The organism is Photobacterium sp. Alg240-V54, assembly GCF_900537155.1.
In the GTDB taxonomy this organism is placed as follows: Bacteria; Pseudomonadota; Gammaproteobacteria; order Enterobacterales; family Vibrionaceae; genus Photobacterium.
On record NZ_UNRL01000001.1, the window covers coordinates 922,742 to 1,153,427 of the forward strand.

At 38.4% G+C, this 230,686-nt stretch carries 204 protein-coding genes, 5 tRNA genes and 2 pseudogenes (1 of these 211 only partly in view); 83 read left to right on the forward strand and 128 right to left on the reverse strand.

Annotation, left to right across the window (positions count from 1 at the left end; translation table 11 throughout):
* From G6R09_RS03955 to G6R09_RS03965, 3 genes are all read left to right on the forward strand, one after another.
* Window positions 1–941, forward strand: partial view of an amidohydrolase family protein gene (locus G6R09_RS03955; RefSeq protein ID WP_163920624.1) — the 3' portion only. 496 nt of this gene lie to the left of the window's left edge; the window shows 941 of its 1,437 coding nt (coding positions 497–1,437); the start codon falls outside the window, past its left edge; the stop codon is at window positions 939–941.
* Between the two features lie 224 nt (window positions 942–1,165).
* Window positions 1,166–3,091 (forward strand): ATP-dependent DNA helicase RecQ, encoded by a 1,926-nt coding sequence (locus G6R09_RS03960; protein WP_163920627.1) that lies wholly within the window; start codon window positions 1,166–1,168, stop codon window positions 3,089–3,091.
* A gap of 126 nt (window positions 3,092–3,217) precedes the next feature.
* A complete protein-coding gene (locus tag G6R09_RS03965; RefSeq protein WP_087853498.1) occupies window positions 3,218–3,517 on the forward strand; it encodes a DUF406 family protein in 300 nt (99 codons plus the stop codon).
* A gap of 96 nt (window positions 3,518–3,613) precedes the next feature.
* On the opposite strand, the gene G6R09_RS03970 is transcribed toward G6R09_RS03965, so the two are convergent.
* From G6R09_RS03970 to G6R09_RS03995, 6 genes are all read right to left on the reverse strand, one after another.
* Entirely contained in the window at window positions 3,614–3,937 is a 324-nt protein-coding gene (locus G6R09_RS03970; RefSeq protein WP_163920630.1) for a DUF1496 domain-containing protein, read from the reverse strand.
* Between the two features lie 43 nt (window positions 3,938–3,980).
* On the reverse strand, window positions 3,981–4,385 hold the full coding sequence (locus tag G6R09_RS03975) for a DUF4332 domain-containing protein (RefSeq protein ID WP_163920633.1): 405 nt from the start codon (window positions 4,383–4,385) through the stop codon (window positions 3,981–3,983).
* A 199-nt stretch (window positions 4,386–4,584) separates the two neighbouring features.
* A complete protein-coding gene (gene phaC, locus G6R09_RS03980; RefSeq protein ID WP_065166661.1) occupies window positions 4,585–6,360 on the reverse strand; it encodes a class I poly(R)-hydroxyalkanoic acid synthase in 1,776 nt (591 codons plus the stop codon).
* A 114-nt stretch (window positions 6,361–6,474) separates the two neighbouring features.
* The gene (locus G6R09_RS03985; protein ID WP_065166660.1) at window positions 6,475–6,825 is read right to left on the reverse strand and encodes a phasin family protein; all 351 of its coding nucleotides are present in this window, start codon (window positions 6,823–6,825) and stop codon (window positions 6,475–6,477) included.
* Window positions 6,826–6,897: 72 nt separating this feature from the next.
* Entirely contained in the window at window positions 6,898–8,103 is a 1,206-nt protein-coding gene (locus G6R09_RS03990; RefSeq protein ID WP_065166659.1) for an acetyl-CoA C-acetyltransferase, read from the reverse strand.
* A gap of 55 nt (window positions 8,104–8,158) precedes the next feature.
* A complete protein-coding gene (locus G6R09_RS03995) occupies window positions 8,159–8,899 on the reverse strand; it encodes an SDR family oxidoreductase (RefSeq protein ID WP_065166658.1) in 741 nt (246 codons plus the stop codon).
* 689 nt (window positions 8,900–9,588) lie between these two features.
* Between G6R09_RS03995 and G6R09_RS04000 the strand changes: the two genes are divergently transcribed.
* From G6R09_RS04000 to sstT, 7 genes are all read left to right on the forward strand, one after another.
* Complete coding sequence (locus G6R09_RS04000; protein WP_163920636.1) at window positions 9,589–10,545, forward strand: MoxR family ATPase; 957 nt, start codon at window positions 9,589–9,591, stop codon at window positions 10,543–10,545.
* Entirely contained in the window at window positions 10,542–11,492 is a 951-nt protein-coding gene (locus G6R09_RS04005) for a DUF58 domain-containing protein (protein WP_163920639.1), read from the forward strand. Before G6R09_RS04000 ends, G6R09_RS04005 begins: the two co-directional genes overlap by 4 nt.
* A complete protein-coding gene (locus G6R09_RS04010; RefSeq protein ID WP_065177019.1) occupies window positions 11,492–12,013 on the forward strand; it encodes a DUF4381 domain-containing protein in 522 nt (173 codons plus the stop codon). Before G6R09_RS04005 ends, G6R09_RS04010 begins: the two co-directional genes overlap by 1 nt.
* Window positions 12,006–12,971: a VWA domain-containing protein gene (locus G6R09_RS04015; RefSeq protein ID WP_163920640.1), complete on the forward strand. Its 966-nt coding sequence runs from the start codon at window positions 12,006–12,008 to the stop codon at window positions 12,969–12,971. The genes G6R09_RS04010 and G6R09_RS04015 overlap by 8 nt, the downstream gene beginning before the upstream one ends.
* Window positions 12,964–14,877, forward strand: a complete 1,914-nt coding sequence (locus G6R09_RS04020; protein WP_163920643.1) for a VWA domain-containing protein — start codon at window positions 12,964–12,966, stop codon at window positions 14,875–14,877. Before G6R09_RS04015 ends, G6R09_RS04020 begins: the two co-directional genes overlap by 8 nt.
* 13 nt (window positions 14,878–14,890) lie before the next feature.
* Complete coding sequence (locus G6R09_RS04025; RefSeq protein WP_163920646.1) at window positions 14,891–16,567, forward strand: BatD family protein; 1,677 nt, start codon at window positions 14,891–14,893, stop codon at window positions 16,565–16,567.
* Between the two features lie 399 nt (window positions 16,568–16,966).
* The gene (sstT, locus tag G6R09_RS04030) at window positions 16,967–18,208 is read left to right on the forward strand and encodes a serine/threonine transporter SstT (RefSeq protein ID WP_065166651.1); all 1,242 of its coding nucleotides are present in this window, start codon (window positions 16,967–16,969) and stop codon (window positions 18,206–18,208) included.
* Between the two features lie 81 nt (window positions 18,209–18,289).
* On the opposite strand, the gene G6R09_RS04035 is transcribed toward sstT, so the two are convergent.
* Window positions 18,290–18,595 (reverse strand): hypothetical protein, encoded by a 306-nt coding sequence (locus tag G6R09_RS04035; protein WP_065177022.1) that lies wholly within the window; start codon window positions 18,593–18,595, stop codon window positions 18,290–18,292.
* 308 nt (window positions 18,596–18,903) lie between these two features.
* On the opposite strand from G6R09_RS04035, the gene G6R09_RS04040 reads away from it, so the two are divergent.
* Together G6R09_RS04040 and G6R09_RS04045 are read left to right on the forward strand one after the other, a co-directional pair.
* Complete coding sequence (locus tag G6R09_RS04040; RefSeq protein ID WP_065166649.1) at window positions 18,904–19,227, forward strand: hypothetical protein; 324 nt, start codon at window positions 18,904–18,906, stop codon at window positions 19,225–19,227.
* A 29-nt stretch (window positions 19,228–19,256) separates the two neighbouring features.
* Window positions 19,257–20,429 (forward strand): cation:proton antiporter, encoded by a 1,173-nt coding sequence (locus G6R09_RS04045; RefSeq protein WP_163920649.1) that lies wholly within the window; start codon window positions 19,257–19,259, stop codon window positions 20,427–20,429.
* A gap of 103 nt (window positions 20,430–20,532) precedes the next feature.
* Here the strand turns inward: G6R09_RS04045 and G6R09_RS04050 are convergent, their stop codons facing one another.
* Together G6R09_RS04050 and G6R09_RS04055 are read right to left on the reverse strand one after the other, a co-directional pair.
* On the reverse strand, window positions 20,533–21,756 hold the full coding sequence (locus tag G6R09_RS04050; protein WP_163920651.1) for an HlyD family secretion protein: 1,224 nt from the start codon (window positions 21,754–21,756) through the stop codon (window positions 20,533–20,535).
* 1 nt (window position 21,757) lies between these two features.
* The gene (locus tag G6R09_RS04055) at window positions 21,758–22,096 is read right to left on the reverse strand and encodes an MFS transporter (RefSeq protein ID WP_065166646.1); all 339 of its coding nucleotides are present in this window, start codon (window positions 22,094–22,096) and stop codon (window positions 21,758–21,760) included.
* A 190-nt stretch (window positions 22,097–22,286) separates the two neighbouring features.
* On the opposite strand from G6R09_RS04055, the gene G6R09_RS04060 reads away from it, so the two are divergent.
* Complete coding sequence (locus tag G6R09_RS04060) at window positions 22,287–23,300, forward strand: AraC family transcriptional regulator (RefSeq protein WP_163920654.1); 1,014 nt, start codon at window positions 22,287–22,289, stop codon at window positions 23,298–23,300.
* Between the two features lie 82 nt (window positions 23,301–23,382).
* Here the strand turns inward: G6R09_RS04060 and G6R09_RS04065 are convergent, their stop codons facing one another.
* Window positions 23,383–23,757 carry a hypothetical protein gene (locus tag G6R09_RS04065; protein WP_235859621.1) on the reverse strand — a complete coding sequence of 125 codons (375 nt, stop codon included), beginning with the start codon at window positions 23,755–23,757 and terminating at the stop codon, window positions 23,383–23,385.
* 397 nt (window positions 23,758–24,154) lie between these two features.
* Between G6R09_RS04065 and G6R09_RS04070 the strand changes: the two genes are divergently transcribed.
* Window positions 24,155–25,198 (forward strand): GMP reductase, encoded by a 1,044-nt coding sequence (locus G6R09_RS04070; RefSeq protein WP_065166644.1) that lies wholly within the window; start codon window positions 24,155–24,157, stop codon window positions 25,196–25,198.
* 419 nt (window positions 25,199–25,617) lie between these two features.
* On the opposite strand, the gene G6R09_RS04075 is transcribed toward G6R09_RS04070, so the two are convergent.
* Entirely contained in the window at window positions 25,618–26,670 is a 1,053-nt protein-coding gene (locus tag G6R09_RS04075; protein WP_163920657.1) for a hypothetical protein, read from the reverse strand.
* 943 nt (window positions 26,671–27,613) lie between these two features.
* Between G6R09_RS04075 and G6R09_RS04080 the strand changes: the two genes are divergently transcribed.
* The gene (locus G6R09_RS04080) at window positions 27,614–28,501 is read left to right on the forward strand and encodes a GGDEF domain-containing protein (RefSeq protein ID WP_163920661.1); all 888 of its coding nucleotides are present in this window, start codon (window positions 27,614–27,616) and stop codon (window positions 28,499–28,501) included.
* A 33-nt stretch (window positions 28,502–28,534) separates the two neighbouring features.
* Here G6R09_RS04080 and G6R09_RS19965 read toward each other — a convergent pair whose 3' ends face one another.
* The gene (locus G6R09_RS19965; protein ID WP_255454547.1) at window positions 28,535–28,669 is read right to left on the reverse strand and encodes a hypothetical protein; all 135 of its coding nucleotides are present in this window, start codon (window positions 28,667–28,669) and stop codon (window positions 28,535–28,537) included.
* 344 nt (window positions 28,670–29,013) lie between these two features.
* Between G6R09_RS19965 and G6R09_RS04085 the strand changes: the two genes are divergently transcribed.
* Genes G6R09_RS04085 through G6R09_RS04095 form a run of 3 tightly spaced genes read left to right on the forward strand, consistent with a single transcriptional unit; the run spans window position 29,014 to window position 33,022 of the window.
* Complete coding sequence (locus tag G6R09_RS04085) at window positions 29,014–29,736, forward strand: DUF4956 domain-containing protein (protein ID WP_065166641.1); 723 nt, start codon at window positions 29,014–29,016, stop codon at window positions 29,734–29,736.
* A 2-nt stretch (window positions 29,737–29,738) separates the two neighbouring features.
* Window positions 29,739–32,351: a hypothetical protein gene (locus tag G6R09_RS04090; protein ID WP_163920664.1), complete on the forward strand. Its 2,613-nt coding sequence runs from the start codon at window positions 29,739–29,741 to the stop codon at window positions 32,349–32,351.
* Window positions 32,348–33,022: a polyphosphate polymerase domain-containing protein gene (locus G6R09_RS04095; RefSeq protein ID WP_065166639.1), complete on the forward strand. Its 675-nt coding sequence runs from the start codon at window positions 32,348–32,350 to the stop codon at window positions 33,020–33,022. The genes G6R09_RS04090 and G6R09_RS04095 overlap by 4 nt, the downstream gene beginning before the upstream one ends.
* Window positions 33,023–33,052: 30 nt before the next feature.
* On the opposite strand, the gene G6R09_RS04100 is transcribed toward G6R09_RS04095, so the two are convergent.
* The 8 genes from G6R09_RS04100 to G6R09_RS04135 all read right to left on the reverse strand — a co-directional run bounded on the left by G6R09_RS04100 (window position 33,053) and on the right by G6R09_RS04135 (window position 46,330).
* Window positions 33,053–34,651, reverse strand: a complete 1,599-nt coding sequence (locus tag G6R09_RS04100) for an MOSC domain-containing protein (protein WP_163920665.1) — start codon at window positions 34,649–34,651, stop codon at window positions 33,053–33,055.
* 106 nt (window positions 34,652–34,757) lie between these two features.
* Window positions 34,758–35,009 (reverse strand): DUF2999 family protein, encoded by a 252-nt coding sequence (locus G6R09_RS04105; RefSeq protein ID WP_065166638.1) that lies wholly within the window; start codon window positions 35,007–35,009, stop codon window positions 34,758–34,760.
* Window positions 35,010–35,160: 151 nt separating this feature from the next.
* The gene (locus tag G6R09_RS04110) at window positions 35,161–38,421 is read right to left on the reverse strand and encodes a M66 family metalloprotease (RefSeq protein ID WP_163920668.1); all 3,261 of its coding nucleotides are present in this window, start codon (window positions 38,419–38,421) and stop codon (window positions 35,161–35,163) included.
* Window positions 38,422–39,142: 721 nt separating this feature from the next.
* Window positions 39,143–42,058: a phage tail protein gene (locus G6R09_RS04115; RefSeq protein ID WP_163920671.1), complete on the reverse strand. Its 2,916-nt coding sequence runs from the start codon at window positions 42,056–42,058 to the stop codon at window positions 39,143–39,145.
* A gap of 323 nt (window positions 42,059–42,381) precedes the next feature.
* Complete coding sequence (locus G6R09_RS04120; RefSeq protein ID WP_065177034.1) at window positions 42,382–45,201, reverse strand: hypothetical protein; 2,820 nt, start codon at window positions 45,199–45,201, stop codon at window positions 42,382–42,384.
* Window positions 45,202–45,229: 28 nt separating this feature from the next.
* The gene (locus G6R09_RS04125) at window positions 45,230–45,466 is read right to left on the reverse strand and encodes a hypothetical protein (RefSeq protein ID WP_065177035.1); all 237 of its coding nucleotides are present in this window, start codon (window positions 45,464–45,466) and stop codon (window positions 45,230–45,232) included.
* A complete protein-coding gene (locus tag G6R09_RS04130) occupies window positions 45,432–45,749 on the reverse strand; it encodes a hypothetical protein (protein ID WP_065177036.1) in 318 nt (105 codons plus the stop codon). The genes G6R09_RS04125 and G6R09_RS04130 overlap by 35 nt, the downstream gene beginning before the upstream one ends.
* Before the next feature lie 11 nt (window positions 45,750–45,760).
* Entirely contained in the window at window positions 45,761–46,330 is a 570-nt protein-coding gene (locus G6R09_RS04135) for a lysozyme (protein WP_107204494.1), read from the reverse strand.
* Between the two features lie 654 nt (window positions 46,331–46,984).
* Between G6R09_RS04135 and G6R09_RS04140 the strand changes: the two genes are divergently transcribed.
* Window positions 46,985–47,233: an ogr/Delta-like zinc finger family protein gene (locus G6R09_RS04140; RefSeq protein ID WP_065166704.1), complete on the forward strand. Its 249-nt coding sequence runs from the start codon at window positions 46,985–46,987 to the stop codon at window positions 47,231–47,233.
* Window positions 47,234–47,637: 404 nt separating this feature from the next.
* Window positions 47,638–48,276 carry a helix-turn-helix domain-containing protein gene (locus tag G6R09_RS04145; protein ID WP_065166629.1) on the forward strand — a complete coding sequence of 213 codons (639 nt, stop codon included), beginning with the start codon at window positions 47,638–47,640 and terminating at the stop codon, window positions 48,274–48,276.
* Window positions 48,277–48,368: 92 nt separating this feature from the next.
* Here the strand turns inward: G6R09_RS04145 and G6R09_RS04150 are convergent, their stop codons facing one another.
* Complete coding sequence (locus G6R09_RS04150) at window positions 48,369–50,282, reverse strand: BCCT family transporter (RefSeq protein ID WP_082967974.1); 1,914 nt, start codon at window positions 50,280–50,282, stop codon at window positions 48,369–48,371.
* A gap of 574 nt (window positions 50,283–50,856) precedes the next feature.
* Between G6R09_RS04150 and G6R09_RS04155 the strand changes: the two genes are divergently transcribed.
* Window positions 50,857–51,258: an H-NS family nucleoid-associated regulatory protein gene (locus G6R09_RS04155; RefSeq protein WP_065166628.1), complete on the forward strand. Its 402-nt coding sequence runs from the start codon at window positions 50,857–50,859 to the stop codon at window positions 51,256–51,258.
* A gap of 126 nt (window positions 51,259–51,384) precedes the next feature.
* Here the strand turns inward: G6R09_RS04155 and G6R09_RS04160 are convergent, their stop codons facing one another.
* From G6R09_RS04160 to G6R09_RS04170, 3 genes are all read right to left on the reverse strand, one after another.
* On the reverse strand, window positions 51,385–51,936 hold the full coding sequence (locus tag G6R09_RS04160) for a hypothetical protein (RefSeq protein ID WP_181317421.1): 552 nt from the start codon (window positions 51,934–51,936) through the stop codon (window positions 51,385–51,387).
* A gap of 331 nt (window positions 51,937–52,267) precedes the next feature.
* Entirely contained in the window at window positions 52,268–52,771 is a 504-nt protein-coding gene (locus G6R09_RS04165; protein WP_163920674.1) for a hypothetical protein, read from the reverse strand.
* Window positions 52,772–52,957: 186 nt separating this feature from the next.
* Window positions 52,958–53,812: a sigma-70 family RNA polymerase sigma factor gene (locus G6R09_RS04170; RefSeq protein WP_163920676.1), complete on the reverse strand. Its 855-nt coding sequence runs from the start codon at window positions 53,810–53,812 to the stop codon at window positions 52,958–52,960.
* Window positions 53,813–54,038: 226 nt separating this feature from the next.
* On the opposite strand from G6R09_RS04170, the gene G6R09_RS04175 reads away from it, so the two are divergent.
* Together G6R09_RS04175 and G6R09_RS04180 are read left to right on the forward strand one after the other, a co-directional pair.
* Window positions 54,039–54,431, forward strand: coding sequence for a hypothetical protein (locus G6R09_RS04175; RefSeq protein ID WP_065166624.1), 393 nt, complete (start codon window positions 54,039–54,041; stop codon window positions 54,429–54,431).
* Window positions 54,431–54,583: a hypothetical protein gene (locus G6R09_RS04180; RefSeq protein ID WP_156673555.1), complete on the forward strand. Its 153-nt coding sequence runs from the start codon at window positions 54,431–54,433 to the stop codon at window positions 54,581–54,583. The genes G6R09_RS04175 and G6R09_RS04180 overlap by 1 nt, the downstream gene beginning before the upstream one ends.
* A 15-nt stretch (window positions 54,584–54,598) precedes the next feature.
* Here G6R09_RS04180 and G6R09_RS04185 read toward each other — a convergent pair whose 3' ends face one another.
* Window positions 54,599–55,516, reverse strand: a complete 918-nt coding sequence (locus tag G6R09_RS04185; RefSeq protein ID WP_163920679.1) for a LysR family transcriptional regulator — start codon at window positions 55,514–55,516, stop codon at window positions 54,599–54,601.
* 161 nt (window positions 55,517–55,677) lie between these two features.
* Here G6R09_RS04185 and G6R09_RS04190 point away from each other — a divergent pair, with 161 nt between their 5' ends.
* Both G6R09_RS04190 and G6R09_RS04195 read left to right on the forward strand, forming a co-directional pair.
* Window positions 55,678–56,232 (forward strand): YbhB/YbcL family Raf kinase inhibitor-like protein, encoded by a 555-nt coding sequence (locus G6R09_RS04190; RefSeq protein WP_065166622.1) that lies wholly within the window; start codon window positions 55,678–55,680, stop codon window positions 56,230–56,232.
* Window positions 56,233–56,461: 229 nt separating this feature from the next.
* Window positions 56,462–56,686 carry a hypothetical protein gene (locus G6R09_RS04195; RefSeq protein WP_146152965.1) on the forward strand — a complete coding sequence of 75 codons (225 nt, stop codon included), beginning with the start codon at window positions 56,462–56,464 and terminating at the stop codon, window positions 56,684–56,686.
* A gap of 289 nt (window positions 56,687–56,975) precedes the next feature.
* Here the strand turns inward: G6R09_RS04195 and G6R09_RS04200 are convergent, their stop codons facing one another.
* From G6R09_RS04200 to G6R09_RS04230, 7 genes are all read right to left on the reverse strand, one after another.
* Window positions 56,976–57,188: a cold-shock protein gene (locus G6R09_RS04200; protein ID WP_036791338.1), complete on the reverse strand. Its 213-nt coding sequence runs from the start codon at window positions 57,186–57,188 to the stop codon at window positions 56,976–56,978.
* 309 nt (window positions 57,189–57,497) lie between these two features.
* Window positions 57,498–57,725, reverse strand: coding sequence for a hypothetical protein (locus tag G6R09_RS04205; protein ID WP_205522976.1), 228 nt, complete (start codon window positions 57,723–57,725; stop codon window positions 57,498–57,500).
* Window positions 57,726–57,882: 157 nt separating this feature from the next.
* Window positions 57,883–57,973, reverse strand: a tRNA-Ser gene (locus G6R09_RS04210).
* A gap of 220 nt (window positions 57,974–58,193) precedes the next feature.
* Complete coding sequence (locus tag G6R09_RS04215) at window positions 58,194–59,714, reverse strand: DHA2 family efflux MFS transporter permease subunit (RefSeq protein ID WP_163920682.1); 1,521 nt, start codon at window positions 59,712–59,714, stop codon at window positions 58,194–58,196.
* On the reverse strand, window positions 59,714–60,760 hold the full coding sequence (locus G6R09_RS04220) for an HlyD family secretion protein (RefSeq protein ID WP_065166619.1): 1,047 nt from the start codon (window positions 60,758–60,760) through the stop codon (window positions 59,714–59,716). Before G6R09_RS04220 ends, G6R09_RS04215 begins: the two co-directional genes overlap by 1 nt.
* 499 nt (window positions 60,761–61,259) lie before the next feature.
* Window positions 61,260–64,085 (reverse strand): FAD-binding and (Fe-S)-binding domain-containing protein, encoded by a 2,826-nt coding sequence (locus G6R09_RS04225; protein ID WP_163921087.1) that lies wholly within the window; start codon window positions 64,083–64,085, stop codon window positions 61,260–61,262.
* A 149-nt stretch (window positions 64,086–64,234) separates the two neighbouring features.
* Complete coding sequence (locus G6R09_RS04230) at window positions 64,235–64,717, reverse strand: transcription elongation factor (RefSeq protein WP_065177043.1); 483 nt, start codon at window positions 64,715–64,717, stop codon at window positions 64,235–64,237.
* 160 nt (window positions 64,718–64,877) lie between these two features.
* Here G6R09_RS04230 and G6R09_RS04235 point away from each other — a divergent pair, with 160 nt between their 5' ends.
* From G6R09_RS04235 to G6R09_RS04250, 4 genes are all read left to right on the forward strand, one after another.
* The gene (locus G6R09_RS04235; RefSeq protein ID WP_065166617.1) at window positions 64,878–65,420 is read left to right on the forward strand and encodes a hypothetical protein; all 543 of its coding nucleotides are present in this window, start codon (window positions 64,878–64,880) and stop codon (window positions 65,418–65,420) included.
* A gap of 977 nt (window positions 65,421–66,397) precedes the next feature.
* Complete coding sequence (locus tag G6R09_RS04240; protein WP_065166616.1) at window positions 66,398–66,937, forward strand: GNAT family N-acetyltransferase; 540 nt, start codon at window positions 66,398–66,400, stop codon at window positions 66,935–66,937.
* Window positions 66,938–67,063: 126 nt separating this feature from the next.
* On the forward strand, window positions 67,064–67,369 hold the full coding sequence (locus G6R09_RS04245; RefSeq protein WP_065166615.1) for a DUF1289 domain-containing protein: 306 nt from the start codon (window positions 67,064–67,066) through the stop codon (window positions 67,367–67,369).
* Between the two features lie 142 nt (window positions 67,370–67,511).
* The gene (locus G6R09_RS04250; protein WP_163920685.1) at window positions 67,512–68,552 is read left to right on the forward strand and encodes a hypothetical protein; all 1,041 of its coding nucleotides are present in this window, start codon (window positions 67,512–67,514) and stop codon (window positions 68,550–68,552) included.
* A gap of 89 nt (window positions 68,553–68,641) precedes the next feature.
* On the opposite strand, the gene G6R09_RS04255 is transcribed toward G6R09_RS04250, so the two are convergent.
* On the reverse strand, window positions 68,642–68,980 hold the full coding sequence (locus tag G6R09_RS04255; RefSeq protein ID WP_240345698.1) for a hypothetical protein: 339 nt from the start codon (window positions 68,978–68,980) through the stop codon (window positions 68,642–68,644).
* A 385-nt stretch (window positions 68,981–69,365) separates the two neighbouring features.
* Between G6R09_RS04255 and G6R09_RS04260 the strand changes: the two genes are divergently transcribed.
* From G6R09_RS04260 to G6R09_RS04270, 3 genes are all read left to right on the forward strand, one after another.
* The gene (locus tag G6R09_RS04260; protein ID WP_065166612.1) at window positions 69,366–69,860 is read left to right on the forward strand and encodes a CreA family protein; all 495 of its coding nucleotides are present in this window, start codon (window positions 69,366–69,368) and stop codon (window positions 69,858–69,860) included.
* A 285-nt stretch (window positions 69,861–70,145) separates the two neighbouring features.
* A complete protein-coding gene (locus G6R09_RS04265) occupies window positions 70,146–71,714 on the forward strand; it encodes a DUF4832 domain-containing protein (protein WP_163920688.1) in 1,569 nt (522 codons plus the stop codon).
* 146 nt (window positions 71,715–71,860) lie between these two features.
* A complete protein-coding gene (locus G6R09_RS04270) occupies window positions 71,861–73,369 on the forward strand; it encodes a DUF4832 domain-containing protein (RefSeq protein WP_163920691.1) in 1,509 nt (502 codons plus the stop codon).
* A 45-nt stretch (window positions 73,370–73,414) separates the two neighbouring features.
* Here G6R09_RS04270 and G6R09_RS04275 read toward each other — a convergent pair whose 3' ends face one another.
* The 15 genes from G6R09_RS04275 to G6R09_RS04345 all read right to left on the reverse strand — a co-directional run bounded on the left by G6R09_RS04275 (window position 73,415) and on the right by G6R09_RS04345 (window position 88,909).
* Window positions 73,415–73,873 carry a hypothetical protein gene (locus tag G6R09_RS04275; protein ID WP_065166609.1) on the reverse strand — a complete coding sequence of 153 codons (459 nt, stop codon included), beginning with the start codon at window positions 73,871–73,873 and terminating at the stop codon, window positions 73,415–73,417.
* A gap of 107 nt (window positions 73,874–73,980) precedes the next feature.
* A complete protein-coding gene (locus G6R09_RS04280) occupies window positions 73,981–74,397 on the reverse strand; it encodes a hypothetical protein (RefSeq protein ID WP_163920694.1) in 417 nt (138 codons plus the stop codon).
* An 11-nt stretch (window positions 74,398–74,408) separates the two neighbouring features.
* Window positions 74,409–75,518 (reverse strand): glycosyltransferase family 4 protein, encoded by a 1,110-nt coding sequence (locus G6R09_RS04285; protein WP_163920697.1) that lies wholly within the window; start codon window positions 75,516–75,518, stop codon window positions 74,409–74,411.
* A gap of 61 nt (window positions 75,519–75,579) precedes the next feature.
* Window positions 75,580–76,788, reverse strand: coding sequence for a glycosyltransferase family 4 protein (locus G6R09_RS04290; protein ID WP_163920699.1), 1,209 nt, complete (start codon window positions 76,786–76,788; stop codon window positions 75,580–75,582).
* Between the two features lie 16 nt (window positions 76,789–76,804).
* Window positions 76,805–78,031 (reverse strand): glycosyltransferase, encoded by a 1,227-nt coding sequence (locus tag G6R09_RS04295; protein WP_163920702.1) that lies wholly within the window; start codon window positions 78,029–78,031, stop codon window positions 76,805–76,807.
* Window positions 78,031–78,513, reverse strand: a complete 483-nt coding sequence (locus G6R09_RS19995) for a serine O-acetyltransferase (RefSeq protein ID WP_065166606.1) — start codon at window positions 78,511–78,513, stop codon at window positions 78,031–78,033. Before G6R09_RS19995 ends, G6R09_RS04295 begins: the two co-directional genes overlap by 1 nt.
* Before the next feature lie 85 nt (window positions 78,514–78,598).
* Window positions 78,599–79,987 carry a capsular biosynthesis protein gene (locus G6R09_RS04305; RefSeq protein WP_065166605.1) on the reverse strand — a complete coding sequence of 463 codons (1,389 nt, stop codon included), beginning with the start codon at window positions 79,985–79,987 and terminating at the stop codon, window positions 78,599–78,601.
* Entirely contained in the window at window positions 79,988–81,196 is a 1,209-nt protein-coding gene (locus G6R09_RS04310; protein ID WP_065166604.1) for a lipopolysaccharide biosynthesis protein, read from the reverse strand.
* A complete protein-coding gene (locus G6R09_RS04315; RefSeq protein ID WP_065166603.1) occupies window positions 81,196–83,286 on the reverse strand; it encodes a polysaccharide biosynthesis tyrosine autokinase in 2,091 nt (696 codons plus the stop codon). The genes G6R09_RS04310 and G6R09_RS04315 overlap by 1 nt, the downstream gene beginning before the upstream one ends.
* 17 nt (window positions 83,287–83,303) lie before the next feature.
* Entirely contained in the window at window positions 83,304–83,837 is a 534-nt protein-coding gene (locus G6R09_RS04320; protein WP_082955624.1) for a polysaccharide biosynthesis/export family protein, read from the reverse strand.
* 1 nt (window position 83,838) lies between these two features.
* A complete protein-coding gene (locus G6R09_RS04325) occupies window positions 83,839–85,146 on the reverse strand; it encodes an outer membrane beta-barrel protein (protein ID WP_065166602.1) in 1,308 nt (435 codons plus the stop codon).
* Between the two features lie 3 nt (window positions 85,147–85,149).
* Complete coding sequence (locus tag G6R09_RS04330) at window positions 85,150–86,562, reverse strand: undecaprenyl-phosphate glucose phosphotransferase (protein ID WP_065166601.1); 1,413 nt, start codon at window positions 86,560–86,562, stop codon at window positions 85,150–85,152.
* A gap of 611 nt (window positions 86,563–87,173) precedes the next feature.
* Window positions 87,174–87,449 carry a molybdenum cofactor biosynthesis protein gene (locus tag G6R09_RS04335; protein WP_065166600.1) on the reverse strand — a complete coding sequence of 92 codons (276 nt, stop codon included), beginning with the start codon at window positions 87,447–87,449 and terminating at the stop codon, window positions 87,174–87,176.
* Between the two features lie 359 nt (window positions 87,450–87,808).
* Window positions 87,809–88,342: a molybdopterin adenylyltransferase gene (gene mog, locus G6R09_RS04340; protein WP_163920704.1), complete on the reverse strand. Its 534-nt coding sequence runs from the start codon at window positions 88,340–88,342 to the stop codon at window positions 87,809–87,811.
* A 117-nt stretch (window positions 88,343–88,459) separates the two neighbouring features.
* Window positions 88,460–88,909 (reverse strand): isoprenylcysteine carboxylmethyltransferase family protein, encoded by a 450-nt coding sequence (locus G6R09_RS04345; RefSeq protein WP_082955623.1) that lies wholly within the window; start codon window positions 88,907–88,909, stop codon window positions 88,460–88,462.
* A 121-nt stretch (window positions 88,910–89,030) separates the two neighbouring features.
* On the opposite strand from G6R09_RS04345, the gene G6R09_RS04350 reads away from it, so the two are divergent.
* Window positions 89,031–89,537: a M48 family metallopeptidase gene (locus tag G6R09_RS04350; protein ID WP_065166598.1), complete on the forward strand. Its 507-nt coding sequence runs from the start codon at window positions 89,031–89,033 to the stop codon at window positions 89,535–89,537.
* A gap of 559 nt (window positions 89,538–90,096) precedes the next feature.
* Here G6R09_RS04350 and G6R09_RS04355 read toward each other — a convergent pair.
* Window positions 90,097–91,035: a LysR family transcriptional regulator gene (locus tag G6R09_RS04355; RefSeq protein WP_163920706.1), complete on the reverse strand. Its 939-nt coding sequence runs from the start codon at window positions 91,033–91,035 to the stop codon at window positions 90,097–90,099.
* A 117-nt stretch (window positions 91,036–91,152) separates the two neighbouring features.
* Here G6R09_RS04355 and G6R09_RS04360 point away from each other — a divergent pair.
* The 6 genes and pseudogenes from G6R09_RS04360 to G6R09_RS04390 form a co-directional block, all read left to right on the forward strand.
* Window positions 91,153–91,665, forward strand: a pseudogene (locus G6R09_RS04360) (argininosuccinate synthase domain-containing protein); the annotation flags it as partial.
* A gap of 349 nt (window positions 91,666–92,014) precedes the next feature.
* Window positions 92,015–92,589, forward strand: a pseudogene (locus tag G6R09_RS04365) (2OG-Fe dioxygenase family protein).
* Window positions 92,589–93,500 (forward strand): DMT family transporter, encoded by a 912-nt coding sequence (locus tag G6R09_RS04370; protein ID WP_065166595.1) that lies wholly within the window; start codon window positions 92,589–92,591, stop codon window positions 93,498–93,500. Before G6R09_RS04365 ends, G6R09_RS04370 begins: the two are co-directional and overlap by 1 nt.
* Before the next feature lie 1,035 nt (window positions 93,501–94,535).
* Window positions 94,536–96,008 carry a group II intron reverse transcriptase/maturase gene (gene ltrA, locus G6R09_RS04375; protein WP_065166594.1) on the forward strand — a complete coding sequence of 491 codons (1,473 nt, stop codon included), beginning with the start codon at window positions 94,536–94,538 and terminating at the stop codon, window positions 96,006–96,008.
* 258 nt (window positions 96,009–96,266) lie between these two features.
* Window positions 96,267–96,605: a cytosolic protein gene (locus G6R09_RS04385; protein ID WP_065166593.1), complete on the forward strand. Its 339-nt coding sequence runs from the start codon at window positions 96,267–96,269 to the stop codon at window positions 96,603–96,605.
* A 147-nt stretch (window positions 96,606–96,752) separates the two neighbouring features.
* Window positions 96,753–97,103, forward strand: a complete 351-nt coding sequence (locus G6R09_RS04390; protein WP_065166592.1) for a hypothetical protein — start codon at window positions 96,753–96,755, stop codon at window positions 97,101–97,103.
* 59 nt (window positions 97,104–97,162) lie between these two features.
* On the opposite strand, the gene G6R09_RS19825 is transcribed toward G6R09_RS04390, so the two are convergent.
* Both G6R09_RS19825 and G6R09_RS04395 read right to left on the reverse strand, forming a co-directional pair.
* On the reverse strand, window positions 97,163–97,300 hold the full coding sequence (locus G6R09_RS19825; protein WP_181315007.1) for a hypothetical protein: 138 nt from the start codon (window positions 97,298–97,300) through the stop codon (window positions 97,163–97,165).
* Window positions 97,301–97,488: 188 nt separating this feature from the next.
* Complete coding sequence (locus tag G6R09_RS04395) at window positions 97,489–100,383, reverse strand: pitrilysin family protein (RefSeq protein ID WP_163920708.1); 2,895 nt, start codon at window positions 100,381–100,383, stop codon at window positions 97,489–97,491.
* 298 nt (window positions 100,384–100,681) lie between these two features.
* On the opposite strand from G6R09_RS04395, the gene G6R09_RS04400 reads away from it, so the two are divergent.
* Window positions 100,682–101,104 carry a DUF3010 family protein gene (locus tag G6R09_RS04400; protein WP_060996745.1) on the forward strand — a complete coding sequence of 141 codons (423 nt, stop codon included), beginning with the start codon at window positions 100,682–100,684 and terminating at the stop codon, window positions 101,102–101,104.
* Between the two features lie 75 nt (window positions 101,105–101,179).
* On the opposite strand, the gene G6R09_RS04405 is transcribed toward G6R09_RS04400, so the two are convergent.
* Window positions 101,180–101,707, reverse strand: a complete 528-nt coding sequence (locus G6R09_RS04405) for a rhodanese-like domain-containing protein (RefSeq protein ID WP_163920710.1) — start codon at window positions 101,705–101,707, stop codon at window positions 101,180–101,182.
* 125 nt (window positions 101,708–101,832) lie between these two features.
* The gene (locus G6R09_RS04410) at window positions 101,833–103,680 is read right to left on the reverse strand and encodes a DUF4832 domain-containing protein (RefSeq protein ID WP_163920712.1); all 1,848 of its coding nucleotides are present in this window, start codon (window positions 103,678–103,680) and stop codon (window positions 101,833–101,835) included.
* A gap of 302 nt (window positions 103,681–103,982) precedes the next feature.
* Between G6R09_RS04410 and G6R09_RS04415 the strand changes: the two genes are divergently transcribed.
* Complete coding sequence (locus G6R09_RS04415) at window positions 103,983–104,825, forward strand: mechanosensitive ion channel family protein (RefSeq protein ID WP_065166588.1); 843 nt, start codon at window positions 103,983–103,985, stop codon at window positions 104,823–104,825.
* Window positions 104,826–104,871: 46 nt separating this feature from the next.
* Here G6R09_RS04415 and G6R09_RS04420 read toward each other — a convergent pair whose 3' ends face one another.
* From G6R09_RS04420 to G6R09_RS04435, 4 genes are all read right to left on the reverse strand, one after another.
* A complete protein-coding gene (locus tag G6R09_RS04420) occupies window positions 104,872–105,663 on the reverse strand; it encodes a ParA family protein (protein ID WP_065166587.1) in 792 nt (263 codons plus the stop codon).
* A gap of 115 nt (window positions 105,664–105,778) precedes the next feature.
* Window positions 105,779–106,162, reverse strand: coding sequence for a VOC family protein (locus tag G6R09_RS04425; protein WP_163920713.1), 384 nt, complete (start codon window positions 106,160–106,162; stop codon window positions 105,779–105,781).
* A 1-nt stretch (window position 106,163) separates the two neighbouring features.
* Window positions 106,164–106,703, reverse strand: a complete 540-nt coding sequence (locus G6R09_RS04430; RefSeq protein WP_082955621.1) for a leucine-rich repeat domain-containing protein — start codon at window positions 106,701–106,703, stop codon at window positions 106,164–106,166.
* Between the two features lie 14 nt (window positions 106,704–106,717).
* A complete protein-coding gene (locus G6R09_RS04435) occupies window positions 106,718–106,933 on the reverse strand; it encodes a DUF3820 family protein (RefSeq protein ID WP_060996750.1) in 216 nt (71 codons plus the stop codon).
* A gap of 331 nt (window positions 106,934–107,264) precedes the next feature.
* Between G6R09_RS04435 and G6R09_RS04440 the strand changes: the two genes are divergently transcribed.
* A complete protein-coding gene (locus G6R09_RS04440) occupies window positions 107,265–107,681 on the forward strand; it encodes an META domain-containing protein (RefSeq protein ID WP_065166585.1) in 417 nt (138 codons plus the stop codon).
* Between the two features lie 43 nt (window positions 107,682–107,724).
* Here the strand turns inward: G6R09_RS04440 and G6R09_RS04445 are convergent, their stop codons facing one another.
* Window positions 107,725–108,276 (reverse strand): NUDIX hydrolase, encoded by a 552-nt coding sequence (locus G6R09_RS04445; protein ID WP_065166584.1) that lies wholly within the window; start codon window positions 108,274–108,276, stop codon window positions 107,725–107,727.
* Between the two features lie 118 nt (window positions 108,277–108,394).
* Complete coding sequence (mrcB, locus tag G6R09_RS04450) at window positions 108,395–110,713, reverse strand: penicillin-binding protein 1B (RefSeq protein WP_065168421.1); 2,319 nt, start codon at window positions 110,711–110,713, stop codon at window positions 108,395–108,397.
* Between the two features lie 295 nt (window positions 110,714–111,008).
* Here mrcB and G6R09_RS04455 point away from each other — a divergent pair, with 295 nt between their 5' ends.
* Entirely contained in the window at window positions 111,009–111,458 is a 450-nt protein-coding gene (locus G6R09_RS04455; protein WP_163920715.1) for an exoribonuclease R, read from the forward strand.
* Window positions 111,459–111,582: 124 nt separating this feature from the next.
* Here the strand turns inward: G6R09_RS04455 and G6R09_RS19830 are convergent, their stop codons facing one another.
* Together G6R09_RS19830 and hdfR are read right to left on the reverse strand one after the other, a co-directional pair.
* Entirely contained in the window at window positions 111,583–111,747 is a 165-nt protein-coding gene (locus G6R09_RS19830) for a hypothetical protein (protein WP_162840651.1), read from the reverse strand.
* 226 nt (window positions 111,748–111,973) lie between these two features.
* The gene (gene hdfR, locus G6R09_RS04460; RefSeq protein ID WP_065168423.1) at window positions 111,974–112,834 is read right to left on the reverse strand and encodes an HTH-type transcriptional regulator HdfR; all 861 of its coding nucleotides are present in this window, start codon (window positions 112,832–112,834) and stop codon (window positions 111,974–111,976) included.
* 221 nt (window positions 112,835–113,055) lie between these two features.
* Between hdfR and maoP the strand changes: the two genes are divergently transcribed.
* From maoP to G6R09_RS04475, 3 genes are all read left to right on the forward strand, one after another.
* On the forward strand, window positions 113,056–113,412 hold the full coding sequence (gene maoP / locus G6R09_RS04465; protein ID WP_065168424.1) for a DUF413 domain-containing protein: 357 nt from the start codon (window positions 113,056–113,058) through the stop codon (window positions 113,410–113,412).
* Window positions 113,413–113,537: 125 nt separating this feature from the next.
* Window positions 113,538–114,563 (forward strand): glutathione synthase, encoded by a 1,026-nt coding sequence (gene gshB / locus G6R09_RS04470; RefSeq protein ID WP_065168425.1) that lies wholly within the window; start codon window positions 113,538–113,540, stop codon window positions 114,561–114,563.
* A complete protein-coding gene (locus G6R09_RS04475; protein ID WP_065168426.1) occupies window positions 114,550–116,529 on the forward strand; it encodes a flavohemoglobin expression-modulating QEGLA motif protein in 1,980 nt (659 codons plus the stop codon). Before gshB ends, G6R09_RS04475 begins: the two co-directional genes overlap by 14 nt.
* A gap of 92 nt (window positions 116,530–116,621) precedes the next feature.
* Here the strand turns inward: G6R09_RS04475 and G6R09_RS04480 are convergent, their stop codons facing one another.
* The 8 genes from G6R09_RS04480 to G6R09_RS04515 all read right to left on the reverse strand — a co-directional run bounded on the left by G6R09_RS04480 (window position 116,622) and on the right by G6R09_RS04515 (window position 125,253).
* The gene (locus tag G6R09_RS04480) at window positions 116,622–117,908 is read right to left on the reverse strand and encodes an MFS transporter (protein ID WP_065168427.1); all 1,287 of its coding nucleotides are present in this window, start codon (window positions 117,906–117,908) and stop codon (window positions 116,622–116,624) included.
* Between the two features lie 424 nt (window positions 117,909–118,332).
* Window positions 118,333–118,788, reverse strand: a complete 456-nt coding sequence (locus G6R09_RS04485; protein WP_065168436.1) for a glycine zipper 2TM domain-containing protein — start codon at window positions 118,786–118,788, stop codon at window positions 118,333–118,335.
* A 196-nt stretch (window positions 118,789–118,984) separates the two neighbouring features.
* Window positions 118,985–120,127 carry an ABC transporter permease gene (locus tag G6R09_RS04490; RefSeq protein ID WP_065168428.1) on the reverse strand — a complete coding sequence of 381 codons (1,143 nt, stop codon included), beginning with the start codon at window positions 120,125–120,127 and terminating at the stop codon, window positions 118,985–118,987.
* Window positions 120,114–121,298, reverse strand: coding sequence for an ABC transporter permease (locus G6R09_RS04495; protein ID WP_065177061.1), 1,185 nt, complete (start codon window positions 121,296–121,298; stop codon window positions 120,114–120,116). The genes G6R09_RS04490 and G6R09_RS04495 overlap by 14 nt, the downstream gene beginning before the upstream one ends.
* Window positions 121,299–121,302: 4 nt before the next feature.
* Window positions 121,303–122,277 carry an HlyD family secretion protein gene (locus G6R09_RS04500; RefSeq protein ID WP_065168429.1) on the reverse strand — a complete coding sequence of 325 codons (975 nt, stop codon included), beginning with the start codon at window positions 122,275–122,277 and terminating at the stop codon, window positions 121,303–121,305.
* Window positions 122,277–123,710, reverse strand: a complete 1,434-nt coding sequence (locus G6R09_RS04505) for a TolC family protein (RefSeq protein WP_163920717.1) — start codon at window positions 123,708–123,710, stop codon at window positions 122,277–122,279. The genes G6R09_RS04500 and G6R09_RS04505 overlap by 1 nt, the downstream gene beginning before the upstream one ends.
* A gap of 225 nt (window positions 123,711–123,935) precedes the next feature.
* On the reverse strand, window positions 123,936–124,397 hold the full coding sequence (locus G6R09_RS04510) for a TetR family transcriptional regulator (protein ID WP_060996763.1): 462 nt from the start codon (window positions 124,395–124,397) through the stop codon (window positions 123,936–123,938).
* A gap of 130 nt (window positions 124,398–124,527) precedes the next feature.
* Window positions 124,528–125,253: a murein L,D-transpeptidase family protein gene (locus G6R09_RS04515; RefSeq protein ID WP_065168431.1), complete on the reverse strand. Its 726-nt coding sequence runs from the start codon at window positions 125,251–125,253 to the stop codon at window positions 124,528–124,530.
* 220 nt (window positions 125,254–125,473) lie between these two features.
* Between G6R09_RS04515 and G6R09_RS04520 the strand changes: the two genes are divergently transcribed.
* Both G6R09_RS04520 and G6R09_RS04525 read left to right on the forward strand, forming a co-directional pair.
* Window positions 125,474–126,727 carry a leucine-rich repeat-containing protein kinase family protein gene (locus G6R09_RS04520; RefSeq protein WP_163920722.1) on the forward strand — a complete coding sequence of 418 codons (1,254 nt, stop codon included), beginning with the start codon at window positions 125,474–125,476 and terminating at the stop codon, window positions 126,725–126,727.
* A 279-nt stretch (window positions 126,728–127,006) separates the two neighbouring features.
* Window positions 127,007–128,635 (forward strand): AMP-binding protein, encoded by a 1,629-nt coding sequence (locus G6R09_RS04525; RefSeq protein ID WP_205522985.1) that lies wholly within the window; start codon window positions 127,007–127,009, stop codon window positions 128,633–128,635.
* Between the two features lie 314 nt (window positions 128,636–128,949).
* On the opposite strand, the gene G6R09_RS04530 is transcribed toward G6R09_RS04525, so the two are convergent.
* The 5 genes from G6R09_RS04530 to G6R09_RS04550 form a co-directional block, all read right to left on the reverse strand.
* Window positions 128,950–129,594 carry a DUF1919 domain-containing protein gene (locus G6R09_RS04530; protein WP_065177052.1) on the reverse strand — a complete coding sequence of 215 codons (645 nt, stop codon included), beginning with the start codon at window positions 129,592–129,594 and terminating at the stop codon, window positions 128,950–128,952.
* A 605-nt stretch (window positions 129,595–130,199) separates the two neighbouring features.
* Window positions 130,200–130,276, reverse strand: a tRNA-Asp gene (locus G6R09_RS04535).
* Between the two features lie 40 nt (window positions 130,277–130,316).
* Window positions 130,317–130,407, reverse strand: a tRNA-Ser gene (locus G6R09_RS04540).
* A 162-nt stretch (window positions 130,408–130,569) separates the two neighbouring features.
* A complete protein-coding gene (locus tag G6R09_RS04545) occupies window positions 130,570–130,917 on the reverse strand; it encodes a RidA family protein (RefSeq protein ID WP_065167148.1) in 348 nt (115 codons plus the stop codon).
* Window positions 130,918–131,021: 104 nt separating this feature from the next.
* The gene (locus tag G6R09_RS04550; protein ID WP_065167149.1) at window positions 131,022–132,302 is read right to left on the reverse strand and encodes an FAD-binding oxidoreductase; all 1,281 of its coding nucleotides are present in this window, start codon (window positions 132,300–132,302) and stop codon (window positions 131,022–131,024) included.
* Window positions 132,303–132,489: 187 nt separating this feature from the next.
* On the opposite strand from G6R09_RS04550, the gene G6R09_RS04555 reads away from it, so the two are divergent.
* A complete protein-coding gene (locus G6R09_RS04555) occupies window positions 132,490–133,524 on the forward strand; it encodes a PotD/PotF family extracellular solute-binding protein (protein ID WP_065167150.1) in 1,035 nt (344 codons plus the stop codon).
* 58 nt (window positions 133,525–133,582) lie between these two features.
* Here G6R09_RS04555 and G6R09_RS04560 read toward each other — a convergent pair whose 3' ends face one another.
* A complete protein-coding gene (locus G6R09_RS04560; RefSeq protein WP_163920727.1) occupies window positions 133,583–134,221 on the reverse strand; it encodes a deoxynucleoside kinase in 639 nt (212 codons plus the stop codon).
* Window positions 134,222–134,560: 339 nt separating this feature from the next.
* Here G6R09_RS04560 and G6R09_RS04565 point away from each other — a divergent pair, with 339 nt between their 5' ends.
* Window positions 134,561–135,181: a LysE family translocator gene (locus G6R09_RS04565; protein ID WP_163920730.1), complete on the forward strand. Its 621-nt coding sequence runs from the start codon at window positions 134,561–134,563 to the stop codon at window positions 135,179–135,181.
* Between the two features lie 662 nt (window positions 135,182–135,843).
* On the opposite strand, the gene G6R09_RS04570 is transcribed toward G6R09_RS04565, so the two are convergent.
* The 4 genes from G6R09_RS04570 to G6R09_RS04585 all read right to left on the reverse strand — a co-directional run bounded on the left by G6R09_RS04570 (window position 135,844) and on the right by G6R09_RS04585 (window position 137,944).
* Window positions 135,844–135,920: transfer RNA gene (locus tag G6R09_RS04570), tRNA-Asp, on the reverse strand.
* Between the two features lie 40 nt (window positions 135,921–135,960).
* A tRNA-Ser gene (locus G6R09_RS04575) sits at window positions 135,961–136,051 on the reverse strand.
* Between the two features lie 166 nt (window positions 136,052–136,217).
* Window positions 136,218–137,171 carry a formimidoylglutamase gene (locus tag G6R09_RS04580; protein ID WP_163920733.1) on the reverse strand — a complete coding sequence of 318 codons (954 nt, stop codon included), beginning with the start codon at window positions 137,169–137,171 and terminating at the stop codon, window positions 136,218–136,220.
* Window positions 137,172–137,215: 44 nt separating this feature from the next.
* The gene (locus tag G6R09_RS04585; RefSeq protein ID WP_205522977.1) at window positions 137,216–137,944 is read right to left on the reverse strand and encodes an IclR family transcriptional regulator; all 729 of its coding nucleotides are present in this window, start codon (window positions 137,942–137,944) and stop codon (window positions 137,216–137,218) included.
* Between the two features lie 328 nt (window positions 137,945–138,272).
* Between G6R09_RS04585 and G6R09_RS04590 the strand changes: the two genes are divergently transcribed.
* On the forward strand, window positions 138,273–138,995 hold the full coding sequence (locus G6R09_RS04590; protein WP_065167155.1) for a YebC/PmpR family DNA-binding transcriptional regulator: 723 nt from the start codon (window positions 138,273–138,275) through the stop codon (window positions 138,993–138,995).
* A gap of 269 nt (window positions 138,996–139,264) precedes the next feature.
* Window positions 139,265–139,942 carry a type 1 glutamine amidotransferase domain-containing protein gene (locus G6R09_RS04595; RefSeq protein ID WP_065167156.1) on the forward strand — a complete coding sequence of 226 codons (678 nt, stop codon included), beginning with the start codon at window positions 139,265–139,267 and terminating at the stop codon, window positions 139,940–139,942.
* A 64-nt stretch (window positions 139,943–140,006) separates the two neighbouring features.
* Here G6R09_RS04595 and G6R09_RS04600 read toward each other — a convergent pair whose 3' ends face one another.
* The 19 genes from G6R09_RS04600 to G6R09_RS04690 form a co-directional block, all read right to left on the reverse strand.
* Window positions 140,007–140,594 (reverse strand): DJ-1/PfpI family protein, encoded by a 588-nt coding sequence (locus G6R09_RS04600; RefSeq protein WP_163921093.1) that lies wholly within the window; start codon window positions 140,592–140,594, stop codon window positions 140,007–140,009.
* A gap of 9 nt (window positions 140,595–140,603) precedes the next feature.
* Complete coding sequence (locus G6R09_RS04605) at window positions 140,604–141,248, reverse strand: bifunctional 4-hydroxy-2-oxoglutarate aldolase/2-dehydro-3-deoxy-phosphogluconate aldolase (protein WP_163920736.1); 645 nt, start codon at window positions 141,246–141,248, stop codon at window positions 140,604–140,606.
* Complete coding sequence (locus tag G6R09_RS04610) at window positions 141,235–142,215, reverse strand: sugar kinase (RefSeq protein ID WP_065176565.1); 981 nt, start codon at window positions 142,213–142,215, stop codon at window positions 141,235–141,237. Before G6R09_RS04610 ends, G6R09_RS04605 begins: the two co-directional genes overlap by 14 nt.
* 191 nt (window positions 142,216–142,406) lie before the next feature.
* Window positions 142,407–143,261, reverse strand: coding sequence for a tagatose bisphosphate family class II aldolase (locus tag G6R09_RS04615; RefSeq protein WP_163920739.1), 855 nt, complete (start codon window positions 143,259–143,261; stop codon window positions 142,407–142,409).
* Between the two features lie 117 nt (window positions 143,262–143,378).
* Entirely contained in the window at window positions 143,379–144,944 is a 1,566-nt protein-coding gene (locus G6R09_RS04620) for a DUF2264 domain-containing protein (protein WP_163920741.1), read from the reverse strand.
* Window positions 144,945–145,031: 87 nt separating this feature from the next.
* Window positions 145,032–146,651 carry a sulfatase gene (locus G6R09_RS04625; RefSeq protein WP_163920743.1) on the reverse strand — a complete coding sequence of 540 codons (1,620 nt, stop codon included), beginning with the start codon at window positions 146,649–146,651 and terminating at the stop codon, window positions 145,032–145,034.
* Window positions 146,652–146,721: 70 nt separating this feature from the next.
* A complete protein-coding gene (locus G6R09_RS04630) occupies window positions 146,722–148,011 on the reverse strand; it encodes an anaerobic sulfatase maturase (protein WP_163920747.1) in 1,290 nt (429 codons plus the stop codon).
* 200 nt (window positions 148,012–148,211) lie between these two features.
* Window positions 148,212–150,656 carry a polysaccharide lyase 8 family protein gene (locus G6R09_RS04635; protein ID WP_163920750.1) on the reverse strand — a complete coding sequence of 815 codons (2,445 nt, stop codon included), beginning with the start codon at window positions 150,654–150,656 and terminating at the stop codon, window positions 148,212–148,214.
* A 209-nt stretch (window positions 150,657–150,865) separates the two neighbouring features.
* On the reverse strand, window positions 150,866–151,162 hold the full coding sequence (locus G6R09_RS04640) for a SemiSWEET transporter (RefSeq protein WP_065167164.1): 297 nt from the start codon (window positions 151,160–151,162) through the stop codon (window positions 150,866–150,868).
* A gap of 338 nt (window positions 151,163–151,500) precedes the next feature.
* On the reverse strand, window positions 151,501–152,436 hold the full coding sequence (locus G6R09_RS04645; protein ID WP_163920753.1) for an alpha/beta hydrolase: 936 nt from the start codon (window positions 152,434–152,436) through the stop codon (window positions 151,501–151,503).
* A 197-nt stretch (window positions 152,437–152,633) separates the two neighbouring features.
* Window positions 152,634–153,644 carry a substrate-binding domain-containing protein gene (locus G6R09_RS04650; protein ID WP_065167166.1) on the reverse strand — a complete coding sequence of 337 codons (1,011 nt, stop codon included), beginning with the start codon at window positions 153,642–153,644 and terminating at the stop codon, window positions 152,634–152,636.
* A gap of 32 nt (window positions 153,645–153,676) precedes the next feature.
* On the reverse strand, window positions 153,677–154,597 hold the full coding sequence (rbsK, locus tag G6R09_RS04655; protein WP_163920756.1) for a ribokinase: 921 nt from the start codon (window positions 154,595–154,597) through the stop codon (window positions 153,677–153,679).
* A gap of 180 nt (window positions 154,598–154,777) precedes the next feature.
* On the reverse strand, window positions 154,778–155,794 hold the full coding sequence (locus tag G6R09_RS04660; protein ID WP_163920758.1) for an aldose 1-epimerase family protein: 1,017 nt from the start codon (window positions 155,792–155,794) through the stop codon (window positions 154,778–154,780).
* A 53-nt stretch (window positions 155,795–155,847) separates the two neighbouring features.
* Entirely contained in the window at window positions 155,848–157,170 is a 1,323-nt protein-coding gene (fucP, locus tag G6R09_RS04665; protein ID WP_065167169.1) for an L-fucose:H+ symporter permease, read from the reverse strand.
* Between the two features lie 126 nt (window positions 157,171–157,296).
* Window positions 157,297–157,716 carry a D-ribose pyranase gene (rbsD, locus tag G6R09_RS04670; protein WP_060996789.1) on the reverse strand — a complete coding sequence of 140 codons (420 nt, stop codon included), beginning with the start codon at window positions 157,714–157,716 and terminating at the stop codon, window positions 157,297–157,299.
* Between the two features lie 310 nt (window positions 157,717–158,026).
* Window positions 158,027–159,742, reverse strand: a complete 1,716-nt coding sequence (locus G6R09_RS04675) for an NAD-dependent malic enzyme (protein ID WP_087844862.1) — start codon at window positions 159,740–159,742, stop codon at window positions 158,027–158,029.
* 182 nt (window positions 159,743–159,924) lie between these two features.
* Window positions 159,925–160,122, reverse strand: coding sequence for a hypothetical protein (locus tag G6R09_RS04680; protein ID WP_146145146.1), 198 nt, complete (start codon window positions 160,120–160,122; stop codon window positions 159,925–159,927).
* 271 nt (window positions 160,123–160,393) lie between these two features.
* Window positions 160,394–161,857 carry an MFS transporter gene (locus G6R09_RS04685; protein ID WP_065167171.1) on the reverse strand — a complete coding sequence of 488 codons (1,464 nt, stop codon included), beginning with the start codon at window positions 161,855–161,857 and terminating at the stop codon, window positions 160,394–160,396.
* Between the two features lie 614 nt (window positions 161,858–162,471).
* Entirely contained in the window at window positions 162,472–164,028 is a 1,557-nt protein-coding gene (locus G6R09_RS04690; protein WP_163920761.1) for a YadA-like family protein, read from the reverse strand.
* Window positions 164,029–164,500: 472 nt separating this feature from the next.
* Here G6R09_RS04690 and G6R09_RS04695 point away from each other — a divergent pair, with 472 nt between their 5' ends.
* Window positions 164,501–164,725 (forward strand): GntR family transcriptional regulator, encoded by a 225-nt coding sequence (locus G6R09_RS04695; RefSeq protein ID WP_065167173.1) that lies wholly within the window; start codon window positions 164,501–164,503, stop codon window positions 164,723–164,725.
* Window positions 164,726–164,874: 149 nt separating this feature from the next.
* Here G6R09_RS04695 and G6R09_RS04700 read toward each other — a convergent pair whose 3' ends face one another.
* The 12 genes from G6R09_RS04700 to G6R09_RS04755 all read right to left on the reverse strand — a co-directional run bounded on the left by G6R09_RS04700 (window position 164,875) and on the right by G6R09_RS04755 (window position 178,013).
* Window positions 164,875–166,740 (reverse strand): acyltransferase family protein, encoded by a 1,866-nt coding sequence (locus G6R09_RS04700; protein WP_163920764.1) that lies wholly within the window; start codon window positions 166,738–166,740, stop codon window positions 164,875–164,877.
* Window positions 166,741–167,122: 382 nt separating this feature from the next.
* The gene (locus G6R09_RS04705; RefSeq protein ID WP_163920767.1) at window positions 167,123–169,576 is read right to left on the reverse strand and encodes a molybdopterin guanine dinucleotide-containing S/N-oxide reductase; all 2,454 of its coding nucleotides are present in this window, start codon (window positions 169,574–169,576) and stop codon (window positions 167,123–167,125) included.
* 10 nt (window positions 169,577–169,586) lie between these two features.
* Window positions 169,587–170,678 (reverse strand): NapC/NirT family cytochrome c, encoded by a 1,092-nt coding sequence (locus tag G6R09_RS04710; RefSeq protein ID WP_163920770.1) that lies wholly within the window; start codon window positions 170,676–170,678, stop codon window positions 169,587–169,589.
* 442 nt (window positions 170,679–171,120) lie between these two features.
* Window positions 171,121–171,564, reverse strand: a complete 444-nt coding sequence (locus G6R09_RS04715) for a F0F1 ATP synthase subunit epsilon (protein WP_060996805.1) — start codon at window positions 171,562–171,564, stop codon at window positions 171,121–171,123.
* A gap of 16 nt (window positions 171,565–171,580) precedes the next feature.
* Complete coding sequence (gene atpD, locus G6R09_RS04720; protein WP_065167177.1) at window positions 171,581–172,966, reverse strand: F0F1 ATP synthase subunit beta; 1,386 nt, start codon at window positions 172,964–172,966, stop codon at window positions 171,581–171,583.
* Between the two features lie 21 nt (window positions 172,967–172,987).
* On the reverse strand, window positions 172,988–173,860 hold the full coding sequence (atpG, locus tag G6R09_RS04725; protein WP_065167178.1) for a F0F1 ATP synthase subunit gamma: 873 nt from the start codon (window positions 173,858–173,860) through the stop codon (window positions 172,988–172,990).
* A gap of 57 nt (window positions 173,861–173,917) precedes the next feature.
* Window positions 173,918–175,459, reverse strand: coding sequence for a F0F1 ATP synthase subunit alpha (gene atpA / locus G6R09_RS04730; RefSeq protein WP_065167179.1), 1,542 nt, complete (start codon window positions 175,457–175,459; stop codon window positions 173,918–173,920).
* Between the two features lie 12 nt (window positions 175,460–175,471).
* A complete protein-coding gene (locus G6R09_RS04735) occupies window positions 175,472–176,020 on the reverse strand; it encodes a F0F1 ATP synthase subunit delta (RefSeq protein WP_065167180.1) in 549 nt (182 codons plus the stop codon).
* 14 nt (window positions 176,021–176,034) lie between these two features.
* Window positions 176,035–176,505 (reverse strand): F0F1 ATP synthase subunit B, encoded by a 471-nt coding sequence (gene atpF, locus G6R09_RS04740; RefSeq protein WP_065167181.1) that lies wholly within the window; start codon window positions 176,503–176,505, stop codon window positions 176,035–176,037.
* 52 nt (window positions 176,506–176,557) lie between these two features.
* The gene (atpE, locus tag G6R09_RS04745; protein ID WP_036791577.1) at window positions 176,558–176,794 is read right to left on the reverse strand and encodes a F0F1 ATP synthase subunit C; all 237 of its coding nucleotides are present in this window, start codon (window positions 176,792–176,794) and stop codon (window positions 176,558–176,560) included.
* A gap of 51 nt (window positions 176,795–176,845) precedes the next feature.
* Window positions 176,846–177,613: a F0F1 ATP synthase subunit A gene (atpB, locus tag G6R09_RS04750; protein ID WP_065167182.1), complete on the reverse strand. Its 768-nt coding sequence runs from the start codon at window positions 177,611–177,613 to the stop codon at window positions 176,846–176,848.
* A gap of 1 nt (window position 177,614) precedes the next feature.
* Window positions 177,615–178,013 (reverse strand): ATP synthase subunit I, encoded by a 399-nt coding sequence (locus G6R09_RS04755; protein WP_065167183.1) that lies wholly within the window; start codon window positions 178,011–178,013, stop codon window positions 177,615–177,617.
* Between the two features lie 576 nt (window positions 178,014–178,589).
* Between G6R09_RS04755 and G6R09_RS04760 the strand changes: the two genes are divergently transcribed.
* Complete coding sequence (locus tag G6R09_RS04760; protein WP_163920774.1) at window positions 178,590–179,411, forward strand: hypothetical protein; 822 nt, start codon at window positions 178,590–178,592, stop codon at window positions 179,409–179,411.
* A 315-nt stretch (window positions 179,412–179,726) separates the two neighbouring features.
* The gene (locus G6R09_RS04765) at window positions 179,727–179,939 is read left to right on the forward strand and encodes a VF530 family DNA-binding protein (RefSeq protein WP_060996813.1); all 213 of its coding nucleotides are present in this window, start codon (window positions 179,727–179,729) and stop codon (window positions 179,937–179,939) included.
* 74 nt (window positions 179,940–180,013) lie between these two features.
* Here G6R09_RS04765 and G6R09_RS04770 read toward each other — a convergent pair whose 3' ends face one another.
* On the reverse strand, window positions 180,014–181,258 hold the full coding sequence (locus G6R09_RS04770) for an NAD(P)/FAD-dependent oxidoreductase (RefSeq protein WP_163920777.1): 1,245 nt from the start codon (window positions 181,256–181,258) through the stop codon (window positions 180,014–180,016).
* A 16-nt stretch (window positions 181,259–181,274) separates the two neighbouring features.
* Window positions 181,275–182,342, reverse strand: coding sequence for a methyltransferase (locus G6R09_RS04775; protein WP_065167187.1), 1,068 nt, complete (start codon window positions 182,340–182,342; stop codon window positions 181,275–181,277).
* A gap of 255 nt (window positions 182,343–182,597) precedes the next feature.
* Between G6R09_RS04775 and G6R09_RS04780 the strand changes: the two genes are divergently transcribed.
* From G6R09_RS04780 to G6R09_RS04860, 17 genes are all read left to right on the forward strand, one after another.
* Window positions 182,598–183,335, forward strand: coding sequence for a beta-ketoacyl synthase chain length factor (locus tag G6R09_RS04780; protein WP_163920780.1), 738 nt, complete (start codon window positions 182,598–182,600; stop codon window positions 183,333–183,335).
* Window positions 183,332–184,114, forward strand: coding sequence for a 1-acyl-sn-glycerol-3-phosphate acyltransferase (locus G6R09_RS04785; RefSeq protein WP_163920783.1), 783 nt, complete (start codon window positions 183,332–183,334; stop codon window positions 184,112–184,114). Before G6R09_RS04780 ends, G6R09_RS04785 begins: the two co-directional genes overlap by 4 nt.
* A gap of 43 nt (window positions 184,115–184,157) precedes the next feature.
* Complete coding sequence (locus tag G6R09_RS04790) at window positions 184,158–184,415, forward strand: phosphopantetheine-binding protein (protein WP_060996818.1); 258 nt, start codon at window positions 184,158–184,160, stop codon at window positions 184,413–184,415.
* A 5-nt stretch (window positions 184,416–184,420) separates the two neighbouring features.
* The gene (locus tag G6R09_RS04795) at window positions 184,421–184,678 is read left to right on the forward strand and encodes an acyl carrier protein (protein WP_065167190.1); all 258 of its coding nucleotides are present in this window, start codon (window positions 184,421–184,423) and stop codon (window positions 184,676–184,678) included.
* 5 nt (window positions 184,679–184,683) lie between these two features.
* Window positions 184,684–185,247, forward strand: a complete 564-nt coding sequence (locus G6R09_RS04800; RefSeq protein ID WP_065167222.1) for a hypothetical protein — start codon at window positions 184,684–184,686, stop codon at window positions 185,245–185,247.
* Window positions 185,248–185,286: 39 nt separating this feature from the next.
* Entirely contained in the window at window positions 185,287–186,690 is a 1,404-nt protein-coding gene (locus tag G6R09_RS04805; RefSeq protein ID WP_163920786.1) for an AMP-binding protein, read from the forward strand.
* A 25-nt stretch (window positions 186,691–186,715) separates the two neighbouring features.
* A complete protein-coding gene (locus G6R09_RS04810; protein ID WP_235859645.1) occupies window positions 186,716–187,075 on the forward strand; it encodes a 3-hydroxyacyl-ACP dehydratase in 360 nt (119 codons plus the stop codon).
* Window positions 187,072–188,760, forward strand: coding sequence for a glycosyltransferase (locus G6R09_RS04815; RefSeq protein WP_163920789.1), 1,689 nt, complete (start codon window positions 187,072–187,074; stop codon window positions 188,758–188,760). Before G6R09_RS04810 ends, G6R09_RS04815 begins: the two co-directional genes overlap by 4 nt.
* Window positions 188,750–190,306, forward strand: a complete 1,557-nt coding sequence (hutH, locus tag G6R09_RS04820; RefSeq protein ID WP_065167194.1) for a histidine ammonia-lyase — start codon at window positions 188,750–188,752, stop codon at window positions 190,304–190,306. Before G6R09_RS04815 ends, hutH begins: the two co-directional genes overlap by 11 nt.
* 118 nt (window positions 190,307–190,424) lie before the next feature.
* A complete protein-coding gene (locus tag G6R09_RS04825; protein WP_065167195.1) occupies window positions 190,425–190,865 on the forward strand; it encodes a thioesterase family protein in 441 nt (146 codons plus the stop codon).
* Window positions 190,852–191,529, forward strand: a complete 678-nt coding sequence (locus G6R09_RS04830) for an outer membrane lipoprotein carrier protein LolA (RefSeq protein ID WP_163920792.1) — start codon at window positions 190,852–190,854, stop codon at window positions 191,527–191,529. Before G6R09_RS04825 ends, G6R09_RS04830 begins: the two co-directional genes overlap by 14 nt.
* Window positions 191,513–193,885 carry an MMPL family transporter gene (locus G6R09_RS04835; RefSeq protein ID WP_163920795.1) on the forward strand — a complete coding sequence of 791 codons (2,373 nt, stop codon included), beginning with the start codon at window positions 191,513–191,515 and terminating at the stop codon, window positions 193,883–193,885. Before G6R09_RS04830 ends, G6R09_RS04835 begins: the two co-directional genes overlap by 17 nt.
* A gap of 1 nt (window position 193,886) precedes the next feature.
* The gene (locus G6R09_RS04840) at window positions 193,887–194,498 is read left to right on the forward strand and encodes a DUF3261 domain-containing protein (protein WP_163920798.1); all 612 of its coding nucleotides are present in this window, start codon (window positions 193,887–193,889) and stop codon (window positions 194,496–194,498) included.
* A gap of 17 nt (window positions 194,499–194,515) precedes the next feature.
* The gene (locus tag G6R09_RS04845) at window positions 194,516–195,766 is read left to right on the forward strand and encodes a beta-ketoacyl-[acyl-carrier-protein] synthase family protein (protein WP_163920800.1); all 1,251 of its coding nucleotides are present in this window, start codon (window positions 194,516–194,518) and stop codon (window positions 195,764–195,766) included.
* Window positions 195,759–196,220 (forward strand): hotdog family protein, encoded by a 462-nt coding sequence (locus tag G6R09_RS04850; RefSeq protein WP_060996829.1) that lies wholly within the window; start codon window positions 195,759–195,761, stop codon window positions 196,218–196,220. The genes G6R09_RS04845 and G6R09_RS04850 overlap by 8 nt, the downstream gene beginning before the upstream one ends.
* A gap of 9 nt (window positions 196,221–196,229) precedes the next feature.
* Window positions 196,230–196,955: a 3-ketoacyl-ACP reductase FabG2 gene (locus G6R09_RS04855; protein WP_163920803.1), complete on the forward strand. Its 726-nt coding sequence runs from the start codon at window positions 196,230–196,232 to the stop codon at window positions 196,953–196,955.
* A complete protein-coding gene (locus G6R09_RS04860; RefSeq protein ID WP_163920805.1) occupies window positions 196,952–198,178 on the forward strand; it encodes a beta-ketoacyl-ACP synthase in 1,227 nt (408 codons plus the stop codon). The genes G6R09_RS04855 and G6R09_RS04860 overlap by 4 nt, the downstream gene beginning before the upstream one ends.
* Window positions 198,179–198,248: 70 nt before the next feature.
* Here the strand turns inward: G6R09_RS04860 and G6R09_RS04865 are convergent, their stop codons facing one another.
* The 4 genes from G6R09_RS04865 to G6R09_RS04880 all read right to left on the reverse strand — a co-directional run bounded on the left by G6R09_RS04865 (window position 198,249) and on the right by G6R09_RS04880 (window position 203,616).
* On the reverse strand, window positions 198,249–198,614 hold the full coding sequence (locus G6R09_RS04865) for an STAS/SEC14 domain-containing protein (RefSeq protein WP_065167201.1): 366 nt from the start codon (window positions 198,612–198,614) through the stop codon (window positions 198,249–198,251).
* 176 nt (window positions 198,615–198,790) lie between these two features.
* Window positions 198,791–199,483 carry a proline dehydrogenase gene (locus tag G6R09_RS04870; protein ID WP_163920807.1) on the reverse strand — a complete coding sequence of 231 codons (693 nt, stop codon included), beginning with the start codon at window positions 199,481–199,483 and terminating at the stop codon, window positions 198,791–198,793.
* A 9-nt stretch (window positions 199,484–199,492) separates the two neighbouring features.
* A complete protein-coding gene (gene putA, locus G6R09_RS04875) occupies window positions 199,493–202,633 on the reverse strand; it encodes a bifunctional proline dehydrogenase/L-glutamate gamma-semialdehyde dehydrogenase PutA (protein ID WP_163920810.1) in 3,141 nt (1,046 codons plus the stop codon).
* Window positions 202,634–202,845: 212 nt separating this feature from the next.
* A complete protein-coding gene (locus tag G6R09_RS04880; RefSeq protein ID WP_235859646.1) occupies window positions 202,846–203,616 on the reverse strand; it encodes an AraC family transcriptional regulator in 771 nt (256 codons plus the stop codon).
* Between the two features lie 239 nt (window positions 203,617–203,855).
* Here G6R09_RS04880 and G6R09_RS04885 point away from each other — a divergent pair, with 239 nt between their 5' ends.
* The 4 genes from G6R09_RS04885 (at window position 203,856) to G6R09_RS04900 (ending at window position 209,389) form a co-directional block, all read left to right on the forward strand.
* Window positions 203,856–203,999, forward strand: a complete 144-nt coding sequence (locus G6R09_RS04885; protein WP_156673535.1) for a hypothetical protein — start codon at window positions 203,856–203,858, stop codon at window positions 203,997–203,999.
* A gap of 703 nt (window positions 204,000–204,702) precedes the next feature.
* A complete protein-coding gene (gene uhpT / locus G6R09_RS04890; RefSeq protein ID WP_065167223.1) occupies window positions 204,703–206,091 on the forward strand; it encodes a hexose-6-phosphate:phosphate antiporter in 1,389 nt (462 codons plus the stop codon).
* Between the two features lie 406 nt (window positions 206,092–206,497).
* On the forward strand, window positions 206,498–208,048 hold the full coding sequence (locus tag G6R09_RS04895; RefSeq protein WP_163920813.1) for a DUF1800 family protein: 1,551 nt from the start codon (window positions 206,498–206,500) through the stop codon (window positions 208,046–208,048).
* 6 nt (window positions 208,049–208,054) lie between these two features.
* Window positions 208,055–209,389 carry a DUF1501 domain-containing protein gene (locus G6R09_RS04900; RefSeq protein WP_163920816.1) on the forward strand — a complete coding sequence of 445 codons (1,335 nt, stop codon included), beginning with the start codon at window positions 208,055–208,057 and terminating at the stop codon, window positions 209,387–209,389.
* 137 nt (window positions 209,390–209,526) lie between these two features.
* Here the strand turns inward: G6R09_RS04900 and G6R09_RS04905 are convergent, their stop codons facing one another.
* Window positions 209,527–209,730 (reverse strand): hypothetical protein, encoded by a 204-nt coding sequence (locus G6R09_RS04905; RefSeq protein ID WP_065167207.1) that lies wholly within the window; start codon window positions 209,728–209,730, stop codon window positions 209,527–209,529.
* Window positions 209,731–210,310: 580 nt separating this feature from the next.
* Here G6R09_RS04905 and feoB point away from each other — a divergent pair.
* Window positions 210,311–212,641, forward strand: a complete 2,331-nt coding sequence (gene feoB, locus G6R09_RS04910; protein WP_065167208.1) for a Fe(2+) transporter permease subunit FeoB — start codon at window positions 210,311–210,313, stop codon at window positions 212,639–212,641.
* Window positions 212,642–212,893 (forward strand): FeoC-like transcriptional regulator, encoded by a 252-nt coding sequence (locus G6R09_RS04915; RefSeq protein ID WP_163920818.1) that lies wholly within the window; start codon window positions 212,642–212,644, stop codon window positions 212,891–212,893.
* A gap of 102 nt (window positions 212,894–212,995) precedes the next feature.
* Here the strand turns inward: G6R09_RS04915 and G6R09_RS04920 are convergent, their stop codons facing one another.
* The 4 genes from G6R09_RS04920 to G6R09_RS04935 all read right to left on the reverse strand — a co-directional run bounded on the left by G6R09_RS04920 (window position 212,996) and on the right by G6R09_RS04935 (window position 217,460).
* Window positions 212,996–213,184 carry a hypothetical protein gene (locus G6R09_RS04920; RefSeq protein WP_065167210.1) on the reverse strand — a complete coding sequence of 63 codons (189 nt, stop codon included), beginning with the start codon at window positions 213,182–213,184 and terminating at the stop codon, window positions 212,996–212,998.
* A 175-nt stretch (window positions 213,185–213,359) separates the two neighbouring features.
* Window positions 213,360–214,835, reverse strand: coding sequence for a C69 family dipeptidase (locus G6R09_RS04925; RefSeq protein ID WP_163920821.1), 1,476 nt, complete (start codon window positions 214,833–214,835; stop codon window positions 213,360–213,362).
* 258 nt (window positions 214,836–215,093) lie between these two features.
* Window positions 215,094–216,293, reverse strand: a complete 1,200-nt coding sequence (locus tag G6R09_RS04930; protein ID WP_163920824.1) for an acetate/propionate family kinase — start codon at window positions 216,291–216,293, stop codon at window positions 215,094–215,096.
* 489 nt (window positions 216,294–216,782) lie between these two features.
* The gene (locus G6R09_RS04935) at window positions 216,783–217,460 is read right to left on the reverse strand and encodes a CatB-related O-acetyltransferase (RefSeq protein ID WP_065167213.1); all 678 of its coding nucleotides are present in this window, start codon (window positions 217,458–217,460) and stop codon (window positions 216,783–216,785) included.
* A 71-nt stretch (window positions 217,461–217,531) separates the two neighbouring features.
* Between G6R09_RS04935 and G6R09_RS04940 the strand changes: the two genes are divergently transcribed.
* Both G6R09_RS04940 and G6R09_RS04945 read left to right on the forward strand, forming a co-directional pair.
* Window positions 217,532–218,014: a hypothetical protein gene (locus G6R09_RS04940; protein WP_065167214.1), complete on the forward strand. Its 483-nt coding sequence runs from the start codon at window positions 217,532–217,534 to the stop codon at window positions 218,012–218,014.
* Between the two features lie 216 nt (window positions 218,015–218,230).
* The gene (locus G6R09_RS04945) at window positions 218,231–218,491 is read left to right on the forward strand and encodes a DUF333 domain-containing protein (RefSeq protein ID WP_065167215.1); all 261 of its coding nucleotides are present in this window, start codon (window positions 218,231–218,233) and stop codon (window positions 218,489–218,491) included.
* Window positions 218,492–218,587: 96 nt separating this feature from the next.
* Here G6R09_RS04945 and G6R09_RS04950 read toward each other — a convergent pair whose 3' ends face one another.
* Window positions 218,588–218,974 (reverse strand): DUF11 domain-containing protein, encoded by a 387-nt coding sequence (locus tag G6R09_RS04950; RefSeq protein WP_163920827.1) that lies wholly within the window; start codon window positions 218,972–218,974, stop codon window positions 218,588–218,590.
* Between the two features lie 510 nt (window positions 218,975–219,484).
* On the opposite strand from G6R09_RS04950, the gene G6R09_RS04955 reads away from it, so the two are divergent.
* Together G6R09_RS04955 and G6R09_RS04960 are read left to right on the forward strand one after the other, a co-directional pair.
* The gene (locus tag G6R09_RS04955) at window positions 219,485–219,937 is read left to right on the forward strand and encodes a YhbP family protein (protein WP_065167217.1); all 453 of its coding nucleotides are present in this window, start codon (window positions 219,485–219,487) and stop codon (window positions 219,935–219,937) included.
* Between the two features lie 369 nt (window positions 219,938–220,306).
* Entirely contained in the window at window positions 220,307–221,017 is a 711-nt protein-coding gene (locus G6R09_RS04960) for a helix-turn-helix transcriptional regulator (RefSeq protein WP_065167218.1), read from the forward strand.
* A gap of 39 nt (window positions 221,018–221,056) precedes the next feature.
* Here the strand turns inward: G6R09_RS04960 and pdxH are convergent, their stop codons facing one another.
* On the reverse strand, window positions 221,057–221,695 hold the full coding sequence (gene pdxH, locus G6R09_RS04965; protein ID WP_163920830.1) for a pyridoxamine 5'-phosphate oxidase: 639 nt from the start codon (window positions 221,693–221,695) through the stop codon (window positions 221,057–221,059).
* A 264-nt stretch (window positions 221,696–221,959) separates the two neighbouring features.
* Between pdxH and G6R09_RS04970 the strand changes: the two genes are divergently transcribed.
* A complete protein-coding gene (locus G6R09_RS04970) occupies window positions 221,960–223,903 on the forward strand; it encodes an EAL domain-containing protein (protein ID WP_163920833.1) in 1,944 nt (647 codons plus the stop codon).
* 244 nt (window positions 223,904–224,147) lie between these two features.
* On the opposite strand, the gene G6R09_RS04975 is transcribed toward G6R09_RS04970, so the two are convergent.
* The 5 genes from G6R09_RS04975 to G6R09_RS04995 all read right to left on the reverse strand — a co-directional run bounded on the left by G6R09_RS04975 (window position 224,148) and on the right by G6R09_RS04995 (window position 229,647).
* Window positions 224,148–224,393, reverse strand: a complete 246-nt coding sequence (locus G6R09_RS04975) for a hypothetical protein (protein ID WP_163920836.1) — start codon at window positions 224,391–224,393, stop codon at window positions 224,148–224,150.
* Window positions 224,394–224,460: 67 nt separating this feature from the next.
* On the reverse strand, window positions 224,461–225,207 hold the full coding sequence (locus G6R09_RS04980; RefSeq protein WP_163920839.1) for a phosphatase: 747 nt from the start codon (window positions 225,205–225,207) through the stop codon (window positions 224,461–224,463).
* Between the two features lie 11 nt (window positions 225,208–225,218).
* Window positions 225,219–227,348: a tRNA(Met) cytidine acetyltransferase TmcA gene (locus G6R09_RS04985; RefSeq protein WP_163920842.1), complete on the reverse strand. Its 2,130-nt coding sequence runs from the start codon at window positions 227,346–227,348 to the stop codon at window positions 225,219–225,221.
* 102 nt (window positions 227,349–227,450) lie between these two features.
* Window positions 227,451–228,425: a ParB/RepB/Spo0J family partition protein gene (locus G6R09_RS04990; RefSeq protein ID WP_065168048.1), complete on the reverse strand. Its 975-nt coding sequence runs from the start codon at window positions 228,423–228,425 to the stop codon at window positions 227,451–227,453.
* A gap of 7 nt (window positions 228,426–228,432) precedes the next feature.
* On the reverse strand, window positions 228,433–229,647 hold the full coding sequence (locus tag G6R09_RS04995; RefSeq protein WP_060996853.1) for an AAA family ATPase: 1,215 nt from the start codon (window positions 229,645–229,647) through the stop codon (window positions 228,433–228,435).
* Between the last annotated feature and the right edge of the window lie 1,039 nt (window positions 229,648–230,686).

A 230,686-nucleotide genomic window follows, 5' to 3' on the forward strand; every position in this document is an offset into this window, starting at 1 on the left:
TCGGTTTACGCGCTGTCTTAGGTGAAACAGTGATTAAATTTCCAGTCGTCGATGCAAAACAACCCTATGGGGGGCTTGAATACGGCCAACAATTTATCAATGACTACAAAAATGACCCTTTAATTACTCCCGCTTTTGCGCCACATGCTGCGTATACGGTTTCAAAACAAAAGCTACAACAGATCAATGCCATCTCTAAAAAACTCAACGTTCCTGTATTAATTCATGTCGGTGAGTTTGGTAATGAATCTGCGCGAATTAGTGATAATCCTAAACAACTAAGCCCTGTGGCTTGGTTACATGATATCGGCGTGCTTGATAACCGTATGGTACTTGCTCACGCTATTCATGTTGATCAAGCTGATATTGATTTAATCAAACAATCAGGCGCAGGTGTCGCCTATAATCCAATGGCTAACGCAAAAGGCGCTACTGGCATTGCACCTGCTTGGGAAATGTATCAACAACAACTGCCTATGGGTTTAGGTACTGATGGACCGATGAGCTCAAATCAGGTCGATTTATGGCGCACACTGAGTTATGCCGCCAATATGCAACGTTTAAAGCATAATGATCGAACCATTATGATCCCAGAGCAAGTGATTGAACTTGCAACCATCGGTGGTGCTCGAGCACTGCATATGGAAGATAAAATTGGTTCATTAGAAGTCGGTAAAAAAGCCGATGTCATCATCGTTGAAACTCAATCAGCGAACATGATGCCTAATTATAATCCTTATGCAACTTTGGTTTATCAAGCCAATCCAAGCAATGTCAGCACAACCATTGTTAATGGCAATATTATTATGGAACAACGCCAAATGACACAAGTTGATAGCGCCGATGTCACCAAAAATATTCGTGCTATCGAAGCTGATATCGCTGAATTTGCTAAAGAGCTAGCGAAGCAAGCCATCACCTCTCCAAGTTTAATGAAATAGCTGATCTTAATAAAAATAAGTTTACAGCCCTCAACAATCAATGCCGCTGTTGAGGGCTATTTTGCTTGTCTCTATTTAGCAATTCTCACTGCAATAATGCATCACCACTTATCAAAGTGAGAATAACCGCACCAAAAACCAACTAACTTTGATCATGGTTTTTATCTTTCCGCAGATCAATACGGTATGATAGCAACCAATCAATGATTAGCGGGTATGAATACATGTATCATCAAACACTTAAAAAATATTTTGGCTTTGATTCTTTACGACTCGGGCAAGAAGAAGTGATCACTCGTGTTCTTAATGGTCATTCTGCTGCAGCGATATTTCCCACAGGGTCAGGAAAATCATTATGCTATCAATTACCCGCAATTGAATTACCACATCTCTCCTTGGTTATTTCGCCACTATTAGCATTAATGAAAGATCAATTAGATTTTTTAGCCGCCAAAGGTATTCCTGCGGCTTCTATTGATTCGAGCCAAACGTGGCAACAAACTCAGCAAGTCATGCACCAAATTCGTCAAGGTGAAATCAAAGTATTAATGATTTCAGTCGAACGCCTGAAAAATGAACGGTTTCGCCATTTTATTAGCCAAATCCAAATATCATTACTGGTAGTAGATGAGGCACACTGTATTTCAGAATGGGGGCATAACTTCCGTCCCGATTACCTAAAATTGCCTCATTACCAACAAGCTTTAAACATTCCTCAGGTATTACTGCTTACTGCAACTGCCACCCCTGCTGTTATTCAAGATATGCAGGATAAATTTGCTATCGATAAGAATAATATTATCGTGACAGGTTTTTATCGCAATAACCTCGATTTAACGGTATTAGCGGCCGATGAAGATGAGAAGATAGACACCCTCAAACATCAACTGTCACAACGTAGTAATGAGCCCGCAATTGTTTATGTCACCTTACAGCACACTGCTGAACAAGTGGCAGAATTACTAACTCGCAGCCATATACCAGCGCAAGCCTATCACGCAGGTATGGATTCAGAGCGTCGCCACAGCATTCAACAACAATTTATGCATGGTGAGATTAACTGTATTGTGGCAACAATCGCTTTTGGAATGGGAATCGATAAATCAAATATACGCCAAGTTATTCATTTTGACTTACCTAAATCTATCGAAAATTATAGCCAAGAAATAGGTCGTGCTGGACGCGATGGCGAAGTATCACATTGTACAGTGATCGCCAATAAATCGGGGCTAAATGTCTTAGAAAACTTTGTTTTTGGTGATACGCCAGATCGTAATGCTATCGCTTATGTTTTACGCGAAATACAAGCACAAGATCAGCAATGGGAAATAATGAGTGGCCGTTTATCAAAAGATAGTAATATCCGTTTATTGCCACTAAAGACACTTTTAGTCTACCTTGAAATACGACAAATCATTGAGCCAATGTTCACTTATTTTGCCGATTATCGCTATAAAATGAATGTATCCCAATATGAAATCATTCAACGCTTTCAAGGTGAACGTCGTCAATTTATTGAAACAATTTTCGCATGTTCACCTAAAGCACGAGTTTGGCATACTTTAGATATGGATGCGCTATGGCAAGGTTATCAAGTCGATAGAAAGCGAGTTGTTGCGGCGATTGATTATTTACATGAGCAAGGTTGGATCACCCTTGAAAGTAAGCAAATGACCGATGTTTACCGTATTAATCAACATCATTTTGATATTGAAGCTGAAACTACTGCGCTCTACCAATTGTTTCAACAAAAAGAACACAGTGAAATTCACCGAATTGAAAATATGATCGCCTTTTTTGAAAGTAAAAGCTGTTTAAGCCATAAATTAGCAGGCTATTTTGCCGATCATCATGCACCCGAGCAATGTGGGCATTGTTCAGTCTGTCGCGGAAAAACAGTCACTTTACCCGTTTTACCGACCCTACCAGAGATCAGTGATCAACAAATCACACTCTGGAGTGATAGCTTTATTGAACGCAATGACAGTTCACCATCAATGGCAGCTATCACCCGTTTTTTACATGGCATGAGTACGCCATTAAATAGCAAAATCAAAGCCAAGCAATTAGAAGGATTTGGTGTATTAGAAGCCTATCCTTTTCAACAAACTTTCGCCCATATTTGCCGCTTATATAACGTAAATTGTTGAATAAATAACCACTAACAATGTTGATGCAGCACTTAAATAGCTAAAAACTGACTTTTCAGATTAATCAATGGCGATCTGGCTCACATCGTTTTAAAATACGACGACTAACTAATAGGAAGTAAAGTTATGACTACAGAAAAACAAGAATATCAACCATGTGATGCTTGTGGTGTTTCAGCTGAAATGGGCTTTATGATCAACGAAAATGATGATATCGCTGACGTACAAATTTTTGCTAACGGCAAAACAGCATTAGAATCAGAGCTTGCAAACTACCTAGCGTTAGCAAAAGAAGTGAATGCTAACTTTAAAGTAGAAACAACACCAGTTGATGAAACAAGTACAGAATTAACAGCACGTATTCAGTTTGAATGTAGTGCTGAAAAGTTAATTTTTGAACTTAAAAGCCGCTCTCTAGCGAAATAATTCATCAACAAGGCATAAGTAGCCTTGCTGATAATAAATGAAGCCAGTAGCCAGTTTTATTCGATTATTATTGAATAAAATCTGACGCTGGCTTTATTATTTATTGATAGTAATACTGTTTGATAGATCGACGTTGTCAGGCATGTGTGTACGTTCGATCCATTTTAAAGCACCATTTAGTTCAATAGAGGATGCAGGACGACACTCTAAGACAATATTAGCCGTCGTAATCACCGCACCTTCAGAGTATGATTTTCCCGCATATAAACAATGACGCTGCTGTAAATCACCCACCTTTAACGCTACAACAGGCGCAATACTGCCAACATCTTTAGTACTATATTGTGCAGCATGACTGTCAGTACCACTAGCCATAACGCCAATAGTGGCCAGCCAGCCTAACTTTAAAAAGCGCATCATTGATCCCTAATAACAACCATTCGTCTCTATCATTTAAACGTTATTAATATTCAATTGCACGTGGTAAAAGTTTAGCTTGTGCTACCCAATCTTCCACCGCTGACAATGATGGTAATTGACGCACTAATGATTTCGCTTCATTCACTTCAACTATTTTGGTGTGTAAATTCTCAGCATTACGTTGCGCAAGTTCTGGAACAGTATCAACTCCTGCCGACTCTAATAAGTCAGCATATTGCGTGCTAACCCCTTTAATTCGTGCTAAGTCAGCGCGATTAATCCACTTCAATATTAGCTTGCTACTGATTGCCGTTTTTTCAGCTAACATTTTTCGACCGCTTGGTTTTGCGCCTTGCTCTAATAGCTGTGCAACAGTACTAACACCCATTGCTTCTAGCTTTTCAGCGTAAGTTTCACCAATCCCTTCAACACTAACGAGCTTTGTCATTGCTTTCTCCTACTATTTTTAGCTATACCTATTTGAAAAATATAGCCAATAAAAACTAGAATACCGCATGATTTACACACAAAACGCTAAATTAAATATAACGTGCCAAAAACAACTATAAAATCATCACAATAATAATGTTAAAAAGTACAAGCAAAAAAAAACCCAGAATAATCTGGGTTTAAAATAATAAATATAATCAAGAAATTGGTAAGACTTGCTTCACATAATCGCCCGGTGCAACATACAAAGGAGCATACGTTTCGCTACCCATCACACGTGGTGGTACTTGTTCTGCAGGGCTAAATCCAGTTAACCATACATTCCAATGCGTCCACCAAGAACCATCTTGACGTTTAGCACCAGCTAACCAAGCTTCAGCACTTTCTTCTTTGCTGTCGTTAACCCAGAAACCATATTTATTCTTCTGAGGGTGGTTCACAATACCTGCAATATGGCCAGACTCACCTAAAACAAATGTTGATTTTCCACCTAATTGATTAGCTCCGCGGTAAGTACCTTGCCATAAAGCAATGTGATCTTCTTGAGTCGAAATAAAGTACGTTGGTACTTTAATTTTACTCAAATCAACGTAAACACCACCAACTTTGTAGCCTTTATTAGCAACCAATTTATTCTCTAAATAGAATTGACGTAACAAAGTATTGTGACATTTAGCCGCAACATTAGTGCTATCACCATTCCAGTAGAGTAAATCAAAATCAATTGGACTATTACCTTTCAGATAATTATTCACGTAATAGTTCCAGTACAAACTATTTTCGCGTAATAAACTGAAAGTAACGCTCAATGAACGCCCATCCATATAACCATTTTCAATATTTTGTGCTTCAATCGCTGTAATAATTGGATCATTGATATAAGCACCAATTTCACCAGGCTGAGAGAAGTCTAATAATGTGGTAAAGAATGTCGCTGATTTAATACGATTACGCATACGCTTGGCAGCATAATACGCAAGTGTCGTTGCTAATAATGTACCACCAATACAGTAGCCAACTGTGTTGATTTGTTTTTGTTCGGTAATATCTTCAACAGCATCAATCGCTTTCACAACACCGTCTAAAACATAATGCTCAAAATCAACATCTTTCAATGATGCATCAGGATTACGCCACGACATCATAAATACAGTATGGCCTTGTTCAACTAGCCAACGTACCATTGAATTATGCTCACGCAAATCCAAAATATAGTATTTATTAATAAATGGCGGCACAATCAAGAGAGGTGTTTTATTAACAGCTTCAGTGAGAGGTTTATACTGAATTAATTCAAATAATTCATTTTTAAAAACCACTTCACCTTCAGTATTGGCGATATTGACACCGAGCTCAAATGCACCACTATTCGTCATGCGAATTTTGAGTACATCAGCACTACTTTGTATATCTTCTTGTAACAGTTCCATCCCTTTAATTAAATTTTCACCGTTAGTTTCAACAGTTAATTTAGCTAATTCAGGATTGGTTGTAACAAAATTAGTTGGAGACATCGCATTGATCGCTTGACGTGAAAAAAAGCCTAAACGCTCTTTTGCTTTATCATCAAGTCCATCAATTGATTCAATTGTTTCACGCATTGTGTTACTGAATAATAAATATGACTGCTTAATATAATTATAAAAAGCTTCATTTTCCCATGCAGGATCACTAAAACGCTTGTCATCTTTTGCAGGCTTAATAAAGGCACTTTCTGCTGTCGTATTACCGATTGCAACATTCTGCCAAATTTTTACTTGATTATCCCACCAGTCCATTTGGACTTTAGCCAAAGCGCCAGGCTGAGCAGCCGCTTTTTCTAAAAATTCAGTGGCATCTTCCAAGTTAATATCATTAAGCGCTTTTGTTACTGGGGTATTCATGGCTGCCTTGCCGGAGTCTAACTCCTTCCACCATAACTGGTTCATATCTTGGAGCTTGGCAAAGTAGTCCGAAAAAAAGTGATTGTTCATAACAAAAACCCTGTACTTGGACTAAGTAATCAGCCATATAATCATCTTATATGGCTGATTTGTATAAGTATCAGATAATCACGCGCCTATTATAGTCGCGCGATTGACCATCACTTAAATAGCTGGTGTTGCTTGCTTAACGTTGTCAGCAACAAACTCTTCAACTTCAGTTTTGAAGCTTTGTGCTACAGAAGAAAATTTATTGCTATCATCTAAAAGCTGCTGAGAAAGCTTAGTTAGTGTTTCAAGCTGCTGGCTATTAAATGCAGTTAGAGATTGAATATCTTTCACTTCACTTACTGCTTTAAGTTGGTTTAAGCCAAGATCGCTGTAAGCACGAACCGCAGACAATTGAAGTTCAGTTAATTGCTCAACATTTTTAGCAAATACTTTGTTGAATTTTGCGTATGGTGCTAGTGTTTTCTCTGTTTGCTCAGAAAAAGATTTAAACATTTCCGTATACATAGAACATTCCTCATTGATAGTAATTAAGTATGATAAATATCCATATCACACTGATTGTATTAGTTTATTTACTTAAACACGTTTTAAAATAACTGCAGTACCCATACCGCCACCAACACATAATGTTGCCATGCCGTATTTATCATCACGACGACACATTTCATGCAGCAAGCTAACAAGGATACGGCTACCAGATGCACCAAGAGGGTGACCTAGTGCAATTGCACCACCATTTACGTTCGCACGCTCAACTAAATCTTCCACCTTCGTGCCAGTTTCTTTAGCAACTTCGTGGAAGACACCTAATGCTTGACCAGCAAATGCTTCATTAAATTCTAGAAGGTCGATATCTTCAATTGAAAGATTTGCTTTTTCTAATGCTTTAAGTACTGCAGGAACAGGACCTAAACCCATAATCTCAGGGGCAACACCCGCTTGCGCGTAGCTTTCAACTTCAGCTAATGGTGTTAGGTTGTATTTAGCAACAGCTGCTTCAGAAGCGACAATAATTGCACTTGCACCGTCATTGATACCAGAAGCATTACCCGCTGTAACCGAACCATCACGATTAAACGCAGGACGTAACTTAGCCAAATCTTCAATCGTAGCATTTGCTTTCGGGTATTCGTCAGTATCAACAATCACAGTTTCGCGACGACTAACAACTTCAACAGGGCAAATTTCAGCAACAAAGCGCCCTTGTTCAATCGCAGCAACGGCTTTTTGCTGACTTGCAAGCGCAAAATTATCTTGCTGTTCACGCGTTAAACCCACTTTTTCTACCACATTTTCAGCTGTTACACCCATGTGATAGTTATTGAAAACATCCGTTAAGCCATCAGCAATTAAAAGATCTGTTAGCTCAAGGTTACCCATTTTCTGACCATCACGAATTTTTGATGATGCACAAAATGGAATCTGTGACATATTCTCAGCACCAGCAGCAACCACAATATCTGCATCACCAGCTTTAATATGCGCAGCAGCATCCATTAATGCTTTCATGCCACTACCACAGACCATATTCAATGAATAAGCTGGAACTTCATTGGGTAATCCAGCATAGATAGCTGCTTGACGGCCTGGGCCCATACCTTGGCCTGCGCCAACTACGTTACCTAAAATAACTTCATCAATAGCATCAGCAGGCACGTTAATTTGTGCTAATGCACCTTTAATTGCAACCGCGCCGAGTTGTGCTGCAGACACTGATTTTAACGCACCATTAAAACTACCAATTGGAGTACGTTTTGCAGCAACAATGTAAACCTTAGCCATATTTTGCATCCTTTCTATAATATGATTTATTTTGTCTTTGTTATAAACAGCACTATTAGTGCATGTATAAACCACCATTTACTGATAATGTTTCACCAGTAATATAGGCCGCAGCATCACTTGCTAAAAAGACAACCGCTGCCGCAACTTCTTGTGGTTGCGCTAAGCGTTTCATTGGAATTTCTGCTTTAATTGATTCAAGTACTTCAGGTTTAATTGCTTCAACCATTGCTGTACCTGTGTAACCTGGGGCAATCGCATTTACCGTTACACCAGCACGAGCACCTTCAGCGGCTAATGCTTTAGTAAAACCAATCATGCCTGCTTTTGCTGCTGAGTAATTCGTTTGACCAAATTGACCTTTGAGACCATTAACAGAGGTAATGTTAATAATGCGCGCATTACCATGTTGGCACATTGAATCAAACAAAGGTTGGGTAACATTGAACAAGCTATTGAGGTTCGTGTTAATTACATCATTCCACTGCTCGGCCGTCATACGTTTGAAAGTCGTGTCTTTAGTGATACCTGCGTTATTAACCAAAACATCAATATGACCTTCTTGCTCTAATAGAGCGGTCAGTGATTCTTTACAAAATGCAGTATCAACAACATCTAATGGCAACAATTTTACTGATTCATCTGAGTAATTATTTTCTTTCATCCACTCTTTAGCAGATTGCTCACTCTTTGGGTGATGAGTAGCGATAACACGAAAGCCTGCATCCACTAAAGCCTGAGTAATTGAAGAACCGATACCACCTTTAGCGCCTGTCACTAATGCTACTTTTTTCATTTCTAAGGCTCCTTCCTTTGATCTTGCCGTACTTATTAAAATAAATGTTTACCTTTATATTTGTTCACACTGGCGTTACATTCCAAGAGCTGCTGTTTTACAGTCACTTCAATATAATACGTGATTATTACAAACACATTGCATATGGCAAACATAACAACACAGATGCATATTTATGGCAAGCAAAGGTATTAACATTTTTAAAACCATTATTCATCGGTATTAACAATTCAATCATTAACACCTAAAGGAATCTATTTCATTAACATAAATAATTATTATAAAATCAATAACAAAAAACAATAATTCATTTAATATCATACAATTACAAAAAACCTTCAAATATAACTGCAATTTGATGTTAAAGGAATGTTAATCGAAATGTGTGATAGCCATTTTTAAAGTAGATCAGTGGTCGGATGACCTTGAGAATAGATAACGATTGCTATATCGATATTTTTTTTGAAAATGTTACAAAAATGGTACTAAATTATAAATTTACTGGCAGTGATTGAATCTCATAATATTGCCCAAATAATATGAATAATGAGGATCTCGCCGTCATAAACATCGATTCAACGCTGATTTTTTAAAAATTCTAACTATAAAGTGTGAACTTAATCAAATTTCAGCAGTCCGAAAAAAATTGTTTCATCGTAAGTATTTTGAATTTCAAAGGAAGTATCGGTATGTTAGCTAGCACATTTCAACGTCTAAATGATTATCTTCAAAGTCAGGTTATCGGTCAGCCTAATTTAGTAAAACAACTCCTAATAGCATTACTTGCTGATGGTCATATTCTTGTTGAAGGTCCTCCAGGATTAGCAAAAACACGTGCTGTAAAAGTGCTTGCTGATTGTATTGAAGGGGATTTTCATCGGATTCAATTTACGCCCGATCTCTTACCTTCAGATTTAACGGGTACGGATATTTTCCGTCCAGAAACAGCAGAATTTACTTTTCAACCTGGACCTATCTTTAATTCATTAGTACTTGCTGATGAAATTAACCGAGCGCCAGCAAAAGTGCAGGCGGCGATGTTAGAAGCAATGGCTGAAAAACAAATCACAGCTGGCCGTAAAACCTATCCATTACCGGAATTATTTCTCGTGATGGCAACTCAAAACCCAATTGAGCAAGAAGGGACTTACCCATTACCTGAAGCACAATTAGATCGCTTTTTATTACAGCTCAATGTCGATTACCCCAATGCAGAGAGCGAGCTTGAGATTCTCCGTCTTAATCGTGGTGAAGCATTAGGTATTGCAGCTGCTGAACAAATTCATATTAGTCAAAATGATATTTTTGCTGCTCGCAAAGAAATACTTAATATTCATATGGCTGATGATGTTGAGCATTACATTATTCGCTTAGTGATGGCGACCCGTGAACCATATCGTTTTGGTGAGCAATTACAATCATGGTTACAAATGGGTGTGAGTCCACGTGCAACCTTAGCACTTGATCGCTGTGCACGTGCGCATGCTTGGTTAAGCGGTCGAGATTTTGTAACGCCTGAAGATGTTCAAGTAATGGCATATCCAGTATTGCGCCACCGTTTATTATTAAGTTATGAAGCACAAGCTGAAGGGATAGCAGCAGATCGTGTTATTGATACGCTTATTTCTCAGGTTGCTAGCTTATGAAATCAGCACACATCAACGTAGCGCTGCCACCCCATAGCGATGGCGTCAATGTGTGTCTTGCAGAGCTACTGCAATATAAAAATCAAGCTGTAAGGTGGTTAGCACCTGCAAAAAGTATTTGGTCGCAGCTTAATGGACACCATCAAAGTCGCCACAAAGGGCGAGGAATGAATTTCTCAGAAGTTCGCCCTTACCAAGCGGGAGATGATATTCGTTCTATTGATTGGCGAGTGACGGCACGTACCGGTAAAACACATACCAAGCTGTTTACAGAAGAACGTGAACAACCAATTATGCTATTTATCGATATTAGCGCTAGTATGCAATTTGGCTCGCAGTTAATGCTAAAATCAGTCCAAGCGGCACATTTTTCCAGTTTACTGAGTTGGTTAGCTATTGATGAACAAGATCGTATAGGCGCTGTTATCTATAACGGTATAAACACCATGGAATGTAAACCGACAGCACGCCAGCGAGGACCATTACATATTATAAACGCGTTAATTTCAGCCCAGCAGGATGCATTAAAAGCGCTTGAGCATAGTAATAATGACGGCTTCTCAACGGCATTAAAACGTTTACATTATCTTTGTCCTAAAGGCAGTGAAATTATTGTTATCAGTGATTTTTATCCTTTAAAAGCAACAGATAAACGTCGTTTAAGCCAACTTCGTCAACATAATCGAATCCAGTTTGTCCAAATTTATGATCCACTTGAACAAGGGCAAACACAATTTCGAGGCTATGAACATGTTACCGATAATCAGCAATCGGCATGGCTGGACTTTTCAGCTAAAAAAACGCGTGATTCATTAAGCGCACAATATCAACACCACCAGAATTTTATTACTGAAATGGCAACTTCACTTGCTATACCATTGCATACGCTGTCAGCGGCGCAACCGTTATTGCAGCAGCTTGGCGCTCACACTCAAGGGATCAGGTAATGACGCAACCCACTACACCCACATTACCATTGGCTGATATTCACCTTCACTCCGCCCCTAGCTATTGGCCACTGCCATGGGGATGGTGGATGGTGGTTATCGTGATCCTTCTCGCCATTATCGCGACAGGGTATCAATATCGACGCCGCCGTCAGCGCTCAGCAGCAAAACAAGAAGCAATAAATATTCTAAAAACCTTACAACCACAAGCAGGTTTAACAGCTATCAACACCTTATTAAAACAAGCTGCACTGAGCTATTTTCCACGTTCAACTGTTGCTCCATTAACAGGCATACAATGGTTAGCATTTCTTGACCAATGTTTACCTGCTAAATTTCAAGGATTTGTTGATAAACAGCCGCTATGGCAACAAGGAATATTCTCCCCTACACCATTAACTGCTGAACAATTTAACGACTGTCGACAGCAAGCATTATTGTGGCTACAACATGCGCTGCCAGCTAAAGCCAACAATCATAATGGCAATAGCGTGATCACCAAGGAGTCATCCCATGTTTGAGTTTGTATGGCTATGGGGCTGGGCTTTATTACCCTTAGCGTGGTTAGTGTATCGATTTAGTAAACCTGTCGCGCAACCTGCAGCAATTAATCTGCCACAGTTGCCACAAGGGGTCGGTCAGCAACAACCGAGTTCGATTATTCGTAAAGTGCTAATGACATTGATCTGGGTAAGTTTAGTTTGTGCGGTTGCACGTCCAGTGTGGTATGGCGATCCAATTGAAATCAAACCTGAACACCGCGATATGTTATTGGCAGTTGATCTATCAGGATCGATGGCGATCCCCGATATGGTGACTAAAGATGGTCAAAGTATCGATCGTCTGACAGCGGTAAAACATGTGTTATCTGATTTTATTGCTAAACGTAAAGGTGACCGTCTAGGACTGGTCGTTTTTGCAGATCATGGTTACTTACAAACACCGTTAACCTTTGATCGTAAAACCGTTGAACAGCAACTTAATCGCACCGTATTAGGCTTAATTGGTCAAAGTACTGCGATTGGTGAAGGGCTCGGTGTTGCTACCAAAACCTTTATTGATAGCAAAGCACCACAACGCGTGATTATTTTACTCAGTGATGGCGGCAATACATCTGGCGTTATTGGGCCTATTGAAGCTGCAAAACTGGCAAAAGAAAGCGGTGTTAAGATTTATACCGTCGGTATTGGCGCAGATAAAATGGTCCAAAAAGGTTTCTTTGGCGATCGAGTGGTAAATCCTTCCTCTGATCTGGATGAAAAGACTTTAAGTAAGATTGCATCAATGACTGGCGGAGAATATTTCCGCGCTCGAAACCCACAGCAACTTGCAAAAATTTATGATGTTATTAATAAGCTTCAACCTGTGAATAATGCCCAACAAACTTGGCGACCACGTGATGAGCTATTTCGTTACCCATTAGCATTTGCATTGCTGTTATCTGTTGTTATCGCTTTCATGAGGAAACGTCATGGCTGATTTTACCTTTATGCACCCGCAATGGTTTGCAGCGTTAATTCCCTTGATCATTGTTCTGCCGTGGTTAAAAGGCAAAGCACAACATTCCGGTTTAATTGCGCCTCACCTTGCTCAAAAATTAGGGCTGGCTCAACAGCAACCTAAACGATGGCCGCTCGCTTTATTAGCTCTCGGTTGGTTGATTGCCGTTATTGCAATGGCTGGACCGAGCTGGCAAAAAGTCAAACTCCCCGCCTATAACCTTAGTGGTGCACGGGTACTGGTGATGAATATGTCACAGTCAATGTATGCTACTGACATTAAGCCCAATCGCTTAACTCAAGAAAGGTTTAAGGCATTAGATATGTTACCAGGCTGGAAAGAAGGCAGTACAGGATTAGTCGCTTTCGCAGGTGATGGCTATGAAGTAAGCCCGTTAACCACTGATAGCAGTACCCTACGTAATTTGATTCCAAGCTTATCACCCGATGTGATGCCTATCGCCGGTAATAATGCAGCTAAGGGGATCGCAGAAGCAATACGGTTACTCAAGCAGGCAGGTCACAATAGCGGTGATATTATATTGATGACTGACGGTATGACCAAAGCTGTTGCTCAACAAGCATTGGCAGAGTTGAAAGGTACTCATTACCGCGTTTCTATTCTTGCCATGGGAACCGTTGAAGGTGCGCCGATCATGCTTCCCAATGGCAGCATGCTGTCTGAAAATGGCACTCCAGTAATGAGTAAAATTGACATCAATACCCTAATGTCGATTACCGATAGTACTGGCGGCATCTTACAAATGGCTCAAACAACTGATAATGATGTTAATGCAATCGTGAACTTTACCGCTAAACCATTAGCGAGTGGTAAAAAAGGTCATGAGAAAGAGTTACAAGAACGCTTAAATGGTGGCTTTTGGTTAATTCTGCCCTTGTTATTATTAGCGCTACTTGGGTTTCGCCGTGGCATCGTTTTAGCCGCGATGTTTGTTTTATTGCCGATTGATCATGCTCAAGCAAGCCCATGGGTCAATACCAATCGTCAAGCTTATGAAACCTTCACTGACGGTAACTTTAAAAAAGCAGCGCAAGATTTTACCGCGCCACAATGGAAAGGTATTGCGGAATATAAAGCCCAGCAATATGACCAAGCAATAGCGACATTAAAACCGCTCAAAGATCTAACATCACAATACAACTTAGGCAATGCCTATGCACAAAAAGGTGATTATAAACAAGCAGCTGCAACTTATGAGAAAGTGTTAAAGCAACAACCTGATTTTGCTGATGCAAAAAAGAACTTAGCCATTGTTGAACAAGCTGAAAAGCAGAAACAACAGCAGCAAAAGAAAGATAAATCAGGCAAACAAGGTCAACAAGGTAACAAAGACCAGCAGCAACAAGGTCAGCAAGGCAACAAAGACCAACAGCAACAAGGTCAGCAAGGTAACAAAGACCARCAGCAACAAGGTCAGCAAGGTAACAAAGACCAACAGCAACAAGGTCAGCAAGGTAACAAAGACCAGCAGCAACAAGGTCAGCAAGGTAACAAAGACCAACAGCAACAAGGTCAGCAAGGTAACAAAGACCAACAGCAACAACAGGTAAATAAGCAACAATCAATGAGTCAAGCGGAGAAAAAACAGCAAGCGAAGGATAATGTACAACAGGCATTGAGCCAGAAAGCGCAACAGCAAAAACAAGATCAGCAAGACGGTGACAAAGACGGTAACCAACCGTCAGCCGTAACGATGCAGCAAGGCAAGCCTAATGGTGAGCAGCAGCAAGTGCTTTCAGTTAGTAACCCTATATTGAAAAAACTTGAGCAAGTTCCAGACGATACAGCAGAGTTAATTCGCGCTCAATTAATGTTGCAAGCACAGCAAAGAGCTGAACAGCAACAAAGTAATAAATCATGGTAATAGAGAAATGAGAATGTCAGTAAATCAAACAAATTGGGCTAAAAAGTGCCTCTCGCCATGGTTATTACTTCTAACCATGGCGATGGCATTATTACCACTACAAGCAATGGCTGCCCAAGCAGAAGCGACGGTGTCTAAAAATGTTGTCGCTGTAAATCAAGTGTTTCAGTTATCAGTATCCGTTGATACTGCTATCAACCCTGATAGCGTCGATTTTAGTGTATTGAGCCCTGATTTTGCCTATGGTCAACCAAGTGTCAGTAGCTCGACATCAGTAATTAACGGCACTATGTCACGTAGCACTACTTGGACAATCGCTATTGCGGCTAAAAAAGTCGGCACTGCGACGATACCTGCTTTTAAGATTGGTAGTTCGCAAACAACACCAATTACCATTACGGTCCTCAAAGGCAGCCAAAAAAATAATGCAGCCAATACCGATCAATCTAATGTTCGTATGACGGCTGAAATTGATAAAAATACGCTCTATGTCGGCGAAAGTATTAATTATCGAGTGAAGATTTTCATTGGTGAGCAACTGTCTCAGGCTTCATTAAGCGCACCTTCTGGTGATGGATTAGCGGTTTCACAAGTAGGACAAGATGCGCAAAATAATATCGTCCAAAATGGTCGTCGATATTTAGTGATCACCCGTAACTATCAACTTACGGCGCAAAAAGCAGGTAACATCGTTATTCATGGTTCAACATTCAGTGGCAGTGCTGTTCGTGGAGCCAACGGTTTTAGCTCTGGCATTACAGTACCCGTTAATAAAAATGCGAGAGATATTAACTTAACGATCAAACCTAAACCTGCAGATTACAAAGGGCTATGGCTACCTACGCCTGATTTACAATTACAACAAACATGGCAACCTCAGGTTTCTAACCAAAACGAGATTACCACAAAGGTAGGTGAGCCAATAACACGTACTATTACCTTGCGCATTAAAGATGTTGCTCAAAGTAATATGCCAAATATCAACCTTACCTATCCTGATACCGTACGTATTTACAATGAAAAACCTGAATACCGTACTGAAAATGGCTACAGTGTGATGATATTAAAACAAGTCATTATTCCTCGCCAAGCAGGTAATGTAGCCCTACCACCACTTGCAATTAATTGGTGGAATACCACGACAGCTAAACAGCAGCAAAGTGAAATCAAAGGCTTAACACTAAATGTAACAGCTGATCCAACTGCAAATAGTCACTTTGCACCAGCAGCTACGGCTACGCCACCAACTACGACAGCTACCCAGCCAATAAAAACGTTAGTCTCTGCAGGTATATGGCCATGGACAACACTGGTGTTTGCTATTTTATGGCTCATCACGTTAGTGTTATTGGTTAAAAAGCGTCAGCAACCCGTGGTTACAGCTACAATTGCTACCACACAAAATCCAGATATTGCTACAGCACTTGAAACGGCAATTAATGATAACGATCCAATTAAAGTACAAACTTATTATCAGCAATGGCGCCACCAGCAACACTCACTGCTTACGAGTCAACCACAGTTGTTACAGCAGCTTGATGATGAAGTAAAAGCGATGATGGCGACTCATTATTCACCACTTGATAGTCAGTGGAATAATAAAACATTGTTAACATTATTAGCGCAAGCCAAACAATTAAAGACGATAAAACATACGTCAAAAACATTGACTAGCCTAGATCCTCAATAACACTACCACAGCTGATGAGGCTATATTAATAGCCTCATCAATCCCGCCATTATTCATCACTCATTCCCGCAAAAAACACCGCAATATTTACCCCACCACCTGTAACCAAATGTAAATAAACATTACATTGGTTACTCTTTATAATAAAAACCGCTTATTCGCTTGCTCACTGTTATCAATTATATTTTTATTCATATTTTTTATTTACGTGACACATCGCAATAAAAATGCTCATTTTGATATTTAAATGTGACCGTAACGTAATAATATTTGTTAAAAAATAGCAATAACTATGCTTATTAAAAGAATACTGGCTATTTGAAACAGATCCTGTTAAAAAATGTTTCTGTTACAAAATATAAAACTCTAAACACAACAATAAAAAATGCAGGATCAACTATGAGTCAATCACAACCATTTCTTGCCAGGGTCGCTAATGGCAGCTTAGTTATACAAATATTAATCGGTATTGTGGCGGGTGTTGCTTTAGCCGTTATTTCTCCCTCTTCAGCACTGAATATTAGTTTTTTAGGTGGGTTATTTGTTGCCGCATTAAAAGCGGTTGCCCCTATATTAGTATTTATTTTGGTGGCATCATCGATTGCCAATCAAAAAAAAGGCACTCATACCAATATGAAGCCAATTATTTTCCTTTATTTATTAGGAACATTATTAGCAGCCTTTACCGCCGTAGCAATGAGCTTTCTTTTTCCTACCACTTTAACGCTCGTTACTAATACAACCTCAATTGCACCACCAGAAGGGATTGCTGAAGTTATTAATTCCCTGTTTTTTAAGATTGTTGATAATCCAATCAATGCCTTAATGACAGGTAACTTTATTGGTATTTTAGCCTGGGCTATTGCACTTGGTTTTTCATTACACCAAGCAAGCGATGCGACAAAGCAAGTTTTCCAAGATATGTCTGATGGCGTAACATTGATCGTACGCTTCATTATTCGTCTTGCACCCATCGGTATTTTCGGTCTTGTTGCTCATACCTTTGCTCAAACAGGCTTCACGGCATTATTAGGTTATGCACATTTATTAGCTGTATTACTTGGTTCAATGGCAATTATCGCATTAGTTGTTAACCCTATTATTGTTTTTGCTAAAATCAAAACTAACCCTTACCCACTGGTTTTCCGTTGTATACGTGAAAGTGGTATTACCGCCTTCTTTACTCGTAGTTCAGCAGCAAACATTCCAGTCAACATGCGCTTATGTAAAGATCTAGATTTACATGAAGATACTTACTCAGTTTCTATTCCTTTAGGTGCGACGATTAATATGGGTGGTGCGGCAATTACCATCACTATATTAACTTTGGCAGCTGTGCATACATTAGGTATTGAAGTTGATCTTGCAACAGCAGTATTACTGAGTGTGGTTGCAGCCGTTTCTGCATGTGGTGCATCAGGCGTTGCCGGTGGCTCATTACTGTTAATTCCATTAGCAGCAAGCTTATTCGGTATTCCAAATGAAGTTGCAATGCAAGTTGTTGCGGTAGGCTTTATTATTGGTGTTATTCAAGACTCAGCAGAAACAGCGCTCAACAGTTCAACGGATGTGGTATTTACTGCCGCAGCATGCCTTGCAGCAGAGCGTAAACAAGCAAAAGTACTCCTACAAAAATCATAAGTACACTGCTAACAATATAACAACACAACATAACAATGCGGCCATCTAATGATGGCCGCATTTTTTATAACACCGTAGTAATTAATTACTATTGGTTGCTTTACGAATAACGTTATTGGAATGATTAATCAGACTGTTTACCGCTTTTCTCTTCTTCCTTTTCACTGCTCGCTCAACACTTTTCTCAACATAAGTGCCATTTTTAACTTCCTTAATGGATCTTTGAGTATTGCTATATTTTTTCTGAGTACCATTAACAGTATTTTCAAGATGAGAAAGCTGTTTATTAACTTGATGCAATTGGTTTAGAGCGCTTTCAGCATGTGCAGCTGTCGAGGTTGTAAGTAATACAATTAACGGGATGAAGCAAAAAGTTCTTTGTCGCATTATTAATCCCTCTCAATATAATATTGATTCTTATTATGCAAATATTACCTACCAAAGCATCGATTTCCGACTAAAATGTAATAATAAAAACCAAAAGGGCTATTATTATTACATTTTCATACTTAATCTGGTCGTTATTCGAATAAATGAAGCAAATATCGAAATTTCAATATTGATGAAAAAATCTAATGACGATGATTGAATTATTTAGTTGGTAACTCTATGTCTACGCCCGATAAAATCGTCTGGTATAGACAAACGTTACCCCTAACGTCCTATCCTCAACATCGTAAAAAGAGGGCTTCGTCATGGCGACTATCACTGCACACCATACTGGTTATACCATCGCAAAATCAGCGGTAACTAAAGCAAGTAAACAGCTTTCCGCCGCGGGTTATTTTACTGATATTTTCTGTATCGATCGTCGATTTAGATTAGTGATCGCTAACGACAAGCAATTGCCTTATGAATACGCTATTCATTTTATTCCCAGTGTCGATGGTGATAACACCCATCTTGAAGTTTTTATCAAAAACGACCAGCAGCGCTATTTTGTCGACGATTTCTCAGAGCCTGAACTCATCGCCGATATTATCAATCACTACCAACATTACAGCCGCAGCGAGTTTTAACGTCACAACAATAAAACAATAGAGGTCATATGCTTGAACACCTAACCAGCATAATCACTGAGCTCTGTAGCATTATTATTGTCACTGCTATTTTTAGCAGTCTGTTCCTTTATACTCGCCAACCTATTATTCTTGCTTACATCTTTACCGGGATTGTTATTGGTCCATATGGGCTACAGCTGGTGACAAATGCCACCAGTATTAGTCAAATGGGCCACCTTGGCGTTATTCTATTACTGTTTATTCTCGGCTTAAATCTTCAACCTCAGCGACTATTACACCTCTTTAAACAAAGTGCAGTCATCACTCTGGTAAGCTGTTTATTATTTTTTATTAGTGGGTTTTTATTTGCGCTGTTAATCAACCTTAGTGTTAATGACGCGTTAATTACTGCGGCTGCGATGATGTTTTCTAGCACAGTGATTGGACTCAAATTAATTCCAACCACAACCCTTCACCATTTACGTATGGGGGAGATAATGACCAGCATTTTACTGATGCAAGACATTATCGCCATTAGCGTATTGCTGCTACTTAATATCGATGCTCACCATAGCCTTGCCCTCAGCTTAAGCGCATTAATCATTAAATTACTCGCTATCATCATCAGTGCTTACTTTGCGGTGAAATACATTATGCTGCCGTTATTAAAGCGGTTTGATGTTATTCAGGAATACAGTTTTATCGCAACATTAGCATGGTGCTTTTTGTGGGCAGTGTTAAGTGACAGTATTGGGCTCTCTTATGAAACAGGAGCATTTATTGCGGGCATCACTCTTGCTGTCAGCCCAGTATCACAAGCAATTGCGGTACATCTCAAACCATTGCGCGAGTTTTTTTTGATCTTATTTTTCTTTGCAATCGGTGCCAATATAAATCTATGGGACAGTGATATTTATACGGTTTTGGGGATTATTTTTGGTATCTGTTTAATTCGCATAAAAGCATGGGGATTTAAAATAGCGTTGATACTAGCCCATGAAAACCAGCTCAACAATGTTGAATTACGAGCACGATTAAGCCAAGCCAGTGAGTTTTCATTACTATTAGTGTATGCCGCTGTCACGCAAGGGCTCTTGTCTGATCAAGGCAAAACCTTCATTGAAACCGTCACCATTACCACCTTTGTTATTTCAACTTATTGGATTGTACGTCGCTATCCAACCCCGATATCAATGGTAAATAATTTACGTAAAGATTAATCCCAATGATTGATCTTCTTAAGGTATAAAAAACCTGCCACTGAATAAACAATGGCAGGTAAACCGGAATACAAACTCTATTATTATAATATTTTACATACAGTTACATTGACCAAACATAGAATACTTGTGCTTTCATTCGAATAATAATGCCACGAATAACATCAAGAAAACCCAGAAAACTAATCGGTTTTTCAGCGCTCACCCACGCTAAGCCAACCGAACCTACTGGAATATCATAATCTTCGGTCTCATAAAGTTTTAAACGCACAAAGTGATGTTTATTAGCAATATTCGCCCCTGTTGTTTGGCGTACATTGGTTTCACGGCCAATTAAATTACCTTGTGACTCACCCGTGGCTTCAACAATGCCCTCAACTTCAGCAGCAAACACCTTACCTGGATAAACAGCAGAGGCAAACTCCGCCATCTGTCCAGGTTTAACATTTCGAATAGCTTGATGGTTAACGCGCATCAACACATATTTTTCATCGGTATACATTTGGATCCGTGGCACAGAGCCAACAAACTGCCCTTCGCGCATAATGAAGTTAGTGACAAATCCATCCGCTGGCGCATACACCTTAGTATTATCTAAATCCCATTGTGCTTTAGCGACATTTTCTTGCGCTGTCACCACATCAACATCACGACTATTCACAGTTAATTGTGCTTTTTCTATGCTTAATTGTGCTTTTTTAACGGCAATATGCGCTTTTTCAATTTGCGACTCCAGCATCACTTGTTGAGATTTTGCCACAGCAACCGCGGTACGCTGCTCATCTAACATACTGGCTGTGACCGTATGTTTTACAATATTATTTTGTTTTACATAGCGAGCAAGCATCGCATTTTTTAACTGGTGATCAGCGGTTGCCGCTGCTAATTGCTTGGTTGCGATATCAATATCTTTGACAGCAGCCGTTGCTGAAGCTTGTGCCATTTCAATATCTTGCTTTGCCATTTTGCGTGCAACTTTGGCTGCATTCAGGCTTGCTTGAGCTTTGTTAAGGGCAATTTCATATGGCTCAGGCTCTAACTCATACACTAATTGGCCTTGAGTCACTTTGCTATTTGGTTCGACATAAATCGCTTTCACACGGCCATTAATCGACGTCGATGCTGGTCGTAACTGCACATGGGGTGATTGCACTAACGAACCACCAGATAAATCCATTGGCGCATAAGTAATTAATCCAAACCACACAAACACCAACCAACTGCCACCGCCAATATACGCAAAAGATTGGGTAAATTTATTCCAAGGCATACCGACTAAACGCAGTAAATAAATAAACAAAGCCCATACAGCTAAACCTTCTAACATGCTATTTCTCCTCAGTATTAGTCGATTCAACAACAGACGCTGGAATACGATCGCCATGCCAAATATCACGCAGACGACGCAATGCTTGCTCACCATCAACAAACGCAATAATCACCGCTAATACCCATACCCAATGCCAGACAAAGCCTATCCACGTTAATGCGGTTATTAAGCCTATTTGATGATGCTCTTTAGTCGACGCTTTATGGATCGGTAACTCATGTATTTTCCAAAACCCAATCGCCACCGCAGCAACAGTGGCAATCAATACTACTCCCGCAAAGACACTTAATACCGTATCAACATTGGTATCAACAAAAGGCATACTCAATAAACTCATCTATATCTCCGGTTCAAAAGCCATCACTCATGCAGTGATGAATACAGCCATTGTGGATACAGATCACACTAACAACACAATTAGAGTCTGATTAAATTAAAAATAGCTATATTTTGATATAATCAATCCAATGCTGGCCGTGTTAGATAATAAATAATCACTCAATATCGTGATCGCGATGAGGATACTAATGATAAATATTGCCTTTATTCGTACCGCTTACCTCAAACCATTAGAACTCGGCTTGCAAAAGCACTATGGCATCCGTCTTACTGAGTTAGGCATTCCCGCCCAACTGCTCAAAGAGCCAACATCGCTCATTCCTTTTAATGATTATTTACATTGGCTAGAACAGATTGAAAAGTTAACCGGCGATCGCGCTTATATGATCAAAATGGCCGCCGATCTTAGCTTTGAAAATATCGGTCCAATCGGTAATTGGTATGTCAGTTGCCCAGATCTCGCATTAGCCTTTCGCCGCATTAACTATGGCATTTCGTGCTTACAAGGTGGAGCGTCATATCATGGAGAGCAATCGGGGAAAATAGTTAAGTGGGTATATAACAACAGCTATGCACATGGTAATGGCGCCAGCTTTGATAGTCTCAAAGTTGCTATTTTATTCACTCAAGTTAGCCGTAATTATATGGGAGATGATTATGTGCCGATAAAAGTAGAGCTATATGGCCCTGAAATCACCGATCCTGCCATTCAACAGTTTTTTGGGTGTCCTATTACATGGCAAGCAGCGGCGACCAAAGTATGGCTTAATCTGTCGATATTAGAGCATGGTAATCAACGTCCATTACCAATAATCAAACCTATTTTAGTGTCAAATTTACAACTTGATGATTTGCTCAATATGCCACAGCCACAAGATATCGCTAAAGTTATGTTTGAAATCATTAACTATTCACGTTACTACGGCTATCCAACCCTTGATTTTGCAGCGGAAAAAGTTGGTTTATCGCGGCAACAATTACAACGCCAATTACATGATTATGGTTGGACATTCACCGGCACGACCAATTATATTTTATGCAATGTCGCCATAAAATATATGCTGTCAGGAATGAGTATTGACACTATTGCAACACTGCTAGGCTATAGCAATGTTCAAAGTTTTAATAAAGCCTTTAAACGTAATCGAGGCTTAACCCCAACCCAATACCAGCATCAGCTATTAGAACGTAGTCTCAATTGAGTGCTATATAACTTAAAAAATATAAAAAAACGCTAAATAATATCGATTATTTAGCGTTTTTTTATGTCCATATAGTCACATTTTATGCCATTGCGTGAACTAATTTAGTTGATGTCGATTGTTGAGGTTGAGGTTTTATTTCTACATCACCAAAACGTTCTTTGATCGTCGACAGCAATACAATCGGCCCCATCATGGTCACTTTAAGTGGCGTACCACTTAAACCAAATTGAAGATCTGATGGATCTGATGTTGAGTAATTATAACGACAATCAAACTTATCACTCGCCATATGAAGCAAATCATAGTCTTTACGGTGACATGAAATATGTGCACACCAATACATAGCATCAATAATTTCATCTTGACGCATCGCACGGATCACAAACCGCCAGCTTCCTTCTTCACCATAAAAATCAACAGGAAACTGATTATTTTTCTTTCTTCTTCTCAACAACAAGTCAAACCTTCCACAGCCCAGTTAATGCTTTAAGTTATCCCAAAATTCAATCATAGACCTTAAAAAAAGAGATACCAATAACAATTTGAATTATTTCAAACTCATCAATTACATAAATTATGCAGGTCTTATGAAAAATTTAACATTAAAATATGATAAAAAATAAGGGATTAATAATAAAAAAGTGAGGATTATGAATAAATCTATTCTCATTGAGATATATTTATTTACATTTTAGGGGTTGTGTTTGAAAAATCTCTGCCTATAATGCTGAAAACCGGAGCGTCTGCCAACGCTCCGGTTTTTTTGCGCCCGCTCAACAGCAAAAAAAGTTACCTGCCAGTAACGATTTTTACCAGGGCTGCATTCTATTAATTTGTAAGGAATACAAATCATGCGTATCGAACAAGATCTAAAGTTAGGCTTTAAAGATGTTTTATTTCGTCCAAAACGCTCAACATTGAAAAGTCGCTCTCAAGTTGATTTAACCCGTGATTTTACATTCAAACATAGTGGCCGTCAATGGTCAGGCGTGCCAATTATTGCTGCTAATATGGATTCTGTTGGTAGTTTCGATATGGCTATCGCATTATCACAGCATAAAGTAATGACTGCTATTCATAAGCATTACACTGTTGAGCAATGGGCTGAGTTCATTAGCGCTAACGATGCGTCAGTATTAAACAACGTAATGGTATCAACCGGTACGTCTGAAGCTGACTTCCAAAAAACTAAAGACATCATGGCGCTAACTAACGACATTATCTTTATCTGTATTGATATTGCCAATGGTTACTCTGAGCACCTTGTTGAGTACGTTGAGCGTGTTCGCGCACAATTCCCTGATAAAGTCATCAGTGCAGGTAACGTCGTTACTGGTGATATGGTTGAAGAGCTGATTCTTGCTGGTGCTGATATTGTTAAAGTCGGTATTGGCCCAGGTTCTGTATGTACTACTCGTGTTAAAACTGGCGTAGGTTACCCTCAGCTTTCAGCTATCATTGAATGTGCTGATGCTGCGCACGGTCTTGGTGGTCGTATTATCGGTGACGGTGGCTGTTCATGTGCAGGTGATGTTGCAAAAGCTTTTGGCGGCGGCGCTGATTTTGTAATGCTTGGCGGCATGCTTGCAGGTCACACTGAAAGCAACGGTGAAGTTATCGAACAAGACGGTAAGCAGTTCATGAAGTTCTACGGCATGTCGAGCCAGAGCGCAATGGACAAGCACTCTGGTGGGGTTGCAACATACCGCGCCGCTGAAGGTAAAACAGTATTATTGCCTTTCCGTGGTTCAGTTGAACACACAATTCAAGACATCATGGGCGGTGTACGTTCTACTTGTACTTACGTTGGTGCTGCGCAGCTTAAAGAACTAACAAAGCGCGCGACATTTATCCGTGTGCAAGAGCAAGAAAACAACGTTTACGGTAAAGAATAAGCTTACTCATCAATAGGCAATTGTTGATACAACCATAAGTTGGTTGTATCAACACAATTTATTTCTTATTGATCTCTAAAGCAATATTAAGCCAGAGAAAGATACTGTTCTTACTCTGGCTTTTTTTATTCTTTTTTAAACAACAACTGTTATTGATTATAGTGAAAGATCGCAAGGTCGATAGAGCAATCAAGTTAGCAAGTTTTGGGCACACAATTTTGAGCACATTTGAGCTAGCTCACTTTTGGACATAAATGTGTTTCGGAAAATTAAACATTAGCAAAGCATGAATAAATAAAACTATGGCAAACAGCCTAACCTGCCATGAGAAAGTTACTGGTTGGCTAATGCGACATGCATCTTGCTGCCAACAAGGTACTTCAAAGGAGTGCTGTCCTGTATTTTACTCATTATCAGCATTACTCTTTGAGTATTTCCACCTCAAGTGGAATACTAAATTTAAGTTTGCTTTTATCTAACTCAAGGTTGTCTCTCCAGACTTTGGAGATAATCAGATAAATTACATGCCCTGTACAAGTTCTAAAGTCATTTGAAAATTGATGCACAACAGGTAATTTTCCCTTTGCTTCACAACTAACGTTGATAAAGCTTTTTTTGATATCTACAGTCACATCAACTTTCTCACCAAACTGCATTTTGTATGCTGATAAAAAGTTATCTATTATTTTTTTGTCGTCGAAGATGTGACTTCCTTCTAAGCTGTTTATTGGGTATTTTTTATCATTTTTCAAAATTGATTTGTTTGCTTTGTGAATCACCTGTGACATTTGTTTAAGACAGAACAATGGCTCTGCATAGCATTTGAGTGTTTTATCTCTCTTATTGTTATGAATGTTAGCTAAAAATTTACTGTGCCCTATTAAATCGCGACTTCTGCGAACTTCTACAAGAGCGCTTACAATTTCCGTATCAAGGTAGATAAAGTAAGGCTCTAGAGTTTCAATCCCCTTAAAAAGTTCATTAATGTCATTTAATATGGAAATATTTAGATATTGGTATTCTTCGTAGTTGCTTTGGCTTTGGCTTTGGACAAGTATTGCCCCTGCTTGAATACCTCCAACCAACTCGATAAACTCATCCTTGCTTAAGTTATATATATTATCCGTCTCAGCATACCTGCTTACATTACCTATGATTGAAGACATTTCGCGAGTTAATGTGTAAACGGTTTGGGTTAAGTAAGGCCGTATATTTTCTCTCTTTTGTTTTTCAGGAAGGTATACCACGATAAAGTAAAATATATAACTAACGACAATGCTTGTAGTTATTGTGAATAAAATCGATTCCCCGGGAACGTCAAATGCAAATATTTCTGCAAGTAGAGTATTTTGGATTATTAATGGTTCTACTGAGAACGCAAACATTCCCCAAACTGATATTGCTAATGTAAGCCAAAACGCTAGTTTTATGGCTACTTTTTGACACTTATTTTTGTTGCAACTTCCATTCATGATGTAATCATTAAGCCTACTGCAATATGCTGATTCTCACACGTTACATTATCTAAGCTAAAGTAACCTATACATAACGCTTTATAAGCGGATTTCTTCTGTAATTATATGTAACCAATCATAACGCTAATCATAGTCACGCTCAATCGAATGCCCGCATCTGCCTAGCGTCTAGGATGCGAACTTAAGAAGTTGCGAAAGTTCCCATATGATTCCTGCCGATACTGAGCAATACGATTTTCAACCAATTCATGTCTCAGATGAACATGGTCTTATCCTCTTTTATCGGATTAGATTTGGTAGGGAAAAACGCACGCCCCTAAAAATGGTAGAGTATTTAGTCTAAGCAACTTTGGGGCAAAAATTAGTTATAAAAGACATAGGACACCCATAATCAGCCTTTAAATATTTAAAGGCTGATTATGGGGGCGATAGAGAACCTACTGATCAAACAGACGGACACTGAAAATGTGACGCTGTCACATATTCTTTGACAGGATTTAAGCCAACATACACCATGCATAATAACTATAGTCTTAAAAGCGATAAAAAAGTGTGATTTACAGTTAGATCAATTTGTATCTTGAGATTGTCATTGGTTTCACCATAAGCAACTTAAAGCTTAAGTGTCGTCGCTCAAAATTGATGTTCAAGGATATGGCTGTCCTATGTTATTTACTCGTTAACGTTAATATAAAACATGTTGCTTATGTGTCATTAAAAGTGATATAAAATCAGAGAAAGATACAGTTCTTACTTTGGTTTTTTGTATTCTTTTGTAACCTAGTTCACATTAAATTTACAATTGCAAATTCATGACTATAATTACACTATAAATTAATCACTTACCATTATTCTTTAGTGTATTAAAACGTAAATTTAGTATCATTTTTAGGTTGTTTTAATGTTTTTTACAACATATCCATTATTATAGGGCTCATAAATGCAGAAAGAGCATGCTAACTTGTTAAGTGGCTTATATGCGGCGTTAGATCACGTACACTCTTTTGTTTATATCAAAAATCGTAAGTTTGAATATGTATATGCAAATATACATACACTTAAACTTTTTGAGTGTACTGCTGAAGATCTTTATTTTGCTACTGACAGTAAATTTTTCCCCTCTGATGTAGTAAATGAACTTCGAGCGGTTGATATAAAAGTGTTATCTGGTGAGTCAACAGAAGAAGAGATCATTGTTAATGGAGAAACCTCTAAAAGACGAATCTATTTTAATGTAAAAACACCCATTTATTCAGATACCTCCCCTCACGAAATTATCGGTATTCTAGGGATCTCTACCGATATCACGAATCAAAAATCACTTGAAGAAAAAGCGTTGAGATTGGCTAAGACAGATGTGCTAACAGGGTTAGCCAATAGGTTAGAACTTGATGCGAGGCTTAATCATGAAATTGAGAGATACAAGCGCTTTAAATACCCTCTAAGTGTCATTTTAGCAGATCTCGATCACTTTAAAAATGTGAATGACAATTATGGCCACCTTCTAGGTGATAAATGTTTAGTTCAAGTTTCTGATATTTTAAATGACTGTTCTCGTGTTGTGGATACGGTTGGGCGCTGGGGAGGAGAAGAATTTTTAATCTTATGCCCAGAAACAGATTTAGATGGAGCAATAACCCTCGCAGAGGCTTGTCGCACAACGATTGCTCAACATTATTTTCCAGAAGTACAGCACGTTACGATCAGCCTTGGTGTAACGACATTTATAGCTGGTGATACTCTTGATATGTTAATTAACCGAGCAGATCAAGCTTTATATCACGCCAAGACCAATGGCAGAAATCGAGTTGAAGCTTTAACGGGATAGTAAAAAAAGCCACTCATATAAAGTGGCTTGAAATTACAAACTCTCAAACATCATTTCATCATCAATTGATTGAATATGACCGCAAATACAAATAATCGTATGCTCACCTTCAAGGTATTCTGATTCACCACAGACTTCACAGACATAAATTGGTTTTATTTCTGACATAGGCGGCCTCCTTTGTATTGCCCTATTTTCAGCAAAACATACCAACCAGCAATATATTCTTATTCAGCCCGCGACTTATCTCTAAATATATTTATGTGATACACATAATAATTACATTTACATTAATGTTTTACTCGCATAAGCAGCAAAAAATCTATCCGTTATGCGATAAAATCATATCAATACTAGCCATAATATTCAGTCTACAAATCGTCACCACCACCATTAACTATCGCAATAAACTTATAGCAGCGCACATTCAAATATAAGGTATTAACTATTGGACAACTTATCAATGGTGCCTGTTCTACACTCTGGAGAGATCGAATTTGGAGGGTAAGATTATGGATGCTATCGATCCGGTATTGCTCACTTTACTGCCGCAGGATATTAAAAACCTGTTTTTTCCTTATGCTAGTGTGCAGTTGTGGGCGCTGCTACTTAACTTATTATTAGGTTTCGGATTAGCATCTATTATTGGTATTCACTTTCGGCATTACTCTTCTGCTTTTTGTAACCGCCAAGACTTCTCGCGTTTATTTCCGCTGCTAATGTTAACCGTTATTTTAATTATTACTGTTGTTAAAGCATCACTGGCTTTAGCTTTAGGGCTTGTCGGCGCATTGTCTATTGTGCGTTTTCGAACCCCAATTAAAGAGCCTGAAGAATTAATCTATCTGTTTTTAAATATTGGTATTGCAGTGGCTTTAGGTGCAGGACAAACATTAGCGGCCTTATTAGCCTGCGCCGTCACCTTAGTGTTGGTAACATGGGCTAAACGTCGCCATATCGCAGTTGCGCAAGAACAAGGGTTATTCTTATCAATAAACGATCAAAGCAAAGATGAAATCACGATATCAGTTAATGAGCTCAAACAGTTACTTGGCAGCCATAGTGAACGCTTAGAGCTAAGGCGTTTTGATTGTGATAAACACAGCTTTAGTGCGACGTTTTTTATTACCGCCACAGAAGTAGAACAACTAGACCACTGCCTAGCATTATTAAAGCAACGCTTTCCTACGATTAGGATCTCATTGCTTGAACAACACAATATTGCGGGAGTATAACGGTGAAGCTTACGCCTAATAAACACGGGTTAACCGCTACCGAACGGATTATAATTACTGTTGTTAGTATTATGATCCTTCTACTCGCATTGCCCTCTATTAGCTATTTTAAAACCCAATTAATCCACTCGGGTTATGTTGCTCTCTCGAGTACACCAAGTACCAAAATCCACCAGCTGGCAACGGATATATTGCATGCTCCTATACGTTGGTTATATGCCAATCATCAGTTACCCGTGATCATGGTTGATATTGATTATCCTGAATGGAAAAAACTGGCAGATAACCGTCAGCAAGCCATTGAGCAAGGTGCGATCCCTGCCATAAGAGCGCAAGTAAACGCTAAAATAGCTTTTAATAATAAGAACTTTAATGCTGATGTTCGCTTACAAGGTGATCTGCTTGATCATGTCAGTAGTCATCAGCGGTGGTCGCTAAAAGTTGATCTGAAAAAACAACATGCCATCTTAGACTCACAACGTTTTGCGCTTATTAGCCCTCATGTACGGGTACATCAAGGGCCAGTACTTTTTGCACAAACGCTACGCTTAGCCAAGTTTAATATTATTTCTCCGCAATACACCCCAGTTAAAGTGATCGTTAATGGTGATGATTGGGGAGTGATGTACCACGAGCAAGGATTTGGCCAAGATTTGCTCGCGACCCATAACAGAACTGAAGGGATGATCTTACGGCTCGATCTTGATTCACAACAGATTGAAAATAATCACGTAAGTCGCCAATTAACACCTCGGGTTATCCAACAGAAACGTATCAGCCGTAAATTAGAGCTCAATTATCAACGCCAATTAGCATTAACTCTACTGAGTGATTTTATTAACGGTGATCGCAGTGCCAATGATGTTTTTGATAGCCAACTATTAGGTCAATATCTGGCAACGGTTGATGTTTGGGGTGCATGGCATGCACTGACATGGAATAATTGGCGTTGGTATTATAATCCACATACAGCAAAACTAGAGCCGATTCAAAGTGATGTTGCAGTATCCCCTAGTCGCCACCAATTGTTAATCCGCCCACCCAGTGAAACATTATTAATCAGCAAAACAATGCGTGCTGACCCTGAGGTTGAGCGCCATTATCAAGCGGCATTGCAAAGGTTAGCAGCCCTAATCAAATCAGGTGACTTACAGCAACATTTAAATACCATTCAGCGCGCTCAACGGGCGATGCTAGATAGCAGTGCCCCACTGACACCATGGTTTGATAGCTCACTGTTAACCACTCAAATTACTTGCTTACAACAGCAATACCGCAGCGATGATTGCGACTCAATCAAGCCACTCGCGGCTGCATACCATCTTAATATGACCGCGATGCGAGCGACACCGTTATGGGAGTTAGCAAGCTTTTATAATCATCAACAACAGTTAACCATTACTAACCCGACTCAAACACCGTTATATGTGCAGCAGCTGGTCGGTTTTAATTCAGCAAATCAACCCATTGCTATAGAAGAGGCCAATAGTCAGTTACCTTTAGAGCTGCCGCCAGAGCAAACACTTACTCTTAATCTTCCCCACAGCATAGATTCAATTGAAGTTAGCACCGCGACCCCCACGGCAACCTTAGCTAAAGTGCGCTTAATTCCGCATCAGTTGCAAGCACCGTTTTTGCCACGGCCTGTAAAACAACCCAATCTGAATGGCTACCCGTTTATTGAAGTTGGTGATGATTATTGGAAAATCCCTGCTGGTCGATGGCATATAAAACACCGATTACGCACTCCAGCCAACTGGCAACTGATGATTGATGCTGGCACGGAGTTAGTGTTTGAACCGCAAGCTGGCATCATGGTATTTGGACAACTGACCATTAACGGAACCGCAGCATCACCAGTTGAATTAAGTGCGAGCAATCATCAACCTTGGGCGGGAGTCGTGGTTTTCTCAACGCCATTGGCAACACCGAGCGTCGTCAATCATGTCAATATTGCTGATGTTGGTAGCCCAAAACAAGGGCTTTGGCGTCCACGCGGAGCGATCAGTTTTATTAATACCAAAGTTGAGATCAACCAGGCGCAAATACACCATAACCACACTGAGGATGCGTTAAATATTGTTAATAGTGAGATTAACATTAACCACTTAACCTTAAGTCACATTCTATCTGATGGTTTTGATTGCGACTTCTGCCGTGGCAGCATTAGCAATAGCCGCTTTGATCATATCGGCACACGCTCTGGTGGCGATGGGATTGATGTCAGCGGCTCGACATTAACGTTAACTAAGCTTGAATTTAGCCATATTCGCGATAAAGCCATTTCTGTGGGAGAACAGAGCCAGATCACCGCGACAGATATTACTATTAGTGATACAAATATTGGCTTAGTCGGTAAAGATGGCTCCCAAATCAACGCCTCCAATATCCGTGGCCGCAACATTCACTATTATGGCTTAATGAGTTACCGCAAAAAGAACCTCTTTAACAGTGCCACTGTCAAGGTCAATAACTGGCAATGTACTGATTGTAAAAATAAAGTTATGGCAGCAACAGGTAATAGTTTAATCATTGACGGTCAGGTGGTTACACCACAAAAGCTCAATGTCAGCCAGCTTTACAACACCATTATGAAACCGGACAAACCGCAATGAATTCACGTTTTGAAGTTAAAATACCGATTCCATTAAATCGCTTACAACAGCTAGAAAACTGGTTAACCTTGCATCCGTTACTGTTTCGCCGCCATTATGAAACACGTTATATTAATAGTTTATACCTTGATAATCCGTTTTTAGATCGTTACCAAGAAAACTTAAGTGGCATCAGCTCACGTAAGAAAACCCGCCTACGTTGGTACCATCAACTCGCGAGCCCTACCAATGCCATGCTGGAACACAAATACCGCCGTGGTGGTAAAGGCTGGAAAATACAGCACCAGGTTAGCTTTAACTGGCAACCAGATAACCCTTGCTGGTCGCACGTATTACAGCAATACTTTGTTACCCTTCCTGCTGATATTCAAGCCACTATCGGTAACGAACAAAGCCCAATCGTGATCATTCGTTATCAGCGCGATTATTATATTTCAGCGGATGGTAAATTACGGCTAACGTTTGATCGTAATATGGAATGTTATGACCAACGCTATTTTGATGTCGCTAATTTTAGCCATGGCACTCGCTTAGGCGAATATGTACTACTTGAAATAAAAACCGCTGCCGACAACGAACAGGCATTATCAAGTTTAGTTGGATCATGCCCGCTACGCCCTTCACGTCATTCAAAATATGTGAATGCTATTCGACAGCTAATTTGGTTATAAATCAGTTAATCTTACTCGTAAGACTATGATTTAGGCTAATTCAAGCTTTAACACTCCACTTTTAGCGCGTGAAACACAAGGGGTCATATAGGTTTGCCGCTCTCGTGCTGATAACACCGTATCTCGATGATCAACATCACCACTATATTTTACCTTACAGCAACCACAAGTGCCGGTTTCACAAGCTGAATCAAGACGTAACCCATGTGCTCTTATGGCATCAAGTAATGACTGTTTGGCGCTCACGCTAAATTCAACGTCAGAGCCAGCCTGCGAGACGATAGTGGTAAATGCACTGTCATCGCTATGTTCAGTAGCACTAAAGTTTTCAAAATGAACATTATTGTCATGCCAATGGCTAGCATTATCACGCACTAACTGCACGAAAGCTGAGCTACCACAGCTATAAACATGTGAACCGCGCTGATGAGTATTTAGCAGTTGCGCTAAATCAAGTCGCTGGGCCGACGTATAAAGATGAATATTAGCGGCATAGGCTGATAACTCACGTTTAAACGGATAATCATCAAGGTTATCAACACAATAATGCAACTCAAACTGTTCTTGGTGTGCTATCGCTTCATCGATCATCGAAAGAAACGGCGTGATCCCAATCCCTGCGGCAACAAAGAGATGATGTTTATCACGTGCCATTTCAAAGAAGTTAGCCGGTTCATACACCGATAATACGTCACCTACCTTTAGTTGTTGGTGCATATATTGTGAACCACCTTGGCTATCTCGCGCTTGCTGCACTGCAATTTGATAGACCCCTGCAACAGCTGAATCACATAATGAATAACTGCGTTTTAATCCATTGGGTAATTTAAGCGTGATGTGAGCGCCAGCAGTAAATGGAGGCAGAGCGCCAAGATCCGTTCGACTTAAATAAAAGCGTTTAATAGTGGCAGATTCTTCAACTATTTTAACGACTCGCATTTCAAGCTTAATTAAACTTTCAAGCCGCGAGTGCCAGTCTTCAACCTCGTTAGTTTCAAGACGATGTTGAAATACGCCTTTCACTTCCGCACCTAATTCAGGCAATGCAGCCAGTTCAGTAGTAGCGGCTAAATTATCAGTTTCAACATATAAATAATGCTGCACTTTTGCAATTGTCCACTGTGGATAAGGACGTTCAATGACGCGTATTTGATCGTTTACGCTAATTTCACCTTCTTGCAATACACGATAAAACCAACCTGTTTTATTATTATTCTGTGAATAACGCGAAATAGTCGGCTCATTAAAACAGTGATTAAGTTTAAAACAAGGCTGTCTTGGCTGCGCAACTTCTAACACCACGGTACCTACCGCAATTTTATCGCCAATACAGATATTATGCTCATTCATACCAGCAACAACTAGATTTTCACCATAGCCACCACTAATAAATAAAGACGCAGACTCAGGAAACGTGTGCTGCAGCTGGGCATAATAATCACAATCAAATTGCAGCACTGCGCGATCAACACCACCATGAAAGGATTCAGCTTGCTCATCACCCTCTAATCCCAATAAGGTAACGCTAACCGTATTCGCGGGTGTTTTTTCAATCGCGGTTTTAAAGAAGTAAGCTTGATTGCTCACACAACCGTAACGCAGTTGTTCAATGGTTGAATCTGGTAGCATAGTAGTTCCATTTTCGGCTATTTATCTTTATTGCGCCCACAAAAAAGGCCGCTCAGCCCTATTATATAAGCTGTATGCGACCTTACGTATGCAGTTATCAGCAAACTTATTTTTGAAGTTGCTCTTTTGCTGCTTCTACTTTTGAAAAATCTAATCCTAGATCTTCAACTGCTTCTTTAATCAGCGCCGGATTTTGCATAACTTGTGCCATTAGCATTTGCAGTTTATCTTGTGGTAAACCTAGCTGGCTAATGGTTGCCATTGCTGCAAGAGGGTTTTGAGTTAATGTTTGGAAAATACTATTGATCTGCTCATCACTAATATTATTCTCTTTCAACAACGCAATAATCGGGTTCATGACACTACCTTTTTGTAATTACTCAATGGAATGGGTACCAGTTTAACATTTGCTGACACCTTGTTGCACCATCAATAAAAAAACCGTAAATAACAACGTTAAACGATGCTAAATACGGTTTTATCATGATCTTACTCAGCCATTGTCACGATTAGTAATGACTTATGTATTGCCAATGACCATTACTTGGATCTGGTGATTCAGAAGGCCAAGGAAAGTAACCATAACTGGTGGTCTTTAAGCGGTAATAATGGGTTTTTCCATCATGGAAATGATAAGTGAAAATATCACCAACATTGCCCGTCTGACCATTGTCGCCCCAGTTACCGAAACTGTCTTGTTTATACCAATCCAGTACTAATTGCTCAAATACCGCTTGGTTGGTACTCATTTCAAGTATTAACTGATTAAGCGAATTATCATCAGCTAAATATATCCAATCGCGATTTGAGGCTTTATTGGTTGGAAACTCACCACCTTGCGCTGGCGTTCTTTGAATAAAGTATTCGTTAACACCTTCAGCGGTTGGATTGATAAACACCGCGCTATTTGAACTATCCCAAGTCGTGGTGGTACGTTGATCCCATGTAAATAACGCTGACTGTTCAAAGTAATTTTTGACACGTTCAATATTTGACAAGTTTTGACGATTCAATTTAAGTGGATTGAAATCAAAATTGACATAAGATTCAGCTGAACCTAAGTATTTCCAATCATTATTACTGTGATGATCGGTTGGGAACTCACCTGCTGTGATTGTTTTCATTAAGAAATAATCACGGGTGTTAAGTTCAGTATTTATATGAACATAGACAGCACCAGCACGTTTACGTTTATGGGTCACACCGTTATTAAGTTCACCCTTGCCATAACGATCAGCAACCCAGAGATCAAACTGATTCATCGTTTCAAAATCTAAGTTTTCTAAATCGCTTTGTTCAGTAAATAATGGTTGTGATTCAATGGCTAAATCATAACCCAGACCTTTACCGATAGTTATTGCTTTAGCAGGGTATTCGGTATTGGCTACAAAAGTACGGCTATCAACAGTCACACGGCCTAATGCATCAAAATCGACTGTAGGTTGCTTGTCGGCAATAATTTGATCAAGATAACCAATAAATTCCCACTGATGATTAGAATCGCCTGATTCAGGGAAATACCAATAGCTTTGAGTTTTTAAAGCAAACAGCTCTACACGCCCATTACGATGATATTCAAATACATCGCCAATCTCACCCCAACGGTTATTTTCACCCCACGCATAAAAACGCTCTTGATCGTAGTGAGTTAATAACTCATCACGAACAATCGTTTCTAAACTTATTTGAGGACACTCTACGGTTACTGTCTGCGGGTTGCGATCACGCGCTAAGTTAAAATGGAGTTTATTACTTAAACCACCATTTTTACGTGCACCTTCAAGACCAATGATCTGCTGCGTATTATCGCCATAGGTAACTGTCGCCCAACACTGACCAGCAACAGGTTGTGGCAAGTCATACACATTGCCAGAACTACCATATAATGCAGGGTAAATATAACTGGTATTAGTCAACTGTGGGTCATAAAAGCCCACCACAGTCATCACATCAACGCCTTGCTGAACCGGTTTTAGTTTGGTCGTGGTTGCCACAGCTTCAAACTGTTGAGTCACAGCATTCCAATGGCTATAACCACTGGCTGATGTCGCATCAAGATAATCTTTACTCTCTAAATAGTGTTGAATACGCTTTGATGAGTAACCGGTAAATAATGGATAACTTGAGGTTGATGAATCAAAACCACCGCCACCCATTGGATCGGTGCCATAGCCATAATGGGTTTTATACGGTGTAACCATGATATCGCCATAGCCATATTCACCATCTACATTTGACCACCAATTCAGATTGTCAGCCATATAACCGCGGTAGGCATCATAGCCCCAACCTGTGGTTGCACCATGAGTTGCATTTGCATAACCACCAGGATAATGACCCATACTTAACGCATGACCAATTTCATGGGTTACTTCATTGCCTGTGGTATCAGCAAGTAATACCATACCATTACCGCCTGATAAGCCGTGAGTGTAATTCCCTACCTCACCTTTATCATTTTTATAACGGCCAATAGAATGACCAATAACAATTGCAGGATAATTATCCGCTTGCCATTGGTTTGCCCCTGAACTCGCTACGCCATAGTTAGCATTGGCAATACCAAGCTGAATCAGAGATTTAGTAATATCTTCTCGCATATCACCACTATGAATGCCTGGTGACGCATAGTCACTATATTCGGTTTTTATATCACCATTAGACATCACAACTTTATCAAGTTTAATCGGCAAATAGTGGCTGATCGTCATCGATGCGAGAGGGAAACGTTGAAATAGCTCCGAGCCATAATGCGCAGGTTTTAGTTCAAGTGGTTTTGCAGCTGGCGGCTCCGTTAACATACCAATTCGAATCATCGGTAAATCGAGATGCGCTGGCGCTGCAAAATCAATATCATCAGCAGCTAATTCACCGCTTAACCCCGTATAGGTTTCAAACTGTAAACTTAACCCTTGCTCAACCCAATTCCACGGTAATACTGTTGTAAATGACCGTTTTGAATAAATAACATCTTTACGATCATCTTGTTTAGCGCGGTCTGATTCTAAAATTTGCAGAGGGTTCGTCATTTGACGGCTTTCAAGTAACACGCCATCCTTATAAATTTTTAACTCAATGCTTTTTGGCTCGTGATTAACCATTGGTGTTAAAACTAGCAAGGCTTCACGTTGAGAGACAATACGCTGTTGATCTTTTTCATCATTACCTGAAGGCTCAGCCGTTTGGTTTTGAATAAAACGTATTTGGGCCGCCAAATCACCATTAAGATGATTAACAATAGGTTGATCATCAATAAAACCATGGGCATCAATTAAAGCAGCATTATAAGGCAAACAGTCTTTGGTCGCGGTACTGACTAAATCTTTATCACCGACAAGATATTGCACATTACACTGCTTATCTTGATCCATATGCTCCATATAATTGTAACCAAATTGGTCGTTATAAATATAAACGCCATCCATCTGGTTAACTAACTTCCATGGCGCCTGAATAAAATCAAACATTGCCTCTGCTGAACGATCTGCATAATCAAAACCATCAACAAAAGGCATAAAAGAAGGTAAATTATTAGATGTTATTGAATATAAATAGCCGTTGTATTTAAGAAAGCGTTGTCCATTGCGAATCTCAATATTGGTTGGATCTGCAATCAGTGTTTGAGTTTCAACAACCCGTTGCAATACTTTTGCTTTTATTTGCTCGAGTTGTTGCACAGCTTCCGTTGGTGTACTCGAGGTTGCAAAACTTGCGCCAGAATAACTGCATAATAATGCGCTTACAGCTAAAGAGATAGGTTTAATATTCATATATAAGCCTTGATTATGGTAACCATAATTAATATACATATGAAGGCAATTTAACGCTATATCGAATCACCCCTCCCCATTCATTCTCAGCATGAATAATTCAATTGTTGGACTCAACATCACATTTAGATATTTGTTATAAGCAAAATAATTCATTTTTCCTATATTTCACATCAATCTTGGTCTACACACCTAGCATTGATAATACCGCTTAGCATCTCTTACTACCGAAAAAGGAATAAAAGCACAGCGCAGATAACCAACAACAACATGACCTTTATAGAGCGTATTAATTTTATATTTAATGGACACCATATTAGCCATCATAAACCAACTACAAGTTAGTGCTAACATGCTGCCATATAATATAAAAAGACTAAAATCAGAAATTAAAAAAATCATATTAATTATCAAAAGTACTTTAGAAAGGAGAGATAATTTCGCTGTTACGGAGGGAGTTACTTTTTTCATAAAATAGGATTTATCATTATTGAGATAGTCGCTAACAATAAACTCATTCTTAAAAGGTATAATGTGTATTTAATAAAAACATTTTTACCAACTGATTATAATTTTCGATGCATATTCGCCCAACCACTATTCTTAACCTTGCTGCCTTCAAACTCAGTTTCAACTAGTGAACCATCACCTTTATGGAAATCTCCAATATTGAGATAAAAAAAAGCCGCTTCCAATGAGCGGCTCAACAGAAATGGCTGGATTATTTATTGACTGGCGCTAATTTTAGCTCACCATTAGCAACCGTAATTCGATAAAGTTGACCATTCACTTCATCACGAATGACAACACCGGCGCCTGCTTTATTGATTTTTATATCGTCTTGCATCCAACATGCACCATCGGCGGTCATCACACCTTGCGCCGCATTTCTATTGTATGTTTGACCATAAATAGAACTGATATTAAGTTTACCGTCGCGATCAAAACCACTATAAGTAATAACAATCGTTTTAATATTAGCGGCATTCATAAATCCAGTAACATTAGCTGTTTTTAATGTCTGCTGCGATGAATACACTGATTTCTTATGTCGATCATGTAAATCAATATCAATCTTGCCTGAGGTTAAATTATTATAACCAAGCGTACTACCAACCATATTAAAATGGTTAATCGCATTTTCTAGCGAAATCACCACCTTGTATTCATCCCCTTTTTTCACTGCCAATCGCACAGCGGATTCAGGATTAAAATCAAACATCGGTGTGAGATCGACTTTCGTTTGGATACGACCGTTCTTAAATAGATTTACACGACAACGAGGACGATCGTTAATAAACGCTAAAAAGTTATCCAATTTAGGAATATAGCTATTGGTTAATGTCGAACCGACTGTTGGCGGTGATGATTCAGGCATCAGGTTACGCCCCTGAATCCCTTCAGCAATAAAGATGTTGAGTCCAGGATTTGATTCATACACCAATGGTGATAAATCACTGCCATTTAAGTGGCGTAGCGTTGCACCATATAATTCAACAATATTTCCAGAAGCTTCACCATAGCCGGGTGGAAAGCTATTACCCCGTAAAAATTTGATAGTATTGGTCGCGTTTTTAGGTGCATCCCAACCCATAAGTTCAAATTTATTATTTCGACCTTCACATACGAGGAAACTCTCAGTGCTGTAACGTGACCATTGAAAATCAAGACTGGCACAGGTATTACCCGCAACTTCGCCACCAATCTTACCATTAGGTCGAAGCAAGGGAGAGATAACTTTAAATCCTTGACGGAATCGACGCGCACACAAATTATGTAACTTATTACCGTTAGCCCATGTTACCCAACGATTAGGCTCGATATCATCAATCACAGCTTCTAAAACAAAAGGGTATTCAAAGCCATCAACATAGACATCAGATACAAAATTACGCCACACATATTCATGTGATCGCTGATTAGTTAAGCCAGCGGTCCAACTACCCGCTAATAATACTAAACCACGTCCGGTTAATTTGGTGCTATCTAATACTTTACCATTGGATAATTCATGGTAATCAATCCATTCATTCAGAATATTGAGCTGTGATATTTTATTTTCAACACAGCCTTTGGTTTTCCATTTACCGTTAACTTTTTCAGCTGATGAGGTTAACATCACCATCGTTTTATCAAAGTGATCAAGTGATCGCGAACGTACAATAAAAGGATTACCAACCAAGTTAACGTTATATTTAAGAACAACACCAACAATATTGCTGCATAATTCTAACTTGCCATCCCATTGCACATTAATATCTTTTAATTCGATGGTTTTATTAAACAGATAGGTTTTATTTGGGATCCATAAGATAAGACCGCCTTTGCGACAAATTTCAGCTGCATAATTTATTTTATCACCCCAATCAGATAATGGTTCATAATGCTCAAGATTATCAATTGAATAAAAACTTTGGCCTTCAATACAAGGCTGTAAAAAATATTTGTGTTTATTCACGATAACAAAAGTAGCATTCGCGTCTATGTCATTAACCATACCATGACAAATAACACGATAAATTTTATCGTTGATGCGAAGGCCATTATAGCCTTCAGGAATAGTGTCACCGACCGCTAAATTGCGACTGATCGGGTAGATTTTAAGACCAGATACACTCTCAATAGCTTGATGATTTTTCTCTTCAGCCCAACCTTTATCAACCACTGTATTTTGAGGACGTAAATCACTGACGGTTCCATCAGCCATGACCTGACAAAGCTTACAATAATAATGATGTACACCATCAGTATTAACATAATTTTTCAGATCTTTTGTTGAAGCAATAATATTAAATTTAGTATCTAACCCATCAGGTCCATTATTATTGTAGGCATCAACGTAAATATAAAAAGGCTTATTTGCAACATCAATAACACGGTTGTTTTCCAACTCAACACGATGACCTGAAATATACGCCACACCCGCCATAACTTTATATACACCTTCAAAAGGTAATACCATAAAGCCATTTTTAATAAACCAATCTTGACCTTGTTGATCAATAATAGCTTGTAATGCTGAATTCTCAACATTATTTAGACGTTGATGAGCTACAAAATTAGGGCTTGCAGCCATCACTGCACTATTGGTTATTTGAGCAATATCATCATACGTCAGAATAAATGAGCGAATTAAGGTATTGCCTTTAACCCCTGGGCCATTAACTGTTTTAGTAGTTAACTTAGGATAAGTAACGGCAATGATAGTGTCATATTCACTGCAGTATAAGCAGCTCCAGTTAAATTTAAATGGACCGACATCACTATCAAGAGTTGTTGAAAGCGCGATTGCATTTTCAGATAAACGAATTTGTTGCTGAATTTTGGCATTATGAACAATATCATTAGGCTGTAACTGCTCATTTTCTGTCGGGTTTTTACCGAGATTAGCTTTATGAGCGAAAATCATTGAGTCAATCAGCAAGATTTTTTTTTCAGCTTGCATTTTAGCAATTAGTGCTCGGCCTTTGGCTGTGATAATGACTTCAGGTTGATTTGAATGCTTCATTAAATCAAGTGCATTCGTTTTATCAATAGCACCGGGAATAAACATACCAGCCGTAGCACCGCCCGCGATCAGTGTTGTATTTCTTAGAAAAGAACGGCGAGAAATGCCTTTATTATTGTCGTTGCTCATTAACTTACCTACTATTGTGTATAAATAGCCCTTTTATTCATAGTTAATACACATATCCAAGATCTATATTTTTATTGGAATGTATAAGCAAATGTAATTAAATATATTTACTAGTATTATGGGTTATTTATTACGATGGTGTTTTTTTCAATATAGCGAAAGTTATTGTGAAATACTACAGCACAGAATTAATATTAACAATTATTGACATAATTTAATAAACAACATCAATTAAATATTATTGCTACAATAAAACAATCTTAATGTAGTCAATAAAAAAGAGGCGTATTATTAATACGCCTCTGATTAATATTTATTTTAGCTTAATATTGATTAATATTTAATTCTACATCGACTACTGAAGAATAATTGCTATCACCATAATTAGGGTATAGCGTCATCGTTAATGCGCTTGAACGACGGCCAATACGTGCTTTAATTGGCGAGCTTTCGTTGTCATTACCAAAGCGATTTTTACTATTAACCAAAATCTCAAAACTACTATCATTTTTGGTGGCATCCCACTCGATTTTAGTCCACTTTTTAGTTGATGGGTGGAAATAACCAATAGTACATGTCTCTTTCTCTATATTGACATTGGTAATTTCAACACGAGTATAAAAATCAAAACAGCCTGCTTTCGTTGTCATCGTACCGTTATAATCATGGACTTTATTCTGCAAACAACCGTTACTTGGACGAGTTGCATTCATTAAAGTAATTCCCGGTGTAGCACCTGTAACTTCAGCATACGTAATGCGAAACTTGCCAGTCGTCATATCAGCACCAAATACATTTTGCTGAACACGACCAAGTAATGCATTCTTCGCCGTTGAGCTGTAATGCCCTCCCATGTCTAACCGGATAACTTTAGGCACTTTATTACCCGCAACAAAAACATCATGTCGTGGTGTTATATCATTTTGGGTTGAATTCACAATATGAACCCGGTTATTCAATGTTACCTGATTAATAATACAGTCTTGAGCTTTAAACTCAGAACCCGAAGTACAAGTTAATTGTAATTCTTTAAGGCAATTTGCTGTAATATCATTATTACTAATATCAATAACATAACCGCCATTACGATGCTGACGCATATCACGAATATCAACGTAGGCTAATTTACCGGCGGTGTTATTTGGTGTGTAGACACGGTTACCTTTAAAGATTGCGCGACGATTAACCATTTGGTTATCTACTAAATATTTACTGTTATCCCACCAACTGACAGTAAGGAACGTAAATGCACCAGACATTCGACCATTACTGTTATAACCATTATCAGGTGATTCAAAATCACAATCGGTTATTTCATAGCTACCAACAATCTGTGTTGATATATCAGCAGTTCGCAACAATTTAGGTAACCAACACTTCGCATTACGAATAATGATTGACTCAGCAGGCTCACTTCCATAATTAACACTATCATCCCAAGGTGCACCAGGCTCTGGAGAGTATGAAATAAACATCCCTTGAGTATTATCAACCGTTACTCCGAAATCAGCTTCCATATCCCTAAAGAAGTTTTCTTCATAGCGGTGTTCTATATTATTAATTAATGCATTACGTACTTTTTTCAAGAATATACAAGTGTTAGTACTACCATCTGGATTAAAGTTATACATATTTACGGTTTCACAATCACGCATCTCTGCACGAATCCCACCAAGATAAACCGGTGACAACGCTCGAGCACCTTTATTATTCGCATGAGAGCGTACTTTAACGCCTCGAATCCGTGCATTGGTATAAATTAGTCGATTACCTTCCCACAATAATGGCGTAACATATACTGCGGTGTTATTGTCTTCACCCGCCCAAAAATCTGCACTATTTTCCCAATCAAGACCTTCAACCACCATATTACGCATCGCTTTTTGTACATCTAAATACCACGGGTTTGTATTGGTAATGCCGCCAGAGTAAAGGCCTCGGCTACAATTTCGCATAACCACATTTCTAAATACAATACGCTCATAAGGGAACTGATTCGCACCAAAAAATGCCAGGTGGCGTGAATTTGTTAGTGTCAAATTATCAAAAATAACTTCACCAAATCCGGCGTAATCACCTTTAAAGGTATAAGTTGATGAATTAGGATTACCTTTGGTTGGATGTTGTTCTTTACCAAAGAACTTGTAACGGAAGCTACCATCGTAATTACAATCACGTGAAATAATACCTCGGTAGCCACCCCAACCATCGCCTTCAATAAAAGTCAGTTTACCGGTTGTCACATGGAAACAATTCGTTTCACAGTAATACGGCATCTCCGCAACGTTAGGCATCGTCATCACACTTAAACAATCGTCACTATTGGTTGTAATCGGTGAGCCTACCCAGTGGATCTTTTTACCTAAACAGCCATGAAGCTCTAAACCATAGCGAATAACAATTTCACCTGCTGTAGTATCGAAATACACGTTATCGGTAAACGCTAGACGTACTACTTGTTTAGCAGCTGCATTTTTTAATATAGAGGCGTTAGCTGCGGCTTTTTTGGCATCATTATAAATAATACCCATTGAGCTAGCTTCAACCCATAACGATTTATCTTCGCCATCACCTACATTAGGTAAGGCAGTAACTTCAGTCCAATTGCCATTTTCACGTACATATTGTTTATTATCATGAGGAGCATCGTTAATAGCCTCAGCCCAAGAGCCATCACTTCGCATATTATAAACCGAACCTGGCTGGCTATTTGTTAATGCTACAGCTGCACCAACTTGATCTGCTGTTGGACAATTATTTTCATGAAAAAACTTTACAAAATCGCGACTAGGGAGTGTTTTCTTATTACCACTACGGAAACCAATGTTATCATTATCATAGCCACTTAATATTTGAACTGTCGTATCCGCTCCTGGTGAAACCAGTGATAACATATTGCCATATGTCGCCCATGATGGAATATTAGGCTGTGAGTTGCCACCTAATCTAATTGTCGAACTTGATTCTGGAAAAAGATTAATATCCATTTTACTATCAGAATATGCTGTAAAATATGCATCACTATTTAATTGTTTATCTACAATAGGTTTATTAATATCAGAAATATCTTCAATATATACATCATTATTTGCTGATGTATTGTTAGTATTTACATTTTTATTTGTTTTTTTAATTGTGTTCATTTTAATATCCTTATTTTACATTCGAAATTTAGTTATTTGTTTTTTCTTGGTTTTTATACCATTGTAAATAATCATCAACCTGCTGTGCACAATGAGATAATGCACGTCTTAATCGAGGTAAATCTTCTGAAATAGTTTGTGCTGGTGTTTTTCCTGTCATTTTAGGTTTATTACATACTGTAATTAGCCAAGGTTCTGGTAATACCTTAATTATCTCCACTCGCGTTGGTTCAATACGGTTGCTGCAGCCAATCAATAACAGCATCAGGCCAATCACTATGATATTTTTCTTTTTCATACAATATGTTATTTAAAGATTCAGTCGTTTCAACATAATCCTCATGTTGCTTAACTCTTCGCTGTTCCCGTTGTAAAAATAAATTCGTATTCTCTTTTGTGTGTTCTTTTAAGAATTTAAATTTTTCTATATTTGATTGATTAATGTTTATCACATTATTTCTATCAACAACAAGAGACTCTAATTCACGATCCATATATTCAATTTTCACTAATAAAACAAAAATAACTGAGGCTAATAATATCCGCATGACTGAATATCCTATTCAATGCACCGTAAATATTCTGATTTCCGCCTTTTCACTAAGCCCTTTAGCTTTTTACCACCACCATAAATCCAGTGAGATAATTGCAAACAAGCCAATGAAAACTTTCCCTCTTTTACATAAGTAGATATTTTTGTTGCAGTAAGATCTTTATTTTTCAGAAATCTTGTACAGCCCGTATTAAATATAAATGACGTTAAAGCATCATACTGTCCCTGGGTGATATTATTACCCCCTATAATATTATTTAAACAAGACTCCGCCTGTTGAATATTTAAAATCCAATCTCTTGCTACTTGTTCATTATCTATTATATCAGTGGTTATATTATGAATATTGCCGATACCATTTGTTTTATACCCTGCAGGACAACGATACGCATCTAACCTACAGCCTTCATAATCTCCTATTAATTTTAATCCTTTTGGTGTTAATTTTAATTTTCCTTGGCTTTCGCCAGCAATAACAACATTCCCGATTGGTAATGTACTATTCCCTATTTCACCATCACCAAAGAGTGCTATCACTGCAGTAATTGAGCATAAAATTGGTCTTAATTTATTCATAAATGGATACTCCTCTTTCGCGAGCTATTTGTTGCATAACTTTCTTATGCCAATAACTCAACGACAAAGCGAAGACCCCCATACAGAATGAAACAATCAAAGACCAAGCTTCTATTGTCATGAATTGAAAATGTCCGATGATAACAAAAACCACGAACACCATTTTATTTACTAACCAATCCAATAACTCATACATCTTGTAATTCCTTGTTTATTTGAAGTAAATAGGGATTTTGCCCCAATATCTATCTCCAATGATGTAAGTCTCAATATTGGTCTTTCCGGTTACTCCAGTGGGTTACTTGATGTGATTATTATTATTCATTTGATGAAGTGATGCATCAACTGTCGTTATGAACAATTCGGAAAAGAGTAAAAATCCGAATGAATCCGAACTTCAATTGACCATTTGGTATGAGGGAAGTGTTTTTATGACAGAATTAAGCAATTAACTGACATCTCAGTCACTAAAATGCAGCAGATCGAGGTTAATAGCGGTAGGTAATCCCTATCATTCCCATAAAAGCAAAAATCTAAGCTTATCTATATTGAGCTAGAAGCTCACAATTTTTAGCTCTTTGTGGGTAATGACATTGTTTATACCAATGATTCTTGAATTTTTGCCTTCAATAAAAATAGGTAATTCAAATGGCAATGCGTATTCATTGTACCCAGTGTGGCGAAAAAGCACGTATTAACAAAACAAATTGGTTTTCAAATGCAGCGGCAGACTTATATTGTTCATGTTCAGATCCTGAATGTGGACATACTTTTGTGATGTCTTTAGGCTTTAGTCATACCATTAGCCCATCTGCTAAAAACGTAAATGAACTTGTTATTGCTTTAGTTAAAAGTATGCCACCAGAGAAAGTGAAAGAGCTTCATCAAATGCTAACAATATAAACTTATGCGGAACGTTATTCGTTCCGCTTTAATGACGCCCATAACTGCAATCATATTTTGAAAGATGATTGTAAGGGCAATAGAGCAGATCATTACTTTTAGTATGTATAAAATATACTTTTACATCACAAAGTGAAATAAATCTCATTCAAAAAAAATCCCCGCCATAATACTTAATGTAAACGAGTCAAATCTGTCAAATAGCGCCATGGCAATATGCTATAGGTTGCATTTTTAACCAAGTATTCGTAAATTTACACATCAACATATAAACTAAATGTATAATTGACACCAAATACATTACTTTTGCGTTATATCGTATATTTGTTACTGATGTGTTAGTTACACTATTAGATACTTAATCTGTTGTTATCCCATTACTTTGATATGGTTAATCGTCCAAAATGAAACCTACTTCGACACATAAATCTCATGTTACGTCTCTTTCTTCTTACCAATATCTTGGTGGTAAAGCCGTTACATCAAAATTATGTTCAGTATTAGACATTGATGAATATCAAGATCTTGCTGATGTTTTTAATATTCCACGTGGTACGGTATCAACATGGCACTCTCGAGAAACGACACCATTTGAAATAGCTATTCGCTCCCACCTTGCTACGGGAGTATCACTGCATTGGCTATTATTAGATGAAGGCGAGGCATTTCCTCATATCAATACTTCAATGACTGAGGCTAACTTGGACACATTAATACTGCCTCATTACCGATTAAAATCAGGCCAACTTGCGCCATTGTCAGCTTTATCTTTCGACCAAGTATTACTCAAGCAATCAACTAATGAACCCCCTTTATTGATAGCATTACAAACTGCAACAGCGACATTGATCATCGACAAAAATGATACGCTACCCATCAGCGGTAATTACCTAATTAGTATCGATCAATTAATGTCGATTAATGATATTCAACGATTACCTGCCAATCAGCTGGTATTACATTATGGTCAATCTTCAGTCACAATTGCACAAGATGATATCGAGATTATAGGCAAAGTTATTATCTCAATTGATCATGTTTAACTATCACTATCCATCATCACTGCTGTTTAAAAAAACAAAAAAAGGCGATCCGAAGATCGCCTTATAGCGTATTTAAAACAATTTAATACTATTTATACTTTTTGAACTTCAAGTTCTAGTATTTCTTCTTTCTGCTTTAAAATATCATTAAATACTATTCGTGCTTCTTGAGCTAATTCTGACGCTTCAAGTTTAGCTTCTTTCGCAGCCATAGCTTCTGTGGTAAGACGGTGCAGTTCTTCAGCCAATTCTTCAGGAACCTCACCCGCATCAACACCACTTGCTAACGCTTGTGCACGAATTGTTTTCTTAATCTTCCAAATCGCATTGAGTGCATCACGTTCAGCATCTGCAGCTTCAATCGCCGCATCTTTTAATTGTTCAAACTTCGCTAACGCCATACCTTCTTTTGACCATGGATCAACATCAGGCAATTCTTCGATATTAATCACTGGATCTTCATAACCATTTTGGTGACTCAAATCAAGTGACGCTGCTTTTACTGCTGAAATCATTAACATAACGGTAATGAACAACAATGGTAAACCACCAACAATCGCTGCTGTTTGCAGTGTGGCAAGGCCTCCCATAAACATCAATACTGATGGCATGAACGACATTGCAAATGCCCAAAACAAACGGTTCCAACGCATAGGCTCTTCTGTTACATCATTCTGAACAACAGAAGCAAGAATATAGGAAATAGAGTCAAACGTTGTTGCTGTAAAAATCAAACATAATAGCGTAAATACCGCAATCACAAGTGTGCTAAATGGTAATTGCTCAAGAATAGAGAAGATAGCTTTAGTTGCGCCTTCTGCATTCAAAATACCAACCACATCAAGTGCACCTGATAATTGTAGCGACAAACCGTAGTTACCTAATACCATGAAGAACAAGAAGCAACCCATCGAACCAAAGAAAATAGAGCCTGTCACCATTTGCTTAATTGTACGACCACGTGAAATACGTGCGATGAATAAGCCCATGCTTGGTGCAAACACTAGCCACCATGCCCAGTAGAAAATAGTCCAATCTTGTGGAAAGTGGGTATCTTCAAAGGTACCGTAGCCACCAAAAGGTTCAGCCCACGTTGCCATAATAAAGAAGTTAGAAAGCATACGACCTAATGAATCTAAGCCTGTTTCTAGCATAAAGATCGTCGGCCCAGCAGCTAAAATAAAGGCCAATAAGCCTAATGCACCCCAGAAGTTAATATTACTTAGTACTTTAATGCCTTTTTCCATGCCCGCATAAGCAGAGTAACCAAAAATACAAGTACATAGAAGAAGAACAATAATTTGAGTTTGTGTATTTTTAGGTGTACCAAAAAGGTAATGTGCACCTTCAGTTATCAATGGTGCGGCTAAACCCAATGTTGTAGCACCGCCACCTAATAAACCAAAAATGAATAGTACATCAATTACTTTACCTACCCAGCCATGACTGCGTGCTTCACCAATTACTGGCATTAATGCAGCAGATACTTTCAATACAGGTTGTTTACGAACATAAAAGAAGTAAGCAATTGGCACCGCGGGTACAAGGTAAATACACCATGCAATAGGTCCCCAATGGAAAACACCATAGGTTGCAGCCCAGCGTACAGCTTCTTCGCTACCTGGTGCTAATTGGAATGGTGGACTTTGGTAATAATAAGCCCATTCGATAGCACCCCAGTACAGAATACTTGCACCGATACCACCACAAAATAACATTGCAGCCCATGATGCAGTCTTAAATTCAGGCTCTTCATCTGCATCGCCCAATTTAATTTGGCCAATATCAGAAAATACAATGTAGATCATAAAAAAGAAAGCAGCCATACCTAGGGCTAAATATAAAAAGCCTAGTTTGTCTGTCATAAAGGTTTTAGCGACAGCAATCCATTCTGCGCCTTCTTTTGGGAATAAAAGGAGTGGAACAACCACCGAGATCAACATTGCTAATGCACCAAAAAATGTTGGCTTATCAATTAGCTCGAAATTTTTACGTAATGTATTCAAACGATATCCTTACTGCTATATATCATCCATGAAAAGTTACATATATGATGTTCTTTTAACACTAAAGACACAAATAACATCTATTATGGTTATGATGAATATTTTTTATACTAAGCAGGGTTATTGCTGTTTTAGCAATAAAAATCAGCCATGTGGCGTATTAACAGTCAAACCTAGCGCTTTATCGTTACAAATAGAAACAAATAAATGCTCCCACTCTGATCTCTATATAACTTTATATATTGCACATTGATATTTTTTAAGTATTAAATATTAAACAGGTCCCATATTGTTAACCCAATATGCGCTCAGTTAAGGTTTCATCATTAGTGTTTATACGTTTAGTATTTATAAAGTGAACATTAACATTCTCTATCATCTGAATATCATTATTATAAATGTAGTTTTTTTATTGCTGTAAATGGCCGTATTAATAACCTATAACTAATACTCGTTTGAGTTAGATTTATTTATCAATAAAAGAAAAAATGGGATTTAGTTACAATAATAGTAACTATTTTTAGTGTCTTATTATAAAAGTTAAGTACAATGGGCAAAATTACTTTTATTTAGAATTAATAACATGATTGAAACTCTTTTAAATCTACGCTCTTTGAGAGCTCAAGCGCGTGAAATGTCTATTGAAGATCTGCAAGAAGGCCTACAAAAGTTCACTCAAGTCGTTGAAGAACGCCGTGTGGAAGAAGAAGAAGCTAAAGCAGAAAATAAAGAACAAGAAGCCAAACTGCAGAAATACCGTGACATGCTTGCAGCTGAAGGCATTACACCTGAAGAATTAATTGCATTAATTGGCGATAGCCCTAAAACTAAGAAAAAGCGTGCCGCTCGTCCTGCTAAATACAAATTCGTTGATGAAAATGGCGATGAGAAAACGTGGACAGGTCAAGGCCGTACACCTAAAGCATTACAGCAATTACTTGATAATGGCGATACATTAACTAGCTTTGAAATTTAATTTTTCATCTGCTTATAATAAGTAAATGATAAAAACGCTCATTGTATTAAATAATGAGCGTTTTTTTATATCAATGGTTTTAAGCCAATAAAGCAGAACGAGACAATCGTTATCATTTATTAAAAGTTACTTATTTTCTGCCGCTTGCTGTTCTGGTGTATCATTACGTGTAGTAAACAACTTATAGCTCATGATTATAATAACCAGTGCTTTAATGACCATCATCTGTGGGTTACCAAAGTAACCAACCATACCAACAAAACCTGATAACAACATCAATAACCGATATTTTTTTAACTCGGTCATATACAGTGCAATAACAATCACACCGAGATCAACAAACTGTAATCCTACCGCTAACGTTGGCTCTGCAATAAAAGCATGAACAGCAACATAAACAATGTAAGATATGCCCGCTATCATTACTGCAGCTAATACTTGAATAACAATCTTTGCTGTTTGAGTAAAATCTTTAAAATATCGATATAAATTAATAGCTGTAACCGATAAGTTAAGAATAACTTTTGGCCACCATCCCATCAATATTGACCAGATTGTATCATTCGCAGCAGAAGCAAAAGCTGCATAACGAGTAACTTTCATGGTGTTAAATATAGTAATTAATATATAAAACACCACTGATGTCCATCCTAAGATATCTTTTAACAGATCAATCACAGCAACATCTCTCAACATACCATTAACGATTAATGGTGATTATAATAGTTTATGACATTAATATTTAACGTATATCCATATATAAAATGGTATAGCACTAAATTTGCAGTGAATAGTATCATATGACCTTACGTTATTACATCAAGGCATAATATTAATTTACTTTTTTATATCGCATAGCTATCAAGCAGTTGTTATATTTTTCTTTGTTCGCACGATTAAAGCAGTAGCGTTTATCAGCTGCTCATTATTGTCGATCTCAACATATAAAAAAGCTGCTAAATAATCAGCAGCTTTTTTATGTGTTTATTTACATTTACTGTTAATTATCTCAAGAATACTCATTATTAAAGTTTGATTGACACATTACTAACACCGAAGCAACCAACTTTAAAGCCATATTAATTGACTCATCAGATTCATCGCAACTACGTAAAAGTGTAATGTGATTACTTAAACAACTGTAACCCTTATTAACTAGACAGGCTGCAATACAGGCGTAGTAATAACTGGTTTTATCTTCAACATCTAATTCTTTTAATGGTGTTAATTGCATTGCATTTGAAGTGTTACATTTTAAATCAATACTATGCATAGCCATATAATAAGCATTTGTTGCTGCCATTCTCACCACAGCATGATGAATATCTTGTCGTTGATTAGGCGTCACATCACCAACAAGGTGTTGAATCATGCGTAATACATTCTTATTCTGACAAGCTAATGCTGCAGCATAAACAATATATTGCATTCGATTAGTCGATAATAATGATTGACGAGATATTAATGCATTAAGTAATTCTAAATGTTCACATGTTTCATCGGTAATTGGCATAACAACACTCCTAAAATTATGAATAATAAAGATTGGTCACTATCTATAATTTTATATTATGCTTCTTAAACAAAACTTCAATCTGCAGATATGGAGCATAACTGTGTATTTATGATCGCTATTGTATATCGCCAATATAAAAAAAGGATGATCGCTATCATCCCTTTTTCTATATATCATCATGATTTATGCTGATATTGAAAACAACATTTCCATATCATAATTATCGTTAACTAAAGAACGCTTTAATTTTGTCAGATTTTTTATTTGTAATTGACGTATCCGTTCACGGGTTAACCCTACAGCATCAGCAACTTCTTGTAATGTTTGCGGTTCATAGCCCAATAATCCAAACCGACGACAGATGATTTCGCGATCACGTCCACTTAAATTAGCCAATAGTTTTTTAGTAATAATTTGCATGTCATTGGTTTCTAATTCTTTATCTAGATTAGCGTTTTCATCGGCAACAAAATACGATAACGAATGATTTTCGTCATCATTCTGTGTTTGTTCAAAAGATAATACATGTAAATTATTTGTCATTAAAAATGAAACTTCACTTACATCACGCTTTAAGTAATCAGCGATATCTTCCGGAGATGGCTCATTATTATTTTTAGTCATTAAATCACGATGAGCACGTAAAATGGTATTCACTTCTTTTGACACGTGAACAGGCAATCGAATAGTACGACTTTGATTATGAATTGCGCGCTCAATTGTTTGTTTTATCCACCATGATGCATAGGTAGAGAACCGAAATCCCTTTTCAGGATCAAACTTCTCAACAGCCGTAATTAAACCAATATTTCCTTCGTCAATTAAATCACTCAATAATAACGTCGACGCTCGATATTTTTTAGCTAAACTAACAACCAGTCTCAAGTTTGACTCAATAAGTACACGTTTAGCACTTTCATCACCAAGTAATGACTTACGACTGTAAAGAATTTCATCTGATTTAGTCAGCAGTGGTTTAGTCGATATTTCATTGAGATAAAGACGAACTACATCATTTTCAAAAGCTACTTCTTTCATACATCATCCTTGAGTACTTAATTGTTATCTACTGATTACATAATAATTACAAACTCATAGAATATGCAACAAATAATTGCAAAATTTAACTCTTAGCGTATTCTTACTCATCATGAAGCCTAGTCTTAATACCCGTTCGCGCTTAATCATCCGTTTTTACATTTACTTTATATGTTTTAGGTATATCATTTATCAGATAAGAATATGAATTAGTGAGTAAATAAATATGTCATCTCTTTTCAAAAAAACACTTTTAGTTACTGTTACTCTTGGTGCATTACTTTCAACAACAGCGAATGCAGCTAACTCTATTGTTGTACAATCATGTGTCACTAACCCCAATTATGATGAACAAGGACTTATTAATTGCTTACAACAAGCGACAAAAAATGCCAAAGATCAAGTTTATAATTTGACCGATCAAGGAAAGGTATATAACACCAAAATAAATGCACAATGTAATGATCAAAAAAATACGATTGACCAAGGACCGATTAAAAGTGCAGATAAAGCCAAATTAGCACTATGTTATGCCAACGCATGGTCAGCAGCTCGAGATGATTTACTTGGTGAGAAGTACACTACCAAGCTAACGACTGATGTTTATAAAGTTAAATAATGAGACAATTATCTGATTATCAACAACAAATTCAGTCATTAGTTTGTAATGAAGAATATTCACTACCACAAGCGATGTTATTATTAAAATCACTGCTTGAGAGTATTGAAAATGATGAAGCAATTACTGATATAGCTATGCATGCAGAATAAAGCATCTTCTCGTGATTAGTTATCAAAAATAACAGTAGTTATATCATTGTTAACATACGACTCAATTTCTTTATAAAGAAGTTGAGTCGCTGGATTTTGCATTTTTTCATAATTACTTACTAAATAATAACCAGGCACTTTTTCCTGCATAACCGTCATATCAATAGCTTCTATCAGTACGCCTTGATCTAAATACGACTCAACAAAAAGACGATTAACAAAAGCGATACCAATACCTTGTATTGCAGCCTCAATAGTATGCATCGAATTTTGAAAATAAATTTTACTCTGATTAGAATAAGGTTTTATATTATTATTCGCTAAAACCAGATCCCACTGAATTAATCTATTTGTCGTTTCAATTAATGTACAACTAGCTAACCTTTCATCTGCAAGATCATCTAACGGTTTATTAATATAATTGGGAGCACAAACTGCAATCATTTGTTCGTGGAATAATAGCCGATGATATTTTTCTGTTGGCGTTTCAATACAATAACGTATTGATAAATCGATATTTTCCTTATTTAAATCCAAGGTTTCAATTGTATCAATAAAAACGATAGCAATGGCATTGTCAGTTAAATAAGTATAATTAAGCCGCGGTAATAGCCATTTATTTAATAATGTAGGCGGAATAGATACGATTAATTTTTGCGTTTTTGTCACAAATCCAACATCTGTTGTAGCCTGATCTAAATCCTTTAAAATCAGTGATACACGATTAAAATAACGTATACCAGCATTGGTTAATTTGATTCCTCGATGTTGGCGAATAAATAACTTTTGCCCAATAAATTCTTCAAGCGTCTGGATTTGATGACTCACCGCGCCCGGTGTTACAAATAATTCCTCAGCTGCTAATTTAAAGCTTTGTAGCCTAGCAGAAGCTTCAAAATAAATAATACCTTTTAATGGAGGCAATGATCTCACGTTCTATCCTTTAGAGTATTTTTTCTCAACTATTGGTGTATTTTTATTGATTTGAGCTATTGTAAGTAATGCTACATTATAGCTTCTAAAGATTTTACACCAATATTTAATAATTATAAGTTGTTAAGTAATACAATTTTTAGCTTTTTACAGGTGAAATAATGAAATTTAAAACAATAGCTGTGGCACTGCTTTTTGCATTACCCTCTTTCATGTCACAAGCGGCGATGACATTAACGAGTCAGAACGTTACCAATGATCAAACCCTTAATAATCAACAATTATTCAACCAATGGGGTTGTACAGGTAAAAATGAATCCCCACAGTTAAGTTGGACAGATGTACCGGCTGGAACAAAAAGTTTTGCTGTTACTATGTATGATCCTGATGCACCAACTGGCAGTGGTTGGTGGCATTGGAGTGTAATTAACATTCCAGCCAATGTGCACTCTTTAGCAGAAGGTGCTGGTGCTGTTGGCGGTAAAGCGCTACCTAAAGGGGCAAGTATGGTTACCAATGACTTTGGCTTTAAAGGTTTTGGCGGCGCATGCCCACCACCAAATGCAAAACCGCATAATTACCAAATCACTGTTTATGCATTAAATACAGCGAATATTAAATTACCTGAAAATGCATCACCTGCACTAGCAGGATATAACATCTTAGCTCATGTTATAGGTAAAGCGCGCCTTGTTGCACCAACAAATGCACGATAACAACGATTAAACACTAAATACCACTCTTTTGAGTGGTATTTTTTTGCCTTCCAGCCTTATAAATATACGACTGACTTCGTCAATACTTTTTCTGTATGTTATATCTACCTGCCATATCACAGCTATACGAAATATCATTCTGTATATTGTCATAATAGAAAAATCGTCTTCACTCAAGAAACAGTATAGTGTACTATAAAACAACAATATGTTTACACTAAGGCGAAATATGACATCTTGGAAAAAAATAACCCTCACACGACAAACTGACTGCCACTCATCAGTAACAATAGATGCCGTATACCCACCAGAATTCGAACACAATATCGCCGCAGAAATACAACATCTACAAGCCATCTACCACTGTCTTTACAGTTTTAAAAAAGATGTTCTTAGTATCATTTGTTCTTATGACGGCCGTTTGGTTAAATTAACCGAATCACAGAGTAAGTAAATAGTCACTTACACATTATCATATTAATAAAATTGTATGCTTGATATTGATTAGATCATTTAACTTATAGCGAGGGTGTTTAGTTTTAGTTCAGTGCTTGATTAAACATCTTCTCGTCATCAATAACTTAATATCGACAACAATATAAAATCATTATGCTAAGTTGAAAAGAGATAGAAGCGTAAACTGAAGAGGGAATGAGAAATATAAATGGATGATTTAAAAATATAAAAGGCGCAAATAACTGAGTTATTTACGCCAATATTAACTTTATAGATTAACTATAAAATTATAGAGCTACAACGTTTGCAGCTTGAAGACCTTTTTGGCCTTGCTCTACTTCAAAAGACACTTTCTGGCCTTCAGCAAGAGTTTTAAAGCCTTCAGAAGCGATAGCACGGAAGTGAACGAATACGTCAGCACCGCCGTTGTCTTGAGTAATGAAACCAAAACCTTTCTCTTCGTTAAACCACTTTACTAGACCAGTTGATTTGTTAGACATTTTGTGTCCCTTATATAAATTCTTTAAAATTATCGCAAAGTGCGATGCACTGAAGCTTGAATAATTTAATATGATGATGATAAAGCGAAGGGAAACACTAGTGTACACAACAATAACGAAGATGCTTCTAAGGGTTTTTCTTTTACTTAATTCTCAATCAATTACTCTAGCTACAGAGTGACTAAATTGTCACATAAAACGCATTACCTGTAAAGTTTTTTATTCAAACAATCGTTCAATATGAATACATGATAACAATCAATCATAATTTGATATCACTGTATAAAAATAATACTAACTTATAATTAATCACTTACCGCCACAGGTATAACATTTATGTTCCGCTGTATATTGATCACCATACCCTTCTTCATCCCAAATCTTAATGGCATATTTTTCCCATTCTTTAGCAAGACTATCAAGTTGATCGCCAAATTTAAGATATCCATCCGCACCTTCATATTGAGGAACAGCCCCAACATCTTGAATATGCTGACGGAATTCTTCTGGGTTATCGATAATCGGACAAGGCTGCATTAAATTATCATTGAAGAGCCGACACCTCGGTTTCGATGTCGGCGACAAATCAAAATTAGCATTAGCTTCGACTGGTATGTATAACATTTAATAACGGAGGAGAAAATTAAAGCGAGGCAATAAAAAAGCCCCGTCATATAAGACGAGGCTTCAAAGGTGGCGGAGAGATAGGGATTTGAACCCTAGATACGCTATAAACGTATGCCGGTTTTCAAGACCGGTGCTTTCAACCACTCAGCCATCTCTCCATGGCAGCTATAATAACCACCACAACTAAGTCTGTAAAGGTGAAATATAATCCAATCTTACTGATAGATATATTTTTGAGCAAAAAGAAAAAATAATAACGATAACGTATAGTTAGCAATCAAACCACTGCTAGTAAAACAACCAACACACGATCATCAGCACATAAAAAAGGTAGAATACTCTACCTTTTTTATTGCTGACTCATTATGCTTATCAGTATTAATGAGTATTTGCTGTCGCTGCTGGGGCTTTTTTCTTAAACCGATATAGCGCTAATAAAGGCAACAACGCAACATAAGAAAACATTAAGAAACCAAATGTATATACAAAGGCCAATAATGTCGATTGTTGATGCAGTAACGCACTGACTTGAGCAATAAAGTTAGGATCAGTAACCGTAGTATGATGTTGCATTGCCTGTTGCTGTAATATTGGATTAGTGGCACTTATATCAGCCCCTAATGCATGCCATTCACGCTGTTGAGTTCGGCTAAAGTAGGTATTTACAATTGAGATACCAAATGAACTACCAATGGTTCGACAAAGGTTATACATCACCGCTCCACCCACAGCATATTTGGCTTCTAAGGTTCTATATGCCATTTGACTCAATGGCGCAAACACTAACCCCATACCCATACCTTGAATGATAGATGGTATAAGTACCCAATATAAATTGATCTCCATTGAGTACTGCATCATCAGGTAAGTACCAAAGATACTAAACCCAAGTCCAACTGCCACCAGCATTCTTGGATCTAAACGATCCATATATTGTGCCATCACCAGCAATACAATCGCTGAAGTTAATCCACGCGGCGCCATTACAAATCCTGTCGTTTCGACTGGATAATGTAACAATTGCTCTAACATCATCGGTTGTAACTGAGTAATACCAAATAGTCCCATCGAAAAGCCAGCCATGATCAAACATGACACCGCAAGGTTACGGTCTTTTAATAGCCACATTGGAGCAATATCGCCTTTGGTACGCCATGAGCGCACAATAAAGAACACCCAAGCAATGGCACTGATGATCAATGAAAATAGAATAAAGTTAGACTCAAACCATCCTTCTTCATTACCTCTATCAAGCACCATTTGTAATAAACCGATACCTACCGTCATACCGATAACTAATGGCCAGTCTAATTTAGACTCACCTTTACCATCAATTTTAACGAACAGATAAACCAATGTAAGACATAAAGCACCGACAGGCACGTTGACATAAAAAATCCAACGCCAATCCATATTTTCAGTGATAATACCACCAACAGTTGGACCTAAAATCGGACCAAGTAGTATACCGACACTGAACAATGCCATTGCTTTACCACGTTCATTGGCGGGGTAAATTTGCACCATCGTTGATTGAGCTAATGGAATAACTGACGCACCAAATGCACCTTGCATGATACGAAAAATAACCATTTCAGCCAGACTATCAGCTTGACCACACAAAGCCGAGGTAACAATAAAACCAACCACGGAGACTAATAGTAATCTTCGAACACCAAACTTAAGTGCAAAATAGCTCGCAAGTGGAATACAAATAGCTTCAGCCATTGAGTAAGAAGTAAGTACCCATGTCACCTGCTCAGATGTAACCCCTAATGCCCCCATCATATGCGGTAATGCAACGTTGGCTATAGTCATATCCAGCAATACCATGATTGCTGATAACATAACGGCTAAGGTGATCCATATACGGTTAGCTGGCGTGACTGACTGACTCATTAGTTGGTCTCTGATTGGGTATCAATAGTGACGTCAGCACTCGCACCAACACGCAGTAATGGCTTATTTTTCAAATCTGTAAATTTGACACGAACCGGGAAACGTTGAGGAACTTTAACCCAGTTACCTGTCGCATTTTCAGGAGGCAATAATGAGAAAGATGAACCACTCGCAGGAGACAATGCCTCAACCTGACCTTGATAGGTCACATCTGGATACATATCTAACACAACTGTCGCTGTCATACCGACTTTCAATAAGCCGATATCTTTTTCTTTATAGTTTGCTTGTAACCATGCTGTGTTATCTTCAATTAATGGCATCATCGCCAGACCAGGAGAAACAACACTACCAGGACGCACACTGACTTTACCTAGCTTACCGTCATACGGAGCATAAATATTCGTGTACGATAAGTTTAACGTTGCTTGGCTTAATGCCGCTGCTGCTTGTTTTACTTGTGGTGCTTCATCACCTTTAGCGCCCTGCTGATTTATCAGTTGTGACATTTTTGCGCGTGCTGCTTCAAGGCTGGTTTGAGCACTGGCTAACTTCGCTTTTACATCATCGCCTTGTTGTAACGGTAACAACTTACGGTTCACTAAATCCATCACACGGTGATATGTTTTTTGAACATCAACAAGATTAGCATCAGCAGCACGTACATTAGCGCTCGCTGCTAAAATTGCATCATCAGTGGCTTTATTTTGTTGGGTAGCAACTTCATACGCCGCTTTAGCTTGTTCTAACTGAATTTCATAAGGCGCAGGATCAATCTTAACTAACAAATCCCCTTCAGCGACATGTTGATAGTTTTCAACATTAACACTGAGTACCTTGCCACTTATTTGTGGAGCAACATAAAGAATATTGGCATGGATATACGCGTCATCAGTACTTGGGTATAATTTTTGATGACGAGTATAAAAATATCCAGCGGTACCTAAAACCGCAGCAATAACAATAAAAACAATAATATTGCGAAATTTATTTGATTTAGTCGCTGAGTTCGGTTGTTCAATTGGAGCCGTATCTGTCGTTGCCATGAATTTATCCTATTTAGCTAACACTTAGCTAAATTTGAGTCTAGATGATAGAAATTATTTAAGCCAAAAAAAGTTCGTCTAGTCATAACCAATACACTTTAATAACCATGCAACTGTATTGCTATAAACATAACCACAATAATTAACGTATTGAAATGATAGGCTTGTGAGAGGTGGCTTTCAAGCCAGAGTCCGTGTGGGAAAGGATATAAACGGATCAAGTAAGGCTTCATTTTAAAGCATTGACTCAATGAATTAGAGTAAATGCATTAATTTGGCTCTTTTCCCTTCCTAAATAGCTAAAATAGATCAAAGTTTAGTGGTTTTATTATTGTCGCTTAATTATAAAAACTTAAACTCCATTTTTACCCTTATTGCTTAAATGAATATAATCTGTACTGACATAAAACCACCACAGCAACTTATATCAATAAAGAATACCTGCACTCCCCGCTATTTAATTAAAATAACGGAAAGTGTGGACCGTTAACCAAAAATACTAATGACTCACTTTATCGACTAAATATAAAATTGAACGATACTCAATGCCACTATGTTCAGATAAACCTATCTCGCAAGTTCGGCTATTTGAATAACCTTCATGACATCCTTGTGGCACTTGGGCTTTCAATGGTGCTAACGCGCTCGCATTAAGTTCAGGTTTGGTAAAACCTTTATCACCAGCGAAGCCACAACAAGTAATGTCGTCAGGAATAATCACATCCTTGGCACACACTCTGGTGACTTGCTCAATAACAGAGGCTAGCCCTTGCCGACGAGAGGTACAGGTAATATGCAACATTACAGGTGCTTGCTGCGGCGTGATCGTTAGTCGTGGCAATACAAAATCAGCCACAAATTTAAACGGCTCATAAATAGTGAGATCATTACGTAAAGATTGCTTACTGGTACTAGCACATGGGCTGGTATCCATTAGCACAGGGTATTGCCCTTGGCGAGATGCTTGCCACAATGCTTGTTCAAGTTGTTGCGCTTTAAGCTGTGCTGTTTCAGGAAAGCCTTTACTGACATAAGGCATTCCACAACATTGATTATTAAGATCATCTGGCAATATAACCTCATAGCCCGCTTTTTCTAATAAAGAAATTGTGACTTCCGTCAACGAGCGTTTATCAAGCGCGTTAACTTCACCCCCCATATTTCTAGCGGCACAACTAGGAAAATAAACAACCCGCTCTTTGGTAATACCATGAATAGCAGGCGTGTTGATTTTAGCCGCGGGTAATGGCATATGCGGCGTCCATTGCGGTATTTTATGCCCTGATAATTGATAAGCTTTTTGGGTCAATTTTCGCATTCGATTGGTACCCAAGACAGTATGCATATTACTCGCAATTGTTAAGCCTAGTTTTGCAGAAGCACTCACAACACCAAAATGCTCTCCTGTCCATGAGGCAATTTTCTTGGCGGCGTCAGTATGATTTTGGCGTAACTTACGTACTAAATCGCCAGTATTAATCCCCACCGGACAGCGTTCAGCGCACAACCCGGTTGCAGCACAAGTATCTAAGCCATAATAACGATAGGTTTTTTCCATCGCCGCTAATCGTTGAGGATCTTCATTACTACGTCGTAAACGCGATATTTCGCGAAATACAGTATTACGCTGGCGGGGGGTTAATGATAAATTCCGTGATGGGCACACTGGCTCACAAAAACCGCATTCAACACATTTATCAATAAGCTCATCAGCCACTGGCATCGCTTTTAAATTTTTAATATGTGATTGTTTATCAGCATTAATAATCACTCCAGGATTTAATACGCCATGAGGATCAAAAACAGCTTTAATCGCGAGCATTAATTGATAACCGGCATAGCCCCATTCAAGTTCAATAAATGGCGCCATATTACGCCCAGTGCCATGTTCAGCCTTTAATGAACCTTGATATTCAACCGCAACAAGTTGTGCAACGGCATCCATAAAGGCGCTATAGCGTTCAATTTCAGCCTGAGTGTCAAAGGATTGTGTAAATACAAAATGCAAATTACCTGCTAACGCATGACCAAAAATAATCGCTTCATGATAGTCAAATTGGACAAACAATTGTTGTAAGTCACGTACAGCTGGCGCTAACTGCGCAATAGGGAAAGCAACATCTTCAATAATAACTGTTGTTCCACTTTCACGAACAGCACCAACGGCGGGAAATAACTCTTTACGAATGCCCCACAGTTGTTCGCAAATCGTTGCATCACGACTAAAATCAACTTGCTCAATCGGAGAAAATGCATTGATAATCTGTTGCATTCCTTCTGCCTGAAGAAGTAAATCTTGTTCATTTTCAGCATGTAGCTCAATCAATAATGCGGCCGCTTCTGTATTACCATCGGCCCCTAATTGAGCAATAAAAGCTGGCATGCCTGGCTTTTCTGCCACTGACGCTAATGAACGGTTATCCATTAACTCGACAGCTGCAACTCGAGTTTTACTTAATTGGCTCACCGCTAAACATGTTTGTTCAATATCGGTAAATACAAATAGCCCCGACGCCTTAAATGCATGGTTAACGACAGTGTTATAAGTCACATCTGCAATAAAACCTAACGTGCCCTCTGAGCCAATAAATAAATGTTGTAATACATCAATCGGATCATCAAAATCTACCAGCGCATTTAGGCTATAACCGGTGGTATTTTTTAAGCGGTATTTATGGCGAATTTTATCTGCAAGTACACTATTAGCCTGACATTCACTGACCAATAGCATCAGTTCGTCAATCATTGCAGCATGCGTTTTTTTAAATGCTGTAATGCTATTGAGATCTAAAGTGTTTAATAGCGTTCCATCAGCAAGTACCACTGTCATTCCTGCAATAGTACGATAGCTATTTTGCGAAGTGCCGCAACACATACCTGAGGCATTATTTGCCACAATACCACCGATTTTACAGCTATTAATAGAACCAGGATCGGGACCAATTTTTCGCCCAAACGGCGCTAATATTGTATTCGCTTCCGCGCCAATGATGCCGGGTTGTAACCATATCTGAGCGCCATCATTAAGTACTTTATAATCGCGCCAACGCCGCGTTAATGTTATTAAGACCGAATCTGACTGCGCTTGACCTGATAGGCTCGTCCCCGCGGCACGAAACGTCATCGGAATTTGGCGTTCATAACACGCTTTAATCGCAAAAATAACTTCATCAAGCGTATCAAGCTGTAAAACTAATTGTGGTAACAAACGATAAAAACTCGCGTCAGTACCATAAGCCAACATCAACGTAGGATCGGTAATAATCCTTTTTTCATCTATCTGAAGCCGTAATTGCTCAATTAAATTAGCATAAGCAGGTTGCATCATCACCCCATATCATTAGTATTAAGCATAATATTTATGCTCATTATTTCACTTCGGAATGAATGATTTTACTGCTATAAAGGGGATGATAACTGTTACTAATTCACACTTTTACGATGATGATGCTTAAAACCAAATAATCAGGCTAATTACTCAATATCAATCACATCAAACCATAAGACATTACCGCCAATATGAATATCTACCTCTTCATCGATTTCTCGACCAAGCAATGCTTCGCCAAAAGGTGAGCCTGGCGTTACTGTTATTACTTCCTCATTATTAATCAGAAATTTTAACCCTCCTGCTGCAGGCCCTAAAAACACCTTCTTAGCATGCCCTTGCTGATCTTCTAAAGACACTAAATGGCCAACAACAATCGTCGTTTGTTGTGTCGGCATTGTTGCAAATAAATGCTGATAAGCACTAATATCGGCCTTACATTCTGCCACTCGCTGAGCTTGACCATGAGCAAGATACGATGCTTCTAATGCAAAAGTATCATATTTATTTTCTGCCACATTTTCATCATCTGTCGCGGTATTATAAGCACGCATTGCAGCTTCAGTTGCTATTTGTAATGTCTGTTCTAACTGTGCCTCAATACGCTCAAGTAACACTTGCTTGTTCATTTACGATCAACCTATTAGCCAAATGGGCGCTGATTATACATTGAATATAAGCACAAACCGCAACGTTCTCGAACATTAAACAGCATCAATAACTAAAGAAATAAGCCAATCATCCGATATCAATACTCATTCATGATTAAAAATGGTTCTGGCTCTCAATATGTATCGTTATAAATGGCTGTTATGCCTAATCGGAGTGTTAATTACCACTCAACCAGCGTTAGCACTTACTCCGACCCATTTACTTAATTATCAAGATAGTTATGGTAACCTTTCGCTAAAATACAGTGGTAACATTCGCTTACCCGATCCCCTGGTGGTGGATGGAGATCTTAACCTTGAAAGTAGCCAAATTAAATATTTGCCATTAAGCCTTACCATTAAAGGGAATCTTAATTTAGCCTATAGCCATATTGAGTATTTACCATTGGCACTTAAAGTCGACGGCTACATCAATCTTGCTTACTCTAAAATTAAAGAACTTAATTTTGGCTTACAAGTCTATGGCGATCTTAGCGTCGCTCATACTCAACTCAAAAAACTACCTGACAACTTATATGTTAAAGGTGATTTATTTATCCAAAATAGTCAGCTTCAAGCCCTTCCAAATAAACTGGTTGTCGACGGTAATATTTATATTGGTAATATTACACTCACGACGATCCCAACCGATTTGAGTATTGGTGGCAATATATATAGATAATTAATAATCGGGCATAATTTTTCATCGATAACAACCAGCACAGCACCAATGGCAATCGTTTGCTTTTTGGGTTAAACGTTAAACTTAATAATGTATTATAAAAAAGGAGTATAAGTTAGCCAGAAATTTTACAATATGAATGTTTATCTCTGGCTACTTTGCGGTTGATATTTGTTATGAACAATTTTCAACAAACATTTAATTAGAGGATAATTAAATGTATTCATTTCTTTATCATCAATAAAGAAATGTTTTTCAAACCTTAAGCTTTTATAGCTTTAGTTGTTTGATTTTTATGGTAAAACCACTGTCTGCGACTACGTGTTTTCATTATAAACCTCTCATTTATTTCCCAATGAGCAAGGTTGATATCACTATATATTAATACCGTTCTTACTCGACTATTCGTGTTCTAGTTAATCAATTCTGTATGACATTACAATGACATATTAATTGAATTATGATGAACAAAGTTTTTATATTTATCTATTTATGACAACAACTTCTATGTATAAGTTCCGTTGTGAATAAATATAATGATGATAAGTGTCGTGGAGGGTAATTAAGGAAAGAATGTAAAAAAAGACTTTCTAATTTTTGGAGCTAATTTCACCTAACGATTTATATCAACATAGTTAATATAATTCTGTTTTTGCTATTTGACAACTACTGTAAGTCTTTTTTTTGATAATATTAAGTATTTATTTTTCCATTATTTCGGTTAGATAAGCCTAACATATTGCTGTATAAGAAAAAACAGCAACTAATTGAGTTAGATGTCAGAATCATCATTATAATCAGTTATCGCTTTTGCGCTAGCAAAGACAACTGTTCACATCGTTCTAATAATTAAGCGCGACTGCACAGATTTCACTATTTCACCATGCTAGTCATCAAATCATTGATCGCACCCCTATAAATTAATTCAAATTTATTGATTAATAGCCATATCTAGCTATGTTTGTGAGAATATTATTATGAATAAAATGCAACCACTGTTAACAACAGAACGCTTAATTCTTCGCCCATTAGAACTATCAGATGCCACTAAGATACAGCGACTAGCTGGTAACGTTGACATTGCTAACGGTACCATCAGTGTTCCACACCCCTATTCTGATGGTATGGCTGGTAAGTGGATAGGCAAACATTTAGCTGGATGGTATAGCAAACAATCGGCTATTTTCGCTATTACCCTAAAAAGCAATCATCAACTTATCGGCTGTGCGGGATTAGAAAATATCAATCAAAACAGTGCCCAGCTGGGCTATTGGATTGGGGTGCCATTTTGGGGCAATGGTTACTGTACTGAAGCGGTAGAACGGATTAAAGACTATGGCTTCAATAAACTCAATTTAGAGCACCTATACGGCCGACATTTAAAAACAGTTTCAGGTCCTGAAAATGTAATGCTAAAAATCGGCATGAAAAATGTTACTGCGCTAACGATTCCAAGTCATCATCTATCACAAGATGACATTGCAATTTATGAATTACTCAAGCAAACAGCTTCATAGTTGTTTTGGTAACCTGTAAAACGCGGTTGATCTTTATAAATCTCATCGAAGAAGCAAAGTAGCATTTATCACTATTAACCGTTAGCATGACACCTTTGTTAGACGAATAGTTAATAGGTAATTATAGTGAAATCGCCATGTGTCGCTAAATGTAAAAATAATGCCGGAATTTGCAGTGGCTGCTTACGAACAATGACAGAGATCAGCCACTGGATAGCCTACCCAGAACAGCAACAACTGGCGATCATGGCTGACATCAAAGCCATTAAGGCAACTCACCAGTGCCCACAATGTCAGCAACCAGCACAATGTGATATTAAGGCGGGCAAAGCCACATGCTGGTGTTTTGAGATTGAACCACGCCAGACATTATCAAATTCTGTATCTGCTTGCCTATGTCGACACTGCTTGTCATCACAACCAATATTATAATATTGCACTATTTGCCTTCTGTTACTAATGTTATTCATGCCGCAAATAGCATGACGATCAGTTACAATTATCCGTTCTACTTTTAACGATACCAATAAGATGACACAACGCGTATATGCGAACGATGTTATCTGGAATTCACATGGATATGAAAGTTAATAAACGCCAAGGACAATTCCTTAACGACACTATTAATCAATGGCAGCAACAACAACTTATTGATGCCCAACAGGCTCAGCAACTGCGTCACAGCTATGATGTGATTAGTTTTGATTGGAAACTATTGGCTGTGTATTCATTTTGGGTTGCTATTGCATGTTTCATTCTGTCAGTAATTTTGCTGATCGCTGACGATTATTTAATTTCATTGATTGCAAAAATCATCAATACACCAGCGAGTATACTTGCCTTTTTTAGCGCCATGATTGCAGCCGGACTATTTTATTTCGGTGTAAGACGGCGACAGCGTTACCCACAAAAAACCGTTAGCAATGAAGCAATATTCTTTTTTGGAGTACTGATAACCGCAATAACCAGTGTCTTTTTAAGCCATACCGCGATAGCACTTCATTGGCGTGAGAGTATTTTTATTCTGCTGCCGACCCTCATCTACCTTATCGTCGGTATCCAGTTATACTCCGTTTTAGTGTGGTTATTTGCACTCATTGGTATTGGGTTATGGGTGTTAACTGAAACCTCTTATCTCGCTCAGAATCACTACCTGTTTTGGGGAATGAATATTCCATTACGGTTTACCATTGTTGGTATATTAATTATATCTGCGAGTGTTGCCTTAAAACGTCACTCGCGATTATTCTTTCTTCAAGAAGCGACACTATTTATGGGATTAATGTATTTTTTCAATGCTTTGTGGATGCTAACTATTTTTGGCAACTATGACAGTTTAAGTGCTTGGTCACATATAAAACAGATTGAGTTATGGGGCTGGAGCGTGGCGATGCTATTGGTCACCTTAAGTGCTATTTATTATGGCATTAAAAATAATAATTCACTCATAAGAGCCTTTGGGATCATCTTTTTATTATTATGTTTGTATAGCCGCTATTTTGAATTTTTTTGGGGTACGCTCCATAAAGCGATCTTTTTTGCGGTATTAGCGTTAAGCTTCTGGATAATTGGTAGTCGTGCAGAAAAAATTTGGCAATTAGGAAATAAGAACTAATAAAAAGCCGCTGTTAATGATAGACATTAGACAGCGGCGTTTTTGATTGTTTGTTGCAGATATTGTAAAACTAAAAAATAAACCATGTATTATTTAACGGCGTGCCTTTCTAAATTATATAAACGAATCTCATGCAATACACGTTCAGTTAACATTTCATTCATCGTATCCCGCATTGACGCTTGCATGTCAGAAATGACAGGGAATACATTTTGATTCATTTCATCTAAACAGTTTTTAGACACTTGCATTTTTAAATCAAACTCAAACGAAGCAAGCGCTAAAAATTTTTCCATTCGTTGAATGACAACATCAATCATGTAGCTATCAGCACCTAAATCCAACAATTCTTGTTCAACAATTAATTCTAACGGCGTCCGATCTCGAGGCTGTTCTTTTACTGGAAACGCAAGAATATTTGACATCATATCCTCCTCATAATCAGTAATAATCATCCGTTGATAATTATTAATAGTAACATTGCTGTTACATTCATCCTATGTGTTATTGTTGCTATTGGAAAGACCATTTTTAATAAAAATCATTTAAAACTTGTTAAGTTGACTCAAAAAATAACCGCAACAACATACAAAAAACAACTTTTATCAATAACTTAAAACACGATAATATTTTTAAAATTATTTGATATTTATTTTTCAAATAGTCAGTTCTCGCCATAAGCTGTTACTGACAAATACCGTATTTGAAAGAGAATGATGAAAATCATCATCATTTCGCGTATAACTTAGCATCATAATAACAAACCATATTGAAATTTTTTAAATGATACCGTTCATTTAACAGGGAGCTTATATGCAAAAAAGTTTATTGATTGCCAGTTCGATTGCTATTGCACTAACACTGAGTGGGTGTTCTGATAATGAAGTTGGCGATGTTTCTTTAGGCATGTTTACCACTAAGGATATAAAGTTAAATACATTGGTCGACCCGATTGTACCAGGTGTTACTTGCCATATTGCTAGCATCGAAGCAGATTTGAGTTTAGCGGATCCATCAGACTCATCTATTTCATGCCGTCAAACGGGTGAAATAACACCAGAGATGATAGCGAAAATTGATAAATCAAAATCTGGCGAAGTTGTCTTTAAGAAGTCTAAAAGTATTTTCTTTAAAACTATGAAGATTCGTCGTATTTATGATCCAAAATCAGAAACCTTAATGTATTTATCATATTCAACCAAAACAACAACAGGTAGCTATAAACACAGTTTATCGACCGTACCTCTTTGGGGAACAAAAGCCTACGTTGCCCATACACCTGCGGCAATAACAAATACTCAACAATAGCACACAATCGCTTCTTAACTACATGATTAAGAAGCGGTTACTTGCACCTCCCCTCCCCATTGTATCCATACACATAATCAATAACACCTCCATAAAAACACCACTAAAATAACAAACAAAAACACATCAGAAACAGCTTATACACAAAAACAATCGCGATTATTGAAATATGTGATTCCGATTCCGACAATAGTGCTTTTAAATTTATTTTTTTTTGGCATAGTGCAACCCAACGAATATATATCGACTATGTTTTTTTGTTTAATATTCCACGGATGAATTACTATGCATGCAAGCACTAAAGAATCGACTTCCCCCAAGCAATTTTTTTTACAAATAATCACCAAAATATGCCTGCTAAGCATTGCTGCTTTGCCATTAACTCATACTGTAATGGCACAAGAAATAACAATTACAACAACGCTATCAACAATCGATAATATTCTTATTAATCCAGATATTGGTATTACTGAACACCATTCTTTTAATATTAAAAATGATCCATGGTGGAATAAACCAACCCACCCAGAAACATCTGTGGTCTATTTTCGTTGGTATTGGGAAGAATTAGAACCACAAAAGGGACAATATAATTTCAAGCTTGTTGACGATACTATCAATCAAGCTGCAGCATTAGGAAAGACCACTGTTATTCGATTTATGACAATGGCAGGCGTAGATGAGGTCTACTACAGTAACTCACCCAATGCGGGCAAAAAAATACTTGGCATTCCCTGTTGGTTAAAGCAAAAAATTGACCCAAATACAATCGGTGAAACCTGCGCTGATGATAACAGCTATACCGTTGACTACAAAAATCCAGTTTTTAAAAAGAACCTTAAACGCTTTCTAACAGCCATGGGTGAACGCTATAACAATAATCCTAATATTTTACGTCTTGACGTCGGTCTCGTTGGAACATGGGGCGAATGGAATTTAGCATCACATAAAGGCTATGAGCGACCAACATTAGGCAACCACGCCTATACAGATGCAGACTTATTACCATTTCCTAAAATGATGAAAGAAGCATTTCCCAATAAAACACTGCTCATGTATCTCGGTTCAAACGATGAAAATATATTAAGTCATAGCACTCAACGAAATTATGGTTGGCGAGCAGATTGTATTGGTGACTGGGAGCTTGGCTGGAATCACATGGAACATGGTTATCCAGCAACCTTTGAGCACGCACAAGGACTTGGAAATAACCATAATAGCTATCCTGATCCTAAATTTCTTCAACGTTGGAAAAAAGCGCCTGTCGATTTTGAAATTTGTTACACTGTCGATGAATGGGCCGCTAAAAAAGACATTTATACGGTTGAGAAAGTTAAACAAACATTTGAAACTGCGCTTGATATGCATACATCATTATTAAACCTAAAATCAGGCAATATTCCTGAAATATATCAGCCATTATTAGATGATTTTCTTAAAAAAGTAGGCTACAGATTTGAATTGAATACTGTTGAGGTTACCAGTAATTTTAAAGCCGGATCGCCGTTTTTAATTAGCTCTAGTTGGAAAAACACAGGTGTAGCACCAAGTTATAATAATTATCCGGTTGTGTGGCGATTACGAGACCGTAACAATAATGTTATCGATTATTTTGAAACCAATAATGATATTCGTCATTGGCTTCCTGCAGATAATAAAGAGGACATCTCACCTCAATACACGCAAAAAAATAGCTTCACATTACCTGAAAATATTACCGATGATCACTACTTCCTTGATGTCGCATTAGTAAAACCCAATACTCAACAAGCAGCGATAAAATTAGGTGTTGAGGGTGTAAGACAAGACAAATGGCATCACGTTAAATCCATTTACTTAATGAATAAGTCTTAATTTTATATCAATACGGTTGAAGGCTAGTACAATGCTAGTCTTTAACTTTACAGGCTTTTCGCAATTAATCACTTAGTTAACACTCCACTGATATGCTAATTAATATCTACGTTATACTTCAGTATTATTAGACATTGGCATTTAGCATGAAGCATAACCATTTAATTATTGTTAGTCTCTTAGCTGTTATCACTCCGATATTAGCGCAAGCAGCACCAATCACAATCAATTACACGCCGTCGATTAATAGTGGTATTCTTGTTAACCCTGATATTGGAATTACCGATCATCAAACTATTAACCGTCATAATAATCTTTATTGGTCTGAGCCATCTTATCCAGAAACAAGTGTTGTTTATTACCGTTGGTATTGGGAACAATTAGAACCAGAGGAAGGTGTTTATAATTATAAACTTATAGATGATACGATCAAAGCAGCTCGAGCCCAAAATAAAAAAATCGTTATTCGTTTTATGACAATGGCAGGACTTAACGATACTTATTACAAGCCCTCTCCTCGTGCAGGAAAAAAAATACTCGGTATTCCTTGCTGGTTAAAAAAACAAATAGATCCAAAAACGCATGCTATATGCAAAAATGATAATAGCTTTATCATTGATTACAAAAATAAAATTTTTAAAGCTGACCTAAAACGATTTGTTGATGCCATGGGAAAACGCTATGATCATAACCCTACTATATTGCGCTTAGACGTGGGTTTAGTCGGTACATGGGGAGAATGGCACCTTGCAACTCACTATAAAGATCCTGCCCCCACATTGGGTAATCATGGTTATAAAGCAAAAGATCTCATTCCTTATATCACCATGATGCAACAAGCATTTCCAAATAAAATGCTCACAATGAGTATTGCCACGACCAGCGAGAATACAACAAGTTATGCAACACTCCATGGTTTAGGATGGCGAGCTGACTGCATCGGTGATTGGAGTCATGGCTGGAATCATATGGAAGAGGGTTATCCACAAACGATTCAGCATATCGAGGGTAAAGGAAAAATAAAAAACACGTATCCAGACAAAGACTTTCTAAATCGCTGGCAGCATGCTCCGGTTGATTTAGAAATATGTACTGATATGGTTGACTGGGCAAAAAAAAGCAAAGTATATACACCAGAAATGGTGAAAAAAACGTTTGATTATATATTGAACTTACACACATCATTATTCAATTTAAAATCAACAAAAATACCAGCACAATACCAACCACTATTACACGCTTTGATAAAAAAACTGGGTTATCGTTTTAACCTAAACCATATTGAAGTAATAAGTGAATTCAAACCAGAAACCAGTATTACCTTTAACTCACAATGGCAGAATGTTGGAGTTGCTCCTAGTTATAATAACTACCCTATTGTATGGCGATTAAGAAGCAAAAATAATAAAGATATCTATTATTTCAACACTAATAATAATATTACCCAGTGGATGCCAGCATCGAATACTATAAGTCAGGCTCCTATTTACAATCAAAATAATACATTTACCCTTCCTAAAAAAATCATTAAAGGACAATATTATGTTGATATTGCAATGGTTAAGCCTAACACTCATCAACCGCAGGTATTATTAGGTATCAATGGAGAGATTGATAACAAATGGTTCCAATTAACATCAATAACGATTAAATAACAAAAAAGCGTCAAATAATCATATTTGACGCTTTTTTAATAAATATTATTTATTTAATTGAACCATTACTGCGTTAGAAGTCCAATTATCTGCACTACATGTTTCTGTACCAGGGAAGCGTACTATAACCTTTTTATTACGAATTAATGCATTTTCTAATAATGACTGAAACTGTGAACTTTGCATTTCAGTTTTAAAACGTAAATGTTCTTCTATTTGCTGCTGTTGAGCCGCGGATAAATTAGAACGGGCTAACAGCTTCATCGGTTTAGCCATATAATCTTCATTTGATTTATCTAACGCGATACGCTTCCATGCTGACCAATGTTCTGACGGATTATTTAGATAAGCAAAAATAGCACCATGTTCAACACGAACAGCTTCAACTTTTGCAGGGCCACAATCTTGCCAATCACCATTGTTACTCGGGATATTTGAATCAGCAAAAGCTGATGTTGATAGTGATGCAGCAACTAAACTAAGAGCAATATATAATTTTTTCATGACTTTACGACCTTTTATTGGTTATTTTATTGTACAGAATTTACTATTAAATATTCTCATAGTCCACCTTATTGATAACGCAAATAAAAGCCACCAAATGCATTAAATTACTTTATGAATGTATTTCGAAATGCATCCCAAACACCAAATGAAAAGTGTTTAAAAATATCAATGCCTAATGCCGATTTAATTAAATACATCGTCAACACTGCAGACATAAATAATAAAATAACACCAAAAATAATACCGAGCGATTTACACAATAATGATAATGACCCATTTTTTCTTTTTTCTGAACGACGATCTCGCCCAGCTAACAGCACCGCGTAATAACGCCACTTACCAAAACCAATAGTTGGCCTAATATCGACACTATGTTCACTTCGAACCGTATTTGTCACTATCGCTGTTTCTATCGCCTGTCGCTGATCATTGGTCAATGAAGCACAAATATCACTAGGAATAGACTTAAAAAAACGAGTAATAATAGCCTGTTCTTGATCTGAATAATTATTAGGTAACATTCGTTATACTCTTATTTTTTCATTACAGCCTGCTTATAAACATCATAAGTCTGCTCTGCAATCAAATTCCAATCATAATTTTTTAGATATTCAGCATACGAGACAAGAGGATTATCAATTGTCTTTACAAGCTTATCCGCTAAATCTTGGCTATCACCACATTTAAAATAACAGTCATCCTCTAAATGTACGGCTTTATTAGCAGGAATATCACTGACTATCGCTGGTAATGAAAAAGACATAGCTTCTAATAAAGCAATAGGTAATCCTTCACTAAATGAAGGTAATACAAAAGTATCTGCTTGTGAAAATATACTGTGTAATTCTTCACCTGACAAAAAGCCCGTTAAGACAACATTATCAGTTTCTTGGGCTGTTTGTTTTAACTTAGTGCTGTATTCTGTTGCATGATCACTATCACCAACCAGTACTAATGTTTTTTTAATGCCACTAAGCTTATAAGCTTCTAATAAAACATCTAGGCCTTTTTCTTGTGAAAAACGCCCAACAGCAACCACATAACCTCGAGGTTCAAGATTATATTTAGATAGATATTCATTAATCTTACTTTGCTGTGGTAACTGTGGCTCATGAACACCGTTAAAAATTAAGTGGGTATCATTGCGGCCATATTTTTCATTCATTAAATTTTGCATAAAGTCAGAGATAACAATAACCTCTGATGAATATTTCATCGCCCACTTTTCACCAAGACGCAAAATAAACTTGGCTAATTTACCCCATTTTTGATGATCATAATTTTGACTATGGTGGGTAAATATAACTTTTTTACCAAATAAACGTAATAATGGGATAACTAAACCAGAGCCAATCGCATGCACATGGACAATATCAGCGTCAGCTTTAATTGCATACAAAGCAGCTAAAAATGAATGTAAAGGCGCTTCTAAAGATTTATTAGTTACCGTTGGTAAAGCTTTTAACTTCACACCTTCATAGACACTTTCTGAATAAGGTACATAAGGTTTACGCGCAGTGACCGTTATATCTAAATCATATTTTTTAACTAACAGTGGATATAGCGACTGGCAGTGAGATTCAACACCACCGGGAACATTAGGAATACCGCGGGTACCTAAAACTAAAATTGATTCTTTCACAACAACCCTTCTTATCTAAGAAAAAGTCAGCCCATGTTAGGCTGACTTTAGACCGATATATCTATTTACCAGCTAATGAATGATATAAAGCAATGAGTTCGCGCTTATGAACTTCAAGTGAATACTTATTAATCATTCGCTCTCTTGCTTTTAAACCCATCGATTGAACTAGTTCAGGGTTCTCAGCTAAAATATCAAGCTTATTTGCAAGTTCCTGTGCATTGCCAGGCTCAAATAAGAAGCCGGTTTCACCATCAACGACTTGCTCAGGGATACCGCCAATATTGCCACCAATAACAGGTTTACCGTAGCTCATTGCTTCAATCACTGACATTGAACAGTTTTCATACCACTCAGAAGGGACAATCACTGCCTTCGCATTTTTAATGATATTAAACAGCTCATCACCTTGAAGGAAACCAAGTAATTCAACATTTGGATATTGTTGTTCAATTAACTCTTTAACAGGACCATTACCCAATACCTTCAGTGGCACATCTGCTTTCATTAAACTATGTGCTTGCGCTAAAGTCGGTACGCCTTTCTCTGGACTTAGACGGCCGCAATAAAGAAAGTAGCCACCGTCTTCACCAATTTCAGTGGTACTAGCATCAATACCATTAACGATAACTTGTACATTAGCATTGGGTAAACGCGTTTTAATCATACTTTTCATAAACGCAGAAGGCGCAACAAAAGTATCAATATTCTCATAGCTTTTCTTTAAACCATGGAATACAGCTTCGCATGACATTAAGAAACTTTTAGACCACGAGCCCTCATGCCATTGATATTTGAATAAATTAACGAAGCTGCCATTAATATTTTTAACATCAAACACTTTGCCATCAATTAAACAGCCATAACCTGGACAAGCGACTTTATAATCATGCGCTGTAAGGATTGTTTTACAGCCATGCTTTTTAGCAATTTTTATAATTGACGGCGTTAATTGATGATAAATATTATGGAAGTGAACAATATCAGGTTTTTCATTGATAATTAATTGTTCAAACTTTTCACAAGCTTGTTGGTTATGAATAAAATCGCGTGAAACTTTTAATTTTGACTTAAGACCATGTTCATTATTGTAATCAACATTATCGACAAAATATTCACTTTGCTCTGATGGTAAGTTTTTCTCATGTTTCATAGAAAAATCTATAACCTCAAAACCTTCCGTATTTTTCACCATTTCTCGCTCTTGCAAGAAAACAGTTTCCGCACCGCCATGAGGAAAAAAGAACTTATTTACAAATAAAACTTTCATAAAACCTAACTCACTATCACAAAGCATTGTGTTTATTTAAAACATTCTTAATATCATCAGCAACTTGTTGGCCTAAATATGAGTAAGAACGATTGTTTTTAATATAATTATAACCCGCATCTAATTCTTGTTCTGACATCGGATTTTGGGCTAAATCAATCATCGCATTAGCATAAGATTCACTACTACCATCAGTCACTCGACCACAATCTGACTGCTCAATAACATATTGCTGATCGGGAGAATCATTACAAATCATGGCTTTCTTCAACGCCATATATTCCATTGCTTTGGTTGGCGTTGATACATCAAGTAATAGGCCTCGATTCATAAAACCAATCACCATATCAACTCCTTTGAGATAAGCCCAAGCTTCTTGAGTCGGAACCCAGCCAGTAATAATAAAATCATCAGCTACCCCTAACTTTTGCGCTTCTTCTACTAGACATTCACGATCACGTGTAATTTCAGAGTCACCGACAAATAATAACTTTAAATTGGGTACTTGCTCTTTTGCCTGCTGAAAAGCTTGAACAATGGTTTCTAGCTTACGTAATCGATCTAAGCTACCTAAATAACCAATAACGATAGAATCTTGCCATTGTGGTATATATTTCGGCTCAGTTGCTGCAGATTCATCGATTTTATCAAAATCAACCCCCATAGGAACAACCATCATAGTTTTAGGATCAACACCTTTATTTTTCATATAATTAAACATGAAATCGCTCTGAACATAAACACGATCAGAATGCGGTAAAATAAAGCGATAAAGAACAAACTCTTCTACTAAGCCTTTTGCTAATAGAATTGGACGCTTCCAACGTGGAATATTTTCATTTTTATCTTTTGCACGCATCGTTCTGCTTTCTGCATATAAAAATGAAACCCAATAAGTGAAGGGCAATTTAGTTAATTTTGCGGCTAGCAAAGTAAATAGTCCAACCCAAACCATGTCACGCGCTTGAATAACATCATATCCATTTTTTTTTGCATGTAACGATAATTTACAAGCATTAAAAAAATAAGCTAATGAATCCAGATGTTTATTTGACATCTTTTTACTGGTCATTAATGTGGTGTCGTTACCCTTAATAAAAATTGCTTCTTTTTTAGGAATACCAACAATGGTTGTTTCAACACCTTGTTTAGGCAGTTCTTTAGAATAAAGTACATCAACATCTGGACGATATGATGGCAACTCTTCTGGAACAAAGTTTATAATCTTTATCTTGCTAACCATTAATACTTCTCATCTATTTTTTTTATAACTTTTGCAGGATTACCAACTGCAATACTATTTTTTGGAATGCTCTTAGTAACTATTGATCCTGCACCAATAATACAATTATCCCCAATAACAACATCCCCTAAAATAATGACACCAGGACTTAACTCAACGTTATTACCTATCACTGGTGAAACATATTTACCGGTTATTTTATCGATTTTATTACCTATCGTAATATTATGTTTTAATATGACATTATCACCAATAACAACCTCTTTATTAATAACGATGTTTTGAGGGTGATACATCATTAATCCTTTTCCAATTGTTGTTCTTGCTGGTATATCTAATCCGCAAAAAAACTTGAAAAACTTCAATATAATCAAGTTAATAACAAACAGCTTTCCTCGAAGACCATCGGTATAATAACGTGATGCAAAATGAAAATTTAACATGAAAAATTTTGCTGCTAATGGACTATTATTTTTAAACATGTTGTTACTCCTTGGTTAATTGAGGGGAACATCTCCACTTTAAAACCATATATCTAATAACCACACATCACACATAAATATAACATCAACGTATGCAATTCATTTTACTTGTTCTATTTATAGTCACTTTTCTGATTATAAGCATAGCACCAAGACATAAATAAAATTGGAACTGATACACGGGAATTAATGCTAATAATGGCGCGTAAGGTAATGTTACTAAGCCCGCAACCGTAAAACCTATAAAAGCTGGCTGTCGGGATAATAATTTTATATCTGCTATCGATAAATCATCTTTGGAAAACATTGGTTTCGGTTTAGAATTCCAAATAATTAACAAACAAATAAGTACTAAAAATGATGTACCGACAAATCCAACTTCCCACAAATAAATAGCAAGTGCTGTTGAGCCAACATTTAAATTAAATAACATCGAAATATAACCTGGCGTATTACCACCAGGGTTCGAACTATTTAAGCCATAACCAAATAATTGATCTACAACACCATGAAGTGTGGAGTTCTTTGCCCAGAAAAAGAGAGACGTTAGACGTCCAAGTTCATCCACTCGGCCATTAAGCCCTGGAATAATCGCATGCGTATCAAAAATATAACCCACATTATCCATAAACATATCCCAAATACCCAACTTAGCTGAATATTGATTTGCATACGTAACGGCCAATATTGTTATAAATGCGCCTACCAATAATGAAATAATGACTATCCCTAGGATAATGGTTTTCATATTTACCGGTTTAACTTCTTTAACATAACTCGGTAAGATAAAAACATACATCATGAAAATAGGTGCAAACAGCACTACAAATTGAACTTGAGCAATTATCGCTATCGCAAAACCAATTGTTAAATGAAACAATAATGATTTTAATGTAGCAACACCATGTTTATACTCAGATAACTTCATGAGCATTATCAACATAGCAAACAACCCCATTGAGGCACCATTACCCCCCGAGTTCATACTACCGCCAAATGTCCCTACCACTGAATCCCAAGAGTCCATCTTTCCTTGCGCAGCGACACGCGCAGGAACAACAATCAGTATTTGATAAACAATAACTGGTATTTGAGCATAAAAAACCCAATATAATTTCTCTGTTATTCGATAAATCTGTGATTCACGACAAAAGCCAAGTATTAAACATAATAATAATAAAGGTATACCAAGGCTGTTTTTTATACCTGCAATTGTTGGCTTTATTCCCTCTTGCAACAAGGAAGACGTTAATGCTAGAACAAAAAGTCCAACAAAAAGTACAATTATCATAATTTCTAAACGATCAAGCTGTCTAAAATTATACCTTGTTTGTAATGGGAGCAATGCCACCATTCCAATCGTCATTACAAACGGCAGCCATAGAAAAGCGTTCACGCCAGTAAAATACTGTGCGAGTCCACTAAAAACTAACGTCACAAAAACATAGACTTGGAAATATGCTCCCGTATTCATTTATTTAAAACCTTGTTCTTTTAGTTTCAGTACACGCTTATTGATATTGATATAAATCATTAAGTACCTGATTGCAGTGAGTACTGAAAACATAATCAATGACAACGCATAATCTTTATAAATAAGTGGCAATATAATGAATGTAATAACAACAATTAATAATTGCTCACATTGAATACGCAAAAAGTAATTAGGCGAGCCAAAAATTAACTCGACAACAGTTAATGGGACAAATGCCAGCATGACAAAGACATAAGGTAACATCATGCGTGATGTAGCAATTGATTGTACCCACTGCTCGCTAAGGAAACGTTCTGTTATCCAAGGATAAGCAAAATAGATACCAATAACGACAACAACAGATAGCCCAAATAATAACGCTCTTACTTGACGATATTCTTTTATATTAAAGAATTTATTACGAAAATCCTCTGACCATTTAGAAAATGTATAATTTCGAACCGACTGCCCCATGATAAGCACTGGCGATAAACAAAACCGATTAACAACAGCAAAATAACCGGCAACCAAAGGGCTAAACCAATGGTTTATTAATATTGTTGGCAACTGTAAGCTTGCATTAGCAATAACTTCAGCACTACCAATACGAGACAAATGTTGCCAATGCCTTACGATATATTTGCATTGTGTCGTCGGATAAAAAGAGCTTAGTTTAAAGTCTTTGAAATCAATATATTTATACAACCAATAGCTAATCAAGCTTAAATGAAACACAGCCCATACATCATATAAATAAATATCTTTCCATGAACATAATGCTGCAATAAATACAACAACCGTTACAGAAATACGTTGTAAAGCTAATTTATTAAATAATTTATATCTTAATAATACATTTTCAGACACGATCATTAACGAATAACTTGCCGTTAATATATAAGTCGGCCAAAAAGGTAAATCAAAGCTTAAACGCACTAAATAAATATATAATGCACTAACAGCCCATGACTGAATGAAACTAAAAACAATCGCAATTTGTAGCTCATCATCACGTACTTTTGTTAATAAAAAATGCGAGCCATATAACGCAACCTGGGCACCGATCATGATGATGCCCAACATTAATGCATAATTACCAACCGCAGACATACCGTAACGATACGATATGAATAAGATCGTAAAAGCACCAATTAATTGTGAAATAACTGATGAGCCACCAATTGTAGAAGCACTCTTAATTAAGCTCACTAAATAATCCCTTTCACGTCAACGGGATTAATATTTTCAGCTGCTTCAATGAATTTTTCGTTTACTTTATTCAATACACAACCCAGTAATTTTACTTTATTAGATTGTAATTGATTAATTGCACTCACAATTTGGTTTGAACTTAAGTTGTTAGACTCAACAACAAAAATCACCCCATCAACAAGCTGGCTGATTAGTGCAGCATCTTTGCCTTGTTCAACAGCCGGTGTATCAAAGATAACATAGTCATATTGATCATTAAATTCAGCAAATAACGTTTTCAAATTGTTATTGGTTAATAACAGCAATGGAGACAACGTGTCATTATTACCTGCAGAAATAAAGTCAAAGTTAGCTAACTTAATGATACAGTCATCTTTAGTCGCTTTATGGGTGATCAGTTCACTCATGCCAACATGATGTGGATCAGCTAACGCCTTTGTTAACACTTTAGTTCTAAAGTCAAGATCGACAACCAAAACACGAGAATCAACAGCTAATGATTTAGCAATCAAAGCCGAAACAGTTGATGCACCTTCATCTGTTATTGTTGACGATACAGCGATCATTTTTGATTGCGTATTCAACAAATGTATCGCGCTACGAATACCAAATGCCGCTTCATCCAAACAAGGTAAATGACAGTTACTGTCAATAATACTTTTAGGCGTTAACGGCTCTTTGTAGCGTTTAATTTCACCTAAAATGTCTAGGCCAAGACGACGCTTAATCTCACTGATCGTTAATACTTTATTATTTATAGCAGCTAAAATAACAAAGAATATGATCGCGATAAGTAAAGACATAATAGCAATAACTGCAATTAATAACTTTTTATTCGGTTTTGTTGGTTTTTCTGGAATCAAAGCAGGATCAATCATTGAAGCCGCTGATTCTACAAACTGACCGTTAATCTCAGTTTCATTTTGGCGTTGAATAAGCTGATTATAAATTTTACGTGTTTTGGTAATTCCATCAACTAAGTTATTGTATTCAGTCTTTTTATCACCGAGAACTTGGAAGTTTGCGGTCATTTTATTAACAGAATCTTGCAGTTGGTTTTCTTTTAAAACCGCAGCTTGATACTGCTCTTTAATACCCTGAACGATTTGTTTAACAAGGATATTAGATTGTTGCTGCAAAATAACTAAGCTTGATTTAGCTTGAATCACCTTCTCATTTTTAGCGCCATAGCGTTTCTCTAAATCTGATAATAGTGTCCGTTGATCAATAATCTTAACGCGTAAGTTTTCCATCTGTGGATGGCGTGATATTTCAGGAATAAAGGCAGCTTTAACACCAGAGTTTGCTTGGTTAGTCACTGTTTTATAAATAGCTTCACTGTGTACACGTTGCGCAACCGCCGCAGCTAAATTTTCATTTAATAGTGTTAATTCAGATGTTTGAAAACCATCAATACCGCGGAATGTAATTAAATGTTCTTTCTTTAAAAAAGCATTTAGATTATCTTCTTTTTGCTGTAAATCTACTTTAAGATCTGCAATTTGCTTGCCTAATAATACCGATGCATTGTCTGTCGCATCACGATTATCATTAATGGTGTAGTTGATATAAGAATGTACAATACTATTTGCAACCTCAGCTGCAAGTACTGCTTTTTCTGATTCAAAACCTACATCGACTAATTGTGTTTTACGCACAGCAGAAACAGTCAGGTGCTTTAATAAATAAGTGACGCTATTGTCTTTCTTTTGTGCCAATGTTAACGGTTTTTTCGATTTACCATAAAATTCAGGATCATTGTAAAGTTTAAGATCATCGACAACAGTGGCAGCTACACGGCGTGCTTTAATTAATTGATACTGGGTTTCGTAATATTCTTTACGCGTTGCATCAAAGCTTCTAACTTGCTCAAATAATGTTGGCTTTGTTTCATCTGCTTTCAGATATACCGAAGCAAAAGCTTCATATTTTGGTGGCATTTTTAATACTAACGGTGTCATAGCACCCGTTGTAATTACACTAAATGCTAAAACTTTCCACCAATTTTTTTTTGCTGACTTGAGGAAGCGAGAAAAGTCAATTGTACTTTCTAACTTTCTCCCTTCATCTACAAACAATGACGACATTTAAATTTACCCTAAAATTAGAAAAAACTTTGATCAATAATTACTGTATCACCTGGATTAACAGCCTGAGTCGGAGATACATCTTTTAATAGTTGGCCATTTGATAACCGAATATCAACATCACTACGATCGGCACGATCAGTAAAACCACCCGCAATAGCAACAGCTTGCTCGCGTGTCAATCCTGGACGATATTCATAACTACCCGGTGCTTTGACTTCACCAGAAACATATATTTGTCTAAATTGAAGTATGGTTACAGTGACCATCGGATTATTAATATAACCATTTTTCAATCTATCACGAATATCCATAGCAACTTGATCTGGTGTTTTTCCTGTCAGTTGTAATTTACCAATGAGTGGATAGATCACATCACCACTCGCATCAATGGTGAACTTCATTGATAAATTATCTTCGTTATAAACTAGAATCTGAATTTGATCGCCAGGTCCAAGTAAATAATGATTTTCTGACGCTGCAGCAGATGCATTAGCACTAATAAAAAAGCTCATTGTTAACATAAAAATAATAGAAACTATATTTTTCATCTTAAATCGCCACTTTGACTGATAATCCAAATTGATTCTGTTCATAACCTAATTTTCTTATATAAGAGTTGCCGTCAATGAATACAGGATCAGCACTATTATTTGTATGAAATAACATATATTTATAGCCTAAACTAAATTCAACTTTCGGTCTAAATAAGTAATTTAAGCTTAAGTCTAAATAATCATATCTATCTTTACGCTTTCGAATATGATATTTATCAGAAATATGTTTATATGATAAATTACTTGTTATATGCCCTAAAAACTGATGCTGCCAAGTAATACTATTTTGTAGAGATTGAACAAAGTCGCCAATATTATCGGGTTCTTTTGCCTCACTCAGTGTTTTAAGTATTATTTTTGAATAATCAACAGGTTGCCACTGGTAAGATAGATTCCAGTTTACACCTGAAAAATTACTGCTTTGCATCTTTTTTTGAACGTTAGAAATTGTCGCTTCTACTTTTGACTTACCCGTTAATTGACTAATAATAGAAAATGCGCCAATTAACTCATCGTTATCACGCTCGTGATCTAAATAGCGAAAGTCTTTATATAATAATGTATAGTCAAAACGTGTTTTATCTGTATATTGATGCCTGAATGTTACTTTAAAATCACTTTCCGTAACATTTTCATTCTTTAAATATTCTTTAAAAGCGGATTGATAACTATCCAGAATATCATAATCTGTGTACTCTCGTGAAAAATCAAAAACAAGATTACCTTTAGCGTTTTTTGCACCATAGGTATATTTTGCATTTATTTTTTTCTTCGTTTTACCAATATCATGACTTATATTAAAATTATTAAATGTCGCCGCATTATTTTGCTGCGTTTCATTGTCAAAGAAAAAACCATTTGTCACACCCGTCCCTAACGCTTCATGGTTTTGGCTGTAACTACCGGTTAATTCAAAATGGTGACGAAAACCTAATTCCCACTTAAAAACACCATGAAGTTGATGATCATCATAGCTATCATCACTAATTTCATTATTGGTATAATGTCGATAATCACCAGAATAATAAAGTCCAAAGTTTTTAGTATTACGCTGACCAACCACACTAAATACAGGTTTTAATGAGTAATAATCAGAACTAATTATGTTGTCATTAAGCTGATGAAGAACATTATCATCAAAACCATAACCACTACTGACTGATGAAGAAAATTCTAAACCTAGCAAAGGATCTATATGCTTAGAGTTTTGAAAAGTGCTATCTGCACTTGCAACAAAACTGCTAGTTGCACAAAAGCAACCTACTAATACTAAATGAATCTTCTTCGTCTTAAATAAACACATAATTTAGTACGCTGTCTCACTAACAAAACCCTTAAAAATAGTCAGAAAAATAATCTGCAAGTCTTTTGATAGACTCCAATGCTGAATATATTGTAGGTCGTATTTCACACGCATTTCCATTTTATCTAGCGTATCGGTCTCTCCACGGAAACCTTTTATTTGTGCAAGACCGGTAATACCAGGTTTAACTTTATGGCGTAGCATGTATTTATCAACAAGAACGCGATATTCTTCATTATGTGCAACTGCATGTGGACGCGGACCAACAATAGACATACTCCCCTGCAATACATTAAAAAATTGCGGTAATTCATCTAATGATGTACGACGTATAAACGCACCAAACTTAGTTACGCGAGGATCATTTTTGGTTGCTTGAGTAACAACAGCGTCATTTTCCATTACGCCCATAGAACGAAACTTCCAGACTTGGATTCTCTTGCCACCTAAGCCATAACGATCTTGTTTAAATAACACTGGGCCTGGTGAACTACGCTTAACACCAATAGCGACAGCAATTAATACTGGCGATATAAGCAAAATAATGATGCTACTTATAATGATGTCTTCAATACGCTTTAATACTGCTCCCATTCCTTCAAACGGAGAGCCAAAAACACTGAAGGTTTGAACATTGCCAATAGTATTGATCTGACTGACGTTCAAATCATAAGTATATAAATCAGGAACAAGATAAGTTTCAACAATCGTGTCAGATAATAATTTTAAACATTTCTGAATACGATCTTTTGCGACCATCGGTAAAGCAATATACACCTCATCAATCTCGCCACTTTTAGCTAACTGCACCAATTGGTCAACATTTCCATGCAGTGTTGCTTTTGATAAATAACCAAATCGGCTCTCATCACGATCATCAAAATAAGAAATTTCAAATTTTTGATAACGAATATCTTTTCTTAATGCTTGTTCAATCGCAATACCGCCTTTAGTCATACCCAAAATAGCAATACGTCTAACCTGAGAGTTACGCTTTAAAAATTCACGAATAGCATAAATAACCAAGCACTTAACAAAGATTACACAGGCAATAGATAACACAATCCATTGCCAGACAATCACACTATTTAAATGTGTATTGTTAACACCTTCAAATGAGCCCAACTGCAGGCACAAAATTCGCCATACTAAAAATGACAAGAAAAATGTAAATAACGTTTTTAGTACCGTAATGGTGTAATCTTGGCGAGCATATTTCTTATAAAGCCCGCTATATTCACCAACAAGTAAAAATATCACAGAGAAAAGAAAACTACCGGCTAAACCAACCGCAGTTTCACTGACACCACGTAAAGAAATAAGAAAAGTTAATGTAACATTGAGCAGTAAAAAATCACTGGCCTTTATTAATACAGCATAACCATCATCCGCTATTTTTATAGCTTGTATTTTCATAGCTTAAACTAGCCTCTAGCACTACTAATTTTATAATGAGCAATGTCATTTCCATTGCTTTCTAATAATTACACGTTTATAAATTCGCGTTTACGGTGTAATTATACTGTAAAAAACCACCGCACCGTCAAGTATTTGTCGCTTTTTTTCGCAAATAAATACCACTACGGCATACTTGCACGTTATAATTTTGACGAAAAAAAACAAACACACTAAAAAAACAACAACTTAAGAAGGTAGTACAAAACTATTAATATAAAACACAATTCAATTGATGCTTATAAGAATTAATTTTGAACTCAATTAATACATGCTAAAAATAACTTTCAATAAAGAATAAAACTCGATTAATTATAATATGCGTTGTTAGTTTTTTTATATCAAAAGGAAATGATCACGTAGACTAGACAGACTAAATAATAGAATATTTTTTAGATAATAGAGGAGTTAATCACAAGATACAAACGAGTGATAATATATTGAATATTACAGAGTGAGAATGAATATAATAAATAAGCTAAACAAGTATAAATATATTAACAATGTTTACAGTTATCAGTCACATCCATTAAACAACAAACATGACTGAAATATGACTGAAATATGACTTATCACTTAAACAAACGGTTTTTCATTAACAACGAACCAATAATTGCCATCATGATACCTACTAATAACACAACAAAGTTTTTGTGGCGTTCGGCGGCTAAAATATTCTCAGCATAAGTATTATTATACAAATCAGAGCCCGTCATTGTTAGAAATGATCCCATTTCAATAAAGACATGTTCTTGACCAACCATACCACTCAGTGAAACCATTCCCCATAAAAGAGAAATCACGCCTAAAGAGATAGAAATAAAACCCCAACTTTGTTTAACATCCATATTCAAACTCACGCCATGACACTTATTTGCGATTAAAAGTAAAATTTAGCGTGAGAATATTACAAATAACGGAAAAAAACAATTCACCAGGAATATGAATGATCAAGCAAACAATTCACCTTAAATATAACCCGATTTAATAAACAATAATAAACCATTGAAAATAAACAAAAAAAACAACATATAAATAATCATAACTAATATATAATTATTGAACACTGTATATATTAATAGATATTAATAACTTATTTTCTATTTTGTGATCTTGATTCAAATTATCATAGCTACATATAGTTCATTCAATAATTGCAGATATAAAAAAGCGACAAAATATTGTCGCTTTTTTATTATTTCTTATTTTATTTCTGTTTGGGACGAAATGGTTTAATTACACTTTCATCACACACAAGAAATGGACCATCCATCAAATCAAGGCAGTAAGGTACGGCAGGAAATACTGCATCTAAGCACTCACGAATAGACTTTGGCTTACCTGGTAAGTTAACAATTAAGCTATCACCACGAAGTCCTGCTGTTTGGCGTGACAAAATTGCCGTAGGAACAAATTTTAGCGATTCGGCACGCATTAGCTCACCAAAACCTGGCATCATACGATCACAAACAGCTTCTGTTGCTTCAGGCGTAACATCACGCTTAGCAGGTCCTGTTCCGCCAGTAGTAACGATCAGGCTACAGTTTTGATTATCAGCCAAGTCAATCAACGTACTCTCAATCACGTCTTGCTCATCAGGAATAACTTGATAAATAGGCTCCCACTCTGATGTAAGATAATCATTTAGCGTATCAATAATTGCTTGTCCTGAGATATCTTCATAAACACCAGCACTTGCACGATCGCTCACTGTTACAATACCAATTTTTGCCTTACTCATCTGTTACCTCATTTGTTTAAACGCAATATTACCGTTAAGCATAACATTTATAGCATTATTAATGGCTAAACAGTGTATGTAAATCAGTAAGATGGTAAACATTAATAATACCTATATTCATAACCAGCGCCTAACCTGCTGACAATAGCGGCGATAATCATTCCCAAACAACTGCAATAGTACCTTTTCCTCAGGCTTAATCTGAAGCTGATTAACCGTTAGCATAAAAGCAATCACCGCTATAGCTGCTGATAATTCGCCCCCAATAAATACTGCAGCAATAAGCAATAACAACAAACTTAAATACATCGGATTACGGCTATATTGGTATATACCTGTGGTCACTAACTGAGTGGTTGCTTGTGGTGTAAAAGGGCTGAGAGTAGTGTTAATTCTGGCAAATACTGACATTGATAATGATCCAATGACAAGAGCAATAACCACTAATAATATTGCGACGCTCCAAACCGGTTCAAATTGCCACACCGGAATAAATAATCCACAGCCATACATCATCAATAACGCTATAGCAGCCAAAACTGGCGGGGGGATTTTCAAAGACAGCATAATTTATTCTCACTTATTGCCTGAATTTAACCGCTATTGAGCACATATTACCTAATAATAAGGTTGCCTCGATAGTTGCCAGCTTATAGCATAACCCTTTTGGTTAAGAGTCATATTGGTTATGCAACAACTCAAGTACATTCAAGGTTATCCGCCTCACCTTGTTGATCAGGTTCAACAGTTAATAGAAAAAGATCAACTTAAGACATTATTACTTAACCGTTATCCGACACCGCATACGATTAAAACTGAAAAAGCGTTATACGATTATGTGATTGAGCTGAAAAACCAATATTTAAAAAAATCAGCCCCCATCAGTAAAGTTGGTTACGACAATAAAATTAATGTGATCAATCATGCACTCGGCTTACACACCTTCATTTCACGTGTCCATGGCAATAAACTTAAAGCCAAGCATGAAATTAGAATTGCGACAGTATTTAAGCAAGCTCCCCTGCCTTTTTTACGGATGATTGTGGTGCATGAGCTGGCGCACTTGAGGGAAAAAGATCACAACAAAGCGTTTTACCAACTTTGCTGCCATATGGAGCCTAATTATCATCAGTTGGAGCTAGATATGCGGTTATATCTCACTCATTTAGATCTGATTGGGCCAATATATGATTAGTCTATTGTAAAGCATCGCGATTGTTGGGTTCGGTATTTACTCAACCCAATGTCCACCGTCGACTCAAGCCGTGATCGAGCCTTAAAGACGCCAATGAAGCACCTTACGTTTTGCGGCTAAATATAAACCCTACAACGCGTGGACAATAGATTCCCTATCGCCCTCACGGGCATTCACTGTAGGGAATGACAGGGTTGGGGCTTGGTAATTACGATATGACAGAATCGCTTGGTGATCACAAATGAGTCAGTGATTTTTGCTAAATTAGTATTTAACGGATAATCAGAGGTATGGCAAATCCTCATATCCTTTACCCAAATCAACTCATCCACTACATAATGATACCTTTGTTTTGTGTGCGTACTTTGACACTTCGATAACGAACAAGCTTTCTTGTAAATGATTACAGTTTAATTGAAGCGAGCAATGTTTAATGTCCTTCGACAACCGGCCCGTCGCTCTCACTAGTAAATCATCTCATACGTTAGACGAAGCGGGCCCTAGTGAACCGCAAGCTTCTATCGGCTCTTTATCACTACACCCTTTTAAAACAGATGGTCTACTCTGGCACAATCTTATTAAAACTGAGCTTTGATAATCGCTCAGACATATAGTCAACAAATAATCGCAGTTGATAAGGAATATAGCGGGATTGAGCATATTGAAGGATTACCTCTCCTGAATAATTCCCAGCTATGTGCCAGTCGGGCAGAATCTGGACCAATGTGCCTCTTCGTAATTCTGGTTGAACAGTGAAATCTGGGAAGATGGCGATCCCTAGATTCCGCAGCACGGCTTCTTTTCGGATTTCAGTGTGATTCACCGACATGCGATTGTTTGCTTTAACGATGGTGGTTTGGTTTGCGCTTGTCAGCCGCCATTCGTTATCACCAGCCTGTTCACCCAGCGCAATGCATTGATGGTGTTCAAGATCATCGGGATGACCAGGTTCTCCAAATTGCTCTATATAGTCTGGGCTGGCGCACATCATCAATTGGGTACGCGTTAGTGATTTTGAAATAAGCCCTTCGATTGGCTGATCCGTCAGCCTGAAAATGACATCAATTTCCTCTCCAATCAGATCGATATAGAGGTCCGATACCTTGAAGTGAATCGTGATCTTTGGATACTCAGCCATAAAATCCAGTAGCAATGGTGACAGGATTTGCTTGGCGAATGCCTTCGGTGCCGCCACTCTGAGTACGCCAATAGCTTCATCCTGGGTGCTTTGAACCGTTTTGACGGCTAGCTTGGCGGATTCCAGCATGGATTTGCACTGTGTATATACCTCCGTCCCAGCAGTGCTCATTTTCATCTGTCGAGTAGTACGCTCCAGCAGCTTTGTATGAAGACCTTTTTCCAGTCGATTGACCGATCGGCTGATTGAGGAAGGCGCGAGTCCCAGTTTTTTACCTGCTTTTGAGAAACCGCCTTCTTCAACAACGACAACAAATACAGCCATTTCGGGCAGAAGGGGAATTACCTCATTATTGTCCACTGTGCAAATATCCTTTGCTTTTGGGGTGTATTGTTCCTTAAATGTATCTAATTATAATCATCATTGTCAATTTGATAGGGATTCATTTCCAAACACTAAAAAGTTTAAGGATAAACGATGAAGAAAATCAGAAACGGACAAGTAGAACATATATTAACCCTGTTCAGCGATGGTTTAGACAGCACTTACTTATTGGAACTTCTGAAGGATTCTAATGTAAAAGTAACCGCATTGGCGGTCGATATGGGCGACGGTATTGATTCAAAGTCGCTCTCTCATATAGCCGATCATTATGGTGTGGACCTGATCATTGAAGACGGAAGGCAAAGTTTTGTGGAGCACTCCATTGTGTCAGCAATTCAAGCTCAGGCGATGTACCTGGGTGATTATCCGGTCAGCTCTTCTCTTTCTCGACCAGTCATTATCAAGCATGCCGTTGAGATTGCAAATAAACTGAATTGTGGCGCGATTATTCATACCGCCAATCAATCACAGAACAGCCTGCGCATGCTAAATGGGGCCATTGAACGTAGTGGGTTTGAGGGCTTTTACGGCTCCCCTTATGAGTACTCTGCGATCTCCCGAGAAGAAAAAATAGCCAACCTTTCTATGTCAGGAACAGTGACCTTTTCGCTATCACAGGGGCAATTGTTTTTGTCTAACATTGTCGCGGATAAAGCGCGGTACCTAACCGATCGTGATAACTGGGAGATTCAGGTAGCCCACGAGCGAAGCCAGAGAACAATTACCACTGAAAATATATTCCAGTTAAACAAAGCCTCAGCATAAAGGAGCATTCAATATGAACATGTCAGTCAAAATACCAAACGCAGTTAAATATTTTAACCATATTGAAAAGCTGAAACAGGATTGCTTCACGTTTATTAAGGGCACGGATATTCAAGCTATGCTCGATTGCACAGAGCATGATATCCAAGAGTTTTCTAACCAGTGGAACTTACTGGAGTTGGACCACTACATGGGCGACGGTGGTCTTTATCGATATCGAAGATATGGTCAGTTAACCAAATTAGCAACGGGTCAAGGCCTGACCTTGTTGCCCTATGCTTCTTACGTTCAAAGCAAAGAAGTGAATTACCTGAACGGTGATGTTGAACGGAAATATGAACCTTTGACCACAGAGTTCAGTCAGTCGCCAGTGTTACTTCAGGTTCTCTCAATGGTGAGTTCGCTGTATGACAAGGTGGATGGGAAGACTAATGATTGGAATATTCGACTGCATCCATACCGAATTGTAGCCAAGGCGAACAAATAGGTAAGCCTGCACCAGAAGGGTTGCACAGAGATGGGGTCACGTTTATTGCGTCAATGATGATTAATCGACACAACGTCTCCGGTGGCGTTACTACTCTTACGGATGCGGATCGCCAACCTAAGGCAACCGCTGAGCTAACAAATCCTTTTGATATTGTCATAGCTGACGATGCCAGAACTATGCACGATGTGAGCCCAGTTGAAGTATTGGACAATGATACACTTGGCACCAGAGATGTTTTGGTCATTGCATTTACAAAGTTGGAGCAGGTGGCCTGATGAATACGACAACTCAAAAAATATCTAAAAAGTTTGCCTTTCCAACCATAGAAGTCCTTTTACTGTTAGTGGCAGCATTTTGGGGGACAAGTTATGGGATGACAAAGTCTGCGTTGTTGTTTACTGGCGTCTTTGTTTTCATGGCCATTCGCTTTTTACTGACGTTCTCTATCTTGTTTTTCTCTACAGTGAAAGACTTCAGGGCCGGAAGAAATAAGGATTGGAAAGTTTCAATTCCTACTGGAGGAATTTTACTGGCAATTTTTTGCTGTGAAATTATTGGTGTGTCCATTACCTCGGCCACTAATGCCGCATTCCTGATCAGTCTGTCGGTGATTCTGACTGCCTTTTTGGAATTGATGGTGAATAAGCAGCGATTAAGTAGGCAGTTGTTGATGCTGTCTCTGATCTGTGTGTTGGGTGTTTACCTGCTGACATATGATGGCTCATTGTCGTTATCGCTTAATACCGGTGACTGGTTGATTTTGACCGCAGCACTATTGCGTGGATTGATGGTTACCACAACCAAACGCTTTACTGAAAACCGTGAAATTACTTCGTTGAGCCTGACAGCTTTGCAATCGCTGGTAGTTGGTTTGGGAGCGGTCGTTCTTGCGTTTACCTACGGACAAGGGCTGACGCTGGATTCTATTCCCAATAGCATGGAATTCTGGTTGATCACACTCTACCTTATATTGTTCTGCACACTGTTTGCTTTTTTTGTTCAGAACTATGCAGTACGAAGAACCTCTCCAACGAAAGTGTCCATTTTGATGGGCAGCGAACCACTTTTTGGGGCGATCTTTGCGGTACTATGGTTGGGTGAATCATTGAATGTTGTACAGTGCATAGGTGGTGCTGCGATTGTTGGTAGTGTATTGATAGCTACATTGAGAAAGAACAGTAACTAGTATCTCAGTAAAGCATGCCAGAAAAACTATGAAAGAGAAAATGAAGGGACAGGCACTAAATAAAGAGCTTGTTCCTTAGCATCTAGCTCACTTGAATCGAGACTTCAAAATGGAGTCAAAAGCTTAGTAGGACACACACCAAGTTAAAGATGTGTGTTCCTCTTCCAGCGACAACCAAGGTGCGGACATCAGTAACCTCTACCTGCACCATGGTCGTCTAGGCTCCACTGTGCAAGCGCTGGATGCGATCAACCTCCAAGGTATGTGTTTAGATTACAGCCCATTTAGTGAAGTGTTCAGAAAACACAACGACCAAATATTTTGGAAGGTGAACAGCACGGTCAATGCTATTCATCATCTGGTAGAGGTGGCAAAGAGCTTATAGCTGCTTTCATTAGAATAAATAAGGCAAATGTCTTTAGTAGTCCTACCGCTGATAGTCTTCACTAAAAAGGAATGGGGCGTGCGACGTGAGGTCGTATGAAGCGCTGTTCACCGTTAATCGAGTGAACCATCTGTATCACCAGATGAACCTAGGAGCCTGAATAAAGTAGCGGCTCTGACAATGTAACGAAGGTTGGCATTTGCCAACCGGGATCTAAATCGTGAGAGAACGATCCTCCTGATAACCACAACATCGGGTGAGTGCTAGGTAGTCAGTATGATGAACATATGTGAATCTGCGTAAGGGGCGTTATCCTTGCAAGCAGCGGAAGTGGTTAACACGCTGTAGCCAAAAGGCGCGAGAGTTGGAAAGAGATTGCCCCATGCTCTTTCGTGATCGCTAAGCTCTCCGCTCCATAGCAGGCATCTACCCTGACATTGCGCGACATACGGAACACGGTAAGCCTGTATCACTCCCACTGGGAAAGCCTTTGCGGCCGATAGTGATGCAGGTAGAGGATGTTGGAAAAAGCGAAGGCTGCATTGTAACGATGCAGATACAGGCAAATGTCTGGCACGAAAGTGAGCTGACTTCCGACTGGTCTTACGTTGCAAGATAATTTGAAGAACTTTATTCAAGGAGAAACGCAAATGATGATTTCAAAAGAGATTAGTGCCTCTCCTGACAGTGCTCAATGGCAGTCCATAAACTGGAAAGCCGTTGAATCCCATGTTTTAAAGCTTCAGATGCGTATTGCAAAGGCAACACGAGAAGGTAAACACGGCAAAACGAAAGCGTTGCAGTGGATACTAACTCACTCGCGTTCGGCAAAACTTCTTGCTGTTAAGCGAGTATCACAAAACAAAGGCAGTAAAACGCCTGGAATAGACGGCGTCATCTGGAACACGGATATGCGCCGTATGAAAGCAGTCAATCAATTGAGCAGAAAAGCTTACCAAGCCAAACCGCTCAAGCGTATCTACATCCCAAAGAAAAACGGTAAGCTCAGACCACTTGGCATCCCTTGTATGGTTGACAGAGCGCAGCAAGCGCTTCATCTTCTTGCACTAGAGCCAGTGTCAGAAACACTTGCCGACCCTAATAGTTACGGATTTAGACCAAACCGCAGTACTGCCGATGCAATCGCTCAGTGCTTCAAATGTCTGGCACTAAAGAAATCTGCACAATGGGTTCTTGAGGGAGATATCAAAGCTTGTTTCGACAAAATCGGACATCAATGGTTAATGGATAATATTACCGTCGATAAACGTATGTTGGAACAATGGCTAAAGTCTGGTTTTATGGATAAAGGACTGTTCTATCGTACTGATGAGGGAACACCTCAAGGCGGGGTTATATCCCCAACCTTGATGCTCATGACTCTTGCGGGGCTGGAGCAGCACATAAAGTCTACCGCACTTAAAAAGGGTGCTAGAGCCAACTTTATTGGATACGCCGACGATTTCGTCGTCACCTGTGCTTCAAAGGAAGTGCTGGAGAACGATATCAAACCGTTGATTGCTGATTTCTTAGCAGAAAGAGGCTTAACACTCTCCGAAGAGAAAACGCACATTACTCATATCAGTCGTGGTTTTGATTTTCTAGGTTTTAACCATAGGAAGTACAAAGGGAAATTGCTCATTAAACCGAGTAAATCCAATACACTACTGTTCTTGACCAACTTGCGCGAACTCATCAAAAAGCACGCAACTATCCCCGTTAACGATTTAATTAAGTTAATAAATCCGAAACTAAGGGGCTGGTCGAATTACTATCGACACTGCGTGGCTAAACAGGTATTCGGATATGTAGGTCACAAGCTATTCCATACGTTATGGCACTGGGCAAAAAGGCGTCATCCAACAAAATCCAGAACTTGGATCGCCCTTAAGTACTTCATCAACCGTCGAGGCCAATGGCAATTTCACGGTTGGCAGAAGATCATGAATATGGATTGTCAGTTCAATCTGTTTCAAATAGCCAAGGTGCCGATAGAGAGACATGTGAAAATCAGGAGCGCTGCTACGCCTTTTGATCCTCAATACCAAGAATACTTGGCAAAGAGAAAATCAAAGAAGCAATGCCGCAACTCTTGGCATGAGCCTGCTCTCGCTGCTTTGTAAGTTGCTGGGTGCCAATCGGTGCCTTAGTGAAGGCTTGAGCCTAGTGCAGTGAAAGTTGCACGCTGGGTTCTTAGAGGGACGACACTTGGCAACAGGTGTCGTCTACTCGACAAAAGCTTGCTAGAACGTTTGATCAATTCACTGTGATCACCAACCGATTCTGTCGTACCTTAACTACCACCTTGAGCCTCTAAATCACTCCCCCATTCGGCTTCTAATAGTGGTAGAATCTGCGCATCAGAATTATCGAGACACTCTATGTTTATCCATCACGTTAACGACATCGACTGGTTGGTGATCACCGCTTTTGAAGAACTAAAAACGTTATTTGTCGAAGATGCGGGTGCAATCCCCAGTTACTTCTCGACTGCCAGCGAATTGAGCCTAATAGATCAAGCTAAGCGCAGTTATGGCTATTTGCCGACACTTAGCGGTGTAATCACCGATACTGGCATATTTCAACGTCAGAATAACCAAGATGATTTGAGCCCACAGCTTGCTTGCGTAGTTGAAGGGCGTGGTCGCGTGTTTATCTATCATGGTGGCTTTGTGGCTTTTGTGGATGACGAGCAAACCTTTATTACTCGCATGGACTGAAAATTATTCAGTCACGTGAGCTCAAAAGTATTAGCAAAGAAAACTCGAATTTCACCTTTGTATGTACCTCACACTAATCGAACATTTTGGTTCTATTTACGAATGAGGTTATCATAGCCATTATATGTAAAATGAAGAGACAACATCATGCAACAAGAAGAATTTGAGATTTTAGTAAAACAATTAGCAGAGCTCGATAGCGTTTCAGCGATCCTAAATGCATTAAAAGAGAGTGAAGAGCCTGAAATTGCAGAAACAGCAGCAGCAATGATTGGTCACTTTAGTGTTGCTGAAATCGACGGACAACAGCGTATTTACCACGTTTTCACTCAAGAAAACGACCAAGGTGAAGAAGAAGAGTTTGCCGAGTGGGTAATGAATGCTAATGATGAATTAATGCGTTTTATCGCATGGTTCTTCTACACTACATTTGAAATTAACGATAAAGAAACCTACCAAGCTGCAGGTCGCTCATACACTCCAGCTAAGCGTAACTAATACGAATAATATTTAAACAGCCAATAGTGTTCTTTATTGGCTGCTTTTTTACTGCACGCTTATTGCTCTTCATCTTTAGCTCGTGGTACCCAATTACATAATGTTAGCATTTTGACTATTGCATCATATTCTTCTTTATTTTCAGTATCATTAAGACGTTGAAGGAAAAACTGCGACATCACATTGGTTGTAGTCATAATGACTCTCCTCTATAGAAACTATACTTAGTTTGCTAAAAAGTGCCGTCAAGAAAAACAGAACAACTGTGATTTTTCCCTTCCCTATTTCACTATTATCGATGAGATAACACTGATTAAAAACGTCGTGAATATAAAAATATGGAACTCTTTTCTGGTTTTATATTCCTTATTTAACTAAAACACCGTTATGGCAATACAGTTAAGGTAACTTGCCCAGCATCTTTTAGATAACGGTTTATTAGTAAGTCAATATAAGCTTTATCAATCTCGTCAACCACTGCTTGCGGCTCTAATACCGACCCAATAGGAAAACCATTAATAAAATCTCGGTGAACAAACCGAGCCCGCTGCTGCGGAAATTTATCATTATCAAGCATCGCTAAAACTAACGCTTTTTTATGTTCATCTAACTCAGTCTGTGAGACTCCAGTTTGATAAAGATCTTTTAGAGCAAGTTCTACCGCCTCAACGCCTTTATCAGCATCTTTTTTATCAGTTACGACATTAATCTGACATCGAGCATAATTACTTCCTGGGGTTGCAGAGCCACACCAAGCATTAGGCGAATAAGTCAGCGATAGTTCTTCTCTAACATTGTTAACCATTTTTCGCTGTAAAACCCTAGATATAAGATCTGATGCGTATATATCCTTAATATTAGGTTCAGTGGCCTCAAAGATAAAATCAAAGACTAGATCAGCACGATCTAATTTATTAATTTCCCTTTTTAAACTAACCTTCTTATTTAAAACGGGTTGTTTTTTAATTGTATATTGGTGTTTTTTACCTTTTGGTAAGCTACCTATATATTTTGCTATTAAAGCTTTAGCTTGCAACGGCTCAAAATCACCAATCACAGTTAATTTATACCCATTTGCATGACCAAATAACTGCTTATATACAGCTTCAACTTTGTCTTTATCAAGATCATATAACTGTTTAAGTGATAACTTACCTTCATAAGGGTTATGTGAAAACAAATCTCCCTTGGTTATGGATTGAAAGTTTGGATCATTATTTCTCGTCCATTGAATCATTGATTGCTTAACATGCTTAAACACGGTGTCATCAATTTTTCCGTTCAACATTGCGGCATAAATGCTCGACATCGCAAACTCTAATTTGTCTGCTGCCGTTTCAATAGTGAAGCCTTGGGTAGTATTACTAATATAAGGCGTTAACTGAGTATTATTAAGTTGAAATAATTGGGCTGTTTGCTGACCTGTCATCTCTGCCAAGCCACTGTTCAAATATATATCTGTAAGCGCAACAGCTGCAGCTCTAGTTTTAGGATCAAGCGCTGTAATGCCCCCTGGTGCTGAAAATTCTAAATACACTTTTCCATTGGCACTGGAATCTGGCTGTAATAAAGCTGCGACACCATTATCTAAATGTAACTCTTGCATATAATATTGAGGATATTCACTACTCTTAACAATTTTGCCTACGGCTGGTAAGTTGGCGATTAATGCTTTACTCGCAATGACTAAATTATCATTAGGTAGACTCTGCTTAGTCAAAAGCGTCTGCTGAATGTCAGCAATAATTTTAGCGGTATCTTGCGTCCCTGATCCTTGGGTATAAAATGCGCTAAATTGTGGTTTAACCAGTGTTTCACTCGTAAAGTTATTAATCTCATCTAAGCGTATTTTAGCTAAAAACTCATTAGCTAAAATATTATTTAAAGATGGAGAAATATTGGTTTTATTGTGCATTAATGAATTTAACGCTTCATTGATAATATCTACTGATTTTTTATTTTTATAATCAATATTGGCGTTTTTTGTCTGTGATGCTAATAACGCTTTTTGGTGCTTAAACTCTTCATTTGTGAAACCATATTGTTGTAATCTTGCAGCTTCACTTGCTAAAAACTTTATTGCTCCGCTTCTATTTTTAAAAGAGTTATCATGATTAACACCCAATGAATAAACCCACTTATTGCCGCCATCATTAGGTGTACCTATATAAGAAAATGCGTGATTATAGGGCATTTTTTTCAACTCATTAGTTCGCGTTAAACGATAATTGAGCAGTTGGTTTACAAACATAATTAATCTATTTTTATAATCATCATGGTAGGTTTTATATTTATAATCAGGCAAATTAAATACCAATGATGAGGTTTCTACTTTTATCTGTGGACTCGCGACTGTAAAAGGAGTTTGCTTGAAACTAGGTATGCGGTGTGGCTGTTTTAGCTGTAATTGATGCTCGCCTTTAAACGCTAAAAAATATTCATTAATTAACTGAACGGTAGTATTTTCTTTTACATTACCCACAATTAAAAGTTCAACATTTTCAGGGTGATACCAGCTATTATAATATGCTTTAAGGCCGGTTTGTGTGGCTTTCTCTATACTATTTACTGTACCTACTATTTTCTGGTATTGATATTTAGTCCCTTCACCAAAATTATCCATATATGCGATATAAGGATTATCTAATAAGTTGGCACGAGCATAAATTTCACCTTGAACAACGCCTTTCTCTTTCGTTATTTCAGCTTGATTTAAATTTATCTGATAACTTATATCAGCTAAGTATTGCAAAACTTGTTTTAATAATAGCTCGTTACCTTCAGGAATACTTAATTGATAGACTGTATTATCAAAACTCGTAAACGCATTAAGATCACGGCCAAACACTAAACCTGCTTGTTCAAAGAGTCTTATGATTTTATTTTTAGGAAAATTTTTGGTGCCATTAAAAGCCATATGTTCAAGCAGATGAGCATAACCTTGTTGCTGTTCTGTTTCTTGTACAGAGCCAGCTTTAATGCGTAGATATAACTGTATTCGATCACTTTGCTCATCAACAGGCAAGATATGGTACGTAAACCCCGTAATGAGTTTACCAGTGATCCAAGCTGGATCTTGAGGTAATAATGAATGATTACTGTCGGCTCTTGCATTACTTGAAACAACCATGACTATCAATAATAGCCCTAAGTATATGATTGCTCGCTTCACGGAAGGCTGCATATCATTACTAACTGCATCTAGCTCTACTGTATCAGCACTATTCTTTCTACAAAAAAGAACCGATATTATACTTAAATAATCATTAAATATTGTCACTATTACCACTTCACATGTTAAATACCTTGTAGTAATTATTCATGTTACTTTTTTAGTAATCTTTGAATGATTTGATTTTTGCGATGAAGTTCATCATAAAATCATGCAACACGTATCTTTACAAAAAATTACGTCTACTGATGTTATTCATTTTAGTCACCGGCATCGATTGGTCTTTACGAAGGCTCACTCATTAGACTGCGCTAACTCAAACAACGATAAAAATGCAATCGGCACTAACAGCTAATCGCTTTTTAGCCTACAATAACGACCAAAATATTATGATTCAGGTATAAACATGAAAATTTGTTCAGTTGAACTACGCAGCAATGAAGCTATTATTTGCCTATTAACTTTAGATGGCGGAATGATCGGTATTCCAGAATGCCGTACTCAAAAGTTCATTATGGATAATTCTCTTGATAACCAAAAAATGAGAGATTTCCAATTTGCATTTAAGAAACTACTTGATGACTACAAAGTTGAAAAAGTAGTGATCCGTACTCGCGAAACACGCGGAAAATTTGCAGGAAGTTCTGTAGGCTTCAAGCTTGAATCAGCTATTCAGTTAATTGATGGTCTTGATGTTAACTTTATGTCTAATGCAGACATCAAAGAGAAATTAAAGCGCAATCCTATGGCGATTGATTTCCGTGCAACAGGTTTACGTCAATTCCAAGAAGCTGCATTCACAACGGGTTATGCTTTTCTTGGTCGTTAATTAACGATATAAAACCAATAAAAAAACAGAAGTGTTTTTACACACTTCTGTTTTATCTCATCAAATTAAATCTTATTATTTTAATTTTTTTTGTTGTTCTAATTCATGCTTATCAACATAAATTAATTTACAGAACCCCAACAATTTCAATAGCGAAACAGCAATCAAAGAACGATAACTTTTATCACTGTGCGCAATGTAAGCAGATTCACTATACTTAGGCTTACCTTGAATAATTTCAGTCACTGGTAAATAGTCAGTATCTGGTTGAGATTCATCAATTTGACGTAAATCTAACACTTTCTGATCAACATTTGATAACGATGATATTGTCGCTAATGGTGCAGCTTTGATTAGATTTGTCATCACTGCAACGTTTTTGTATCCCAAACTGGTTATGGTTGATACAATTTTATGACAATATTGCTCATCACAAATAACTTCAATATCAATATTTTTATCTGGTAATAGAAGCTCTAACCAATATTTAAACCCTGCACCATGAAAACCAACAAAAACACTGTTTTCAATATGATGTTCAATAAATTCTTTCTCTGAACGAGTATCAATAATGATATGTTTTCGATCGGTAAATATATGCATTATTACATCCCTAATTGTATTGAATAATGACTGCACGCTATAGATTTTAACGCTTTGTATACGTTAATAAAACAATTAATCATCAGATAATAAAACCATATCAATGTATCTGTTTCACACAACGTCTAAATCACGTTAACCGTTGCTATTTCATGCCAACGACCGATATTATTTTGTTGTTTGATATATTGCTCGCTGTGTTTATCCATATAGAAATATGCGATGTTACTAACATTATGATGCTGTAAATAAGCACCATAGTTATTAATATAATTTTCGATACTATTAGTGTCTTTATCTCGCGTATTTTGAGTTTGGCTATCTAGTAGATATTGATTGTGATGATTAGGCATATATTGACCACGAGTATCTGGTATGTATTGATGATCAATCTCATTATTATTATTTTTATTAATTACAGCATAATATTGACCATTATCTGTTGTCATTTTGGTATCATTAGCTAATAACACTTTCGCTTTATGGGTGTTTTTTTCAACCAATCCTACATCAAGAAAATATTGGCCTTTTATTATTTGGCTACCAAGCTCGAAATTATCGGAGACTTTATATATCGGAGACTGATCTCCATAATCATCAGCAGGTAACCAGTTTTTAATATTAGCCTTAGAAGTATAATAACCAACAACATTACCGTCAGCCGTACGTAATCTCCATGTAACTGGATAATTTGTATAACTTGGTGCAACACCTAAATTTTGCCATTGGCTGTTAATGACTAATGTTCCATTTTGAGGAATATTTTGACTATAACTAATTTCATTAAGTTGATACCTATAGCCTAATTTATTTAAAAAATCGGTAACCAAAGGTTGGTATATATCAGGAATAGGATGCGATTTTGCATTAATCAATGATGCGTGCTGCTTTAGCGCAAAATCAAATGTTTGTTGTACTTGATCATAGGTAAGATCTAATGGGTTAGTAATATTACTCCAATCTTGAAGCGAGTTTTGACAAATTTCAAAATCAACCGCCGATTGCTTCCAACGTTGATTAAATAAAAAATCAGGTGCCGTGTTTGTTTTTATATCTGATGCGTGAGCAATAAATCCTGGGTAGCCAGCTTGCATTTCATTCCAACCAGGCCCCCAATCTCCCAGACAATCAACTCGCCAACCAAAACCACGGCTCGTCGCATAACTTAGAAAATCACCTTTATTTGTTCCTAGCATCGTTTTGGGCGTATGGGGAAAAGCATCAGATAATTCATTAATGTATGGCTCTAAGTCATGTAATGTATAGCCATTATCAACTAAACCTACACTATGGCTCGTCTTAGGTGCATAACCTGAAAGGTTCCATTCACCCCAGGTTCCAACCATCCCCATATCAATCCGTAATAATGTCTTGTTATTATCATAGCGTTTACCCAAAGCATCAACAAATTGCTTCATTCGATGAATAAACCACGGGTTTTTAAACATGCTTACTGCTTCTTTATCGGATAAATGACAGCTAGTACCATGCAAACCATGGCCATATAATTCTTGAACTAACCAACAAGGGATTCCACTGCTATCTTTATTCACACCAGCATCATAAATAGGATCATTTTTACCACGCAATGCCATAAAACGAATCACTACTTTTTTATTTACCGTTGCAGCAATTTTTAAAACGCTATCAATTTTTTCCTCAAGCATTTGTTTATTCAACTGCGGATCGGTTGCCGTTGTTAATTGATCCCAATACCAACGATAATACATGGTACTAGTATCAGGATAAGAGAGAATTGGCTTATCTTCATAAAAAGGATTTTCAGGATCATTACTCACCACGCGTTGTAATTCAGTAAAACCAATCCCGGGATTAGTTAATACTTTGTTACTTGGTTTAGGAATAACTGTCATTAAGTTATTTTCTATATTTATATTATGTGTCTGATTATTATTAACAGTGGGATTTAATACAGATGAAGCAATTAAAAATGAAAGTAATGTTGAACTCATCACGTGCTCTATAATAGGTGAAAACAATAAACAATGATTGTATATATCGCGCTATTATATTAACAAAACAAATAAATAATACTATAATAGTAATTATTTGATATAAAAAATGAGAGCAACAAAGATAAACAACAATAAAATTTTATAAATTACATGAATATCTGTTTTTTTATCAATGGTAACCACTACTTATATATAAAAAATACAACACTCAAAAAATAAATTTATTACTGATTTTAATCATAAAAATATGATATATTTTGTTATATTAATAATTTAACACCATACATATAAAGGGATTCATGGATAAAATAACTGAAATATTCACCTATTTATTAATGAATAAACTTCTTTTTACCATATTAATTATAGTAATTATTGCTATTGTTCGACGTCTTATCCTGTCTCAAGTACGTGGTGATGAGTTTTTCGTTACAGAAACACAACGAAAATGGATGTCTCGTACTAAAAACGGTACCTTTATTTTAACCCTGCTGGTGCTATTTCTATTATGGCGATCAGAAATCAATGAATTTGCATTATCAGTAACAGCGATTGCTGTTGCTATTGTTGTTGCTTCAAAAGAAATCATTCTTTGCTTTACCGGTTCAATACAACGCGCCAGTTCGCGCTCTTTTCGTATTGGTGATTGGATTGAAGTCGGAAAAATATGCGGTGAAGTAATTGAACATAATATGATGGCGACTGTGATTCAAGAGATCGATCTTCATCATGGACAATACGATTACACAGGCAAAACTGCGACGTTACCTAATAGTATGTTTTTTACTTATCCAGTGAAAAATCTCAACTTTATGAAACGCTATGTTTATCATAACTTTTCTATCGTCGTCAGAGACTTTGTTAATCTCTATCCTTTATTGCCGACAATTATTACTAAAATTGATCTACACTGTGAAGACTTTATTGATGTCGCTCGCCGTTATAATAGTGTGATTGAAAAACATGCAGGTGTCGATCTTCCTGGTTCTGAACCTCATATCCATATTAGTAGCTCAACAACTGGCGAACAAATCGTTCATTTTATGATTTTCTGTCCTACAGAGCGTGCAACCCACCTTGAACAAGATATTCGCCGTGATTTCATGGAAGAATATGAACGTACTTTTCCAACAAAAGCATAATTATTGATGGTAATTCAAGGTGAATTACCATTAATTTACTCTTCAACTATACATTGGTATCGGTTGCTACAGCAGCTTCAAGGCCATCATATAACGCAATAAATTGTTCAGTTAACTTATGCTTAGGCTCCAAATGTAGCATTGGACGCTGTTGGTAATGCGACTCTTTCATTTTGATCGATTGCGGTAAATAAGGCGTCAATATAGGAAAGCCAAGCGTTTTAATTTCTTCAATAATCTGTCGAGGAAACTTTGCTTGTGCGTTAAACATATTAACCACAATCCCTTCTAGCTCTAAATTACGATTATGATCGTCACGTAATTCGGCTAAATTATCCATAACTTTGATTAACGCTTGCTGAGAAAAATTATCACAATCAAAAGGAATAAGAAGCTTATGTGCTGCGATTAACCCTGACTTGGTATAAAAGTTTAAATTCGGTGGCGTATCAATATAAATTCGATCAAAATCATTTTCTAACGCATCGAGTACATCACGGAGTTTATATATTTTATAGCGCCGTTCTAGTTCAATTTCTAATTTATCAAGCTTTGGACTGGAAGGAATGATAAATAAATTATCGTAAGCTGTTGGTTGAGGATAATGGCTAATAGGTGTCGATACCGCAAACCATGACGCGGTTTGGTTTAAAACCTCAGCCATAGTTTTATCATTAGGCTGATTAATATCAACCCCTAAATAAGCACTACTATTGCCTTGAACATCAAGATCTATTACTAATGTCTTATAGCCTTTAGCTGCACTAATAGCAGCTAAATTAACAGTAATACTTGATTTACCAACGCCACCTTTTTGATTAAAAATAATCCTGCGCATTTATTTCATCCCTGATCAACGATAACTATCAACAACTATACACACTCATGCATATAGTTGTTAGTTAAAGATATCATTTGAATCAATATTGCATATGCCGTTGGCGGATTATTTATTAAACCTGATACAACTCTAATGGCAATCCATCAGGATCACTAAAAAAAGTAAATGCTTTATCGGTCAAGTCATCAATCCGAATCGGTTCAACCTCAACCCCATTCTGTTGCAGATAATCAACAGTCAAGGCCAGATCATCAACAGCAAAAGCTAAATGACGTAAACCTTGTGCTTCAGGATAGCTCAGACGCTGAGGAGCACCATTAAATGAAAATAATTCTATTTGACTATTATTCGGCAATTTTAGATCTAATTTATATGAATCACGATCTTCACGGTAGGTTTCACAAATAATTTCTAGTTGCAATAGTTGTGAGTAAAACGCTTTTGAACGTGAGTAATCACTACAAATAATCGCGACATGATGAATGGCTTTTAGCATATTATTCTACCGTTATTGTAGGGCCGTTAGGTACATCGATCATCTGAAAAGGCGTTATCAAATGAGGGTTATGACGAATATCAACGTGTTTGATTAATGTAGCACCATAATTTAAGTAGGTCAGTAATGGATTATGGCTAACATCTAGGGTTTTTAAACGGTTAAAACTGACATTAACAATCTTTAATTGCTGATTACGGCTAATATTTAAATGGGCTAATTTATTGTGCTCAACACTTAGCACCTGTAATTGTGGGTTATGACTAATATCGACATAGGTTAATTTATTTGAAGATAAATCTAATGTTGTTAAATGGGTGAAATAACGCACTTCTCGTGCATCTCGAACATTGAAATGACTACATTTTAATGTTGTGATTTGATCGATGTTTTTTTTACCTTGTGCAAATACACAACGTTTAAAATTGGGGTCAATAAATGTTAGCGATGTCAGCGTCGGTCGCACTTGTTGCGCACACCCTGCCAGTAGTGATCCAATGATAATGGCAACCATGCCTGACCATATACGGCGATTATTCACTCTTTTTTCCTTTATTAATCTTGTCGTAGTGGACGAATAACTGACTCTAATCCTTCGATTTTAAACTCTAGCGCTAGTGCCATTAATATTCCTAATTGCCCTTCTGGAAAACCTTTTTTTTGAAACCATAGTAAATATTCATCGGGCAAATCAATGAGTACCCGACCTGCATATTTACCAAATGGCATTTTCATATTCGCTAATTGAATCAGATGTTGTTTTTGAAACATAACGGTACACCAACGAGATTGAAAGCTATTTATGGCTGTCGTTATAAATAATGACAAACCTCGGACTTATGTGGATATTGCATAAATTATGATATGAAAAACTGTCCATATCCGTAAAAAATTACTCGATTAATAGCCTATAATTTAACAACTGAACATTTACATTTTTCGAGATCTTTGTCACACTTAGCGTCCGTTTTTTCACTGATACCAAACGGATATGATCGGTAATTAATTAACGCTTTTTGTAACTCTACCTATCTACTGATTACCAATCACTTAAATCTCAACACCTTAAAGTAAAATCACACAAAAGATTAAGAGAATATCCATGAGAAAAACGCTACTAACAACACTATTTATTGCAACCATATTAACGGGTTGTGCAAGCTCACATAAAAATGCAGCGGATCTTGTTAATACATGGACAGTTAGTTCAATCGATGGTTATACTCAGCCTATCGATGCCTTGGCGACCAAGTCACAACTACAGATTAATAAAAACCTTAATGTTAGCTACTCTGGCTGTAATACGTTAACAGGTAAAATACGCCTCACAACTCAAGATCTCACCACTAAAAATTTAGCATCGACTCAAAAAATGTGCATTCAAAATGAACAAGCGACTGTTGATGGCTTCGTAAAACAAATGCTTACTGGACCATCTAAATTTTTAGTCAACAATAATACTTTGATTTTAAGTTCAGCTAACCATACTGTTACTTTTAAGCGCGTCGTAAACAAATAACACGATTATTGTCCACAATAATACTATGATTATTGTGGCTTTTTTATGGCTGTGTAACAGGGGTGACTAATAATTCAGCCACAATACGTTTCAATAAAAAGGTTTCTCGCTCAATCGACATCCCCTTTTTATCAGACTCTTGCATGGTCTTTTCATTATGGGCTATTGCGCTATAAATGTTGATCCACACAGGTTTCATGCCATTTTTCTTTTCATAGTCTTCTAACCGTGTTTGTCCTAATTGCGGATCAATTTTGCACACATAACAAAATGATTCCATGTGGACGATATCATGTTCAGGTTTATACCAAGGTCGAAATTCTTCATATAAACCAAATGGTTCGATATCATGAATATTGGTCGCACCCGTTTCTTCTTCTAATTCTCGAATTAATCCTTGAACCTGATCTTCGCCTGCATCAATACCGCCACCGGGTAAGGTATAGTCATCATAACGGGCAGTATATAGCATCAAAATATTGTCACCATTAAGTACAATTGCACGGGTTGCTTGGCGGTGATATATCGTTAATGTCGGTGAATGAAGATCAGTATTGATTAGATCAGCATGAACTGATGATGTTAAAAAACGCATTACGGTTTACTCATTTAAATTTCAGACGAATATTCTACCCAATTAAACGTTATAAAACGAATCTAATTGGCATAAAAAAGCCCCCATTAAAGGAGGCTTAATGATAGTAAGTGCTTAGTTACCAGTTAAACAATTTATTGAAGAACCCTTCAACTTTATGCTTCACTTTTTCAGCCTGACAGTTCTGTCTAAGATCACCATGCGGATCCCAAATAGGCATTCTAGTGTTACCAGTACAACTTGGAATATATTCACCATCAGCGGCGATATTATAATTTTCAGCTTCAATATTTGCTGGTTGACGTAACAATAATGGCTCAGGTTTACGATGCTGAATATAGTCAGTATAAAGACGTAACGCGCCACTTGCGCCTGTTAAGTGAGTGCTCTTATTATCATCGCGCCCCATCCAAACCGTCACCACTTCACGGCCATCAATGCCGACATACCAGCTATCACGGCCATTATTGGTAGTACCGGTTTTACCTGCTAAATGGGTATTAGGGAACAATTTATTCAGTGAATGCGCGGTACCGAATTTAACGGTATCTTGCAATGCAAACATTGTTAGCCATGCCGCCTGTGGTGGTACAACTTCAGCCGCTTTGGGCCAGTTTTGATATAGCACCTTACCGTTTTCATCCACTACTGCATTTAAGGCTGTTAATGGCGCTAAATAACCTTCATTACCTATCCCTTGGTACATTTGAGCCACATCTAACGGCGACAATGTTATTGAGCCTAAAAATAATGACGGTACTTGAGGAATATCATCACGTGGAATCCCTAATTTGGTCAACGTATCTGTTACCTTATCGACACCGACTGCCATACCTAAGTTAACGGTTGGTACATTATACGATTTAGCCAATGCAACAAATAATGGCACCTCACCACGATACTTACGATCATAGTTTCGTGGACTCCATGTTGCACCATCATGCATCTTAATCGATAACGGCTGATCCTTTAATGAACTCGCTAAGCTAAATCGTGCCGGATCTTCTAATGCTGAAAGGTATAACGCTGGCTTAATCACCGAGCCAACTTGACGCTGGGCATTAATTGCACGGTTATAACCCGCAAACCCTGGTTTATCACCGCCAATCATAGCGCGGATTTCACCAGTGGTACGATCAACAATGACCACCGCTGTTTGTAGATCTTTACCCGCGCGCTTTTGTACTTCAGGCATCACTTTTGCCACTGCAGCTTCGGCTAATTTTTGTGATTGAGGATCAAGTGAGGTAAAAATGCGCAACCCTTTACCAGCCTCAAATGCGGCGCCTGCTTTTTGTTCTAGTTCTGCTTTAATTTGATCGAAATAGGCAGGCTGACGTTTTGCCAGTTGGCCTTTTTTCTGAATATCTAGCGGCAGTTTAATCGCGGCTTGATAAGCTTTATCACTTATTTCACCGTCTTTATTCATTAACTCTAACACGATATTTCGGCGATCTTTAGCACGCTCGGGATGACGCCAAGGATTGTAATAAGTCGGCCCTTTTACCATGCCAATTAACAATGCTAATTGATCAACCCGTAGCTCTGATAATGGGCGATCAAAATAATAACGTGATGCTAATGCAAAACCATGTATACCGTGGCCACCAAACTGGGCAAGGTAAACTTGGTTCATATAAGCATCAAGTACCTCTTGCTTGCCATAACGAGTATCAATGATAATCGCCATGTAAGCTTCTTTAAATTTACGCCAAAATGTACGCTGACTACTTAAAAACATGTTTTTTGCTAACTGTTGCGTTAGCGTACTACCGCCTTGTACGGTATGACCCGCTTTGATATTGGCAACAAATGCTCGCGCAATACCCACTAAAGAAATACCATCATGTTCATAAAAATGGCGATCTTCAGTATCGATTAAACCCGCAACGAGTAGTTTCGGCATTTTATCTTCAGGTAAATAAATACGTTGCTCATCTGAATGTGCTTCAAGCATACCTAACATCTTTGGATCGATATGTAAAAAGCCGAGCTCTTTATTAGAATCTAAATCCATGATGCGGGTGATACCGTCATTATTAAATGACACTGAAACGTGACGCGCGCCTTCAGGACCTTCCTTGAAATTAAATGGTCGACGGACAAAATCAACTTTCCAACCATTGGCCGCATATTCGCCACTCTGATCAGGCTTAGCCACTTTTTGATAGCCTAAGACTTTAAGTTCATTCACCAACGTATTGTAAGTTATTGGCGCACCTGGCTGTAATGCCATCTCACGCGCATAGACAACGGAAGGTAACTGCCATAACTGACCAGCAAACTTAGCACTAATTTGTTGGTTTAAGTCATAACCTAAATAAGCCATACCCGCAGTACCTATTAATGTTGCACCAATTAAGGCACGCACAATAACACTACGTTTTTTCTTCATTTGGGGTACTTGAGGGGGTGATTGTTGATTATTTGACGTCATAAGCCTGTTCAATGTAATAAGTTTGTCATTACCACTTCATATATCTCTGTGGCAGCCAACGTATATTGGTAAAGTATTCGCTTAATGATACCAGTGTCTGCACACTGATTTTAAAATAGAAATACTATAACTTAATATGTAAATTTGGTTGTCATCACGTTGTCAGATATTTTATTGCTAATCTATCAGTTTGGGTTTTATTAGCCTTTTGGGCATAAATACTCCAAAATACGCATCTTTATTTATTCGGCTATGATCAATCCTGATCGGCGTCGTGGTATCTGCGAGAAATTATATGCAACGTGATTACACTTTAAACTGCCTTTTAACCATGCCGCGACATGAATTAGAAGAATTTAGCCTTCGCGTAATAGGTCGTATGGTACCAGAAGATGTGATGCAGGAAATCTTTACCTTTGATCAAGAAGAAATTGATAGTGAAGAGCGTCTAAAATCAACCCAATTTGATGCGATGCTACGAATGACAGCGGTTGCATTAGGGGAAGTGAATATTGCGTTTTCTGATTCTGATAATGCTCAACAAAACAGTGAGCGTATGATCCGCTTATTGTTATGGCATTTTTATGCTATTTCTTTTCAGCTTGAAGAAGCGGTTACCCTAGAACAGCATTGTGCAGAAGTTGAAAAAATTCTTACTAACGCACCAGATAATGCGTTTGGTTGGGTTAGTGTTTTAACAGAGTTATTGCACCGTTATGCTAGCTTAAGTGAACAAAAAAATTAATTAAAGCGATCTCTCATATGATCGATCGTCTACTGTGATGCTAGATAACAAAAAGGCGTACCCTTCTAGGTACGCCTTTTTTAATGCTTAATTGCCGATCTTTACCGTGAATTGCATATCACTATTAATAATCGAAATCGCTATACTCCGGACTATCGAAACGCGAACGTGTCACACGACGTTTCTTCTTACCACGAGATTGCAGATCTAAATCCTGAAAATCATCTCCAAACTCAGAATTGAATTTTGATTTGCTGCCTTTGTGAAATTTTTGGTTTAACTTAGCCATTTGCGTTTCCTGAACTACATCCAGAGTAGATAATTATTAAAATAGAACACAGGCAATTGTAATGTTCTATTGTGACAAAACAGTACTAAGTTAATGTAAAAAACATGACAGACAATCCGGTCCATGATTCATTGTTTCTTACCCTAGTAGCATTTTTTCTTAGACTAATTCAGGAATTCACTTCCGTACAACAAGTTATTTTGCTGGTAACAACAAATTGTTTCAATCAAATGCTTTCGATCACATTCTTGAATGGTACATCGATAATTGCATTAATTAATGCTTCTTTATCATTAGCTTCACGCCACACCACATACAGGCTCTGCTCCATAATTGGTGCGTCTTCAACAACATACAATTCGCCTAACGCAGCACTGCTTGCAACAACTGGCGAAGGAAAGTAGCCAACACCGCCATTAGAAAGAATATAATCAAGCGCCATCTTACAAGAGTGGGTATGTAATACTGGCGTACGCTGTAATTCAGGTATACGACTGTGCTCGACTGAGAATCGCGTTCCCCAATCAAGGTAAATAAGTGGCATATCGCGCACACTATGTACATTACAGTGCGGCTGATTAGTCACTAACTGTAATTGGTAGTCACGTACTTTTTGAACATGTAAGTTTTCAATTTTTGGCGGCTCACTGGTAATAAACAAATCAATACTTTTATCAAACAGACGTTTCGCCATTCCTTCTCGTTTGACCGATTCTAACCGTAAAGCAAGCCCCGGCACTGTCGCGTAAATACGATTGATCCAAGCAGAAATACCATCAAACTCCCAAAATAACGGTGATGCACCAATCGTCAATTGCGTATTTAAGCTATCGGTTAATGCTACATCTTGTTTGGCTCGTCCCCAAGTTTGCAAAATAGCTTCAGCATAAGGCTGCAAACGTTCACCCGCGGCGGTAAGGTGCACATTTCCGCGTTGACGGGAAAATAACGGATTACCTAATTGTGACTCAAGTTGGCGAATACGAAAACTAACGGCAGATTGCGTCAAATATAAGTTATCGGCAGCACGACCAAAGTGACGTGTTTTGGTAACTTCCAAGAACGTTTTAAGTAATTCAGTATCCACGGCAAAATTCTCAATAATAAGAGTAGGTTAAATAAAAAAATAACGGTATATATAAGTTATTATATCGCGAATAGATTCAATGTTTATATCCATCGAAATAGTACAACCTATTAGCGCTGAATATTAATCAAATATTTTCATCTTAACAATAAAAAATAATTGATTTACAAGCTTGCAAGTCTGGATAAATATCAGCTCAAATCACATCAAGGACTTTATGAATGAGAAGTGAAGGTAAATTTTACGACGATAAAAATTTCCCGCGCGGCTTTAACCGCTCAGGCGTTTTTACTATTAGTGAAACCAGCGTATTAGAGAACTATGGACGTTCTATGCGGGCTCTTTTTGACGGAACAACACAACCTATTGATGAATCTGAAGTTCAGTTTTTAGCTGAAGTACAAGGTCAACAACAAGCCGTGTCAGAGTTTGGAAAATGCTGGATTAAATACCTAAACCATACCAGTCATAAAACACGTAGTTATACATTATGTGTTTCACAACGCGCTCATACAACCGGCTCATACGGTGACGATGATGATAGCGATAGTGGTACTGATAACGATCTCGATTATTAGTTTTCACTTTTAAAAACGGATTTTTCAAAACAGTCGCCAATAAAATGAAGCCATCCCACTTAGTGTGATGGCTTATTTCTTTATATTAGCCTGTATAATTTAACAGGCCTCTTTTTGGTATAGCTATGAAAATTTGTTTTGTTATGTATCCGTGGGAACGCGTTGAAGCAGAAAACGATTCTACTTTACGTTTGATTCATGAAGCCGCAAGCCGCGGTCACACGGTTGCAATTACAACACCGAGTAACTTAACCATGCGCGACAGTATGGCAATTGCTTTCTGTAACGTATTAAAAAAGGGTGAAGTCTCAAACAATATTCCAAGCTTCTACCGTAAAGCTGAATTTAATAACGCCGAGTTACCACTCGCGGGCTTTGACGTTATTTTTATGCGTGCTAACCCACCATTAGATACCATGGCATTGAACTTCCTTGATTCAGTGCGCGACCATACTTTTATCGTTAACGATATTGATGGTCTACGTGTCGCAAATAACAAACTTTATACTGCGTCTTTACCTGATCCAAACAAAGAATTTATTCCTGTTACTCACGTCTCTAAAAACCGTGATTACCTTGAACGTGTTCTTGATGAGTCACCACAAGATCGTATGATCCTTAAGCCATTAAACGGCTACGGCGGTAAAGGCGTGATCTTGGTTGAAAAAAGTGCCAAATCAAGTGTGAAATCACTGCTTGATTTCTACATCGGTGATGATCAGAACTACGTTATTCTGCAAGACTACATTGAAGGCGCAGAACAAGGTGACGTGCGCATTATGCTGCTAAATGGTGAGCCTATTGGTGCTATGCGTCGTATTCCTGCAGAAGGCGATGTACGCTCAAATATTCATGCAGGTGGTCGCGAAGTAAAACACGTTTTAACCAAACAAGAATTAGCACTTTGTAAGCACATTGGCCCTAAATTGGTACGTGATGGTCTTTACTTCGTTGGTTTAGATGTAATTAACGGTAAATTAGTAGAAGTTAATGTACTAAGCCCTGGCGGTATTACGCGTATTAACCGTTTAAATCGCGTAAAACTTCAACGTAATGTGCTTGATTTTGTAGAAAGTGTGGTGATCGCTAAAGAAGTTGGCATCGCCCGCAAAAATGATTTTCGGAAGGTAATTGCAGATGCAGCTTACTGAGTTAGAAATTTTAGAAAAAATTCGTAATCTTACGCCATTTGAAGCGCATCTTGATGATGGTAGCCTAATGATTCGTATTAGTGAATATCAGCCCTACATCGCAACAGCGGTCCATAACGGTCACAATCTGCGTCAATCATTGCAAACACAATGTGCGTTGACAGAAGAAGAACGTTACTTTGAAGAAGATCCCTTTACTGGCGACTTCATCTCTTCATTGCCGATTGTATTGCAAGGCGAAGATTCACGTTATGAGTATGATCTCAATCGTGCACCTGAAAACTGCATTTACGATGACGCATGGGGCAAAAATGTTTGGTTAACGCCGCTAAGCGACGCTGAACGTGAAATAACCTTGGCTAAACACCAGAGTTACTATCGCATTCTACAATGCTTAGTTGAAACATTAGAGCTGCAATTTGGCTTGTGCTTAATTTACGATATTCATTCGTATAATTACCAACGTATTGATACTGCAACACCAACCTTTAATGTTGGTACCATGCAGGTTAATCGTCGCCGCTGGCGCAAAGAAATTGATGTTCTGCTAGAAGGGCTTAACAGTGTTGAGCTGCCTAACATTGATGTTACTGCACTGGAAAATGATATTTTTAAAGGCCTTGGCTACCAAGCTGCTTTTATTAAGCAACACTTCAAAAATACCTTAATTATGCCGATTGAGGTTAAAAAGATTTTCATGAACGAAGAAGGTGGTGAAGCCTACCCTCTTGTTATTGAAAAATTGAAAGAATCGATGAAGACGGTGATCACAGAACATGCTGCGTTCACGATCACCAAGCGTACCAAAGCCAAAGGGCTAACTGGTAGCGATGTACTTGCATCAAATCTTTCTAAAGAAGTGATCAACCTTGACCGTCAGTTGTATAAAATAGCGCGAGGTATTAATACCCTTAGCTATATTAACCCAACTAACCTCAAGCAAGAAAAAAGACGCTTTTTAAGTAAGCCATACAGCTACCAGCCACAGTTTACTTACCGTCAATTGGATTTGGATCCGTATAAATTCCGTGAGCAATTATATCGCTTACCGGTTGAAACGATCCGTGATGCTGACGTACAGAAAATGTACCGTAAAGTTATCGATCAACTTGCTGTACGTATTGATCTATTATGCAGTATTGGTACTGATGAATTTTTATATAATTCGCTACGTTATTACGGTCAGCCAGATGAACGAGATATTGCCAACGCTAAATTTATTTTGCATGCGTGTGAATATAAAGAGCAGCAACCTGCGAATATCAGTGCTAAAGAAGCAATAGAAGCCTTTAAAGTGGCTGCGGCTGAATATGACATCCCTTGTAAAGTGGTTGCATCAAAGCAATTGATTGCACGAGCAATGGTGAGCGGCAAGGTTATCAAGGTCAATCCAAATAGTCGCTTTACTCAAGGTGATCTAGATGCATTGATCCATCATGAATTAGGTGTGCACCTTGTCACTTCAGTCAATGCTGAAAGACAGCCACTTAAAATTTTGCAATTAGGCTTACCGGGTAACACTCATACTCAAGAAGGCCTAGCCATTTTATGTGAACACTTATCTGGTAGTTTCCCGCTGCACCGCCTTAAAACATTGGCGTTACGCGTGGTTGCCGTAGAAATGATGGTTAATGGCGATAGCTTTAACGACTGTTTTAATAGCCTACGTCATGATTATGCGATGTGTGATGACGAAGCGTTTACTATTACAGCACGTGCTTATCGTGGTGGTGGTTTTACTAAAGACTTCCTCTATCTACGTGGCTTAAAAGATGCGATTCAGGCGTATAAGACTGAAGACTTAACCTCATTATTTATCGGTAAAACAGGGTTTGAATTTAAACCATTACTTGATGAATTAATTGAGCGCGGTATTTTAAAAGCACCAAGCTATATGCCAAAAGCATTGGCCATCGAAGCTGATATTGATCCTGTGATGGACTTTATGCTTAATTCTATTCGTTAATAGTGAAACATTAACAACAAAGTTTGTATTTCGATAGATACTAAAAAGCGACCATAATGGTCGCTTTTTTTATTCACTAATATATCAATGAATTACATTGGTAATCGCTTACTATCAACACGAATAATAACACAGGTCAAAATAACCAAAGTCACAGCAATAGCGGCAAGTAATACAAACACACCATTCCATGAGTATGCTTTTTCAATCATTGCAATTGGCGCACCAGCAAGCGCTGCACCAACATAGGTTACACCACCTTTAAGACCTGTTGCAGCACCCGCACCATCAGCGTGAGAGGCTTCAATAATACCTAACGCAAACAACATCTGCGGCGCATAAATACCAGCACCAATAATAAAGAAGCATAACGCTACAAGTAAGTAGCTCATATGGATAGTAAAACCAACACCCACCATACCTGCAATTAACACAAAGCAATAAATTAAAATGGTTTTCCAGCGATCAGCGCCAAAGAACTTATCAGAAATAATACCCGATGTCAGACCGCCTAAAATGCCGCCAGCCTCAAACCAAGCCACTAATGAATTAGAACGAACTAGGTCCCAATGCAGTACATCAACAAAGTAAACGCTAACCCAGTCGCTTGAAACAGTACGGATCACATAAATACATAAGTCACCGCCAATCGCTAACCAAATAATAGGGTTAGTCAGAATGTAGCGTTGAAACATCACCCACATTGATAAACCCGTTTCAGAGCGCTTATTGATTTCTAATTGCTTAGTATCGTTACGCCAAACACCCACATTTGGTAAGCCGTAATTTTCAGGTTTACCACGCATCAAAATAGCGGCGATCAAGGCCTGTACTGCAGTAATCGCTGCAGGCACATAAAACGCATAACGCCAGTTACCCGTATAGGCGATAACAGCTGAAGCAATTAACGGCGCTAATGCACCACCAACATTGTGGGATGTATTCCATAATGAATACCAACCACCGCGCTCAGATTTTGAATACCACTGGCTGATTGCTTTAGCGATAGGAGGAAAACCACAACCTTGCACAACAGCTGTTAAGCAATACAGTGCTAGTAACATGCTGACACTATTGGTCATGCCAATACCAACGTTAATAATGGCAATGACCACTAATACCGGTGCTAAAAATAAACGCGGATTAATTCTATCGGCTAAAAGGCCTGAACTAAATTTTGAAAGGCCGTATAGAATATAATAAATCGATGAGGCTAAACCAAACTGTACCATGGTCATGCCGAGATCTTTCATTAACAATGGCGCTGCTGCAGCAAACGCTTTTCTTGAAATATACATCACGGTATAGGTCAAGAACGTAGTAATGATTATTTGCCAGCGAAGGCGTTTATAAGTCGCATCTAGTTTTGAATTATTCATCAAATAGGGATCGTTCAAAGAGGGATTTTAGAAAGCGCACAGCGTACTCTTTGAAACAATTAGTTACAATTTAATTATTTGATTACTATTTAAGCTTTGGAATATTCATTCACAGTCAAGATTAACGCACTTATCAGACCAGATAAAAAACAAAATACATGTCATTTTATAGAATAAAGAACTTAAAACATTAAAATAACAGCATGACACGATCACCTTTTGAATCACTAACAGCATAATTGTTTGCGAAAAACACCTTCTATTGCGGTTAAAACAATAAAAAATGACACACAAAAAAACGCCAAAATTTCAACATTTGTAGCATTGAATCTATAAAAAATAAACATTGGCGTCATTTTCTCAAATCGTAGCCAATAAAAAAGGCAGTTTAAAAACTGCCTTTTTTATGTATCAACTTTTACGCTTAGTTTGCAGGAACAACACGGGTTGTGCTTCCTTGTTGATAGATATCAACTCGCTGACCAACACGGAAGATCATGCTAGGATCCACTTGCTGTACAACCGCAACTGTCCGTCCACTGTCTAGCTTAATAACAATGTTAACCCCTTGACGTTTACCAACAGCATCACCAGCACTATTACCTAAAGCACCACCAGCAAGAGCACCACCGATTGCGGCAATATCAGAGCCTGAACCGCCACCAATCTTTGAGCCTAAAATGCCACCAATAGCAGCACCAGCAAGTGTACCAATCGTACTTTCACCATCAGAACTCATTGTAACTGCATCAAGTTTGGTAATTGTGCCTGTGGAAACAGTTTGCATAGTGCGAGCTTCACCAACATTGTAAGCATCACCATAAGGGTTTTGAGCACAGCCAACGACACCTAATGACAACATCATTGCCACTGCAACCATGACTTTTTTATTCGATTTTGATTTATGACTCAAAACAACCTCCTACTAGTTTAAACCCAACTTCACGTATTAAGTGTGGCTGTAAATTTAATATTTGCCACATCTTATTTACTGGTATGGTTACAATATAAAACAGCGTACATTTATTTGCAAAAAAAAGAGCACTTCTATGCTCTTTTTATTTATCTTACCTACCTTATTTGCGTGCTCTGAGCATTAACCAGTAGCTGATCGCTGCAAAACCAACAAACTGCAGCCATAACTGCCCCCAGCGATCACTCTCTTGCGCAAAACTCGCACCAAGCTGATTAAGGCCAAGAAAGCCATTAATTGCCGCAGTAGACGGTGCTAATTGTGCAATATAGTTAATCGCAGCCGGAATCGCAGAAGGTGGCCAAATAAATCCAGCACTAAACACTAACGGTAACGAGCTTAACAGCACCACCAATGTGACTAATTCACAGCGAGGCAATAACTGACCAAGCACCATCCCTAACATGATCACTGCCAATAAAAACGGTATTGTCATCATGATCAAGTCATGAATAGATGCGAGCCTATTGACGCCATAGTAAACATAACTAAATCCGAAGTAATACATCACTAACGGTAAATAGATTAGGGTAAACAATAGTGCGCGAACAGTCATTACCATCCAAATCGGGTATTGTGCCCAATAACCCGTTTTACCTGCTGCACGTGCTTCATTCTCTGCCGCTCCCATCATTCCGACACCAATTAATAAGGTTTGATGAAGAATAAGCACAAATACTGCGGGTACAACATAATTGATATACCCCATGGTGACATTAAATACTGGCCGCATATTAAGCTTCATTGCTGTGACATGTTGGGTTGCCTCAACAACGCCATCACCCGTTAGTATCATGCGATTTATTTTCGCTTTAACGGCTAATGCATTGCCTGCGCCATTTAAGCCTTCAACCACGGTGCCGTAAACTAAAAATAGAGCCGCATTACCAGCATAAGCCAGCGTGGGACTAGTCCCCATCATCACATCACGATAAAAATGCTCAGGGATCACTAAAATGCCATCGACTTGCCGATCTTCTAAAGCCACTTTAGCAGCATTAATACTGCTAAGATGTTCAGTGATCGCAACTTGTGGTGTCGCATCAGCCATACGAATTAACTCACGACTCATTTGGCTATGATCCAAATTAACCACAGCAACACGCTGCTCTCGCGGTAATTCATTGATATAAGGCAGTGGGTATAAAAATGAATAAAATACCACCCCACCAAAAACCGTAAACAATAACGAGAAATTACTGAAGATAGCTTTTAGTTCACACTTAAATAACTTACCCCAGCTCATGCTGCTCTCCTTGCTGTGCCGATATCGTTGCTAATGCTTTATTACGGCGCATTAGCATTAATCCCATCGCCATTAATAAGGCACACATAAAGCTCGTTAACACCAACAGTTGATGCGATGCTTGATACCAACCGGTACCATAATCTACTTGCTGTAATTGCACTTCGATATAATGACTGACGGGCAACAATCCACGCCAAATTTTGGCAATAATCGGCATATCAGTTGCAGGAAACGTGATCCCCATAAACGCAAATGCAGGCGCGGTATAAGCTGCAACAAAACTCATTGCTCGTGGAGCCTCCATCGCCACAAAATAAATCAAACTCCCCATACTCTGGCAAGCAAATACCATCAGTATTTGAGCTACAATTAGGATCCCCCAATAGCCATGCATTGGCCAATCAAGCACCACATACATCCACCATAAAAACAGCAGACCTTGAATCAAAAACAAGCCCGAATACGCTAATAATTTACCGACTAATTTTTGGCACGGAGTGTGTGCTAACCAGCGCCATAATCCTTGTCCACGGGCTTCATGTACTAATGCCAACACTGTGGTTGCAACTATCAATATTTGCCAAATAGACGGAATAATAGCGGAAACTAAAAATTGACCATAATGGCTATTACTATTGAACAATGGTGTGATTTGAGCACGAATAGGCACTGCTTGCCCTAATGCTTGCAGAGGGACAGGCGCACCAGAACTCATGTTCCTCATTGCCTCAACACCAGCGTTATAGGTTCCTTCAACTTGCAACATTGCTGCAGTAATCAGTTTACCGATAAGGATAAATTGACCATTATAAAAGGTCGTTATCTGTGGCGCTTCGCCAAGCTTAACGTCTTTTTCGTAATTATCAGGGATCACCACCATCGCATAAATATCATTGGCACGCATTGCTGCACTGGCAGTATGATCATCCGTAAATTGACGGGTAACCGCCATACTTGGACTAGCATCAATATACCGCGTCAATTGACGCGACATTTGGCTATGATCAAGATCAACCACGCCCACAGGCAAATTACGTGCAATACCAGTGGCAAAAATCGCCCACATTGTCAGAAACAATATTGCAGGTAACCATACCACCAACGCGCGCAACCATTGGTCTTGCCAAATCGTGCGCCATTCGGTTTTTATTGCTGAATAAATAGCCATATCATTACTCAACAAGGACACTCATACCCACGCGTAAACCCGCAATAGGTTGAGTCGGACGAGCTTCCACTTCAAATGTACGCATATCAAAACCTTTGGCAGTGTCAGTTGCTCGCCAGGTTGCAAAATCGCCCATCACAGCAACATGGGTTACTTTTAGCTGGTAGCTTTTATTGCCTAACGCCGGAATCGTAACGTTAAAGGTTTTGCCTTCTTGGTAATCTTTCAGTTTATCTTCACGAACATTAAACACCGCCCATGCATCGCTAATGTCGATAATATTCACCACTGGGAAACCTTGTGGGGCTAATTCGCCATCATGCAATAGCACTTGTGATACTTCACCTTTATGCCAACTGGTCACTTTGGTATCAGCGACATACGCTTGCACTTCAGCGACCGCTCCAGCTGCCATTTTAACTTTTTCTTGAGCGGCACGTTTCGTTTCAACTCGCGCACCTTCTTTGGCCATTTGATACATCTGATAAGCTGCACTTTCAGTAAATTGCGCCGCTTGCCATTGAGTGTAAACTTCATCGCGCTTTTGTTCTGCTAATACACCGTCTTTATAAAGGTTGTTGATTCGAACATAGGTTTTTTGCATTAAAGCAGCAGCCGCTTTAGCTTTGCCCCATTGATCTTTTGCCGCGGCGATTTGTTGAATACGCGCTCCTTTTTCGGCCTCTTCTGCTAATGCACCAGCTGCCTGCTCACCCGCTTGAGCTTGTTCTAATTTCGCATCAATTTCAGGGCTTAAAATGGTAAAAATTAACTGCCCTGGTTGTACCTCATCACCCTTACGAACTAATACTTTATCAATACGTCCAGGAACTTTAGAGGCAATATTGTATTGCTGCGCTTCAATTTGACCTTGCATACGCTCAGGTTGAGGTTGGTAAGCATGCCAGAAGGTATAGCCGAGCCATCCAACCACCGCAATAACAGGAACAGCGATAGCAATTGCTTTTAACTTACTCATTATAATTTGACCTCGATCCCTTGATGTTGCTGATAATTTTTAAATGTGTTCATTTCGCCACTAATGGCAAGTAAGCGGGTTAAACATGCGACATATTGGTAAGCCGCAGCTAAACGCTGGGTTTTAATGCTGGCTAAAAACAACTCTGCATCAACTACATCGAGTGAGGTTGATAATCCTTGGCCAAACGCTTTTTCACGTAACCGCGTATTTTCATGGGCCAATGATAAACTTGATGCTAAACCGTTATATTCTTCTAGCGCTTGCTTAGCTTCACGATAGGTTTTTTCAACTAACACGGTTAAATCTTGCTGTGCTTGTGCTTGTAGATGGTTGACTTGGGTGACCATTGAATGGGCTGCACTTAATTTTCCTGAACGGCCTGAGTTATCAATCAATGGTACACTCACTCCAACACCAACAGCCCAATCTGGGGCCATCGTTGCTGCTAAACTGCCGCTGTCGTGCAAGTTATAATCACCGTAGACATAAACTTCAGGGTAATATTTGCCTTTCTCGACATCAATCAGCCCACCCGCTTGTTTACGTTTAGCATCTAAAATACGCAACCCCGGATAAGTCGCTAAGGTTTTATCTACAAATGCTGACATCGGTGGCAACGAATTATTAATAAATAATCCTGTCGAGGGCATTGCTGGGGTTGTTTGTTTTAATAACTGCGTTAAAGCAACTTGAGCAATTTCTAAGTCTCGCAGCGATTTCTGGCGCTCAACTTTAGCTTTGTCATAAGCAGCTTGCGCTTGTAGACGTTCAACTCGCGCAATTTGTCCTTGTTGCTCAAGCTTCACTGCATCTTGATAATGACGCTTTAAGCCATTTTCTACTTCAGTACGGGTTTGTAAGACATTTTTAGCCAGTACCACCCCAAAATAAAAGCGCGATAAATCTTCAAATTTGGCTTGTTGCTGCATCGCTAGCATGTATTTGGCTTGGTCTGTTTTGCCCTCTGCAATATCTTGAGCAGCGCTGATACGACCACCGGTAAAAATCGGCCAGATCGCACGAATCGAACTAGTGAACACATCGCGATCAGAAATATTAGCAGTAAATAACGAATTAAAATCAGTGCCTGTCGCTTGTGTAAGATCAGCAATAATTTTATTAAGAGCTTGGCCTGCTGCTGTATTTGAAGCTGGCATGCTGTCAAAAACATCAGAAGGCGATAATTTAATGTCATTATCTAAACGGGTGTAATTGGCACCAATAGTGACTTTAGGCAAATACAGATCTTTGGCGGCATCTTGCATGTATTGCGCTTGTTCAACACTGGCACGATCAGCGGCTAAACCATCATTTGTTGTCACTACAGTATGCCACGCATCATTAAAACTCACTGGCGCAGCATGCACTGTAGGGACGATTGCCAATAGTGCAATTGTCAGTTGCTTTACCATCAATGGCCTTATTCTCATGTATTAACCCTTCCCCTTTTTTCTTGCCAATGCGTTATCATAGATATAGAGCATATACTCTAAAAAATAAATTTTAACAGATTCTCTAATAATTACTTTATATTAAAGAGTTATTTTATTGACATAAATAATAACGCTATTTAAAGCAACAAACAAAATAGCCCACAATTATTGTGGGCTATTAATATTTAGTCGTAAAACTAACCGTAATCAAATTAATAATAATTAACGGGCTAAACGAATTAATGAACGTCCTAATAAACATTCTAATTCGGCAATACTTTGCTTACCATAACGTTGTTCACACAGAGTAAATAAACGCTCAATTCCACGGTGAGCAAATTCATGTGACGTTTCAGCAGAAGAAATATGATGAAACAATAAGCGTAAAATAGCGCGAAATTTTTCATCTTCTAGTGCCGCAGACCAACTGGTTGAAAATGCCTGCAAATCACCAGCGAGATCCAATTTATCAACAAAAAGATGATAAATACGCCCATCAAGTGCGTGCGCGAAATCTTGCTTCTTAGGAAAGTGGTGGCTAATACCGGTTCTTGATATTCCGGTTTGGTTACTCAAAGTGGTGTACGACATTTTATCGTAACCTAACGTCAGTATTTGCTCTATCACTGCATCCATAATGGTCTGAATGGTGATTTCGGTGTCTTCTTTACTACGCTTTGGCATAATGCGTTGACTCTGTTTTAATCATTTTATGCAACGGTAATACCCTTGACGCTCAATAATAACGTCAAGAATATTGGTTCGCTGTAGTATTACAAAATGTTTTTCGGTTAACTAGGGGTTTACCGCATAATTAACGATTAAATTTACGCGCATGCTGTTCAATATCACGGTATAAAATTTTAGTCCAATAAGGTTGAGTGTTTGCTGCCAGCAGTTTACTTTTCCTAGGATCATGTGGACTAATTAATACTTCGATATTATCAATTCCTGTTCGTTCAGCTAATAAAAACAGTTCTTCAATTGCATAGTCACCCATGGCCAAACATCCGACCGAGGCTTCTTTGCCATGAATAAAAATATTGCTCCCAGGTGATGTACGCCCTTCTAATTGGGCATATTTACGGTCAAATTCATTCGGATAATTAAGCTTCATCGATAAATGATAACGGCTATTTGGATTCAACAGCGATACTTGATAAACACCTTCAGGAACCTGTTTATCACCTTCGCGCATTTTAGGCCCCATTTGACCACTCATTTTTTGAATATCGTAACGCTTAACATAAGACCATTTGCCTTTTTCTTGCGCCCACAGTTCAACATTTCGTTCCTGTTTCATTGCAAATAATGCAATATTTTGCGGCGGATAGCTTAAGCCTACATTTTCAAAATAGCGTTTTAGTCTTGGCTCAACAAAAGGCGTATAACGTTCCATGACATCAGTGATAGTACGGCTACCTGTTGGTGGGTATAGTGCATATGTTGATGATGGCGATGGAATATATAATGACTCCGCTAATGCATCACCGGTTGGTGTTAGCACTAACATTAATGGACAAATAACTTTCTTTAGCACACAACCCTCAATGATAATTTATCTACGCGCACAACAATGCGCTAATTAACATAACAACCAACTTGAATCGCGTTAGTTTACCTGAATTATTGATTAAATAACCATCACTTTGTTTTCACATTACGGATTACGTGTAAACTTACACCGCGACAGTGATCTAAGCTTCTAAAATCTTTACAATAGCCACCATAAATTATATCCATTCATTAATGAGACAATTTTGCATACGTTAGAACAATTACGCTCAGGCGAGCTTAAAGGCACCACTTATTTAACATTAAGTGAGCAGCTAACCCAATTTCCAACAGAAATTCTAACGCTTGCAGACAGCTTAGAAGTGTTAGATCTAACCAATAATCAGTTAACACATTTGCCTGATAATTTCAGTCAATTAACCAAATTACGTATTATTTTTATTTCCAATAACTGCTTTACAGATTTACCGCCTGTGTTAGGCGCATGCCCTAATCTGGAAATGATCGGCTTTAAATCTAATCAAATTACCACTGTTACAGCCAATGCATTGCCAAAAAAATTACGCTGGTTAATTTTAACCGATAATAAAATCACCGCTCTTCCTGAGGCGCTTGGTGACTGTATCCATTTACAAAAATTAGCGTTAGCGGGTAATGCATTAACTGCACTACCACTTTCTATGAATAAGTTAATTAACTTACAATTAATACGTTTATCCGCTAATGCATTAACTGCATTTCCAAGCCAATTGCTTGATTTACCTAAATTGGCATGGCTTGCTTTTTCAGGTAATGATTTTAACCGCAACCAACAAGTTAATCATCCACTACCTTATGTTGCATCAAGTGATTACCAACTTGATAAAGTATTAGGCCAAGGGGCTTCAGGGGTTATTTCATTAGCACAATGGCTGTCAAACTCGCATCAACTTGATAATGCAATCGCAGTTAAGGTGTTTAAAGGACAAGTTACTTCTGATGGTTACCCACAAGATGAATTAAATGCATGTTTAAAAACAGGCGCACATCCAAACTTAGTTGCCTCATTAGCTCAAGTAAATGAACCCAACTATCTCGCACTGATCATGGCATTAATTCCAGCGCATTATCGCAATTTAGGTTTACCGCCTACATTGATGTCTTGTACTCGTGACACCTTTCCTGCGCAATTTACACTGTCAATTGCCGCTATCGCGACGATTGTTGAACAAATGATCGCCGTTATTACTCATATGCAACAGCAAGGTGTTGCTCATGGTGATATCTATGCGCATAACGTTTTAGTTGACGATGATGCCAATATTTTGGTGGGCGATTTTGGTGCAGCATCGATTTATGATGACTTAGCACTTGAGCAGCAACAAAAAATCGCGGCGATCGAATGGCGTGCCGTAGGGTATTTTATCGAAGATTTGTTGTCGATTTGCCAAGTTAATGAACAACATACAGTTGGATATCAACAATTACACACACAAGCTCAGCATTATATTGCAGCTTAATTATCATTAATCCCCTGTTACCAGTACCTTACTCAATTTATACAGTTCACATAAATTGAGTAGGCGTATAGCTTAATACACTCACAAATAAAACCTTATAATTCAATAGAATAAAAAGATTAATTCAACTTAACTGCTAATAATACTAAACAATTAGCATAATCTTACTTGACGGCAACTTAGATAACAGCCTAAATTTAACATTATAGTAACACTTAGCAATCAATGATCCATTTGTTAAACGGAGTGCTTATGGCTCAACTGCAAACACCTGCTGACATGATCATCAAATGGGCTAATGAACGCCCTAACGATATTTATTTAAAACAAATCATCAATCGTCAATTTGTTAACTACACCTACGCCAGTGTTGCAGATAAAGCCCAACGTTTAGTCACCGCATTTCAGCAATTAGGCCTTCAACAAGGTGAGCGCATTGCTTTAATTTCTAAAAACTGTGCCGAGTGGTTTATTTGTGACTTAGCCATGATGCTTGGCGGTTATGTTAGTGTGCCTATTTTTCCAACCGCGGGTGCTGATACTATCGCCCATTGCATTGAGCATAGTGAAGCTAAATTGATCATTATTGGTAAACTTGATAGCCCAAGTGCCATCAATAATGTCGTAACCAACCATGCTAATATCCCCACGATTGCTTTTTCGTATCCAGGCACTCCAACATGCCAATATCAATTTAACGATTTAATTGAGCAGCACTTACCGACCTCAGAGCGTTGCTCACATCATGATACTGATTTAATGTCGATTGTTTACACATCCGGTACATCAGGGTTACCTAAAGGTGCGATGCTCACTTATGGTGCATTTGTATGGTCATCACAAAAAATCATTGACCATATCGGCTTAGAAGACAATGAACGCTTATTCTCATATCTGCCATTAGCCCATATTACCGAGCGGGTTTATATTTTTGGCTCTTCAATTATGTCTGGATTACAAGTCGCGTTTCCAGAATCACTTGATACTTTTATTGATGATGTAAAAATGCATCAACCAACAATTTTTGTGTCGGTTCCACGTCTATGGACCTTATTTCAACAGCGTATACAAGATAAACTTCCCGCTGCTAAATTGAATTTTCTGTTAAGTATTCCTTTAGTATCGAGCTTTATTAAGCGTAAATTAGCGCAAGGGCTAGGGCTTGATAAAGCACGGGTGCTTGGTTGTGGTTCAGCTCCTGTCTCAGCAGGCTTATTACGTTGGTATGAAAGTATTGGTCTTAACATAACTGAAGCATGGGGAATGACAGAGTCATTTGCTTACAGCACTCTCAACCATCCTTATCGTAGCGATAAAATTGGTACGGTCGGCAATGCAGGCCCTGGCATTGAGATCAAAATAGCGGCTGATAAAGAGATACTGGTACGCAGTAAAGGCTTATTTAGCGGCTATTACAATAACTCTCAAGCGACTCAAGCAAGCTTTGATAATGATGGCTGGCTATATACCGGTGATATCGGTGAATTAGATAATGACGGTTATTTAACCATTCAAGGGCGTAAAAAAGACACGTTCAAAACAGCCAAAGGCAAATTTGTTTCACCAGTACCAATAGAAAAACGCTTCATGGAGTTAGCTAACGTTGAAATGGTGTGCTTGATAGGCTCTGGAATGTCAGCACCAATACTTTTGGCCGTTGCCCATGATTATCCTAAGTTTAATCATCAACGTTATGAAAAAAAGCTTGCCGCCATTTTAACTAAAATAAATAACGAGTTAGAATCTCATCAAAAAATCAAAGGGATTTTGATGATGAAAGAACCTTGGAGTATTGAAAATGGTATCTTAACCCCAACGCTAAAAATTAAACGTCATGTATTAGAACAGCACTATGCAGATATTGATAATAATTGGAATAATGAAAAAATTATCCATTGGCAACAATAACTAGTATTAATATTTTTAATTTATATGTGTGGGAATTTTAAAAAATAAACCTTGTGTCAATTTAAAACAAATAATAAGTCAATTTTACATCTGTAAATACGAATATTTATCTAACTAAAGCATCTAAATATATTTTATTTTATCTTCAATAAAAAACTATAGGTGTTATATGGTAGTGTAAAATATAGGATTAATGGTTTTTATAAAATAGATATCGTTAAGGTATAACTTGAACACAATAGTTAATGAGGTCTAGATATACTGATACTAATTCAAGTTATTGGTTTTCTTGAATTAGTATCATGCATGAAATATTAGTAGGTAACGATTCGTTTGGTATTTAGCCATTCAACCATGTCAAAATATTTCTCATGTACACGGTACATTGCAAAGAATTGAGTGGTGATTTCACCTTTCTCATTATAACAATGAACAAAGTTATCTAAATTTGAACGTTTACGTGCACCAAAGAACACTGATTTACCGTCATCTAAGCGTAAGAAACGCTCAATATCGCCTTCATCGCAAATATCACGGTCAGACATGACAAAAAATAAGTTATCAAAATCAACGCGTTTTTTTCTGCGTTCCCATTTTTCTTTTACTTCAGCGAAAGATGCATCATGAATAAAATGAATTTCAATATCACCTAACTTACCCAAAATATAAGGATAAGAATCAATATACTTAGAACTTGTCGCTTGTTCCAATTCTAATGATAAATAGTGTTTAAGGTTTTCACAAAACTTCAGATAACAATCTGAATAGAAAAAACACCCCACAGTTGGTGAATTAAAAGGTTGAACTAAATCGCTGCAAGTAATACCACCAATGCAATTATTAGATATCAAGCTAAAATTTTTATTCTTTAATCTTGCTTGTAGTTTCTTATTAACATGAGAACGATAAACTTTATATAATGTTCTTTTATAGATATAAGATATAACGCGTTGAATCATCAATTAAACCTTTAAAACATAATTAGATTATATAAGTGATATTGTTTAATACTCACTATAATAATAATTGGGAATTTTGCTTATTGTATAAGTTACCAGAGAATAAAACAAATAAATAATATAAAACAAATTTATATATTAACAGTGCAATTAAATTGATTTTTTATATATAACAATAAAACTAATTACTAATATCAATTATTGTTATTTATTTGAAAATCAGCGCGACCCTCAGCATGACAAACCGATCATTCAAACTTTTTGCATCTAGGTTAAATATTCCAGATGCAAAAAATCCTCACATTGCTGACGAGGCTTCGTTGTGTTGTGAAGCGGACGGGACTTGCCATTGCGAAAATCAGCGCGACCCTCGGCGTGACAGACCGATTATTCACACTTTTTGCATCTAGGTTAAATATTCCAGATGCAAAAAATCCTCACATTGCTGACGAGGCTTCGTTGTGTTGTGAAGCGGACGGGACTTGCCATTCCGAAAATCAGCGCGACCCTCGGCGTGACAGACCGATTATTCACACTTTTTGCATCTAGGTTAAATATTCCAGATGCAAAAAATCCCCGTCATTGCTGACGAGGCTTCGTTGTGTTGGCGGAGCGGACGGGACTCGAACCCGCGACCCCCGGCGTGACAGGCCGGTATTCTAACCAACTGAACTACCGCTCCAATTCTGTATGAAACTCGATTAAATCAAATTTCTAGAATGTGGCGGAGAGATAGGGATTTGAACCCTAGATACGCTATAAACGTATGCCGGTTTTCAAGACCGGTGCTTTCAACCACTCAGCCATCTCTCCAATGGCGCGAATAATAGCGAGCTTGGCCTTGGCTGTAAAGCTAAAATTTCATTAAAAAGATCAGTCGCTTGTTTTTTGTTCTTATGTGTGAATTTAGCATCAATTATGCATAAAAAAGGCCGACATATTGTCGACCTTTGATAATTACAAAGAAGTATAGTATTACTTTTCAGCGGCAATCACCGAAATTTCAACCAACAAAGCATCACGAGCCATACTAGCTTCAACACATGCACGCGCAGGTGCATGTCCAGCTGGTACCCAGTTATCCCATACTGCATTCATCTCAGCAAACATACTCATATCTTTAATATAAATAGTGGCTGATAGCATGTGCTCTTTGTCACTGCCCGCTTGCTCAAGTAATGTTTCCACTTTTTCAAGCATGGTTTGTGTCTGTTCAGTAATGTCTTTGGTTGCATCGGCACAAACTTGACCACAAAGGTAAATAGTACCATTGTGCTTCACAATGCGACTCATACGGGCTTTCGTTTCTTGACGCTCGATCATAATGCTCTCTCTGATGGGTTAAAATAAGCAAATAATTCATTATTAACCCGGTCAAGATAGCAAATAAACTTACATTTTTGTATTTTATTGCAAATAAATTTTAATTATTTACCCAGTGAGTCTTCCAAGCGTGCTTTCCAGATAGCCATTGCTAGTGCCGGTTTACGTAAAACCTCAGGGGTTGGAATCCAACCATGCTTAATTTTAGCAAAGACATCAAAGCGCTCGGCGGTACCTGCCATTGCTTCAGCAACAACTTTACCTGCGATATTGGTTAATCCAACACCATGACCGGTATAACCATGAGCAACATAAATATCGTTACCTAAGTGATCAATTTGTGGCATGTAAGAGCGTGTTACTGCAAATAGACCGCCCCAATGGTATTCCATTTTTACATCAGCAAGTTGTGGGAATACCGTGATCATACGCTGGCGTAAACGCTCGCTTGAATCACTATACTCACCATTAAATGGATGATTAACGCCACCAAATAAAATACGGCCATCAGGCGTTGGACGATAATAGTCAAGGCTATTGTTTAGATCTGACATTGCCATCATATTACTGATAGGCTGGCGATCACCCAATTGCTCGGTCACACCAATGTATGACACAACAGGTAACACCACACTTTGTGCTTTACGGTTTAATCCATCTAAATAGGCATTACACGCTAATAACACTTGTTTCGCTTTAACCTGACCTTTAGGGGTATGGATAATATGCGGATTACCTTTATCAAGTTTAACTGCTGGCGTATTTTCAAAAATAGTCGCCCCTAAACTTAATGCCGCTTGTGCTAAACCAAGAGTGTAATTTAGTGGGTGCATATGAGCACTGTTTGAATCATAAAGTCCACCTAAATAGCGTTCAGTATGCGCTACTTGATTAACTTTATCTTTATCCCACCAACTCGCACTTGGGTAATCATAACGGCCTTGTTTAAGGTCATGCCAAGATTTTAATTCTGTTTCTTGGCTTTTCTTCAATGCTAATTCGATATAGCCTTGTTGAAAATCACAATCAATATTAAATTTCTCAATCCGATCGCGAGCAATATCAATCGCTTCACAAGAAAGATCCCATAGTTGTTTACCCCACTCAGGTCCGTATGTTTCATCAACCTCACGTAACCCAAGGCAATAACCCACTAAACATTGACCACCATTACGTCCAGAACCTCCCCATGCTAAACGTTGTGATTCAAGCACCACAACAGAGAATCCTTTTTGACGTAATTCAATCGCGGCATTTAACCCCGTCATACCGCCACCAATAATACAAACATCAGCTTCAATTGCCTGATCAAGTATTGGTTGTTCTGGTAACGCATTAACGGTTGCTTGGTAGTAACTATCGATATATTGACTGCTGATTGACATTCCAATTGCCCACAAAAAAATACAGGTTAAAAATCGCGCGGATAATGTCACGACTCTTAGAGCTGTACAAGCAATTTATTAATGTGATCAGGGTCATAAGTTATGACGATAAATTTTGACACTTTGGTAGTTAACTCTAATATCCGCGCTCGGATCTGACTTACCTGGTCAATTAGGAATTAATAACATGAAGAAAATATTCAAAGGGGTGACCACACTAGCATTCGCACTTTCAGCATTTAATGTTTCGGCAGCAAATGATGTGCTTAACGTTTACAACTGGGCAGAGTATATGCCAACAGATGTAATCAAAGCCTTTGAAAAAGAATATGATGTCACTGTCAACTACTCTACGTTCGATAATAATGAATCAATGTACACTAAGCTCAAGCTACTTGATGGCAAGGGTTATGATGTTGCATTTGCATCAACGTACTTTATTGAAAAAATGGCCCGTGAAGGCATGCTTGCAAAAATAGATAAAAGCAAGATGCATCACTTAAATGACATCTATTCAGGCCTAATGAAACAACCTTTCGATCCTAACAATGACTACTCATTACCTTATGTATGGGGCGTCACGGGGATTAGTTACAATGCTGAAGTGATCACCAATGATCAGGTAACTAGCTGGAAAGATTTATGGAACACCAATTTTGAACAACAAGTAATGTTACTTGATGATGTTCGCGATGTGTTCGGTATGGCATTACGTGCCCAAGGCCACAGCATTAATAGCACTAACGAAGCTGAAATTAAACAGGCTTACGAAAAGTTACGCCAGCTGCGTTCAAACGTGGTGGTTTACAATTCTGATGCACCGCATGTCCCTTATGTTACAGGGGAAGCCATGATCGGTATGCAGTGGAATGGTAATGCCTTTATGGCGAAAAAAGAAATGCCAGAATTGAAGTTTGTTTATCCTACAGACGGTGCAATTTTATGGATGGATAATTTTATCGTCCCGAAAGGCAGCGAACATAAAGAGCTTGCGTTCAAGTTTATTGATTTCTTTATGCGACCAGAAAACCAAGCAAAAATTGTTGAAGCGCTTGGATTCCCAGCACCCAACAAGAAGGCTAAGCAGTTTTTACCCGCTGAATTACAAACGGATCCAATGATTTTCCCAACTGACGAGCAAGTCAATAATGGTGAATTCACAAATGACGTTGGTGATGCGGTAAATATTTACCAAAAATACTGGCAAATGCTAAAAAGCTAATTAGCTAAGAGGCTACGGTTAACCATTAACTGTAGCCTCTTGCGTTTACAGCATTAGATTAGTTAACAACTAAACCTGCAGTATTCAATTGTGGTAGTAAATCGCTAATAACACGTGGTTGATTCCAATCAATACGAATCAACTTAGTACCCATTTTGCGACATGCTTGAGGTAATACCGCATCATGAAATGCATCGATATCACTAATATAGCCAAGATCTAATCCCATCTCTTCAACACGACCACGCTGACGCATACGCTGATAAGCTATCTCAGGATCTGTCTTTAAATAAATACAATAATCAATGGTTGGATATTGATTAATTTGACTGATCAAGTGCTGATAACACGCCATATGTTTAGCTATGTCTTCAGCTGTGCTGTTGTAATTGGCAATACAAGCATGAGTAAAGACCAAATCACTCAACAAAGAACGCTCAATAATATAAACCCCTTTCGGATTCAAATTATTCAGTAACTCAGCGCGTTGTGCTGTGATATAACATTGAAAATTGCTGCGCGCAGTAACGTTAAAAGGGTCACGTGTAAATTCACCTAATAGATGTTGAAATTCAGGATCAGTATCTACAGGTTCTAAAATAGCTGTCGCGTTTAGTGCTGCTGCGAGTTGAGGGAGTAATGTCGATTTACCAGCACCGATATTACCTTCTACACATATAATTTGGGGCTTATCCAAGAATCTTTCCCTCTAAAGGTTTAGCGATAAAAGAACCATGTTTTGGTTCTCTTTACGTTTACCAATGCTCTAAACCCGACATTCTGAAACTAAACGCCGCAAAAAACCATCCCTTATATACTGTTTGGTGATTAATAAACCAAAACAGTATGCTTTAAGCGCCAAAGTAGAACTAAAACTAGCATCAATATCTATTTAGCAACACTTTACTCGTAAGCAAAAAGTCACATTGAACCAAACTATGTCTTAGTCACTAATATATCGCTGATATAAAATGAGATTGAAAAATAGCAACCTCATGATAGCATCAACAAAATATTCATATTCTGAGATAACTTAATGTCATTTGAGGCTGCCATCGCGTTCTTTGGTGCTATTTTCATTTTTGCGATCACTCCAGGTCCTGGTGTATTTGCCATTCTTGCTAAAGCAATGGTAGAAGGCCCCACAAAATGTGTCATGATGGCATTAGGCATGGTATGCAGTGATTTACTTTACTTACAACTTGCTTGTTTTGGATTAGCTACCATTGCTGAAAATTGGTCAGAAATATTTTTAATTATTCGTTATCTCGGTGCCGGTTATTTAATCTATCTTGGCTATAAGATGATAACTGCATTTACACACAATCAACCAAATGCTGAACAACAAAAAACCCAACAAACAGCCTTCGCCAGTTTCGGACATGGTTTTTTGATTTCAGCATCAAACCCTAAAGTTATTTTGTTCTATGTTTCATTCTTACCGACTTTTATTGATTTAACCCACTTAAATCGCAGTGATATTGTTTTAGTTTCGGTCTTATCTTCGATCGCATTAATGACTGCGATTATGCTTGTTGCTTATGGCGCTTCACGATTAGCAAAAGTGATCAAAACGCCAACAGCACAACAGCGTCTAAACCAAACGGCTGGCGGTATTATGATTGCAGCAGGGGCCTATTTAGCGGTAAATAAGTAGCACCGTCATTCCCTACAGTGAGGTTACGAACGAGATAGGGAATCTACTATCCACGCGTCGTAGAGTGTCTGTTTCCGTTGAATTTTAACGCATGCTCACTGCCGTCTTTAATGCTCAAACACGTGATGAATAGATCACGGATAGTTCGTACCTCTCTTCCGAGATGACGGATAATAACCAGTGTTATTACCTGTAGTATTGTACGAATGACATTCATCGCTATTCCCTACAATAAGGTGACGAACAACCACCCGTCATTCCCTACAGTGAGGTTACGAACGAGATAGGGAATCTACTATCCACGCGCCGTAGAGTGACTATTTCCGTTGAGTTTTAACGCATGTTCACTGCCATCTTTAATGCTCAAACACGTGATGAATAGATCACGGATAGTTCGTACCTCTCTTCCGAGATGACGGATAATAACCGCTGGGTATTCATTGTAAAAAATATATGCAAAAAATCCTCACATTGCTGACGAGGCTTCGTTGTGTTGTGAAGCGGACGGGACTTGCCATTCCGAAAATCAGCGCGACCCTCGGCGTGACAGGTCAATGATTCGCACTTATGTCACCATTTATCGTATCTGGCATTTATTATCTAAGTTTTTAAAACTACAGATGCAAAAAAGCCTCGTCATTGCTGACGAGGCTTCGTTGTGTTGGCGGAGCGGACGGGACTCGAACCCGCGACCCCCGGCGTGACAGGCCGGTATTCTAACCAACTGAACTACCGCTCCAATTCTGTATGAAACTCGATTAAATCAAATTTCTAGAATATGGCGGAGAGATAGGGATTTGAACCCTAGATACGCTATAAACGTATGCCGGTTTTCAAGACCGGTGCTTTCAACCACTCAGCCATCTCTCCAATGGCGCGAATAATAGCGAGCTTAGCCTTAGCTGTAAAGTCTTTTTTTTACAAAAACAGTAATTTTATTATTACTGATATTGTTTTTTAATCAAAATCATTAAAAATCGATCTTTACGCTGATAAAACCATCTTTTTCATGTTGTTACCCATTTATAAATAGGGGTTAGACAAAATGAACAATGGTTTGAATTAGCTTGGTGGCTAATTTAGCCGTCTGATTATCGTAATCATACTCAGGGTTCAATTCAGCAATGTCGACAATCTTAACTTTACCGCTTGCCATTATATGTTTAATTGCCCATTCAACCATTGATAAACTCACGCCATGCATGCGCGTCATATTAGCCCCTGGTGCTATTGATGACGAAAACACATCCAAATCTATGCTTAGCTGAATACAATCAACATTATCTATAAAACTGTCCAGTTGCGCCTGAATCTGTTTTTTATTGCGAGCTGTCATTTGATTATCTAGCAACCACTGGCAGCCAAGATCTTGTGCTAGTTTAAACATCGCTTGTGAATTAGCATGATCGCAAATACCTAAACCAAGAAAATCAAAATCGCGTTGCTGCTGTTTGCTATAACACCATGCTGCATGAAATGCAGAGCCAGCCCGTAACGACAATGATGGTCTTAGCTCAAAATGGGCATCAAAATTAATCACCCCCACACGAGGAGCGGTAAGCGTTGGTTGTGTATCGGCACTAAAATCAGACAATGCCTGATAACTGGCGATTGATATTTCATGGCCACCACCGAGAACAACGGGAAAATGACCATCACGTAAACCACGCAACAACAATTGATGTTGTCTGTGACTTACTGCCGCAAAGCTATGATCATCAATAGTTTGTTCAATGTCACCGGCATCATAAAAAGGCAATGCCGTTTGTGGATGAGTGCGCGGAAGTATACGCCGAATACTGGCAGGACCTTCTTTGGCTCCTTGCCGACCACGGCCCCAATCAACATTAAGATCTGAAATAACCCCCACTAACATCACACCAGGTTGGCATTGTTGAGTATAAGGGCTGATGAGCGTATGTTTGCGATGATATAGCATCGGTTTTTGAGGCTCATTTTTAAATAATTTTTTTAATTGTTCGACTAACATACGCTTACCTTCCCTATCTACTTTGCCTTTATAAACAACACACCCTAGTGTTGTGGTGGTAATGCTCTTGCTGCTTGTAATACACACATTACAATTTTATTTTTGCGGCTATTAATACGCTCTGCAGGTGCCATAACACTAACAGCTCCAACCACTTTATTACCCACAAACACAGGAGCACTGACACCAGAAACACCGACATCAATTTCTGATGTACTAATAGCAAAACCATCTTGTTTAATAAGATCTAACTCGGCAATCCAACTATCTATCTGTTGCTGTTCGGTAATATCGTAATGTTCTAAAATCGTTAATTGGCGTGCTAGTGGTAAATAAGCCAAAATTACTTTCGCAGAGGCACCACGGATCAATGGCTGACTTTGACCTTTTTCATAACTACAGCGCAATGCATACGGGCTATCAATACTATCAACACATAAGGCATTAAATCCCACCGCAACCATATAAGCTGACATCTCGCCAGTTTGCTGCTGTAACCGCTTTAAAATCGGTCTTACGCCATCAGGTAATGGTGAATTCATTTCAAAATTACGCTGAAGTTGTAATGCAGCAGGGCCGGCACTATAAGTATTACGACCATGATTTTCCTCTATTAAATTCCAATCACGAAGTAACGCTAAATAGCGATATACGCTACTTATTGGCATTTCCATTTCGGCACTGAGTTGTTGTGCTTGTAACGGCACATTTGACGCCGCAATGTGAATAAGCACTTGCAACAATTTTTCATTAGCACTGAGTGAATGAGTCACAGGTAGGTCATCTCTAATTTGTGTGATGATTATTTGTAACTAATTCTATCGCTAACGACAAGCTTAATTCTTACATAACGAGAAAATATGGGATTTAACTATTATTTTTTATTACATTGCGAGAAATAAGCCTATATTTGAAATCTTTCACTCCAAAAATAAAACCAAGAGTTAGTGTTTTTAAGCCCCGTTTATTATTTCAACGTAAACATAAAAAAAATCGACTTTACTTCGTATAAATACAGATCTAACTAGCCATAACAGGGAGGTTACTGGTAAAATCTGCACAATATTGACCGTCTAAAACAGTAAAAGAGAGTGATTCCTCATGGGAAGAAAGTTCGAAGTACGCAAATTGTCTATGGCAAAAACCCAAGGCGCTAAGATCAAGGTTTACTCTAAATACGGTAAAGAGATCTACGTTTGTGCTAAGAACGGCAGTCCAGATCCAGATAGCAACCTAGCACTTCGCCGTCTTATTGAAAAAGCGAAAAAGGATCAGGTACCAAGCCACGTTATCGACAAAGCAATTGATAAAGCGAAAGGCGGCGGCGGTGAAGATTACTCAACTGCACGTTACGAAGGTTTTGGCCCAGGCAACTGCATGGTTATCGTTGACTGTCTAACAGATAACAACAACCGTACTTTCATGGACGTTCGTCAAGCATTCGTTAAGAACCATGCAAAAATCGGCAGCCCTGGTACTGTTGGTCACATGTTTGAGCATCAAGCAGTATTTGAATTTAAAGGTACTGACGAAGAAGTCGTACTTGAAAATCTAATGATGGAAGACGTTGACGTTACTGACATCACTTGTGAAGATGGCGAAATTACCGTTTATGCTCCTCACACTGAATTCTTCAAAGTTAAAAATGCACTTACAGCAACAATGGCTGATGTTGTGATTGATTCTGAAGAAATTGCTTTCGTTCCACAGACAATGACTGAATTGGCTGGTGACGATATTGCAATGTTTGAGAAATTCCTTGATGCACTAAACGATTGTGATGACGTACAAAACGTTTACCACAATGCTGAAATGGCAGACTAAGTTAGACTGCTATTTTTCACAAAAAGGTCACTTCTGTGGCCTTTTTGTTTATCTATACTTATCTACCGCCTCGCTTAATTACTACTTTAATTGGCCTTTACACTCCCCTCTTCGCTGATGCCATAATTTTGATAATTAGTTAGATATAATATTGACAAAAAACATAACTATTCTACTTGTTGCTGTAATTATTTAAGCCTATAACTAATTGTAATATTAATTTATGTTCAATGAATGTGGCTTATTTACACGGGAGTTAAAGGATAAATATGAATATTTTAATTGTATTAACGTCTCATCAAAATTTAGGTGAAACCGCCGCTAAAACGGGTCTATGGCTCGATGAATTTACAGTGCCGTTTTACGCCTTTAAAGATAATAACTACACCGTTGCTCTCGCCTCTCCTAATGGTGGACAAGTGCCGATTGATCCCAAAAGTGATACTCCAGAGATGCAAACAGAATCTGTTCTGCGTTTTAAAAATGATCCTGACGCCATTACACAATTAGCCAATACATTGTTATTATCGACCATAAATCCTGCCGATTATGACGCCGTGTTTTATCCTGGCGGTCATGGGCCACTGTGGGATCTATCACAAGATAGCGCATCACAAAAGATCATTGAATGCTGTTATCTGAACAATAAACCGACAGGTTTGGTTTGCCATGGACCAGCCGCATTAAAAGCCCCTAAAAATCCTGATGGCAGCCCATTAATCAACGGTAAAAATGTCACTGGATTTAGCGACAGTGAAGAAGCTGCCGTTGGCTTAACGAGTGTTGTGCCTTTTTTACTTGAAGATATGTTAACTAGTCAAGGTGCACATTATAGTAAAGGGGCTGATTGGCAGAGCTATATTGTTGTCGATAAAAATCTCATCACCGGACAAAATCCAGCATCAGCTCAAGCTGTTGCCGCAGAAATAATTCGCCAATTACAATAGTATTTAAAAAGCCTAGCTATTTGATTAGCTAGGCTTTTAATATTCAGACACCGGACGTTATAATTTAATTATTATTCAGCGGCCAATGCTCAAAATAAATATGGTTTGCTTGCCAATCCACTTTCTGCTGATTATCGGCTAATAAATAACGTGCAACAGTAAATGCGAATTCAAAACTGACACCTAAACCACGCCCAGTAATAAATTGGCCATCAACCACTACTTTCTGTTTTATAAATTGACCATCGTCGAATTTTTCAGCGAGTTTATCACCGGTTGTATACGTGCGGCCTTGCAATAAATGATGTGCTGCAAGTACTTTTGCGCCAGATGAGCATAATGCACAAATATACTTATTAGCTTCAATATGACGCTTTAAAAAAGCAATGACATTGGCATTAGCTGATAAATTATCAGTGCCTTGTGGCCCACCGGGCATCATTACAGCATCATAAGTGGTGTCGAATTTATCTGCTAACACATAATCAGCACTGATTTTAGTTTCAAAATAAGTATTAAGCGTGGTGGTTGCCATGCAAGACAACACGTCTACTTTAATATCTAAACGGCGCATAATGTCGATAAAAACAACCGCTTCGCCTTCCTCAAAACCATCGGCAAGCAATACCGCAACATGCTTTACATTGGTCATCATCAATCCTTATGCTTTCGCCTGAGCAATCATTGCACACACTTCACGTACATTGGCGGCAATCAAATCCCAGTCATGCTGCGTAATAGCACTTGTTGGCGCTATCCAAGTACCACCACAAGCAATTACTTGAGGAATAGCTAAATAATCACTTAAATTTAGCGGTGTAACGCCACCTGTAGGCATCAATTGAATTTGGCTATAAGGCCCAACCAATGATTTAAGCATATTGATGCCACCTGACGCCTCTGCAGGGAAAAACTTAAGCGCACTTACACCTAATTCTAATGCTTGCTCAACTAAACTTGGATTATTAACTCCAGGGATCATCTTAATATTATTGACTAAACAATATTTTACTGTGGTTGGATTAAAACCTGGGCTAATCACAAAATCAGCTCCAGCCGCAATTGCAGCATCGACTTGCTCTGTGGTTAATACTGTTCCTGCGCACAATACAATTTGTGGATAAGCGGCGCGAATTAAGCGAATAGATTCAGCTGCAGCTGCCGTTCTAAAGGTAATTTCCGCAGCTGGCAGACCATTTTCGACTAATACTTTAGCAAGTGGTACCGCATCAGCTGCATTTTCAATTTGTATAACAGGCATTACTCGCAATGCACGCAAACGATCAATCCATTCATTTGTCATCATAATTACTACTCATTAAATCCGTTAAATATTGGGTACATTGCTGTGGAATAATTGCCCCACGATGTTGAATTACTTGTGCTGCGAGGTTATTGCCCCACTGACAACATTCAGCCATTGGTAAACCTGTTGCCCATGCCGCGATATAAGCCGCATTAAAAGAATCGCCAGCGGCGGTGGTATCGACAACCTCATCAATTTTATTACCATCAACAAAACCATGCTGACCGGCACATGACCACATTGCGCCGTTACTGCCTAATTTCACCACCACTTGTTCGACACCTAAACGGTGCAAACGATCAGCAATAACCGTTGCCGGCGTATTAACTTCACCCCGTAATAAATCTTCATCATCAGCGGTCACTAATGCAATATCGGCTAAACGATATAATTCTGATAACCATGTTTTAGCATGCGTGGCACCATTCCATAATCGCGGCCGATAATTAGAATCAACCGCAATTTTACAACCTTCAGCTTTTAAGCGAGCAAGCGCTTCAATCAGTTTAATTTTGCCATGTTCCGGTAAAACCGCCAAAGAGATCCCTGAGAGGTAGATCAAATCATAGCTTTTTAGTTGTGCCATAATTTGTGAAAACTGCGTATGCTCACACATATAACGTGCTGCAGAATCATTGCGCCAATAGTGGAAACTACGCTCTCCTTGTGAATCAATTTCAATCGCATACATTCCTGGTAATTTATCACGGTCACGCATTACAAATCGGCAATCAATGCCTTGTTGTTGCCATGCATCAATCATCGCATGGCTGTAATTATCGATACCAAGTGCAGTGATATAACAAGGCGAGCTTTGCGGTAGCAATCGAGAAAGGTAAATGGCGGTATTAAGCGTATCGCCACCAAAATTTTGCTGTTGAGTCGTAAAAGGCGTGCCGCTTAGTTCAATCATGCACTCACCAATAATGGCGATGTTGTGCTTTGTCGCTACATTCGAATATGTCATTTTTCTTCACCTACTGGCTAGTATTAGCTGGCAGAAAAAAGGCCATGAGTGCTTGAAATGGGAGCGCAATCATGGCCAAAAAACATCATCACTCAACGTTATAAATGTAATACTGAATAAAGTAAGGCACTTTAGGGGGCATCTGTATTACATTGTGTCATCCATGGCGAGAGGTTCTAGTTTGTGGTTAATTACGCTTTTCCTTCGCTACCACATACACGAATTTTATTCTGAATAACTTGCTTCATTGCCGCTTTACCCGGAATAATGTAATGACGTGGATCATTCGCTTGTGGGTGCTCAATAAAATATTGTTTTACAGCATCAGCAAACGCAATTTTAAGTTCAGTGGCTACGTTTACTTTGGTAATACCTAATTCGATACAACGACGAACGTCTTCATCAGGCACACCTGAAGCGCCATGAAGCACTAATGGAGTATCTGTTTTACTGCGAATAATACCTAAGCGATCAAAATCTAACTGTGGCTGCTCTTTATACATACCGTGTGCAGTACCGATTGCAATCGCTAATGAATCAATACCCGTTGCATTAATAAATTCAATCGCGGCATCAGGATCGGTATAAAGTGCATCTTTATCTTCCACAATAAGATCGTCTTCTTGCCCGCCTAAACGGCCTAATTCAGCTTCAACTGAACAATCCCATCCATGACAAAATTGCACGACTTTACGGGTAATATCGATATTGCCTTCAAAGCTATGGTGAGACCCATCAATCATTGCTGATTTAATACCTGCCTCTACTTTAGTACGAATATCACTGAATGACTCATGATGATCCATATGCAGTGCAATTGGCGTTTGATAAATATGGGCAGCTTTAAGACATATACCCACCAAGTAATCAGTACCCGCGTAAGAATAAGTACCAGGCGTTCCAGCAAGAATAACTGGAGAACGCATCTCAGCCGCCGTTTCAAGAACTACTTGAATTGTCTCTAGATTATGAATATTAAAAGCTGGGACGGCATAGCCACCTTGCTGCGCTTTCAACAGCATTTCACGCGAAGAAACCAAAAACATAAAAAACCTCAAACCTTCCGTTAACTTTCGATTTAAATCATATTCGAAAACAAAAACAAATAAAAAGATCTGAATCACATAATCACTTTCAAATCGAAAATAAATAACAAAATGAAATCAAAAGAAATGTGCCATCTTTGATGAATAACAAGTAATACCTTTACGCAATAAGTTATTTTTCGGTCTTTGTGCTCGCCCGAGGATCTTTTCTAACCAGTAATGACGCGAGGATTGAGATTCTAAACACCGCGATAATGGACTTTGTTCGCTGAGATAATCATTTTTAAAGACCACCATCACCTCTTTCGTTTCGAAAACGCCCATCAGTTGTGCATTAATAGCAGGTAATGAAAAATTAAAATCACCTTGCTCGATAGGTAACGGTTGTTGTTCTGCCTGCCACAAACCACAGCGTTCACCACAAAATAAAGCGATATTCAGCGCGCGTAATGACCAAAAACTACTTGCAGGCCCACTATAGTTATCAACCAGACGGGTATCATCACCAAACAGCCCTTGGGTTGGTGCGCCATGTTGCATCGCACCATTACTGATAAAATATTCTAAACTGGTCGCAAATGCGCGTTGAGCTTCACCTGCAGAAATCACCGCACTGTGTTGATCAACGGCCATAATCAAAGGCGCTGCAGCGGCAAGACGATAGCAAGCACTACGACCAAAGAAAGGTAGGCCTTCAGCAGTAAAGAAATAGCGATATTGGCTGACAAAATCCGCTAAGGTTTGATGAATAAAGTCGCGATCAAAATTGGCATCGATTTGATCAAGCCAATAAAGCGAATAATGAAATCCCCATGCGTTGTAGTAATCATAATTGCCTTTAGCACCATCACGGAACCAACCATCACCCACATGAAACTCTTTAATTCGTTGGTACTTATCATAAGCAACACTATCTTCGCCAGTGAGTGCTTTAATAACTAATTGCACCGTTAGTGGAAATAAATGCCAATTATTATCAACAGTTTGACAGTGGTTAACTTGTTTAAACCAGGTAATGATTTGCGCTTGTTGTGCTGCTGTTATTTGTTGCCAAACATATTCACGGCTGAGCCATAATGCCAATGCTAAATCGGCACTTTCACAAATACGCTGATCATAGTCGTGTAATTGGCCCCAATAGCCAGCATGTTGTGGGTTTGTTCCCGCTAAAAAAGCCTGACGTAACATTGTCACAATATCTAACGGCTTATCATTTAAACCGACTAATGGTTGTGGACCATGGTGACTTAACCATGCCGCTAACGTCGGTAATACTCTGCTGGTACCTTCCATCGCATCTGTACGAGCATTTTGTTGACTTGGACGTCCCGGATAATAAGCATGGCTATAATCCCACACCGAATAATGTTCAAACGCTTCAGCAACATAACGCACTAAGTGTTGGCACTTGTTCTCAATGCTTACATTAGGTTTAGCAAAATAATCTGCTACCGCTGCATCATTAATCGAGTAAGTCGTCGCTTTCATTTTTAAACGCACTAGTCGCTGTTTAAATAATTGCACATACATCGCAGCCGTTGGATGTTCATAGGCAATCGTTGGTCGCTCGATGGCTGAAATATTTTTCGCTTTATAAGGCGGTGACAATACTGTGTTTAGAGAGGTTTGTTCGATATTGACTTTAGTATCAGGTGCTGCAACTGTGGCTTGTACATCATTCATTCTTGTTATCCTCCATGAACAATAACGCACCACAATCATATTGATATTACTTCAATATAATGGCAGTGCGATATATTTGAGCAGTTATTAACCTTTTGCTGATTCTGTTAGTACTTGGTAGCGATCTTGTCCCCATGCAACAGGCTTTGGTTTATCTTTGATCCACTCATAGAAAGCTTGTTTCATTTGCTTCACTTTTTGTGGATATTGCTGAGCCAGATCTTTTGATTCACTTGGATCAAGCTTGTCATTAAATAATTTCACGCTATTGGTGCCATCATCATAGAAATACAATGCCCAGTCTTGATCTCGAATTGCCCATGAACCTTTAGATAATTTTTCTAAATTTGGGTTTTTAGGAATGTCATTAGATTCATAGGTGATCCATTTCCAGTAGCCATGCCAGAACGCATCGTTTTCTGCGCTATAATGCTTCGCACCAGGGCCTGCCCAATAAATATATTGATGCGGCGATTGCTGCGTTTTACCTTCAAGCACAGGCAAAATATTTTTACCGTCAAGCTGCATTTCAGCAGGGATCTTAATACCCGCAGCAGTCAATGCTGTAGGAAGAATATCTAATGCCGAGATCAGAGTATCGTTAGTGCCACCAGCAGGAATATGTTTAGGCCAATATGCCACAAACGGTACCCGTACACCGCCATTGTACATCTGGCCTTTATAGCCACGATCCATACCATTCATTGGCATTGGCGATTCATGTACTGCGCCATTATCAGATAAGAAAAATATCAGTGTATTGTCTAACTCACCTTTTTTCTTAAGCAGTTCAACTATTTGCCCAAGCCCCTCATCGGCAGCATTGATCGCCGCAAAATATTTATCGGCTTCAACATTACCAGTATTAAAACGCTCCATATATTTCGCTGGTGACGCTTCTTCCAATGGAATATGTGGCACACTAAAAGCGAGGTTAATAAAGAACGGTTTATCGTCACTTTGCTCGATAAATTGCAACGCTTCATTGGTTAAGTTGTGGGTTAAATAACCCGGTGCTGGAATGTTTTTACCATTTTGATAAATAGCAGGTGAATCCCATAACGCGGCACCAGAGGCGTAAAAACTGTAAGAATAATCAAAGCCACGGCTTTCTGGCGCATATTCTTTTGGGGTTACCGGTATTTGGTTATCATGGTAATCACGGGTTTTATTATTATCAGCAACAGCATTTTTACTGCTAATTTTAGCATTGTGCCATTTACCGATATTAGCGGTGTTATAACCGTTCTCTTGAAATAATGCCGGTAATAATTTGATATCTAGCGGTACACCTTGCAGAGCATCATCATTACTGTAAGTACCAAAACTGGTTGGATAACGACCCGTAAAAATACCTGCACGTGAAGGACCACAAACCGGATGAGCCACAAAAGCGTTGGTCATTTTCACGCCTTGCTGAGCGAGACTTGCAACGGTTGGCATTGCCCGCTTAGCTGCATCGACCATTTTATCAAAATCACCTTGATAGCGAACGGGTACTGGGCGTTCAGCTAAGGTTTTTTTATTCAAACTGTCTAATGCAAAATCTAACTGACCTGTCCCCAGATCGTCCATAACTACTAATAACACATTGGGCTGTTTCTCAATGGCCGTTGTTGGAGCAGCGTTTGCTACAGCAACAGAGGTCATGCAAGCAGCAGCCACAAAACTTGCAATTATTGTCTTCTTCGTCGAGGACAGGTTCATTGTATACTCCTTGTAATATACTGCTGTAACACACAGCAATACGTCTTAAAATTCAATTTAATGATCAATATTATGCTGAGCGTAATTGGGCTAAATAAGGCAATGCATCTACCGCAGTTCCGCCTTGCTGAATCGCCTGACTCATCATATGCATTGCAGGTGCGGTATGGCGGAAGATCTGTTGGTATGAGCGACACAAATAATTTTGTTTATGCTTTTCGCCTGCCACAGTCACCAAGCGGTGTTTCGGACAACCGCCATAACACAAACCATGGACCTCACATTGCTGGCATTGTTGGGTCAATTTTTGCGATTTCGCATTTCCGAACCGTTGTTGCTGTTTACTGGTGGCTAACTTAACCAGATCGGTATTAGCAATATTGCCCAGTTTATTAGCGGGATAAACATAGTGATCACACGAATAAATATCACCATTGGCTTCAATCACCATCGCTTGACCACACTGTTTTGACTGCACACACACAGAAGCGGGATAACCAAGCCATGTCGCTAAAATACTGTCAAACATGCGTACAAACACTGTACCAACATCGTGCTGTAACCACTCATCAAACACCTCACTCATAAACTGACCATAACCATCAGCAGGCACAGAAAAATGGGTTAATGGTGCGTCTTTTTGCGGTGAATAATGACCACTACTATCGGCCTGATATTGAGGTTGAACTTCAACAATAGGAATAAACTGTAAGTGGCGGGCGCCTAATGAAGTTAAAAAGCGGTAGGTTTCACGGCCTTTGTTCCAATTTTGATCATTGATAACCGTTAGAATATTAAATTCAACCTGATATTCTAAAAGTAATTCAATCGCTTTTTTAACCCGTTCAAAAGTAGGTTTACCATTAACAGATATACGATATTTATCATGAACATCTGGCGTACCATCAACTGAGACACCGATTAAAAACTTATGCTCTGCAAAAAATTGCGCCCACTGACGATTTATAGCTACCGCATTAGTTTGAAAACTATTGGTTATGTTTTTCCCTGCGCCATATTGGGCTTGGTATTTAACCACGTTACGATAAAAGTCTAATCCCGCGAGCGTCGGCTCTCCCCCCTGCCATGAAAAGTCGATATCGTTACTATTTTGACTGGCAATATAATGACGTACATAACGCTTTAGGGTTGCATCTGACATTTGATCACTACTCGCCACAGTAGCACTTGAAGTCGCAGTATTTACAGTCGAGCTACAACGGTTAGCACTGGTATTACCGACAACAGTTTCTTTTTCTAAATAGAAACAATAATCACATTTTAAATTACAGCGATAACTGGTTGGCTTAGCCATCATATGAAAACGTGCTTGCTGAGACGGAAATGAGGACTGCGCCATAATTAACCTTTAAATGCTTTCGAAATACTGATAAGGCATCATACGAAAGAAAACGAAAGATTAAAGCGGCTAAGATCACAAACAAAACAAAATGAAAGATAACGTAAGTTTTTTTATCAAAAAAACACCAAATGAAAAAAACCGTCACCAATAGAAATTGTATTATCTATTTAGTGACGGCTATATCAGTGACTCAATAATTAGTCAGCAGCAACTCTTTTTAGTGTAAAGGCATAACTTTGGCCAACTAACCCATCGACATTAATCATCAGATTTCCCTGACCATCAAGCTGCAACCGTTGCTCAATATCAGTTTCAATTTCAACCGGCTTATGCAAGCTGAGATGTAACATTGTTTGTGTTTGTAATGGATCACTCACCGCAAGCTTTAACTCACGATCATCTTTTTCAACCATCAGCGCCATTTTTGAAAATGCACTAAGCTGGTTAGTGACTTTAACACCTTGATCTGTCCATATATTAGCAGCAGTTATAGCTTGATCTTTATGGGTGACAATATGGGCTAAATTATCGTTACGACGTACTTTAATCGGCATTTCATCAATAAAATCTTGTACATCCTCTTTATCAGCATTAGGCATTAATACATAAGCATAGTGATCATTTGCAGCTGTTTGTGCGATAGTTGCAGCAACAAAATTGGCGCTAACTTGTCCACTATGTACACCAACATCACTCCAATCACCTGTTCTTAACTGCTGTTCAACGGTGACAGTTGTTGGTTTTAGAAATACATAGCTAATATCACTGTCATCAAGCTTGCTATTAGTCAGAGTTAATGTGCGTAACTTCATAGTATGGTTTAACTGTGGTTGCCAGCGTTTACCATTAACAAACAACTTATTGTTACCGACATCGGCTAATTTTCGGTTCATTACAGTAGTGGTTATATCTGCTGGTGTCGTCGACTTAATATCAGAACCAAGCATCACAATTTCATCTTCAAACATAAACCATGATTTGTTAGCCGTGAGGGTATTATTCCAATTACTGAACATCATTCCCGCAGCACCAATATCATCAAAACGTAGCGAGCCAACCCAATCCATTTGTGTTTGACGCCCTCCTCTAATTTGATTGCGCTGACCATCACAATCAGCCATTACTTGGTTATCAACCGTGGTACCTTCAAGGCGGTAACGGTTTACTGCTGGCCAATAATTGTGGTAATGATCAAGTTGACCATTATAGAGGTAACCCATGCCATCACCGGTGAACCACCCTTGTTTATTTTCATTATTCATACACTCAAAATTACCTAACCGACTAGAGTGCATCGCTAAACTGAAGCTCCAGTCATCACCACGATAGACCGCCCGATCCATCGCTGGGTAGTTAAAGAATCCTTGCTGTTGTTGTTCACCATTAATAGTGGTATCAGCCACGAGTACTTTTGCTTTTTGGTAATTGCCGACATGCTTAATCGAGGTGAACAAGTCAAAAGATGTGTCTTGAGTAATTTGAGTTTTAATCAGATTTTGCAACTGTGCTTTTGCCTGAGGCTCAGCACCATCAATATAATGCAATAGTGATGCAATGACTAAATGGCCCACATGATGACCTTGTTCTTTGGGTCGAGATATTGCACGTCCATTGACAAATTCCATCATGCTACCGCGCTCTAATAATGGCGCGTAACTTTTAAAAATAATCGGATAAATATTTTTAAGTACTGGATCAGTTGCTTGCCAAGGCGATCCTGCGACTAAATCTAATTGTGCACCGAGGCCATTGAGTAACACATTGCCGTAAGTACCGTTATAGGCAATATCATAATGCTGTAAAAAACTACCATCACTATAAAAACCATCACTGGTTGTCACTTCAGCCACAACAGGTGATAAAGCGGCAATAGCAGCTTCTATTTCAGCGCTATTGTTATCTAGAATACCGCGCAGAATAACCACTTGAGTATTATCTGTACGGTTCCCCCCTGTCGATAAACGGTAATGAGGATTACTTGACACATCAGCACCAGGTCCGGCACCTAAATGGGTAGCTTCTGGCGTGAAATAACGGGTGGCTTGCGTGTGAGCAGTAATTAATTGTGGCGGTAATTGGTCATATAACAATACTAAAATATTATGAATATCTTTTGGCGTACCCAGTTCCCAATGCCACCAGTTACCCCATTCTTGCGCGCCAACTTTATAATAATGTTGATTTAGAAATGCCATACCATCAATAATGGCACTCAGTAATTCAGCATTATTCTGTAACTGCCCATCACGTAAATGGTAAGCTTTTGCCATATCAAATAAGCGTTGATAAGAAGCACGAATATTGGCACCTAATACTTTTTTGCCAGCATCCGTTTGTAGATCTAATACCACATCACTCCACAAACTAGTGCGGGTAGAATCAGTTAACATTGATGACCAATATCGATCTGCGGCATTATTGGTTGTAATAACGGTTTGTTTTAAAGTGTCATCAAAAGGAATAGTCGCATCACCAAGAAAGCTCGTCGCCCAACGTTGGCGTAATGCTTGATACTCCACTAACGGCTGTGATTGTTGATGATTAACTATCGAGGTAGCGTTAGGTTGAGCAAATACAGAGGTAGGTACGATCAATGTTGATAACGCTACGGCAATAGATACCGCTAAATTAGCATGTTTCATTATTCCTTTATCCTTCCGTTATTAATTTTCGTTTGGTTACGATAAAGGATAAAATGAAAGCAAAAAAGCACTGATATCACTATTTCTCGATCAAAAAATGGCCATTATTTTACTTTTAGCCACAACATCACAACTGAAAGTTGAATATCTGTAAAAGCGAAAACAATGACCATTATTAAACTAGCTATATACCTCAGTCATACATAGCGTTAAAACGTACCACCTGTATGCCAAAAAATACCCATAACCATTGCCATATCCATTAAAAATCCAAGGCTGTTGCCAACCCAAATAGGTGGGTTTTTATGAACAAAACCGTACACAGCCCATAATGCAGCGAGGAGCGCATAAAGCACCCAAGTGGTTAGCGATAATCCTAAAGCATGCTCACTATGAGAAAAAAATAATTTATATAACTGTGGCAGTGTTGCTAATGGACCTACAACTCCCATCAATAACATAAAAGGTTCAAATGCTGCAGCTAAATGCTTAAAACGAGTTATCATCCATAATCCTCATGTCAGTCGATGTTGTGATTAATACCACTCAAAAGATATTGATAAAACACCATTGATTACTATTTAATAACAAATCGTGATCAATATTCACAATATACACTTTTTTCACTCAACTGCCATTGACTTAATGTGTAATCACACTATTCTAGATTTAGAACAAATGACAATGTATACCAACAAGATAGCTCACTATGGAAGGTGTTATATGGATTTACTGCGTGGCTTATATTCACTACTAGAATCAATTTTTGAATAATGAAACTTATTTCTTTTCAGCATTAAGTCGTAAGTTATCTTTCCAATTATTACTTACGACTTTATTTGTTTTACGCCTCGTCTATAGCTAAAAACGTATTTATTCTCTCATATACTTGCTGACAATGGGTCGGTACTACATTCTCTAAATTTAAAAAAGCATGCACCATATTCGGCACATGATAATGCTGAGCACTGACACCTTGCTGGCATAATTTCTGATAATAATAGCGACCATCATCACGTAAGGGACAAAACTCGGTCGTGATCACTAATGTTGCCGGAAAATGTTCACTAATCGCTAGCCATAATGGCGAGGCCTTATATCTATCATCTTTAGCTGCAAAATATTGATCAAAATACCACTCAATTTTATCTGTCTGGAGAAAATAATTACGGCCATTAATCACCGTTGAAGGTAAAGATAAAGTGTAATCAAGGCTTGGATAAATAAGTACTTGCTTATGGATTGATATTCTATTGTCTTGTTGAGCCAATGCACACAATGTAGCTGCAAGTGCGCCCCCCGCAGAATCACCACCAATAGAAACTTGTGGTAAATAATTAACTGCCATTCTATCCAATTGAGGCAATAACTGCTGCAAACACAAATAACCATCATCCACAGCAGCAGGATAAGGATGTTCAGGCGCTAAACGGTAATCAATGGCAACCACAATATGCTGGCTGGCTAGTGCCAATTTACGACAAACAGGATCATAAACAGCAATACTACCGGCAACATGGCCGCCACCATGCAAATACATCAAAATAGGTAATGGCTGTAGAGGTTGCGGATGATAGACCCTGATCGGTACATGTTCAATCGCATCATCAGTAATCATTGCTATATGGGGGATATCAGTCACCAATGACTGGGTAATAGTGGCTAATCCTTGCCGCGCGCGCGTTGCACTCAATGGAACGCCTGTTGCATTTAATGCCGCCAATTGCAGATTAAATTCATCAAGCCACACTGATAATGAGTCGTCTATTTTACGTTTCAATTGCCTGCTCTCCTTTCACAACGTTATCTATTGAGTCATGACATGAAGAACATCAATGTCATCGATAATATATCGATATCTAAATTATAAGCTATTGGTGTTAGTTGATACTCTTTGAGCAAAAAAAAGATGATAAGCGGGGAAACTTATCATCTTAGTCACATATTATGTTGTTCAATATTGGCAGATACGACAGATTAATTCGCGATAATCTTCACACTATTACGAGTGACTAAAGTTGGCTCAAGTTGAATGGTTTGAGCATCACTGGCTGGATTATCTAATCGTTTAAGTAAGGTTTCCACTGCAGCCTGTCCTAATCGATACTTTGGCTGATGGATGGTGGTCAATGCCGGTGACATAAATTTTGCGATATGAATATCGTCATAACCAATCACGGATAAATCATTAGGAATATTAACCCCACATTCATTAGCCGCATTGATAACCCCCATTGCCATCATGTCATTCGCCACAAAAATGGCACTCGGTAAACGGCCATGCTGATACATTTCCATAAAGGCAGTATAGCCACCTTCACATTCAAAATTAGATTCGACAATCCAGCTTGAATTAAAACTTAATTTTGCCTCGTTCATCGCCCGTTTATAACCTTCATAACGCATTTGCGCTTGGTAACGAACCAAAGGCCCGGTAATACAACCAATCTCAGTATGGCCTGCGGTTATCAAATATTGAGTTGCCATATAGCCACCCCGTAGCGAATTATCTTGAATCTTATCGCTAGTAAATAACATTGAGCCCCAATCCATCACCACAACGGGAATATCAGGGTAATGCTCAAACACATCGATCTGCTCGCCTTCTAATGACGAACACATCAAAATTAAGCCATCAACACGCTTTTGCAATAAGGTATTAATTGATTCGTGCATCCGTTGGTGATCACCTTCGGTATTACATAAAATAAGGCTATAACCCTGTTGATAACAGCTACGCTCAACACCTTTAACCACTTCACCAAAAAAAGGGTTGGTTGATGTGGTCACTAACATGCCTAAGGTTTTGGTGCGATTAACCTTAAAACTGCGCGCCAATACTGATGGCCCGCTGTAATGAAGTTCTTTAGCGGCATTATTAACCCGGGCTGATATTTCATCACTGACAAAGCGGGTGTTGTTAATAACATGGCTCACAGTAGATGTAGAAACCCCTGCTAATTTTGCGATATCTTTCATCGTTGCCATGTTATTTTTCCTTAGTTAAGTGCTTGCTTACACTATGATTGCTGAGCTAGAAAATCATCAACCTCATCACGAGTTGGAATCGAGGTTTGCGCACCAAAGCGAGTAACCGAAATGGCAGCAGCAGCATGAGCGAATTTAACTGCTGATTCTAAAGGTAAATCTTCTAACAAACCAGTCACGAACGCACCATTAAAGGTATCACCTGCGGCGGTTGTATCGGTCGCTTCAACACGAAACCCTGCAATAATATCACCATTACCATTCTGACTTAGCCATACACCTTTGGCGCCAAGGGTGATCATCACAGTCTTAATGCCTTTTGCATGCAGAACATTAGCCGCGCGTTGCGCACTGTCAGCATCTGTCACCGTGATGCCAGTTAACACTTCAGCTTCGGTTTCATTGGGCGTGATAATATTCACACACGCTAATAAATCATCAGATAAAGCGCGTGCTGGTGCTGGATTTAGAATCACGACCGTATTGGCAGCCTTTGCTACTTGGGCGGCTTTTTCAATCCCACATAACGGGGTTTCTAATTGCATCAATAAATAATCGGCTTGGCGAATACGCTCTAAGTCAGGCGCAATTGCCGTTGCGGTTAGCTTAGCGTTCGCTTCTGCAGAAAGGCAGATACTATTTTCACCATTGTCTGATACTTGAATCATGGCAATGCCTGTAGGACAGTTTGGTTGCATTTTCACAGCGGTGATATCAATACCGTCGATTTTGAAATTTTCACGAATATTGATGCCAAACGAATCATCTCCTACACAAGCAATAAAGCCAATGTCGGCATGTAAACGTGCCGCAGCCACTGCTTGGTTTGCCCCTTTTCCGCCAGGAATAACTTGATAGTTACGCCCATGAAGCGTCTCACCCGGACGTGGAAAAGAAGGGACTTGCAGAACATGGTCAGCGTTAACACTACCTAATACCACTAACTTATTCATAGGATTTTCCTCGGCTCTTCGTGAGCTTTTCTAATACAAGATAACAAAAATAGATGCTTTTGATTTTTTATAATCAGCAATTAACCATGAGACAAAAAAGCAAAAGTATCTATTTTACTCTTCCCTTTAACCGAACTAACAATGGTCAAGAAAAGAGTAAAACACACATATAGCAATTAGTTATACGCCCTGACAAATACCAGTACGCACAGTAAAGCAACGTTCTTCATGTGGTTGAAGATACAGCAAGCTGCCACACTCTTTAGCGGCTAAAAAGCCCTCAGGTCGACAAGTTGCTGGTAATGCAAACGCCGCGACTTGTTGATCGCCATTACATAATAACCACCGCGTAGCACAATTAAATTCATGGGTATTAAACTCAGTCTGCATAAATTTATCGTCACTAAGTTGCATTTTAAACACCGCTCGATCAGCATAACCTGCGATATCATCCATGAAATACACAATTTCAGGATCATGCATGTCAGGATTGTTCAACATTGAAATCGGTGCTGATGTTTTTAAACTGTCGTTGTATGCCAACCATTGCGGTGTCGGTTGTACGTGGGCAGGCACTGTTTCACGTAATATTAATGCTGCATCAGGTATGTTTTGTGTCATCACGGCGTTTTCAACATAGGTCGCATTGATATGACACATATACTGCAACGGCATATCTACACTGGCAAGGTTTTTCACCACCATTTGAATATCAAACACACTGGCGTTTTTATTCAACGTTACGGAAGGTGTCGCTAAATAATGATCACCAAACCCCATTACATATTCATAACTGCCTTTGATAACAACACTGTCATCATTAATTTCTAACCACGCGCTATCCATGGTGGCACAAGGCATTTCCCCATGTAGTGCATGATCATCTTGTGGGGATGGGCATCCCATGCGGATCATGCCAGCGTGAAAAGCAAAGCAGCCATAAGTTTCAACAATTGTTTTGGCAAATTTAGGTTCAGAGAACATATTTTTCATACACAAGTCGGTATTCAAAAACTGTGCATCCCAAATCATCTGCCCCATAAAAGGCAGTACCACTAAATGGCCCTTGGCATTTTTAATTTCAACCGCATGGACGCCTGAGTTATACAGAAAACTATGAATTTCAAAATGTTCAGATTGAGCGATCAACGTTCTTTGCTTGGTAAAGTTTTCTTTAGATAACGGCAAGGTAAACATCTTTAATTCCTCACAAAATTGACCACCCATTATTGAGTGGTCACAGTTAAACATTACGCTTTAGCAACCACAAAATTGAATCGTTGCTTGTATTGCTTTTCACTCATGAAATAAACGAATACCACCGCGAAACAGAGTGCACTAACAATGAATGATGACTGAAGCCCAATATTATCGGCAAGTAAGCCTTGAATCACAGGAATAGCCGCACCACCGATAATAGACATCACCACAAAACCACCCGCGGTCTCTGTGTAACGAGTATCAACAGACTGTAGCGTTGATGCAAAAATCGTTGCCCAGCAAGGCGCAAATAACGCAGATGTTCCTACTGCAACCCAAACAGCACTGAAGTTAGGCACAAAAGTTACATACATCAAGCAAGCAAAACCGACGGCTGAATAGCCCATTAATACATTTTCTTGTGAGGTTTTAGTGAATAAGTAGTTCGCGAATAGCTTACCTAAGAAGTACATAATGAAGGCATACAATAAGTAGTTAGCCGCATCATGCTCAACCATATTATGATCTAACTCTAACGCTAAACGAATCGTGAATGACCATACTGCGACTTGCATACCAACATAAGCAAACTGAGTCACAATACCTTTAAAGAAACGCTTATTACCCATCAAATAAGACAGTGTTTCACCAAACGAAGGCTGATTATCTTTACTGTCGGTCGCCGCTTTACAATTAGGGTATTCAGTCACAGCAATTAAAATTGCAATCGTTGCAATCACACCCACTAACCACTTATAAGGTTCTAATGTTTGTTGTAACACTTGTTCTTTAAAAGCGGCAAGTTCAGGTCCCGTCAAGGTCGCCATCATATGACCAACATCAACACCTTCTTGGAAAATAAGATGTTTACCAAGTAATAGACCAATGATGTAACCCATCGCGTTAATAGTATGAGAAATATTTAATCGCAGTGTCGAACGCTCAGGCTCACCAATCATCGCAGAATAAGTATTACATGAGGTTTCAAGGAACGACAATCCAATCGCAATACAAAAAATTGCAGCTAGGAACATGGTATAGGTGCCAGCATGGGATGCTGGAAAGAACATTAAACAGCCTAAAATATATAACGCTAAACCAAGCAGTATTGCCAATTTATAAGAGGATTTTTTAACAACCATCGATGCCGGGATTGCGACTAAAAAATAAGCGCCATAAAATGCCGATTGTACCAGCGCTGAAGCAAAATTAGACAGTTCAAAAATGGATTTAAATTGGGTAATCAATACATCATTTAGCGCTGCAGCCGCAGACCAAAGTGCAAACACGGACGATAATAATAAAAATTGGAATATTGGCGTTTTATTTAAAAAACCGTCCGCATGTTGAATTGTATTATTTTTAATAAACATAATGTATCTTCCATAAAATCACCACACCGCGTAGCGTGGGCGATATTTGTTTATATTTAGGTAGACCTTATCTATATGGAGCAACAACTCGATATAGACTAACGAACCAGATGTTCGATTTATGCCTTAAAACACCACGCCTGTTTGGAAAATAATATTGGCATACGGCGTATATTCACCGGTTCTTACCACTGCACGGCTTTGCGCAGTACGTTGTTTAAATTCTTCATGGGATAAATAACCAATTTGAATTGATTTACCCGTTGTTAAACACTCTTGGTCAAGCACAGCGAGTAATGCTTGATGGTGCTTAGGGCTGACTTTTGCAAATTCCGTTGCCATCAACACCGCTTCAATTTGTGATTCAGATAAAATAACTTTCACGGTATCGAGAAAACTCGGTACGCCATGGGTTAACGCCAGATCGATACGTTGTACATGTTGAGGAATTGGCAAGCCTGCATCACAAATAGTGATTTCATCGGTATGTCCTAGCGTTGCCACAAGGTACGAAAGTTCTGCATTAATTAGAGTGCTTTTCTTCATTTAATTGACCTTCTCGTTACACGTTATATAACTCATTTATCTGTCTTTGAATTGGTGTTTATAAGTGACAGGAAACGCTATCGAAACGTTTCGATGTGAATAATAAACCGCTGCAAAAAATTCACCATAGTGAAATATATAAGCTGTGAGAATGATCGCTTTCAAGGCTAAAAACAGACTTAAAAAAGTTATTTCGCTCACATTTTTACCAGCGAAACGTTTCGATTGCGAGTGGTGAAATTAAATAGAAAAGCAAAAAAGCCATATTTGGTTAAAATATGGCTTTAACAATAGTTACAAGGTTGTAAGTTTATACTCGTCGATAAGGAAGGTATACCGGCTCCCACATATGCTCGGCTAATACTTGTTTCAGATCTTTATTCCGTAAATAGCTACACGCATCCGTCGCTTGCATTTGGGTTAAAATGGTATGTGCCACATGGATTGATACTGTCTTCAACGCACTGATTCTAGGATAGATACAGCCCCTTGCAATATCTTCATCACTGACACACTCAGCAAGTGCATAAGATGCGGTTGTAAACATATCTTGAGTGATTTTCTCCGTTTGCGACACAATTGATGCCAATCCAACCCCTGGGAAAATAAACACATTATTCCCTTGTCCAATACGGTACTGATGACCATTGTATTCAACATCTGAGAATGGGCTACCTGTTGCGACGATTGCTTGACCATCACTCCAATGATAAATCGCTTCAGGAATAGCTTCGCAATTAGCGGTGGGATTTGATAACGGGAAGATAATTGGCCTTGGTGTATATTCCATCATCTTTTGAATATGCTCAATTGTAAACGAGCCGCCAATGCCACTTGCACCCAGTAATACCGTCACAGGGTGATTATTGATTAACTCTGTTAGGCTAATTTTGCCTAACTCAGCAGCATGCCAACCAGCTGAAATTGAACGGGGTTTAGCATAGCGACGTTTATAATCTTCTAAACCATCACGATCATCAAACACCACCCCTTGAGAATCAAGAATGAAAATTTTTGCCCGTGCCGAATGGTGGGTACAGCCTTCTTTTAGTAATCCGGCATAGATCTGATCAGCAACACCTACTCCACCAGCGCCCGCACCATAAATAACATAGGTTTGATCAACTAAGCGCTCTTGCTTGATCTTACATGCTCCTAAAATACCCGCTAATACAACCGAGCCAGTTCCTTGAATATCATCATTAAAAGACGGTAAGCTATCCTCATAATCGCTTAGATTATCAAACGCATTGGCTTTACTGAAATCTTCCCATTGCAAGACTGCTTTTGGAAAATGACGTTTAACTTGTTTTACAAAAGCTTTAATAAAGCGCTTATAAGCATCACCACGTAGTCGTTTACGTGAAATGCCTAAATACATCGGATCATCGAGTAACTCTTGGTTATCAGTCCCGACATCTAACACAATCGGTAAACAATGAGCAGGGTGAATTCCAGCACCTAACGTATAAAGTGATAACTTACCTATCGGGATCCCCATGCCGCCAACACCTTGATCACCAATACCTAAAATACCTTGGCTATCAGTTACAACAATAATTTTGATGTCTTTGCCCATAAAATGGCGCGACATCTCCCCCATTGCATGGATATTTTCTTCGGTAATATATAGTCCACGGGCTTTTTGATAGCGATGGCTAAATTCTTGACACGCTTTACCAACCGTAGGGGTGTAAATAATCGGCGTCATTTCTTCTACATGACGCGATAACAACGCATAAAACAGGGTTTCATTTCGATCTTGCAATGAACGTAAAAAGAGGTATTTTTCGATATCTGTTGATGCACTACGAAAGCCGTCATAAACTCGGTTAAGCTGATCATCAAACGTTTGTACTCGTGGCGGTAATAACCCTGTTAATTGAAAGGCTTCGCGCTCTTCTTGAGTAAACGCCGTACTTTTATTTAAAGTGCGATCATTGAGTAACTCGGTGCCGGTTAACGACACTGGACGAAACACTTTCCCTTGCGCATCTTTCCATCTGAGGTACTTACCGATAGTCATATTCAGTCTCCGTGTATAACAACAATAGCCGGTAACTTTATTAACACTAACAACGATTAACATTGTTGTTCATCATGACAAAGCCACCATGTGAACTAGAGTGTATACCTAACCGCAGCACAAAAATGTGAACAGTCGCATTGTTAATTATATCTGGTTAAAAAAACATCAGTGATTATTAGTTATACAGAAAGACAGATAATACTTTGTGAAAGAACAGATGAAAGTTCTAAATTTTCTCGTCTAATTGCCACTTTATCGCAACAAAATGGCGTAATATTAAGATTATCTCGTGCTTGTAGATCGGCATCACCATAAAGCTGATACTTTAAACGCTGATGAGGCTCATAATTACTGGTGGTTTCATAACGGTGTCTCACTGCCAATAAGAAGCAATTAATAACACTACAAAAATGCCACCAATTAACTTTAATAATAACCCTAAACTTGCGCCACCTTTGGGGGCTTTATTACAGCAACTCATATTTGGCTCTCTTTTATCAACATATCAATAAAGTATTATCATAAAGCTTATACAAAGGGGAAGGTCAAGGAACAATAGCGAATGTGGCTCTCAGCTATTGATAAAAACTAAAAAAGCACCAATCAGTAACTGACTGGTGCTTAATAATTCAAAGGTTAATACCGTATTTACAAATTCTCGATATTTTTACCTGATGTTTCAAAGCGGTACTTATGTGTTACCCATGCGCCCAACAGTGACGTCACAACTAAACACAATAAAAGTGAGAACACGCCAATTCCATGTAACAGAATAGGGAATAAAAAAGCCGTTAAAATAGCACCAAACTTAGCAACAGATGCTGCAAAACCTGCACCTTTAGCTCGAATTTTTACCGGGAACACTTCACCTGATATCAAATATGTTTGTGCATTCGGACCAAGATTATTCATAAAATTAAATAACATAAAGCCTAAAAACAGCAGATACATCTGATAATCACCATGCATTTTTACTGAAATAGCTGCACATAATAAGCCAACAGCACAACCAATAAAGCCATAAATTTGCAGCTTCATACGGCCAATAGATTCAGAAAAAATAATTGCACAGATAACGCCAACAATAAGTAAACAGTCAATAACTGCAGTACCTTTGGCCAAATAAATCGTATTAGCAATCGTATTCTGAAGTGCATCTCCGCCCGTAGCCTGATGAGGATCAAGTACCGATGCTAAAATAACCGGTGTAAATATACCAATACCATAAGTACCAAGATCTTGAATAAACCAAGGCACTGATGCCAAAATAGTTTTAGCACGATATTTTTCTTTAAATAACCGTTTATAACCATGCAACCATGACGATAACTCAACATCATCACACGGCGTTTCTTCAATTGGCATCGACGATTGTTGCGAGCGATGTAATAACCGCTTCAATGATTTTTCAGCATCCGCTTTACGATTTTTAGACAAAAGCCAATGCGCACTTTCAGGAATAAAGAAACGTGCAATCGTAATCGCTAATGATGGAATCAAAGCAATAATATACATTATTCGCCATGCATTGATGTCGTTTACATACGTCAATACAAAAATACCGGTTAAAATACCCAGCAAAACACCAATAGATTGAAATGCAAACGCCCCCAAAACCAACTTACCGCGGTTCTTAGACGGAATACTTTCAGATATCATTAAGTGCGCTGTAGGATAATCACACCCTAAAGCTAGACCAATGCCAAAGTTAAACACTAAAATACTCAAATAGGTTTGGCTCGTTGCCATGCCTATTAAGCAAATAGAGAGTAAAGCCATCTCAATAATGAACATTTTCTTACGTCCATAAAGATCAGATAGCCCACCCAGAGCACTTGCTCCAATTAAAATACCAAACAGAATCGAGGAACTAATTATACCTTTCTGTAGCTCTGTTAAATGAAATTGTAGGGTCAATAATGGTAGGGTTAACCCCATCATAAAAACGATCATACCCTCAAAAAACTTTCCAAATGTTGCTAATAACCAAATTCGCCATTGCACACGTGTCATTGACATTGAATATTTATTAGTAACTGGATTACTTATTGATATCTCATCAATATAACTCTGGATCGTATTTTGCGGTTGAATCTCTATTTTTTGATTCATGTTAAAATCAACAATGCTTATTGTCTTAATTCAGACGAATATCAGTATTAAAGTTGGCAGTATATAAACATATATCACAACCAAAGATGAAATTTATTTTCTGAATGTAATTAACCGCCACTAGGTACTGTTAGTTATAGCACCTATAAATAACATTAAAAACAAAAAACACATATCTGAAATAAAAATTTAAAAACAATAAGTTACATAAAAATCTAATGAAAAACACAGTACAGAGAAATACGCTTTTTTAGGTTTTTTTTATATTTAAAGATCAAAAATAAAATATAAATTACTATTTATTATAGGTCCATTAATCAATAATTAAGCAATATTCGTTATTTTTCAATGGAAATTAATCCAGTTAAAGTGTGATCTCTGATTTTGAACGCTGAAAAAAAAGCCATCAAGCACAAGAAGGTTCCACTTTATTGTTAATAAAGAATATAAATTGCTTTGATAATGGTAATAATACATCAACCTCATCGTTACTAATTGAATCATATGACTAATTTTTTCGAAAAATCCATATTCTACGACGACAAACCCTCACAATAATTAATCGTTTCGATTGTAAAAAAGCGTATTTCCTTCTCTCAAATGACTAACAACGGTTAGTTAAATGACCAATTCGCACCAATTGATGTACCAAAGTTATGCTGAGAGTCATAAGATGATGTTAAGCCAACAGTTGTACTCTGATTCACTCTAAACTTAGCACCAATCGCTGTTGCTGCTTGTTCTCCATATGAACCAATACCTATACCAATATTATATTTATAACCATTTAACGGTGCTGCTATTTGAGTCATTGCCATTGCAGAAGCGGTTCCTGCATCAGCACGCTTTCTCACTTGATAAATATCAGTTTTTAATTGATTAAATTTATTATCAACATATTTCTTATTGCTTGTGTCAATATTATCAATCCGATCAGAGTTATGTTGGATATTGGTTCGGTTAGTGTTAATACCGTCCGTATTTTTACTAATATTCGTTTGGTTTGTGGTCGCCAATTGCTTAGTTTTCGTTATCTCTGAGGTGTTTTTTTGGACATTTACCGTATTTGATCGAATATGAGTCGTATTATTATTAATATTGGTAATATTACGATCAATCGCAGCACTATTAGTCGAAATTGTATTTCTATTGCTATTAATATCTGCTCTATTACTCGTAATCGCACCTTTATTTGTCAAAATATCGGTACTATTAGTTGTGATAGCGCCTTTGTTGTTCGTAATATCAGTGCTGTTGGTTGAGATGGCACCTTTGTTAGTAGTAATGCCTGCAGTGTTAGTCGTAATATTGGTGCTGTTGGTTGTGATAGCACCTTTGTTGGTAGTAATGCCTGCAGTGTTAGTCGTAATATTGGTGCTATTGGTTGTGATGGCACCTTTATTGTTCGTAATATCAGTGCTGTTGGTTGAGATGGCACCTTTGTTGTTTGCAATATCAGTGCTGTTGGTTGTGATAGCACCTTTGTTGTTTGCAATATCAGTGCTGTTGGTTGTGATGGCACCTTTGTTATTCGTAATATCAGTGCTGTTGGTTGTGATGGCACCTTTGTTATTCGTAATATCAGTGCTGTTGGTTGTGATGGCACCTTTGTTGTTCGTAATATCAGTACTGTTGGTTGAGATGGCACCTTTGTTATTCGTAATATCAGTACTGTTGGTAGCGACATTGGTTTCAACGGTTTTAATCTGATTTGTATTTGTCGCAATACCCTCTTTTAATGGCGTTAGCTGACTAACATTAACACCATCAGTATCTTTTTGACCTGCGGCCATATTTTCAATTCGACGTTGATGATACTCATTACCAATAGAAACCTGACCATCATCAGAATATGACTGATTACCGATAGCAATACTATTATTTTTAGCTACAGATCCGGCACCTAATGCAATAGATTCACCCGCAGCTGAGGTATGATTACCGATAGCAACAGATTGATCTTGACCTGTACTATTAGCACCAATAATTAAGCTACCAACCCCGGAAAATGTTGAGTCTTTACCCACTACAACATTATCACTTTCAATATGATCATTAACAACTGGGTCTTGAACGCCAGCATTTGGAGCATTAATAATAATATTAGTGCTTGAAGCAAAAGCTGATGTACTTAGTAAGGTTGAGCATAAAACAAACGGTAGAATTTTCATTTTTCATTCTCTAATTATCGTATGCGGCCATAATCTAGGAGAAGTAAAAAAAAGCCATTCAATAAAAATGATTACATCAATCGTAAAAATCGATGATTAAAACACTGTTCGTTTAAATAAATTATTTGGTATTTTATAAAACAATGCTTAAGCATTGTTTTTCATATGTAAAATAGCTTAATAAATACAGGTATTCACCAAGAAAATAACAGCATCGCTTTTAATTCAAGAAGAATATTCCATAAATGAAATATTTGTATTCAATAATGACCACTTAAAATATCATCTAAATTGAAATTTTCTAAATATGAATTTAACTTAAAGATTGTAATAAACTCTATTTTATTGATGGTAATAAATGATGATTGGAACAAATTACTAAAATGGTAATGACATAATAATGACATACCATTGCTATGCTATCTGTACTGATACCTTTATCAGCAACTTACAAAAATGAGCAATGGTTATAATGAGCGAACAATTATCATCTTCACCCTCTCTTATTTGTGAAACGATACTTCAGCAAATTGAACGAGGACTCTTTTCGACTCAATCAAAACGACTCCCATCCGAACGTGAATTAAGCGAGATTTTTAATGCTAGCCGTGTAACCGTAAAGCACGCACTATTAGAGCTAGAAGCTCAGGGCATCATTTATAGAAAAGAACGTCGAGGTTGGTTTTTAGCCTCTTAATAAGATTTATGTCCATTTTGATAGGCTAATAAAATAATTACGATCATAAGCACTATCTCGCCAGTAGTTAAACCAATTTTCAAACTACACTATGTAATATATATTAAAAAGCTGAGAATAAAGCTCTCAGCTTTTCCATTTTATTAAAATTAGAACACTTTGTTTTCTAATAATTTTTTCGCTATATATTTCGTTCCGTCACGAGTCGTATGGCGTCGATCGTAGTAAAAAGAATGACCATTATCATCAATAACATTACACTTTTGACTATCACACATTAGATTAGTCATATTAATAAATGTGTAGTTATAATTTATCAATTTAGCTTTAGATTCAAAGATCTTATTCTGTATGGCACGATCTTCTTTACTATTTTGAGCAATATTTTTTACCGCATAATTACCAATATCGATATTATTACGATAAGCATCATAAGCTAGTGTCGAAATCTGACGGTTAAATGACTTACCACCAACAACATAAATTTTTGCACGCGGATTTTTACTGCGAATATTTTCAATTGATTGTAAAATCCATTGCATATTGTCATCACGCCAATACATTGCAAGAACAATAATATTAGCTTGTTCAACAACATTGCCATCATCAACATGTTTAATGAAGCTTTGACACTTATTCTGCCACATTTGATTATCTTTAATCGTTGGTGAATCAGAAAAAGCCTTTTGTTGTTGATTTGGCGTTAAATAGAAAAATCCGCAATCTGCTTCTACAACCCGTGAAATAATCTCAGACTTTTCTGCAAAGCCAGCATCGTACATAACATTTACAAAATCACCAGCTTGAGAATCACCAATGATGAGCATTTTATTGCCTTCATCATGACTAAATTGTTCTTTTTTGTTTAAACTTCTGAGCCTACTCCAAGTATATGCTCCATTGTTATCTTTAGCCTTATTTGTAACAATTGCTTCAAATTTATTGTTTGGTATATTATAAAAAAAGCTAATATTCGAAATAACAATATAAGAAATTCCAGCAATAATAATATAAGGTAATAATATTGCTTTAAGACTTACTCGATTTTTTTCGATAAAAGTATAACTCATGTAGCCTAATAAGATTGATAATGGGATCCCAATAACAGTCCAATACTCAATATTAAAATAATGTCCGATAACAACGACAGGCCAATGCCATAAGTAAATAGAATAAGACCATAAACCAATAGTTGTCATTATCTTATTATTTGTAATCAAACTATCTTGCTTATTTGACCAGATAATCAAAGCACTACCTAGCACCGGAATTAATGCTAAATATCCAGGCCACATATCAGCTTTTGACATGAAAATATAAGAACAAATTATTAAAACAAAACCCACTATATTCGTATATTTTTTTACTGGCTCATTTAATTTTACTGGATAAAGAAAAACTAAACCGCCTGCCATCATTTCCCATGCTCGCGTAGGGAATAAATAATATGCCGGTGATGGCCAATAATATGATGCATACGCACTCAACCCTAAGCCTAAGATAGTGGTTACAACTAAAAGTTTTTTAATTAGATTTAGAGAAAATATTTTACTTAAAATAACTAAAACAATTGGATATATAATATAAAATTGCCACTCAACAGACAGTGACCAAGTATGTAATAACCATTTTGTTTGAGATGATGTATCAAAATAACCTGACTCTTTCCAATATGTAATATTAGATAAAAAACTGATACTACTTAGAACATGACGACCTAAAGCTTCAAATTTTAATGGAACAAGAAAAAACCAACAAAATAAAAATGTCACGCTACTTAAAGCTAATAATGCAGGTATTATTCTTATAGCACGTGCTTTATAAAAAGAAAGAATTGAAAAATTATTATTCCCTATCCCTCTAAATATAATACTTGTCATCAGAAAGCCTGATATAACAAAAAAAACATCAACCCCAGCAAATCCTCCGGGTATTAATGTACTATTGAAGTGAAATATTACCACAGCAATAACAGCTATGGCTCTTAATCCATTTATATCTTGTCTAAAGTTCATATACAATCTTTTAGCAAAAAAATGCGATTATATATTTATTAAAAGCTTTATCTATTAAATGGAACATCATTAACACAAACATGACATTAATATTTAACATAACACCCTGTCAAAACATTCCTTTTTGGAATAAGTTAAACATTATTATAGTAACTCTATGTTAACTTAATACTAAAAGAAATATTTATCGTTAATACAACAATATATGTCTGTAATAACTCTTATATTTTTATATATGCTGTCATTACTACCGTTAGTATCGTTATGATGATTTGTTTAATCTCCTCCTAAATAAAAACCACCTCATTACTAAAAAAATAGTTCACCTCATTTTCTTTTACAACTAGAATCTAGTCATATTTAAATAAGGCGAACTATATTATTAACCATTCATTGGCGGAGTAAATGCCGTTAATGTTGGTGCAACACCGGTATATTTTTCGATTTTTACCACTCCAGAGTTGCCGCAATTACCATTAGCTAAACGAGAGGTTGGAATATCCATCGTTAATACGTTGGGTCCGCCGTTTTTACACATACCTGTTTTAGGATCTAAATCAGGCCATGCGCCTTCGTGAATACATACGCTGCCTTTTTTAATACCATCAGAAACATGTGCGCCGACGAGTACTTGACCACGTTGGTTATAAGCACGAACTAAATCACCATCTTTAATACCACGTACTTTGGCATCTTCTGGATGAATCGTAATTGGTTCACGATCTTGAATTGCATACTCTTTACGAAGGTCCGCATAGTTAAATTGGCTGTGCAAACGGTGTGCTGAGTGCGACGTCATTAACTGTAATTCGCCATCAGTGTAGTTAAACATCCACTCGGTTGGTTCCATCCACGTTGGATGTGGAGGACAATCATCCAGTTTGTAACTTTCGATAGTTTTAGAGAAGATCTCAATCTTACCACTTGGCGTGCCTAGTGGGTTCATGATTGGATCTTTACGGAAATCACCAAAGCGAACAAACTCAGCATTCTTTGCATTCCACTTCATTTCAATAAGCTTATTCGCTTCCCAAAACTTAGAGAAATTCATCATAGGTATACGTGCATTACGACCGCCTTGTTGTGCTGTTTTATAGAAATCACGAAGCCATTCCATCTCCGTTTTGTTTTCCATATAAACGTTTCGCCCACCAGGTTTAAGGTGCTCTGCCATATCAGCAAAAACATCAAGGTCACTACGGGCTTCATGTTGAGGCTCAACTACTTGCTTCATCGGCACAAGATGTTGATTAGAGTAATCACCTGTCATGGTCATATCATTACGCTCAAATGAAGTCGTAATTGGTAGCACGATATCCGCATGTTTAGCTGCTGCAGTCCAGTACGGTTCTGAAATAACGATCATCTCAGGTTTTTGCCATGCTTTGATCAAGCGGTTTGTATCTTGGTGATGGGTAAAGTTAGCACCGCCCGCCCACCAGATCATTTTCAACACTGGGAAAGTGAGTATATGGCCATTGTGTAGATATTCTGTTCCCGGTTTCTCTAAACATTCAACAATACGAGCAACAGGGAAGGCAGTAACTGAGCCTTGAATTGCCCAATCATTACCGCCTGCTGAGCTTCCACCTAACGAAGGAGACATTGCTGGGAGTACGCCTGCGTCACGTGTTGGGTTTCCGCCATTTGAATAGTGGTATGAGTAACCAAAACCACCGCCCGGCAAGCCAATTTGACCAAGCATTGAAGCAAGGACGGTTAGCATCCAGTGACGTTGCTCGCCGTATTGTTGACGTTGCATACCCCATCCACCCATTAGCATGGTGCGGTTTTCTTTGAAGATCTTAGCCAGCAGTTCCATCTGTTTTGCAGGAACACCACAAATAGCTTCAGCCCATTGTGGGGATTTCTCAATACCGTCTTCTTTACCCATTAAGTATGCTTCAAATTGTTCGAAGCCTACGGTGTATTTAGCTAGGAATTCAGTATCGTGCTGCTGTGTTTTCACTAATTGATGAGCAATACCCATCATCATCGCTACATCAGATTGTGGATTAGGTGCAATCCATTGTGCTTTATCACCAAAGAATTCAGCGGTTTCTGAGCGCATTGGGTCAATGATAATCACGGTTTTTCCTGATTTTTTCAGTTGGTGGAAAAACTCAAGGCCTTGACCATCGGTTGAAGACCAAGCAATCTTTAAGGTATTGATTGGGTTCAAGCCCCACAACACAACTACTTCACTGTTCTCTAGAATTACAGGATAAGTGGTTTGTTGTTCATATACTTCGATAGAGCCAACCACGTGCGGCATGATAACTTGAGCTGCACCCGTTGAGTAATCTCCTAAATGGCCAGCATAACCACCAGCCATACTCATGTAACGTTGCAGTAGTGTTTGAGCTTTATGCAACACACCACTTGATCGCCAACCGTAAGAGCCAGCAAAGATAGATTGAGGACCGTAAGTTTCACGAATACGCATATGTTGTTCATGAATTAACTTGTAAGCGTCATCCCATGATACTTGCACAAATTCATCGCTACCACGAACACCTTGGGGGTTGCTTGGGTTCTCTAAATAACCTTTACGGACCATTGGGTATTTAACACGAGCTTTAGTATAAACCTGTGATGGACCCGTTTGTTGCAAGCTGTTTGGTACCGTTTGCGCTAAGCCACTTTTGGTTGAGATAAGCTGTCCATCTTTGACTTCACAAAGTAATGGACCCATACGACCTGCAGTTAGAATTAATGAATCTGTACGTCCAAACGTAGAAGCGTTCACAGATAACGGAGCGATTGACGTGATCGCTAATGCACCAGCAGATGCACCTGCGCCTTTTAAAAAGCCGCGACGAGTAATAGTAGTCATAGTCACTCCCTTATTTATGGTTTGCCACGTCTTTCGCGTGGTTTTGGAAGAATTTAGTTAAGATCTCAAGATTTAGCTCAGAGATATCAGTACGTGCGCCCATGCTTTTTGCAACAGGGCCCCAAGAGTTAACAGTAAAATGATTGGCTGGAATTTTAGCGTGGCAAGTTGCACAATAAACGTTATCGAGTTCTTCTGCGTAATCCCATAACGGTTGATTAGATGCAAGCACAGGTGCTTCAATCAAGCCTGTTAACTCTGCACTACGCCATTGATTACCGTAAGCGTCAGTTTTAGCATCGCCTAGTTTTAATGCTTTAATTCCCGCATCAGTTAAGGTAGCGATGATTGAACGTTGCCCTTCACCCATGTAGATAACAGATTCTGCACCTTGCATTTGGTAGCCTGATACCATAACCGTACGCTGGTTATCTTTATGCGCGACAGTGGTTAATTCAACGGTTGGATTAATCGTCGCAAGATCAGCCATTTTGATGGCTTCAATTGGATAAACTTTAACTGCATCAGGTTTAGTATTTTTAGCCATGTCAAAAAGGTGATCAAAAGCGGAGGTATCTAACGTAGCTTGCGGTGCGAAGTGAGCAACACCTTTATGACAATCAATACAGGTTTGATTATTTTCTTGCGCGTATAAATGCATTTTTTGTGCACTTACTGATTGGTCATAAGTTTCCATTGCATCAAAGTCATGGCAAGAACGGCAAGTAGCTGAATCGTTTTCACGCATTTGTCCCCATACCGTTTCAGCCATTGCTAAACGATGATCTTCATACTTAGCATCAGTATCAATTTTACCGGTAACAAATTCATGGTAGATGTCTTTAGACGCTCGAACCTTGGTAATTAAATAATCAATAGGATCTTTAGGGATATGGCAATCAGCACATTCTGCACGAATACCTTTTTGGTTACTGAAGTGAACTGAACCTTGATATTCAGCCAATGGTTTTTGCATCGTATGGCACGATACACAAAATTCAGTACTTGAAGTTGCATGAAGTACGGCTTGTGTTCCACCTAAGGTTAACCAGCCAATAACGATGCCAATAACAGCGATTAAAGCAATATAGCGTTTTTTCATAATATCATCCTTAAATTAACCTTGATTTTTTTATGGCTATTTTAAAGAATTCTACCGCTAAAAATGACACACTTGGTCACAACATGTTGTTTTAGTCATGCAACTGTGATTCATTACTCACAAATTACAAACATATCAACAGTAAATCACTTTTATTGACTTATTTACAAACACATTTTCATATTTATTGTGTGGCAGCTAACTATTAATGAAAAACATAAAAAAAGCCCCTACGCTCGGTACAGTGCAGGGGCTTTAGATAGTGACGGTAAACTTACGTTCACCAATAATAAATAACATCCTGTATATTTATTATTTTGTCCCTTGGTATTAGGCTGGAGACCTATAGAGACGGGGATCAGTAAGTATAAGACAATAACCGCACCTTAATCGCTATGGTGATTTAGCCACAAGGTGCTGTTAGCGTATTATTCCAACTGATTTAACGGCGCATTTGTTTCTGAGTTAATTCAACAGCACGTAATTGTGCCATTGCTTTCGCCAGATCCATTTCCGCCATTGCGAAGTTAACATCATCAGCATGCTTGTTGATGTTTTCTTCGGCGGCGCGGCGAGCTTCATCAGCGCGGGCTTGATCAATGTCCTTCCCATGCATTGCCGTGTCGGCAAGTACAGTTACTACGTTGGGCTGAACTTCAACTATACCGCCTGAGATATAAAGGATTTCTTCGGGATCCTTTAAATCTGTGACGAAGCTTGCCACACCAGGTTTTAGTCGGCTCAATAAAGGAGAGTGACCAGGGCGAATACCCAACTCACCATCGGAGCCTGAAACTGCCAGCGCGTGAGCTGGACCAGAGAACAAGGGTCCCTCAGCACTTACGATATTGAGTTGGAACGTGTTCTCGGTAACGCCAATAGCCATAATGCCTCCTCAAGCCTTATAAGGTTTTCGCTTTTTCGAGTACATTTTCAATGCTACCGCAGTACAAGAATGCTTGTTCTGGAATATCATCATACTCACCGCTTAATAGGCCTTTAAAGCCAGCGATAGTCTCTTTAAGAGAAACGAAAATACCTTTTTGACCAGTAAATACTTCTGCTACGTGGTAAGGCTGAGTTAGGAAACGTTCAATCTTACGTGCACGAGATACGGTTAATTTATCTTCTTCAGATAATTCATCCATACCTAAAATAGCAATAATATCTTTCAGTTCTTTATAACGCTGAAGTACTGTCTGTACACCACGGGCAACATCATAGTGCTCTTGACCAACAACCAATGGATCAAGCTGACGTGACGTTGAATCTAATGGGTCAATAGCAGGGTATAGACCCAATGCAGCGATATTACGTGACAGTACAACGGTTGCATCTAAGTGAGCAAAGGTTGTTGCTGGCGATGGGTCAGTCAAGTCATCGGCTGGTACATATACCGCTTGAATAGATGTAATAGAACCCGTTTTAGTTGAGGTAATACGCTCTTGTAGTACACCCATCTCTTCAGCCAATGTTGGCTGATAACCTACCGCTGATGGCATACGGCCAAGCAGTGCTGATACTTCGGTACCTGCCAATGTATAACGGTAGATATTATCGATGAACAGCAATACATCACGACCTTCATCACGGAAACTTTCCGCAATGGTTAAGCCTGTTAATGCTACACGTAGACGGTTACCCGGTGGCTCGTTCATCTGACCGTAAACCATGGCAACTTTATCAAGTACCCCGGCTTCTTTCATTTCGAAGTAAAAGTCGTTACCTTCACGTGTACGTTCACCCACACCGGTAAATACTGATAAACCTGAGTGTGCTTTAGCGATGTTGTTGATAAGCTCCATCATGTTAACGGTCTTACCTACACCCGCACCACCAAACAGACCAACTTTACCACCTTTGGCAAATGGACAAATAAGGTCGATAACCTTAACGCCAGTCTCTAACAGCTCTGAACTATTAGATTGATCTTCATATGACGGTGCTGCGCGGTGAATAGCATATTTTTTCTTTTCACCAATGTCACCGCACTCATCGATTGGGGTACCCAATACGTTCATGATACGGCCAAGCGTTTCTTCACCGACAGGCACTGAAATTGGCGCATTAGTATTAACCACTTCCAAACCACGACGAAGACCGTCTGATGAACCCATTGCGATACAACGTACAACACCGCTACCAATTTGCTGCTGTACTTCTAATACAAGTGCTGCATGCTCACTGTCACTTAAGGTAAGCGCATCATATACTCGAGGCACGCTATCTTGATCAAACTCAACGTCAACGACAGCGCCGATGACTTTGACAATCTTACCAGTACTCATTTGATGTCCTTAAAATTCTGTTTAAACGGCTTGTGCCCCAGCTACGATTTCACTTAGCTCTTGGGTGATTGCAGCTTGACGGGCTTTGTTATATACCAGCTGAAGATCATTAATCAGCTCACCCGCATTATCTGTTGCTGCTTTCATTGCCACCATTCGTGCTGCTTGTTCACAAGCGATACTCTCAACGGTGCCTTGATAGACTTGTGATTCGATATAACGAAGCATCAATTCATTGAGGATCGGCTTAGGATCAGGCTCATAGATATAATCCCAACGACTTTTTTCATTCACATCATCTGACGCGTCTTGTTCAAGTTCTGGGTTAGGCAACAACTGAGTTACCTTTGGCATTTGCACCATTGTGTTTACAAACTCGTTGTAAACTAGGAACAAACGGTCAATTTTTCCTTGGTCGAAAAACTCCAACATGGCATTAACCGGGCCTAAAATATCTTCGAGTTTTGGTGAGTCACCAATACCTGATGTTTGTGCAATCACGTTGCCGAAGCGATGGAAAAACGAAATTGCTTTTGAGCCGATCAAGGTGGTGTCGACATCAACCCCTTGATCTCGCCATTGGCGCATATCTGCCATGGCTTTCTTGAACAAGTTAATGTTCAAACCACCACACAATCCTCGGTCTGAGGAAATAATGATGTAAGCTACTCGTTTAACTTCTCGCTCTTCAAGATAGGGATGCTTATATTCCAACGAACCGGAAGTTAGGTGCCCGATCACCTTACGCATATTCTCAGCGTAAGGGCGGGTCGCTTCCATGTTGTGTTGAACTTTACGCATCTTACTTGCGGCAACCATTTGCATTGCACTAGTGATCTTTTGCGTATTTTGTACGCTAGCGATTTTAGTGCGGATCTCTTTTGCATTTGCCATGGTTAGCTCCTATCTACATTCATACTGCGTCGTTCGGACGGAAAGTATTCGCGTTACTTAGTACGACTGCGTATCAACGAATGTTTTTAGAAGCTGATGCAGACTTGCTTCGATATCATCGTTGTAATTACCTGATTCATTGATTGAGGCAAGCAACTCGGCGTGCTGACTTTTTGCAAATGCCATCAATGCTGCTTCAAATGCACCTATTTGTGATAACTCAACACTGTTCAAGTAGCCTTTTTCAGCAGAGAAAATAGCAAGTGCTTGCTCTGCGACAGACATTGGTGCGTACTGCTTCTGTTTCATCAGCTCTGTTACTTTTTCACCGTGGTCAAGCTGCTTACGGGTTGCGTCATCTAGATCCGATGAGAACTGCGCAAATGCGGCTAATTCACGGTACTGCGCAAGTGCAGTACGAATACCGCCTGACAGCTTCTTGATGATTTTAGTCTGAGCTGCACCACCTACACGCGATACTGAAATACCTGGGTCAACGGCTGGACGTAAACCTGCGTTAAACAAGTTAGTCTGCAAGAAGATCTGACCATCAGTAATCGAAATTACGTTAGTTGGTACGAAGGCTGATACGTCACCCGCTTGGGTTTCAATGATAGGTAACGCAGTTAATGAACCTGTTTGACCTGTTACTTCACCATTAGTGAAACGCTCAACATAGTTAGCATTTACACGTGATGCACGCTCTAGTAGACGTGAGTGAAGGTAGAACACATCACCAGGAAAGGCTTCACGACCTGGTGGACGCTTAAGCAATAGTGAAATTTGACGATAAGCGACTGCTTGTTTTGATAAATCATCGTATACGATTAGTGCATCTTCACCACGGTCACGGAAATACTCACCCATAGTACAACCAGCATAAGGTGCTAAGTACTGTAACGCTGCGGCTTCTGATGCCGATGCAACTACGACGATAGTATTTTGTAGGGCACCATTTTCTTCTAGCTTACGTACCACGTTAGCAATGGTTGACGCTTTTTGGCCAATCGCAACATATACCGAGTAGATGCCAGAATCTTTCTGGTTAATGATGGCATCAATCGCCATCGCTGTTTTACCTGTTTGACGGTCACCAATGATAAGCTCACGCTGACCACGACCGATTGGTACCATCGCATCAACCGCTTTGTAGCCCGTTTGGATAGGCTGATCAACCGACTTACGGTCAATAACACCAGGGGCAATGATTTCTACCGGTGCGAAACCGTCATTGTCTATAGCGCCTTTACCGTCAATTGGTTGACCTAGGGTATTCACTACACGCCCTAATAAACCTTTACCTACAGGTACTTCAAGAATACGGCCAGTACCTGTTACTTTCATGCCTTCTGCAAGGTCAGCATACGGGCCCATCACTACCGCACCCACTGAGTGGCGCTCTAAGTTAAGCGCTAATGCATAGCGGTTATCTGGCAGTTCAATCATCTCACCTTGCATAACATCAGCAAGACCATTGATATTAATAATACCGTCACTTACAGAGACGATAGTCCCTTCGTTACGTGCTTGACTTGTCACATTGAAGGTGGCGATTCGTTGTCTAATTAAATCGCTAATTTCATTCGAGTTTAGTTGCATATCTATTACCTATTACGCCTGAAGGCTCGTTGCGAGTCGGTTGATAGAGCTTTTAAGCGTACCGTCAATCACCAACTCTCCAGCTTTGATCAGCATGCCGCCTACTAGCGTTTCATCGATGTGGCAATCAAGCTCAACACTGCGATTTAATTTTTTTTGCAGCGCCTGTACTAAATTGGCTTGTTGTTGAATGCTTAATGGCTCAGTCGTAGTGACATGCGCAGTAACCATGCGCTCATAATCATCTTTAAGCTCATGAAACAGTTCGACAACCTGAACGATCACATTTAGACGTCCATTTTCAGCCATTACTTTGATCAGGTTCTGGCCATGTTCATCCAGTAGACCTTCACAAATGCCCAAGAACATGTCAGTAAACGCTTCTGAGTCACTAGCACCTAACTGTTCGCTGTCTTCAATCTGCTGAGCAATGATTGGTTGGCTAGCAACCGTTGCTGCGATGGTCAACATTTGCTCCCATTGTTCTAATGCCTGATTAGCAACTGCATAATCAAATGCAGCTTTGGCATAGGGCTGAGCAATGGTTAGTGGATCTGACATAATGTGCTCTCCAGTTACATATCCGTGATAAGTTTATTAACAAGATCGCGGTTAGCATCAGTATCCAAATTGCGATTAATCAGTTTCTGAGCCGTTTCAATGACCATATCGGACATTTCAGCACGTAGTTCCTGACGAATGCGATTACGTTCGCTTTCTAACTCTGCTTGACCTTGCGCTACAAGACGGGCTTTTTCTTTCTCGCCTTCAGCGTGGGCATCTTCGATAATCTGTGCTCGGCGCTTATTACCTTGCTCAACTAACTCACTCGCACTTTTCTTCGCATCTTCCAAAACTTTTGCGCCATTCGCTTTTGCGATGTCGAGTTCTTTAGCTGCGTTTTCTGTATGAATAAGCCCATCTGCAATTTCACGTTGGCGTTGCTCAATTAACGCAGTTAGCGGCGGCCAGACATACTTCATACATAGCCAAACAAAAATCACAAAAGAGATTGCTTGACCAAGCATGGTTGCATTTAAATTCATACCATCCTCACTATTTAAATAACGTTATGATTTATAACGGTAGTTCTGGCTATTAAGCCACAGCAAAGATGATGTAAAGACCAATACCAACACCAATCATAGGAACCGCATCGACAAGACCCATCATGATAAAGAACTGTGTACGTAGCATCGGCATAAGGTCCGGCTGACGTGCAACACCTTCAAGGTATTTACCTGCTAAGTTACCAATACCAGCAGCCGCACCCGCCGCACCTAAACCAATCAGTAGTGCACCAGCAACATAAAGAACTGCACTTACAATATCCATGAATGACTCCAAAATTATTAAATAGTTAAAACTCAAATCGAACTTAATTTATTAATGTTCTTCTGTGGCCATTGCCAAATAAACAACCGTTAATACCATGAAGATAAACGCTTGTAAGAACACAATAAGAATGTGGAATAGTGCCCATGGAACGCTGAGCGCCCACTGCATCCACCACGGCATTAATGCAATAAGGATAAAAATCATTTCACCCGCATACATGTTGCCGAACAATCGCAGACCGAGAGAAATTGGTTTTGATATTAGTGTTACTAACTCCAAAACTAAATTCACCGGGTAAAGCCATGGACTTTCAAAAGGTTGTGTCGTTAGTTCTTTAATAAAACCACGCAATCCTTTTGTTTTTAGTGTGTAAATTATGATTAACATAAACACACCAATTGCCATCGACATAGGCACATTGACATCCGCAGAAGGTAATTCACGGAAATGCTCAAAACCAAGTAAGCGAGCAAATGCTGGAATGAAATCAACTGGCAATAAGTCAATTGTGTTCATAAGAAAAACCCAAACAAAAATAGTTAATGCCAATGGCCCAATTAACTTGTCTTTTGTTTGAAAAATTTCCTTAACAAGGTTATTTACAAATTCATAGGTTATTTCAATAAAACATTGCAACTTACCCGGAACCCCGCTGGTTCCTCGTGATGCAACATATCGAAAAACACCGATAAACAGTAAACCTAACAACCAAACCATGAGCATGGAGTCAATGTTAATGCTCCAAAAACCCTTACCCACAGTGAAGAATGTTAGATGGTGCTCAATATAATCGTGAGCGGTAGTTACTGATTCCACCTTACGTCATCCTAAATTGAGGTTTGTTAAGTATCGGAGTTAAAAAGCATCCTAAAAATGTAACACTATAAGCCAGCAACATAATTTCGCTATTAACCGGTATAAAACGAACCACAACCAATATCATTACCGCGGTATAAACCCATTTAACTAATGAATTCAGCTTGGCTAAATATTTGATATTAATTTCATCATTCTTCTTCAATTTATATGCTGCGCTACCTAGCCCAAGCAAAGAAGGAATAACAGCAATCGCTACACCGATAATTGCAGATTTCACACCAAACGTGTTATTTGTAATACAAATGAATAATATAAATAAACATCCAAGTATTAACTGTCCGAGTAATATGACTTTTGCTGCAGAAAGAATATCGTTACACCCTGAGCCTGCTTTCATATTTAAATCCTCTACACCGTCTGTACTTTTATTATTACGACTCCTTTTCTTAATTATGTTTATTACAGATAATATAAAATAATTAATTAAAACAGTAATTACACTTCAAAATATCTTGTCGAAGTATAAAACTGAATAATTACTAAAATAATGTCTTATCATCATAAACATTCAATTACGCAGCTCCATTAAATATATAATAGAAATTTATATATTATGCGGTGCTTACTAATAGGCTTATTTTTCAATATGTTTCAGCCTATCGTTTGCAGTACAAAATTTACGTGATCAGTTTTGTGATAGCCATCAAAATAAATGCAAACAATGATTACCATTTTTGGCTCTTGATGTTGATGCTCAAGATCGAGATTATCATGTGCGTATTACGCATAAGTAATCATTAACATTTTTTAATTTTTATTTACATTGCATTTTTGATATTCCTGATTCAGCCTCGTTTAAAAAAGCGCTATTTCATCCGTAATTGCATTATTGACCTTACCCTGACAAATAAGAAGCTATTAACAGCTCACACTCCCGTTAACAAAAACACCCCAACAAGGCAACATTAATCCAGTGAAAAATAGTACTGCAATTTTCATCAACAAAGCCAAAAAACGCCATAATCAAAAATACAGTTATACTTTTTTTGATTATATAAACGCCAAAACGGCAGCCATTATTACCTGTCCAATCCATGGAAATTTTAAACAACGGCCAGATGTTCATCTTGCTGGGCATGGTTGCCAAGCCTGTTCTGGCACCAAAAAGCTGACACTAAGTCAATTTATTGCTCGAGCTAACGCCATTCACAACAACAAATATACTTACGAGGAATTTATATATAAGGGGACATTACAGAAAGGGAGTATCCACTGTCAGATTCACGGTATTTTTAAACAAACACCAAACGCACATTTAGCAGGAAAAGGCTGTCCTATGTGTGCTTCGTCTCAATTAGTGTCACAAAGTGATTACATAAAGAAGGTAAGTCAAATTCATAATAACCGTTATCAGTATGAACATTTCATCTATACAGGGGCTCTTAACAAAGGGGTTATAACATGCACGATTCATGGTAATTTTAGTCAACGAGCTGATGCACATTTGCGTGGTTCTGGATGCCCAAAATGTATAAAAAATCGTCAAAAAAAGACCACTAAACAATTCATCGCCAGTGCAAAAAAAATTCATGGTGAACGCTATAATTATTCATTGTTTGAATACAAAAGCATGAGAACAAAAGGCATTATTATTTGTAGTATTCATGGCGAATTCTTGCAATTACCAACGAATCATTTAGCTGGAAACGGATGTCAAAAATGTGCTTTGTTACGCAGAAAAAAAACCAAGAATATTAATAAGCAGCCACCGATTAAGTTATTACAGCCATATTAACGGTAAGCTATCAACTATAATTACCGTAGTACTTCATCAATATTATAATATTCAACTGATTTTACCATTATAATAAGCAACACTTATCCTATATAAAGCAACACCTTTATTTTTAGCTACTGTCATTTTATGTGTCATATATTTAACGTTAAATTTATTAAATACCTTTACGACCATTCATATTGTTAGCTTAGATTTAAACGTTAAATTTTACTTGGTTACTACTAAAACAACATTGGGGATCGTCGCATTGTCAGTTACACTAAGTACTAATTAACGACGTACCTTTAATAAGTCACTAAGACGGCATACAACATGACACAGAAAAATAACCCGCTACACGGCATTACGTTAGAAAAAGTATTAATTGAACTTGTTGAGCATTATGGCTGGAATGAATTAGGGGCACGGATTAACATTCGTTGCTTTAATGATGATCCAAGCATCAAATCAAGTCTCAAGTTTTTACGTAAGACTGAATGGGCCCGTACAAAAGTTGAAAGCTTGTACCTAGATATGGTTCGCTAGTCATTACTGATAAAAAAGCCACGATATTCATCACTTATAAAATGTTGAATGTCGCGGCTAGTTAGATACTTTACTTATTCAGCACAAAGAGCTGCAATAACCGCTAATCGACGTTGTGATTGAGTCACAAACGGATTGTTAGTATCCCATGCGTAGCCAGCAAGAATAGCGCAAATCATCTGTTTAATTTTACTATCAGGATTGGGATGAAAAATCACACGCTGTAGCTCACCGGAATACCACCCTTCAACATAGGTACGAAACGTATCAACACCTAGCATCAGAGGTTGTGCATAATCACATTGCCAATCAACCTTCTCACCGGCGAATGAACGCGTTAATACGGTGGCTGCTAATTGTGCCGATTTCATTGCAATAGTGACACCTGAAGAAAATACCGGATCTAAAAACTCACCAGCATTACCTAACAAAGCGTAATTTGAGGTTGCCAATTGAGTAACGTTGGCAGAATAACCTTCAATGGTTGCCGCTTTTATTGGATATTCTGCCGCGGCTAAAATTGTTGCCAGTCCCGGTTCTTCATTAACTAGCTGTTTTAATACTGCGAGTGAATCATCACCATAATCAGCTAGCCACTGTGGTGGAGCAACGACACCCAGTGAACAGGTACCATTACTGAACGGAATCAACCAATACCACACATCAGCAGAGTGAGGATGAACGGAGATTAAAATCTTATTACGATCATAATCAACCGAACACTTTTCGGCATTAATATGATCGGTAACATGACAAAATATCGCTTGCCGTGGTGGCAAGTGTGATGGCTTCTCTAACGCCAGTAACCGTGGTAATACTCGCCCAAAACCACTGGCATCTAGTACAAAGTCAGCTTCTAATGTATATGATTTTTTATCTGCTCCAGTGACAGTAAGCACTGACTTAGATTCTAAGCATTCAATCGCTTCAACTGCGTGTTCGTAACGAATCTCAACGCCTTGAGTAACCGCCTCATCAGCTAATACTTTATCAAACTGTCCTCGCTGAACTTGATAAGTTGTTGCAGGGCCTGCTGTGAATTTATCGTTAAAATCAAAAGTGGTATACCTATCTTGATAACGAAACGCTGCCCCATCTTTAAACTGAAATCCCGCAGCCGTAACAGCATCAAGCATCTGTGCTTGCTCTATCACTTCCATACATGCAGGTAATAAACTTTCGCCAATTGAAAAACGCGGAAAGGTGCTTTTTTCTAGCACAATAACGTCAATCTGTTGTTGATGTAACAATGCTGCAGCAACAGATCCAGAAGGACCTGCACCGATAATCACGACTTGCGTACGCTGTTGTTGAGTCACTATCACTATCCTTATTTTATCCTGCTTGTAGCGTCAGTAACGTATGGCCTAAGCCAATATCATCTTCGCGTTCTGTCACAATAAAACCAGCCTCTGCTACCAGCTCTAGAAAATCTTCACTACGATAAAAGCGACTATTACCATTTGCCAAACAAGTAAAGTATAGCGAGGTCGCATTTAAACAATAAGAGGCAGCCTCATAGCGCTGAGCATCCCAAAATAATTCTAAAATATACACTTTGGCATCAGGGCGCATTGCTTGCCTTACTCGACGTAAAATACTTAAAATTTCCATCGGCGAAAAACAATCTAAAAACTGGCTCATCCACCACACATCAGCCCCTTGGGGTAAGGCTTGATTGCGATCAAGCATATCAACAGCATAACCTTTAATGCGTTCAGAAAATCCGGCCAGCTGTGCATGTTCAAGGGCTACAGCAATCTGTTGAGGCAAATCAATAATCGTCACTTCGACATCTTTATTATGCTGACAACATTGTAATGCCCACTTACCAGTATTACCGCCGATATCAAAAATTCGCTGTGGAGGCTGAGCGAAAACTTTGGCTAATAATAATGGAAATGAACGATCAGAATAAAAATGATCAAAAGCAAACCAGCTTTGTTTCGCTTGAGGCGGTAATTGTGACAACCCTTGGTATATGGTTGACCAGTCGCCGAGTTCTTTAAGTCCTGCTGGTTTCCCCTGTTGAATCGATTGTGTTAAATGCATCATTGCGGCGTAACAAACATCCGCCGTGAAATCCATATTGGCATTGGTCATGCCATCATGTAATAAGAAATAGCCAAGGTTAGCTAAACAATATCGGTCCTGCTGCCAAGTTACAATATGGGCACTTAACGCCATGTCTAATAAGACTTTAACACCATATTCTGACACCTCGGTTGCGACGGAAATTTGCTCAGCACTAAGTCCTTTTTTACCCGCATCATCCAATACTTGTAATATTTTTAAATCACGTAACGTTCGAGCGGTATGAAAAACTATTGGCGAAAAAGCTAATTTTTGAGCTTCTGTTTTCGCCGCTAATGCATTAAATGGATCGTTAGTAAAACCTGTCACACTGAGCCTATAATCAAGGTGGAGATAAATGATATCGCTATTTTAATGGGCTAATTTCAAGATGTACTGTTTAAAAACAAACAATATTAATAATTACGCTGATATCAACAATCTAAAAAATACACCATCAAAATAAAAATATTTAATTGATGCTGATAAATTGCACAGTTATCTGATTGATTTAATGATAAACTTTATTTTTACTTCTCTTATTATTGCCAATGCCCTAATTATGTCGCTGTTTGTGTGGAGCCTATGAATACCATTCATTTCAATATTGACCATTGGATTGCCCTTGCCCCAGGTTTAGCAACCCAACAAGATTGGCAGAGTTGGGCTAACACCCCATCATTTATAGAGCCTCAACCACCAGCTGCCGATAAAATTCCGCCGATGATGCGCCGTCGAATGAGCCCTCTGAGTAAGTTGGCACTACAAGCAGCTTTGATGGCCACTGAATCAAATAAAATCGATTATATTGTTTTTGCCAGTCGTCATGGCGAATTACATCGCACTGTTGATTTAATTAACGATATTATTAATGGTGATGACGCCTCACCGATTGCTTTTTCACAATCGGTCCATAATACCGCGGCAGGCCTCTACACTATTGCCACCAAGCAACCCATCGCGGTGACATCATTAGCTGGCGGTGAAAACAATCTTCATATGGCACTGATTGAAGTCGCCTGTTATCTCAATCAATATCCACAGCATCGCGTATTAGTGGTCGATTTTGATCAACCATTACCGTCACCATACCAGCAGTTTGAACGCCATCGCTATCCAAGCTTTGCACTGGCGATGGTGATATCAAAGGGTAATGACTGCCAATTAAGTTGGCAGCCAACAGCCACATTAACCACTCAACGCTACCACACAGTGAGTTGCTATCCACAAACACTGACGATCATTAAGCATCTTGCTAATCAAGATAATCAATGGTCTATTGAGGCTCAAAATCAACACTGGCAGTGGCAATATCAATCATGAGTTCAGCTTCTATCACTCAGTGGCTTAATAAACGTTGGCGGCTTATTGCAACCGCTGGCTGTTTTGTTCTATTTGGCTGTGGTGCGTTAGTGCTTACTTTTATTGTGTTCCCGATAATATTAGGACTCAGTAAAAACGCTCAGCAACGTGAAATGAAAGTACAAACTATTATTCAGCGCTCGTTTAATTTTTTTTGTCGTACGATGCGATTTTTAAAAGTGATTGATTATCGGTTTGATAATTTAGCGGCGTTGCAAGCTGATAAGCAATGCATCATTGTTGCTAATCATCCTAGCTTAATTGACTATGTACTTATTGCATCGCAGTTGCCCCAATGCGATTGTCTTGTCAAAGCGGCTATTTGGCATAATCCTTTTATTAAGGGCATTGTTAAAGCGGCGGGTTATATTCCTAATCGCGATCCTGAGTCACTATTAGATATCTGTAGTCAACGTTTGCAACAAGGTAATGTATTACTGATATTTCCAGAAGGTACTCGAACAACGACCACTGCAGCGGCAAAATTACAGCGTGGAGCGGCACAAATCGCGATACGTAGTCAGGTTAATATACGAGTGATTCATATAACGGTATCGCCGCGCTTTTTAACTAAAGAGCAAAAGTGGTATCAAATACCCGACCAAAAACCCTTTTTTTTAATTGAAGTAAAAAATAAAATCAGTGTCGCACCGTATTTAGCCGAGCATCACTCTCCAACCACAGCAGCTCGACAACTTAATAAACATTTAGCCAGTGCTATTTTTCCAACCGATAGTTAAGCTACATTTATACTGTCGTTAACCTTAACCAGAAGTAGGTAATATGGAACAACTACATACAGAATTAAAAACATTAATTATCGATGTGTTAAATTTGGAAGATATTACCGTTGAGGATATCGATACCCATGCCCCTCTTTTTAACGATGGCCTCGGGTTAGATTCTATTGATGCCCTAGAACTTGGACTCGCAATCAAGAAAACATACAATATTGTTATTGATGCAGATGATACTAACACCCGTCAACATTTTGCATCAGTGGCCAATCTTGCTGATTATATCTTCCAGAACAAAGCGTAATTATTATGACTCAAATGAATAACGACCAGATTTTTGACCAAGTTAAAACACTTTTAGTTGAGCTGTTTGAACTTGATGCTAACGATATCCATTTAGACTCTCATCTTTATCAAGACCTTGATCTTGATAGCATTGATGCGGTTGATCTCGTTGTACGTTTACAAAATTTGACCGGTAAAAAAATTCAAGCAGATGAGTTTAAAACGGTACGTACCGTTAATGATGTTGTTATCGCTGTTGCTGATTTACTTAAGGCTCAATAATGATAATGCGTCTGCTAACAATATTGTCAGCATTAGCTTTAGTTGCTTACCCTATTGCAGTTTATTACGGCATTAGTCGTTGGGGGATAGTAACCGTTGGTGCTTTATTAGCAGTATTTTTCATTGTTCGAATTATCGCAGCGAAGCAGACGCAACTTAAAGAACTAAAATATATTGGCTGGTTAAGCGGTGGCGCAGGTATTACCTTAGTCACATTAGGTGCACTTTTTCGGCAACATGGGTTGTTGCTCTATTACCCGGTTATTATCAATGCACTAATGCTAGGGCTATTTAGTAGCAGTTTATGGCAACAACAAAGCTTAATCGAGCGGATTGCACGCTTACAAGAACCCGATTTACCTGCTAGCGGTGTAAGCTACACCCGTAAAGTGACAAAGATATGGTGCGGTTTTTTTATTATCAATGGCACTATTGCTTTCATTACTTGTCTGATGTCATTACACATATGGACATTATATAACGGTTTTATCAGCTATATATTAGCAGGCAGCTTATTTGGCTCTGAGTGGTTATTTCGCCAGTGGTATCGCCGTAAAAACACCGATTAAGTAAGCACTAACTTTTATTATAAACCCTCGAGAACGGTCATGGATACAGCTATAACACCTGCTGCATTAATTTCGCTATCAACTTTAATGCAACGCCCTACTCATCATCTTAATCCGGTGGCAATTAATGGTCTCAGCCAGCATTCATGGACGCAATTTCGAGCAGATGTTTTTTGTTTAAGCCAGCAATTAGCACCCATAGAACAATCACGAATTGCAGTGTGTTGCAAAGATAGCTATGTGTTTGCCGTCGCTTTTATGGCGGTTATTCATGCAAATAAGCAACTGATATTACCTAGCAATCACCAACCCGCAGCACTGGCTGAATTAAGTGCACATTTTGATGTGCTATTACATGATGCAGAGATGACTGTTGATGCTTCATTAACCGCTATCAATCTCTCAACCTTACTCAATGAGCCACAGCAACCTGTTATGGCTGAAGTGGTTTTTTCAGCACTCACGCTAACTGATATTGAATTAACCTTGTTTACCTCAGGTTCAAGTGGCACACCTAAAGCAATCATAAAAACTCTTGATTTACTGGATAACGAAATCGCTCAATTAGAGGCTATTTGGGGTCAGCAATTACACCATAGCCATATTTGCAGTACGGTCTCGCACCAGCATATTTATGGCTTATTATTTCGTGTACTGTGGCCGTTATGTAGCGGACGTAGTTTTGATTGCTTTAATCTTGAATATCCTGAACAGGTCACAGCGCAAGCTTCAACCAATAACACCTTAATCAGTAGTCCGGCATTATTAAAGCGCCTCAATAATCATGTCACAACTACACCGTACAAGGCGATATTTTCATCTGGCGGCCCTCTGCCCTTTCTTGCGGCGCAACAGTGTCTACAATTATGTAAGACACTGCCTTTTGAAGTGTTTGGCAGTACTGAAACAGGGGGAATTGGTTATCGCCAGCAACAGCAGCCCACCACGCCATGGTCACGTTTTAAGGTGGTTAAGATTGCGCTCAATGTTGAGCAATGCTTAAAAATTTGCTCTCCTTTTGTCGATGCCAAACATTGGTATCAGACTTGTGATCACTGTGTATTGATTGACAATGATCACTTTGAACTCAAAGGCCGCACTGATCGCGTCATTAAAATTGAAGAGAAACGTATATCGCTCACTGAAATTGAACAGCGCTTGTGCCAACTTGAATCGATCAATGAAGCGGCAGTACTGCCGTTAGAGTATCAGCAGCGAATACACATTGGCGCAGTGATCACTCTAACGGCACAAGGTGTTGAGCAACTAGAGCTGATGGGGAAAGGCAAATTTTGGTTACTGTTACGTCAACAATTACGCCAATGGATAGAGCCTATCGCTATTCCTCGTCATTTTCGTCCAGTGGCTGATATTCCCTTAAATAGCCAAGGCAAACGACTAATTCGTGATCTTGAAAATCTGTTTAACATTCCTAACCAATAAGTAATAACGACCAATGAATAGACCAATGCCGACTTTAGTTGACCGCCATATTGTTGACCATCACGCTGTTATTACTTTATGTGTCGATAGTGAATTAGATGATTTTAAGGGCCACTTTCCAAACTTTGCGTTGTTACCTGGTGTCAGCCAGCTTGATTGGGCGGTCCATTTTGCACGGGATTGTTTTCAAAATATGCCAACCGCGTTTGGAGGAATGGATGTGATTAAATTTCAACAACCCATTTTACCCAACAGCACCATCATCCTGACGCTTGATTGGATCGTTGACAAACAAAAATTACATTTTAGCTTTAGTTCTACAACGCCTGAAAACGAACAAGTCATTCACTCTTCTGGCAGAATAAGCATGAGAGCAGCAGCATGAGTTGGTTTCACCCTTGTTTTATTATCCCTTGTTATAACCACGGCCAAACTGTACCTGCTATTATTGATGCATTAGACACTTTTGCTTATCCCATTATTATTATTGATGATGGCAGTCACCAGCCGACCAAAGATATCCTTACTCAGCAAGCACTGCGTAGTAACGTTACTGTCATTACGTTGCCTAAAAATCGCGGTAAAGGTGGCGCAGTAATCGCAGCCATACACCATGCCCATCAGCATAATTATAGCCATGCGATTCAGATAGACGCTGATGGACAACATGATCTTGAAGCAGTACAAGATCTACTTCGTCTATCACATCAACACCCTAAAGCAATTATTTCAGGTAAGCCGATTTACGACGATTCAGTGCCTAAATCACGCTTATATGGCCGCTATATCACTCATTTTTGGGTATGGGTTGAAACACTGTCATTGGATATTAAAGACAGTATGTGTGGCTTTCGTAGTTATCCTATCGAGCCAATAATTCCGCTGTTAGCACAACGTCATTTTAGCCAAAGAATGGAATTTGATACTGAAATAATGGTGTATTTCTATTGGAATAATGGCGATATTCAGTTTATAGATACCAAGGTTATCTATCCTGAAGGAGGAATTTCTCATTTTGATGCATTATGGGATAACGTAAAAATCAGTTGGATGCATACCAAATTATTCTGCGGTATGTTGCCGCGTATACCAAGGTTACTCAAACGTCGCCACTCACGCTCTCTGCACTGGTCAAATAATAGCGAACGTGGCACTATTTTAGGTATTAAAATCTTATTGGCTATCTATAGCCTGCTAGGGCGTAAGGCCGTCAATGGCTTATTAAAATTAGTGATTGGTTATTATTATTTAACCAGTAAAAGCGCTCGTCAGGCTTCAGAGCACTATTTACAACAATTGCACCACTATGCCGAGCAACAACAACAGCCATTACCCACTGATCTTTCTAGCTACCAGCATTTATTGTCATTTGGGCACACAACGCTTGATAAACTTGCCGCTTGGAAAGGTGATTATAATGCTAATAATCTTACCATTCATGGCCAACATCACTTTGATAATATTGTGTCCAGTGAGCAAGGTGTGGTCATTCTTGGCTCGCACTTAGGTAATCTTGAGTTATGTCGTGCTCTTAGCCAACGTCATAAAAATATTAAAATTAATGCATTAGTTTTTACTGAGCATGCGGCACGTTTTAATCATGTTTTAAACGCAATCAATCCAGATGCTAACCTCAATCTTATTCATGTTAATCAACTCGGCGCTGATACTGCTATTATTCTTCAACAAAAAATAGAACGAGGAGAATGGGTGGTTATTGTCGGCGATCGCACCTCGGTTGCTAATGAGACTCGCGTCAGTTGGGCTAATTTTCTCGGCCAACAAGCGCCGTTTCCACAAGGCCCATTTATTCTTGCAGCGATCCTAAAAACCCCAGTTTATTTATTATTTGGCCTACGTGATGATAGCCAAGCAACCCCACACTTCGATGTCTATTTTGAGTCATTTAGTGAGCAAATAATATTACCTCGCGCCACGCGTAATGCCGCTTTACAAACAGTGGTTGAACACTATGCAACTCGCCTTGAGCACTACACGCTACAAGCGCCATTACAATGGTACAACTTTTTTAATTTTTGGCAGCTTAGTGGAAAAAAAGATGACAAATAACTCTCACGCAATCCCCCAACAAACCATTCGCTTTGGTGCTGAACGACTCACGATTGAAGATGTGGTCGCCATCAGTAATGGCGCCGCTGCTGAAATGAACACTGATGCCGCATTTAGCAGTAAAATCGATCGCGGCGTCGCTTTTCTTGAGCGATTATTAAAAGAAGAAGGGGTCATATATGGCGTGACCACAGGTTATGGTGATTCATGTACCGTGGCGATCCCGACTCACCTTGTCGATGATCTTCCGCTTAACCTTACCCGTTTTCATGGCTGTGGTTTAGGCGATGATCTTGATCATCAACAAGCGCGCGCTGTACTCGCGACTCGTTTATGTTCATTAGCTCAAGGGGTATCTGGTGTTAGTCACCCACTACTCAATCAAATTGTTACTTTGATCAATCATGATATTAGCCCTCGAATTCCACAAGAAGGTTCGGTCGGTGCCAGTGGTGATTTAACCCCATTATCTTATCTCGCAGCGACACTGATTGGTGAGCGCGAAGTGATTTACCAAGGTCAAATTCGCCCAACCGCAGACGTCTTTAAAGAGCTGGGTATCAAACCTATCAAACTCAAGCCCAAAGAAGGCTTAGCATTGATGAACGGCACTTCAGTGATGACGGCATTGGCTTGTATTGCTTATAAACGCGCAGAGTATCTGGCTCAACTAGCGACCAAAATTACCGCTATGGTGTCTGTGGGTATTCAAGGTAACGCTTTCCACTTTGATGAAGCCTTATTTGCAGTAAAGCCCCACCCAGGCCAACAGCAAATTGCCAGCTGGTTACGCTCAGATCTACAAGCTGAACGTCCTCCCCGTAACAGTGATCGTTTACAAGATCGTTACTCATTGCGTTGCGCGCCGCATGTGATTGGAGTACTGCAAGATAGCCTGCCATGGCTGCGCCAAATGATCGAAAATGAACTCAATAGTGCCAACGACAACCCCATCATTGATGGCGATAATGAACGCGTGCTTCATGGCGGTCATTTTTATGGTGGTCATATTGCGATGGCAATGGATATGCTTAAAACAGCAGTAGCTAATATTGCTGATTTACTTGATCGGCAAATGGCACAGTTAATGGATTACAAGTTCAATAACGGATTACCTTTTAACTTAACTGGTGCGACAGGTGAACGTAAACCGATTAATCACGGTTTTAAAGCGGTTCAAATTGGTATTTCGGCATGGACAGCCGAGGCGTTAAAACACACCATGCCAGCAAGCGTATTTTCACGCTCCACTGAATGCCATAATCAAGATAAAGTCAGCATGGGCACCATTGCATCTCGTGACTGTTTACGTGTATTACAATTGACGGAACAAGTCACTGCAGCCTCGCTATTAGCGGCAACTCAAGCCATTGAACTGCGTAAACGTGAGCATCAGCTGACAGATACTAATATCAGTCCAGCGTTACAAGCGATGCAACAAGCTGTCCTGAGCGATTTTGAGTTTGTGATTGAAGATCGTCCATTAGAACAAGATTTACGTCATTTCATCAATAAGATCCAACATCAACATTGGTCATTATATTGATCGCTAATGATCGGTTAACAACTATTTGATCTTACGTGGCCTTGACCCTAGTGCAAGGCCATTCGATGATGGTTAGCTTTGATGTATCGTTTTAACTTTAACAATGACTGAGTAACCCATGACTTCACATTCTTCTGTGCCTTTACTGACTGCCGAACTGACGTTAACGACCCATTTTCAAGATGCCGATCCGATGGGCGTGATTTATCACGGTAATTACTTTCGTTTTTTTGAGGAAGTACGCCGACTATTGATGGAAAAAATCAATTATAGCTATCGTGATATGCAAGCTTCTGGTTACTTATGGCCTATCATTGATACACGCGTAAAATATATAAAACCGATTCCGTTTGATCATCAAATCCGCATAACAGCAACCGTTACTGAATGGGAAAATCGACTGCGGGTTGATTATATTATCTACGATGCCGCGACTAACGCCAGAATGACAAAAGGCTACACAATGCAGGTCGCTGTCGGAATTGAAAATCACGAAATGTGTTTTGTCTCACCCACTATTTTTACTGATAAAATAAAGGCTTGGCATGAAAATCAATAATTCAATTATAACGCTTAAATGGTGGCGAAATAGCCTATTGTGGGCTGTGTTAGCAAGCATTAGTTTATCAGCTCAAGCGATGACATTAACCGAACTCCAACAGACCCTTTCTGCCCCTAAGGTCGTGCGAGGCGATTTTAGTCAAAGCCGAACCATGGCAATGTTTAATCAACCCTTGGTGTCAAATGGCAAATTTGTCATTGCAGCTAATCAAGGGCTATGGTGGCATCAAACGACACCAATGACGGTCTCATTAGTGTTAACCCAAAATAAACTTAGCCAGCAATTTGATAATCAACCGCCACAAATTATTTCAGCGGCTCAAAACCCAATGGTGTTTTATTTTAGCCATATCTTTTTAGCCCTCTTTAACGGTGATACTTCAGCATTAGATCAACAATTTAATTTAAAACTGACTACCTTAGCTGTAGATAACAACAATGCAGACGCTCACAACAGTACCAATCAGTGGCAACTCGTATTAATCCCTAAACAAGCGCCATTAAATAAAGTCTTTACGCATATTACTCTTGCAGGAAATAAGTTCATCAATAAACTTACATTGGCTGAAGTTCGTGGCGATAAAACAGTGATTACTTTTAGCCACCAGCGCACAACACCCGCCTCGCTAACCACAGAAGAACATCGTGTTTTCAAATTCTAGCCTTAGCCGCTTATGGCTTATCATTATGTTGCTGTTGGTTGCCGCTTTGGGTTACCAACTCACCGCAAATAAACAATTACCCATTGAAACTAATATTCTGGCGTTATTACCCAAAAATGATCAAGATCCAGCCGCTCAGCAAACGTTTGATCATATCGCTACCAGCATGAGTAATAAGGTGATCTTTTTAGTTGGCAGCCCAAATAGCGCCACCATGATCGCTGCTGCTGAACAATTTAGTCACCAACTGGTAAAACTGGGATTATTTGCCAATATTGATGCAAAGATGAGTAATAGCCAACAACAAGCTTGGGCACAACTATATTACCCAAAGCGGTTTCAGCTATTAACGCCAGCACAACAGCAACGGTTAGCACATAACCCACACCAACAAACTGAGCAAGTATTACAAGCGTTGTATAATCCCTTTTCTGGAGTGACAGGTGCCGAGCTTAAACACGATCCGTTTTTATTATTTCGTGACTTTTTAACCCAATTAAGCGCTCAAAGTGGCCATTTCAGTCTTAATCATGGCTTTTTAACCACCCAATACCAGCAACGTCATTACGCTTTAATTACTGCAGAGCTCACCGGCTCCCCTTATAGCGTTAAATTACAGCACCAGTTACCGGCTCTTAATGCGTTACAACAGCAGATCATCAACCACTATTCTACTGCAACAGAAAAAGTTGATATTTTACATACTGGGGTGATTTTTTACGCGGCTCACGGCACTCAAAGTGCTGAACAAGAAATCAGTACCATAGGTTTAGGATCGCTATTAGGGATCTTTGTGTTATTGGTGGTGGTCTATCGCAGTCCATTACCGCTAGCATTGGCATTATTGTCCATTAGCTGTGGTTTGATTGCTGCATTTGTCGGTACCGTTGCCATTTTTGGCAAAGTGCACCTGTTTAGTCTTGTGTTTGGTGCAAGCTTAATTGGGGTCTCAATTGACTATGCATTTCACTACCTCACCGATAGATTAGCCGCTGGCAAAGATTGGAATCCACACCAAGGGCTCAAGCATATTTGGGTCGCAATTAGCTTAGGTCTGATTACCAGCCTGATTGGCTATTTAGGCATGTTAGTCGCACCTTTTCCTGGACTACAGCAATTATCTTTATTTTCAGCAATTGGATTAATTGCCGCTTATGCCACGGTTGTGTGTTGGTATCCAAGCTTGGCATCAAAGCCGTGTTCACCTCGACCATTACCTTGCCGCCAGTTACTTAATGGGTGGCTACAATTGTGGCATCTAGCGAGCGTTCGTTGGAGTGTGCCATTAATATTGGCAACAGCTTCATTAGTCGGTTTATATCATACTCACTATGATGACGATATTCGCCAACTACAAGCATTACCACAGCAACTCAAACAGCAGGAAGCAACCATTAAAGCTATTACAGGAGTGAGTAGTGGTCAGCAAATGTTGCTCGTTAAAGCCAAAACAGCGCAAGATCTATTAATAAAGCTAGCTGCCGTCGATCAACAACTCGACAAATTAGTAATTACTCACAAACTTGATAGCTACCAAAGTATAGGCCATTACTTACCGTCAATTGCAACTCAAAAGCATAACTTCGCATTAGTTAAACATTTATATCAACAGCAAGGCTCAGAGCTAGATAAAAAAATAAAATTAAGCCAACCACCACAGTTTACAGCGACATTCCAGCCGTTAACCATTGCTGATTATTTAGCTTCGCCAGTATCAAAACCACTGCGTTTTACTTGGCTTGGTAACATAAATCAATCACCTTCTGAGCAAAACTATGGTGCGGTTATTTTGCTCTCTGGTGTTAACCAGCTAAGTGCAATTAAACAACTCGTGGCACAAGATAGCCAGTTAAGCTACCTCAATAAAGCCGATGAAGTATCACAGCTTTTTGGACAATACCGCCAACGCGTAACTGAGTTATTAATTGCGGCAACCATGGTGATTTTAGCCTTGTTAGTGTGGCGCTATAAGCTAAAGAAAGGCCTTCAAATGATCATGCCATCAGTCATTGGTGGTTGTGCGGGGATTGCGATCACCAGTATCAGTGGTACGCCATTAAACCTGTTTAATTTATTAGCGTTAATATTAATCCTCGGGATTGGGATTGACTACAGCCTCTTTTTTGCAGAATTAAAATCAACCGCTAACGATCATCATCGCCGTTCAACATTATTAGCGATTACTTTATCCGCATTAACGACGGTATTATCGTTTGGATTATTAGCCCTCAGTGCAACTCAAGCGATTCATAGTTTTGGCATTACGGTACTGACAGGAATTATGATTGCATGGTTACTCGCGCCTTTGGCCATGACGCCCTCTTCACCAGCGACGACTAAAGCAGGAGTTAAATGATATGTCTCGTTTTATTAACAACAAGAGTAAACGTCGCTTCTTGATTACATTACTGACAAGCTTATTTATTTCAGGCTGTGCGACTATCTCTCAACCGCAATCAAATCAAGTTGAAATTGCACCGCACACCTTAGTTAGCTTACCCACTCCGGCACAACTGGGTTATTCATTAACTGCCAGTCAATTGATCACAGCCACTTGGCAACACACCAATCATCAATTACCGGTGCAATTGCAAGTCACACCACAAGCATTAGCACTAGCAGGATTTTCGTCATGGGGTTCGCGTATTTTAAGCTTAGATTATACCCACCAGCAGTTAACTACCTATGTGATGCCAGGCTTAGGTTCAACCCTACCAGAGCCAAAACAAGTTCTGTTTAATATGATGATCACCTTATGGCCACTTTCAGCATGGCAGCAGCCGTTACAGCACATTGGTTGGCAATTAAAGCAAACCGCGAACCAGCGGCAACTTATCGATGATAAAGGCATGGTTATCGCCGATATTAACTACCAGAATGCGAATAAATTAAAAGGGACAATTACGTTTGTAAATCACCGGCCTAATTACACAATCACCATAAAAACATTACACTATCAGCGTCAATAATGTCAGCACGGAATTTTATGAAACATAATCAACCTGCAACCCCAATCTATATTCGTGGCTGTGGTTTTCATTCTGCTTTAGGTGCCACTAGTGAACAAATTCAGCAACGTCTAGTTGCAGGGTTTAGTCCTGATATGCGGACGGTTTGTGGCTGGCTCAATGACGGCAGTGAAACAGTTATTGGCCAAGTAAGCGCGCCATTAGCCGCTATTGATGAGCAACAATACCCGTATCAAAATACCGCTAATAACCGTCTTGCAGTATCAGCATTAGAACAGATCTCCCTCCAAATAGAGCATGCTATTAAGCAATTTGGTCGCGATCGTATTGCGGTAATAATCGGTACTACAACCTCTGGCATCAGTGACGGTGAAGTTGCATTAGAACACCTTGCCGCACAAGATCAGCTACCAGAAAAGTTTCATTATCACCAACAAGAACCAGCTAATAGCGGCCAATTTATTGCCGATTTTTTTGGTTTAACTGGCTTGGTTTACACCATATCAACTGCTTGTTCTTCTAGTGGACGTAGCTTTTTATCGGCTAAGCGGTTACTTAAAGCAGGCTTAGCCGATGCGGTTATCGTCGGTGGTGCAGATACATTATGTCGACTGACACTCAATGGCTTTCATGGCCTAGATTCACTTTCTGCTAGCCGTTGTAATCCCTTTAGTGTTAACCGTAATGGAATTAATATCGGTGAAGCCGCGGCATTTATGTTGTTAGCACTTACTCCTGATGTAAGCACTAAAAATAGATACATTAGCAATAACAATAAAGGTTTATCACACCAAAATATTGCGCTTTTAGGCGCTGGTGATAGCTCTGATGCTTATCATATTTCAGCCCCGCATCCTGACGGTAATGGCGCAGAAGTTGCGATGCGAAATGCATTAGCTGATGCGAACTTACAACCTGATGATATTGGCTATATTAATGCTCATGGCACCGCGACTCCCCTTAATGATGCGATGGAAGCTAAAGCGATTGCACGTGTATTTGGCTCTCAAGTTGCGGTTAGCTCGACCAAACCACTCACGGGGCATACTCTTGGCGCAGCAAGTGCCGTCGAGGCTGCAATTTGCTGGTATATTTTGGCTTATCAGCTACCGTTACCATTACAAATAAACGATGGTCATCAAGATCCACTGCTGCCAATCACACTTGTAAAACAACCATTACCATTAACTACATCAGCAGTATTAAGTAACTCGTTTGCTTTTGGTGGTAATAACATCAGCTTAATTTTTGGATACGTTAATGACTAAAATACCACCGTTAGCACAATTATTGCCTCATGAAGCTCCAATGATATTAATTGATGAGCTGATCAGTGTTGATGTGGAAAATGTCCATTGCCAAGTAACAATCCGCTCAGACAATCTTTTTTTTGATAAACACACTCACGCAGTTGCAGCGTATGTTGGGATTGAATTAATGGCACAAACCATTGCGAGTTGGGCCGGTTATCATGCATGGCAACAAGGCAAACCAACGCCAATGGGTTTTTTACTTGGCTGTCGTCGTTACCACAGTGAATGGGCGCAATTTAAGCAAGGGGTCGTGCTTGATATTCATGCCGAACGCTTAATGCAAGACAACAACATGGTGGTATTTAGTTGCAAGATCACTCATCAACAACAAACTATTGCTAGTTGCCAACTCAATGCGTATCTTCCTTCAGAAGAAAAAATTGCAACCCTGCTTACCACCAAACAATAGGAAGATTTCATGACTCGACAGGTACTTGTTACGGGTGCTAGTAAAGGCATTGGACGCGCAATCGCCATCCAATTAGCACAAGATGGATTTACTATTGCTGTCCATTATATGCGTGATCAAGCAGGCGCAGAATCAACTCTTGCCACAATTATTCGTGCGGGCGGTCAAGGGCGTATTATTCAATTTGATATCAGTGATCGTGACCAATGTCGCCAGCATCTTGAACAAGATATTGCCAAGCATGGTGCCTATTATGGTGTCGTTAGCAATGCAGGAATTACTCGCGATACAGCCTTTCCAGCGATGACAGAACAAGAATGGGATGGTGTTATCCATACCAATCTTGATAGCTTTTATAACGTCCTTCATCCATGTGTGATGCCAATGGTGCAATTACGCCAAGGTGGTCGTATTGTCACGCTAGCATCGGTATCGGGTATTACTGGCAACCGCGGTCAAACTAACTATAGCGCCGCTAAAGCTGGTGTAATTGGCGCGTCAAAATCACTCGCACTTGAGCTGGCAAAACGTAAAATTACCGTTAACTGTGTCGCTCCGGGGCTGATTGATACCGGTATGGTTGATGAGCATGTTAAACAACATGCGCTACCGCAAGTACCATTACGCCGCATGGGTGATCCTCAAGAAGTAGCAGGTTTAGTCAGTTATTTAATGTCAGATATCGCTGCTTATGTTACCCGCCAAGTGATTTCTATTAATGGAGGTTTAGTATGAACCGTCGTGTAGTGATCACTGGCATGGGAGGGGTAACCGCGCTGGGTCAAGATTGGCTAACCGTAGAACAAAAATTGCGCGAGGGTAAAAATGCAGTGGTCTATATGGACGATTACGCTCTGTATGACGGGTTAAATACCAAACTTGCCGCCCCTATTAGCGATTTTAGTGTCCCAAAACATTATACCCGTAAGCAACTGCGCGCGATGGGGAGAGTATCTAAACTCGCCACGGTTGCCACCGAGCAAGCACTCACCCAAGCTGGTTTATTAGATCAGAATATACTCACTAACGGCAGCACTGGCATTGCCTATGGTTCATCAATCGGTAGCACCCCTGCCATTGGTGCTTTTGGTACTATGCTAAATGATAAAACCACCAAAGAAATCACGGCAACCACTTATGTCCAAATGATGCCGCATACCGCAGCTGTCAATGTCGGTTTGTTTTTTGGCTTACGCGGGCGCGTGATCCCAACAAGTAGTGCCTGTACATCAGGTAGTCAAGCCATCGGTTATGCTTATGAGGCTATCAAGCATGGTTATCAAACCGTGATGGTTGCAGGTGGCGCAGAAGAATTATGCCCAACAGAGTCGGCGGTGTTTGATACCCTTTTTGCCACCAGCCTTAAAAATGACACTCCCAACTTGACCCCACGCCCCTACGATGTTGATCGGGATGGATTAGTGATTGGCGAAGGCGCTGGCTCATTAGTTTTAGAAGAATATCAACATGCGCTTGATAGAGGGGCAACGATTTTAGCGGAAGTGGTTGGCTTTGCGACCAATTGCGATGCTGCACATATTACCCAGCCTCAACAACAAACCATGCAGCAATGTATGGCAATGGCATTACAACAAGCACAATTACAACCACAAGATATTGGCTATATTTCAGCCCATGGCACCGCTACTGAAAAAGGTGATATTGCTGAAAGTCAGGCGACAGCCAATATTTTTGGCAATACAACCCCAATCAGCAGCCTCAAAAGCTACTTTGGACATACTTTAGGTGCTTGTGGTGCTATTGAAGCATGGCTAAGTATTGAAATGATGAACAATGGCTGGTTTAACCCGACCTTGAATTTAACCACTCCAGATCCACGCTGTGGTGAGCTCGATTATCTTCAAGGCCAAGGTCGAAATATTGATTGTGATTATATCATGAGTAATAACTTTGCCTTTGGTGGTATTAATACTTCATTGATTTTTAAGCGTATATAAACTTATCCCTTGGTATCATATTGGCTTTATATGAGCTTGATACCAAGGGCATTTTCACAACCTATCGTCTTTATTGCTGCTGTAAAAATGTAATCGCTTGTTGTTTTTCAGCAACAGAAAAGTATTGAATATCAATATTACTAAACAATGCGTCTTCTACTTTAACGACTTTTTCAATCCAACTCGCATCAGCAACAACCGCAACTTGAGTAATATGTTTTAAGCCAGCATGAACAAGGTATTTTAACTCCTCAACAATGGCGGCGAACTCAATGCCTGAAAAACTGTCAATTTCTTCGTAGATCACGATACCACCATGATCAACAGTTTTAGCTTCAGCATCCATCAACACTCGCTTCATATCATCTTCTGTCACTTTACCTGACAACGTAAAAGCAACGGCGTTATCAATACCAATATCAATCATGGTTAACATACAAAATTCCTTCTTTAATATTACATGAGCTAAAAACATATTATGGCTATATAGCTATTAATTATAATGCGCTTTTATTTATCTTGCTTCAGTCACTAAATACACATTTTTACTCAATATCACATTGCAACAATAGCAATACCCCTAGTAACGATTATCGTCATTCCAAGCTCTTATTAACCACTGCCTAATGCTAGTAAAGTCGCATTGCCTCCTACTGCTGTAATATTAATCGTGCGAGTACGCTCAGTGATAAACCGTAAGCAATATCGTTGAGCGCCAATGACGGCTAACGTTTCACTATCAAGTTCACTCACTAACTGTGCTAATAATCCTTGCCGTTGTGCCAATTGACGCGCCAAATGCTGTGTTGCTTGCAGATCGCCGCAATAAGCAACACCCGCGGTTTGAGGATGATTAACTAACCCATCAAGTTGAGTAATCTTCACTACTGTTATCACATCAGCACTACATCCTAACTGTTCAAGATCCTGTTTTACCTGCTGAGCATAGTACTGATCATCAATACACAGTAATACCGAATTACCGCACACTAAGGCTGCGGTTAATTGGCCAACAATCGCTTCCTTACTGACGCCTTGCTGTACTGTAATAATAAACACACCTCGACCACTACAATACAGTGCATTGGTTTCACCAGTAGGCCCTGGCATCAACTCAGTATTAGCGATATATTGCAGTGCATTAGTACATTGGTAATTCACCATAACGCCAAGATTCATCGGTAATTGCTTTGCCCAGCGTTGTAAAATCGCGGCTCGTTCATCAAAGCCAATCCTATTCCAACCAAGCATCGCCACTTCACTGTTATCAATAAGTACTTGTAGACTATTTGCTGTTTGCTGCATGACGACTCCTTATTGGTTATTTATTGGTTCAATGCAATCTTGAGTAAAACGGTACAAATAATGAGGTCCGCCAGCTTTTGGTCCTGTACCCGATAGTCCCTGACCACCAAAAGGTTGTACGCCGACAGCAGCACCGACTTGATCTCTATTTATATAACAATTACCTACGCGTACACGTTGCTCTATATCGAGATAAGTGCGCTCATTGCGACTATGGATCGCCAGCGTTAATCCAAATCCAGTGTGGTTTATTTGATCAATTACATCAGATAGCGCATTCGCCTTGAACCGAATCACATGCAAAATAGGGCCAAAGTGTTCTTGTTGTAACAACGTAATATCACTGATTTCAATCGCCGTAGGTGGCACAAAATCACCAAACTGGCATTCAACACCTAGCGGCGTTTGTGCAATTAATTTGGCTTGGTTTTTTAGCGTTTCGATATGCGTCAGTAATTTATTACGTGCGGCCCTATCAATCACCGGCCCAACATCGGTGCGATGAAGTTCAGGACGTCCAACTTTGATCTCAGCCATTGCCCCTTTAATGAGATCTATTACCCGATCAGCAATATCTGCTTGAACAAAAAGAACCCGCAATGCAGAACAGCGTTGACCAGCTGAAGCAAACGCCGATCGCACCACATCTCGCACCACTTGCTCAGGCAATGCAGTACTATCAACAATCATGGCATTTTGGCCTCCGGTTTCCGCAATAAAGGGCACCGGTGCACACTCCCTTGCTGCTAATGTACGATTAATCGCTTGTGCGGTGGGTGTTGAACCGGTAAATACCACCCCAGCAATACGCTCATCAGACAATAATTGCTGGCCAATATTCGTGCCACGCCCAGGCAAAAGCTGAATCACACCAGCAGGGATCCCGGTTTCTAGCAGCAGCTCAATCGCACGATAAGCAATTAATGATGTTTGCTCTGCAGGTTTAGCAACAACAGTATTCCCCGCTGCTAATGCTGCACTAATTTGACCAATAAAAATCGCTAATGGAAAATTCCATGGGCTGATACATACAAATACACCACGACCTTGATAGCGTAATTGCTGCTCAATACCACGGTAATTGGTGATCTGTTGCGAAGATTCAAACCGCAGTGTTGCTTGCTGAGCGTAATAACGACAGAAATCCACTGCTTCTCGAATTTCATCAATCGAATCTTGAATAGTTTTGCCTGCTTCACGGTGACATAATGCCACTAATTCATGTTGATGCTGTTGTAACTGTTCAGCGAGTAAGCATAGATAATGACAACGGACAGATGCTGCGCTTGCTGACCAATCATCAAAGGCATTTTCCGCGCGTGATATTGCCTCATCGACCTGCACTTCAGTTGCAAACGTTACTTCACCGACAACTTCACGTCGATCATAAGGCGTGGTCACAGTGATAATTTCTGCACTAACATCGGTGGTGGTCATGGGTAACGGTGCTGCTTGCCATTGATGATCAGCAAAAGCGGCAACAGCAGTACTGAAAGGCTGCCATTGAGCGTCAATATCGATATTAATTGCAGCTGAGTTTAGACGCTCATCACCAAAGATATTTGCAGGTAAAGGGATCAAATTATTATGTAATGTTTGACATTTTTCTAAGCGATCAACGGGGTGTTCTATCAGTGCAGCAATTGGGCAATCAGCATCAACCAAACGATGAACAAACGAACTATTCGCGCCATTTTCTAATAATCGTCGCACCAAATAAGGCAACAGATCTTTATGGCTACCTACCGGCGCATAAATACGAATTTGTGAATGATGAATCGCCATCACATGGTTATACAGTGCATCCCCCATACCATGTAAGCGTTGAAACTCATAATGATTATGCGGTGCCATTGCGACTATCGCACTCACAGTATGGGCATTATGGGTCGCAAACTGTGGGTAAATAACCCCATTTAAGGCTGGCGATAACAGCATTCGAGCACAGGCTAAATATGCTGTATCTGTCGCTTCTTTGCGAGTAAATACTGGGTAAGCGCTGTATCCCCCTTGCTGACTTAGTTTAAGTTCACTATCCCAATAAGCACCTTTAACCAACCGTAATGGAATCACATCACCTTGCTGTTTAGCTAATCCAGCCACCCAAGCTAATACCGGTAAAGCACGTTTTGAATAGGCTTGAACCACGATCCCAAATCTGCCCCAACCTCGTAGCTGCGGTGATTGATATAATTGTTTGAATAATTTTAATGACAGCTCTAACCTATCAGCTTCTTCAGCATCAATGGTGATACCCACATTATATTCACGAGCACAGACCAATAACGACAACACGGAGTCATACATTTCATTTAAGACTCGTGCTTCGCTCGCAACATCATAACGAGGATGTAACGCTGATAGTTTTATCGATATGGTCGGATCAGGGGAGCCCATATTTGCTCCTTTGTGAGCAGCATAGTTATCACGACCAACGGCAACGATAGCAGAGAGATAATCTTGGTAATACTTACTGGCATCAGTGGCTGTTAATGCCGCTTCACCCAACATATCAAACGAGTAACTAAAACCTTGATCACGCTTTGATTTACCATTTCTCATCGCCTCATCAATATCACGTCCCAACACAAATTGATAACCCATGATTTTCATCGCTTGATGCATGGCTTGACGGATCACCGGTTCAGACATTTTATTCACTAACCGATTAATTACATCAGACGACGAATCATTATCTGACCTACCTAAGCCAACCACTTTACCCGTCAGCATTAATCCCCAGGTAGAGGCGTTAACAAATAACGAATCAGAGTTTTTAAGGTGAGATTTCCAATCGGCAACCGTTAATTTATCGCGAATCAAGGCATCCGCTGTGGCAGCATCAGGAATACGCATCAGTGCTTCAGCCAAGCACATCAACAAAATACCTTCTTTGGTATCTAAACTATATTCCAATAACAGTGCATCTATCATTTGCACTGCATGTTTATCTGCTCGTACTCGTACAATTAATTCTGCGGCGTGTTGCTCTATATTATGTCGTTCTTGAACAGAGGGCTCAGCTAACGGCAATAGCTGCGCCAACCACCATGATTCATCGACGTCATAATGAGGCGAAATTAGCGACCATAACCGATCAAGTGGTTGATCAATAAAAGAAGGCTGAAGAACATCAGCTGCATTGAACATAGCAAATACCTCAATATAATCGGCACCATTAACACATTATCTACATATAAAATGTTACTGTGTTGTTGTTTTATGCCGATATTATGCTGAGAAACGATAGTCGTCTTGCTATTTTCTCTGAATATTTTTAGTCAAACTCTGCTGATTAACAAAATCAGATGTAAACACAACCTTAGTTATAACGTTTAATGCGTAATTTCATCAACAATTCGTTAAAGCTGACGTTGATAACGTGCAGGAGAGATACCACACAAACGTCTAAATGCCTGTGAAAAACTGCTTTGTCCGGCGAAGCCACAAATTTGAGCAATATCAGCCAAGGTTAATTGACTCTCTTGTAATAATTGCTTAGCAAGCTGGAGCCGTTTTTGTAATATATACCGTTGCGGCGTAAAAGCTGTCTGTGCTTTAAACAACGCATAAAACTGACTTTCAGATAGAAAAACGATAGCTGCCAATTGTGACACTGAAATTTTATGGTTGATATTACGCTGAATAAAATTATCAATTATATTAATATCAATACGTTGGGATAAATTTACACCGTGGGGGAGGTTAATATGGCGTTGTAATACACACAATAAAGTCATAGTACATGCTTGCTGTAACAACTCATCATCAGGATTCGCTCTCATCTCAAAAGCCAATAATTGAATCAGTTGTTGAGACTGGTTATCTAAATTGAAATACCCAGAGTGAGAAAATAATTGCCTAATGCGCTGTTCCATCTCGTTATTGTGACTAAAATCTGACGGTAAATTAATCACTAACAATTCATTATCACCTACACCGACAAAGGTATGTTCACAATTTGCCATAACTAAACAGCCAAGTCCTGGGTAGATTAAACTTGTTACTCCATCAATATTAAACTCTGATTGCCCCGATAAACTAATCACAATTTGGTGGTGACAATGACGGTGGTAACTCACCGTTTGAGCTAGACTGATTACGACTAATGGTGGTAACTTCTGCAGCATCATTGCTTCCTTACATATAGCGGTTTATAACGACGTTTCATTGCCTCTAAAATAATCACCAGCGTACATTTCAACTAAATAGTTACCCACTTTTTTTGTGGATAAAACAAAAAAACAACTAAATATCAATATATTAATAATTTCAACAATAATAATTAATATATTGATATTTAAAAACAGGCTCCTATCGCTACCAATAAAAAAGCCGCACTATATCAGTGCGGCTAGGATGTTGCGCTTGAATGTACTTACATGGCACATCAAGTTTGTTACGCTTCGTCACTCATTACGTTGAGCTTGGCGTGTCCGATAACTATGTATGGACCGATATTTTGACGAAGAAGCAAGAGTTTTACGGTATTGCTATCCAAATTGTTAACAACTAAGAGTGTTACCTTAGAAGCTTTTACGTATTTAACTTACTGTTACGCGTTGCAACTTGATTGTTATTAATAACGGGTTGAATAGGTCTACTAATAACAACCGGAACCTGAATCCCTGAGTTAGATGGAAAACAGCTTGTTTCCTCCGTAAGCTCGATAATATATCTCAGTTCAGGTTAATTAAACTATGGTAGATAAATCACAAATAGGCAAATTTTAAGCTGTGATCTACGTCAAAAATAATCAACAATAAGAATTTAAATATTATTTCCATTATTTTTCAACGTACAAATTAAAATATAATTTTTAGAATATATACTCTAAAAATTATATTCATAATAGTGACTATTGAAATGGTCTGTTTTAATATTCTCATCACCATGCTAATCTAAATTAATATTATTACTTTCTAATAATTATTATATAAATAGAAAATAATCCCTCTAAAAAGCTATTATATGATAAATAGCCGTTATGCCACCATCACCATATTTATAAAAACAACCACGCCACAAATCACCAAAAATGAAATCTCTGTTTTACAATAAAAAACCTCAAAACGTGATCTAACAATGAGATTTAAAATTCCACAAAAAAACTAGGAAAAAGTCTTAATCCTTTTTTCTGTTGTATAGGTATGGTCTCGGCTGCCGCGATTTGTCTTATTAAATACAAATCTGATTTAAGCCCTAACGAGATTCTGCCGATGGAATTATCAATACTTCAACGCGTCCGCAAGCCTACGCTTGACTTGTCGCCAAAAGAACGTCGAAAACTATGGTTCTCTCCTTTTTTAAAGTCCTATTTAGTTGTTTTCGTTAGTTATATGGCCATGTACTTGGTGCGTAAAAACTTTAATATTGCCCAGAATGATATGATTTCTGACTATGGTATGAGTTTGACCCAGCTTGGTACTATTGGTTTAGGTTTTTCAATCACCTATGGTGTTGGTAAAACCATCTTAAACTATTGGTCTGGCGGCAAAAATGCCAAAAATATTTTGCCATTAGGGCTGTTATTATCAGGTTTTTGTATCCTTGGTATGGGCTTAGTCATGGGGCCAAGTTCTAGCCAATTTATTATGATGACTATCCTTTATGCGGCCTCTGGTTTCTTCCAATCAGGCGGTGGTTCTAACTCTGTGGTTACGATCACCAACTGGACGCCACGTAATCGTCGCGGACTTGGGGTTGGCTTCTGGAACATCTCCCATAATGCAGGTGGCGCATTAGCCGCAGCTGTTGCAATGTTTGGTGCTGATTACTTCTTTGGCGGTGACGTACAAGGTATGTTTATCTTCCCTGCTGTAATTGCGATTGTTATTGCGATTATTGGCTTCTTTATGGGTAACGATAGTCCTGAAGCCTATGGTCTTGGTACAGTCGAAGACATTTTTGAAGAACCAGTGTCAGAAGAAGATAATGCAGTTAAAGAAAACAAACTAACGAAGATGGAAATTTTCAAGAAGTATGTTTTGTTTAACAAAGTTATTTGGTTACTTTGTTTTGCTAACGTTTTCCTTTACATCGTACGCAGTGGTATCGATCAATGGTCAACAGTGTATGCGCACCAAATATTAGGTTTCTCTAAAGACGTAGCAAACTCAGGTTTTACTATGTTTGAAATAGGTGCATTAGTTGGTACTTGTTTATGGGGCTTATTATCAGACTTATTTAATGGCCGCCGTGGTGCAGTATCTTGTATTGCATTGATTGGTATCGTCTTTACCTTAGGTTACTACCAGCATGCTGATTCTATTTTTGCCTATAAAGCGTCGTTATTTGCGTTAGGATTCTTAGTCTTTGCGCCTCAACTTCTGATTGGTGTTGCGGCAATTGGCTTTGTACCTAAGCAAGGTTTAGCTGCTGCAGATGGTGTTAAAGGTACGTTTGCTTACTTAATCGGTGACTCATTTGCAAAAATTGGTCTAGGTTATATTGCTGAAGGCAACCCTTTCTTTGGTCTTGATGGCTGGAGTGGTACGTTTGCAGCGATCAAAGCTGCAGCGATTGCTTGTTGTGTGCTTATGGCAATAGTGGCACTTTTTGAAGAAATTAAGATTAAAAAGTTAGCACGACAGTCACTCACAAATTAAAAACCACCATTTTATTAAACCCTTATAATTAAATTGATTATAAGGGTTTTTTATTATCTATCATTGATGAACATAGATTTCTTTATTCTAATTAAGAATAAAGTCAATAGCCAGATAGAATACTCCTTTATTGCCAATGCAAAAATAGAATATAAACTAATTATTAATTATAAATACCACCTCATTATTAACATAATAATAGAAAATAGCCTTTCACGATAAATTAAATACTATTAATTGTTATTATTAATATTTGGCTAAATAATGATACAAAAAGTCAGTTAAATGTCAGCATTTCAATATCACCATTCCTAAAAATATATTTTAGCGTATTATCGCCCCCTCAAATAAGACCCATATATATCACTATAAGATTGGCACAATATAAGTGCCAACAGGAATAATAATGACAGACACAAAAATATACAGCGATGACCGCCGTCAGTGCGCTAAATTTCTTTATCGTGGTTCATTTGGCCCTAAAAAAGGTCAAATTGATCATCTTCAAAAAAATGGCTTTGATGCTTGGTTTGATGAACAATTTTCTGTCCCTCCGACCCACCACTTACCTAAATTAAGAGCCCTTCTTGCGAGTTCTAATTTTAATAACGCCCAAGACGACATGCGCCAAGGCATATGGTGGCAATGTGTTATTACCGGTGAAGATCAATTACGTCAACGTATGGCTTATGCATTAAGTCAATTATTTGTTGTCTCTTCGCATGGTGTAGGCTCATTAAATGAAGGCTTAGCCAATTATTATGATCTCTTAGTTGATAATGCTTTTGGTAATTTCAGAACCTTATTTAGAGAAATTACTATCAGCGCTATGATGGGACGATACCTAACATTATCAAGCAGTAAAAAGCATAATCCACAAACAAACACCTTTCCTGATGAGAACTTCCCGCGTGAATGCATGCAATTATTCACTATCGGATTATGGCAACTTGATAAGTATGGTGAGCCCGTACTAGACCAAGATGGCAATAGAATACCGACTTATAATCAAGATGATGTTGAGAATATGTCACGTTTACTCTGTGGCTGGAAAATCAATCATGAAAATTGGGTCTATGATTGGATCGCTCCAATGTCAGCGGATAATAGCCAGCATGATATGGAAGAAAAGACGGTAATGGGAACCCACTTCCCTGCAGGTCAAAATGCAGACCAAGATCTCGATGCTGTAGCTGATATGCTGTTTAACCATAGTAATACCCCAGTTTTTGTTGCAATTCACCTGATTAAACGCTTTGTGACCAGTAATCCTAGTCGTAACCATATTCGACGTGTTAGCGAAGTATTTGAAGATAACGGCGATGGTATCCGTGGTGATTTGCAAGCCACCATTAAAGCCGTTCTCACCGACCCAGATGTTTTTAATGGTATCAGTGTCGCTGCAGGGCAAGATCCTAAAGCTGAACAGCAACATTTTGGTTTATTAAAAGAGCCAGTCATTGTCGTTGCTAATCAGTTACGCGCATTGAATATGCATGCTGTGGGTGATCACTGGTGGGATACCCAATGGGCAGAGGTCACTTATGGTCAAGCTGCACTTTGTGCCGAAACCGTATTTAACTTTTATAAACCTGATGATGCCCCTCAAGGTGAAATTACTAATTTAGGCCTTGCTGCTCCAGAATTTACAATTCTAACTGCAGATATCATGCGTAAAACTCACAATCGCATGTGGTATAACACATTAAAATGGAATAAAACTGACGCCAAAGAATGGCATTGGGATCGTACTGATTTTCATGATTTATCAATGGGCACAACAGAATATGTGGCCCTTATTAATGAACGTTTTTTCGGGGGCTTAATGTCAAAAAGCCTTCAAGATTATATGTATCAGGTTTTATCTCGCCACACCGCGCCTCATCAACTCAATATCCGCTTTATCAACGCCATATACATTGCAACAACGGCACCTGAATTTTTCTGTGAAGGGTAATTAAAGATGAAATTATCACGTCGACGTTTTTTAAAAACCAGTGCAGTTGTAAGTGCAACAACACTATCTGCATCTTCTTTTGCCTCATCACTAGTGCCAAGTGACGATTTGCAATCACCAGACAATGCCAATAAAGCCTTAGTGTGCGTGTTTCTGCTTGGTGGTAACGATGCCTACAATATGATCGTTCCAACACCAGGATCTGATGCCTACCAAGATTATAAAGCCGCTAGACCTAAAATGAGCTTACCAGAAACTCAACTAAGCCCATTAAATTTAACCACGACTAATGGTGTACCGCTCAGTATTGATAATAATATGTCTTCATTATTACCGTTATTTGAGTCAGGTAATGCAACAGCAATTATAAATTCAGGTCAATTGATTCAACCAACAACTCGTGATGATATCAGTAATGCCAAGGTTAAATTGCCACAATTTCTAATGGCACATAACCAGCAGCAAGACTTGTGGCAATTAGGTACTGATAATTTAGGAAATGCCTACGGTTGGGCAGGAAGAATGATGGACATGCTCGGTGCAACAGGCAGCCTATCACCACTCATTTCGGTAAACCAAGGTCAAAAATTACTGCGCAATAAAAATTCTCAGCAAACAGTTATTAATGGTAAAGGTGCTGGTAAATATTCAGCCTGGAATGACGATCTACGCCTTGATGCTTATTTTTCTCACTTTACTCAACGTCAATATGACAATATTTATATGCGCAACTACGCCAGTGCAATGTCGCATAACCTTTCAGAAAATGAAGCCATAAAAAAGATTCTTGCTAACCACCCTAGTCATTATACCTACCCCCAAACTGATCTAGCAGAGCAGCTAGAAATGGTCAGTCGCTTAATTAAAGCGCGCGATGATATGCATCAGCAACGACAGGTATTTTTTGTTGGTCTCGGAGGTTTTGATACCCATAAGGATCAAAAGAAAATCCATCCACAACTCCTCCAACAAGTCAGTGATGCATTAAGTACTTTTAATGCTGATATGATAGATAGTGGTCTTAATGATCAAGTAACCTGTATCACAATGTCTGATTTTGGTCGTCGCTTACAAGCCAATGCCAGTGGCACCGATCATGGCTGGGCTGGTCATCAAATTGTTACTGGAGGCGCAGTTCGAGGTAATAATGTTTATGGTGATTGGCCGCAATTAACTACCAATAGCCAACATAATTATAATAATGGTCGTATTATACCAACCATTGCCGCAGATCAGGTTAACGCCTCACTGTGTCGTTGGTTAGGTCTATCAGAAGCACAAATATTGTCCATCTTTCCTAACTTAAATAATTTTGATTCACCGTATATTGAATTTATTTAATTACGATAAATGAAGAACTGATTACATTCGTTATTTTGACATCTTATGATAGAAGAGTAATGAAAAGAACAATATTGTTATTAATTAAATATAATCAGCCATAATATTTATGGCTGATTTTTGTAATAAATAAACAATTAAACATTAGATGATTCAATACTCATCTGAAGTACATCTTCACCAGCAACAGCAAAATGCAGCTCAATACTACCTTTTGATGTTATGTTTTTTATTAGCTTTATATCATGTTGACTATATTGTTTTAAAACAAGATCATGAATTTCAGAAATCAATTTATCTTTATCCATTACCGTTGTTGTTTTTTTGCTTTCAAACCACATAAAACATTTCACATACTGATTATAAACACAGTAATAATAAACCAGATCAATACTTTTAAGAAGCAAATAACTGTTAGTAAATATTAACTACATCACAAACATAACCACAAAAGACAACAATTGAGTCAATTATGTATCATTTAAATCAAAAAATCACATTTCACGTTATCGTATCGGCTTAAGGTAACTGGTTACAGTCAATAAAATAGCTAACACTACTGTAACTACTCCCCATTTATTAACCAATACTATTTGAGTCAAATAAATTTCTCGCTGATATGATAATTTCTATTATTAATGTTTGTAATAATAATAAAAACCCACCAAATTAAAACCATATTTAATATATAAAAAACCATTATTAGTAAGTGGTAATAATTACTTCTAAAAAAACAGATTTAATAATAAATAAAGACCTACTGGTTAAGCATTATTTAACTATTACTATAAAACTCAATACAAATGTAATTGATATCTATTCCCGTTTAAAATAAAATATATTGTTAATCACACTAATATACTTTTTATTATCTTTCTATTAGTACTCTTTTAATGACAATATTATGTTCGGAGAATAATAATGGCAAATAGCATTGCCTTATTGGGTAACCCTAACAGTGGTAAAACCACATTATTTAATACCTTAACTGGAGCTAAACAGCGAACAGGTAATTGGGCCGGCGTAACCGTTGATAAAAAAGAAGGGCTATATCAATTCCATAACCAAACAATAACTGTTGTTGATTTACCTGGCATTTATTCAATGAGCTCATTTGACGAACAAGGATCTGTCGATGAACAAATTGGATGCGACTATATTTTAAGTGGTGAAGCAGATCTTGTGGTCAACATTGTTGATGCTGCCAATATTGAACGTAATTTGTACTTAACACTGCAATTACTTGAAATGAATGTCCCCTGCCTAGTCGTGCTTAATATGCTCGACATTGCCCGTCAAAAAAATATTGTCATTGATGCAGAAAAGCTATCGCAACAATTAGGTTGCCCAGTTGTGTGCTTAATCGCGAATAAAAATAAAGGTATAGAATCATTAAAAGTAGCGATCGAAAAGCAACTCATCACACCACAACGTTCTTCATTTCAAACCCATTTTCCGCCACAATTACGCAATGTTATCACCCAATTAAGCACCGATATTCCCGAGACAGTAATTGCAGACAGCAACAAACAATGGCTTGCTTTGAGGTTACTCGAATCCGATATCTCTGCACAGCGCCATGTGCTAAATACCCATATTCCAGATCGTGTTAGCCATTATCAAAATACGCTTTATCAAATATTTAATGAACATGCCGATTTGCTGATTGCCGATGCTCGCTATCAAACCGTTGCCGATCTCATTGCTCAATCAACATCCCATCACCAAGCCACTCAGCATAAGTTAACCCAATGGATTGACGCAATAGTGCTTAATCGCTATCTCGGACTACCGATTTTCTTATTGGTTATGTATTTGATGTTTTGGTTTGCAATTAACATTGGCGGCGGACTACAACCTATTTTTGATGAGGGCTCGGCAGCAATATTTATTCATGGCACTGCTTGGTTATGTCAATACCTTGGTCTACCAACCTGGTTAGGTGCTATTTTATCTCAAGGCCTTGGTGGCGGTATAAACACCGTCATGCCTTTTATTCCACAAATAGGGCTAATGTTCTTATATCTGTCAGTATTAGAAGACAGTGGCTATATGGCTCGAGCAGCGTTTGTTATCGACCGTTTAATGCAAGCGATAGGCTTACCCGGTAAATCGTTTGTACCTTTGATTGTTGGATTTGGCTGTAATATTCCATCAATTATGGCCTCACGCACACTTGAAACGCCAAGAGATCGCATTCTAACCTCAATGATGGCGCCCTTTATGTCTTGTGGTGCGCGACTCGCCATTTTTGGCGTTTTTTCAGCTGCCTTTTTTCAGGGTATGGGCAGCTTGATTGTGTTCTCACTTTATCTACTTGGTATTTTAGTCGCTGTATTGACTGGTTTTATATTAAAGAAAACATTATTAACTGGTGAAGCATCTCCTTTTATCATGGAACTACCGACTTATCATGTGCCAAGTCTTAAAACAACACTGATCCACAGCTGGAGCCGCCTGCGAGGCTTTTTAGTTAAAGCGTGTCGACTTATTATTCCCATTTGTATGATTGTTATGGCACTTAATAGCGTTACATTCTCAGGACGAGTTATTGAGCCTGGCCAACAACAAGATTCAGCATTATCTGATATTGGTCGTTGGGTAACACCTGTATTATCACCATTGGGTGTCAACCAACAAAATTGGCCCGCAAGTGTGGGTTTGCTTACCGGATTTTTAGCAAAAGAGGTTGTTGTTGGTACACTCAATACTCTCTATAGTGCTGAATTAGCAAATCAGAGCGTTGCTGATGACTCACAGTCATTCAACCTACTGAGTGAATTAAAAACGGCATGGCAAGATACTGTTAATGGCGTTGAAAATAGTTTCTCATTAACAACCTTTAAAAATCCAATTAAAGCCAGTGAAGCCGACGGTACAATGAACACCACTGCAATGGGACAAATGCATAATCAATTTGGCTCGATGGTAGGTGCCTACGCTTATTTAATCTTTGTTTTATTGTATGTACCGTGTGTATCAACTATCGGTGTTATTGCAAAAGAAATAGGCCGCAACTGGGCATGGTTCTCAACATTTTGGGGGATTGCTGTTGCCTATGCATTGGCGATTAGTTTTTATCAAGTCGCCACATATGCAGCACACCCAGTTGCTACCATTGGTTGGTTAATATTTGCGTGCTCACTACTGATGAGCTTTATTATCGGAATCCGTTATTTGAGCCAACGAGTGGATTGGCAACTATCGATGCCAACAATACCAGCTCAACATAAAAATGGAGGCTGTCATTAAATGGTTAGCTTAATCAACGTTCGCAATGCAGTACGCACAGCTAGAGTCATCTCTTTAGCTCAGCTGAGCCGCATATTTAACAGTGATCCGCAATGGTTATTAGTCTTACTCGATGATCTAATAAAAAGAGGCAACATTGAGCGTTGTGAAGCCACAAAAAACTGTAATCAAGCATGCCATGGCTGTCAGACTAACTCACAAGATATTATTTTCCGCTGGCGTGATGAACAGATAAACATTGCTAATCTCTAACGTAATGTAAAGACTTAGCGTTATTATGATGGATATAAAAAAGACCACTATTTCTGATAAATAGCGGCCTTTTTTTATAGATATGGCAGTTTTAGTCGGTGATTAAATACTACTTTGTTGTTTTTTATAATGCTTATGAGCTTGAGCAAAGTTACCATCATCATAATGCTCTAACAAAAATAGTGATAATTCTTCATTTGAGATGTTCATCATCATATCCAATTCATCCGTTTTATTGACTGATTGATGATGACCATATCCTATATTTAAAACAGTAACTTGAGTATACATAAGCAATCCTTGCAAATTTGTATAGTCTTCATCATGTCTTAGTTTTTTTATTTCTTATAATGCTAGATATCAAAAACGATACACAGATCAACATTGCATTAACAAATAGGATACCAAAAACACACTTTCAAGTTAACCAAATGTAACGCATTTGTTGCTGTGTTTTTCACCTCGTTTAGGCACCAGAAAAATTGTATAGCTTATCGGTATCCATCGTTAATCGAGTAAACAATGCATTGGTTAAATCTTCTGTCAACGCTAACGCTAGTGCTAACATTTCATGTTCAAAAGCATTAATTAGTGCCACAGCTTGTTCTGGCTGAGCCACATGTAATGTCATGTATTGTGCTTCCATCAACGTCTGTTTATGGGCTGTTTGTTGTTCAAAATCGTGATAAGCCTGCTGCACTATTGGCGAGAACTGATTCCAGTCCATCATTGCTAAGGTTTGTAATTTGCGAAATTTCCAATATGCCGAGTGGTTATCAGCCTTATTATCACCAAGCATTAATGCTTCAGGTACTGAAGTCATTCCTTGATAAAACGGTAGATATACACTTAAAGCTGTCATGCCATAAGCGATATATTGTACTTCACCAATGGCAGTAGGTAACTGTGAGCGTAACTGCAATACATGCGAATGTTCAGTACGAAATACAGCAATGGGACGATAAGGCTCATTAGGATTACTGTGGGTGTAAGGATCATGAGGTGTAGCTTGATAGTGATTGCGTAAGCCTTGCATCACATCATGGACACTAAGTTTATGTTTAGGGGTTAAGTAAACCGGAAATGATTCACCTTGATCAATTTGGGTCGTAAGTCCATCAGTATAAAGATGTTGCAATGTCCACACACGAGGATAGTTATAGGTTTTATCATGCTCAACGTCTTGTGAATAAGCTCGATGAAAATTAAAGCTCTCACTATTTTCCGCTGAAGGTAATTGGTGCTGTTGGGCAAATTCAATTAAACCCTTTGAAGCCATAAAATCAGGATGATCAGCAACATAATCAACTAATCGACCTTGATTGGCAGATACAAAATATTTATCCGCAGGGATCTTAGCAGCCATCCAATGATGACCACTTCCGGTTTCTAAGTACCAAATTCCCTCTTTATCAACAAACGCAACCCCAAAACCTTCAGCAGTACCTTGAGTTTCAATAATATGCCCTAGCAAAGCTACGCCTTCTTGAGCACTATGCACTCGAGGTAGGATAACATTAACAATCGCATCTTCACCAATACCGGTTGTTGTGACATAAGGATCAATAGCCAACACTTGAGCATTATTAAAGATTGTTTCTGTAGCAGTTATACCAACGCCTACGGAATTAAATCCAGCCGCACCAAAGCTAGTACCATCAGTATCAAAGTCAGAATTAGAGGTATATTGAAGCGCATTTATTGCCGCAGGATAACTAAAATCGTTTCCCATTGCCCCAATCGAATGAAAATCATTTGATTGTACCGCTTCTGCAGGATGAAAGTTAAACCGTTTAGCATTGATCGCTTGGTGATCTTCATTACGAGCAATGATAAACGATCCATCAACAGTCACTTGATTACCGACAAGAATCGTCGTACAAGCGCTTGCTGCTATTTCAGATTGCTCACCATTAGTATCAGAATAATATCCTTTCATCATAAACCACCTTTTAAATAACAGTATCTTTAAAGGTATACGGTGAAAATCAAATCTATTTTGTGATACATATCACACCATTGCACGACCAATCAAACCGTCCCCCCAATCTATATTGATCAAGTATCGCAAAAATGGACATACCACCATTAAATTTAAAATAAAAAAACGGCTTTGAACATGTGCTCAAAGCCGTTAATTATTTGACGCTATTCTAACTCACAATTTACCTAAGCGTTCGAGCTAAGGTAACAATGACAACTACGCCTCAGCGTTTAGCAGAGCCATTGATTGTTGAGCTATAACAAATTCTTCATTGGTTGGAATAACCATCGCTAGTGGTGTGTCAGCTTGGCTGATAACACCTTCAGCACCAAAACGAGCAGCTTCATTACCTGCAACATCTTCACGGTAACCAAAGATTTTCAGTAGACGCATAATTTCACTACGTACCGGTAATGAATTTTCACCAATACCACCAGTAAAGATGATACCGTCTAATTCATCTAATGCGACCATATAAGAAGCAATATATTTAGCTGCACGGTAACTAAATACTTCAAAAGCAAGTTTAGCATCATGATTACCAGCTTCCATCGCTTCAATGATGCCACGACAATCACTGGTTAAACCTGAAATACCTAAGAAACCAGAATTACTAACAAGTTCCTTATGTAAACGCTCAGGCGTCCAACCTTTCTTTAATAAATATTCAAGAATACTTGGATCAATATCACCACAGCGAGTGCCCATCATTAGACCAGCAAGTGGGGTGAACCCCATTGAAGTATCAATACTCTCACCATTTTTAACCACACAAACAGATGCGCCATTACCAAGGTGAACTGAAATAAAGCTTGATGCTTCAACAGGTTTATTAATTCTTTTTGCTGCTTCACGCGTAACATAATAGTGGCTAGTGCCGTGTGCGCCGTAACGACGAATATTATATTGCTCGCTAACTTCTTTAGAAATAGCATAAGTATATGCTTTTTCAGGCATTGTTTGATGAAAAGCAGTATCAAACACAGCAAATTGTTGCAACGTTGGAAACGCTTTAGCAGCAGCACGCATACCTAACACGTGAGCTGGATTATGTAGCGGAGCTAAATCACTCAACGCTTCAATATCTGCCATAACTTGCTCATCAACACGTACGGTTGAATTAAACTTAGTACCGCCATGTACAACACGGTGACCAATAGTCACGATACTGTCTTTCATACCAAGCTCATCAACCAATGCAACGATACGATCAATCGCTTGTTGATGATGACCGTCAAGGCCTGTAAGTTTAAATTCTTGTTTTTCACCGTTAACTTTCCAGCTAACGACAGCTTCAGGGAGATTAAAACACTCACCAAGACCACTTAACGTAGCTTCACCGGTTACAGTATCAATCAATGCAAATTTAAGTGAAGAACTACCAGAATTGATTACGAGAACTAAAGAATTGCTCATGGTTATCTCATCAGAATTTTTAAGGGCGAATTTCGGATTTATAACAACATCCAGTTTCGGATTTACTCAGTTCAATGCGTGATATTCATTCAACTCAGTAAGTACGTGCCAATCATATTACTCAATTTTTTTTTAAAGTCTCAACTTTTGTTTCAAAAACCACTTAAAAATTTAAAATTTACTGGTTTAGATCAATTTTAAGACTAAAAATCGATTTAATTCGCATAAATCCGCACCATTTGATCAAATTAAGTTGAGTTTGAGGTATGAAATTTTTCTAGATTTTAAGCTTTCACAAACAACATTGAATGATTTACTCACCAAAAAGATTAAAAAAACAGCGCTTTTGATAACTAAATTTCAATAAAAAAATAAAATAGGCACATTAAAAATAATTTTATCAGTTATGCATTCTTGCAGCGAATACTAAATGGTAAGAAAACATTACCGCTCACAAACAAATTCTCTTTAATTTAATATATATTTAAATTATTCATCTGTAGATGAACTATCCATTGCTTGATAGTAGTCATACAGGCTATCAATATCAGCACTACACATAATAGCCATGGCCGCTTTTAGTTGTGACGTCGACCAATCCCACCATGCCATCTCCAATAATTGCTCAATATGGTGCGCAGCAAAGCGTTTTTTTACACATCTGCCAGGGTTTCCTACCACAATTGAATACGGTTCAACATCTTTAGTGATCACCGCTCGTGTACCAATAACAGCACCATCACCAATGGTAACCCCAGGCATAATCACGCACTCAGCACCAAGCCAAACATCATTACCAATGACGGTATCTCCCGCACGTTCAAAACCACTTTTTACACCATCACCAAATTCTGAAAAATCAAAAGGAAATGATGAAATCCAATCATGTCGATGGCCTTGATTACCCGCCATCATGATCACTACACCGCTAGCGATAGAACAAAAACGCCCAATAATCAGTTTATCAACCTCACCGAAAATACCTGATTGCCACACCTCATTGGTCGATTTATCCCCCAATAGATAATGCACACACTGATCTTCAAAGTGATGTTGATGATAATAGCCAGAGTAATAGCTGTAATCCCCTACCTCTATGTTAGGATTGGTAATATGCTGCTTAATTTCATAACCACCAATCCAAGACGGAAAAATACTCAACCCCATTACAATTCTCCTTTATACTCATATTCACAATAAAACAGACTATTATAATATTAATGACTTTGGATCCCTCAATGAAACTCGATAATTTATATAATGCCTATCTAGGCGAACTTTATGGCATTAGTTTTTTTACAACCTTTGTTGAACAGTATAGTGACCGTAGCCATAACAACAAATGGCACGCTTTATTAGAAATTGAACTAATAACAGCCCAAAAACTAAAATTAGCTTTACAGCCATTAGGAATGGAATGTCCTGATTATGATGCAGAAATGGCGCAAAAAGGCATTACCGATGCAAATAAATGGTTGCACCTACCTTGGCCTACTTTGATTGATACTATGGTTACGTGGGTTGCGCCTTACCAACAACGCTATCAGCAGCAAGCCGATGATGCCCAACAACATCAAGCTTTATATATGCTCGTTGCAGATCATGAGAATACAATTTATGATTTTCTATTGGCAGAACAGGCAGGTTCAACAGAAAGTCTGCAAATATTGCAGCGTTTTGTTAATAAACATAGCAAAGCACATAATAAAAAGTGCAACTAAACTTACATTAAAAACAACAGCAAAAGCAAATACTTATAACAAACACATCTAAATGAATTTTAAAATTAAACTTTTTTTGCATTTAACTGACATTTACAGACAAATAAATGCTCATAATACGTACAGTTGTTAGCGAGTCCTATTTTTTAGAAAATTGTACTCCCACTAAAAGATGCGCTCAGCATCACCACTGACGATAATCGCAAAGGAAGATAAATGAAAAAAATCTTACTGATCGCCCTAGGTACAGTTGCAATCATGACCGGATGTAAAACATTACCGGTACCAGGTACAGCTAATATGTCGAATCCTGCTGCTGATTATTGTCTACAGCATGGCGGCACCCACAAGATTATTACCAATAAAGATGGTAGCCAAGCTGGCGTATGTCAATTTGATAATGGCAGCCAGTGTGATGCTTGGGCCTTTAAACGTGGTAGCTGTAATCCAGAGAATAACGCACCAATCGTTTACTGATATTAATCATATAAGCTCAAATATATAACGGGTATACGAAGATCTCCCCCCTTCTTTGTATGCTCGTTTTTGTATGACAATTTCATCTAAAAATCATTATTTAATAATAACTTGGTAACGTACTTTGGCTTGGTGACCAGCACCTAGCTTACCAGCTAATTGCCACTTAATCGTACCTTGATATCCGACTCGATTCACACCATCAGGTGTTCTGACATCACAACTTAGCGTTGAAGGTAAGTCGCTATTATTACAATTGATAACAGTAGCTAAAGCCGTAAACGGAGGTACAGCACTAACTAATTGAATATTTGAAATAGCATCATCGGTGCCATTAAATAGATCAATATTATATTCGATTATATCACCCGGTCGGCCCTCTAGCGATGTTGATGCCTCACTACCTTGTGTGATATTAGTAACGGTATTAGTAAATGTCACCCCTGAGCCAATTGACTCATAACTAACTGATATTAAAAACATATAAAACAAAAAACCACGTATAATAAATAACATAACCTAGCCTATATCTCTACAGTTTAATTAATAATAATTTTATTACTTATGATTTTATTGTTTCATTTATTATTCATTGTCTTATTTTTAAGAAATATATGATCACCAAAACCTCGGAACGATGATCAAGTCTAATTTATTTACGGCTAATGTCATATCAATCGTTACAGTCGTACTAAACCATGCATTAATTAATAAAAAATGGCTATAAAACTAAAATTAATTAGCTTGTCATCCAATTTACAAAATAAAATCCCCAAATAAACAAAATGTTAGGTAGATATATCCTGAGCATAAATAAAAAACAGATCATTACCTTGATCATCGTTCCTATGATTTTTCCATCTTTGCTATTTACGATATTGTTGCTTACTAATTAAAGACATCTCATAACGATTCATTTTTTATAATGACTTTAAATTCTAAAATGTTGCTTTATGCTTATACAATATTTGAGTTATTAGCTAGAGGTACCTCTTGAATGAGATAAAACATATAAGTGACTTTTTAAAACAAAATCATTTATTAACGTTATGCGCTAATTTCGATACCGACTTATGGTGTGCGAGCTGTTATTATTCTTTTAACCCAAAAAAAATGTCTTTATTCATTATGACAAGTGAAAATAGTCATCACAGCCAGTTAATGATGCTTAATAAGAATATTGTAGGCACCATAGCTCCTCAGCCTGAAAATATAAGTGACATTAAAGGGATACAATTTAAAGGTAAAATAAAAAAACTTACAAATAAAGAAGCTGAAATAGCGAATACGAATTATTATTATAAATTTCCTAGCGCCAAATTTATTACAGCCCCGATTTGGGAAATAGAACTGCTCATGATAAAAATGACAGATAATAGCCTAGGTTTTGGTAAAAAATTGTTTTGGCGTCAAGATAAGCATATAAAAAAAGACACCAAACACTGAATAACTATACATAGCCCACAATGTCAATAGGTGATTTCCCCCCTATTTTGTTATCTACGGCTTAGATATAGTTGCAGCATTAATATGCTACCTAATAAGGTATAATATTAATAATTATCGCTAAGGGTTATTGTAATATATCTATTTCAATAACAATACTTAACGATTACCTCTTCTACACGTCGTACAGGATTATACTCTTAGGAGTCAACGTCTTGTTTTTGCCGATCTATAAGGTCGGCTTTTTTTTATTCAATTATTTTTAGCTTATAAAATGAGCATTACATGTTATATATATTTACCCGCACTAATAAACTCATTAGAATTAGCAAAAATAATAATTAATAAAAGATATAAAGCTCATAAAAAATGAACAATAATGGTAGTTATCCCTCATTCGATATACTAAATCAATTACCCGGCTGTTGGGGTTGTAAGGATTTAAACTCAGCTTTTGTTTATGTTAATGAGGAATATTCAAAAATTATTGGTTTAAAGAGTCCTCAAGAGTGTATTGGATTAACTGATTTTGATATGCCTTATTTAAGCAAAAAATATGCAAAAATATTTCAGCAGCAAGATTTGCAAGTAATAGAATCAGAGAAGCAATTACGTATACTTGATATTCATCCGTACGCAGATGGCTTCTGGCGAGCACATTTATTTACCAAAACAGCATTAAGAAATGCTAATAATAAAATTATTGGTACTCTCTTTTCCGGTATCGAGTTAAAAAATACTTCTTTGCTTGAAATAGGACATTGGATTTGCCGTAGTGATACAGCAACACAACAAGATAAAGACAAAAATAATCTTAATCAATCACGAACTATTTCTCTCAATACTCGAGAATCTGAAGTATTATTCCTGCTTCTTTATGGAAAAAAACCACAATATATATCGAAAACATTACAACTAGCAGTCAAAACTGTTGAAAATTACGTGGTTCGATTAAGAGAAAAATTTGATGCTAATTCAAAAGGTGAATTGATTGAAGTAGCCTTAGATGCAGGCTTTGGTTCTCATATTCCTGAAAGTATGTTGAAAACCCAACAATCAATTGTATTGAAGGAATTCTAATTGAAATTAGCAGAGTATCGCTACTCTGCTAATTAATATTTATGGCGCTAAACGCTCAATATTCCACTGATTATCATCATTTCGTAAATAAATAAAACGATCATGTAAACGATGTTTTCCCCCTTGCCAAAATTCAATCGAATCAAATTTCACTCGGTAGCCCCCCCAAAAACTAGGAAGAGGCACTTCACCGGCAGAAAACTTTTGCTTTAATTCAAAGAATTTCCCTTCAAGTGCCTGACGGGCAGAAAGTCGTGAGCTTTGTTTACTTGCCCAAGCCGCTATCTGACTTTCTTTGGGACGACTTGAAAAATACTTCATAACTTCAAGTGTTGATAATTGCTCAACATGTCCTGTCACATGTACCTGTCGTTCAAGTATATGCCATGGAAAATGTAAACTAATTTTATTATTTATATTCAATTGTTCAGCTTTACGACTGCCTAAATTAGTATAAAAAATAAAACCATCATCATCTAAGTCTTTTAATAAAACAATTCGCTGAAAAGGTTGGCCGTCAGCATTGACTGTAGCAATCGTCATCGCTGTTGGATCAGGTAACTTGGCATCAACTGCTTGTTGTAACCATTTATTAAATAATACTAAAGGCTCTTTGGGTAAATCATCACGACGTAAACCACCTTTAGTATATTCTCGGCGAATATCAGTCAAGTCCATCTTCTATCTCCTACTCCTAAATATTTATAATTAACATCTATTCATGATGTATAACTGAATAAAAAACACTTCCTTTATGCAAACAGTTAATTGTTGCATAAAGAAATAGACGCATTTATCGAAACACAACTTTTATTGAGAAACAATCAACTGCATATAGTCTAGGTTTGATAAATTATAGCAATCAGACATCTCCATTTTCAGCATCTCTTTATCAAAAGCTATTCCTTGAATGCTGCCCTTAATTTTTTTGGTGCTTAAATTATGACTCTTTTCAAACGCCAAGTTATCAGTATAACTGTATTAGTTTGCGCTATTGTTAGCGCAGCATCTGTACAACAAATTTATTCAAGTTATTCAACATTAAAACATCAACATATCGTAACGTCACAAACAGATATTAATCGTGCTTTAGTTATACTACCTCAAGCTCTTACAAAGCTAAATGCTCCTATGCTGTCTAATATTCAAGAGCAAGAATTATTTACAATCACCAATCACTTATTTTCAGGCACAACTTATAGCCAAATAAATATTACCGCAGCTGATTATAGTCAGCTTATTCGTCAAGATAATGTAATACCAATGACTCATACTCCAACTTGGTTTCAGAAACTACTTAACATCCCCTCTCATACAGAGCAACGCATCATCGAACACAATAATAAATCATTAGGTTTATTAACGATAACTGTTCAGCCTGTAGTTAATTACCAACAATTATGGCAAATCAGTACTCGAACAGTATTAACCAATCTATTGATTGTGATTATATCGAGTTTATTGGTTTATTTTATTTGTCGTAATAACTTTTCATCATTAGCTCGTCTCACAACACGTGCTCGCACTATTGATAATTTAAACCAGGCTCCGCTATCAATACCTAATGAATCTGATTTAGCCATTATTGTGAGAGCATTTAATAAAATTTGTGCTCAACTAGATGCCAATTTTAAAAACCAAGCTGATGAAGCAATGAAACTAAGACAGCAAGCTTACCTTGATACCATCTCTGGTTTAGGAAATCGCAGTTTCTTTATTCATCAACTTAGCTCATGGCTAAACGAATCACATAAAGGTGGCTTAGGATTAATTCAGACTGATTTAATCAATGAGTGTTACCAAAATGAAGGGTTTAAAGAAGGTGATGAATTAGTAAAAACAATTGCAACACGGCTAAATGAAGTGCTTATCTTTAATGATGTAACACTTGCTCGTCTTTCAAAAGATGAGTTCGCAATACTCATTCCAAATATTTCAGTCGAAAAACTACAACTTTGTAGTAAATCATTAGTAAATGTTTTTAATGATTTAAACACTGATACTACAACACTTAATAACAATGTTGCTATTGGATTAGTTTTTAATGAAAACAAAAGTACGCCAAGTCAAATATTAACCCAGTTAGATAATGCATTGACTCAAGCGAAGATAATGCCTCATGACGCAGTTGCAATCATCAAAGATATAAATAACCAAACAACACTAGGAAAACAGCAATGGAAATCTTTACTTGAGGAAGCAATAAGTGAAGATTTATTTGTCTATAAATTTCAGCCTGCAACACTTTCAAATGGTGCTAACTATCATTATGAAGTGTTTACCGCAATTAAGAAAAATAATAACTACTATTCTGCTGGAATGTTTTTAGGAGCAATAGAAGATCTTAAAATAGGTAGTTGGTTTGATCGTCATGTCATTGTCGCGATTATTAATAAATTAAATGCAGATAGAACAAGTGGTCCCTTTGCTATTAATATCACTAATAGTTGTATTAATGATCCAAGCTTTATCCGTTGGTTAGATAACCTACTTCAAAAAAATGCGCTTTTAAGCTCTCGACTCTTTTTTGAAATCCAAGAAATTAGCTGTATTAGACACACAGATGCAACTGGTATTTTATGCTCAATCATTCGAAAATATGATTTTGGCTTCGGTATTGATAATTATGGTCGAAACTTTCAATCTTTAACTTATCTAAAAGAACTCCAACCTAATTATGTAAAAATTGACTATGTCTATACTCACCAACTCAATGACCAGACCAAGTCAACGGTACTTTCATCAATCTGTAGAACAGCACATAGCCTTAATATAAAAGTAATAGCAACACGTGTCGAAACAGCAACTCAATTAGAACGACTGTCTGAACTCTTCGTCGGTGGCTATCAAGGATTCATTACAGAGAAACAACCACAACCCGCTTAATCTATTTACAGTGTAAATTAAAAATAATATTAAACTCTATTTACAGTGTAAATAGAGTTTTTTTTGAATCTGATTTACAGTGTAAATATCAAAACAAATTATCAGCTTTTGTTTGCTTCTTTCATTTACACTGTAAACCAAACCAATATAAGCAATAGCATGCATATGGTACCTTTCTGCTATTTCCTTAATTACAACTTATTGTTTAGCTGTAATGTTTGGCTGTAATGTTTGGCTGTAATGTTTAGCTGTAGTGTTTGGCTGTAATGTTTGGCTGTGGTGTTTGGCTGTGGAGTTTAGCTGTGGWGTTTAGCTGTGGTGTTTGGCTGTGGTGTTTGGCTGTGGTGTTTGGCTGTGGTGTTTGGCTGTGGTGTTTGGCTGTGGTGTTTGGCTGTGGTGTTTGGCTGTGGTGTTTGGCTGTGGTGTTTGGCTGTGGTGTTTGGCTGTGGTGTTTGGCTGTGGTGTTTGGCTTATTTACAGTGTAAATCAAGCTCTCTAATTTACACTGTAAATATAAGTTATAGTCAGTTTACAGTGTAAACTGAAATACTAGCGAACTACCACTGGTGACTTTGATATTGCTCGGCAACGGATTTTCCACGCTCAGTTAAAAAGTCTAACAAGGTTTGAGGATGTTGAGTCGCAATCAATTCTTGAGGAAAATTAACATGCGCTAATAAAGTCTGAATACTAGAAAAGTTACCAACATCAGCAGCAAAGTGTGCATCTGAACCCGTTGTAATTCTAGCCCCTACTTCTTTAGCCATCATCGCAATCTCTTCACATCTTGGTGCACTACCAACACGAGAGCGTCCTAATGATGAATTATTGATTTCAACTAATACGTTGTGTTCAGCAGCAATGCGGATCACTTTTTCAAAATCGAAATCATAATTAGGATTTCCAGGATGCCCAATCGCATCAACAACCCCAGATTTAATGGTATTAATCAACGCCTCAGTATGCTCTTTAGCAGTCATCGGTTTAAATACTGGCTCATGCAAACTCGCAATCACCCAATCTAATTTAGCTAATACCGTCTTATCTAAATCAACGTCACCATCAGTGTTAACGATGTTCGCTTCAACGCCACGTAATACTGCCACACCATTTAGAAAACGCGGCAATACTCGTTGATTCGCAAAATACCAAAAATGAGGCGCGCCAGGCATTAAGGATGCATGGTCAGTATTACAAAACATTTTTAACCCCTTCGCCGCCGCTGCTTGAGAGTTTTCAATTATTGTACTGTAAGCATGGCCACTTGATAATGTGTGGGTATGAGTATCAACTTGAATCTGCATAACGTAAACCTCTAGTGAACTGAAGAAGATAAAGAATAATAGCGAGCAACAACATCACGTAAATGTTGCTGGGCTAACTTTCGACTCGATAAATGATAACGTTCAACCACCTCTGACCAAGATTGTTTCTGTAAAATTTTTGCAATCGCAAACCCTAAATCGTCATCCCAACAACAATCATCGCATAGTAAAAACTGTGATAACCAACTTTCAAGACTCGCGACCACGATGTCATAACCAAGACCACCACCGATATAAGTATTCAATTGATGATTGATTTGCTGTTGCGATAACCCGTAATTTAGTGGCTGCTGAACATTTGCTGTATATAATTTAAAAAATAATTGGCTATCTAATTGGCTAAATTGTTCAACTCGCTGACAACAAAAAGAAGCGCTAAACAAAGATTGGGCATCATCAAACCATGATTGCGCGGCAGTTGATAATGGCTTAACACACAATAAAGAATGGTGGCCACTGGCAACATCTTTTGTTATTCCTAATCGCAATGGATGGAATAAACACTGAGACCAAAAATCTACAAGCTCACTAACAGCACCGAAACTAGTGCCGACATAATCAATGCCGTTATTGCATGCCTGATCTAATACCGCATTCACAAGTTGAGTACCAATACCTTGCTGCTGAAAACCATCTGCAACAGCAATGCGCAATATACGATAACTATGCTGCTCTGCCGCGACTGAATAGCCAAGATGTGCCGCTAAAGATTGCGCTAACAAATGTCCCTGTGGACGTCGCTTGCCTTGCATCACTAACTTAGCTAATTGTGCATCAAAGCCTCCTTCTTTCGATACCACACAACAGCCAATAATAACGCCAGTTTGTAATGCAACAACAACAGATAAATTGGGATCGTCCAACAATTGCTGAATATCGTTAGGAGAAGTTTGGTAATGCGCATTCACTAATAAACCAAAAAGTTGATTCAACAACACTTCATCATTCGCGAGTCGTGCAGGGTCTAACATCGAATAATCAATAGCGATAACAGCAGAGTTAATATCACGTTGACCGCAATCAGGAGCTTGCGCTGTCAGTAATAAGCTTTTAAAAATCCAAGCTTCTAATGGATCACCAGCAGCCCATCTTATTGGTTGTTCCAAATGATAGCTTCGCCATTGCGGCATTTTCTCGGTTAATCGCTGCTTAAACTTAATTTCAAAACCGCGACCTGTGCCTTCATAGCCATGAATTGTGGTCGCAAAAACTAAACGATTATGACGTCCAAGGAGATCGGTTAATGTAGATGCAGGAATAGCGGCAGCTTCATCAACAATAATAAAATCGTAATTGGAAGCATCATTAACAATCTTATCGGCAGCGACAAACTCGAGTCGGCTCGACTCTATATTTAATTGATGAGGATGGGTTTGATGGGTTATCTGCAAGCGCAACTTAGCATGTTTAAACACCGTTTCAGCACAAGCAAATGAAGGTGCTGTTACCGCAATATTGATTTTGCGAGTAAGCAATAATTCAGCGGCGGCAATACCTAACGCTGCCGACTTACCACGACCACGATCGGCAGATAACACTAATGGTCGTTTACGATGCCCTGTCATTACTTTAATGATGGCATCCACAGCTTCGCATTGACCACGACTCAAACAACCACGCTGAGTATTGGTATCCGTAAATATTATTGGTGGCGTTATATCATCAAAAACTGCCGTTAAACAAGAAAGAGGCAACGGTTGAGATTGCTGAATCAGCATCACTTCAGACTCTAAAAACAATCGCCCTAAGCGCTGATAAAATGGTGCTGTGGTATGGTGTAATCGCCATGTTGGTGGCGCAATAATAATACACAAGCCACCTCCCCTTATCGTGCCAGAGAGTGCACCTAAGGTATCAGCATTAATACCATTAAGGGCATTGATAACCACCAAATCAAACTCTTGTCCAAGCCACTGCTTAGACTGTTTAAACGAGGATGGAATAAAAGACATTGGCGCATTATCACCGGCCCATAAACGTTGTGGAAAGTAGTTTCCAATCGTCGTTGCACTGGCTGCTGCCCATTCAATATCACCTTCTAATACCACTAATTGACGACAAAAATATTGTGATAGCTGCTGCTGAAGTTGAGCAAATAATGACTCTAGCTGCATCGACATAAATAGATCCAAAAATAAATGACAAACCGATCATAACACAGCTCCAACAGGCACAAAAAAACCACGCATAATAGCGTGGTTTATATTAAGTAAAATCGACAATTACTTTAGATAATCATTTAAATAAGCAAGTACATCACTGATCTGACGATCACTCATCTTTTTAAGTTTAAGCTGTAACTTGTCACCATCACGAGTATAAGAAACTTTACCTTTAATGAGATCTTGTGAAGTCGGCTTCTCAACCACAGCTTTAGGATGTAATTGCTCCCCTAATTGCTCTAATTTTCCTGTCACTTCACGAGTAATACGACTAATACCTTGCGCATTAATTGTTTTCCATAATGACGCATTTTCACCACTTAAGTCAGCAATCATATGCTGTTGCTGCTCATGGTTTAAGCCAAAGAAAATACGATGAAGTTTAACAATTGTTGGACGACCAAGCTCACCAACGCTAGGATAAGCCATCAGTAATTCCATCGGTAAACTTGCCGCTTTTAATGCACCACTCACCAAAGCTTCACTGCATTGTAAGTACTTCGCAAGCTCTTTCTGATCCGCTACTTTTCCAGAATCTAATAGTGACTGCATTTCTTTACCACGTTCAAACAGTGATAAAGGTTTGTGCGCATTTGCAACATCAGATAGAAACTTAGCGTGTTCGGTATTAATGCCCTTTGCTACATAAATTAGAAAATCTTTATGAGCAATAATACAAGACATACGACGGCGGCTACCGTCTAATACTTCAATACGACCATCATCAAGCCAACGACCTACAGCCGGATATTGCTGACCACGGTCTTTTAACGTCACCAAAATATCAGCTAGAGCATGCTCATTTAGGAAAGCTTGCTCACGGGCATTTTCAGCAAAAACGATGGTTTGAGTACTAACATCATCTGCATTTACTTTTACTAGTTCAAACGCAACAGTATCTTCACCCGCAACAGCTAATTCAATAACTGCAGCTTTATCACGCGCTGCAGTTTGTGCTTCTGTAACGTTAGTAGCGCGACGTTTATCAGCTTTACCAAATAAACGTGCGTTAAGATCTGTAGTTTTAATTGCCATCTGTCAATTACTCCTCGTTCAAGTTTGCCCAGTGGCTGTGCATAACACGTTCTAACTCTAAACCAACCCGCTGAATCGCTTCCTGAGCTGTTGAAAGAGTCTTTTTACCCCCTTCAAATTCAGCTGCAGTAAGATCAAAAACAGTGCTATAGGTATCTGCACAGGTTTCAAAAGCACGACTACGTGGCACAGTTGCCATCATTACTTGCTCACGTAGCAAGTAATTCATCTCCGTTAATACAGAAACCTGCTTTTTATTATCATCTTCAAACATAGTTGGCATTAAACGAATAAACTCTAATCCATGCCAATCTTCAGGGAACATCTCATAAACAGTCGGTAAATGTTGGAAAAAGTTAACTGTTGATGCCCAGTCTAGACGCTTTGCAGCACATGGAATAATTAACGCATTAGACGCATACATCGCATTCCACACTAAAGGATCGATATGAGGACCGGTATCAATCATGATGATATCGAACTCATCAGCGATAGGATCTATCACTTTCTCTTTTAGCAATCGAACAATATCAAGGTCTTGATTTACAGCAAGATCTTGCCATGCATCAGCGTTGAACATCGCATCTTCTGGAAAAGCTGCAATTGTTTTAAGGTTAGGATATTGGGTTGGCATCACCACATTATCCATTACAAAATGTTTGTCTGTTAGTACGCCTTCTGGCACGTTATCTAACATGACATCAACTGCTGAATAGATAGTTTCTTGCTTGCCAATACTGATCAAAGGGTTAAGAAATAAACGTAATGATCCTTGAGGATCAAGATCAATAAGGCAAATTCGGTAACGTTTATCTAAATCTAACGCCAAACAAGCAGCAATATGCACTGCTGTCATTGATTTTCCAGTGCCCCCTTTTTGGTTCTGAACATTCACAACCCAAGGTTTACGTCCAGCACCTTCTCGCTCATAAAAGGCAGGTTTTTTAGCTGAAACCATTAATTGGTGAGCTTCTTCAAGCGTTATTGAATAATGGTTCGCTTTATTTTTAGTAAATTGATGGCCTGTTGCCTCCATCCGTGAAATAGCATCATCCAACTTTCGACGTGTTAAGCCTGAACGTGTTTCCATTAAAGCTTTTGACATTGGTGGAAAAACCTCGTCGCGACGCTCTTCTAAAACAATTTCAATACGATCAGCTTGTACTTGTTTAGTTTGCTCTGCAATATTGAGCAAATTTTGTATCGTCTGTTCCCTATTCATTATTACTCTATGCCATGATGATTGACTGAATATATTGTACAATAAATAACGACATAAACAATAAAAAGCTGAACAAAACTATGTGATATTATTCTCACATAAAAACATGATTTAATGCAAAAAGCATAAAATTTCATATTTTTTAGACTTAAATCTGACTTTATTATCTTACTAATTACCCCTAAAAAACATTTTTATAAAAGTGTTACACTGTCACAAGTTTACAATGTAAATCAGAATATAGGCTATTTTTATCGGAACAATGAAAAATAAGGGATAGTTTACGGGATATGTCATTTCAACATCAAAAATATGTTTCTCCCCCATAATAGCGTAATGCTAATGAAATAACTCAATTTCATTAGCAAATCAGACTAAAATGGCAAATTACGGCTAACTATCTAAAAAACAATCTGAAATTAGGGCTATAGTCTTTAAAAAAAACACTAGGTACTTGATCATAGTTCCATAGAAAATCAACTAAATATGAAACGATGATCAAGCACTACTAATCATTAAAAAACCATTATTTACAGTGTATTTTGGTCACATTAATAACGGAAAAATGATCAAGAGCAGTAATCCAGATCAGCCATCGAGAGTAAACCTTACGGAAGCATGTAAAATATAAGAAGAACTACGGAGAGTGCTGATTCAATAAGGGGTTAGAGCCTATAAAGATAACGTTAAAATAATAAAATTAGCATAAGATTGAAGTATTAGAGTGAGATTGAAATACACTGAATCAGTGATGATCATTGATCCCACAACGGATTGATGATGTTTGGTCAGCTTTTTACGTCGAATGTCATTTCAATTAAGTGTCAATTCAACTTAAAATCCGTTGTCGAGTAGGTAGTTGAGCATCAGATAACGACTTAAAACTTGAAAATACGCAATGGTGATCATCTTTCCAGCACTAAAAAGCGCAGTTAACACAAAAATAGCCGCTCAGGAGGCCTTAAATAATCTGATATTTAATCAGCTTGTGGATAACATTGTGGAAAAGGTGATTACGACTGATGATCATGCTTTCATA

Coding starts and splice junctions, on each gene's coding strand:
- G6R09_RS04850 (WP_060996829.1), top strand. CDS start 195,759: ATGACTAAAATACCACCGTTAGCACAATTATTGCCTCATGAAGCTCCA.
- G6R09_RS04640 (WP_065167164.1), bottom strand. CDS start 151,162: ATGATAACTCGTTTTAAGCATTTAGCTGCAGCATTTGAACCTTTTATG.
- G6R09_RS04010 (WP_065177019.1), top strand. CDS start 11,492: ATGACGCAACCCACTACACCCACATTACCATTGGCTGATATTCACCTT.
- G6R09_RS04425 (WP_163920713.1), bottom strand. CDS start 106,162: ATGCTAAAAGCCATTCATCATGTCGCGATTATTTGTAGTGATTACTCA.
- G6R09_RS04390 (WP_065166592.1), top strand. CDS start 96,753: ATGCAACAAGAAGAATTTGAGATTTTAGTAAAACAATTAGCAGAGCTC.
- G6R09_RS04345 (WP_082955623.1), bottom strand. CDS start 88,909: ATGCTGTCTTTGAAAATCCCCCCGCCAGTTTTGGCTGCTATAGCGTTA.
- mog (WP_163920704.1), bottom strand. CDS start 88,342: ATGAGTAAGGCAAAAATTGGTATTGTAACAGTGAGCGATCGTGCAAGT.
- G6R09_RS04595 (WP_065167156.1), top strand. CDS start 139,265: ATGAATATTTTAATTGTATTAACGTCTCATCAAAATTTAGGTGAAACC.
- atpA (WP_065167179.1), bottom strand. CDS start 175,459: ATGCAACTAAACTCGAATGAAATTAGCGATTTAATTAGACAACGAATC.
- G6R09_RS04690 (WP_163920761.1), bottom strand. CDS start 164,028: ATGAAAATTCTACCGTTTGTTTTATGCTCAACCTTACTAAGTACATCA.
- phaC (WP_065166661.1), bottom strand. CDS start 6,360: ATGAACAATCACTTTTTTTCGGACTACTTTGCCAAGCTCCAAGATATG.
- G6R09_RS19995 (WP_065166606.1), bottom strand. CDS start 78,513: ATGTTTAAAAATAATAGTCCATTAGCAGCAAAATTTTTCATGTTAAAT.
- G6R09_RS04330 (WP_065166601.1), bottom strand. CDS start 86,562: ATGAAAATACAAGCTATAAAAATAGCGGATGATGGTTATGCTGTATTA.
- G6R09_RS04920 (WP_065167210.1), bottom strand. CDS start 213,184: ATGTATACTCAAGTTACTGTTTTAAATATAGGATATGGTCATCATCAA.
- atpF (WP_065167181.1), bottom strand. CDS start 176,505: ATGAATTTAAATGCAACCATGCTTGGTCAAGCAATCTCTTTTGTGATT.
- G6R09_RS04695 (WP_065167173.1), top strand. CDS start 164,501: ATGAGCGAACAATTATCATCTTCACCCTCTCTTATTTGTGAAACGATA.
- G6R09_RS04320 (WP_082955624.1), bottom strand. CDS start 83,837: ATGAAAAATATAGTTTCTATTATTTTTATGTTAACAATGAGCTTTTTT.
- uhpT (WP_065167223.1), top strand. CDS start 204,703: ATGGAATTATCAATACTTCAACGCGTCCGCAAGCCTACGCTTGACTTG.
- G6R09_RS04895 (WP_163920813.1), top strand. CDS start 206,498: ATGACAGACACAAAAATATACAGCGATGACCGCCGTCAGTGCGCTAAA.
- atpD (WP_065167177.1), bottom strand. CDS start 172,966: ATGAGTACTGGTAAGATTGTCAAAGTCATCGGCGCTGTCGTTGACGTT.
- G6R09_RS04040 (WP_065166649.1), top strand. CDS start 18,904: ATGGCGACTATCACTGCACACCATACTGGTTATACCATCGCAAAATCA.
- G6R09_RS04205 (WP_205522976.1), bottom strand. CDS start 57,725: ATGCAGCCTTGTCCGATTATCGATAACCCAGAAGAATTCCGTCAGCAT.
- G6R09_RS04240 (WP_065166616.1), top strand. CDS start 66,398: ATGAATAAAATGCAACCACTGTTAACAACAGAACGCTTAATTCTTCGC.
- G6R09_RS04970 (WP_163920833.1), top strand. CDS start 221,960: ATGACTCTTTTCAAACGCCAAGTTATCAGTATAACTGTATTAGTTTGC.
- G6R09_RS04105 (WP_065166638.1), bottom strand. CDS start 35,009: ATGAACCCGATTATTGCGTTGTTGAAAGAGAATAATATTAGTGATGAG.
- G6R09_RS04840 (WP_163920798.1), top strand. CDS start 193,887: ATGTCTCGTTTTATTAACAACAAGAGTAAACGTCGCTTCTTGATTACA.
- G6R09_RS04815 (WP_163920789.1), top strand. CDS start 187,072: ATGAGTTGGTTTCACCCTTGTTTTATTATCCCTTGTTATAACCACGGC.
- G6R09_RS04935 (WP_065167213.1), bottom strand. CDS start 217,460: ATGGGGTTGAGTATTTTTCCGTCTTGGATTGGTGGTTATGAAATTAAG.
- G6R09_RS04545 (WP_065167148.1), bottom strand. CDS start 130,917: ATGATCGAGCGTCAAGAAACGAAAGCCCGTATGAGTCGCATTGTGAAG.
- G6R09_RS04765 (WP_060996813.1), top strand. CDS start 179,727: ATGACACAGAAAAATAACCCGCTACACGGCATTACGTTAGAAAAAGTA.
- G6R09_RS04630 (WP_163920747.1), bottom strand. CDS start 148,011: ATGGCGCAGTCCTCATTTCCGTCTCAGCAAGCACGTTTTCATATGATG.
- G6R09_RS04945 (WP_065167215.1), top strand. CDS start 218,231: ATGAAAAAAATCTTACTGATCGCCCTAGGTACAGTTGCAATCATGACC.
- G6R09_RS04215 (WP_163920682.1), bottom strand. CDS start 59,714: ATGAGTCAGTCAGTCACGCCAGCTAACCGTATATGGATCACCTTAGCC.
- G6R09_RS04495 (WP_065177061.1), bottom strand. CDS start 121,298: ATGGCTATTTATTCAGCAATAAAAACCGAATGGCGCACGATTTGGCAA.
- G6R09_RS04710 (WP_163920770.1), bottom strand. CDS start 170,678: ATGAAAAAACGCTATATTGCTTTAATCGCTGTTATTGGCATCGTTATT.
- G6R09_RS04780 (WP_163920780.1), top strand. CDS start 182,598: ATGAATACCATTCATTTCAATATTGACCATTGGATTGCCCTTGCCCCA.
- G6R09_RS04290 (WP_163920699.1), bottom strand. CDS start 76,788: ATGAAAGTTTTATTTGTAAATAAGTTCTTTTTTCCTCATGGCGGTGCG.
- G6R09_RS04135 (WP_107204494.1), bottom strand. CDS start 46,330: ATGAATAAATTAAGACCAATTTTATGCTCAATTACTGCAGTGATAGCA.
- G6R09_RS04925 (WP_163920821.1), bottom strand. CDS start 214,835: ATGATGAAAGGATATTATTCTGATACTAATGGTGAGCAATCTGAAATA.
- G6R09_RS04140 (WP_065166704.1), top strand. CDS start 46,985: ATGCGTATTCATTGTACCCAGTGTGGCGAAAAAGCACGTATTAACAAA.
- G6R09_RS04825 (WP_065167195.1), top strand. CDS start 190,425: ATGACTTCACATTCTTCTGTGCCTTTACTGACTGCCGAACTGACGTTA.
- G6R09_RS04555 (WP_065167150.1), top strand. CDS start 132,490: ATGAAGAAAATATTCAAAGGGGTGACCACACTAGCATTCGCACTTTCA.
- G6R09_RS04085 (WP_065166641.1), top strand. CDS start 29,014: ATGGATGCTATCGATCCGGTATTGCTCACTTTACTGCCGCAGGATATT.
- G6R09_RS04870 (WP_163920807.1), bottom strand. CDS start 199,483: ATGCAGCAAACAGCAAATAGTCTACAAGTACTTATTGATAACAGTGAA.
- G6R09_RS04995 (WP_060996853.1), bottom strand. CDS start 229,647: ATGAATAGGGAACAGACGATACAAAATTTGCTCAATATTGCAGAGCAA.
- G6R09_RS04700 (WP_163920764.1), bottom strand. CDS start 166,740: ATGAACTTTAGACAAGATATAAATGGATTAAGAGCCATAGCTGTTATT.
- G6R09_RS04445 (WP_065166584.1), bottom strand. CDS start 108,276: ATGCGTTTTTTAACATCATCAGTTCATGCTGATCTAATCAATACTGAT.
- G6R09_RS04315 (WP_065166603.1), bottom strand. CDS start 83,286: ATGTCGTCATTGTTTGTAGATGAAGGGAGAAAGTTAGAAAGTACAATT.
- G6R09_RS04405 (WP_163920710.1), bottom strand. CDS start 101,707: ATGCATATATTTACCGATCGAAAACATATCATTATTGATACTCGTTCA.
- G6R09_RS04195 (WP_146152965.1), top strand. CDS start 56,462: ATGACATCTTGGAAAAAAATAACCCTCACACGACAAACTGACTGCCAC.
- G6R09_RS04120 (WP_065177034.1), bottom strand. CDS start 45,201: ATGAACACAATTAAAAAAACAAATAAAAATGTAAATACTAACAATACA.
- G6R09_RS04055 (WP_065166646.1), bottom strand. CDS start 22,096: ATGAGTTTATTGAGTATGCCTTTTGTTGATACCAATGTTGATACGGTA.
- G6R09_RS04830 (WP_163920792.1), top strand. CDS start 190,852: ATGAAAATCAATAATTCAATTATAACGCTTAAATGGTGGCGAAATAGC.
- G6R09_RS04385 (WP_065166593.1), top strand. CDS start 96,267: ATGTTTATCCATCACGTTAACGACATCGACTGGTTGGTGATCACCGCT.
- G6R09_RS04505 (WP_163920717.1), bottom strand. CDS start 123,710: ATGAGAATAAGGCCATTGATGGTAAAGCAACTGACAATTGCACTATTG.
- G6R09_RS19830 (WP_162840651.1), bottom strand. CDS start 111,747: ATGGCTAAGTTAAACCAAAAATTTCACAAAGGCAGCAAATCAAAATTC.
- G6R09_RS04415 (WP_065166588.1), top strand. CDS start 103,983: ATGGATAAAATAACTGAAATATTCACCTATTTATTAATGAATAAACTT.
- G6R09_RS04865 (WP_065167201.1), bottom strand. CDS start 198,614: ATGTTAACCATGATTGATATTGGTATTGATAACGCCGTTGCTTTTACG.
- G6R09_RS04950 (WP_163920827.1), bottom strand. CDS start 218,974: ATGTTTTTAATATCAGTTAGTTATGAGTCAATTGGCTCAGGGGTGACA.
- G6R09_RS04070 (WP_065166644.1), top strand. CDS start 24,155: ATGCGTATCGAACAAGATCTAAAGTTAGGCTTTAAAGATGTTTTATTT.
- G6R09_RS04785 (WP_163920783.1), top strand. CDS start 183,332: ATGAGTTCAGCTTCTATCACTCAGTGGCTTAATAAACGTTGGCGGCTT.
- G6R09_RS19825 (WP_181315007.1), bottom strand. CDS start 97,300: ATGACTACAACCAATGTGATGTCGCAGTTTTTCCTTCAACGTCTTAAT.
- atpG (WP_065167178.1), bottom strand. CDS start 173,860: ATGGCAAATGCAAAAGAGATCCGCACTAAAATCGCTAGCGTACAAAAT.
- G6R09_RS04260 (WP_065166612.1), top strand. CDS start 69,366: ATGCAAAAAAGTTTATTGATTGCCAGTTCGATTGCTATTGCACTAACA.
- rbsD (WP_060996789.1), bottom strand. CDS start 157,716: ATGAAGAAAAGCACTCTAATTAATGCAGAACTTTCGTACCTTGTGGCA.
- G6R09_RS04580 (WP_163920733.1), bottom strand. CDS start 137,171: ATGTTAGTCGAACAATTAAAAAAATTATTTAAAAATGAGCCTCAAAAA.
- G6R09_RS03990 (WP_065166659.1), bottom strand. CDS start 8,103: ATGGCTAAGGTTTACATTGTTGCTGCAAAACGTACTCCAATTGGTAGT.
- G6R09_RS04165 (WP_163920674.1), bottom strand. CDS start 52,771: ATGCCAATTACCGATGAAACATGTGAACATTTAGAATTACTTAATGCA.
- G6R09_RS04980 (WP_163920839.1), bottom strand. CDS start 225,207: ATGCAGATTCAAGTTGATACTCATACCCACACATTATCAAGTGGCCAT.
- G6R09_RS03965 (WP_087853498.1), top strand. CDS start 3,218: ATGACTACAGAAAAACAAGAATATCAACCATGTGATGCTTGTGGTGTT.
- G6R09_RS04635 (WP_163920750.1), bottom strand. CDS start 150,656: ATGAAACATGCTAATTTAGCGGTATCTATTGCCGTAGCGTTATCAACA.
- G6R09_RS04610 (WP_065176565.1), bottom strand. CDS start 142,215: ATGACATATTCGAATGTAGCGACAAAGCACAACATCGCCATTATTGGT.
- G6R09_RS04265 (WP_163920688.1), top strand. CDS start 70,146: ATGCATGCAAGCACTAAAGAATCGACTTCCCCCAAGCAATTTTTTTTA.
- G6R09_RS03995 (WP_065166658.1), bottom strand. CDS start 8,899: ATGAAAAAAGTAGCATTAGTGACAGGCGCTAAAGGTGGTATCGGTTCT.
- G6R09_RS04270 (WP_163920691.1), top strand. CDS start 71,861: ATGAAGCATAACCATTTAATTATTGTTAGTCTCTTAGCTGTTATCACT.
- G6R09_RS04095 (WP_065166639.1), top strand. CDS start 32,348: ATGAATTCACGTTTTGAAGTTAAAATACCGATTCCATTAAATCGCTTA.
- G6R09_RS04400 (WP_060996745.1), top strand. CDS start 100,682: ATGAAAATTTGTTCAGTTGAACTACGCAGCAATGAAGCTATTATTTGC.
- G6R09_RS04860 (WP_163920805.1), top strand. CDS start 196,952: ATGAACCGTCGTGTAGTGATCACTGGCATGGGAGGGGTAACCGCGCTG.
- G6R09_RS04485 (WP_065168436.1), bottom strand. CDS start 118,788: ATGGTTGCAGTGGCAATGATGTTGTCATTAGGTGTCGTTGGCTGTGCT.
- G6R09_RS04005 (WP_163920639.1), top strand. CDS start 10,542: ATGAAATCAGCACACATCAACGTAGCGCTGCCACCCCATAGCGATGGC.
- G6R09_RS04685 (WP_065167171.1), bottom strand. CDS start 161,857: ATGAATCAAAAAATAGAGATTCAACCGCAAAATACGATCCAGAGTTAT.
- G6R09_RS04225 (WP_163921087.1), bottom strand. CDS start 64,085: ATGCAACCTGCTTATGCTAATTTAATTGAGCAATTACGGCTTCAGATA.
- G6R09_RS04915 (WP_163920818.1), top strand. CDS start 212,642: ATGGTTAGCTTAATCAACGTTCGCAATGCAGTACGCACAGCTAGAGTC.
- G6R09_RS04060 (WP_163920654.1), top strand. CDS start 22,287: ATGATAAATATTGCCTTTATTCGTACCGCTTACCTCAAACCATTAGAA.
- G6R09_RS04675 (WP_087844862.1), bottom strand. CDS start 159,742: ATGACTATCGGTAAGTACCTCAGATGGAAAGATGCGCAAGGGAAAGTG.
- G6R09_RS04035 (WP_065177022.1), bottom strand. CDS start 18,595: ATGCGACAAAGAACTTTTTGCTTCATCCCGTTAATTGTATTACTTACA.
- G6R09_RS04335 (WP_065166600.1), bottom strand. CDS start 87,449: ATGGATGTTAAACAAAGTTGGGGTTTTATTTCTATCTCTTTAGGCGTG.
- G6R09_RS04510 (WP_060996763.1), bottom strand. CDS start 124,397: ATGCCAAAGCGTAGTAAAGAAGACACCGAAATCACCATTCAGACCATT.
- G6R09_RS04795 (WP_065167190.1), top strand. CDS start 184,421: ATGACTCAAATGAATAACGACCAGATTTTTGACCAAGTTAAAACACTT.
- maoP (WP_065168424.1), top strand. CDS start 113,056: ATGAGAAGTGAAGGTAAATTTTACGACGATAAAAATTTCCCGCGCGGC.
- G6R09_RS04410 (WP_163920712.1), bottom strand. CDS start 103,680: ATGAGTTCAACATTACTTTCATTTTTAATTGCTTCATCTGTATTAAAT.
- G6R09_RS04985 (WP_163920842.1), bottom strand. CDS start 227,348: ATGTCGATGCAGCTAGAGTCATTATTTGCTCAACTTCAGCAGCAGCTA.
- G6R09_RS04715 (WP_060996805.1), bottom strand. CDS start 171,564: ATGGCTATTGGCGTTACCGAGAACACGTTCCAACTCAATATCGTAAGT.
- G6R09_RS04200 (WP_036791338.1), bottom strand. CDS start 57,188: ATGTCTAACAAATCAACTGGTCTAGTAAAGTGGTTTAACGAAGAGAAA.
- G6R09_RS04525 (WP_205522985.1), top strand. CDS start 127,007: ATGATCATCAAATGGGCTAATGAACGCCCTAACGATATTTATTTAAAA.
- putA (WP_163920810.1), bottom strand. CDS start 202,633: ATGTTCAATGCAGCTGATGTTCTTCAGCCTTCTTTTATTGATCAACCA.
- G6R09_RS04325 (WP_065166602.1), bottom strand. CDS start 85,146: ATGTGTTTATTTAAGACGAAGAAGATTCATTTAGTATTAGTAGGTTGC.
- G6R09_RS04255 (WP_240345698.1), bottom strand. CDS start 68,980: ATGATGTCAAATATTCTTGCGTTTCCAGTAAAAGAACAGCCTCGAGAT.
- G6R09_RS04810 (WP_235859645.1), top strand. CDS start 186,716: ATGCCGACTTTAGTTGACCGCCATATTGTTGACCATCACGCTGTTATT.
- G6R09_RS04000 (WP_163920636.1), top strand. CDS start 9,589: ATGTTAGCTAGCACATTTCAACGTCTAAATGATTATCTTCAAAGTCAG.
- G6R09_RS04480 (WP_065168427.1), bottom strand. CDS start 117,908: ATGAATAATTCAAAACTAGATGCGACTTATAAACGCCTTCGCTGGCAA.
- G6R09_RS04755 (WP_065167183.1), bottom strand. CDS start 178,013: ATGAAAGCAGGCTCAGGGTGTAACGATATTCTTTCTGCAGCAAAAGTC.
- G6R09_RS04280 (WP_163920694.1), bottom strand. CDS start 74,397: ATGTTACCTAATAATTATTCAGATCAAGAACAGGCTATTATTACTCGT.
- G6R09_RS03985 (WP_065166660.1), bottom strand. CDS start 6,825: ATGTATACGGAAATGTTTAAATCTTTTTCTGAGCAAACAGAGAAAACA.
- G6R09_RS04490 (WP_065168428.1), bottom strand. CDS start 120,127: ATGAGCTGGGGTAAGTTATTTAAGTGTGAACTAAAAGCTATCTTCAGT.
- G6R09_RS04905 (WP_065167207.1), bottom strand. CDS start 209,730: ATGTGGTTTGAAAGCAAAAAAACAACAACGGTAATGGATAAAGATAAA.
- atpE (WP_036791577.1), bottom strand. CDS start 176,794: ATGGATATTGTAAGTGCAGTTCTTTATGTTGCTGGTGCACTACTGATT.
- G6R09_RS04990 (WP_065168048.1), bottom strand. CDS start 228,425: ATGGCAATTAAAACTACAGATCTTAACGCACGTTTATTTGGTAAAGCT.
- mrcB (WP_065168421.1), bottom strand. CDS start 110,713: ATGACGTCAAATAATCAACAATCACCCCCTCAAGTACCCCAAATGAAG.
- G6R09_RS04800 (WP_065167222.1), top strand. CDS start 184,684: ATGCGTCTGCTAACAATATTGTCAGCATTAGCTTTAGTTGCTTACCCT.
- G6R09_RS03970 (WP_163920630.1), bottom strand. CDS start 3,937: ATGATGCGCTTTTTAAAGTTAGGCTGGCTGGCCACTATTGGCGTTATG.
- G6R09_RS04130 (WP_065177036.1), bottom strand. CDS start 45,749: ATGCGGATATTATTAGCCTCAGTTATTTTTGTTTTATTAGTGAAAATT.
- G6R09_RS04305 (WP_065166605.1), bottom strand. CDS start 79,987: ATGAATACGGGAGCATATTTCCAAGTCTATGTTTTTGTGACGTTAGTT.
- G6R09_RS04660 (WP_163920758.1), bottom strand. CDS start 155,794: ATGTTTACCTTGCCGTTATCTAAAGAAAACTTTACCAAGCAAAGAACG.
- G6R09_RS04650 (WP_065167166.1), bottom strand. CDS start 153,644: ATGGCAACGATGAAAGATATCGCAAAATTAGCAGGGGTTTCTACATCT.
- G6R09_RS04440 (WP_065166585.1), top strand. CDS start 107,265: ATGAGAAAAACGCTACTAACAACACTATTTATTGCAACCATATTAACG.
- G6R09_RS04880 (WP_235859646.1), bottom strand. CDS start 203,616: ATGATGCTGCAGAAGTTACCACCATTAGTCGTAATCAGTCTAGCTCAA.
- G6R09_RS04805 (WP_163920786.1), top strand. CDS start 185,287: ATGGATACAGCTATAACACCTGCTGCATTAATTTCGCTATCAACTTTA.
- G6R09_RS04075 (WP_163920657.1), bottom strand. CDS start 26,670: ATGAATGGAAGTTGCAACAAAAATAAGTGTCAAAAAGTAGCCATAAAA.
- G6R09_RS04295 (WP_163920702.1), bottom strand. CDS start 78,031: ATGGTTAGCAAGATAAAGATTATAAACTTTGTTCCAGAAGAGTTGCCA.
- G6R09_RS04590 (WP_065167155.1), top strand. CDS start 138,273: ATGGGAAGAAAGTTCGAAGTACGCAAATTGTCTATGGCAAAAACCCAA.
- G6R09_RS04350 (WP_065166598.1), top strand. CDS start 89,031: ATGCAACAACTCAAGTACATTCAAGGTTATCCGCCTCACCTTGTTGAT.
- G6R09_RS04615 (WP_163920739.1), bottom strand. CDS start 143,261: ATGTTTTTGGTTTCTTCGCGTGAAATGCTGTTGAAAGCGCAGCAAGGT.
- G6R09_RS04190 (WP_065166622.1), top strand. CDS start 55,678: ATGAAATTTAAAACAATAGCTGTGGCACTGCTTTTTGCATTACCCTCT.
- G6R09_RS04620 (WP_163920741.1), bottom strand. CDS start 144,944: ATGAATGATGTACAAGCCACAGTTGCAGCACCTGATACTAAAGTCAAT.
- G6R09_RS04960 (WP_065167218.1), top strand. CDS start 220,307: ATGAACAATAATGGTAGTTATCCCTCATTCGATATACTAAATCAATTA.
- G6R09_RS04175 (WP_065166624.1), top strand. CDS start 54,039: ATGTCATCTCTTTTCAAAAAAACACTTTTAGTTACTGTTACTCTTGGT.
- G6R09_RS04625 (WP_163920743.1), bottom strand. CDS start 146,651: ATGAACCTGTCCTCGACGAAGAAGACAATAATTGCAAGTTTTGTGGCT.
- G6R09_RS04605 (WP_163920736.1), bottom strand. CDS start 141,248: ATGATGACAAATGAATGGATTGATCGTTTGCGTGCATTGCGAGTAATG.
- G6R09_RS04530 (WP_065177052.1), bottom strand. CDS start 129,594: ATGATTCAACGCGTTATATCTTATATCTATAAAAGAACATTATATAAA.
- G6R09_RS04230 (WP_065177043.1), bottom strand. CDS start 64,717: ATGAACAAGCAAGTGTTACTTGAGCGTATTGAGGCACAGTTAGAACAG.
- G6R09_RS04125 (WP_065177035.1), bottom strand. CDS start 45,466: ATGCTGTTATTGATTGGCTGCAGCAACCGTATTGAACCAACGCGAGTG.
- G6R09_RS04145 (WP_065166629.1), top strand. CDS start 47,638: ATGAAACCTACTTCGACACATAAATCTCATGTTACGTCTCTTTCTTCT.
- G6R09_RS04855 (WP_163920803.1), top strand. CDS start 196,230: ATGACTCGACAGGTACTTGTTACGGGTGCTAGTAAAGGCATTGGACGC.
- G6R09_RS04600 (WP_163921093.1), bottom strand. CDS start 140,594: ATGACCAATGTAAAGCATGTTGCGGTATTGCTTGCCGATGGTTTTGAG.
- G6R09_RS04080 (WP_163920661.1), top strand. CDS start 27,614: ATGCAGAAAGAGCATGCTAACTTGTTAAGTGGCTTATATGCGGCGTTA.
- G6R09_RS04420 (WP_065166587.1), bottom strand. CDS start 105,663: ATGCGCAGGATTATTTTTAATCAAAAAGGTGGCGTTGGTAAATCAAGT.
- G6R09_RS03975 (WP_163920633.1), bottom strand. CDS start 4,385: ATGACAAAGCTCGTTAGTGTTGAAGGGATTGGTGAAACTTACGCTGAA.
- G6R09_RS04025 (WP_163920646.1), top strand. CDS start 14,891: ATGTCAGTAAATCAAACAAATTGGGCTAAAAAGTGCCTCTCGCCATGG.
- G6R09_RS04050 (WP_163920651.1), bottom strand. CDS start 21,756: ATGTTAGAAGGTTTAGCTGTATGGGCTTTGTTTATTTATTTACTGCGT.
- G6R09_RS04845 (WP_163920800.1), top strand. CDS start 194,516: ATGAAACATAATCAACCTGCAACCCCAATCTATATTCGTGGCTGTGGT.
- G6R09_RS04900 (WP_163920816.1), top strand. CDS start 208,055: ATGAAATTATCACGTCGACGTTTTTTAAAAACCAGTGCAGTTGTAAGT.
- G6R09_RS04475 (WP_065168426.1), top strand. CDS start 114,550: ATGCAGCTTACTGAGTTAGAAATTTTAGAAAAAATTCGTAATCTTACG.
- G6R09_RS04045 (WP_163920649.1), top strand. CDS start 19,257: ATGCTTGAACACCTAACCAGCATAATCACTGAGCTCTGTAGCATTATT.
- G6R09_RS04455 (WP_163920715.1), top strand. CDS start 111,009: ATGCAACGTGATTACACTTTAAACTGCCTTTTAACCATGCCGCGACAT.
- G6R09_RS04565 (WP_163920730.1), top strand. CDS start 134,561: ATGTCATTTGAGGCTGCCATCGCGTTCTTTGGTGCTATTTTCATTTTT.
- G6R09_RS04930 (WP_163920824.1), bottom strand. CDS start 216,293: ATGAGCAATTCTTTAGTTCTCGTAATCAATTCTGGTAGTTCTTCACTT.
- G6R09_RS04735 (WP_065167180.1), bottom strand. CDS start 176,020: ATGTCAGATCCACTAACCATTGCTCAGCCCTATGCCAAAGCTGCATTT.
- G6R09_RS04250 (WP_163920685.1), top strand. CDS start 67,512: ATGGATATGAAAGTTAATAAACGCCAAGGACAATTCCTTAACGACACT.
- gshB (WP_065168425.1), top strand. CDS start 113,538: ATGAAAATTTGTTTTGTTATGTATCCGTGGGAACGCGTTGAAGCAGAA.
- rbsK (WP_163920756.1), bottom strand. CDS start 154,597: ATGAATAAGTTAGTGGTATTAGGTAGTGTTAACGCTGACCATGTTCTG.
- G6R09_RS04220 (WP_065166619.1), bottom strand. CDS start 60,760: ATGGCAACGACAGATACGGCTCCAATTGAACAACCGAACTCAGCGACT.
- G6R09_RS04170 (WP_163920676.1), bottom strand. CDS start 53,812: ATGAAAGAAGTAGCTTTTGAAAATGATGTAGTTCGTCTTTATCTCAAT.
- G6R09_RS04435 (WP_060996750.1), bottom strand. CDS start 106,933: ATGTTTCAAAAACAACATCTGATTCAATTAGCGAATATGAAAATGCCA.
- G6R09_RS04705 (WP_163920767.1), bottom strand. CDS start 169,576: ATGACTACTATTACTCGTCGCGGCTTTTTAAAAGGCGCAGGTGCATCT.
- feoB (WP_065167208.1), top strand. CDS start 210,311: ATGGCAAATAGCATTGCCTTATTGGGTAACCCTAACAGTGGTAAAACC.
- fucP (WP_065167169.1), bottom strand. CDS start 157,170: ATGTTTATTAAAAATAATACAATTCAACATGCGGACGGTTTTTTAAAT.
- G6R09_RS04885 (WP_156673535.1), top strand. CDS start 203,856: ATGTACTTACATGGCACATCAAGTTTGTTACGCTTCGTCACTCATTAC.
- G6R09_RS04550 (WP_065167149.1), bottom strand. CDS start 132,302: ATGTCAATCAGCAGTCAATATATCGATAGTTACTACCAAGCAACCGTT.
- G6R09_RS04790 (WP_060996818.1), top strand. CDS start 184,158: ATGGAACAACTACATACAGAATTAAAAACATTAATTATCGATGTGTTA.
- G6R09_RS04180 (WP_156673555.1), top strand. CDS start 54,431: ATGAGACAATTATCTGATTATCAACAACAAATTCAGTCATTAGTTTGT.
- G6R09_RS04940 (WP_065167214.1), top strand. CDS start 217,532: ATGAAACTCGATAATTTATATAATGCCTATCTAGGCGAACTTTATGGC.
- hutH (WP_065167194.1), top strand. CDS start 188,750: ATGACAAATAACTCTCACGCAATCCCCCAACAAACCATTCGCTTTGGT.
- G6R09_RS04500 (WP_065168429.1), bottom strand. CDS start 122,277: ATGAGTAAGTTAAAAGCAATTGCTATCGCTGTTCCTGTTATTGCGGTG.
- G6R09_RS03960 (WP_163920627.1), top strand. CDS start 1,166: ATGTATCATCAAACACTTAAAAAATATTTTGGCTTTGATTCTTTACGA.
- G6R09_RS19965 (WP_255454547.1), bottom strand. CDS start 28,669: ATGTCAGAAATAAAACCAATTTATGTCTGTGAAGTCTGTGGTGAATCA.
- G6R09_RS04275 (WP_065166609.1), bottom strand. CDS start 73,873: ATGAAAAAATTATATATTGCTCTTAGTTTAGTTGCTGCATCACTATCA.
- G6R09_RS04100 (WP_163920665.1), bottom strand. CDS start 34,651: ATGCTACCAGATTCAACCATTGAACAACTGCGTTACGGTTGTGTGAGC.
- pdxH (WP_163920830.1), bottom strand. CDS start 221,695: ATGGACTTGACTGATATTCGCCGAGAATATACTAAAGGTGGTTTACGT.
- G6R09_RS04235 (WP_065166617.1), top strand. CDS start 64,878: ATGTATCGTTATAAATGGCTGTTATGCCTAATCGGAGTGTTAATTACC.
- ltrA (WP_065166594.1), top strand. CDS start 94,536: ATGATGATTTCAAAAGAGATTAGTGCCTCTCCTGACAGTGCTCAATGG.
- G6R09_RS04110 (WP_163920668.1), bottom strand. CDS start 38,421: ATGAATATTAAACCTATCTCTTTAGCTGTAAGCGCATTATTATGCAGT.
- G6R09_RS04115 (WP_163920671.1), bottom strand. CDS start 42,058: ATGAGCAACGACAATAATAAAGGCATTTCTCGCCGTTCTTTTCTAAGA.
- G6R09_RS04370 (WP_065166595.1), top strand. CDS start 92,589: ATGAATACGACAACTCAAAAAATATCTAAAAAGTTTGCCTTTCCAACC.
- sstT (WP_065166651.1), top strand. CDS start 16,967: ATGAGTCAATCACAACCATTTCTTGCCAGGGTCGCTAATGGCAGCTTA.
- G6R09_RS04015 (WP_163920640.1), top strand. CDS start 12,006: ATGTTTGAGTTTGTATGGCTATGGGGCTGGGCTTTATTACCCTTAGCG.